The sequence below is a fragment of the Ancylobacter sp. TW_SC_1 genome (assembly GCF_056836805.1).
The window spans coordinates 2,094,702-2,314,594 of the sequence record NZ_CM166365.1; the positions used below are offsets into that span (position 1 = coordinate 2,094,702).

Annotated in this window: 215 protein-coding genes, 2 tRNA genes and 2 riboswitches (2 of these 219 cut by a window edge); of the genes, 96 read left to right on the forward strand and 121 right to left on the reverse strand. The window is 68.9% G+C overall.

Translation table 11 applies throughout. The features are described 5' to 3' along the window. Both AC1PZ7_RS09620 and cysQ read right to left on the reverse strand, forming a co-directional pair. Positions 1–264 carry the start of a DUF1134 domain-containing protein gene (locus AC1PZ7_RS09620; protein ID WP_482359243.1) on the reverse strand. The gene continues 306 nt to the left of window position 1, outside the view, so 264 of the gene's 570 nt are visible here — the first part of the coding sequence; the start codon lies at positions 262–264; its stop codon lies beyond the left edge, outside the window. Positions 265–426: 162 nt separating this feature from the next. Further along, the gene (gene cysQ, locus AC1PZ7_RS09625) at positions 427–1,251 is read right to left on the reverse strand and encodes a 3'(2'),5'-bisphosphate nucleotidase CysQ (protein ID WP_482359244.1); all 825 of its coding nucleotides are present in this window, start codon (positions 1,249–1,251) and stop codon (positions 427–429) included. Between the two features lie 123 nt (positions 1,252–1,374). Here cysQ and chpT point away from each other — a divergent pair, with 123 nt between their 5' ends. The 4 genes from chpT (at position 1,375) to copM (ending at position 4,403) form a co-directional block, all read left to right on the forward strand. Continuing rightward, the gene (gene chpT / locus AC1PZ7_RS09630) at positions 1,375–2,022 is read left to right on the forward strand and encodes a histidine phosphotransferase ChpT (RefSeq protein WP_482359245.1); all 648 of its coding nucleotides are present in this window, start codon (positions 1,375–1,377) and stop codon (positions 2,020–2,022) included. A 107-nt stretch (positions 2,023–2,129) separates the two neighbouring features. Then, positions 2,130–3,389 carry a chemotaxis protein CheW gene (locus tag AC1PZ7_RS09635; protein ID WP_482359246.1) on the forward strand — a complete coding sequence of 420 codons (1,260 nt, stop codon included), beginning with the start codon at positions 2,130–2,132 and terminating at the stop codon, positions 3,387–3,389. 119 nt (positions 3,390–3,508) lie between these two features. After that, entirely contained in the window at positions 3,509–3,940 is a 432-nt protein-coding gene (locus AC1PZ7_RS09640; RefSeq protein WP_482359247.1) for a hypothetical protein, read from the forward strand. Between the two features lie 58 nt (positions 3,941–3,998). Further along, positions 3,999–4,403, forward strand: coding sequence for a CopM family metallochaperone (gene copM / locus AC1PZ7_RS09645; protein ID WP_482359248.1), 405 nt, complete (start codon positions 3,999–4,001; stop codon positions 4,401–4,403). 264 nt (positions 4,404–4,667) lie between these two features. Here copM and ctrA read toward each other — a convergent pair whose 3' ends face one another. Then, positions 4,668–5,369: a response regulator transcription factor CtrA gene (gene ctrA, locus AC1PZ7_RS09650; RefSeq protein ID WP_482359249.1), complete on the reverse strand. Its 702-nt coding sequence runs from the start codon at positions 5,367–5,369 to the stop codon at positions 4,668–4,670. Between the two features lie 526 nt (positions 5,370–5,895). On the opposite strand from ctrA, the gene AC1PZ7_RS09655 reads away from it, so the two are divergent. After that, positions 5,896–6,294, forward strand: a complete 399-nt coding sequence (locus AC1PZ7_RS09655) for a flagellar export protein FliJ (RefSeq protein WP_482359250.1) — start codon at positions 5,896–5,898, stop codon at positions 6,292–6,294. A 9-nt stretch (positions 6,295–6,303) separates the two neighbouring features. Here AC1PZ7_RS09655 and AC1PZ7_RS09660 read toward each other — a convergent pair whose 3' ends face one another. Next, entirely contained in the window at positions 6,304–6,924 is a 621-nt protein-coding gene (locus tag AC1PZ7_RS09660; protein WP_482359251.1) for a GNAT family N-acetyltransferase, read from the reverse strand. Positions 6,925–7,115: 191 nt separating this feature from the next. Here AC1PZ7_RS09660 and AC1PZ7_RS09665 point away from each other — a divergent pair, with 191 nt between their 5' ends. Next, on the forward strand, positions 7,116–8,216 hold the full coding sequence (locus AC1PZ7_RS09665; RefSeq protein WP_482359252.1) for a sulfate/molybdate ABC transporter ATP-binding protein: 1,101 nt from the start codon (positions 7,116–7,118) through the stop codon (positions 8,214–8,216). A 7-nt stretch (positions 8,217–8,223) separates the two neighbouring features. Here the strand turns inward: AC1PZ7_RS09665 and tmpT are convergent, their stop codons facing one another. The 4 genes from tmpT to recQ form a co-directional block, all read right to left on the reverse strand. Then, a complete protein-coding gene (gene tmpT / locus AC1PZ7_RS09670) occupies positions 8,224–8,862 on the reverse strand; it encodes a thiopurine S-methyltransferase (protein WP_482359253.1) in 639 nt (212 codons plus the stop codon). A gap of 75 nt (positions 8,863–8,937) precedes the next feature. Next, entirely contained in the window at positions 8,938–9,933 is a 996-nt protein-coding gene (locus AC1PZ7_RS09675) for a YVTN family beta-propeller repeat protein (protein ID WP_482359254.1), read from the reverse strand. Between the two features lie 89 nt (positions 9,934–10,022). After that, positions 10,023–10,568 (reverse strand): SRPBCC family protein, encoded by a 546-nt coding sequence (locus AC1PZ7_RS09680; protein WP_482359255.1) that lies wholly within the window; start codon positions 10,566–10,568, stop codon positions 10,023–10,025. A 129-nt stretch (positions 10,569–10,697) separates the two neighbouring features. Then, the gene (gene recQ, locus AC1PZ7_RS09685) at positions 10,698–12,536 is read right to left on the reverse strand and encodes a DNA helicase RecQ (protein ID WP_482359256.1); all 1,839 of its coding nucleotides are present in this window, start codon (positions 12,534–12,536) and stop codon (positions 10,698–10,700) included. Positions 12,537–12,677: 141 nt separating this feature from the next. On the opposite strand from recQ, the gene cbiB reads away from it, so the two are divergent. Next, the gene (cbiB, locus tag AC1PZ7_RS09690; protein WP_482359257.1) at positions 12,678–13,655 is read left to right on the forward strand and encodes an adenosylcobinamide-phosphate synthase CbiB; all 978 of its coding nucleotides are present in this window, start codon (positions 12,678–12,680) and stop codon (positions 13,653–13,655) included. Positions 13,656–13,700: 45 nt separating this feature from the next. Here cbiB and AC1PZ7_RS09695 read toward each other — a convergent pair whose 3' ends face one another. The 6 genes from AC1PZ7_RS09695 to AC1PZ7_RS09720 all read right to left on the reverse strand — a co-directional run bounded on the left by AC1PZ7_RS09695 (position 13,701) and on the right by AC1PZ7_RS09720 (position 17,619). Beyond that, positions 13,701–15,164, reverse strand: coding sequence for a cobyric acid synthase (locus AC1PZ7_RS09695; RefSeq protein WP_482359258.1), 1,464 nt, complete (start codon positions 15,162–15,164; stop codon positions 13,701–13,703). Positions 15,165–15,219: 55 nt separating this feature from the next. Beyond that, positions 15,220–15,474 (reverse strand): NINE protein, encoded by a 255-nt coding sequence (locus tag AC1PZ7_RS09700; protein ID WP_482359259.1) that lies wholly within the window; start codon positions 15,472–15,474, stop codon positions 15,220–15,222. Between the two features lie 90 nt (positions 15,475–15,564). Then, positions 15,565–16,179, reverse strand: a complete 615-nt coding sequence (gene cobO, locus AC1PZ7_RS09705; protein WP_482359260.1) for a cob(I)yrinic acid a,c-diamide adenosyltransferase — start codon at positions 16,177–16,179, stop codon at positions 15,565–15,567. Further along, positions 16,176–16,691 (reverse strand): bifunctional adenosylcobinamide kinase/adenosylcobinamide-phosphate guanylyltransferase, encoded by a 516-nt coding sequence (gene cobU / locus AC1PZ7_RS09710; protein WP_482359261.1) that lies wholly within the window; start codon positions 16,689–16,691, stop codon positions 16,176–16,178. Before cobU ends, cobO begins: the two co-directional genes overlap by 4 nt. Positions 16,692–16,694: 3 nt before the next feature. Beyond that, positions 16,695–17,414 (reverse strand): CbtA family protein, encoded by a 720-nt coding sequence (locus AC1PZ7_RS09715; RefSeq protein ID WP_482359262.1) that lies wholly within the window; start codon positions 17,412–17,414, stop codon positions 16,695–16,697. Positions 17,415–17,433: 19 nt separating this feature from the next. Beyond that, positions 17,434–17,619, reverse strand: a complete 186-nt coding sequence (locus tag AC1PZ7_RS09720; protein ID WP_482359263.1) for a CbtB domain-containing protein — start codon at positions 17,617–17,619, stop codon at positions 17,434–17,436. A 33-nt stretch (positions 17,620–17,652) separates the two neighbouring features. Beyond that, a riboswitch (cobalamin riboswitch) is annotated at positions 17,653–17,871 on the reverse strand. A gap of 68 nt (positions 17,872–17,939) precedes the next feature. Next, a riboswitch (cobalamin riboswitch) is annotated at positions 17,940–18,146 on the forward strand. Positions 18,147–18,263: 117 nt separating this feature from the next. Here AC1PZ7_RS09720 and cobW point away from each other — a divergent pair. From cobW to AC1PZ7_RS09750, 6 genes are all read left to right on the forward strand, one after another. Next, a complete protein-coding gene (cobW, locus tag AC1PZ7_RS09725) occupies positions 18,264–19,325 on the forward strand; it encodes a cobalamin biosynthesis protein CobW (RefSeq protein ID WP_482359264.1) in 1,062 nt (353 codons plus the stop codon). Positions 19,326–19,461: 136 nt separating this feature from the next. Further along, positions 19,462–22,908: a cobaltochelatase subunit CobN gene (gene cobN, locus AC1PZ7_RS09730; RefSeq protein WP_482359265.1), complete on the forward strand. Its 3,447-nt coding sequence runs from the start codon at positions 19,462–19,464 to the stop codon at positions 22,906–22,908. Further along, positions 22,905–24,134 carry a precorrin-3B synthase gene (gene cobG, locus AC1PZ7_RS09735; RefSeq protein WP_482359266.1) on the forward strand — a complete coding sequence of 410 codons (1,230 nt, stop codon included), beginning with the start codon at positions 22,905–22,907 and terminating at the stop codon, positions 24,132–24,134. Before cobN ends, cobG begins: the two co-directional genes overlap by 4 nt. 14 nt (positions 24,135–24,148) lie before the next feature. Then, positions 24,149–24,784, forward strand: a complete 636-nt coding sequence (locus tag AC1PZ7_RS09740; RefSeq protein ID WP_482359267.1) for a precorrin-8X methylmutase — start codon at positions 24,149–24,151, stop codon at positions 24,782–24,784. Then, positions 24,781–25,518 (forward strand): precorrin-2 C(20)-methyltransferase, encoded by a 738-nt coding sequence (locus AC1PZ7_RS09745; RefSeq protein WP_482359268.1) that lies wholly within the window; start codon positions 24,781–24,783, stop codon positions 25,516–25,518. Before AC1PZ7_RS09740 ends, AC1PZ7_RS09745 begins: the two co-directional genes overlap by 4 nt. Then, a complete protein-coding gene (locus tag AC1PZ7_RS09750) occupies positions 25,515–26,309 on the forward strand; it encodes a precorrin-3B C(17)-methyltransferase (RefSeq protein WP_482359269.1) in 795 nt (264 codons plus the stop codon). Before AC1PZ7_RS09745 ends, AC1PZ7_RS09750 begins: the two co-directional genes overlap by 4 nt. Here the strand turns inward: AC1PZ7_RS09750 and AC1PZ7_RS09755 are convergent. Then, positions 26,279–27,082: a cobalt-precorrin-6A reductase gene (locus tag AC1PZ7_RS09755; RefSeq protein WP_482359270.1), complete on the reverse strand. Its 804-nt coding sequence runs from the start codon at positions 27,080–27,082 to the stop codon at positions 26,279–26,281. The genes AC1PZ7_RS09750 and AC1PZ7_RS09755 overlap by 31 nt on opposite strands. Between AC1PZ7_RS09755 and cbiE the strand changes: the two genes are divergently transcribed. The 10 genes from cbiE to glgX all read left to right on the forward strand — a co-directional run bounded on the left by cbiE (position 27,081) and on the right by glgX (position 43,294). Then, positions 27,081–28,364 carry a precorrin-6y C5,15-methyltransferase (decarboxylating) subunit CbiE gene (gene cbiE, locus AC1PZ7_RS09760; protein WP_482359271.1) on the forward strand — a complete coding sequence of 428 codons (1,284 nt, stop codon included), beginning with the start codon at positions 27,081–27,083 and terminating at the stop codon, positions 28,362–28,364. The two genes, AC1PZ7_RS09755 and cbiE, sit on opposite strands and share 2 nt — an antisense overlap. Then, on the forward strand, positions 28,361–28,759 hold the full coding sequence (locus AC1PZ7_RS09765) for a cobalamin biosynthesis protein (RefSeq protein WP_482359272.1): 399 nt from the start codon (positions 28,361–28,363) through the stop codon (positions 28,757–28,759). Before cbiE ends, AC1PZ7_RS09765 begins: the two co-directional genes overlap by 4 nt. Next, entirely contained in the window at positions 28,756–29,514 is a 759-nt protein-coding gene (gene cobM, locus AC1PZ7_RS09770) for a precorrin-4 C(11)-methyltransferase (protein WP_482359273.1), read from the forward strand. The genes AC1PZ7_RS09765 and cobM overlap by 4 nt, the downstream gene beginning before the upstream one ends. 157 nt (positions 29,515–29,671) lie before the next feature. Next, the gene (locus AC1PZ7_RS09775; protein WP_482359274.1) at positions 29,672–31,018 is read left to right on the forward strand and encodes a cobyrinic acid a,c-diamide synthase CobB; all 1,347 of its coding nucleotides are present in this window, start codon (positions 29,672–29,674) and stop codon (positions 31,016–31,018) included. Continuing rightward, a complete protein-coding gene (locus AC1PZ7_RS09780) occupies positions 31,015–31,392 on the forward strand; it encodes a DUF423 domain-containing protein (protein ID WP_482359275.1) in 378 nt (125 codons plus the stop codon). Before AC1PZ7_RS09775 ends, AC1PZ7_RS09780 begins: the two co-directional genes overlap by 4 nt. Before the next feature lie 86 nt (positions 31,393–31,478). Beyond that, positions 31,479–33,980 (forward strand): glycogen/starch/alpha-glucan phosphorylase, encoded by a 2,502-nt coding sequence (locus tag AC1PZ7_RS09785; RefSeq protein WP_482359276.1) that lies wholly within the window; start codon positions 31,479–31,481, stop codon positions 33,978–33,980. Positions 33,981–34,136: 156 nt separating this feature from the next. Then, a complete protein-coding gene (gene glgB, locus AC1PZ7_RS09790) occupies positions 34,137–36,374 on the forward strand; it encodes a 1,4-alpha-glucan branching protein GlgB (protein ID WP_482359277.1) in 2,238 nt (745 codons plus the stop codon). A 23-nt stretch (positions 36,375–36,397) separates the two neighbouring features. After that, a complete protein-coding gene (glgC, locus tag AC1PZ7_RS09795; RefSeq protein WP_482359278.1) occupies positions 36,398–37,666 on the forward strand; it encodes a glucose-1-phosphate adenylyltransferase in 1,269 nt (422 codons plus the stop codon). Between the two features lie 16 nt (positions 37,667–37,682). Further along, positions 37,683–39,140 (forward strand): glycogen synthase GlgA, encoded by a 1,458-nt coding sequence (gene glgA, locus AC1PZ7_RS09800; RefSeq protein WP_482359279.1) that lies wholly within the window; start codon positions 37,683–37,685, stop codon positions 39,138–39,140. Further along, a complete protein-coding gene (glgX, locus tag AC1PZ7_RS09805) occupies positions 39,137–43,294 on the forward strand; it encodes a glycogen debranching protein GlgX (RefSeq protein ID WP_482359280.1) in 4,158 nt (1,385 codons plus the stop codon). The genes glgA and glgX overlap by 4 nt, the downstream gene beginning before the upstream one ends. Positions 43,295–43,300: 6 nt before the next feature. Here glgX and AC1PZ7_RS09810 read toward each other — a convergent pair whose 3' ends face one another. Beyond that, positions 43,301–43,606 carry a hypothetical protein gene (locus tag AC1PZ7_RS09810; RefSeq protein ID WP_482359281.1) on the reverse strand — a complete coding sequence of 102 codons (306 nt, stop codon included), beginning with the start codon at positions 43,604–43,606 and terminating at the stop codon, positions 43,301–43,303. A 262-nt stretch (positions 43,607–43,868) separates the two neighbouring features. On the opposite strand from AC1PZ7_RS09810, the gene AC1PZ7_RS09815 reads away from it, so the two are divergent. The 4 genes from AC1PZ7_RS09815 to modC all read left to right on the forward strand — a co-directional run bounded on the left by AC1PZ7_RS09815 (position 43,869) and on the right by modC (position 47,093). After that, a complete protein-coding gene (locus AC1PZ7_RS09815; RefSeq protein WP_482359282.1) occupies positions 43,869–44,108 on the forward strand; it encodes a hypothetical protein in 240 nt (79 codons plus the stop codon). A 201-nt stretch (positions 44,109–44,309) separates the two neighbouring features. After that, on the forward strand, positions 44,310–45,104 hold the full coding sequence (modA, locus tag AC1PZ7_RS09820; RefSeq protein WP_482359283.1) for a molybdate ABC transporter substrate-binding protein: 795 nt from the start codon (positions 44,310–44,312) through the stop codon (positions 45,102–45,104). 152 nt (positions 45,105–45,256) lie between these two features. Beyond that, positions 45,257–45,946, forward strand: a complete 690-nt coding sequence (gene modB / locus AC1PZ7_RS09825) for a molybdate ABC transporter permease subunit (RefSeq protein ID WP_482359608.1) — start codon at positions 45,257–45,259, stop codon at positions 45,944–45,946. A 10-nt stretch (positions 45,947–45,956) separates the two neighbouring features. Further along, positions 45,957–47,093, forward strand: coding sequence for a molybdenum ABC transporter ATP-binding protein (modC, locus tag AC1PZ7_RS09830; RefSeq protein ID WP_482359284.1), 1,137 nt, complete (start codon positions 45,957–45,959; stop codon positions 47,091–47,093). Here the strand turns inward: modC and AC1PZ7_RS09835 are convergent. Then, positions 47,077–47,271, reverse strand: a complete 195-nt coding sequence (locus AC1PZ7_RS09835; protein ID WP_482359285.1) for a hypothetical protein — start codon at positions 47,269–47,271, stop codon at positions 47,077–47,079. The genes modC and AC1PZ7_RS09835 overlap by 17 nt on opposite strands. A 228-nt stretch (positions 47,272–47,499) precedes the next feature. On the opposite strand from AC1PZ7_RS09835, the gene AC1PZ7_RS09840 reads away from it, so the two are divergent. Then, a complete protein-coding gene (locus AC1PZ7_RS09840) occupies positions 47,500–48,495 on the forward strand; it encodes a glycosyltransferase (RefSeq protein ID WP_482359286.1) in 996 nt (331 codons plus the stop codon). A gap of 31 nt (positions 48,496–48,526) precedes the next feature. Here AC1PZ7_RS09840 and AC1PZ7_RS09845 read toward each other — a convergent pair whose 3' ends face one another. From AC1PZ7_RS09845 to xylF, 7 genes are all read right to left on the reverse strand, one after another. Further along, positions 48,527–48,946, reverse strand: a complete 420-nt coding sequence (locus AC1PZ7_RS09845) for a winged helix-turn-helix domain-containing protein (RefSeq protein ID WP_482359287.1) — start codon at positions 48,944–48,946, stop codon at positions 48,527–48,529. A 57-nt stretch (positions 48,947–49,003) separates the two neighbouring features. Beyond that, complete coding sequence (locus AC1PZ7_RS09850; protein ID WP_482359288.1) at positions 49,004–50,362, reverse strand: PepSY-associated TM helix domain-containing protein; 1,359 nt, start codon at positions 50,360–50,362, stop codon at positions 49,004–49,006. Positions 50,363–50,451: 89 nt separating this feature from the next. After that, the gene (locus tag AC1PZ7_RS09855; protein ID WP_482359289.1) at positions 50,452–51,003 is read right to left on the reverse strand and encodes a copper chaperone PCu(A)C; all 552 of its coding nucleotides are present in this window, start codon (positions 51,001–51,003) and stop codon (positions 50,452–50,454) included. Positions 51,004–51,090: 87 nt separating this feature from the next. Next, entirely contained in the window at positions 51,091–51,504 is a 414-nt protein-coding gene (locus AC1PZ7_RS09860) for a hypothetical protein (RefSeq protein WP_482359290.1), read from the reverse strand. An 85-nt stretch (positions 51,505–51,589) separates the two neighbouring features. After that, a complete protein-coding gene (locus AC1PZ7_RS09865; protein WP_482359291.1) occupies positions 51,590–52,405 on the reverse strand; it encodes an ATP-binding cassette domain-containing protein in 816 nt (271 codons plus the stop codon). 11 nt (positions 52,406–52,416) lie between these two features. Then, positions 52,417–53,739 carry a sugar ABC transporter permease gene (locus AC1PZ7_RS09870; RefSeq protein ID WP_482359292.1) on the reverse strand — a complete coding sequence of 441 codons (1,323 nt, stop codon included), beginning with the start codon at positions 53,737–53,739 and terminating at the stop codon, positions 52,417–52,419. An 86-nt stretch (positions 53,740–53,825) separates the two neighbouring features. Then, a complete protein-coding gene (gene xylF, locus AC1PZ7_RS09875; protein ID WP_482359609.1) occupies positions 53,826–54,821 on the reverse strand; it encodes a D-xylose ABC transporter substrate-binding protein in 996 nt (331 codons plus the stop codon). 335 nt (positions 54,822–55,156) lie between these two features. Here xylF and AC1PZ7_RS09880 point away from each other — a divergent pair, with 335 nt between their 5' ends. From AC1PZ7_RS09880 to AC1PZ7_RS09900, 5 genes are all read left to right on the forward strand, one after another. Continuing rightward, on the forward strand, positions 55,157–56,194 hold the full coding sequence (locus AC1PZ7_RS09880) for a LacI family DNA-binding transcriptional regulator (RefSeq protein ID WP_482359293.1): 1,038 nt from the start codon (positions 55,157–55,159) through the stop codon (positions 56,192–56,194). A gap of 35 nt (positions 56,195–56,229) precedes the next feature. Further along, positions 56,230–57,687: a xylulokinase gene (xylB, locus tag AC1PZ7_RS09885; RefSeq protein WP_482359294.1), complete on the forward strand. Its 1,458-nt coding sequence runs from the start codon at positions 56,230–56,232 to the stop codon at positions 57,685–57,687. Beyond that, positions 57,684–59,009 carry a xylose isomerase gene (xylA, locus tag AC1PZ7_RS09890; protein WP_482359295.1) on the forward strand — a complete coding sequence of 442 codons (1,326 nt, stop codon included), beginning with the start codon at positions 57,684–57,686 and terminating at the stop codon, positions 59,007–59,009. Before xylB ends, xylA begins: the two co-directional genes overlap by 4 nt. Positions 59,010–59,169: 160 nt before the next feature. Next, complete coding sequence (locus tag AC1PZ7_RS09895) at positions 59,170–59,787, forward strand: L,D-transpeptidase (RefSeq protein ID WP_482359296.1); 618 nt, start codon at positions 59,170–59,172, stop codon at positions 59,785–59,787. A gap of 46 nt (positions 59,788–59,833) precedes the next feature. Continuing rightward, positions 59,834–60,847: an amino acid ABC transporter substrate-binding protein gene (locus tag AC1PZ7_RS09900; protein ID WP_482359297.1), complete on the forward strand. Its 1,014-nt coding sequence runs from the start codon at positions 59,834–59,836 to the stop codon at positions 60,845–60,847. Between the two features lie 106 nt (positions 60,848–60,953). On the opposite strand, the gene AC1PZ7_RS09905 is transcribed toward AC1PZ7_RS09900, so the two are convergent. From AC1PZ7_RS09905 to AC1PZ7_RS09935, 7 genes are all read right to left on the reverse strand, one after another. After that, a complete protein-coding gene (locus AC1PZ7_RS09905) occupies positions 60,954–61,763 on the reverse strand; it encodes an enoyl-CoA hydratase/isomerase family protein (protein ID WP_482359298.1) in 810 nt (269 codons plus the stop codon). Beyond that, complete coding sequence (locus AC1PZ7_RS09910) at positions 61,760–63,031, reverse strand: CaiB/BaiF CoA transferase family protein (RefSeq protein WP_482359299.1); 1,272 nt, start codon at positions 63,029–63,031, stop codon at positions 61,760–61,762. The genes AC1PZ7_RS09905 and AC1PZ7_RS09910 overlap by 4 nt, the downstream gene beginning before the upstream one ends. A gap of 95 nt (positions 63,032–63,126) precedes the next feature. After that, positions 63,127–63,822 carry a GntR family transcriptional regulator gene (locus AC1PZ7_RS09915; protein WP_482359300.1) on the reverse strand — a complete coding sequence of 232 codons (696 nt, stop codon included), beginning with the start codon at positions 63,820–63,822 and terminating at the stop codon, positions 63,127–63,129. A gap of 128 nt (positions 63,823–63,950) precedes the next feature. Next, positions 63,951–65,486 carry a tripartite tricarboxylate transporter permease gene (locus AC1PZ7_RS09920; RefSeq protein WP_482359301.1) on the reverse strand — a complete coding sequence of 512 codons (1,536 nt, stop codon included), beginning with the start codon at positions 65,484–65,486 and terminating at the stop codon, positions 63,951–63,953. A gap of 33 nt (positions 65,487–65,519) precedes the next feature. After that, positions 65,520–66,008: a tripartite tricarboxylate transporter TctB family protein gene (locus AC1PZ7_RS09925; protein ID WP_482359302.1), complete on the reverse strand. Its 489-nt coding sequence runs from the start codon at positions 66,006–66,008 to the stop codon at positions 65,520–65,522. Between the two features lie 61 nt (positions 66,009–66,069). Next, complete coding sequence (locus AC1PZ7_RS09930; protein ID WP_482359303.1) at positions 66,070–67,074, reverse strand: Bug family tripartite tricarboxylate transporter substrate binding protein; 1,005 nt, start codon at positions 67,072–67,074, stop codon at positions 66,070–66,072. A 241-nt stretch (positions 67,075–67,315) separates the two neighbouring features. Next, on the reverse strand, positions 67,316–67,726 hold the full coding sequence (locus tag AC1PZ7_RS09935; RefSeq protein ID WP_482359304.1) for a winged helix-turn-helix transcriptional regulator: 411 nt from the start codon (positions 67,724–67,726) through the stop codon (positions 67,316–67,318). 105 nt (positions 67,727–67,831) lie between these two features. Here AC1PZ7_RS09935 and AC1PZ7_RS09940 point away from each other — a divergent pair, with 105 nt between their 5' ends. Continuing rightward, a complete protein-coding gene (locus AC1PZ7_RS09940) occupies positions 67,832–68,431 on the forward strand; it encodes an FMN-dependent NADH-azoreductase (protein WP_482359305.1) in 600 nt (199 codons plus the stop codon). 158 nt (positions 68,432–68,589) lie between these two features. On the opposite strand, the gene AC1PZ7_RS09945 is transcribed toward AC1PZ7_RS09940, so the two are convergent. After that, entirely contained in the window at positions 68,590–69,276 is a 687-nt protein-coding gene (locus AC1PZ7_RS09945) for a GntR family transcriptional regulator (RefSeq protein ID WP_482359306.1), read from the reverse strand. Positions 69,277–69,383: 107 nt separating this feature from the next. After that, complete coding sequence (locus AC1PZ7_RS09950; protein ID WP_482359307.1) at positions 69,384–70,589, reverse strand: pyridoxal-phosphate-dependent aminotransferase family protein; 1,206 nt, start codon at positions 70,587–70,589, stop codon at positions 69,384–69,386. 191 nt (positions 70,590–70,780) lie between these two features. On the opposite strand from AC1PZ7_RS09950, the gene AC1PZ7_RS09955 reads away from it, so the two are divergent. Then, entirely contained in the window at positions 70,781–73,756 is a 2,976-nt protein-coding gene (locus AC1PZ7_RS09955; protein ID WP_482359308.1) for an FAD-binding and (Fe-S)-binding domain-containing protein, read from the forward strand. A 198-nt stretch (positions 73,757–73,954) separates the two neighbouring features. Here AC1PZ7_RS09955 and AC1PZ7_RS09960 read toward each other — a convergent pair whose 3' ends face one another. The 3 genes from AC1PZ7_RS09960 to AC1PZ7_RS09970 form a co-directional block, all read right to left on the reverse strand. Then, positions 73,955–75,274: a TRAP transporter large permease gene (locus tag AC1PZ7_RS09960; protein ID WP_482359309.1), complete on the reverse strand. Its 1,320-nt coding sequence runs from the start codon at positions 75,272–75,274 to the stop codon at positions 73,955–73,957. After that, positions 75,271–75,789 (reverse strand): TRAP transporter small permease, encoded by a 519-nt coding sequence (locus AC1PZ7_RS09965; RefSeq protein WP_482359310.1) that lies wholly within the window; start codon positions 75,787–75,789, stop codon positions 75,271–75,273. The genes AC1PZ7_RS09960 and AC1PZ7_RS09965 overlap by 4 nt, the downstream gene beginning before the upstream one ends. A 142-nt stretch (positions 75,790–75,931) precedes the next feature. Continuing rightward, complete coding sequence (locus AC1PZ7_RS09970) at positions 75,932–76,915, reverse strand: TRAP transporter substrate-binding protein (RefSeq protein WP_482359311.1); 984 nt, start codon at positions 76,913–76,915, stop codon at positions 75,932–75,934. 231 nt (positions 76,916–77,146) lie between these two features. Here AC1PZ7_RS09970 and AC1PZ7_RS09975 point away from each other — a divergent pair, with 231 nt between their 5' ends. The 3 genes from AC1PZ7_RS09975 (at position 77,147) to AC1PZ7_RS09985 (ending at position 80,276) form a co-directional block, all read left to right on the forward strand. Continuing rightward, complete coding sequence (locus AC1PZ7_RS09975) at positions 77,147–77,584, forward strand: GlcG/HbpS family heme-binding protein (protein ID WP_482359312.1); 438 nt, start codon at positions 77,147–77,149, stop codon at positions 77,582–77,584. Positions 77,585–77,908: 324 nt separating this feature from the next. Beyond that, positions 77,909–78,232, forward strand: a complete 324-nt coding sequence (locus AC1PZ7_RS09980; RefSeq protein ID WP_482359313.1) for a BA14K family protein — start codon at positions 77,909–77,911, stop codon at positions 78,230–78,232. Between the two features lie 220 nt (positions 78,233–78,452). Then, positions 78,453–80,276, forward strand: coding sequence for an acyltransferase family protein (locus AC1PZ7_RS09985; protein ID WP_482359314.1), 1,824 nt, complete (start codon positions 78,453–78,455; stop codon positions 80,274–80,276). Positions 80,277–80,353: 77 nt separating this feature from the next. On the opposite strand, the gene AC1PZ7_RS09990 is transcribed toward AC1PZ7_RS09985, so the two are convergent. The 3 genes from AC1PZ7_RS09990 to AC1PZ7_RS10000 all read right to left on the reverse strand — a co-directional run bounded on the left by AC1PZ7_RS09990 (position 80,354) and on the right by AC1PZ7_RS10000 (position 83,135). Next, positions 80,354–82,234 carry an acyltransferase family protein gene (locus AC1PZ7_RS09990; protein ID WP_482359315.1) on the reverse strand — a complete coding sequence of 627 codons (1,881 nt, stop codon included), beginning with the start codon at positions 82,232–82,234 and terminating at the stop codon, positions 80,354–80,356. 236 nt (positions 82,235–82,470) lie between these two features. Further along, positions 82,471–82,547, reverse strand: a tRNA-Met gene (locus AC1PZ7_RS09995). A gap of 123 nt (positions 82,548–82,670) precedes the next feature. Continuing rightward, entirely contained in the window at positions 82,671–83,135 is a 465-nt protein-coding gene (locus AC1PZ7_RS10000; RefSeq protein ID WP_482359610.1) for an NUDIX domain-containing protein, read from the reverse strand. A 75-nt stretch (positions 83,136–83,210) separates the two neighbouring features. Here AC1PZ7_RS10000 and AC1PZ7_RS10005 point away from each other — a divergent pair, with 75 nt between their 5' ends. Continuing rightward, on the forward strand, positions 83,211–84,140 hold the full coding sequence (locus AC1PZ7_RS10005) for a metallophosphoesterase family protein (protein WP_482359316.1): 930 nt from the start codon (positions 83,211–83,213) through the stop codon (positions 84,138–84,140). On the opposite strand, the gene AC1PZ7_RS10010 is transcribed toward AC1PZ7_RS10005, so the two are convergent. Continuing rightward, positions 84,127–84,726 (reverse strand): hypothetical protein, encoded by a 600-nt coding sequence (locus tag AC1PZ7_RS10010; RefSeq protein WP_482359317.1) that lies wholly within the window; start codon positions 84,724–84,726, stop codon positions 84,127–84,129. The two genes, AC1PZ7_RS10005 and AC1PZ7_RS10010, sit on opposite strands and share 14 nt — an antisense overlap. Before the next feature lie 182 nt (positions 84,727–84,908). Here AC1PZ7_RS10010 and AC1PZ7_RS10015 point away from each other — a divergent pair, with 182 nt between their 5' ends. Then, the gene (locus tag AC1PZ7_RS10015) at positions 84,909–86,006 is read left to right on the forward strand and encodes an alpha-hydroxy acid oxidase (RefSeq protein ID WP_482359318.1); all 1,098 of its coding nucleotides are present in this window, start codon (positions 84,909–84,911) and stop codon (positions 86,004–86,006) included. 33 nt (positions 86,007–86,039) lie between these two features. On the opposite strand, the gene AC1PZ7_RS10020 is transcribed toward AC1PZ7_RS10015, so the two are convergent. Together AC1PZ7_RS10020 and phnF are read right to left on the reverse strand one after the other, a co-directional pair. Next, positions 86,040–86,648 (reverse strand): pyridoxamine 5'-phosphate oxidase family protein, encoded by a 609-nt coding sequence (locus tag AC1PZ7_RS10020; protein ID WP_482359319.1) that lies wholly within the window; start codon positions 86,646–86,648, stop codon positions 86,040–86,042. An 11-nt stretch (positions 86,649–86,659) separates the two neighbouring features. After that, positions 86,660–87,463, reverse strand: a complete 804-nt coding sequence (phnF, locus tag AC1PZ7_RS10025) for a phosphonate metabolism transcriptional regulator PhnF (protein ID WP_482359320.1) — start codon at positions 87,461–87,463, stop codon at positions 86,660–86,662. A gap of 105 nt (positions 87,464–87,568) precedes the next feature. Between phnF and phnG the strand changes: the two genes are divergently transcribed. From phnG to phnN, 9 genes are read left to right on the forward strand one after another with little or no spacing between them, the layout of a single operon-like run. Next, on the forward strand, positions 87,569–88,045 hold the full coding sequence (phnG, locus tag AC1PZ7_RS10030) for a phosphonate C-P lyase system protein PhnG (RefSeq protein WP_482359321.1): 477 nt from the start codon (positions 87,569–87,571) through the stop codon (positions 88,043–88,045). A gap of 1 nt (position 88,046) precedes the next feature. Further along, complete coding sequence (gene phnH / locus AC1PZ7_RS10035) at positions 88,047–88,652, forward strand: phosphonate C-P lyase system protein PhnH (RefSeq protein WP_482359322.1); 606 nt, start codon at positions 88,047–88,049, stop codon at positions 88,650–88,652. Positions 88,653–88,656: 4 nt separating this feature from the next. Further along, positions 88,657–89,769, forward strand: a complete 1,113-nt coding sequence (locus AC1PZ7_RS10040) for a carbon-phosphorus lyase complex subunit (protein WP_482359323.1) — start codon at positions 88,657–88,659, stop codon at positions 89,767–89,769. Further along, positions 89,766–90,650, forward strand: a complete 885-nt coding sequence (locus AC1PZ7_RS10045) for an alpha-D-ribose 1-methylphosphonate 5-phosphate C-P-lyase PhnJ (RefSeq protein WP_482359324.1) — start codon at positions 89,766–89,768, stop codon at positions 90,648–90,650. Before AC1PZ7_RS10040 ends, AC1PZ7_RS10045 begins: the two co-directional genes overlap by 4 nt. Next, positions 90,647–91,126, forward strand: coding sequence for a GNAT family N-acetyltransferase (locus AC1PZ7_RS10050; RefSeq protein ID WP_482359325.1), 480 nt, complete (start codon positions 90,647–90,649; stop codon positions 91,124–91,126). Before AC1PZ7_RS10045 ends, AC1PZ7_RS10050 begins: the two co-directional genes overlap by 4 nt. Continuing rightward, a complete protein-coding gene (phnK, locus tag AC1PZ7_RS10055; RefSeq protein WP_482359326.1) occupies positions 91,123–91,899 on the forward strand; it encodes a phosphonate C-P lyase system protein PhnK in 777 nt (258 codons plus the stop codon). The genes AC1PZ7_RS10050 and phnK overlap by 4 nt, the downstream gene beginning before the upstream one ends. An 8-nt stretch (positions 91,900–91,907) precedes the next feature. Next, positions 91,908–92,609, forward strand: a complete 702-nt coding sequence (phnL, locus tag AC1PZ7_RS10060; RefSeq protein ID WP_482359327.1) for a phosphonate C-P lyase system protein PhnL — start codon at positions 91,908–91,910, stop codon at positions 92,607–92,609. 21 nt (positions 92,610–92,630) lie between these two features. Further along, positions 92,631–93,770 (forward strand): alpha-D-ribose 1-methylphosphonate 5-triphosphate diphosphatase, encoded by a 1,140-nt coding sequence (locus tag AC1PZ7_RS10065; protein ID WP_482359328.1) that lies wholly within the window; start codon positions 92,631–92,633, stop codon positions 93,768–93,770. Further along, positions 93,767–94,354, forward strand: a complete 588-nt coding sequence (phnN, locus tag AC1PZ7_RS10070; protein ID WP_482359329.1) for a phosphonate metabolism protein/1,5-bisphosphokinase (PRPP-forming) PhnN — start codon at positions 93,767–93,769, stop codon at positions 94,352–94,354. Before AC1PZ7_RS10065 ends, phnN begins: the two co-directional genes overlap by 4 nt. A gap of 81 nt (positions 94,355–94,435) precedes the next feature. Here phnN and sciP read toward each other — a convergent pair whose 3' ends face one another. Then, a complete protein-coding gene (sciP, locus tag AC1PZ7_RS10075) occupies positions 94,436–94,711 on the reverse strand; it encodes a CtrA inhibitor SciP (protein ID WP_144342224.1) in 276 nt (91 codons plus the stop codon). Between the two features lie 278 nt (positions 94,712–94,989). Between sciP and mnmA the strand changes: the two genes are divergently transcribed. Both mnmA and AC1PZ7_RS10085 read left to right on the forward strand, forming a co-directional pair. Further along, positions 94,990–96,180, forward strand: a complete 1,191-nt coding sequence (gene mnmA / locus AC1PZ7_RS10080) for a tRNA 2-thiouridine(34) synthase MnmA (RefSeq protein ID WP_482359330.1) — start codon at positions 94,990–94,992, stop codon at positions 96,178–96,180. A gap of 58 nt (positions 96,181–96,238) precedes the next feature. Beyond that, positions 96,239–96,922, forward strand: coding sequence for a class I SAM-dependent methyltransferase (locus AC1PZ7_RS10085; RefSeq protein ID WP_482359331.1), 684 nt, complete (start codon positions 96,239–96,241; stop codon positions 96,920–96,922). A 9-nt stretch (positions 96,923–96,931) separates the two neighbouring features. Here the strand turns inward: AC1PZ7_RS10085 and AC1PZ7_RS10090 are convergent, their stop codons facing one another. The 4 genes from AC1PZ7_RS10090 to AC1PZ7_RS10105 all read right to left on the reverse strand — a co-directional run bounded on the left by AC1PZ7_RS10090 (position 96,932) and on the right by AC1PZ7_RS10105 (position 101,230). Continuing rightward, entirely contained in the window at positions 96,932–97,897 is a 966-nt protein-coding gene (locus AC1PZ7_RS10090) for a glutathione S-transferase family protein (RefSeq protein ID WP_482359332.1), read from the reverse strand. A 122-nt stretch (positions 97,898–98,019) separates the two neighbouring features. Next, on the reverse strand, positions 98,020–99,966 hold the full coding sequence (locus tag AC1PZ7_RS10095) for a sensor domain-containing diguanylate cyclase (RefSeq protein ID WP_482359333.1): 1,947 nt from the start codon (positions 99,964–99,966) through the stop codon (positions 98,020–98,022). 163 nt (positions 99,967–100,129) lie between these two features. Further along, positions 100,130–100,663: a GNAT family N-acetyltransferase gene (locus AC1PZ7_RS10100; RefSeq protein WP_482359334.1), complete on the reverse strand. Its 534-nt coding sequence runs from the start codon at positions 100,661–100,663 to the stop codon at positions 100,130–100,132. A 3-nt stretch (positions 100,664–100,666) separates the two neighbouring features. After that, positions 100,667–101,230, reverse strand: a complete 564-nt coding sequence (locus tag AC1PZ7_RS10105) for a helix-turn-helix domain-containing protein (RefSeq protein WP_482359335.1) — start codon at positions 101,228–101,230, stop codon at positions 100,667–100,669. Positions 101,231–101,488: 258 nt separating this feature from the next. Here AC1PZ7_RS10105 and AC1PZ7_RS10110 point away from each other — a divergent pair, with 258 nt between their 5' ends. Continuing rightward, a complete protein-coding gene (locus AC1PZ7_RS10110) occupies positions 101,489–102,025 on the forward strand; it encodes a GNAT family N-acetyltransferase (RefSeq protein WP_482359336.1) in 537 nt (178 codons plus the stop codon). A 9-nt stretch (positions 102,026–102,034) separates the two neighbouring features. Here the strand turns inward: AC1PZ7_RS10110 and AC1PZ7_RS10115 are convergent, their stop codons facing one another. From AC1PZ7_RS10115 to AC1PZ7_RS10135, 5 genes are all read right to left on the reverse strand, one after another. Further along, entirely contained in the window at positions 102,035–102,556 is a 522-nt protein-coding gene (locus AC1PZ7_RS10115) for a dihydrofolate reductase family protein (protein WP_482359337.1), read from the reverse strand. 69 nt (positions 102,557–102,625) lie between these two features. Then, positions 102,626–104,698, reverse strand: coding sequence for a hypothetical protein (locus AC1PZ7_RS10120; RefSeq protein WP_482359338.1), 2,073 nt, complete (start codon positions 104,696–104,698; stop codon positions 102,626–102,628). A gap of 160 nt (positions 104,699–104,858) precedes the next feature. Further along, positions 104,859–107,741 carry a DUF4159 domain-containing protein gene (locus tag AC1PZ7_RS10125; protein WP_482359611.1) on the reverse strand — a complete coding sequence of 961 codons (2,883 nt, stop codon included), beginning with the start codon at positions 107,739–107,741 and terminating at the stop codon, positions 104,859–104,861. 5 nt (positions 107,742–107,746) lie between these two features. Next, positions 107,747–108,691, reverse strand: a complete 945-nt coding sequence (locus tag AC1PZ7_RS10130) for a DUF58 domain-containing protein (protein WP_482359339.1) — start codon at positions 108,689–108,691, stop codon at positions 107,747–107,749. Positions 108,692–108,775: 84 nt separating this feature from the next. After that, positions 108,776–109,786 carry an AAA family ATPase gene (locus AC1PZ7_RS10135; RefSeq protein WP_482359340.1) on the reverse strand — a complete coding sequence of 337 codons (1,011 nt, stop codon included), beginning with the start codon at positions 109,784–109,786 and terminating at the stop codon, positions 108,776–108,778. Positions 109,787–110,043: 257 nt separating this feature from the next. Between AC1PZ7_RS10135 and AC1PZ7_RS10140 the strand changes: the two genes are divergently transcribed. From AC1PZ7_RS10140 to AC1PZ7_RS10160, 5 genes are all read left to right on the forward strand, one after another. Next, positions 110,044–110,631 carry a DUF1285 domain-containing protein gene (locus tag AC1PZ7_RS10140; RefSeq protein WP_482359341.1) on the forward strand — a complete coding sequence of 196 codons (588 nt, stop codon included), beginning with the start codon at positions 110,044–110,046 and terminating at the stop codon, positions 110,629–110,631. Continuing rightward, the gene (locus AC1PZ7_RS10145) at positions 110,628–111,323 is read left to right on the forward strand and encodes a CoA pyrophosphatase (RefSeq protein WP_482359342.1); all 696 of its coding nucleotides are present in this window, start codon (positions 110,628–110,630) and stop codon (positions 111,321–111,323) included. The genes AC1PZ7_RS10140 and AC1PZ7_RS10145 overlap by 4 nt, the downstream gene beginning before the upstream one ends. After that, positions 111,323–111,583: a DUF6111 family protein gene (locus tag AC1PZ7_RS10150; RefSeq protein WP_482359343.1), complete on the forward strand. Its 261-nt coding sequence runs from the start codon at positions 111,323–111,325 to the stop codon at positions 111,581–111,583. The genes AC1PZ7_RS10145 and AC1PZ7_RS10150 overlap by 1 nt, the downstream gene beginning before the upstream one ends. Further along, positions 111,580–112,812 (forward strand): CCA tRNA nucleotidyltransferase, encoded by a 1,233-nt coding sequence (locus AC1PZ7_RS10155; protein ID WP_482359344.1) that lies wholly within the window; start codon positions 111,580–111,582, stop codon positions 112,810–112,812. The genes AC1PZ7_RS10150 and AC1PZ7_RS10155 overlap by 4 nt, the downstream gene beginning before the upstream one ends. Positions 112,813–112,928: 116 nt before the next feature. Beyond that, a complete protein-coding gene (locus AC1PZ7_RS10160; RefSeq protein WP_482359612.1) occupies positions 112,929–113,216 on the forward strand; it encodes a GIY-YIG nuclease family protein in 288 nt (95 codons plus the stop codon). A 232-nt stretch (positions 113,217–113,448) separates the two neighbouring features. Here the strand turns inward: AC1PZ7_RS10160 and hemF are convergent, their stop codons facing one another. Together hemF and AC1PZ7_RS10170 are read right to left on the reverse strand one after the other, a co-directional pair. Next, entirely contained in the window at positions 113,449–114,342 is an 894-nt protein-coding gene (gene hemF / locus AC1PZ7_RS10165) for an oxygen-dependent coproporphyrinogen oxidase (RefSeq protein ID WP_482359345.1), read from the reverse strand. A 102-nt stretch (positions 114,343–114,444) separates the two neighbouring features. Next, positions 114,445–115,140, reverse strand: a complete 696-nt coding sequence (locus AC1PZ7_RS10170; protein WP_482359346.1) for a VIT1/CCC1 transporter family protein — start codon at positions 115,138–115,140, stop codon at positions 114,445–114,447. A 130-nt stretch (positions 115,141–115,270) separates the two neighbouring features. On the opposite strand from AC1PZ7_RS10170, the gene AC1PZ7_RS10175 reads away from it, so the two are divergent. Beyond that, positions 115,271–117,133 carry an ABC transporter ATP-binding protein gene (locus tag AC1PZ7_RS10175; protein WP_482359347.1) on the forward strand — a complete coding sequence of 621 codons (1,863 nt, stop codon included), beginning with the start codon at positions 115,271–115,273 and terminating at the stop codon, positions 117,131–117,133. A gap of 3 nt (positions 117,134–117,136) precedes the next feature. Here the strand turns inward: AC1PZ7_RS10175 and AC1PZ7_RS10180 are convergent, their stop codons facing one another. Continuing rightward, positions 117,137–117,601 (reverse strand): tRNA (cytidine(34)-2'-O)-methyltransferase, encoded by a 465-nt coding sequence (locus AC1PZ7_RS10180; RefSeq protein ID WP_482359348.1) that lies wholly within the window; start codon positions 117,599–117,601, stop codon positions 117,137–117,139. 295 nt (positions 117,602–117,896) lie between these two features. On the opposite strand from AC1PZ7_RS10180, the gene petA reads away from it, so the two are divergent. From petA to AC1PZ7_RS10200, 4 genes are all read left to right on the forward strand, one after another. Further along, the gene (gene petA, locus AC1PZ7_RS10185) at positions 117,897–118,463 is read left to right on the forward strand and encodes a ubiquinol-cytochrome c reductase iron-sulfur subunit (protein WP_482359349.1); all 567 of its coding nucleotides are present in this window, start codon (positions 117,897–117,899) and stop codon (positions 118,461–118,463) included. A 24-nt stretch (positions 118,464–118,487) separates the two neighbouring features. Then, positions 118,488–119,762, forward strand: a complete 1,275-nt coding sequence (locus tag AC1PZ7_RS10190; RefSeq protein ID WP_482359350.1) for a cytochrome b — start codon at positions 118,488–118,490, stop codon at positions 119,760–119,762. A gap of 22 nt (positions 119,763–119,784) precedes the next feature. After that, on the forward strand, positions 119,785–120,624 hold the full coding sequence (locus AC1PZ7_RS10195; protein ID WP_482359351.1) for a cytochrome c1: 840 nt from the start codon (positions 119,785–119,787) through the stop codon (positions 120,622–120,624). Positions 120,625–120,732: 108 nt separating this feature from the next. Then, positions 120,733–121,470: a transporter substrate-binding domain-containing protein gene (locus tag AC1PZ7_RS10200; RefSeq protein WP_482359352.1), complete on the forward strand. Its 738-nt coding sequence runs from the start codon at positions 120,733–120,735 to the stop codon at positions 121,468–121,470. Positions 121,471–121,472: 2 nt separating this feature from the next. On the opposite strand, the gene AC1PZ7_RS10205 is transcribed toward AC1PZ7_RS10200, so the two are convergent. The 12 genes from AC1PZ7_RS10205 to lgt form a co-directional block, all read right to left on the reverse strand. Continuing rightward, on the reverse strand, positions 121,473–121,949 hold the full coding sequence (locus tag AC1PZ7_RS10205; protein ID WP_482359353.1) for a MaoC/PaaZ C-terminal domain-containing protein: 477 nt from the start codon (positions 121,947–121,949) through the stop codon (positions 121,473–121,475). 9 nt (positions 121,950–121,958) lie between these two features. Continuing rightward, positions 121,959–122,417, reverse strand: coding sequence for a MaoC family dehydratase (locus AC1PZ7_RS10210; protein WP_482359354.1), 459 nt, complete (start codon positions 122,415–122,417; stop codon positions 121,959–121,961). A gap of 131 nt (positions 122,418–122,548) precedes the next feature. Continuing rightward, a complete protein-coding gene (gene ychF, locus AC1PZ7_RS10215; protein ID WP_482359355.1) occupies positions 122,549–123,646 on the reverse strand; it encodes a redox-regulated ATPase YchF in 1,098 nt (365 codons plus the stop codon). An 89-nt stretch (positions 123,647–123,735) separates the two neighbouring features. Continuing rightward, complete coding sequence (gene pth, locus AC1PZ7_RS10220) at positions 123,736–124,380, reverse strand: aminoacyl-tRNA hydrolase (protein ID WP_482359356.1); 645 nt, start codon at positions 124,378–124,380, stop codon at positions 123,736–123,738. Between the two features lie 149 nt (positions 124,381–124,529). After that, entirely contained in the window at positions 124,530–125,153 is a 624-nt protein-coding gene (locus tag AC1PZ7_RS10225; RefSeq protein WP_482359357.1) for a 50S ribosomal protein L25/general stress protein Ctc, read from the reverse strand. Positions 125,154–125,324: 171 nt separating this feature from the next. Further along, complete coding sequence (locus AC1PZ7_RS10230) at positions 125,325–126,266, reverse strand: hypothetical protein (protein ID WP_482359358.1); 942 nt, start codon at positions 126,264–126,266, stop codon at positions 125,325–125,327. Positions 126,267–126,403: 137 nt separating this feature from the next. Beyond that, entirely contained in the window at positions 126,404–127,357 is a 954-nt protein-coding gene (locus tag AC1PZ7_RS10235) for a ribose-phosphate pyrophosphokinase (RefSeq protein ID WP_482359359.1), read from the reverse strand. Between the two features lie 151 nt (positions 127,358–127,508). Then, positions 127,509–128,177, reverse strand: coding sequence for a hypothetical protein (locus AC1PZ7_RS10240; protein WP_482359360.1), 669 nt, complete (start codon positions 128,175–128,177; stop codon positions 127,509–127,511). Positions 128,178–128,259: 82 nt separating this feature from the next. Continuing rightward, positions 128,260–129,411 (reverse strand): M24 family metallopeptidase, encoded by a 1,152-nt coding sequence (locus tag AC1PZ7_RS10245; RefSeq protein ID WP_482359361.1) that lies wholly within the window; start codon positions 129,409–129,411, stop codon positions 128,260–128,262. Between the two features lie 9 nt (positions 129,412–129,420). Continuing rightward, complete coding sequence (gene pgeF / locus AC1PZ7_RS10250; protein ID WP_482359362.1) at positions 129,421–130,182, reverse strand: peptidoglycan editing factor PgeF; 762 nt, start codon at positions 130,180–130,182, stop codon at positions 129,421–129,423. Beyond that, complete coding sequence (locus AC1PZ7_RS10255) at positions 130,179–131,306, reverse strand: class I SAM-dependent methyltransferase (RefSeq protein WP_482359363.1); 1,128 nt, start codon at positions 131,304–131,306, stop codon at positions 130,179–130,181. The genes pgeF and AC1PZ7_RS10255 overlap by 4 nt, the downstream gene beginning before the upstream one ends. Then, entirely contained in the window at positions 131,303–132,151 is an 849-nt protein-coding gene (gene lgt, locus AC1PZ7_RS10260) for a prolipoprotein diacylglyceryl transferase (protein WP_482359364.1), read from the reverse strand. Before lgt ends, AC1PZ7_RS10255 begins: the two co-directional genes overlap by 4 nt. Before the next feature lie 218 nt (positions 132,152–132,369). Here lgt and AC1PZ7_RS10265 point away from each other — a divergent pair, with 218 nt between their 5' ends. The 5 genes from AC1PZ7_RS10265 (at position 132,370) to AC1PZ7_RS10285 (ending at position 135,676) form a co-directional block, all read left to right on the forward strand. Next, positions 132,370–132,657, forward strand: a complete 288-nt coding sequence (locus AC1PZ7_RS10265; protein ID WP_482359365.1) for an accessory factor UbiK family protein — start codon at positions 132,370–132,372, stop codon at positions 132,655–132,657. A 257-nt stretch (positions 132,658–132,914) separates the two neighbouring features. Continuing rightward, a complete protein-coding gene (locus AC1PZ7_RS10270) occupies positions 132,915–133,412 on the forward strand; it encodes a type III secretion system chaperone family protein (RefSeq protein WP_482359366.1) in 498 nt (165 codons plus the stop codon). 236 nt (positions 133,413–133,648) lie between these two features. Beyond that, positions 133,649–134,473 (forward strand): pyrroline-5-carboxylate reductase, encoded by an 825-nt coding sequence (gene proC / locus AC1PZ7_RS10275; RefSeq protein ID WP_482359367.1) that lies wholly within the window; start codon positions 133,649–133,651, stop codon positions 134,471–134,473. A 132-nt stretch (positions 134,474–134,605) separates the two neighbouring features. Then, positions 134,606–135,286, forward strand: coding sequence for a TetR/AcrR family transcriptional regulator (locus tag AC1PZ7_RS10280; protein ID WP_482359368.1), 681 nt, complete (start codon positions 134,606–134,608; stop codon positions 135,284–135,286). Positions 135,287–135,322: 36 nt separating this feature from the next. Further along, on the forward strand, positions 135,323–135,676 hold the full coding sequence (locus AC1PZ7_RS10285) for a tRNA-binding protein (RefSeq protein WP_482359369.1): 354 nt from the start codon (positions 135,323–135,325) through the stop codon (positions 135,674–135,676). 24 nt (positions 135,677–135,700) lie between these two features. Here AC1PZ7_RS10285 and AC1PZ7_RS10290 read toward each other — a convergent pair whose 3' ends face one another. From AC1PZ7_RS10290 to AC1PZ7_RS10300, 3 genes are read right to left on the reverse strand one after another with little or no spacing between them, the layout of a single operon-like run. Then, positions 135,701–137,104, reverse strand: a complete 1,404-nt coding sequence (locus AC1PZ7_RS10290; protein WP_482359370.1) for an ATP-binding protein — start codon at positions 137,102–137,104, stop codon at positions 135,701–135,703. After that, positions 137,101–137,841 (reverse strand): response regulator, encoded by a 741-nt coding sequence (locus AC1PZ7_RS10295; protein ID WP_482359371.1) that lies wholly within the window; start codon positions 137,839–137,841, stop codon positions 137,101–137,103. Before AC1PZ7_RS10295 ends, AC1PZ7_RS10290 begins: the two co-directional genes overlap by 4 nt. 11 nt (positions 137,842–137,852) lie before the next feature. Then, the gene (locus tag AC1PZ7_RS10300) at positions 137,853–138,437 is read right to left on the reverse strand and encodes a MarR family winged helix-turn-helix transcriptional regulator (protein ID WP_482359372.1); all 585 of its coding nucleotides are present in this window, start codon (positions 138,435–138,437) and stop codon (positions 137,853–137,855) included. A 250-nt stretch (positions 138,438–138,687) separates the two neighbouring features. Between AC1PZ7_RS10300 and AC1PZ7_RS10305 the strand changes: the two genes are divergently transcribed. After that, on the forward strand, positions 138,688–139,578 hold the full coding sequence (locus AC1PZ7_RS10305; protein ID WP_482359373.1) for a branched-chain amino acid aminotransferase: 891 nt from the start codon (positions 138,688–138,690) through the stop codon (positions 139,576–139,578). A 307-nt stretch (positions 139,579–139,885) separates the two neighbouring features. On the opposite strand, the gene AC1PZ7_RS10310 is transcribed toward AC1PZ7_RS10305, so the two are convergent. The 4 genes from AC1PZ7_RS10310 to uvrC all read right to left on the reverse strand — a co-directional run bounded on the left by AC1PZ7_RS10310 (position 139,886) and on the right by uvrC (position 143,497). Beyond that, complete coding sequence (locus tag AC1PZ7_RS10310) at positions 139,886–140,344, reverse strand: molybdenum cofactor biosynthesis protein MoaE (protein WP_482359374.1); 459 nt, start codon at positions 140,342–140,344, stop codon at positions 139,886–139,888. A 14-nt stretch (positions 140,345–140,358) separates the two neighbouring features. Further along, positions 140,359–140,610 (reverse strand): molybdopterin converting factor subunit 1, encoded by a 252-nt coding sequence (gene moaD, locus AC1PZ7_RS10315; RefSeq protein WP_482359375.1) that lies wholly within the window; start codon positions 140,608–140,610, stop codon positions 140,359–140,361. After that, positions 140,607–141,200 carry a CDP-diacylglycerol--glycerol-3-phosphate 3-phosphatidyltransferase gene (pgsA, locus tag AC1PZ7_RS10320; protein WP_482359613.1) on the reverse strand — a complete coding sequence of 198 codons (594 nt, stop codon included), beginning with the start codon at positions 141,198–141,200 and terminating at the stop codon, positions 140,607–140,609. Before pgsA ends, moaD begins: the two co-directional genes overlap by 4 nt. Before the next feature lie 191 nt (positions 141,201–141,391). Then, the gene (uvrC, locus tag AC1PZ7_RS10325; protein WP_482359376.1) at positions 141,392–143,497 is read right to left on the reverse strand and encodes an excinuclease ABC subunit UvrC; all 2,106 of its coding nucleotides are present in this window, start codon (positions 143,495–143,497) and stop codon (positions 141,392–141,394) included. Between the two features lie 113 nt (positions 143,498–143,610). On the opposite strand from uvrC, the gene AC1PZ7_RS10330 reads away from it, so the two are divergent. Together AC1PZ7_RS10330 and AC1PZ7_RS10335 are read left to right on the forward strand one after the other, a co-directional pair. Then, the gene (locus tag AC1PZ7_RS10330) at positions 143,611–144,438 is read left to right on the forward strand and encodes an FkbM family methyltransferase (protein ID WP_482359377.1); all 828 of its coding nucleotides are present in this window, start codon (positions 143,611–143,613) and stop codon (positions 144,436–144,438) included. Positions 144,439–144,536: 98 nt separating this feature from the next. Next, complete coding sequence (locus AC1PZ7_RS10335) at positions 144,537–145,472, forward strand: DMT family transporter (RefSeq protein ID WP_482359378.1); 936 nt, start codon at positions 144,537–144,539, stop codon at positions 145,470–145,472. 18 nt (positions 145,473–145,490) lie between these two features. Here the strand turns inward: AC1PZ7_RS10335 and AC1PZ7_RS10340 are convergent, their stop codons facing one another. After that, positions 145,491–146,279 carry an SDR family oxidoreductase gene (locus AC1PZ7_RS10340; RefSeq protein ID WP_482359379.1) on the reverse strand — a complete coding sequence of 263 codons (789 nt, stop codon included), beginning with the start codon at positions 146,277–146,279 and terminating at the stop codon, positions 145,491–145,493. Between the two features lie 380 nt (positions 146,280–146,659). Between AC1PZ7_RS10340 and AC1PZ7_RS10345 the strand changes: the two genes are divergently transcribed. Beyond that, complete coding sequence (locus tag AC1PZ7_RS10345; protein ID WP_482359380.1) at positions 146,660–147,265, forward strand: outer membrane protein; 606 nt, start codon at positions 146,660–146,662, stop codon at positions 147,263–147,265. 401 nt (positions 147,266–147,666) lie between these two features. Beyond that, positions 147,667–148,311 carry an outer membrane protein gene (locus AC1PZ7_RS10350; RefSeq protein WP_482359381.1) on the forward strand — a complete coding sequence of 215 codons (645 nt, stop codon included), beginning with the start codon at positions 147,667–147,669 and terminating at the stop codon, positions 148,309–148,311. Positions 148,312–148,410: 99 nt separating this feature from the next. Here AC1PZ7_RS10350 and AC1PZ7_RS10355 read toward each other — a convergent pair whose 3' ends face one another. The 8 genes from AC1PZ7_RS10355 to AC1PZ7_RS10390 all read right to left on the reverse strand — a co-directional run bounded on the left by AC1PZ7_RS10355 (position 148,411) and on the right by AC1PZ7_RS10390 (position 154,546). Continuing rightward, positions 148,411–149,019 carry a glutathione S-transferase family protein gene (locus AC1PZ7_RS10355; RefSeq protein WP_482359382.1) on the reverse strand — a complete coding sequence of 203 codons (609 nt, stop codon included), beginning with the start codon at positions 149,017–149,019 and terminating at the stop codon, positions 148,411–148,413. A 101-nt stretch (positions 149,020–149,120) separates the two neighbouring features. Next, entirely contained in the window at positions 149,121–149,336 is a 216-nt protein-coding gene (locus AC1PZ7_RS10360) for a cold-shock protein (protein WP_482359383.1), read from the reverse strand. 101 nt (positions 149,337–149,437) lie between these two features. Beyond that, positions 149,438–150,313, reverse strand: a complete 876-nt coding sequence (locus AC1PZ7_RS10365) for a 23S rRNA (adenine(2030)-N(6))-methyltransferase RlmJ (protein ID WP_482359384.1) — start codon at positions 150,311–150,313, stop codon at positions 149,438–149,440. Positions 150,314–150,320: 7 nt separating this feature from the next. After that, complete coding sequence (locus AC1PZ7_RS10370; protein WP_482359385.1) at positions 150,321–150,992, reverse strand: ribonuclease T2 family protein; 672 nt, start codon at positions 150,990–150,992, stop codon at positions 150,321–150,323. Next, complete coding sequence (locus tag AC1PZ7_RS10375) at positions 150,989–151,558, reverse strand: hypothetical protein (RefSeq protein ID WP_482359386.1); 570 nt, start codon at positions 151,556–151,558, stop codon at positions 150,989–150,991. Before AC1PZ7_RS10375 ends, AC1PZ7_RS10370 begins: the two co-directional genes overlap by 4 nt. 98 nt (positions 151,559–151,656) lie before the next feature. Beyond that, positions 151,657–152,010 carry a cupin domain-containing protein gene (locus tag AC1PZ7_RS10380; RefSeq protein WP_482359387.1) on the reverse strand — a complete coding sequence of 118 codons (354 nt, stop codon included), beginning with the start codon at positions 152,008–152,010 and terminating at the stop codon, positions 151,657–151,659. Positions 152,011–152,136: 126 nt separating this feature from the next. After that, positions 152,137–153,753, reverse strand: a complete 1,617-nt coding sequence (locus AC1PZ7_RS10385; protein WP_482359388.1) for a regulator — start codon at positions 153,751–153,753, stop codon at positions 152,137–152,139. 79 nt (positions 153,754–153,832) lie between these two features. Next, positions 153,833–154,546 carry a cysteine hydrolase family protein gene (locus AC1PZ7_RS10390; protein WP_482359389.1) on the reverse strand — a complete coding sequence of 238 codons (714 nt, stop codon included), beginning with the start codon at positions 154,544–154,546 and terminating at the stop codon, positions 153,833–153,835. Between the two features lie 299 nt (positions 154,547–154,845). On the opposite strand from AC1PZ7_RS10390, the gene uvrB reads away from it, so the two are divergent. After that, positions 154,846–157,449 carry an excinuclease ABC subunit UvrB gene (gene uvrB / locus AC1PZ7_RS10395; RefSeq protein ID WP_482359390.1) on the forward strand — a complete coding sequence of 868 codons (2,604 nt, stop codon included), beginning with the start codon at positions 154,846–154,848 and terminating at the stop codon, positions 157,447–157,449. A gap of 15 nt (positions 157,450–157,464) precedes the next feature. Here the strand turns inward: uvrB and AC1PZ7_RS10400 are convergent, their stop codons facing one another. Next, complete coding sequence (locus tag AC1PZ7_RS10400) at positions 157,465–157,878, reverse strand: GNAT family N-acetyltransferase (protein ID WP_482359391.1); 414 nt, start codon at positions 157,876–157,878, stop codon at positions 157,465–157,467. Between the two features lie 105 nt (positions 157,879–157,983). Here AC1PZ7_RS10400 and AC1PZ7_RS10405 point away from each other — a divergent pair, with 105 nt between their 5' ends. Continuing rightward, the gene (locus tag AC1PZ7_RS10405) at positions 157,984–158,385 is read left to right on the forward strand and encodes a DUF805 domain-containing protein (protein ID WP_482359392.1); all 402 of its coding nucleotides are present in this window, start codon (positions 157,984–157,986) and stop codon (positions 158,383–158,385) included. A 99-nt stretch (positions 158,386–158,484) separates the two neighbouring features. After that, positions 158,485–158,874, forward strand: coding sequence for a DUF805 domain-containing protein (locus AC1PZ7_RS10410; protein ID WP_482359393.1), 390 nt, complete (start codon positions 158,485–158,487; stop codon positions 158,872–158,874). Between the two features lie 62 nt (positions 158,875–158,936). Here the strand turns inward: AC1PZ7_RS10410 and AC1PZ7_RS10415 are convergent, their stop codons facing one another. Together AC1PZ7_RS10415 and AC1PZ7_RS10420 are read right to left on the reverse strand one after the other, a co-directional pair. Beyond that, a complete protein-coding gene (locus tag AC1PZ7_RS10415; RefSeq protein WP_482359394.1) occupies positions 158,937–159,929 on the reverse strand; it encodes a Tim44 domain-containing protein in 993 nt (330 codons plus the stop codon). Between the two features lie 231 nt (positions 159,930–160,160). Beyond that, positions 160,161–160,346: a hypothetical protein gene (locus tag AC1PZ7_RS10420; protein ID WP_482359395.1), complete on the reverse strand. Its 186-nt coding sequence runs from the start codon at positions 160,344–160,346 to the stop codon at positions 160,161–160,163. 371 nt (positions 160,347–160,717) lie between these two features. Here AC1PZ7_RS10420 and ppc point away from each other — a divergent pair, with 371 nt between their 5' ends. Together ppc and AC1PZ7_RS10430 are read left to right on the forward strand one after the other, a co-directional pair. Next, positions 160,718–163,510 carry a phosphoenolpyruvate carboxylase gene (gene ppc, locus AC1PZ7_RS10425; RefSeq protein ID WP_482359396.1) on the forward strand — a complete coding sequence of 931 codons (2,793 nt, stop codon included), beginning with the start codon at positions 160,718–160,720 and terminating at the stop codon, positions 163,508–163,510. A gap of 9 nt (positions 163,511–163,519) precedes the next feature. Next, a complete protein-coding gene (locus AC1PZ7_RS10430) occupies positions 163,520–163,813 on the forward strand; it encodes a cupin domain-containing protein (protein WP_482359397.1) in 294 nt (97 codons plus the stop codon). Between the two features lie 13 nt (positions 163,814–163,826). Here the strand turns inward: AC1PZ7_RS10430 and AC1PZ7_RS10435 are convergent, their stop codons facing one another. Beyond that, positions 163,827–164,588, reverse strand: coding sequence for a 3-keto-5-aminohexanoate cleavage protein (locus AC1PZ7_RS10435; RefSeq protein ID WP_482359398.1), 762 nt, complete (start codon positions 164,586–164,588; stop codon positions 163,827–163,829). 51 nt (positions 164,589–164,639) lie between these two features. Further along, a complete protein-coding gene (locus AC1PZ7_RS10440; RefSeq protein WP_482359399.1) occupies positions 164,640–165,107 on the reverse strand; it encodes a YaiI/YqxD family protein in 468 nt (155 codons plus the stop codon). A gap of 354 nt (positions 165,108–165,461) precedes the next feature. Here AC1PZ7_RS10440 and ggt point away from each other — a divergent pair, with 354 nt between their 5' ends. Continuing rightward, positions 165,462–167,216: a gamma-glutamyltransferase gene (gene ggt / locus AC1PZ7_RS10445; RefSeq protein ID WP_482359400.1), complete on the forward strand. Its 1,755-nt coding sequence runs from the start codon at positions 165,462–165,464 to the stop codon at positions 167,214–167,216. 13 nt (positions 167,217–167,229) lie between these two features. Here the strand turns inward: ggt and AC1PZ7_RS10450 are convergent, their stop codons facing one another. The 7 genes from AC1PZ7_RS10450 to urtA all read right to left on the reverse strand — a co-directional run bounded on the left by AC1PZ7_RS10450 (position 167,230) and on the right by urtA (position 174,011). Then, positions 167,230–167,595, reverse strand: a complete 366-nt coding sequence (locus AC1PZ7_RS10450; protein WP_482359401.1) for an FmdB family zinc ribbon protein — start codon at positions 167,593–167,595, stop codon at positions 167,230–167,232. Positions 167,596–167,682: 87 nt separating this feature from the next. Beyond that, positions 167,683–168,918 (reverse strand): formamidase, encoded by a 1,236-nt coding sequence (gene fmdA / locus AC1PZ7_RS10455; protein WP_482359402.1) that lies wholly within the window; start codon positions 168,916–168,918, stop codon positions 167,683–167,685. A gap of 113 nt (positions 168,919–169,031) precedes the next feature. Then, positions 169,032–169,721 (reverse strand): urea ABC transporter ATP-binding subunit UrtE, encoded by a 690-nt coding sequence (gene urtE / locus AC1PZ7_RS10460; protein WP_482359403.1) that lies wholly within the window; start codon positions 169,719–169,721, stop codon positions 169,032–169,034. Between the two features lie 10 nt (positions 169,722–169,731). After that, positions 169,732–170,499, reverse strand: coding sequence for an urea ABC transporter ATP-binding protein UrtD (gene urtD / locus AC1PZ7_RS10465; RefSeq protein ID WP_482359404.1), 768 nt, complete (start codon positions 170,497–170,499; stop codon positions 169,732–169,734). Positions 170,500–170,511: 12 nt separating this feature from the next. Then, a complete protein-coding gene (gene urtC, locus AC1PZ7_RS10470) occupies positions 170,512–171,690 on the reverse strand; it encodes an urea ABC transporter permease subunit UrtC (RefSeq protein WP_482359405.1) in 1,179 nt (392 codons plus the stop codon). A gap of 10 nt (positions 171,691–171,700) precedes the next feature. Then, positions 171,701–172,627: an urea ABC transporter permease subunit UrtB gene (urtB, locus tag AC1PZ7_RS10475; RefSeq protein ID WP_482359406.1), complete on the reverse strand. Its 927-nt coding sequence runs from the start codon at positions 172,625–172,627 to the stop codon at positions 171,701–171,703. A gap of 100 nt (positions 172,628–172,727) precedes the next feature. Then, the gene (gene urtA / locus AC1PZ7_RS10480) at positions 172,728–174,011 is read right to left on the reverse strand and encodes an urea ABC transporter substrate-binding protein (RefSeq protein ID WP_482359407.1); all 1,284 of its coding nucleotides are present in this window, start codon (positions 174,009–174,011) and stop codon (positions 172,728–172,730) included. 474 nt (positions 174,012–174,485) lie between these two features. On the opposite strand from urtA, the gene AC1PZ7_RS10485 reads away from it, so the two are divergent. The 3 genes from AC1PZ7_RS10485 to AC1PZ7_RS10495 all read left to right on the forward strand — a co-directional run bounded on the left by AC1PZ7_RS10485 (position 174,486) and on the right by AC1PZ7_RS10495 (position 179,352). Continuing rightward, positions 174,486–177,875: a hybrid sensor histidine kinase/response regulator gene (locus AC1PZ7_RS10485; RefSeq protein ID WP_482359408.1), complete on the forward strand. Its 3,390-nt coding sequence runs from the start codon at positions 174,486–174,488 to the stop codon at positions 177,873–177,875. Beyond that, positions 177,865–178,797 (forward strand): response regulator, encoded by a 933-nt coding sequence (locus tag AC1PZ7_RS10490; RefSeq protein ID WP_482359409.1) that lies wholly within the window; start codon positions 177,865–177,867, stop codon positions 178,795–178,797. The genes AC1PZ7_RS10485 and AC1PZ7_RS10490 overlap by 11 nt, the downstream gene beginning before the upstream one ends. A gap of 225 nt (positions 178,798–179,022) precedes the next feature. Beyond that, positions 179,023–179,352, forward strand: coding sequence for a hypothetical protein (locus AC1PZ7_RS10495; protein WP_482359410.1), 330 nt, complete (start codon positions 179,023–179,025; stop codon positions 179,350–179,352). A gap of 93 nt (positions 179,353–179,445) precedes the next feature. Here AC1PZ7_RS10495 and AC1PZ7_RS10500 read toward each other — a convergent pair whose 3' ends face one another. Continuing rightward, the gene (locus tag AC1PZ7_RS10500) at positions 179,446–179,865 is read right to left on the reverse strand and encodes a DUF779 domain-containing protein (RefSeq protein ID WP_482359411.1); all 420 of its coding nucleotides are present in this window, start codon (positions 179,863–179,865) and stop codon (positions 179,446–179,448) included. 63 nt (positions 179,866–179,928) lie between these two features. Beyond that, entirely contained in the window at positions 179,929–181,446 is a 1,518-nt protein-coding gene (gene adh / locus AC1PZ7_RS10505; RefSeq protein WP_482359412.1) for an aldehyde dehydrogenase, read from the reverse strand. Between the two features lie 238 nt (positions 181,447–181,684). On the opposite strand from adh, the gene AC1PZ7_RS10510 reads away from it, so the two are divergent. Beyond that, positions 181,685–183,535, forward strand: a complete 1,851-nt coding sequence (locus AC1PZ7_RS10510) for a sigma-54-dependent Fis family transcriptional regulator (protein ID WP_482359413.1) — start codon at positions 181,685–181,687, stop codon at positions 183,533–183,535. 66 nt (positions 183,536–183,601) lie between these two features. Here AC1PZ7_RS10510 and mnhG read toward each other — a convergent pair whose 3' ends face one another. The 6 genes from mnhG to AC1PZ7_RS10540 are packed head-to-tail and all read right to left on the reverse strand — an operon-like array spanning position 183,602 to position 189,641. Next, entirely contained in the window at positions 183,602–183,964 is a 363-nt protein-coding gene (gene mnhG / locus AC1PZ7_RS10515) for a monovalent cation/H(+) antiporter subunit G (protein ID WP_482359414.1), read from the reverse strand. Beyond that, the gene (locus AC1PZ7_RS10520) at positions 183,961–184,242 is read right to left on the reverse strand and encodes a K+/H+ antiporter subunit F (protein WP_482359415.1); all 282 of its coding nucleotides are present in this window, start codon (positions 184,240–184,242) and stop codon (positions 183,961–183,963) included. Before AC1PZ7_RS10520 ends, mnhG begins: the two co-directional genes overlap by 4 nt. Beyond that, positions 184,239–184,739, reverse strand: a complete 501-nt coding sequence (locus AC1PZ7_RS10525; protein WP_482359416.1) for a Na+/H+ antiporter subunit E — start codon at positions 184,737–184,739, stop codon at positions 184,239–184,241. The genes AC1PZ7_RS10520 and AC1PZ7_RS10525 overlap by 4 nt, the downstream gene beginning before the upstream one ends. Continuing rightward, a complete protein-coding gene (locus tag AC1PZ7_RS10530; protein ID WP_482359417.1) occupies positions 184,736–186,385 on the reverse strand; it encodes a monovalent cation/H+ antiporter subunit D in 1,650 nt (549 codons plus the stop codon). Before AC1PZ7_RS10530 ends, AC1PZ7_RS10525 begins: the two co-directional genes overlap by 4 nt. Continuing rightward, positions 186,382–186,732: a Na+/H+ antiporter subunit C gene (locus tag AC1PZ7_RS10535; protein ID WP_482359418.1), complete on the reverse strand. Its 351-nt coding sequence runs from the start codon at positions 186,730–186,732 to the stop codon at positions 186,382–186,384. The genes AC1PZ7_RS10530 and AC1PZ7_RS10535 overlap by 4 nt, the downstream gene beginning before the upstream one ends. After that, positions 186,732–189,641: a monovalent cation/H+ antiporter subunit A gene (locus AC1PZ7_RS10540; protein WP_482359419.1), complete on the reverse strand. Its 2,910-nt coding sequence runs from the start codon at positions 189,639–189,641 to the stop codon at positions 186,732–186,734. Before AC1PZ7_RS10540 ends, AC1PZ7_RS10535 begins: the two co-directional genes overlap by 1 nt. A gap of 97 nt (positions 189,642–189,738) precedes the next feature. On the opposite strand from AC1PZ7_RS10540, the gene AC1PZ7_RS10545 reads away from it, so the two are divergent. Continuing rightward, on the forward strand, positions 189,739–189,966 hold the full coding sequence (locus AC1PZ7_RS10545; RefSeq protein WP_482359420.1) for a helix-turn-helix domain-containing protein: 228 nt from the start codon (positions 189,739–189,741) through the stop codon (positions 189,964–189,966). 129 nt (positions 189,967–190,095) lie between these two features. Here the strand turns inward: AC1PZ7_RS10545 and AC1PZ7_RS10550 are convergent, their stop codons facing one another. The 8 genes from AC1PZ7_RS10550 to AC1PZ7_RS10585 all read right to left on the reverse strand — a co-directional run bounded on the left by AC1PZ7_RS10550 (position 190,096) and on the right by AC1PZ7_RS10585 (position 197,614). Continuing rightward, complete coding sequence (locus tag AC1PZ7_RS10550) at positions 190,096–192,168, reverse strand: ATP-dependent helicase (RefSeq protein ID WP_482359614.1); 2,073 nt, start codon at positions 192,166–192,168, stop codon at positions 190,096–190,098. Between the two features lie 203 nt (positions 192,169–192,371). Then, positions 192,372–192,674, reverse strand: coding sequence for a zinc ribbon domain-containing protein YjdM (locus AC1PZ7_RS10555; RefSeq protein WP_482359421.1), 303 nt, complete (start codon positions 192,672–192,674; stop codon positions 192,372–192,374). Between the two features lie 94 nt (positions 192,675–192,768). Further along, positions 192,769–194,601 carry a dihydroxy-acid dehydratase gene (ilvD, locus tag AC1PZ7_RS10560; RefSeq protein WP_482359422.1) on the reverse strand — a complete coding sequence of 611 codons (1,833 nt, stop codon included), beginning with the start codon at positions 194,599–194,601 and terminating at the stop codon, positions 192,769–192,771. Positions 194,602–194,677: 76 nt separating this feature from the next. Next, positions 194,678–195,310, reverse strand: a complete 633-nt coding sequence (locus AC1PZ7_RS10565; RefSeq protein ID WP_482359423.1) for a TPM domain-containing protein — start codon at positions 195,308–195,310, stop codon at positions 194,678–194,680. 14 nt (positions 195,311–195,324) lie between these two features. Beyond that, positions 195,325–196,119: a TPM domain-containing protein gene (locus AC1PZ7_RS10570; RefSeq protein ID WP_482359424.1), complete on the reverse strand. Its 795-nt coding sequence runs from the start codon at positions 196,117–196,119 to the stop codon at positions 195,325–195,327. 19 nt (positions 196,120–196,138) lie between these two features. Next, positions 196,139–196,759, reverse strand: coding sequence for a LemA family protein (locus tag AC1PZ7_RS10575; protein WP_482359425.1), 621 nt, complete (start codon positions 196,757–196,759; stop codon positions 196,139–196,141). A gap of 180 nt (positions 196,760–196,939) precedes the next feature. Beyond that, positions 196,940–197,230, reverse strand: coding sequence for a hypothetical protein (locus AC1PZ7_RS10580; protein ID WP_482359426.1), 291 nt, complete (start codon positions 197,228–197,230; stop codon positions 196,940–196,942). A 308-nt stretch (positions 197,231–197,538) separates the two neighbouring features. Beyond that, a tRNA-Ile gene (locus AC1PZ7_RS10585) sits at positions 197,539–197,614 on the reverse strand. A 201-nt stretch (positions 197,615–197,815) separates the two neighbouring features. Between AC1PZ7_RS10585 and AC1PZ7_RS10590 the strand changes: the two genes are divergently transcribed. Next, positions 197,816–198,541, forward strand: coding sequence for an SIMPL domain-containing protein (locus AC1PZ7_RS10590; protein WP_482359427.1), 726 nt, complete (start codon positions 197,816–197,818; stop codon positions 198,539–198,541). Positions 198,542–198,548: 7 nt separating this feature from the next. On the opposite strand, the gene AC1PZ7_RS10595 is transcribed toward AC1PZ7_RS10590, so the two are convergent. Continuing rightward, the gene (locus AC1PZ7_RS10595; protein ID WP_482359428.1) at positions 198,549–199,448 is read right to left on the reverse strand and encodes a diacylglycerol/lipid kinase family protein; all 900 of its coding nucleotides are present in this window, start codon (positions 199,446–199,448) and stop codon (positions 198,549–198,551) included. 169 nt (positions 199,449–199,617) lie between these two features. On the opposite strand from AC1PZ7_RS10595, the gene AC1PZ7_RS10600 reads away from it, so the two are divergent. Beyond that, positions 199,618–200,004: a hypothetical protein gene (locus AC1PZ7_RS10600; RefSeq protein WP_482359429.1), complete on the forward strand. Its 387-nt coding sequence runs from the start codon at positions 199,618–199,620 to the stop codon at positions 200,002–200,004. A 24-nt stretch (positions 200,005–200,028) separates the two neighbouring features. Here the strand turns inward: AC1PZ7_RS10600 and AC1PZ7_RS10605 are convergent, their stop codons facing one another. Further along, complete coding sequence (locus AC1PZ7_RS10605) at positions 200,029–201,087, reverse strand: tetratricopeptide repeat protein (protein WP_482359430.1); 1,059 nt, start codon at positions 201,085–201,087, stop codon at positions 200,029–200,031. 289 nt (positions 201,088–201,376) lie between these two features. Here AC1PZ7_RS10605 and AC1PZ7_RS10610 point away from each other — a divergent pair, with 289 nt between their 5' ends. The 3 genes from AC1PZ7_RS10610 to AC1PZ7_RS10620 all read left to right on the forward strand — a co-directional run bounded on the left by AC1PZ7_RS10610 (position 201,377) and on the right by AC1PZ7_RS10620 (position 204,814). Then, a complete protein-coding gene (locus tag AC1PZ7_RS10610) occupies positions 201,377–203,608 on the forward strand; it encodes a TonB-dependent receptor (RefSeq protein WP_482359431.1) in 2,232 nt (743 codons plus the stop codon). An 88-nt stretch (positions 203,609–203,696) separates the two neighbouring features. Then, positions 203,697–204,380 (forward strand): Fe2+-dependent dioxygenase, encoded by a 684-nt coding sequence (locus AC1PZ7_RS10615; RefSeq protein ID WP_482359432.1) that lies wholly within the window; start codon positions 203,697–203,699, stop codon positions 204,378–204,380. 71 nt (positions 204,381–204,451) lie between these two features. Beyond that, complete coding sequence (locus tag AC1PZ7_RS10620; RefSeq protein ID WP_482359433.1) at positions 204,452–204,814, forward strand: DMT family protein; 363 nt, start codon at positions 204,452–204,454, stop codon at positions 204,812–204,814. Positions 204,815–204,820: 6 nt separating this feature from the next. Here the strand turns inward: AC1PZ7_RS10620 and AC1PZ7_RS10625 are convergent, their stop codons facing one another. The 3 genes from AC1PZ7_RS10625 to AC1PZ7_RS10635 form a co-directional block, all read right to left on the reverse strand. Further along, the gene (locus AC1PZ7_RS10625) at positions 204,821–206,011 is read right to left on the reverse strand and encodes a PQQ-dependent sugar dehydrogenase (protein ID WP_482359434.1); all 1,191 of its coding nucleotides are present in this window, start codon (positions 206,009–206,011) and stop codon (positions 204,821–204,823) included. 96 nt (positions 206,012–206,107) lie between these two features. Then, positions 206,108–206,434, reverse strand: coding sequence for a hypothetical protein (locus tag AC1PZ7_RS10630; RefSeq protein ID WP_482359435.1), 327 nt, complete (start codon positions 206,432–206,434; stop codon positions 206,108–206,110). 132 nt (positions 206,435–206,566) lie between these two features. Beyond that, positions 206,567–207,208, reverse strand: coding sequence for a glutathione S-transferase family protein (locus AC1PZ7_RS10635; protein ID WP_482359436.1), 642 nt, complete (start codon positions 207,206–207,208; stop codon positions 206,567–206,569). Between the two features lie 145 nt (positions 207,209–207,353). Here AC1PZ7_RS10635 and AC1PZ7_RS10640 point away from each other — a divergent pair, with 145 nt between their 5' ends. The 4 genes from AC1PZ7_RS10640 to AC1PZ7_RS10655 all read left to right on the forward strand — a co-directional run bounded on the left by AC1PZ7_RS10640 (position 207,354) and on the right by AC1PZ7_RS10655 (position 211,194). Next, complete coding sequence (locus AC1PZ7_RS10640) at positions 207,354–208,556, forward strand: pyridoxal phosphate-dependent aminotransferase (protein WP_482359437.1); 1,203 nt, start codon at positions 207,354–207,356, stop codon at positions 208,554–208,556. A gap of 108 nt (positions 208,557–208,664) precedes the next feature. Continuing rightward, entirely contained in the window at positions 208,665–209,156 is a 492-nt protein-coding gene (locus AC1PZ7_RS10645) for a DUF992 domain-containing protein (protein ID WP_482359438.1), read from the forward strand. 185 nt (positions 209,157–209,341) lie between these two features. After that, positions 209,342–210,337 carry a protein-methionine-sulfoxide reductase catalytic subunit MsrP gene (gene msrP / locus AC1PZ7_RS10650; protein ID WP_482359439.1) on the forward strand — a complete coding sequence of 332 codons (996 nt, stop codon included), beginning with the start codon at positions 209,342–209,344 and terminating at the stop codon, positions 210,335–210,337. A 350-nt stretch (positions 210,338–210,687) separates the two neighbouring features. Then, positions 210,688–211,194 carry a DUF2380 domain-containing protein gene (locus tag AC1PZ7_RS10655; protein WP_482359440.1) on the forward strand — a complete coding sequence of 169 codons (507 nt, stop codon included), beginning with the start codon at positions 210,688–210,690 and terminating at the stop codon, positions 211,192–211,194. A 6-nt stretch (positions 211,195–211,200) separates the two neighbouring features. Here AC1PZ7_RS10655 and AC1PZ7_RS10660 read toward each other — a convergent pair whose 3' ends face one another. Together AC1PZ7_RS10660 and trxB are read right to left on the reverse strand one after the other, a co-directional pair. Further along, positions 211,201–212,094 (reverse strand): LysR family transcriptional regulator, encoded by an 894-nt coding sequence (locus tag AC1PZ7_RS10660; protein ID WP_482359615.1) that lies wholly within the window; start codon positions 212,092–212,094, stop codon positions 211,201–211,203. A 47-nt stretch (positions 212,095–212,141) separates the two neighbouring features. Further along, entirely contained in the window at positions 212,142–213,122 is a 981-nt protein-coding gene (gene trxB / locus AC1PZ7_RS10665) for a thioredoxin-disulfide reductase (protein ID WP_482359441.1), read from the reverse strand. A gap of 275 nt (positions 213,123–213,397) precedes the next feature. Between trxB and AC1PZ7_RS10670 the strand changes: the two genes are divergently transcribed. From AC1PZ7_RS10670 to AC1PZ7_RS10685, 4 genes are read left to right on the forward strand one after another with little or no spacing between them, the layout of a single operon-like run. Beyond that, the gene (locus AC1PZ7_RS10670) at positions 213,398–213,874 is read left to right on the forward strand and encodes an Lrp/AsnC family transcriptional regulator (protein ID WP_482359442.1); all 477 of its coding nucleotides are present in this window, start codon (positions 213,398–213,400) and stop codon (positions 213,872–213,874) included. Further along, positions 213,871–214,767: a glycosyltransferase family 8 protein gene (locus tag AC1PZ7_RS10675; protein ID WP_482359443.1), complete on the forward strand. Its 897-nt coding sequence runs from the start codon at positions 213,871–213,873 to the stop codon at positions 214,765–214,767. Before AC1PZ7_RS10670 ends, AC1PZ7_RS10675 begins: the two co-directional genes overlap by 4 nt. A gap of 3 nt (positions 214,768–214,770) precedes the next feature. Then, a complete protein-coding gene (locus AC1PZ7_RS10680) occupies positions 214,771–215,409 on the forward strand; it encodes a methyltransferase domain-containing protein (RefSeq protein WP_482359444.1) in 639 nt (212 codons plus the stop codon). Continuing rightward, on the forward strand, positions 215,406–216,455 hold the full coding sequence (locus AC1PZ7_RS10685; RefSeq protein WP_482359445.1) for an ELM1/GtrOC1 family putative glycosyltransferase: 1,050 nt from the start codon (positions 215,406–215,408) through the stop codon (positions 216,453–216,455). The genes AC1PZ7_RS10680 and AC1PZ7_RS10685 overlap by 4 nt, the downstream gene beginning before the upstream one ends. On the opposite strand, the gene AC1PZ7_RS10690 is transcribed toward AC1PZ7_RS10685, so the two are convergent. The 3 genes from AC1PZ7_RS10690 to carB all read right to left on the reverse strand — a co-directional run. Continuing rightward, entirely contained in the window at positions 216,452–217,528 is a 1,077-nt protein-coding gene (locus tag AC1PZ7_RS10690; RefSeq protein WP_482359446.1) for a glycosyltransferase family 4 protein, read from the reverse strand. The two genes, AC1PZ7_RS10685 and AC1PZ7_RS10690, sit on opposite strands and share 4 nt — an antisense overlap. Positions 217,529–217,554: 26 nt before the next feature. Continuing rightward, positions 217,555–218,028, reverse strand: coding sequence for a transcription elongation factor GreA (greA, locus tag AC1PZ7_RS10695; protein WP_482359447.1), 474 nt, complete (start codon positions 218,026–218,028; stop codon positions 217,555–217,557). A gap of 134 nt (positions 218,029–218,162) precedes the next feature. Beyond that, on the reverse strand, positions 218,163–219,893 hold the 3' portion of the coding sequence (gene carB / locus AC1PZ7_RS10700; protein WP_482359448.1) for a carbamoyl-phosphate synthase large subunit. Its footprint extends 1,605 nt past the window's final position; 1,731 of the gene's 3,336 nt are visible here — the last part of the coding sequence; its start codon lies beyond the right edge, outside the window; the stop codon is at positions 218,163–218,165.

The following is a 219,893-nucleotide window of genomic DNA, read 5'->3' on the forward strand; positions in this document are numbered from 1 at the left end:
ACCCTCGCCATAGCGCAGGCCGCCGACGAAGGCGCCGGAGCCTTCCTGGCCGAGGATGTAGCCGTTCGGCTGGCCCCACTGGCTGACCGCCTTTTCGATCGACAGCGCGAGGCCGCGCGAGACCTCCCCGAAGAACCCGTGACCTTGCTGGACGAGTTCGTCGCTCGAATAGGTCGCGTTCGACTGGGCGGCAGCCGGAGCGGCGAGGAAGGGAAGGGCGGTGAGCAGGGCGAGGCAGGCAAAAAGGGCGCGCAACGTCGGCATCGTCGGTCTCGCGTTTGATCTCATCAGGCGGGTTGGAGCCCGCTATGGGCCCGGAATCGTGCCCGGGCAGCCAACTCCACGAAAACCATCATTAGCATGGAGTGCGACCTTAGGAAGGCATGTTGCGTCGCATCGGTGCCGGATGATCCATCTGTGTGGTCCTTACGCCTCGGCCCCGCGGGCGATAAATCCGGTCACGCGGTAATTCGCGTCGGTACGTCCGTAGGGCAGGGGGCTGCCGTCCGGACGGCGCACGCTGCCGCCGGCGGCGCGCACCACGGCATGACCGGCGGCGACGTCCCATTCGCATACCGTGCCGAGCCGCGGATAGATGTCGGCGCGGCCCTCGGCGACGAGGCCGAACTTGAGCGCCGAGCCGCAGCTGATCGATTCGGCCACGTCGAGCCCGTCGAGCAGCGCCGCGGTTTCCGGGTCGAGATGCGAGCGGCTGGCGATCGCCACCAGGCCGCGAGCGGGCATCGGCCGGCAGCGGATCGGCCGCCAGAGCGCGGGATCGGCCTCAAGCCCGGCGACGAAGGCGGAGCCGCCCGCCGGCGTGGCGACGCCCGCATAGAGCCGGGCGACGGCCGGGGCGAGGACGATGCCATGGGTCGGCACGCCATCGGTGACGAGGCCGATATTCACCGTGAACTCGCCGCTGGCGCCGATGAACTCGCGCGTGCCGTCGAGCGGATCGACCAGCAGGAAGGTATCGGCCGGTGCCTCGCCCTTGCCCTGCGCCACCGCCTCCTCGGCGATCACCGGAACGCCCGGCAGGATGCGGGCCAGCTCGCCGCGCAAGAGTTCCTCGGCGGCGAGGTCGGCTGCCGTCACCGGGCTCTGGTCGGCCTTGGCGTTGACCGCCAGGCCCGCCCGCATGCCCTCGTCGCGGATGCGCAGGATGACTTCGCCGGCCTTCAGGGCGGCCTCCGCGAGGGCGGCCAGCAGGCTGAGATCGGACGGCAGGCGCGTGTTCGGCGAGGACATTGGGGAAGTTGTTCCGGGCGGTGGGGCAAAGGTTGGCGTCGTTGGGGACGCGGTGTATCACACCCCGGACGCTGGCCGCACGTCTCGCGGCCGATTCGCCGCACAATCTCCGCAAGGGACGCGATGAAGACCGCCATCGATCTCGACAAGCTCGATCTCGCCGCCCTCCTGTGCTCGCGCGTGTGTCACGACGTCATCAGTCCGGTCGGCGCCATCGTCAACGGGCTCGAGGTCTTGGAGGACGAAGACGATCCGGCGATGAAGGCGTTCGCGCTCGACCTCATCGCCAAGAGCGCCCGGCAGGCGTCCGCCCGGCTCCAGTTCGCGCGCCTCGCCTTCGGCGCCGCCGGCTCGGCCGGCGCGCAGATCGACACGGGCGACGCCGAGAAGGTGGCGCGCGGCTTCATCGAGGACGACCGCACCAGCCTTTCTTGGAGCGTGCCGCGCGTGCTGGCGCCGAAGAACAAGGTGAAGCTGCTGCTGAACCTGCTGGTCGTCGCCACCTCGACCATTCCGCGCGGCGGGCGCATTGCCGTCGAGGCGACAGGGGAGGGCGACGAGGGCGGCTTCGTCCTGCGCACGGAAGGCAGCCATTCGCGCATTCCCCCGCACCTCGTCGGGCTTCTGGCCGGCCATGCGCCGGAGGGCGGCTCGCTCGATGCTCATGCCATCCAGCCGCATTATACCGGCTTGCTGGCGCGCGCGGCGGGCTATGGGGTGAGCCTGTCGCATGAGGGCGACGCGGTGACGATCCGCGTCGTCCACGCCTGAAACGCGATCACCTAGCGTCACCTTCAGAAGACATTAACGGGATCGGTGGAAACTGCTGCGTGCAGGCCTTGAGGCATGCGCGTTGTGTTCAGTATTGCCGGTCGCCCATGTTCCCCGTCGACTCCATCTCCGCCGCCCCGCGCGGCACCGTTTCGAGCGAAGCCGCTCTCATCGCCGCGTCGTTGCGTGCGCCGGTGGTGCGTCCCGAGCCGGCCGGCCCCGAGTGCGCCCGACCCGAAAGCCTCCGGCGCGAGCCGCCGCGCCCGGCGACGGAACGGGTGGAGGTTCTGGTCTTCTCCATTCTCGGCATGCGCTTCGCGCTTCCCGCCGCCAATGTCATCGAGGTGATGACGATTTCCGGCGAGCGCTGGGAGCGGCTTCTGGCCATGTCCGCCGCCGGCACGCTCGGTTCCAGCGGCCTGCCGCTGATCCGCCTTTCCGTCCGCATGGGCCTTGCTCCGGCGCGTCCGGTGCAGGGCGGGCTGGTGCTGTTCGGCACCGCCAGCAAGGTGCGCGCCGCCGTCCTCATCGACGAAGTGCCGGTGCGCCTGCGCGCCGCCGTCGAGAACATGCCGGCGAGCTGGCGCGACCGGTTCAGTCCCTGCGAGGACATGATCGACGGCATCGCCCTGCTGCCCGACGGCACGCAGGCGGCGATGGTCGACCTGCCGATCGGCGTCGTCGCGCCCCGCGCGCGCCTCGCCGCCACCCCCGAGCATGACACCGCCCATCTTCTCGTGCGCGCCGGGCGGGCGCAGCTCGAAGCGGTGCGGGTCGCCACGCTGCGCGGCGTGACCGCGCTCGACGAGACCCCGGCGATCGCCGCCTCGTCCGTCTCGCTCTTCCCCTCCGGCCGCCGTCACCGGCGCATGCTGCTCGCCTTCGGCGGCGAGGGCGACGTGATCGCGGTCGACGAGGTGGTCGGGCTGGCGCCGCAGGGACGCATCGAGCGTGTCGGCAGCATGCGCTTCCTTGCCACGCCGACCGGCCGCTACCGGCTTCTGGAGCCGGGCGGCACCCAGCCGGTGCGCGGCGCGGCGATGCGGGTGCTGGTGACGGCGCCCGACAGCGCCGCACGCTCCGGCCTGCGCGATCTGGTCCGCTCGATGGGCCACGAGGTGTCGCTGGCCGACGATCCGCGCGCCGCGCGTCTGGCGGGCGGACGCTTCGAGGCCATCCTGTTCGATCTCGACGCCTATGCCGACGTGCGCGCCGAGGGCATCGAGGCGAGCGACGGGGCGCGGCGCATCGGCCTCGCCGGCGGCACGGTTGCGGCGACGCCGCGCGGCTTCGCCTCGGTGGTTCCGATGAACGACCCGGTGGCGCTGGTGCTGGCGCTGCTGCGGCGCGACGCCGTCGCGCACTGACCTGCGGGCGGGCTTCATCACAGCTTCGCCATCCGTGCTTTGCCCGGCTGTCCGCGGGGGCGGGGACTTGATAGTCTGACGCTCGATCCGCCACTTCGCGCGGCGTCCGGGTTTCGTTCATGGGCTTGTTGCGTTCCATCCGCCTGATGCTGGCGCTGCTCGCGCTGGGCTCCGCCATGGCGGGCTCGGCGTCGGCCTCCCTGGCGATGGCGGCCCGCGCCATGCCGTGCCACGAGGCCGGGCTGGCGGACGTGCCGGCGGCGATGTTTGCCACGCCGAGCGGCTCGCATGCCGGCATGGGCGCGGAGGCGGGTTCCATGGCGATGGTCGCGTCCGCTCCGGCCGCAGGTGGCCAGATGCTGCACCCGTCGGGGCCGAATCCGTCACTGCCGCATCTGTGCTGCGTGTTGAGCCAGCTGGTGGCGACACCGCTTGCCGCTTCGGCGCTGCGGCTTCCCGAGCCGCATGTCGCGGCACTCGCCCTGCCGCAGGGGGGGATGCTGAGCGGGCTTTCGCTGGCGACGCCGGTGCCGCCGCCCCGTTCCGTCTGATCGTTGTTCGAGCGCGGCCCGTCGCGGGCCGCATTTCCACGATCCGATGGAGACCATCATGAACAGCTTCACCCGCGCGGCCCTTCTGGCCGCCAGCCTTGCCGTGCTTCCTACCCTGGCCGTCGCCCAGGACATGCCCACACAGATGCCGATGCCGCACGCCAACATGCCGATGGGCCAGGGCGCCCATATGGGCGGTGGCGCCGCCAACCCCTCCACCGAGGCGTTCGAGGAGGTCAATGGCCGCATGCACGAGGGCATGGCCATCGCCTTCAGCGGCAACACCGACGTCGACTTCGCCCGCGGCATGGTCCCGCATCATCAGGGGGCGATCGACATGGCCCGGATCGAGCTGAAATACGGCAAGGATCCCGAGCTGAGGAAGCTCGCCGAGGAGATCATCAAGGCGCAGGAGAGCGAGATCGCCTTCCTGAACGCCTGGCTGGCGAAGAACGCCAAATAGCGCCGCCCTTGCCTCTCCCCGACGGGAGAGGCGGCGCGGCTTGCCAAACGCGTCATCCCGGACGGCCGCGAGGCCGATCCGGGAGTGCCGTCAGGATAAAGACAGGACGCGGTCCCGGCTCTCGCTTCGCCCGGCCGGGATGACGGCAAGGGGAGGGGCAGGGCCGTGCCTCGGCCGCCAAAACAAAAACCCCGCCTTTCGGCGGGGCTCCAGTTGGGGAGGCGCCTTGCGCCTCACCGCTCGGGATTGTGGACCGGCCCGCGCTCAGGCCGACATGCGGTCCGGCTCGTTGCCGCTGTCGCGCAGCACATAGCCGCGGCCCCAGACCGTCTCGATGAAATTGTGCCCCTGCGAGGCGTTGGCGAGCTTCTTGCGCAGCTTGCAGATGAAGACGTCGATGATCTTCAGCTCCGGCTCGTCCATGCCGCCATAGAGATGGTTGAGGAACATCTCCTTGGTCAGGGTGGTGCCCTTGCGCAGGCTGAGGAGCTCCAGCATCTGGTACTCCTTGCCCGTCAGGTGCACGCGGTTGCCGGCGACCTCGACCGTCTTGGTATCGAGGTTCACCACCAGTTCGCCGGTGGTGATGACCGACTGCGCATGACCCTTCGAACGCCGCACGATGGCGTGGATGCGGGCGATCAGCTCGTCCTTGTGAAACGGCTTGGTGAGGTAGTCGTCGGCGCCGAAGCCGAGGCCCTTCACCTTGTCCTCGATACCGGCGAGGCCGGACAGGATGAGGATCGGCGTCTTCACCTTGGCGACGCGCAGCCCCTTGAGGACGTCATAGCCCGACATGTCGGGCAGATTCAGATCCAGCAGGATGATGTCGTAATCATAGAGTTTGCCGAGATCGACACCCTCTTCGCCGAGGTCTGTCGTGTAGACGTTGAAGTTCTCGGACTTGAGCATCAGCTCGATGCTCTGCGCGGTCGCGCGGTCGTCCTCGATGAGCAAGACGCGCATGCCAATCCCCTTCCCTCGCCATGGCCCCGGGGGGTGCAGCGCTCGATCGGACGACTCCAGACCGAACGTGACCCCACCCCGCGCCCGGCCTGACACACACACCGATTCGTTACTTCATGAACTAGAGGTAACAAACTCCGATTCCCGAGCACAAGCGGGGACACGAAATTTCTTCGAGTCTTCCCGCAAGGGATTGTTCGTAAATCCGAATTTATCGACCCATCTTTTGAAGTCGAATCTTAGAAAGCATGCCTAAGTGAGTCAGCCGACTCCGCTTTCGCGGATCGACATTCCACACCGGACGATGGGCTGATCATTAACGAGGCCGGTAAACAAATCGTTTCCATCCGATGGCTGAATCGCCCCTTCCCGGTCGCGGGCTACCTTTTCCACCTAAAGGGTAAGGAAGCGGCAATATCTCTTGGCCAAGATGCGCGCTGCCGCCGCGTAAGGGCGGCCCGTTCCGCCCGCCCGCCGCCCCGTGGCAGCAGGTGCGGACGGCACGACAGAGCGGAGTAAGCCGGCCATGAAGTCGCTCGACACCCTCATCCGCCTCAAGCGGTTCCAGGCGGAGGAAAAGCGTCGCCACTTTGCCCAGATCGAGTCCATGATCGCGGACTTCGACCGCATGTCGCGCGATCTGGAGCGTGAGATCGAGGCCGAGGAGCAGCGCTCCGGCATCAGCGATGCGCAGCATTTCGCCTATTCGACCTATGCCCGCGCCGCCGCCACCCGCCGCGACAATCTGCGCCGCTCCGCGGAGGAGCTGAAGGGCCAGCTCGAGGAGGCGCGCCTCGCCTATGACGATGCGATCGACGACCTGAAGAAGGTCGAGGCGCTCGGCGAGCGCGAGCGGGTCGAGGCGCCGGTCGAGATGCCGCCGCGCAACATCGCCGGCCGCGCCCGGGCCGTGCTCGGCGCCTGAGGCATCAGCCTATTCGATGACCGGCACGTGCCGCCCGGCGGCGCGGTCGAGCGGCCCGGCCAGGCGCGGGTCGTCCGTCACCTCGATGGCGCGCGCATAGGGTTTGAATCCCGAGCGGATGTAGAAACCGAGAGCGCCGGGATGGTCGAGCGTGCAGGTGTGGACATGCACCCGCGCCGGCCCCCGCGCCCAGGCCATCGCCAGCGCGCGGTTCATCATGAAGCGCCCGGCGCCGCTGCCGACGAATTCCGGCACCACGCCGAGAAAGGCGAGCTCCACCTCGCCGCCGACACGGAAATCCAGCTCCGCCAGCCCGACATCCCGTCCCTCGTGCCGCAGCACGTGCACCGACACGTCCGGGTCGGCGAGAATGGCGCCGAGTGCGGCATCGTCGAGCGTCAGCCGCGAGAACCACAGCCAGTCCTCGCCGATGCGGCGGAAAAGTCCCCGGTACCAGTCGAGCGTCGGCGCCGCGACGGGTTCGAGCGTGAAGCCGCCGTCCGGCCGTTCGGGGAGCGGGGCCGGCGGTTCGGTCATCTCCAGCATCGTCACCACGGAGGCGATCGTGCCGGGCGGCAGGGCGGTGTAGCCGTTGAGATTGAGCGTGAGCGGAGCGGTCGGGTCGGTCATCAGGCATTGTCCGTGAAAGAGCGTGCCTGCTTCTATAGCGTTCGGCCGTCCGCGCCTATGGCGGCGGTGGCGCGGACGGCCGGTGCCACGGCCCGTTCGCGCCGTTTTTGGAACGCTCCGGGGTTCACAGTCGCGATTTTTCAGATATCTTGCGGACAATTCCAGTTAGTACATCTAATGAGAGTGAATTTATGACCGTCGCCGTCACGATCGACCAGGTCGGCAAGAGCTTCGGCAGCGGCGCGCCGGCGCTTTCGAACGTGTCGCTCGAGGTCAGGCCGAGCGAGCTGGTGGCGCTGCTCGGCCCGTCGGGCTCGGGCAAGACCACCCTGCTGCGCATCGTCGCCGGGCTGGAGCAGCCGAGCCATGGCCGCGTGCTGTTCGACGGCCATGACGCGCTCTCCGTGCCGGTGCGTCGGCGCGGCATCGGCTTCGTGTTCCAGAACTACGCGCTGTTCCGTCACATGACGGTGTACGAGAACGTCGCCTTCGGCCTGCGCTCGCGCCCGCGTGCCGAGCGTCCCTCCGAACCCGAAATCCGCAAGCGCGTCGCCGACCTCCTTGCACTTGTGCAGCTCGAAGCCTTTGGCGGGCGCTTTCCCGCGCAGCTTTCCGGCGGCCAGCGCCAGCGCGTGGCGCTTGCCCGCGCGCTGGCCATCGAGCCCAAGGTGCTGCTGCTCGACGAGCCCTTCGGCGCGCTCGACGCGTTGGTGCGCAAGGAACTGCGCCGCTGGCTGCGCGAACTGCACGACCGCACTGGCCACACCACGCTGTTCGTCACCCACGACCAGGAGGAGGCGCTGGAGCTCGCGGACCGCGTCGTCGTCATGGGCAAGGGCAGGATCGAGCAGGTCGGCACGCCGGACGACGTCTATGACCGGCCGGAGACCGCCGCCGTGTTCGGCTTCATGGGCGAGTCGAGCCGCATCGAGGTCGAGGTCCGGGACGGGGTCGCCCTTGCCGGCAGCACCGCCATCGCCGCCGCCACCCAGCCTGTGCCGGATGGTCCGGGGCTGCTCTATGTGCGCCCGCACGACGTGTCGCTCGGCCTGCCGGGCACGCCGGGGCTCAAGGGCGCGGTGCGCGCCTTCCGTCGCCACGGCGCCATCCGCCGGGTCGAGATCGCGGTCGGCAGCGCCATACTCGAGGCCGACATCGCGCCGACGGTGAAGGTGCCGGTGGGCGAGAAGGTCGCCGTGCGGCTCGACCGGGCGCGGCTGTTCGCTTCCGACGGTCCGGGCGTCGACACCAAGGCGCCGCCGGCCCAGCAACCGGGCGACTACGCGATCTGAGCCGCGCTCAGCGGCGCTCCAGCCGCCAAACGTCCTCGATCACCGGCCCGGTGCCGCGCAGGCCGCCCTTGAGCGGGTGCCTTTCCAGCAGCGACGGGCGGTAGGCCGTCCCGTAGTGCCGGCGTACTTCGTGCTCGGGCACGGAAAAGGGCGGGCCGACGAGCAGCGACTGGTCGTAGTCGAACGCGATCAGCAATTGCGGCGCGCCATGCGTCAGATGCACGAGATGGGCGGCATAGCGGTCGCGCATCGGCTCAGGCAGGGCGACCAGCGCGGCGCGGTCATAGACCGCGTCGACGGGACCCAGCGTCTCGCGCTTCAGATCGAAGATGTCGCCGACATAGACGACGAGGCGCTCGGCCTCGAAGCGTTCCAGCGGGCCGGCGTCGGAAATCTCCGGCGCGACGCCCAGCTCGGCGAAGAGCTGCTCCACCGCCAGCCGGCTCAGCTCCGCCGCCGCGACCTCGTAGCCCTGCGCCAGCAGCCAGCCAATATCCCGGCTCTTGCCGCACAGCGGCACAAAGATGCGCGCCCCCGGCGCAATGCCAAGCGCGGGGAAATGCTGGACGAGCAAGGGGTTGACCTCGCTCTCGTGGAAGCCGATCTCGTTGGCCTGCCATCTCCGGTGCCAGAATTCCGCGTCCATCGCCGCCTGTCTTTCTGTTCGAGGGCGGCGGCATGATAGCGCTCGTGGTGCGCATGCCCAGCCGAATCGGAAGGGCTACCGGCCGGTCCGGCGGATGAAGGCGCCGAAGGCGCGCGGCCCGTCGGCCACCGCGGTCGTGTCGACCACCTTGAGCGTCCCGGCGTCGATGATGTCGAACGTGTTGCTTTCCCAGCAGGCCACATAGACGAAGGCGCCGTCGCCGCTGGCCGCGATGCCTTCCGGGTAGTCGCCGACGGGGAGGGTGGCGAGCTTCTCGAGCGTCTGCGTGTCGAACACCGTCACCGTCGAATCGTACTGGTCGGTGACGAAGGCGCGTCCCCCGGCCAGCGCCACCGCATAGGGCCGCTGGCCGACCTTCACCGTGGCGATCACCTTGCGCGCGGCGAGGTCGATGATGCTCACATCGTTCGAGCCGACATTGGCGGTGTAGGCGCGCCTGGCCTCGGCATCGATGGTGACGCCGAAGGGGCGGGTGCCGACCTTGATCGAGGCGAGGCGGGTCAGCGTCGCGGTGTCGATGAGGCTCACCGCATCGGAATCGCGGTCGGCGGAGAGCAGCAGCGCGCCGTCCGGCGTCACCGCGAGGCCGGAGGGGGACTCGCCCACCTTCACCTCTCCGGCGATCGTGCCGCGCGCGGCGTCCACCGCGAGGATGCGGTGCTGGTACCAGTCGGCGACATAGGCCGGGCTGCCGGAAGGATGCACCGCGACGCCGAGCGGCCCGCCGCCGACCTCGACCCGGTGCGTCACGGTGCGGGTGGCGGCGTCGAGGATGGTCAGCGCCTTGCCGTCCGGCGAGGTGACGAAGGCACGCGCGCCGTCCGGGCTGACGGCGATGCCGGCAGGCTTGCCGGGAATCGGCACGGTGGCGACGACCGCGCGGGTGGCGAGATCGACGATGGAGAGCGTCTCCGCCGGCTGCGAGGTGATGAAGGCCTCGTCGGCGCGGGCAGGAAGCGGGGCGAGGAGGAGGGCGGCGAGGGCCGCCAGCACGGCGGGAAGCCCTCTCCCCGAGGGAGAGGGCTGGGTGAGGGGATCGGCGCCGTTCACGGCCGCGCGTCCGATCCGCCTCCGGCCTTTCCCCTCACCCCAACCCTCTCCCCATCGGGGAGAGGGGGCAGGGATCGACAGGCGCACCGTCAGCTGCCGCCTTCGATCTGCTTCTTCATTTCCCCGAGGCCGGCCTTGTAGAGCCCGGTCACGGCGTTGATGGCGGCCTCGTCGTTCAGCTCCGGCGGCGGGTCGTTGTTCGGGAAGCCGCGATAGAACGCGCCGCGCCATTCGACCTCGGACTTCTTGCCGCCGTCGACCGGCGTCACGGTCAGCCAGGACGAGTAGTTGGTGACCGGCAGGACCTTCACGTCGACCTTCTCGATCCGGTACATGAGGGTCATCTTTTCCGGCTCGAACTTGGTCAGCTCTTCCTCGACCGTCGCGTCGTTCTTCAGGGTGAGGGTGCGCTTGGCGCCGACGGCGTTGCCGCCGGTGCCCTCGGTCTTGGCGACGACGGGAATCCAGCCGCCGTTCTGGAAATTGGAGACCACGGCCCAGACCTTGTCCGGCGGCGCGTTGATCTCGATCTTCTCGGAGACCTTCTGGCGGGTCGGGCCATGCGCGCCGGCGGCGCCGAGGGTAGCAAGCATCGAGGTGGCGGCGAGCGCCGCGGTGAGCAGTTGAATCTTCATCGTTTCCATCCCGGAACAAGGGTCATTCCGGACTTTTATCGTCCGTTGCGCCGCAGTTTAGGGAGGGAATCGGCGTTCGTGAACTCTTTTGCGTGTGGAAAAATTCCCGACCTGAATTCTTTGCGTTTGCTAAGAAAATTCTTTGAGAATCTTAAGAAACGCGCTGCCGAAGGCCTCCAGCTTGGCGGCGCCGACACCCTTGATGCCGGCCAGCTCCGTGCGCGTGCGCGGGTGCTCCACCGCCATCTCCTCCAGCGTCTTGTCGGCGAAGACCACATAGGCTGGCACGTTGCGGTCGGCGGCGAGCTCGCGGCGCAATGCCTTGAGCTTGCCGAGCAGCGCCGCCTCGGCCGGCGCCAGCTCCGCCCCGCTACCTGAGCGCGCGAAACGCTCGCGCCGCCGCTTGGCGGGCGCGCGCAGGGTGAAGGCGCGGGTGCCGCCGAGCACGGCGAGGCCGGTCTCGCTGAGGGTGAGGGCGCCGAAGCGGGCGGGGTCGGCATGCAGCGCGCCGGTGGCGACGAGCTGGCGCAGCAGCGCGCGCCATTCGGTGGCCGGCTTGTCGGCCCCGGCGCCGAAATCGGCCAGCCGGTCGTGCCCGCGCGCGCAGAGTGGATCGGTGCGCTGGCCGGTGACGACGCTGGCGATATAGGCGGCGCCGTAGCGCTCCCCGGTGGCGCGCACGATGCGCAGCGCGAGCTGCGCCTCGCGGCTGGCGTCGACCACCTGCGGCGGGTCGCGGCAGACGTCGCAGGTGCCGCACGCCTTGGCGCGCTCGCCGAAATAGCCGAGCAGCACGGCGCGCCGGCAGGTGACCGCCTCGCAGAAGCCGACCATGGCGTCGAGCCGGCGAGCCTCCACCATCTTGCGCTCGGGCGGCGAGGGCTCCTCGTCGAGGAAGCGGCGGCGGGTGGCGATGTCGCCGGCGCTGTAGAGCAGCAGCGCCTCGGACGGAGCGCCGTCGCGGCCGGCGCGGCCGATCTCCTGGTAATAGGCCTCCAGCGTGCCGGGCGCGTCGGCGTGCAGCACATAGCGCACGTCCGACTTGTCGATGCCCATGCCGAAGGCGACGGTCGCCACCATCACGATGCCGTCCTCGGCGAGGAAGACCTCCTGATTGGCGGAACGCGCCTCCGCGCTCATGCCGGCGTGGTAGGGCAGGGCGCGGATGCCGGCGGCGGACAGCCGTTCGGCGGTCTCCTCCACCTTCTTGCGGGAGATGCGGTAGATGATGCCGGAGACGCCGGCCCGCGCTCGCACGAAGCTCTCGATCTGCCGCGCCGGGTCCTTCTTCTCCTCCACGCCGATGAAGATGTTGGGCCGGTCGAAGCCGGAGACGAAGACCCGCGCCTGCCCGCCGAACAGCCGCTCGACGATGTCGTCGCGCGTCGCCTTGTCGGCGGTGGCGGTCAGCGCCACCAGCGACACGCCCGGGAAGATCTCGCGCAGCCGGCCGAGCGCGAGATATTCGGCGCGGAAGGAATGGCCCCATTGCGAGATGCAGTGCGCCTCGTCCACCGCGACGAGGCCGAGCGGCAGGCGCGAGAGCGCCGCCAGCATGCGCTCGGTGAGCAGCCGCTCGGGCGCGAGATAGAGCAGGCGCACCTCGCCCGCCGCCACGCGCCGCCAGATCGCGACGTTCTCCTCGCGGGATTTTCCCGAGTGGATGGCCTCTGCTGCAACACCCTGCAGCTTCAGCGCGTTCACCTGGTCGTCCATCAGCGCGATGAGCGGCGAGACGACGATGGTCAGCCCGCCCAGCACCAGCGCCGGGAGCTGGTAGCACAGCGATTTGCCCGCGCCGGTGGGCATGACGGCGAGCGTGGGCACGCCCGCCAGCACCGAATCCACCACGTCCTGCTGGCCGGGGCGGAAGCGGTCGAAGCCGAACACCTCGGCGAGCCGGGCCTTCTTCGCCTCTTCGACGCGAGGCGGCAGCAGGCCGTGCGATGAGGTGACGGGGATGTTCATTCCGCGCGTGTTCGTTCCGGTTGGGCGGGCATGGTGGCGCCGCGGGTCTTGATGGCGGTCGCCGGGGCGGAAATGGTGGTTCGCCCGCGGCCGACGGATTCGCAACCTCCCGGAAGCGCTCCTGAGAAAGAATCACTTCCGATGAGCCTCGAACTTACTCTTGGTTTAACGCTGGCGGCGCTGCTGTTCGAGGCCGCGTTGGGCTATCCGCGCATTCTCCTCGAGCGGGCGGGCCATCCGGTGATGTGGATCGGCCGGCTGATCGCGGCGCTCGACCGCAATCTCAACCTCGACGGCGACCCGCCCGGCCAGCGGCGCAAGGCCGGCGTGGCGACGCTGGTGATCCTCGTGGCGGTGAGCGGCACGGCCGGGCTGGTGGCGCAGAAGCTGCTGCTGGCGCTGCCGCTGGGCTTTCTCTATGCCGCCCTCGTGGCCTCGTCGCTGTTCGCCCAGCGCAGCCTGCACCAGTTCGTGGCGAAGGTGGCCGATGGGCTCGACGAGAGCGTCGAGGCCGGCCGGCGGGCGGTCTCGCACATTGTCGGGCGCGACCCGGAGATGCTCGACGAGGCCGGCGTGGCGCGCGCCGCCATCGAGAGCCTGGCGGAGAACTATTCCGACGGCGTGGTGGCGCCGGCCTTGTGGATGGCGATCGGCGGGCTGGCCGGCGGGGCGATCTACAAGGCGGTGAACACCGCCGACAGCATGATCGGCCATCGCGACGCGCGGCACGCGGATTTCGGCTGGGCCTCCGCCCGCTTCGACGACCTCGTCAACCTTCCGGCCTCGCGGCTCGCCGGGCTGATGCTGGTGGCCGGCGCGGTGTTCGTTCCCGGCGCCTCGCCCCGGCGCGCCTTCGCGGCGATGCGGCGCGACGCGGCGCGCCACCGCTCGCCCAATGCCGGCTGGCCGGAGGCGGCGCTGGCCGGCGCGCTCGGCATCGGCCTGGCCGGCCCGCGCTATTATGGCGGCAGGCTCTCGGTCGACGGCGTCATGGGCGAGGGCGGGCGCCGCGACTGCACGGCCGCCGATATCCGCCGCGCGCTCCGGCTCTACCGCGCGGCGGACGGCGTGCTGGTGGCGCTGGTGGCCATCCTCGCCTTCGCCGCCTGGAGCTGGTGAGGCGCCCTTGCAGCGACGCGGAGAGCCGGGATGACGGTCGGGACGCTACGGCCGGGACGACGGTCGGGGGCGGCCCGCCAGTTCCAGCAACCGGTCGAGGTCGACATGCCGCTCCAGATGCGCGGCCAGCGCGTCGAGCGTCGCCTCCACCCCGGCCTCGTAGTCGAGCCCGCTCGGCGCGGCGCCGAGCCTGGCGAGCCAGTGCGCGCGCTGGCGGTCGTCGGCGAACAGCCCGTGCGCATAGGTGCCGGCGATGCGTCCGTCCGCAGAGATCGCTCCTTCCGGCCCCGCGCCGTCGATGCGGGCGAAGGGCCGCGCGCGGCCGGGTCCCTGCGTCACGCCCATATGCATCTCGTAGCCGGCGAACGGCACGCCGTCCGCCGTGCCGGTGACGGCAATGAGGCGCTTCTCGCCGGAGAGCACGGTTTCCACATCGAGCAGGCCGAGGCCGGGCACGCTGCCGGGCGGGCCCTCGATGCCGCCGGGGTCGGCGATGGAACGCCCCAGCATCTGGTAGCCACCGCACAGGCCGAGCACCCGCCCGCCGCGCCGCACATGGGCGAGGAGGTCGATGTCCCAGCCCTCGCGGCGGAAATCGGCGAGGTCGGCAATGGTCGATTTCGAGCCGGGCAGAATGACGAGATCGGCATCGCCGGGCAGGGCCGTGCCGGGGCGCACACGGACCACCTCGACCGACGGCTCGGCCTCAAGCGGGTCGAGGTCGTCGAAATTGGCGATGCGCGGCAGCAGCGGCACGGCGATGCGGATTCGGGCGCCCGGCTTGGGAACAGAGGCGGCGTCGAGCGCCAGCGCGTCCTCCGCCGGCAGGCGGCGCGCGTCGGCAAAGAAGGGGATGAGGCCGAGCGCCGGCCAGCCGGTGCGGGCGGCGATTTCCTCCATGCCGGAGGCGAACAGTGCCGGGTCGCCGCGGAAGCGGTTGACCAGGAAGCCGGCGATCATCGCCGCGTCGTCCACTGGGAGCACCGCGCGGGTGCCGACGAGGCTAGCGATGACGCCGCCGCGGTCGATGTCGCCGATCAGCACCACGGGGACGTTCGCCGCCCGGGCGAAGCCCATATTGGCGATGTCGTTCGCCCGCAGGTTGATCTCCGAGGCGGAGCCGGCACCCTCGACCAGCACGAGATCGGCTTCCGTGCGGAGTTTTTCATAGCTCTCCAGCACCGCCGCCATCAGCGCGGGCTTGAGCTTCTGGTAGTCGGCCGCCCTCGCGTTGCCCTGCGCGCGTCCCTGCACCACCACCTGCGCGCCGGTCTCGCTCTGCGGCTTCAGCAGGACGGGGTTCATGTGAACGGACGGCACCACGCGCGCCGCGCGCGCCTGCAGCGCCTGCGCGCGGCCGATCTCGCCGCCATCGGCCGTGACGGCGGCGTTGTTCGACATGTTCTGCGGCTTGAACGGGCGGACGTTGAGCCCGCGATGGGTGAAGGCGCGGGCGAGGCCGGCGACGATCAGCGACTTGCCGACATCCGAGCCGGTGCCCTGGAACATGAGGGCGCGACATGAGGGACGCGCGGTCATCGCGCGCCCTCATGCGCAGATGGCGTCAGCCGTGATGGTGGCCGTGGCCGCGCGAGCCGTAGTTCCGGCCTTCCAGAAAGTCGACGCGACGTTCGAGATTGGATTCGCGGATCATGCCGGGGATCAGGAACAGATCGACGATCTGCCCGATGCCGAGCAGGCCGAGCGTCAGCAGCCACAGCGCGCCGGTCCAGTAGCGGCCGGCGTAGAAGCGATGGATGCCGCAAATACCGATCAGGCAGAAGAACCAGAACAGATAGGCGACGGGGACCGAACGCATCGGTGCGTATCTCCGGGAACAGGCCACGCCGCGACACTCGGCGTCGGATTCTACATGGCGATGACGTTCCGGAATTTCGAGGGCCGGGCATCAGAATTCGATGCCCTTCTGCGCCTTCACCCCGGCTTTGAAATGGTGCTTCACCAGCCCCATCTCGGTGACGAGATCGGCGGCCTCGATGAGCGCCGGCTTGGCGTTGCGGCCGGTGACGACGACGTGCAGCCCCTCGCGGCGGGCCTTGAGCGTGTCCACCACCTCGTCGAGCGGCAGATAATCATAGCGCAGGGCGATGTTCAGCTCGTCGAGGATGAGCAGCCCGATGGCCGGGTCGTTCATCATCGCGCGGGCCTTGTCCCACGCTCTTCGGGCGGCGGCGATGTCGCGCTCGAGGTCCTGCGTCTCCCAGGTGAAGCCCTCGCCCATGGAGTGCCAGTCGACCCGCGCGCCGAAGCTCTCCAGCGCCGCGCGCTCGCCCGACTGCCACGCCCCCTTGATGAACTGCACGACGCCGACGTTTCCGCCATGCCCGAGCACGCGCAAGGCGAGCCCGAAGGCGGCGGTGGACTTGCCCTTGCCGGCGCCGGTGTGGACGATCAGCAGGCCCTTCTCGACGGTCTTTTCCGCCACTTCCGCGTCCTGCACGGCCTTGCGCTTTTCCATCTTGGCGCGATGGCGGGCGGCCTCCTCGGGCGAGATATCGGTCACGTCGCCGGTCCTTTCACGGTCATCGGCAGGCCGGCCACCATGAAGATCACGGTGTCGGCCCGCGCGGCGATCATCTGGTTGAGCCGGCCCTGCGCGTCGCGGAAGCGGCGGGCCAGCGCGTTGTCGGGCACGATGCCGAGCCCGACCTCGTTCGACACCGCGACGACCGGCCCGTCGCGGCCGGCGAGCGCCTCGACCAGCGCGGCCGATTCCGCCGCCACGTCGGCCTGCGCCAGCATGCGGTTGGTCAGCCACAGGGTGAGGCAGTCGACCAGCACCGGCCGCCCGGCCGGGAGGTTCTTGAGCGCGCCGGCGAGGTCGTGCGGGGCGTCGCGCGTTTCCCAGCCGGCACCGCGCCGCGCGCGGTGGAGCGCGATGCGCTCCACCATCTCCTCGTCATAGGCCTGCGCGGTCGCGAGATAGCTCCATGGCGGGGCATGGCGCTCGACCCGTTCCTCGGCGTGCCGGCTCTTGCCCGAGCGGGCGCCGCCGAGGACGAGGGTCAGGCTCACGCCTCAGCCCGCCGCCGCGCCGAGGCGCGGGCGCAGCCAGCCGGCGAGGCCGCCGAGCAGCACCCAGAACACGAAGCTGGCCGCCACGCTGGCGACGACAAAGCTGTGGTGCAGCGCCTCCGGGATCGGGCTGTCGTGGCTTTCCGGCTGCGGCGCGCCGACGAGATGCGGCGCCACGATCAGCGCGACGCCGAGGACGGCGAACAGCGGCGAGCGCCCGAACACGATCAGCGCGAGGCCGCCGGCGGTCGCCACCGCCGTGCCGATCCACCAGAGCTGGCGGGCGGCGAGATCGGCGGCCGGCATGGCCGGCAGTTCCGGCGGCAGGCCGAGGCCGGGCGCCAGCGTGAACACGGCGAAGCCCGCCAGACCCCAGGGGATGCCCTGATGCCATCCCTTGAGCCCGCCGGCGAGCTCGCTGGCGGCGACCAGCAGCAGGCCGAAGCCGAAGGCGGTGAGCACGGTGGCGAGGATCGTGTAGGCGTTGCGCTCGACGCCGTCCGCCGGACCCCATTCCTCGGCGTCGTGCGCGTGGGAATGGGCGGCGGTCGCATCCGCGTGGTCGTGCGCGACGGCCTCGGCCGGCGCGTCCTCGCCGCCCTCGAAGGTCTCGGCCTGGAGGATCAGCGGCACGGTGGTGAAGACATGGATCGCCGAGCCGACAAGCCCGGTGCCGATGCCGGCGAGCGCGGCGACGAACAGAATCGTCCTGAAAAGCAACATGGCGCGGTTCCCCTCGCGTTCAGTGGCAGGGGAAGGCGTTGGCGTGGCGCACGTCGTGCGTCGCGTTGTGCACGGCGCTGATATGGGAGAAGCCCACGCCGCCGAGCACGAAGACGCCGAGAAGGGCGGCGAAGGTGATCTGCACCGCGCGCGAGGCGGTGGAGTCGTGCGGGGCAGCCGCGTCGCGGCTGTTGAGGGTCGTCATAACGTTCTCCTTTGGCCCTCCACCCGAGGACCGTTGCGGTTCGTGTCGACGGCCGGTCTCCTGGCTCGCGGGTCACGGCCCTTTCTCCGCCTTCCCGGCGTCGCCGCCAGTGGCCGATGGAGAAGGGCTCGCCGCTCACAGTTGCGGGGGCAGCCGCGGGTTCGGCGTCGGCCTTCGAGAAGGCTTCGGCCCCACCGCGTTCCCGTCTTGCGTCCCGTGCGTGTCACGGGAACCGACGACATGGCGGACTATAGCCGGCAATCGCCGGGCCGCAACGGCGACCTCCAATCAGGCGTTTGACAATCCCCGGCAAGGCTCCTTTAGTGGCCGCGATCGACGGTTTCCTCCCCTGGGAGGGACGAAGAGGGAATGCGGTGCGGGGCGCTTCGGGCGCTCCAATTCCGCGGCTGCCCCCGCAACTGTAAGCGGCGAGCCTGCGCCGAAAGCCACTGGAGATACGCTCCGGGAAGGCGGCGACGAGGCGGCGACCCGCGAGCCAGGAGACCTGCCGACGGTCCGGTCGTGCGTGCCGGCGGGGTGCCCGGCAGTCAGGCAGAGCTGCGAATCCCGTTCGCGGCCTCGCGCGGAATCCCGTCCGCGACCGGTGCATCCCGCGATTCTAGTGGTTTTCGTGGAGACGCCGCATGTCCGTTGCCGAACCGACCCCTCTCGACCGGGTGCCGTGCACCATCGTCACCGGCTTTCTCGGCTCCGGCAAGACGACGCTGATCCGCCATGTGCTGGAGACCGCGCGGGGCAAGCGCCTCGCGGTGATCGTCAACGAGTTCGGCGATGTCGGCATCGACGGCGAGATCCTCAGGGGATGTGGCATCGATACCTGCCCGGAGGAGAACATCGTCGAGCTGGCCAATGGCTGCATCTGCTGCACCGTCGCCGATGATTTCGTGCCGGCGCTCGACGCCATTCTCTCGCGTGTGCCGAAGGTCGACCACATCCTGATCGAGACCTCCGGCCTCGCTCTGCCCAAGCCGCTGGTGCAGGCCTTCCACTGGCCGGCGATCAGGAGCCGGGTGACGGTGGACGGCGTCGTCGCGGTGGTCGACGGCGAGGCGCTGGCCTCGGGCCGCGTCGCCCATGACCATGACGCGCTGAGCGCGCAGCGCGCCGCCGACGCCTCGCTCGACCATGACGACCCGATCGAGGAAGTGTTCGACGACCAGATCGCCTGCGCCGACCTCGTCATCCTGACCAAGGGCGATCTCATCGACACGGAGGGCGCCGTGCGTGCCCGCGCCGCGCTCGATGCCGAGCTGCCCAAGGGCGTGCAGGTGGTGAGCGTTACCGGGGGGCGCATCGACCCGGTCCTGCTGATGGGTCTCGGCATCGGCACCGAGAACGACATCGAGAACCGCCGGACGCATCACGACGACGAGGCCGAGCACGACCACGACGATTTCGACAGCTTCGTCGTCGAGATCCCGGAGATCGCCGATCCCGCCGAGTTCGCCGCCCGTGTCGCCCGCGCGGCGGAAGAGGCGGAGGTGCTCCGCGTGAAGGGCTTCCTGCCCGTCGCCGGCAAGCCGATGCGTCTGCTCGTGCAGGCGGTCGGCCCGAACGTCGCGCATCATTTCGACCGCCCCTGGGGCGCCGGGCCGCGCATCGGCCGCCTCGTCGCCATCGGCCTCAAGGGGCTCGACCGGGCGAAGGTGGAGGCGATCCTGACGGGGGCGCTGGAGACGGCGTGAGGAGCTTTTCCACATGTTGTCATCCCGCAACGGCCAGAGGCCGCATCCGGGATCGCGTTCGTCCTTTCCGGCGCACGATCCCGGCTCAGCGGCTGCACCGCGGGCCGGGATGACGGCTTGAGGGAAGGCCCACCCGATGCACATCCTCACCACCACCTCCACCAGCCTCGACGACCTCGTCGAGCCGGTCGATCTCGGCCAGACGCCGGGCGAGGTGGTGGTGGTGTCCTTCGCCGACAGCGACCTCGGGGCGCTCGCGCGGGCGCAGGAAGCGATGATGGCACGGGGCGGGGCGGACCTTCCGAGCCTGCGCCTCGCCAATCTGCGCGACCTGCGGCACCCGATGTCGGTCGATCTGTGGATCGACAGCGTCGCCGTCCATGCCCGCATCGTGGTGGTGCGGCTGCTCGGCGGGCTCGACTGGTGGCGCTACGGCGTCGACCGGCTGAGCGCGCAAGCGCGGGCGCGGGGCTTCGCGCTCGCCGTCCTGCCGGGCGAGGACCGTGACGACCCGCGCCTCGCCGAGGCGTCGACGCTTCCGGCGCACGAGCTGGACGGCCTGCTCGGCTATTTCCGCGCCGGCGGGCCGGCCAACATGCGCGCGCTGCTGCGGCGGCTGGCCGGCCATGCCGGGCGGGATCTGGAGGCGGCAGAGCCTGCACCCGTGCCGCTGGCGGGATTTCATGAGGGACCGGGCGAGGCTCCCTGCGATGGGGCCGCCATCCCCGTCATCTTCTACCGCTCCATGGCGCTGGCGGCCGACACCGCGCCGGTGGACGCGCTGTGCGTCGCGCTGGCCGCGCGGGGGCTGCGGCCGTGCCCGATCTTCGTCGCGAGCCTCAAGGAGCCTTGCTCTATCGCCTTCCTCAAGGAGGCGCTGGAGCAGATGGCGCCGGCGGCGATCGTCACGCTCACCGCCTTCGCCGCCGCAGATCCCGGGGAGGCGACCGTGCTCGACGGGCCGGGCGTGCCGGTGCTGCAGGCCATCGTCGCCACGACGAAGCGCGAGGCGTGGGCGGAAGGCGTGCGCGGGCTGACCAGCGCCGACCTCGCCATGCATGTGGTGCTGCCGGAACTCGACGGGCGGGTGCTGGCCGGCGCGCTCTCCTTCAAGGCGCCGCAGGAGACCCCCGCCGTGCCCGGCTTCGCCGCGCTGGTGAACCGGCCCGAGCCGGACCGGGTGGCGCAGGTGGCGGAAAGGGTGGCATCGCTGGTGCGCCTGCGCGCCACCGCGCGCCGCGACCGCCGGATCACCGTACTGATGCCCGACTATGCCGGCGCCCCCGGCCGCACCGGCTGGGCGGTGGGGCTCGACGTGCCGGCGAGCGTGCTGGCGCTCATGGAGGACATGGCGGCGGCCGGCTACCGGGTGGAGGGCGCGCCGGGCGATGAGCGGGCATTGCTGGAGGCGGTACAGGGTCGGCTCCCTCTCCCGGCCGGGGTGAGAGGAGCGCATCAGGCGTCGTCGTCATCCCGGACGACCAGGGGCCGATCCGGGCTCGCGGCGCGCGTTGCTGCACCGGGCGGTTCCGGCCTGGTCGACGATCCCGGCTCTGCGGCTTTGCCTTCGGCCGGGATGACGGCCGTGAAGGCCGGGCAGGACGGCGATCAAGCGACCCTCTCCCTCGCGGACTACCGCGCATGGCTCGCCACCCTCCCGCCCGACGCCGTCGCGGCGGTCGCCGCCGCCTGGGGCGCGCCGGAGGACGACCCGGACGCCATCGACGGCGCGTTCCGCTTCCACGCCCGCGCCTTCGGCAATGTTACCGTCGCCCTCGCGCCGGATCGCGGCTCACGGGCCGAGCGGCGGGCGCAGTATCATGACCCGGCGTTGCCGCCGCGCCACGCGCTGCTCGCCTTCGGGCTGTGGCTGCAACGCGAGGCCAACGCTCTCGTCCATATGGGCGCGCATGGCACGCTGGAATGGCTGCCGGGCAAGCATGTGGCGCTCACACGCTGCTGCTTCCCCGAGCTGCTGCTCGGCAGTCTGCCGGTCGTCTATCCCTTCATCGTCTCCAATCCCGGCGAGGCGGCGCAGGCCAAGCGGCGCATCGCGGCGGTGACGCTCGGCCATCTGCCGCCGCCCACCGTGGAGGCCGGGCTCGCCGGCGAGGCGGCCGAGCTGGAGCGCCTCGTCGACGAATATGCGCAGGCCGACGGGCTCGACCGCCGCCGGCGCGAGCGCCTTGCCCGCCTCATCGTCGAGGAGGCGACGCGCACCGGCCTTGCCCGCGACGCCGGCCTCGAGGCCGGCGCGGAGCCCGACGAGGCGCTGAAGCAGATCGACGCCTTCCTGTGCGACATCAAGGAGATGCGGCTCAAGGACGGCTTCCACGTCTATGGTCGCGGCGCCTGCGGCGATGCCGAGCGCGACGGGCTTCTCGCCGCGCTCGACGGGCGGCGGGTCGCGGCGGGTCCCTCCGGCGCGCCGGGGCGCGGGCGCGGCGACGTGATGCCGACGGGCCGCAACCTGTTCGCCAGCGATCCGCGCGCGCTGCCGACGCCGACCGCCATGGACCTCGGCCGGATGGCGGCGGAGGAGGTGCTGCGCGCCTATGCCCAGGCGCATGGCGACTGGCCGCGTTCGCTGGTGCTGGACCTGTGGGGCAGCGCCACGCTGCGCACCGGCGGCGAGGAGATCGCGCAGGGGCTGGCGCTGATCGGCGCGCGCCCGACCTGGGACCCGGCCACCGGCCGCGTCACCGGCATCGAGGTGCTGCCGCCGGCCGCGCTGGGGCGCCCGCGCGTCGACGTCACCTTCCGCATATCGGGGCTGTTCCGCGACCTGTTCCCGGCGCAGATCGCGCTTATCGACGCCGCCCTGCGCGCGGTGGCGCGGCGCGAGGAGACGGATGACGAGAACCCGCTGCGCGCGGCGGGCGAGCATGCCGCGCGCATCTTCGGCACCGCGCCGGGGGCCTATGGCGCCGGGCTCGACGCGCGGTCCGGCAAGATCGAGCGTGCCGCGCTGGGCGCCGCCTATCTCGCCAGCGCCTCCCATGCCTATGGCGGCGCGGAGGGCATGGCGCAGGAGGCCGGTGCCGCGTTCGCCGCGCGCGTCGCATCGGCGGAACTGCTCGTGCACGGCACGGATGATCCCGGCCGCGACCTGCTGGAAGGCGACGCCGACCTTGCCTTCATCGGCGGCTTCGCGGCGGCGGCGGAAAATCTCGGGCGCGCGCCCGATCTCGTGGTGCTCGACACCTCCGATCCGGCGCGGCCGATCGCCCGCCCGCTCGACCAGGCGATCGCCCGTATCGTGCGCGGGCGCACCAGCCCGCGCTACATTGACGGCCTGCTGCGCCACGGCCCGCGCGGCGCGGCGGAAATCGCCGAGACGGTAGACCGGCTGATCGGCTTCGCTGAGGCGACGCGGGCGGTGCCCGGCCACCTGATCGACGCGCTGCACGCCGCCTATGTCGGCGACGCGCGAGTGCGCGCCTTCCTCATGCAGGCGTCGCCCGAGGCGGCGCGCTTCGTCGCCGCCCGTTTCGAGGGCGCGCGGGAGAAGGGGCTGTGGCACCCCCGTCGCAACGATGTCGGCGCCGATCTCGCGCTTCTCGCCGGGGAGGCGGCGGAATGAGCGCCCCCGCGCAGCCTTGGACGGGGCCGGTGCGGCGCGGCGCCTGCCCCTCGCTGCCGCAGCCGATGCGTACCGGCGACGGGTTGCTGGCCCGCCTCCAGCCGCTCGATCCTCTGACACTCGACCAGCTCGCCGGTCTGGCGCGGCTGGCGCGTGAATTCGGCAACGGCATTGTCGAGGTGACGGCGCGCGGCAAGCTGCAATTGCGCGGCCTCAGCGAGGCGAGCGCGCCGCGCCTGCCGGCGGCGGTGGCCGCACTCGGCATAGCGGTGCCGCAGGGCTTCCCGGTCGAGGTGAGCGCGCTGGCGGGGCTCGATCCGGCACAGCGTTTCGACCCGCGCCCGCTGGCGCGGACGATTTGCGACGCCGCCGCCGGCCTCGTGCCGCGCCTGGCGCCGAAAGTGTCGGTCGTCGTCGATGGCGGCGGCACGTTCCGGCTCGGCGGGCTGAAGGCGGATATCGGCGTGACGGCCGGCGACGACGGGCTGCTGCTGGTCGTGCTCGCCGGAATCCCCTGCGGCGAGGCCGCGCCGGAACGGATCGCGGCGGTCGTGGTGGCACTGCTGCAGGCGCTGGCGGCGCGGGGCGACACCGCGCGCATGCCGGACCTGCTGGCCGAGGAGGGGGGCGAGGGGCTGCGCGCCGCCTTCGGCCTCGACGCGCCCTCCGGCGGATGCGGCCCGGGCGTCGATCCGGTGGGGCTGCATCGCCTTGCCGACGGCTCCTTTGCGCTCGGGCTGGGCCTCGCCTTCGGGCAGGTCGCGGCGGCGATGCTGGAGAAGCTCGCCGACGCCGCCCGCGCCGCCGGCGCGCGCCATGTCGAGCCCGCCGCCGGGCGGGCGCTGCTCGCCGTCGGCCTGGCGCAGGCAGCGGCGGAAAGCCTGCGCGAACGGGCGGCCGCGCTCGGCTTCATCACCGATGCCGCCGATCCGCGCCGCCGCGTCTTCGCCTGCGCCGGGCAGCCGGCCTGCGCCTCGGCGCGGATCGGGACGCATGCGCTGGCCGCCGCTCTGGCGCCGCTGGTGACGCGCGGCACGCTGCACGTTTCGGGCTGCGTGAAGGGCTGCGCGCACCCCGCCCGCGCGGCGCTGACCATCGTGGGGCTGGACGAAGGGGCGGGTCTCGTGGTCGAAGGCACGCCGCGCGATGTTCCCGTGCGCGTCGTGCCGGTGGCGCGGCTTCCCGAGGCCGCGCGTGACCATCTACAGAAGGCGACTTCACGATGAAGGACTTGGCCTGAGTGTCCATCCCGTTCGATTACGTGCGCGACGGCAACGCGATCTATGAGCGCTCCTTCGCCATCATCCGCGAGGAGGCCGATCTCGGCCGCTTCACGCTGGAGGAGGCGGATGTGGCGGTGCGCATGATCCATGCCTGCGGGCTGGTGGAATCCGCCTTCGCCATCGACTTCTCCCCCGATCTGGTGCGCGCCGCCCGCAACGCCCTGAACGCCGGGGCGCCGATCCTGTGCGACGCGCAGATGGTGGCGCATGGCGTCACCCGCGCCCGGCTGCCGGCAAACAACGAGGTGATCTGCACGCTGCGCGATCCGGCCGTGCCGGAGCTCGCCGAACGGCTCGGCACCACGCGCTCGGCCGCCGCGCTGGAACTGTGGCGCGACCGGATGGAGGGGGCGGTGGTGGCCATCGGCAACGCGCCGACCGCGCTGTTCCGCCTGCTGGAAATGCTGGATGCCGGCGCGCCCCGGCCCGCCGCCATTCTCGGCATTCCGGTCGGCTTCGTCGGCGCGGCCGAATCCAAGGACGCGCTGGCGTCGGGCGACCACGGCGTGCCGTGGCTGGTGGTGCGCGGGCGGCTGGGCGGCAGCGCCATGGCGGCGGCGGCGGTGAACGCGCTGGCGAGGCCGGGCCTATGAGCGGAGATTCCTGCGGCCGCCTGATCGGCGTCGGCGTCGGGCCGGGCGATCCCGAACTGATGACGCTGAAGGCGGTGCGCGCGCTCGGCGAGGCCGACGTCGTCGCCTATTTCTCCAAGCTCGGCAATGCCAGCCATGCCCGCGCCATCGCCTGCGGGCATTTCCGCGCGGGAGCGCAGGAACTGCCGCTCGGCTATCCCGTGACCACCGAGCTGCCGAAGGACGAGGCGCCCTACAAGGACGCCATCACCGGCTTCTACGACGCCTCGGCGCAGGCGGTGGCGGCGCATCTCGATGCCGGGCGGACGGTGGCGGTACTGTCGGAAGGCGATCCGCTGTTCTACGGTTCCTACATGCACCTGCATGTCCGGCTCTCCCATCGCTACAGCACCGAGGTCGTCGCCGGCGTCACCGGCATGTCCGGCTGCTGGTCGCAGGCCGGCGCCCCCATCGCCCAGGGCGACGACGTGCTCAGCGTGCTGCCCGGCACGCTCAGCGAGGCCGAGCTGACGCGGCGGCTGGCCGAGGCGGATGCGGCGGTGATCATGAAGGTCGGCCGCAACCTGCCGAAGATCCGCCGCGCGCTGGCCACCGCCGGCAAGCTGGCGCGCGCGCTCTATGTCGAGCGCGGCACGATGAACGGCAGCCAGTGCGAAAGGCTGGAGGCGCGCGCCGACGGGCCGGCGCCCTATTTCGCCATCGTGCTGGTGCCCGGCTGGGGGCCACGCGAATGAACGCCAACACGGATCGTCCCGTCCCCGGCTCCTCCACGGGCAAGCTCTTCGTGGTCGGCCTCGGCCCGGGCGAGGCGCGCTTCCTCACCCCGGAGGCGAGCGCCGCGCTGGCGCAGGCCGAGGCGCTCTACGGCTATGTGCCCTATCTCGACCGCGTGCCGGAGCGTGCCGGACAGACCCGCCACGCCTCCGACAATCGCGAGGAGCTGGCGCGCGCCGGCGCCGCGCTCGCCCACGCCGCCTCGGGCGCGAAGGTGGCGATGGTGTCGGGCGGCGATCCCGGCGTGTTCGCCATGGCGGCGGCGGTGATCGAGGCGATCGAGGCCGGGCCGCCGGAATGGCGGGCGCTCGACCTCGCCATCGTGCCGGGCATCACCGCCATGCTGGCGGTGGCGGCCCGCTGCGGCGCGCCGCTCGGGCACGATTTCTGCGCCATCTCGCTGTCGGACAACCTCAAGCCCTGGGAGCTGATCGAGCGTCGCCTGCGGCTCGCCGCCCAGGCGGGCTTCGCCATGGCGTTCTACAACCCGGTCTCCAAGGCGCGTCCGCACCAGCTCGACCGGGCCTTCGAGGCGCTGCGCGAGGAACTGCCGGCGGGCGTGCCGGTGATCTTCGGCCGGGCGGTGGGGCGGCCGGACGAGCGGATGCGGGTGGTGCCGCTCGGCCATGCGCGCGGGCACATGGCCGACATGGCGACCTGCATCATCGTCGGCTCGGTCGAGACGCGCACCGTCGAGCGGCCCGGCCAGCCGGCGCTGGTCTACACGCCGCGCCGGGCGGGGGATGCGTGATGGGGCCGGCGCTCCAGCCAGCCGAGCACAGCATCGACGGTCTCCACCGTCTCGACCTCGGGGCGGGCCGGCCGGGCGACCATGATCACCTCGATGCCCAGCGCGCGGGCGGCGGCGATCTTGCCGTGGGTGGCGCCGCCGCCGCTGTTCTTGGACAGGACCGCGTCGATGCGATTTTCGATGAGCAGGGCGCGCTCGTCTGCCTCCGCGAATGGGCCCCGCGCCTCGATGTAGCGCACGTCCGGCAGCACCAGCGGCGGCTCGATCGGATCGATGCTGCGCACGAGATAGGCGTGCTGCGGCGCCGTCTCCAGCGCGCGCACCTCGTTGCGGCCGAACGTCACCAGCACGCGGCGCGGCGCGGCGCCGAGCTTTTCCACCGCCTCGGGAATGTCGGCGGCGTCGCTCCAGCGGTCGCCGGGCCGGCATTGCCATTCCGGCCGCACCAGTGCGAGCAGCGGCACGCGCGCGCGGCGCGCGGCCTCGGCGGCGTTGCGCGAGATGTGGGCGGCGAAGGGGTGGGTGGCATCGATGAGGATGTCGATGCGCTCGGCCTGCAGATGCGCCGCCAGCCCGTCCGCGCCGCCAAAGCCGCCGGAACGGGTGGGCGCGGCGAGCGCCAGCGGGTTGCGCGTGCGCCCGGCAAGCGACAGGCTGACATCGAAGCCGCCGCGCGCCTCCAGCGCCGCGGCGAGTTCGCGGGCCTCGGAGGTGCCGCCGAGGATGAGCAGGCGCGGGGCGCCGGCCTCCCGGCCAGGTTCGGACGCATTCATGCAGGGCAGTGAGACCATCGCGCCGGGCGCGTCAACCGTAGCCTCGACCGCCGCGCCGCAGGACGCCGGGCCGGACGGGCGCTGGCTGACGATCGTTGGCATCGGCGAGGACGGGCTCGCCGGCCTCGCCCCGGCGGCGCGTGCCGCCATCGAGGCGGCGGAGGTCGTGTTCGGCGGGGCGCGGCATCTGGCGCTGGCCGGCGCGGCGGTGAGGGGCGCGGCGCACCCCTGGCCGAGCCCGTTCGAGCGCGGGATCGCGCAGGTGCTGGCGCTGCGCGGACGAAAGGTCTGCGTGCTCGCCTCGGGCGATCCGCTGCTGCATGGCGTCGGCGCGGTGCTGGCGCGCCATGTCCCGGCGGCGCAGACGAGCGTCATCCCCGCGCCGTCCGCCTACAGCCTTGCCTGCGCGCGACTCGGCTGGCCGCTGGCGCAGGCGACGTGCCTCACCGTGCATGGCCGCTCGCTCGATCTCGTGCGGGCGCATCTGCATCCCGGCCGGCATCTGCTGGTGCTGACCTCCGACGGCGCCGGGCCGGGCGAGATCGCGCGGCTGCTGACGCGCGGCGGCTTCGGCGGCTCGACGCTGCATGTGCTGGAGGCGCTGGGCGGCCCGCGCGAGCGGGTGCGCGTGGCGCGCGCGGAAGGCTTCGCGCTCACCGACATCGACCCCCTCAACCTTCTGGGCATCGAGGTCGCGGCGGGCGAGGGCGCGCGGATCATTGCCCGCGCGCCGGGCCTGCCGGACGAACTGTTCGAGCATGACGGCCAGCTCACCAAGCGCGAGATCCGCGCGGTGACGCTCTCCGCGCTGGCGCCGCGGCGTGGGGAATTGCTGTGGGACATCGGCGCCGGGGCGGGGTCCATCGGCATCGAATGGATGCTGGCCGACCCCTCGCTGAAAGCCATCGGCATCGAGGAGCGGGCCGAGCGCGCGGCACGGGCGCGGCGCAATGCGGGCGCGCTGGGCGTGCCGGGGCTGGAGATCGTCGAGGGGCGGGCGCCCGAGGCGCTGGCGGGCCTGCCGGCGCCGGACGCGATCTTCATCGGCGGCGGCGCCAGCGCGCCGGGCGTGATGGACGCCGCCGTCGCGGCGCTCAGGCCAGGGGGGCGGCTGGTGGTCAATGCGGTGACGCTGGAGACCGAGGCGCTGCTAATCGCCCGCCATGCGGCGCAGGGCGGCGAGCTGCTGCGCCTTTCGGTGTCGCGCGCGGCGCCGGTCGGCGGGCTCACCGGCTGGCGGCCTTCCATGCCGGTGACGCAATGGAGCTGGGTGAAGCCATGATCGTGGCCGGCGTTGGCAGCCGCCGCGGCGTCACCTCCGAGGAAGTCTGCGCCGCCATGCGCGGGGCGATGGCGCGGCACGGCGTGAAGCTGTGCGACATATCGCTGATGGCGACCCCGGCGCTGAAGGGCGGCGAGGCCGGCATCATCAAGGCGGCGCTCGATCTCGGCCTCCTGCTGGTGATGGTGCCGCAGGCGCAGCTGGAAGCCGCCGGGGCGCGGGCGATCACCCATTCCGAGCGGGTGGTGGCGCTGATGGGCGTGCCCTCGGTGGCGGAAGCCTCGGCGCTGGCCGTCGCCGGCCGGCGCTCGGTACTGATCGGCCCGCGCTTCGTGCTGGGGCCGGTGACATGCGCGCTGGCGCGGGAGGCCGAAAAAGCGGTGGAAATTTCGTGACGGTGCATTTCATCGGCGCAGGACCGGGGGCGGCGGATCTGATGACGCTGCGCGGGCGCGACCTCATCGCCCGCTGTCCGGTCTGTCTCTATGCCGGCTCGATCGTGCCGCCGGAGGTGCTCGGCTGGTGCCCGCCGGGCGCGCGCATCGTCGACACGGCGCCGCTCTCGCTCGACGAGATCGAGGCGGAATACGTCGCCGCCGCCGCCGCCGGGCACGACGTGGCGCGGCTGCATTCGGGCGACCTCTCGATCTATTCGGCGGTGGCCGAGCAGGTGCGGCGGCTGGAGAAGCATGGCATCGCCTACACGCTCACCCCCGGCGTGCCGGCCTTCGCGGCGGCCAGCGCGGCGCTCGGGCGCGAGCTGACCGTGCCGGGGCTGGCGCAGAGCGTCGTCATCACCCGCGTCTCGGGGCGCGCCTCGGCCATGCCGCGAGGCGAGACGCTGGCGGCCTTCGGCGCGACCGGGGCGACGCTCGCCATCCACCTCGCCATCCATGCGCTGGAACAGGTGGTGGCGGAGCTGACGCCGCTCTATGGCGCCGATTGCCCCGTCGCGGTGGTGGTGGAGGCGACGCGGCCGGCCGAGCGGCTCATCCGCGGCACGCTGGGCGACATCGCGGCCAGGGTCGCGGCCGAGCCGGTGGAGCGCACGGCGCTGATCCTGGTCGGGCGGGCGCTGGCGGCGGCGGATTTCCGCGAGAGCGCGCTCTACGACGCCACCTATCAGCGGCGGTTCAGGGGGCGGGAATGACGATGCGGGGCTCGCCTTTCCCTCTCCCCATTGGGGAGAGGTGGCCCGCGCAGCGGGCCGGTGAGGGGGGAGAGGGCTGCCGCGCTCAAGTGCCCCTCACCCCGACCCTCTCCCCGATGGGGAGAGGGAGCGGCGGCGTCATCGCAGGAAGCGTTCCATGACCGCCAAGGGCTTCATCATCGCCGCGCCGCGCTCGGGATCGGGCAAGACCACCGTGACCCTCGGGGTGACGGCGGCGCTCGCCGCGCGCGGGCTGAAGGTGCGCGCGGTGAAGTCGGGGCCGGACTATATCGACCCCGCCTTCCACGCCGCCGCGACCGGCCGGCCGGGGCTGAACCTCGACAGCTTCGCCATGCCGCCGGAACTCGTCGACGCGCTGGCGGCGGACGCGGCGGAGGGGGCCGACCTCGTCATCATCGAGGCCTCGATGGGCCTGTTCGACGGGATCACCGGCGAGCCGGGGCGCAGCGGCGCGGCGGCGGATCTGGCGGCGCGGCTCGGCCTGCCGGTGGTGCTGGTGCTCGACATTTCCGGCCAGTCGCAGTCGGCGGCGGCCGTGGTGCGCGGATTCGCGACGCACGACCCGGCGGTGCGGATCGCCGGCGTCATCCTCAACAAGGTCGCGAGCGAGCGCCACCGGGCGCAGGCCAGCGAGGCGATCGCGGCGCTTGGTATCCAGATATTGGGCAGTCTGCCGCGCGATGGGGCGGTGAGCCTGCCGGAGCGCCATCTCGGCCTGGTGCAGGCCTCCGAGCATCCGGCGCTGGCGGCGCAGCTCGCGGCGCTGGCCGCGCGTGCCGAGGCGCATATCGACCTCGCCGCGCTGGCGGCGCTCGGCGCGCCGATCGGTTCCGCCACGCCGGCCAACGGCGAGGCCCGCGTGCCGCTGCCGCCGCCGGGGCAGCGCATCGCGCTCGCCAGCGACGTCGCCTTCTCCTTCGCCTATGAGCATCTGGTCGCCGGCTGGCGGCGCGCGGGGGCGGAGATCGTGCCCTTCTCGCCGCTCGCCGACGAGGCGCCGGGCGAGGCGTGCGACGTTTGCTGGCTGCCGGGCGGCTATCCCGAGCTGCATGGCGGCCGGCTCGCCGCCGCCGCCCGCTTCCTCGACGGGGTGCGGCACTTCGCGCGCACGCGTCCGGTCCATGGCGAGTGCGGCGGCTTCATGGTGCTGGGGCAGTCGATCGAGGATGCCGAGGGCGCGGTGCATCCGATGCTCGGCCTGCTCGGCCACGCGACGAGTTTCGCGCGGCGCAAGCTCAATCTGGGCTATCGCCGGGCGCTCACCCTGGCGGCCTCGCCGGTCGGTCCGGCGGGAACACGCCTGCGCGGGCACGAATTCCATTATGCCAGCGTCACATATCGCGGCGACGATGCGCCGCTGGTCGAACTCAGCGATGGACAGGGTAATGGAATGGGGCCCGCCGGCAGCCGCCGGGGGTGGGTCTCCGGAACCTTCTTCCACGTCATCGCCGTTGACGGCCTGCCGCATTGGAGTGAGTCATGAATGCCTTTCGCCGCCTCCTCGTTCTGCTGGCCGGCCTGATGGGCGCGGCGGGAGTGGCCGCGGCGGCGGCCGGGGTGCACGTCAGTGCCGATCCCAACCTCACCACGGCGGCGTATTTCCTGATGCTCGGCGCGGCGTCGGTCGTCGGCGCCTGCGGGCTGGCCGCCGCGCGCGGGCCGGGCTGGTCCTTCGCCACCGCCGGCGGGGGCATCATCGCCGCCGGCACGCTGCTGTTCAGCGGCGCGCTGGCGTCCCGCGCGCTCTGGGAACTTGTCATTTTTCCTATGGCCGCACCGATCGGCGGGACTATGCTCATTCTCGGATGGCTGGTCCTGGGCTTGGCTGCCTTCGAACGCGGAACCCGCGCCGACTGAAGTTGGCCAAAAGGTTGCATCACGAGAAAACGGCCTTCGCCCGTCCCGTCTGACGGGGGCGGCCGCAACGGGAGCAAAAGCTGCACATGTCAGTCGAGGTCGAAGACAAGATGCTGGACCAACCGGAGAACACCGCCCGCCCGGCGGCGGCGAATGGCGACGACGTCGCCAAGTTCCGCGCGGCGGTGATCTCCAAGCTCACCTACGCGGTGGGCAAGAATCCGGCGGCCGCGAGCGATCGTGACTGGTTCCTCGCCACCGCTTTCGCCACCCGCGACCGCATCGTCGACCGCTGGATCACCTCGACCCGGCAGACCTATTCGGAAGGGCGCAAGCGGGTCTATTACCTCTCGCTGGAATTCCTGATCGGCCGGCTGCTGTTCGACGCGCTGACCAATATCGAGATGCTGGAGACCGCGCGTTCGGCGCTGGGCGACCTCGGCGTCGATCTCGACCGGTTACGGCAGGTCGAGCCGGACGCGGCGCTGGGCAATGGCGGCCTCGGCCGTCTCGCCGCCTGCTTCATGGACAGCATGGCGACGCTGTCCATCGCCGCCTATGGCTACGGCATCCGCTACGAGAACGGCCTGTTCCGGCAGATGATCAAGGGCGGCTGGCAGCAGGAATATCCCGAGGACTGGCTGTCCTTCGGCAATCCGTGGGAATTCGAGCGTCCCGAGGTCTATTACGACGTCGGCTTCGGCGGCTCGGTCGAGGCGATCGCCGTGGGCGGCGAGCGCAAGAAGCAGGTCTGGCATCCCGGCGAGACGGTCGAGGCGGTGGCCTATGACACGCCGATCGTCGGCTGGCGCGGCCATCACGTGAACACGCTGCGCCTGTGGTCGGCCCGCGCCGCCGATCCGATCCGCCTCGACGCCTTCAACCAGGGCGACCATGTCGGCGCGCTGGTCGACCAGGTGAAGGCCGAGGCGATCTCCAAGGTGCTCTATCCGAGCGACGCCACCCCGGCCGGCCAGGAGCTGCGGCTGCGGCAGGAGTATTTCTTCACCGCCGCCTCGCTGCAGGATCTCATCCGCCGCCATGTCGACAGCTTCGGCGACGTGCGCTCGCTGCCCGACAAGGTGTCGATCCAGCTCAACGACACCCACCCCTCCATCGCCGTCGCCGAGCTGATGCGCGTCCTCGTGGACGAGAACGACATCGAGTGGGACGAGGCGTTCGACATCACCGTCCGCACCATCTCCTACACCAACCACACCCTGCTGCCGGAGGCGCTGGAGACCTGGCCGGTGCCGCTGATGGAGCGCGTGCTGCCGCGCCACATGCAGATCATCTATTCGCTGAACGCCAAGCATCTGGAAAAGGTGCGCGCCCAGTTCCCGGGCGACGACGCGCTGCTGAGCTCGGTGTCGCTGATCCAGGAGGATCACGGCCGGCGCGTGCGCATGGGCAATCTCGCCTTCCTCGGCTCGCACTCGATCAACGGCGTGGCGGCGCTGCACAGCGAGCTGATGAAGACGACGGTCTTCAAGGACTTCTACCGGCTGTTCCCCGACCGGATGAACAACAAGACCAACGGCATCACCTTCCGCCGCTGGCTCTACCAGGCCAATCCGGGACTGACCAATCTGCTCGTCGACATGTGCGGGCCGGGCGTGCTGGACGATGCCTCCCAGCTCAAGAAGCTGGAGCAGTTCGCCGGCGATTCCTCGCTGCACGACCGCCTCGCGGCGGTGCGCCGGCAGAACAAGGTCGCGCTGGCGCGGGTCATCCGCGACCGGCTGGACATCAAGGTCAATCCGGGCGCGCTGTTCGACGTCCAGATCAAGCGCATCCACGAGTACAAGCGCCAGCTGCTCAATGTGCTGGAGACCATCGCGCTCTATGACGCGATGCGCGCCAACCCGGCCAAGAACTGGGCGCCGCGCGTCAAGATCTTCTCCGGCAAGGCGGCGGCGAGCTACCAGATGGCCAAGCTGATCATCAAGCTGGCCAACGACGTGGCGCGCGTCGTCAACGACGACCCGACCGTGCGCGACCTGCTGAAGGTGGTGTTCCTGCCGAACTACAATGTGAGCCTCGCCGAGGTGATCATCCCGGCGGCGGACCTGTCCGAGCAAATCTCCACCGCCGGCATGGAGGCCTCCGGCACCGGCAACATGAAGATGGCGCTCAACGGCGCGCTCACCATCGGCACGCTCGACGGCGCCAATGTCGAGATCCGGGACCATGTCGGCGACGACAACATCTTCATCTTCGGCCTGACCGCCGAGGAGGTCGAGGACCGCCGCATGGCCGGCATCGACGAGGCCGGCGCGATCCGCAAATCCGACCATCTCGGCGAAGTGCTGGACGCGGTCGGCTCCGGCGTGTTCTCGCCGGACGAGCCGGACCGCTTCAAGCCCCTGGTCGATGCGCTGCGCCACCATGACTACTTCCTGGTGACATCGGACTTCGACGCCTATTGGGACGCCCAGCGCAAGGTCGACGCGCGCTGGCACGACCGCGCCGCCTGGTGGACGTCGAGCGCGATCAACACGGCCAATATGGGCTGGTTCTCCTCCGACCGGACCATAACGGAGTACGCCACGGATATCTGGAACGTTCCCGTGCGTCCCCTCCGCTGACGCCGGCGGGCCGTCCGGCGCGACACCGGCGGCCCGTCATTTACCTATCGCCGCGTTACGTGGCTCCTGATTGTGGACTTTGTCTTGGCGGTAGAGGAACCTTCACTGCGCCCGGGTCTTGAACCCGGTAGTTCGGCTCAGGAAGGAATGGCGGAAATGTACGCGTGGCAGGCGCCTGACCGGGAGGTCGACGCACTCGTCGGTGGCCGCCATCACGACCCGTTCGCCCTGCTGGGGCCGCACGAGACGCCGGCGGGCCTCGTCATCCGCGCCTTCGTGCCCCATGCGGGGACGCTGGAGGCGATCGAGGCGGACGGCACGCTCATCGCCGCGCTCGACCGGCGCCACGATGCCGGCTTCTTCGAGGGGCTGGTGCCCGGCCGCCCGGCCTGGGCGCGCTACCGCCTGCGGGCGCGCAATCTCGGCGGCGAATGGGAGCTCGACGATCCCTATGCCTTCCCGCCGGTGCTCGGCCCGCTCGACGACTATCTCCTCGTCGAGGGCACGCACCGCCTGCTCTATGAGCGGCTCGGCGCGCATCCCTGCACGCATGAGGGCGTCGACGGCGTGCGCTTCGCCGTCTGGGCGCCCAATGCCGCGCGGGTGTCGGTGGTCGGCGACTTCAACCAGTGGGACGGCCGCCGCCACCAGATGCGCAAGCGCGTCGACAGCGGTCTGTGGGAGATCTTCGCGCCGGGCGTGGGCGAGGGGACGATCTACAAATACGAGATCGTCGCCGCCGACGGCCGGCTGCTGCCGCTCAAGGCCGACCCGTTCGGCTTCCGCGGCGAGTTCCGCCCGGCCACCGGCTCGGTGGTCGCGCGCACCGACCTTTTCGAGTGGCACGACGAGGCGCATGTCGCCGCCCGCGCCGAGGGCGAGGCCCGGCGCAAGCCGATGTGCACCTACGAGGTGCATCTGGGCTCCTGGCGGCGCGGCGAGGGCGACCGCTTCCTGACCTATGACGAGCTGGCCGACCAGCTCGTCTCCTATGCCGCCTGGATGGGCTTCACCCATATCGAGCTGCTGCCGGTCTCCGAGCATCCGCTCGATGCCTCCTGGGGCTACCAGCCGATCGGGCTGTTCGCGCCGACCAGCCGCTTCGGCGACCCGGCCGGCTTCGCGCGCTTCGTCGACCGCGCCCATCAGGCCGGGATCTCGGTGATCCTCGACTGGGTGCCGGCGCATTTCCCGACCGACATCCACGGGCTGGCGCATTTCGACGGCACCACGCTGTACGAGCATCCCGACCCGCAGCGCGGCTTCCAGCCGGACTGGAATACGGCGATCTACGATTTCGGCCGGCGCGAAGTCGCCAATATGCTGATCGCCAATGCGCTGTACTGGCTCGACCGATTCCACATCGACGGCCTGCGCGTCGATGCGGTGGCCTCCATGCTCTATCTCGACTACTCGCGCCGGCATGGCGAATGGTCGCCCAACCCGGACGGTTCCAACGACAACAAGGACGCCGTCGCCTTCCTGCGCCGCGCCAACGAGACCATCTATGCCGAGCATCCCGGCACGGTGATCATCGCCGAGGAATCCACTTCCTGGGCCGGCGTCTCGCAGCCGGTCTTCGCCGGCGGGCTCGGCTTCGGCTTCAAGTGGAACATGGGCTGGATGCACGACACGCTCGACTACATGTCGATGGACGGCGTGTACCGCCCCTGGCACCACGACAAGATCACCTTCGGCATCACCTATGCCTTCTCGGAGAATTTCGTGCTGCCGCTCTCGCATGACGAGGTGGTGCACGGGAAGGGCACGATCTTCGGCCGCATGCCCGGCGACGACTGGCAGCGCTTCGCCACCATGCGCGCCTATTACGCGATGATGTGGGCCTATCCCGGCAAGAAGCTGCTGTTCATGGGCCAGGAATTCGCCCAGCGCCGCGAATGGAGCGAGGAGCGCTCGCTCGACTGGCATTTGGTCGGCATGGGCCCGCACCATCGCGGCATGCAGCTTCTGGTGCGCGACCTGAACCTTCTCTATCGCGACACGATCGCCCTGCATGCGCGGGACTGCGAGCCGGAGGGCTTCGGCTGGATCGTCGTCGACGACAAGGACCAGTCGGTCTTCGCCTGGGCCCGCTACGGCGGCCCGGACGATCCGCCGGTGGCGATGGTGTCGAACCTCACGCCGGTGCCGCGCACGCATTACCGCCTCGGCCTGCCGCGCGCGGGCGTCTGGCGCGAGATACTGAACACCGACGCCGACCTCTATGGCGGCTCGGGGCTCGGCAATCTCGGCGCGGTGACGGCCGGCGACGCGCCGGCGCACGGCCAGCCGGCGAGCGCGCATGTCGTGTTGCCGCCGCTCGCAACGCTCTATTTCAAATGGGAACCGGAACCGCCGCCACCGCCGCAGGGCGAGACGTCCAACCGGCAATAGCGACCTCAGGGAGAAGATGCCAGATGGCACGGCCGACGCTTCAGAATGCTCCACTTGCCCGCTCGGCAATGGCCTATGTTCTTGCCGGCGGCCGCGGCAGCCGCCTGATGGAGCTGACGGATCGACGTGCCAAGCCGGCGGTCTATTTCGGCGGCAAGTCGCGCATCATCGACTTCACGCTGTCCAACGCGATCAATTCCGGCATCCGCCGCATCGGCGTCGCCACCCAGTACCAGGCGCACAGCCTGATCCGCCATCTCCAGCGCGGCTGGAACTTCCTGCGCCAAGAACGCAATGAGAGCTTCGACGTGCTGCCGGCGAGCCAGCGCGTCTCGGAGACCATGTGGTATCTCGGGACGGCCGACGCGGTGTACCAGAACCTCGACATCATCGAGGCCTACGACACCCGCCACATCATCATCCTGGCCGGCGACCACGTCTACAAGCAGGACTACGAGATCATGCTGCAGCAGCATGTCGACCAGGGCGCCGACGTGACCGTCGGCTGCCTGGAGGTGCCGCGCAACGAGGCGAGCGCCTTCGGCGTGATGCATGTCGACACCAAGGACCGCATCATCTCCTTCCTGGAGAAGCCGAAGGACCCGCCGGCGATGCCCGGCAAGCCGGACAAGGCGCTGGCCTCGATGGGCATCTATGTCTTCGAGACCAAGTTCCTGATCGACCAGCTGCGCCGCGACGCCGCCGATCCGCTTTCGACGCATGATTTCGGCAAGGACATCATCCCCTACATCGTCAAGCACGGTAAGGCGTCGGCGCACCATTTCTCGCGCTCCTGCGTGCGCTCGGACCAGGAGACGGCGCCCTACTGGCGCGATGTCGGGACGGTCGACGCCTATTGGGAAGCCAATATCGACCTGACCGGCGTGGTGCCCGAGCTCGACCTCTATGACCGCGACTGGCCGATCTGGACCTATGCCGAGATCACCCCGCCGGCGAAGTTCGTGCATGACGACGAGGGCCGGCGCGGACAGGCGATCTCGTCGCTGGTGTCGGGCGGCTGCATCATCTCCGGCTCGTCGCTGCGCCGCGCGCTGCTGTTCACCGGCGTCAGGATCAATTCCTATGGCTCGATCGAGAACGGTGTCATCCTGCCTTATGTCGAGATCGGGCGCTCGGCGCGGCTGAAGAATGTCGTGATCGATTCCCATGTCCGCATTCCCGAGGGCCTCGTCATCGGCGAGGACCCGGTGCTGGACGCCAAGCGCTTCCGGCGCACGGAAAAGGGCATCTGTCTGATCACCCAGACGATGATCGACCGGTTGTCGAACTAGGGCTCAGGATCAAGGCGTGCCATCCGTGAAGGTACTTTCCGTCGTTTCAGAGATTTTCCCGCTGGTGAAGACTGGCGGGCTGGCGGATGTCGCCGGCGCGCTGCCGGGGGCGCTGGTCGCCCACGGCATCGAGACGCGCACGCTCGTTCCCGGCTATCCCGCCGTGATGGCCGCGCTGCAGGCGGGCGAACCGGTGCACCGCTTCGACCATCTGTTCGGCGGGCCGGCGCGGCTCGTCGCCGGCACGGCGGCCGGGCTCAAGCTGTTCGTCATCGACGCGCCCCATCTCTACGACCGGCCGGGCGGCCCCTATGTCGGGCCGAACGGGGTCGACTGGCCGGACAATGCGCAGCGCTTCGCGGCGCTCGGCGCGGTGGCCTCCGGCCTCGGGCTCGGGCTGGTGCCGGCCTTCGTGCCGGACGTGGTGCACGCGCATGACTGGCAGGCCGGTCTGGCGCCGGCCTATCTGCACTATGCCGGCACGCGGCGGCCGGGCACGGTGATGACCATTCACAACATGGCCTTCCAGGGACAGTTCCCTGCCCATACGGCCGGCATGCTCGGCCTGCCGCCGCACGCCTTCGCGCTCGACGGCATCGAATATTACGGCATGGTCGGCTATCTCAAGGCCGGGCTCCAGCTCGCCGACCGCATCACCACCGTCTCGCCCGGCTATGCCGGCGAGATCCTGCAGCCGGAAGGCGGCATGGGGCTGGAAGGGCTGCTCGCCGCGCGCAGCCATGCGCTCTCCGGCATCCTCAACGGCCTCGACGAGGCGACGTGGAATCCGGCCACCGACACGCTGATCGCCGCGCCCTTCGACGTGAAGACGCTGAAGGCGCGGGGCGCGAACAAGGTCGCGCTGAAGCAGGCTTTCGGCCTCGATGCCGACCCCGACGCGCTGCTGTTCGGCGTGGTGAGCCGGCTCTCCTGGCAGAAGGGTCTCGACCTGCTGGCCGACAGCCTGCACACACTGCTCGGCCTCGGCGCCCAGCTCGTGCTGCTCGGCTCGGGCGATGCGGACCTCGCCGGGCGCTTCGCCTGGGCGTCGCAGAGCCATCCCGGCCGGATCGCCGTGCGGCTCGGCTATGACGAGGCGGTGGCGCACCAGATCCAGGCCGGCTCGGACGTGCTCATCGTGCCCTCGCGCTTCGAGCCCTGCGGGCTGACCCAACTTTCCGCGCTGCGCTACGGCGCGCTGCCGCTGGTCGCCCGCGTCGGCGGCCTCGCCGACACGGTGATCGACGTGAACGAGATGGCCCGCACCGCCGGGGTGGGGACGGGGGTGCAGTTCTCCCCGGTCACCGCGCCGGCGCTGCAGCTCGCGCTGCACCGCGTCGCCGGGCTGTGGCACGACAAGGCGCTGTGGAAGAAGCTGCAGCGCAATGCCATGACCACGGACGTCTCCTGGGAGCGCGCCGCCCGCCAGTATGACGCGCTGTTCCGCCGCCTTGTGGCGGAGCGGGCTGCGTGAGCGAGCGGCGGGTCGCGACCGGAAGCCCCGAACCGCTAGGGGTCACGGCGGATGCGCGCGGCGTGAACGTCGCCGTGTTCTCCGCCCATGCCGAGCGCATCGAATTCTGCCTGTTCGACGCGTCGGGCGAGGCCGAGATCGCCCGCATCGCCCTGCCGGGCCGCACCGGCGACGTGTTCCACGGCCATGTGAGCGGCGTGCCCGCCGGGGCGCGCTACGGCCTGCGCGCGGCGGGGCCGTGGGCGCCGGCGGAGGGGCACCGCTTCAATCCCTACAAGCTGCTGGTCGATCCCTATGCCAGCCGGCTCGACCGGCCGTTCCGGCTCGACGCGACGATGTTCGACGCCCGCGCCTCCGGCGCCACGCGCGACGAGACGGACAGCGCGCCGACGGTTCCCAAGGCGATCGTGGCGCCTGCCATGACGGCGCCCGCCGACGCCCCGGCGCGGCCGGCGTTCCGCTGGGACGCCGAGGTGTTCTACGAGCTGCATGTGCGCGGCTTCACCATGCGGCACGAGGCGATCCCCCTCGCCATGCGCGGCACCTTCGCGGCGCTGGCCGCGCCCGCCGCGCTCGATCATCTCGTGCGGCTCGGCGTCACCACGGTCGAGCTGATGCCGGCCATGGCGTGGATCGACGAGCGCCATTTGCCGCCGCTCGGGCTCACCAATTACTGGGGCTACAACCCGGTGGTGTTCGGCGTCCCCGACCCGCGCCTCGCGCCGGGCGGCTTCGAGGAGGTGACGCGGGCGATCGCGGCGCTGCACGGCGCCGGCATCAAGGTCGTGCTCGACGTGGTGCTGAACCACACCGGCGAGAGCGATGCGTTCGGCCCCACGCTCAGCCTGCGCGGGCTCGACAACGCGACCTATTACCGTCACGCCAGGGACGATCCCTCGCGCCTCATCAACGATGCCGGCACCGGCAACACGCTGGCGCTGGAGCGCGCGCCAGTGCTGCGGCTCGGCATGGACATGCTGCGGCGCTGGGCGGCCTGCGGGCTGGACGGCTTCCGCTTCGACCTCGCCGCCACGCTGGGCCGGCGGGCCGACGGCTTCGACCCCGAGGCGCCGTTCATCGCCGCGCTGCAGCAGGACCCGCTGCTGCGCGACCTCGCTCTGGTCGCCGAGCCCTGGGACATCGGGCCGGGCGGCTATCAGGTCGGGCAGTTCCCGCCCGCCTGGGGCGAGTGGAACGACCGGTTCCGCGACACAATACGGCATTTCTGGCGCGGCGACGCCGGCGTCGCGGGCGAACTGGCGACGCGGCTCGCCGGCTCGGCCGACATCTTCGCCGCGCGGCGGCGGCCGCTGTCGCGCGGCATCAATTTCGTCACCGCGCATGACGGCTTCACGCTGGCCGACCTGGTTTCCTTCGCGGCCAAGCACAACGAGGCCAATGGCGAGCACAATCGCGACGGCACCGACAACAATGCGAGCTGGAATCACGGCGTCGAGGGCTGGACCGACGATGCCGCGATACAGGCGGCGCGCGACGCCGACATGCGGGCGCTGCTGGCGACGCTGCTGATCGCGCGCGGCACGCCCATGCTCACCATGGGCGACGAGTGCGGCCGCTCGCAGGCCGGCAACAACAACGCCTATGCGCAGGATAATGAGACGACCTGGCTCGACTGGTCGAAGGTCGACGAGGATCTCGCCGCCTTCACCGCCCGGCTGGTGAAGCTGCGGCTGGCGCACCGGGCGCTGCGGCTGGAGGCGCCGCTGACCGGGCGCCCGATCGATGAAAGCGGCATCCCGGACGTCGACTGGCGCAGCCCCGAGGGCGGGACGGTGCCGTGGAACGACGGCAATAATCGCGCGCTGGTGGCGGTGTTCTACGCTCCCGCCAGCGGAGACGAGGCGGCGGACCGGGTGGCGGTGGCGCTCAACGCCTCGGATGCGCAGCGCCGGCTCGATCTGCCGGCCCCGCGCGAGGGCTTCGCCTGGCGGGTGGCGGCCGATACCGCCCGGCCGGATGGCGCCGCGCTCGGCGACGCGTCCGAGGTGGCGGCGCGTTCCGTGCTGATTCTGGTCGAGGAGGCGGCGCCCGCCGCGCCGCGCCGGGCGGCCGATCCGGAGCTGTTGCACAGGCTTTCCGCCGCCGCCGGCATCGACGCGCAATGGTGGGACGTGACCGGCCGGTCGCAGATGGTGGGCGACGACACCAAGCGCGCGCTGCTCGCGGCGCTGCGCCTGCCGGCCGGCGGCGATGGCGAGATGCGCGACAGCCTCGCCACGCTGTCGCAGCAGCAATTCGGCCGCGACGTGCCCTTTGCCCGCGTGCTGCGGGGGGGCGCGTCGCGCCTGCTGACGCTGGCAGGCGAGGCGGCGCAGGCGCCGCGCCGGCTCGACATCGCGCTGCGTCTGGAAAACGGCGACGAGATCGAATGGCCGGTGCGGCCGGAGGAGGGCCGCCGCGCGGAAGTGGAGCGGCCGGACGGGCGGCTGGCGCGCATCCGCGAGGTCGAGTTGCCCGATCTGCCGCCCGGCCGCCACACGCTGCGCCTCGGCGAGGCCGAATGCCGGCTCACCGTCGCGCCGCCCGCCTGCTATCTGCCGCCCGGGCTCGCGGCCGGCGGGCGGGTGTTCGGCGTCGGCACGCATCTCTACACGCTGCGGCGCGAGGCGCTGGATCAGGGCATCGGCGATTTCACGCTGCTCGGCGAACTCGGCGCGCTGGCGGCGAAGGCCGGCGCGCGCGTGCTGGGGCTCAACCCGCTGCACGCGCTGTTTCCCGGCGAGCGCGAGCGGGCGAGTCCCTATTCGCCCTCCGACCGGCGCTTCCTCGACCCGATCTATATCGACGTCGCCGCGCTCGGCGCCGACATGGCGCGGTTCGCCCCGGTCGCGGGCGAGGCCTTTGTCGACTATGCGCGCGTCTGGGCGGCCAAGGAGGCGGCGCTGCGGCTCGCCTTCGCCGCCTTCGAGCGCGCGCCGGATCCCGATTTCGACCGCTTCGTCGCGGAGGGCGGCGCGACGCTTGGGCGCTTCGCCCTCCATCAGGCGATCGCCGCCGCGCATCCGGGCATGAGCTGGCGCGACTGGCCGGCGGGCCTGAGCGAGGCGGACGGCCCGGCGGTCGCGGCATTCGGCCGGGCGAACCTGCCGGCGGTGCGCTTCGCGCTGTGGCAGCAATGGATCGCCGACCGGCAGTTCGCCGCCGCCGCCGCGCGGGCGCGGGAGGCCGGGCTGTCGCTCGGCATCTACCGCGACCTTGCGGTGGGCACGACGCCGGACGGGGCCGAGGCGTGGTCGGAGGCATCCATGCTGATGTCCGGCGTGAGCATCGGCGCGCCACCCGATCCGCTCGGCCCGGAGGGACAGAACTGGAACCTGCCGCCCTTCGACCCGCTGGCGCTGCAGCGCGACGGCTATGCCCGCTATGCCGGCCTCGTGCGCGCCAATATGCGTCATGCCGGGGCGCTCAGGATCGACCATGTGATGGGGCTGCGCCGGCTGTTCCTCATCCCGCAGGGGGCGAGCGGGAGCGAGGGCACCTATCTCGCCATGCCGTTCGAGGAGCTTGCCGGGCAGGTGGCGCTGGAGAGCGAGCGGGCGCGGTGCCTGGTCGTCGGCGAGGATCTCGGCACCGTGCCGTTCGGCATGCGCGACCAGCTCAACGACGAGCGCATGCTGTCCTACCGCGTGCTGTGGTTCGAGCGGCGGGGGGCGGAGTTCGCGCCGCCGGGCGATTATCCGGCGCTGGCGGCGGCCTGCGTCTCGACCCACGATCTGCCGACGCTGGCCGGCTGGTGGGAGGCGGTGGACCTGAAGGAGCGCCGCGACCTCGGGCTGGAGGACGAGGCGAGCTTCGAGGCCGCGCTGGTCGAGCGTGCCCGCGAGCGCGAGCAACTGGGCGAGGCGCTGCTGAAGGAGGAACTCATCGCCGCGCTTCCGGCGCCCGGTGCGCCGCTCGACGACGGCTTCCTCGCCGCCGTGCATGCCTTCGTCGCCCGCACGCGCTCGGCGCTGGCGCTGGCCCAGCTCGACGATCTCGCCGGCGAGACGGTCGCGGTGAACCTGCCCGGCACCGATCGGGAGCGGCCGAACTGGCGGCGCCGGCTCTCGCATCCGCTCGAGGAGGTGATGGCGAGCCCGCGTGCCCACGCCGCGCTCGCAGCCATGTCGGGCGAGCGCGGCGGGGAACCCTGAGCGGGATCAGGGCGCCGGCGGCGTCGCCGGCGAACCACTCGGCGCGGGCGCCGACGGCGGGGTCTCGGGAGTTGCCGGAGCAGGCGCGGCCGGAGGCATGGTGGACGGCGCGTCGGGCGCGGGTGCCGGCGGCACGACCGGTTCGGCGGCGGGCGGCGTAGCGGCGGGCGGCACGACGGGCTGCGTCGCCGCGGGCGGCGGCATCGGGCTTTCGGTGGGTTGCGTGGTCATCCGTCCGGAATACTGGACGGCGGCATAGGCCGCGACGATCAGGACGATCGCGGCGATGATCAGCACAGTGTTCCGGCTCATGAGGCGAATCTCCGGCAGGGGTGCCCGGCGAAGGGCTGACGCGGGAGCCATGCGGCGCGCGAACAACCCCGCGGCGCGCAGATGGCGGCCACGGGGCGGCAAAGTGGCGCCTTCGTGCAGATTCCCATTGTGACAACGCGGCGATTAGACGAAAGTTCCGGACGGTCCGCCGCCGAAAGGCGCCCGGGCCGGAAAAACATCGAGCCGCCTCGACGCGGCCACGCCAACCGTCGCCAGGACGGAAAAAAGGGAGGGGACGAAAATGCCACAAGCCGATTTCGACGTTGTCACGCTTTCGCCTTCCACCGTGCGTGTCATGCACCGCGTTGCCCACCATATCTACGAGTTCGCGCTGGTGGATGACGGCTGCGGCCGGCGCGTCGTCAGCCGCGGTCCGCAGATCACCTTCGGCAAGGATTGCGACATTCCCGCCTGGGATCTCGTGAGCGCCGCCGAGCAGGTCGCCGCCGCCACGGCGCGTCACACCGGCATGATCGACTGACCCGTCCGCCGCCCCACCGGGCGGCGGCTTTCCCCCGATAGAGCACACCGGCGGCCTCGGGCGTCGCGGTGCCGTTCGCCTGCGCGGGCGATGCCGCGCGGAGGAGGCACGCGCATGCCTTGGTACTGGCGTCCCACCGGCAATCATGTATATGGGAGGATACATGTATATGTGTGGATATACGTAACAGGGAGCCACGCCATGTCGTCTCGCCGCCTTTTCCTCCGCCATGCCACGGCTGTCCTTGCCCTCGCGGCGCTCGCCGGCGCAAGCCTGCTGCCGGGCGCGACGCGGGCCGAGGACGCGCCGACCGTGTTCGCCGCCGCCAGCCTGACCAATGCGTTCCAGGACATCGGCAAGCTCTACAAGGAGAAGACCGGCAAGGACGTGGCCTTCTCCTTCGCCGCCTCCTCGGCGCTCGCCAAGCAGCTCGAGGCCGGCGCGCCGGCCGCGATCTTCGCCTCCGCCGACAACAAGTGGATGGACTATGCCGAGGCCAAGGACCTCACCCTGAAGGCCACCCGCGTCACCCCGATCGGCAACAGCCTGGTGCTGATCATGCCGGCGGACAAGGCGAAGGACGTGACGATCGACAAGGGCTTCGACTGGGCCGGCTTCCTCGGCGCCGACGGCAAGCTCGCCACCGGCCTCACCGACAGCGTGCCGGCCGGCATCTATGCCAAGACCGCTCTGACCAGCCTCGGCCAGTGGGAGACGGTGAAGCCGCACATCGTCGGCGCCGAGAGCGTGCGCGCCGCCCTGGCGCTGGTCGAGCGCGGCGAGGTCACCGCCGGCATCGTCTATTCGACCGACGCCGCCATCGCCAAGAATGTGAAGGTGGTCGCCACCTTCCCGGCCGGCAGCCATCCGCCGGTCGAGTATCCGTTCGAGATCGTCAAGGGCCAGGACACGCCGGCCACCCGCGCGTTCTTCGATTTCCTCACCGGCCCGGACGCCAGGACGGTCTACAAGAAATACGGCTTCGTGGTGAAGTGAGGCGCTGACATAGTGACGTCGTCATCCCGGCCGGTCGTCAGGCCGATCCGGGATCGCGTGACGATTCCGGAAAGCGATCCCGGCTCGCGCGTGCCGCGCGTCCGGGATGACGTCGCGGAGAGGTGGAACGGGACGACGATTTGTCGATGGATATGCTCACCCCCGAGGAATGGACGGCGGTCGCCCTCAGCCTGAGGGTGGCGTTCTGGGCGACCTTCTGGAGCCTGCCGGTCGCCATCCTCACCGCCTGGCTGCTCGCGCGGGCGAATTTCCCCGGCAAGGGGATGTTCGACGGCATCGTCTACCTGCCGCTGGTGCTGCCCAAGGTGGTGGTGGGCTATCTGCTGCTGCTCACCCTCGGCGCGCGCGGCTTCATCGGCCAGTATCTCGACGCCTGGTTCGGCATCAAGCTGATCTTCACCACGGCGGGGGCGACGGTGGCGGCGGCGGTGGTGAGCTTCCCGCTCACCGTCAATGCCATCCGCCTGGCGTTGGAGGCGGTCGACCGGGGGCTGGAGACCGCCGCGCGCACGCTCGGCGCCTCCCGCCTCGACGTGTTCTTCTCGGTGACGCTGCCGCTGATGCTGCCGGGCATCCTTTCCGGCGCGCTGCTCGCCATCGCCTCGGCGCTCGGCGAGTTCGGCGCCACCATCACCTTCGTCTCCAATGTCGAGGGCAAGACGCGGACCATCCCGCTGGCCATCTACAGCGCCACCCACATGCCCGACGGCGACGCCATGGCGCTGCGCCTGACCCTCGTCTCCGTCGTGCTGGCGCTCGGCGCGCTGCTGCTCGCCAGCCTCGTCGACCGGCGCATCCGCGTCATGATCGGCCGGGCGTGAGAGCGACGGCATGATCGAGATCGACATCCGCCTCGCGCGGCCGGGCGGCTTCGCGCTCCGTGCCTCGTTCCAGGTGCCCGGCGCCGGGGTGACGGCGCTGTTCGGCCGGTCGGGCGCCGGCAAGACCACCATCATCCAGGCGGTGGCCGGCGTGGTACGGCCCGATGCCGGGCGCATCGCGGTCGGCGGCGAGGTGTTCTTCGACGCCGCACGCGGCATCGACCTGCCGATCGAGGCGCGGCGCACCGGCTATGTGTTCCAGGACGCCCGGCTGTTTCCGCATCTCTCGGTGGAGCGGAACCTGCGCTATGGCGAGCGCCGCTGCCGGGCGCCCGAGCGGCCGATCCGCTTCGAGGCGGTGGTCGAACTGCTCGGCATCGGCCATCTTCTGGCGCGCCGCCCGCACACCCTCTCCGGCGGCGAGCGCCAGCGCGTCGCCATCGGCCGGGCGCTGCTCTCCCAGCCGCGCCTCCTGCTGATGGACGAGCCGCTGGCGGCGCTCGACGAGGCCCGCAAGGCCGAGATCCTGCCTTATCTGGAACGGCTGCGCGACGAGATGGGACTGCCCATCCTCTATGTCAGCCATTCCCTCGACGAGGTGCTGCGCCTGTCCGACATGGTGGTGGCGCTGCGCGACGGGCGGCAGGTGGCGTCGGGGCCGGTGGCGCAGGTGATGTCGCTGCCGGAGATCCTGCCGGTGGTCGGGCGCTTCGATGTCGGCACGCTGCTGGAATGCGTCGTCAGCCGGCACGATCCCGCCTACGCGCTGTCCAGCCTCGCCTTCGCGGGCGGCGAGTTGCGCGTGCCGCAGGTGGCGCTGGACGTCGGCGCGCGGGTGCGGGCACGGGTGCGCGCGCGCGACGTCGCCATCGCCCTGGCGCGGCCGGAGGACGTCTCCGTCTCCAATCTGCTGCCCGCGACCGTCGACGAGGTGCGGCTGCAGGAGGGCCCCTATGCCGACGTGATGCTGGCGGTCGGGCCGGCAGCGGCGACGCAGGTGCGGCTCGCCGCCATGGTGACGCGCGAGAGCGTGGAGCGGCTGAAGCTGCGGCCCGGCCTGCCGGTCTGGGCGATGATCAAGACCGTGGCGGTGGACAGCCGCAGCCCGGATGTCACGGCGGAAGGGTCGATCACGGCGCCTGAATGATCGACGGCACGCCCGGTCCGACCGCCTGCTCGTCGCGGATGAAGCCGATGACGGCAAGGACCAGCAGCGCGATCACCAGCGCCAGCAGGACCAGGCGCAGCCGGGCCGAGCGCCGGCCGATGACGCCGAGCGCCACCAGCAGCAGCAGGATGAGGATGACGATGATGATGGTCTGCATGGGGCCTTCGTCCTGCCGGGGCTCTGCCTGTTGAGAAGCCGCCCGCGGAAAACCCGGTGGGAGCTGAATGGTTCCGTGCTACCTGTCGACCCTCTCGGATTCCGCCCTCGTCGCCGGCACATGCGATCTCGCGGTTGAGCACGAAAGTGCGTTCGCGTTCGGATTCAATCCGCCAAGTTGATCGTGCATGGTGTTTCACGGATGGCCTGCCGCGCGCGGATCATAGGCATGAAGATGACCATTTCGATCGTAATGGCGACTTACAACGGCGAAAAATATCTTAAGGAGCAATTGGATAGCCTCTCGCGCCAGACGGTGGCGCCGCACGAGCTCATCATCAGCGATGACGATTCGTCCGACGGCACGGATGCCATCGTCCAGGAATTCGCACGCTCCGCGCCGTTTCCGGTCAGAATGTTCAAGAACGGTCGGCGCCTGGGATTTCAGGAGAACTTCCTCCAGGCGGCCTCGCTGGCCACCGGGGAATGGGTGGCCTTTTGCGATCAGGACGACATCTGGCACGTCGACAAGCTTCGCCTATGTTCCTCGTTCACGGTCGATCCCGCTGTCTCCCTGATCGTTCATCAGGCCCGCCTGATCGCTGCCAACGGGGAGTTCATCAGTCGATACGACCAGAATATTTCCCAGACCTGCGTCAGGGAGCCGTTGCATTACAATCCGTGGCGGATTTTCACCGGGTTCTCGATGGTCTTTCGCCGCAGCGTGCTGGACGTGATCCCTTCCGGGATGAGGTTCAGGGATCGCCAGAAGCTGGGCGTGGCCCATGATCGGTGGGTGTTCTTTCTCGCCCACACCCTGGGGCGTACCGTCGAGGTGGCGGAACCGCTGGTCTCCTATCGCCAGCATGCGTCAAATGTCTCCGGCGTGAAGCGGGGCTCGATAGAATTCGGGCCGGCGCGCGCGATCAGGGAAGTCCTTCACCATTTCGCGGTGGAAACGAACAGCATGCGCACGCTCGCGGCAATGATTCCCGGCTGGGCGGAAGAGACGTTTCCGTCATTTGACCGAAAGAAGGCGGAGGAATTCTACGCGTCCGAAGCGGCGCATTTCGAAGGACGAGAGGCGATCTATGCAGCGACGAGAGCGCAGGCGTTGTCTGCCTGTCTCGGAATGCTGTGGTCTGGCCGGTATCGGAATGTCCATAATGATCGCCTCAGATGGCGATCCGTCCTGAAGGACCTGTTCTATATCGTCGCGCGCTAGGCTGCGCGAACGGCCGGGCGGAGGCCGGACGCTACCCGTCGATCGCTTCCCGCGTGACCACTTCCGGCGGGGCGAGTGCGTCGCGCAACTCGTCGACGGCCGTCCGGCTGGCCTGTGCGCTGCTCCGCTCGATCTCGCGATAAAGGGTGATCAGCCTTTCCCCGAAAGCGGTGAGGTCGGTGCCGTGGCCGCGCCGGCCGGGATGGGTCTTCACCACCGGTTCGCGGAAATTGCGCCCGATCTCGTCCACCAGCAGCCAGGCGCGGCGGTAGCTCATATTCATCTTGCGGGCGGCGGAAAGGATCGACCGCTCGGTGCGGATGGTCTCCAGAAGCTCGATCATGCCGGGGCCGAGATGGCGCCCGTTGCCGAAATAAACCCGGATGAACAGGCCGTCGCGCGGCTTGCGCGCGTCCTCATCGTCCACGTCCTCGATAGGCTGATGTTCCATGCGCGCCTCTTCCCCGACGCGCGATGTTAGGGGAAGAGGCGCGCGGCTGGAACCCGGTCAGGCGGTGCGCAGTTTCGGCCGCCGCCAGCCGAAGGCGAGATCGAGCAGCACCATCACCACCAGTGAGGCGCCGACCAGCGGGAAGACCACGCCCACCACCGCCATGATGGCGATCAGCCCCCACATCACCGACGCGCTGGTCGGCGCGGGCGGGATGCCGAGCGAGCCTCTGGGCCGGCGCTTCCACCACATCACCCCGGCCGAGACAGCCATCAGGATGATGGCGAGGCACACCGCGAGCAGGAAGAGCTGGTTGGCCAGCCCGAATTCCTGCCCCATGTGGAAGTTGATGCCCCATTCCATCGCCTTGGCGACCGGGCCGTAATCGGCATAGCTGAAATCGATCAGCGGCTTGCCGGTGTACTGGTCGAGATGGACGACCCGTTGCCTGGAGAGGTCGTCGGGATAGACCGTCGCCGAATAGACGCCGGTCGGCCCGCCCGGCAGGCTGAGCGTGTAGCCGGGGGTGACGCCGAGCCTGTCGACGATCGCCGCCGCCGTGTCGACGCCGATGGGCTGCGCCGCCGACGGAGTGGATTCGGGCATCTTCGCCTGTTCCAGCGACCAGGTGGTGGGGCCGTTGGCGTGGGCGAGGTGCTCGTCCGACATCGGCACGTTCACATAGACGCCGGACGGATAGCCGTAATTGGTGCCGTTGGCCCATTCATTGACCTGCTTGCCCCACACCAGCGACCACGGCATGCCGGACAGCGACATGAAGGCGATGACGATGCCGGTGAAGGCGCCGGTGACGGCGTGCAGGTCACGCCAGAACACGCGCCGGCGCGGCGTGCCGCGCACGCTCACCACGCCGCCGGTCTGCCTGCGCGGCCACCACAGATAGAAGCCGGTGGCGACCAGCAGGATCGACCAGCCGCCGACGATCTCGATGATGCCGTTGGTGACGGTGCCGAACTCCGCCAGGCTGTGCAGCCGGCGCATCAGCCACATGATGGTGCCGCGGTCGGCCAGTTCGCCGAGCACGCGGGAATCATAGGGGTCGACATAGACCGAACGGCGGGCGCCCTCGGTGGTCTTGATCACCACTTCGGCCGAGGCGGTCGGGTCCGCCGGCACGATCACCTTGAGCGCCGTGCCGGGGCGGGACGCCAGCGCGGCGTCGATCCAGGCGCTCGGCGCCTCGGCCGGCGTCGCGCGGGCCTCCACGACCTTGAGCTGGTGGTGCCAGAGCCCGTCTATCTCGTCGCGGAAGAGAAAGAGGCCGCCCGTCACCGCGAGCAGGATCATGAAGGGCAGCACCAGCAGGCCGGCATAGAAATGCCAGCGCCAGACGGCGCGGTAGAGATTGGCCGAGCGGTCTTCCGCCTCGGCGGCAGGCAGAACTGTGACGTTCATCGGAGCGTTCCGGAATCGAGGGCGACAGCACGCGCCGAGGCCCGGCCGTCACGCGGGACGGCCGGTCTCAAGCCGCGCGGCGGGGTCGATCAGTTGGCGGGCGTGCCGTGGTTGTGGCTGTGCGCGTTAGGCCCGGCTGCGCCCTTCGGGCCGGCCATACCCTCGATCTTGAAGCTGACATTCACCGTGCCGGCCTTGGCGAAGGTGAGCGTGCCCTTGAAGCTCTCGCCTTCCTTCAGCGGCTGCTTGAGGTCCATGAACATGAGGTGGAAGCCGCCCGGCGCGAGCTTCGCCTCGCCATTGGCGGGGATTTCCAGCCCGTCGGGGAGCATGCGCATGGTCATGACGCCGTCCTTGACGGACATCTCGTGGATCTCGACGCGGCCGGCGATCTCGGCGGTGGCGGAGACGAGGCGGTCGGCTTCCTTGCCCTCGTTCGCGACGGTCAGGTAGCCGCCGCCGACCTTGGCGCCGGCCGGCGTCATGCGCGCCCAGGGATGCTCGATCTCGAGCGTGCCGATCTTGTAGTCGTGGGCGAAGGCCGGCTGGACGGCGAAGAGGGCGAGGGCGGCGGCGACGATGACGAAGCCGACGCGGTCCTCGGTGCGGCGCAGCGCGCGGCGCAGGATGAAGCGGATCATGATGTGCACTCCCTATGTGCCGGCGGGCGCGGCTCTGGCGCACGCGGCCGGCGTTTCGACTGACGTTGCGGATGTCCCGTGGGGGCGTCAGGCGAGGGGAGGGGCCCGCGTGTGCCGGGGCGAGCGCGCGGTGCCGAGCGCGAGGCGAGGCGCGTGGGGCAGCGCGGTGCGCAGCAACGGCTGGATCGACGGGGCGGCGAGCACCGCCGCGACTGGCGGGGGCAGCGCGCTGCCGACCGACACGCTGCAGCCGGCGGTGCAGCAGTCCGGCGTGTGATGGGAGGGGTCGGCCGGGGAGGGTGTCGAGGCGCTGGAGCCGAGGCAGAGCACCTGCCCGTAGGCGTCGAGCGTGACGCCGCCCGCGGCATGCGCGCCGCTGGCGAGGCCGCCGAGCAGGGCCTGGACCACGAGGACATAGGCGAGCGCAAGCGCCATCGCCATCCCGCGCAGGCGGGGCGTGGCGTGCTTCCTGGCAGCCGGTCGGTCGTCCTCGGGCTTCATCGTGATGAACGCTCCCTTGCCTGCCATCTACCACAGGCGAGGGGGGCGCGGAACAGCGGCACGCCGCCGCTGCCCCGCGAGGCCGTCAGTCCGCCGCGCCCGGGCCGCGTATGGCGCCGGGCGGGCTCTTGCCCAGGATGATCATGCCGAGCACCTCGTCCTTGGTGACGTCGCTCGTGCGGGCGGTGCCCACCAGCTTGCCGTTCTTCATCACGCTGACGCGGTCGGCGAGGTCGAACACGTCGTGGATGTCGTGGCTGATCAGGAAGATGCCGATGCCCTCGGCCTTGAGCTGCTTGATCAGCTCGGCCACCTGCGCCGTCTCCTGCGGACCGAGCGCGGCGGTCGGCTCGTCCATGATCAGGATCTTGGCGTTGAAGTGGATGGCGCGGGCGATGGCGACCGACTGGCGCTGGCCGCCGGAGAGGCCGCGCACCGGCTCCTTGAACTTGCGGAAATTCGGGTTGAGCCGGCCCATCACCTCGCGCGTCGCCGCCTCCATCGCCACGTCGTCGAGCGTGCCCCAGGGGGTCATCAGCTCGCGGCCGAGGAAGAGGTTGGCGGCGGCGTCGACATTGTCGGCGAGCGCGAGGGTTTGATAGATCGTCTCGATGCCGTAGCGCTTGGCGTCGCGCGGATTGGCGATGTCGGCCTTCGCGCCATTGATGCGGATCTCGCCGGCATCCGGCTTGTAGGCGCCGGCGAGGATCTTGATCAGCGTCGACTTGCCCGCGCCATTGTGGCCGAGCAGGCCGACCACCTCGCCGGGATAGAGGTCGACGGTCACGTCGTCGACGGCGCGGATGCCGCCGAAGGCGATGCAGATGTCGCGCATCTCGACCAGCGGAGCGCCGGTGCGGGCGGCGGGGGCGGCGACCGGGGTGGCGGTGGCGGAGTTCATGGGCGCGCTCCTCACTTGAACCGCTTGCGGTAGACGGTGTCGATCCACACGGCGAAGACGAGCACGATGCCGACCACGATGTTCTGGTAGGGCGTGTCGACCCGCATCAGCACCATGCCGGACTGCAGGCTCTGCATCACCAGCGCGCCGACCATGGCGCCGGCGATGGTGCCGGCGCCGCCGGCGAGCGAGGTGCCGCCGATCACCGCGGCGGCGATGACGTAGAGCTCGTCCAGCGTGCCCTGCGCGTTGGTCGCCGAGTTGAGGCGGGCGGTGGAGATGGCGGCGCCGATGGCGGCCAGCGCGCCCATCAGCGCGAACACCGCCAGGGTGACCCGCCTGGTGTTGATACCGGCGAGGTCAGCGGCTTCCGGATTGCCGCCGATGGCGAAGACATAGCGGCCGAAGCGGGTGCGGTTGGTGACGAAGGTCATGACGATGCCGACCGCCAGCGCCACCAGGACGGGAATGGCGTAGCCGAAGCTGATCGAAAGGCCTTCCGGCGGAACCGTGAGGCCGGCGGCCTCGGCATAGCGGCGGGCCAGCACGGGCGGCAGCGTGTAGGCGTTGACCATCAGCGTCGCGCCGATGACCGCGAGACAGCCGGCGCCGACGATGACGAACTCCGCCCAGATCGGCTTCAGCGGGAAGTGGAAGCGCTGGCGCTGGCGGCGTGCCTGAATGGCGGCCGCGGCGATGGCGAGGCAGGCGACCACCGCGATGACCCAGCTCCAGAACTCCCCGACGGAGCCGTTGGCGCCGCCGCCGAGCAGCTTGAAATTGTCGTCGACCAGAGGAATGGTCTTGCCCTCGGCGATCGCCCAGGCGGCGCCGCGCCATACCAGCAGGCCGCCCAGGGTGACGATGAAGGCGGGCACGCCGAGATAGGCGATGACGAAGCCGTGCAGGGCGCCGATGGCGGCACCGGCCGCGATGCCGGCGGCGAGGGTGAGGACGATCACCGCCGGATGGTTGAAGCCGAAGGCCGGCAGCAGCGTGTTCACCTGGAACACCGCCATGATCATGCCGGTGACGCCGAGGATCGAGCCGACCGACAGGTCGATGTGGCGCATCACGATCACCAGCACCATGCCGGTGGACATCACGGCGATGGAGGAGCTCTGGACCGACAGGTTCCAGAGATTGCGCGGCGTCAGGAAGGTGCCGTCGGCAAGGAAGTCGAACACGATCCAGATGACGGCGAGCGCGCCGATCATGCCGAGGAAGCGCACGTCGATTTCCAGCGCGCCGATGAAGGAGGTCGGCGCGGACGCGGGCGCGCCTTGCGGCCGGGAAGAGGGGACGGGCGTGCTGGCCGTCGTGGAGTCGGTCATGAGCGTCCTCCTGCGGCCCGCGTCTTCGTGCGCGGGCGCCTCGGTGGGCAGGCGGCGGGGTTGCCCCCGCCGCGGTTTCGCCTGGATCAGTCGCAGGCCTTGACGGTGCCCGGCTTCACGCCCTGGCAGACGGTCGCCTTCGGCACCCAGCCGGCCTCGATGATCACGTCGAGATTATCCTTGGTGATCGGCACCGGCTTCAGGAAAGTGGAGTTCATCGGCACCTTCTTCGGGCCGCCGGTGAAGGTGGTGGTGCCGGCGACGGCCTTGGGTTCGGTGCCCTTGGCGAGGTCGAGGGCGATTTCCGCCGCGCGCTTGCCGAGCTCGCGCGAATCCTTCCACACCGACACGGTCTGGGTGCCGAGCGCGATGCGGTTCAGCGCGGCGAAGTCGGCGTCCTGGCCGGACACCGGCACGGAGCCGGCGAGGCCCTGCGCGGCCAGAGCGGCGATGGCGCCGCCGGCGGTGCCGTCATTGGAGGCGACGACGGCGTCGACCTTGTTGTTGTTCGCGGTCAGGAACTGCTCGGTGTTGCGCTGGGCATTGGAGGGCAGCCAGGCGTCGGTATAGGCCTCGCCGACATTCTTGATGTCGCCCTTGTCGATGGCGGCCTTCAGCGTTTCCATCTGACCGGAGAACAGGAAGTCGGCGTTCGGATCGGAGGCCGAGCCCTTGATGAAGATGTAGTTGCCCTTCGGCTTGATCTTCGCCACTTCGGCGGCCTGGAGGCGGCCGACCTCCTTGTTGTCGAAGGTGATGTAGTAGGCGTAGGGGTTCTCGATCAGGCGGTCGTAGCCGACCACCGGAATGCCCTCGTTCTGGGCCTTGGTGATGGCCGGCGAGATGGCGTCGGAATCCTGCGCCAGGATGATCAGCGCGTTGGCGCCCTGGGCGATCAGCGCCTCCACGTCGGAGAGCTGCTTGGCGGCCGAGGACTGGGCATCGGCGGAGATGTACTTGGCGCCGGCGGCGGCCAGCGCCTTCTTGATCGCGGCTTCGTCGGTCTTCCAGCGCTCTTCCTGGAAGTTCGACCAGCTCACGCCCACCACGACTTCCTCGGCGCGGGCGATGCCCATCGCCATCAACGAGGCGAGGGCGGCGGCGGTGACAGTCAGTTTCAGCTTCATGCTTTCCTCCCAAAGGGGTGCGATATGCCGGTGCCGCCGGGCTGGGCGCGCCGTCCGGGGAGGAGGCGCGCATGCCGCGGTCGTTCTTGACGTTCGAACCTCAAATGAACCGAGATCCGTCAAATTCTTGATCGGCCTCGATGGACCGACAGGGCTGCAGACACCTCTTAGATCCAGGCGATGTCGTCAACGTAACAAAAGGCGAAGCCGGAGGCTCCCCGATATTTGGTCTAGTGGACGGGTCCGCTCTTTGAGTTGCGTACCTCAGATTTTGAGGGCAACATGGCGACATGTCCAGAGGTGTTTCGCGCATAACGCTGCAAGACGTGGCTCGCGAGGCCGGCGTGTCGCTGGCGACCGCCGACCGCGTGCTCAATGGTCGGGCCGGCGTGCGCGGCGCCACCGCCGAGCGCGTGAAGGACGCGGTGGCCCGGCTCGGCTACCGTCCGAACCTCGCGGCGGCGCGCCTCGCGCGCGGCGAGACCTACCGCTTCTGCTTCGTGCTGCCGGCCGGCGCCAACGTGTTCATGCGCCTGCTGGCGGAGCAGGTGGCCAATACCGCGAGCTGGCTCGCCGCCAACAACGCCTATATCGACACGCTGCGCGTCGACGTGTTCGCGCCCGAGACCCTGGCCTCGGCGCTGGAAGGGCTCGTCGGCCATTATGACGGCGTCGCCGTGGTGGCGCTCGACCATCCGCGCGTGCGCGCGGCGATCGACGACCTCACCGCCTCCGGCATCGCCGTGGTGACGCTGGTCTCCGACGTGCCGTCCTCGCACCGGCTGCACTATGTCGGCATCGACAATTTCGCCGCCGGCCGCACCGCCGCGACGCTGCTGGGGCGTTTCTCCGGCGGCCGGCGCGGCGCGGTGGGGCTCATCGTCGGCACGCCGGCGCTGCGCGACCACGCCGAGCGCCAGTTCGGCTTCACCCAGGTTCTGGCGGGCGAATATCCCGCGCTGAGGGTGCTGCCGGTCAAGGAAAGCCTCGACGAGGACGAACGCAACGAGGCCATCGTCACGCAGATGCTGCGCGAGGTGCCGGACCTCATCGCGCTCTACAATGTCGGCGCCGGAAATCGCGGCATCGCCGCGGCGGTCTCGGCCGCCAACCGCGCCGGCGATCTCATCTTCATCGGCCACGACCTCACCGACGACACGCGGCGCTTCCTGCTGCGCGGGGTGATGGACGCGGTGATCAACCAGGACGCCGGCCACCAGTCGCGCTCGGCCGCCCGCGTGCTGCTGGCCCATTGCGCCGGCGAACCCCTGCTGAACGAGCAGGAGCGCATCCGCATCGACATCTTCGTGCGGGACAACCTGCCGTGACCTTCCAACTCCGCGTTACCGAAAGGGTATGAGGCATGTTTCTCGGCCTCGACATAGGAACCTCCGCCATCAAGGCGGTGCTGGTCGACGACACCCAGGCCGTCATCGCCACGGCCGAGACGCCGCTGGCGATCTCGCGTCCGCAGCCCGGCTTCAGCGAACAGGATCCGGAAGACTGGTGGCAGGCGACGCTTTCCAGCATCGACCGGCTGAAGGCCGAGAACCCGCAGGCGCTGGCCGCCGTGCGCGGCGTCGGCCTGTCCGGCCAGATGCACGGCGCCGTGCTTTTGGATAAAAATGGCGCCGTGCTGCGGCCGGCGATCCTGTGGAATGACGGGCGTTCCTCGGCCGAATGCCGCGAACTGGAAGAGCGCTTCCCGGCGCTGCACGGGATCGCCGGCAATCTCGCCTTTCCCGGCTTCACCGCGCCCAAGCTGATCTGGGTGAAGAAGCACGAGCCGGAGATCTTCGCCCGCATGGCCAAGGTGCTGCTGCCCAAGGCCTATGTCGGCTACCGCCTCACCGGCGAGATGGTCGAGGAGATGTCCGACGCCTCCGGCACGCTCTGGCTCGACGTCGCCAGGCGCGACTGGTCGGACGAGGCGCTGGCCGCCACCGACATGTCGCGCGCGAACATGCCGCGCCTCGTCGAGGGCAGCGCGGCGGCCGGCCGCCTGAAGCCGGAACTCGCCGCCCGCTGGGGCATGGCGAGCCCGCCGGTGCTGGCGGGCGGGGCGGGCGACAATGCCGCCGGCGCCGTCGGCCTCGGCGCCATCCGCGCCGGCAACGCCTTCGTCTCGCTCGGCACGTCGGGCGTGCTGTGGGCGACCACCAACCGCTACGCGCCGAACCCGGAATCGAGCGTGCACGCCTTCTGCCACGCCATTCCCGGCACCTGGCACCAGATGGGCGTGATCCTCTCCGCCGCCTCGGCGCTCGGCTGGTGGGCGAATGCCTGCAAGGCGACGCCCAGCGACCTGCTGGCCCCGCTCGGCGCGGCGCCGAGCGCGCCCTCCAAGGCGATGTTCCTGCCCTATCTCTCCGGCGAGCGCACGCCGCACAACGACACGGCGATCCGCGCCGCCTTCGTCGGCCTCGACCATGACGCCACGCGCGAGACGATGACGCAGGCGGTGCTGGAAGGCGTCGCCTTCGCCTTCAAGGACTGCCTCGACGCGCTCGCCGCCGCCGGCACCCAGCTCGCCGAGGCCGACGTGATCGGCGGCGGCTCGCGCTCGCGCTTCTGGATCGCGGTGCTGGCCAGCGTGCTCGGCCTGCCGCTCCACCGGGTCGAGGACGGCGAGCGCGGCGGGGCGTTCGGCGCCGCCCGGCTCGCCCGCATGGCGGCGACCGGGGAGAGCCCGGACGCGATCTGCCTGCCGCCGCGCCGCGTCGAGACCATCGACCCCAACCCCGTCCTGCAACAGGCCTATGGGGAACGGCACGCGCTTTACCGGGCGCTGTACCCCGCGCTCAAGGGAGTGACGTCATGAATGCCCCCGCCCGCTTCTTCGCCTCGACCGAGCCGCTGAAATATGCCGGCCCGGAGAGCCGCGACCCGTTCACCTTCCGCTGGTACGACAAGGACCGCGTCGTGCTCGGCAAGCGCATGGAGGACCATCTGCGCTTCGCCGTCGCCTATTGGCACAGCTTCACCTGGCCGGGCGGCGACCCGTTCGGCGGCGAGACCTTCCTGCGGCCCTGGATGCACGGCGCCGACGAGATGGCGCTCGCCCGCGCCAAGGCGGATGTCGCGTTCGAGCTGTTCCGCATCCTCGACGCGCCGTTCTTCGCCTTCCACGACCGCGACATCGCGCCCGAGGGCAAGAGCCTCAAGGAATCCAACGCCAATGTGCGGGCCATCGCCGACATCTTCGCGAAGAAGATGGAAACGTCGAAGGCCAAGCTGCTCTGGGGCACCGCGAACCTGTTCTCCAACCGCCGCTTCATGGCCGGTGCGGCGACCAACCCCGATCCGGACGTGTTCGCCTACTCCGCCGCGCAGGTGAAGAACGTGCTTGAGGTCACCCATGAGCTCGGCGGCGCGAACTATGTGCTGTGGGGCGGGCGCGAAGGCTACGAGACGCTGCTCAACACCGATCTGAAGCGCGAGCTCGACCAGATGGGCCGCTTCCTCAACCTCGTGGTCGAGCACAAGCACAAGATCGGCTTCAAGGGCACGATCCTGATCGAGCCGAAGCCGCAGGAGCCGACCAAGCACCAGTACGATTTCGACGTCGGCACGGTGTACGGCCTGCTGTGCCGCGCCGGGCTGGAGAATGAAGTGAAGGTCAACATCGAGGCGAACCATGCCACGCTGGCCGGCCACAGCTTCGAGCACGAGATCGCCATGGCGGCGGCGCTCGGCATCTTCGGCTCCATCGACATGAACAAGGGCGACGCCCAGTCCGGCTGGGACACCGACCAGTTCCCGACCAATGTCGAGGATACCGCGCTGGCCATGTACGAGATCCTGCGGGCGGGCGGCTACACCACCGGCGGCACTAATTTCGATGCCAAGATCCGTCGCCAGTCGATCGAGCCGGAAGACCTCGTGCTCGCCCACGCCGCCGCCATGGACGTGTGCGCGCGGGCATTGCTGATCGCCGCCGACATGATCGAGGACGGCGCCCTGCAGAAGGCGGTGGATGCGCGCTACGCCGGTTGGGACGCGCCGCAGAACAAGGCGATGCTCTCCAGCGGTGCCTCGCTGGAGGCCATCGCCGCGCGCGCCGAGACGGAAAATCTCGACCCGCAGCCGCGCTCGGGCCGGCAGGAGCGTTTCGAGGCGCTGGCCGGCTCCTATCTGCGCTGATCGGCCGGGTAAATCGGCGCCGGGGGCCTCTCCGGCGCAGATTTCATCATCCTGTGATTGACTTGACGTCATTTCCCCCGTTCGATCCCCTTCGGGAGCGACCCATGACTCGGCCCCGCGCATCGGCGCGGCGCCGACGCCTTCAAAGGGGAAGTGACGAATGCGTCTTCGCATGATGGGAGCAGCGCTGGCCGCGGCGGCCGCCCTGTCCTTTTCGACCGCCGATGCCCAGGTGCGCCCTCCGGCAAGCATGGGCAACCAGATCGTCGACGTGCCCGAGAAGCCCGGCTATGTGCCGAGCGCGGACGAGGAAAACCTCGACCCGGCCTTCCGTCGTCAGCCGGTCTATTTCCGCACCAACGAGCCTCCGGGCACGATCATCGTCCACACCAATGAGCGTTTCCTGTACCTGGTGCTCGGCAACAACCGGGCGCTGCGCTACGGCATCGGCGTCGGGCGCGACGGGTTCCAGTGGGCGGGCCTGCAGAAGGTGAGCCGCAAGGCGGAGTGGCCCGACTGGACGCCGCCGCCGGAGATGATCGAGCGCCAGCCCTATCTGCCCCGCTTCATGGCGGGCGGGCCGGGCAACCCGATGGGCGCGGCCGCGCTCTATCTGGGCTCCACGGTCTACCGCATCCACGGCACCAACATGCCGAACACGATCGGCATGGCGATCTCGTCGGGATGCTTCCGCCTCGTCAATTCCGATGTGCAGGATCTCTACAACCGTGTCCCGCTGGGGACGAAGGTGATCATCCGGCAGGCGCCGGAGCTCTGAGCGCCGCACGTCTCGCCGCTCGCCTTTCGATCGATCTGGGGGAAATATGAACAGGATTGCAACCGCGCTGGCCGCCGCCGGCATTCTCGTCACGGCGGGCTTCGCCCAGGCGGGCACGCTGTCCGACGTGAAGGCGCGCGGCACGCTGAAATGCGGCGTCAGCCAGGGCCTCGCCGGCTTTTCGGCCAAGGACGACAAGGGCCAGTGGACCGGCTTCGACGTCGATCTGTGCAAGGCGATCGCCGCGGCAGTGTTCGACGATGCCTCGAAGGTGGACTATGTGCCGCTCTCGGCCGATGCGCGCTTCCCGGCGCTGCAGAAGGGCGAGATCGACCTGCTCTCGCGCAACTCCACCTGGACCATGCAGCGCGAGGCCGATCTCGGCCTGCTGTTCGCCGCCGTCTCCTATTATGACGGCCAGGGCTTCATGGTGCCGGCCGCGAAGAACGTGATGGGCGCGCTGGAGCTCGGCGGCTCCAAGGTCTGCACCCAGAGCGGCACCACCAGCGCGCTCAACGTCCAGGACTTCTTCAAGCAGAACAAGATGGAGCTGGAGCTGATCCAACTCCCCACCGTCGACGAGGTGGTGAAGGCCTATGCCGACGGCAAGTGCGACGTGCTGACGACCGACGTGTCGCAGCTCTACGCGCTGCGCCTGAAGCTGGCCAAGCCGGCCGACTATGTCGTGCTGCCCGACGTGATCTCCAAGGAGCCGCTCGGCCCGGTGGTGCGCCAGGGCGACGACAACTGGCTCAACATCGTGAAGTGGAGCTTCTATGCGATGCTGAACGCCGAGGAACTCGGCATCAGCCAGGCGACGCTCGACCAGGCGATGCAGTCGGAGAAGCCGGACGTCAAGCGCTTCGTCGGTTCGGATGGCGCCTATGGCGAGAAGCTCGGCCTGACCAAGGACTGGGCGGCGCGGATCGTGAAGAGCGTCGGCAATTACGGCGAGGTGTTCGAGCGCAATATCGGCGCCCAGTCCAAGCTCGGCATTCCGCGCGGCATCAACCAGCTGTGGAGCACCGGCGGCATCCAGTACGCCCCGCCGATCCGCTGAAGCTGATTTCCGAACGTCATCCCGGAACGGCCGCAAGGCCGTATCCGGGATCGCGGAATGATCGGGGAGCGATCCCGGCTCTTCGGCCGGGATGACGGCTGATGGCCTACTCCCCCCGCCAGTTCGCCGGGCGCTTGGCGAGGAAGGATTCCACGCCTTCGCGGAAATCGGCGCTGCCATAGATCTCGCGCACGAGGTCGGTGTCCGGCGCGTGCGGGTCGGTGGCGAGGCGCCGCAACATCTGCTTGGTGACGCGCAGCGTGAGCGGGGCATGGCCGGCGAGACGCGCGCACAGCTCGTCCAGCTTCGCGTCGACTTCCCCGGGAGAGACGACCGAGACGTAGCCGGCCGGCATCTCCTCGGCGGTCGGCGTCTCGGCGGCGAGCAGCATGCGCCGCACCATGCTCACCCCGAGCGTGGTGACGAGGCGCTGCACGTTCGAGGCGGAGAGGCAGTTTCCCAGTGTGCGGGCGATCGGCACGCCGAAGCGCGCGCCTGATGTGGCGAGGCGGAAATCGCAGGCATTGGCCAGCGCCATGCCGCCGCCGACCGCCCAGCCCTCCACCACCGCGACGGTGGGAACGGAAAGCTGCTCCAGCAGGCTCACATAGTGCTCGACCTTCTCCTCATAGGCGATGCCGTCGGCGCCCGACGTGAAGGCGCGGAACTGTTCGATGTCGGTGCCGGCCACAAACGCCTTGCCGCCGGCGCCGCGCAGAACGGCGACGCGTAGGGAAGGATCGGCGGCGATCCGCGCGCAGGCTTGCGCCATCTCTTCATACATGCGCCAGGTCATGGCGTTGCGGGCGGCGGGACGGTCGAAGACGAGGCGCGCGACGGCGCCGTCCTTCGTGAAGTGGACGCGGCCCTGGTCCTGTTCGGCGGCCGGGGCGTCGGGCTTGCTCGCGACGTTCATGGCGCAAAGGCTCCGCGGGCGGCGAGGGCCTCGACGGCGGCGGCGTCGAAGCCGATCTCCTCCAGGATCTCGCCCGTATGCTGGCCGAGCAGCGGCGGGTGCCGGCGCACCTGCTGCGGCGTGCCGGTGAGCTTCACCGCGAAGCCGATATTGGAGACCTTGCCCTCGTTGGGGTGGTCGATCTCCAGCCGCATCTGCCGATGGCGGCCATGCTCGCTCTCGAAGGCCTCCGGATAGGTATACATCGTGCCTGCCGGAATGCCGACGGCGAGCAGGCTCTCCACCCATTCGTCGGAGGTGCGGGTGACGAAGGTCTTCTCCAGTTCCTCGATCAGTTCCTCGCGATGCGCCAGCCGGTCGGGGATGGCGGTGAAGCGCGGGTCCTCGGCGAGGTCGGGACGGCCGAGCGTGTCGCACAGCTGCAGCCACAGCTTCTGGCTGGTGGCCCCCATGACGAAATAGCCGTCCTTCGACTTCACCGCCTGATAGGGAGCCGTCATGCGGTTGGCGGTGCCGAGCGGCACGGGCTGCGTGCCGCGGCCCCAATATTCCGAGATGTCCCACACCGAGAAGGCCAGCGCCGCCTCGAACAGCGAGGCGTCGATATACTGGCCCTCGCCGGTGTTCTTGGCGCCGATATAGGCGGCGAGCGCGGCATAGGTGGCGAACAGGCCGCAGCCGATGTCGGCGACCGGCACGCCGGCCTTCACCGGCGGTCCGCCGGGATGGCCGGTGACGCTCATCACGCCGGACATCGCCTGCGCCATCAGGTCGAAGCCGGGGCGGCCGGCCCAGGGGCCGGTCTGGCCGAAGCCGGAGATCGAGGCGTAGACGAGGCGCGGATTGTATTTGCGCACCGTCTCATAGTCGCATTTCAGCTTCTTCATCACGCCCGGCCGGTAGTTCTCGACCAGGATGTCGGCGCTCTTGACCAGTTCGTAGAACAGTTCGCGCCCGGCCTCGCTCTTCAGGTTCACGGCGACGGAACGCTTGTTCCGGTTCATGTTGAGGAAGCCCATGCTGTCGGGCCCCTTCATCTTGAACCCCATGGCGCCGCGCGTCTGGTCGCCGGTGCCCGGCGGCTCGATCTTGATGACGTCGGCGCCGAGATCGCCGAGCAGCATGCAGCTATAGGGGCCGGCCATGACCTGGCTGACGTCGAGAACCCGCACGCCGGCCAGCGGCAGGGGACGCGCGGGCGTGTCGGTCTCGGGCTCGCGCTGCGGCGTGGCGGGCGTCTCCCGGGCCTGGTCCAGAACATCGCTCATCGGTTCTACCTTTCTGCGGCGGGCGCGGCGCCCGAATGCACAATCAATAATTACGAATGGCAAGGCCGGCTCCGCCATGCGGCGGAGCGGTCGTCTCAGGCGGTCAGGGGTGTCGAGGTCTTGCGGGCCCGCGCGGGAGCGCGCTCGTCCGCCGTCGCGCGCGACGCTTCCGCGCTCGTGCGCAGGATGAAGGCGCGGGCGATGCCGGCGGTGGTGCCCATGACGTGGTGTTCGAGCAGCTCGGCAAGGCGGGGGGCGTCGCGCGCCTCCAGCGCCTCGATCATCGCCTTGTGCTCGATCACCGCCGCGGCCCAGTGCTCGCGGCTCTTGCGCACCACGAAGCGGCAGGCGTGGATGCGGGTGAGGATCTGCTGATAGAACGCCGAGAGCGTCGCATTGCCGGCGATCTCGAAGAAGGATTCGTGGATCAGCCGGTTCTGGCGCAGATACTCGACCTCCTCGCCCTTCTCGAAATACTCCATCATCCGGTCGTGCAGCACGCGCACGCGGCCGATGTCCTCGTCGCTGGCGCGGGCGCAGGCAAGCAGGCCGGCAAGGCGCTCCAGCGAGGCCATGATCGGGAACAGTTCCTCGATCTGGTCTTCGGTGATGCGGGCGACGATGGCCCCGCGATGCGGCAGAATCTGCAGCACGCCTTCGGCGGCCAGCACCTTCAGCGCCTCGCGGATCGGCGTGCGCGAGACGCCGAAGCGTTCGCAGAGCTGTTCTTCCGGCACTTTCTCGCCCGGCCGGAGTTCGCCCTGCAGGATCATCTCCCGCAGGGGGGCCACGAGGGATTCGTGGAGAGAATGTCGGACGATCGGGGCAGACGGCATTCGTTGTATCCTTGGCGGCTTCTGCGAGCCTGTGCGTTTCCTTGCGAAAGGATAACCGCGAATCGCCGGCTGCGGGAAGTCAATCACGCCGACCTCCCGTGAACCCCGGCATCGCCGGCGCCGGTGCGGGCGAACAGGCTGCCCTTGAACAGGGCGGTGATCAGCGGCAGGCAGAGCAGCAGGATGCCCAGGCCCATCATGCTGGCGACGAGGCCGTTGGAGAAGAAGATCGCCGGCGAACCGTCCGAGGTCAGCATGGCCTGGCGGAAGGCGTCCTCCGCCTTGTCGCCGAGCACCATGGCGAGCACGAAGGGCGCGAGCGGATAGTCGAGCTTCTTGAAGACATAGCCGACGATGCCGAAGCCGAGCGCCATCCAGATGTCGAAGACGTGGTTCGACACCGTATAGGCGCCGATCACGCAGACGATGGTGATCATCGGCCCGACGACGGTGAAGGGGGCGCGCAGGATGAAGGCGAACAGCGGGACGGTGGCCAGCACCAGCACCACGGCGATGAGGTTGCCCATATACATCGAGGCGATGAGGCCCCAGACGAAATCCGGCCGGGTGGAGAACAGCATCGGGCCGGGGGAGAGACCCCAGATCATCAGCCCGCCCATCATCACCGCCGCGGTGGCCGAGCCGGGAATGCCCAGCGCCAGCATCGGGAGGAGGGCGCAGGAGCCGGCCGAGTGGTCGGCGGTCTCCGGCGCCACGATGCCCTCGGGCTCGCCCTTGCCGAAGTGCTTGCCGCACCGGGAGAAGCGGCGGCCGAGCGCGTAGCTCATGAAGGAGGCGGCGGTCGGCCCGCCCGGCGTGATGCCCATCCAGCAGCCGATCAGCGCGCTGCGCAGCAGCGTCACCCAGTAGCGGGGCATCTCGGCGACGGTGCGGGCGATGGTGCGGATGTCGAGCTTGGCGCGCACGCCCTCGAATTTCAGCCCTTCCTCCATGGTGAGCAGCAATTCGCCGATGCCGAACAGGCCGATGACGGCGATGAGGAAGGAGATGCCGCCGATGAGCTCGTCGAACTCGAAGGTCAGGCGGCTCTCACCGGAGATGGTGTCGATGCCGACCGTGGCGGCGGCGAAGCCGAGCATCATCGAGACCAGCGTCTTGAAGGGCGAGCCGCCGGCCATGCCGATGAAGCTGGCGAAGGCCATGAAATACACGGCGAAATACTCGGCCGAGCCGAAGCGCATGGCGAAGGCGGCGACCCAGCCCGACAGCAGGGTGATGACGATGACGCCGGTGAGCGCGCCGATGCCGGCCGAGGTGAAGGCGAGGGTGAGCGCGCGCACCGCCTGGCCCTGCTTGGCCATCGGGTAGCCGTCGAAGGTGGTGGCGACGGAGGAGGGCTCGCCGGGAATGTTGAACAGGATCGAGGTGGTCGATCCCCCGAACAGCGCGCCCCAGTACATCGAGGTCAGGAGGATGATCGCCGAGATCGGGTCCATGGTGAAGGTCAGCGGCAGCAGCAGCGACACGCCGTTGGGCGCGCCGAGGCCCGGCAGCACGCCGACGATCAGGCCGAGAAGCACGCCCACCACCATGATCATCACATGATGGGCGGTGAGCGCGACGGCGAAGCCGTCCATCAACTGGCCGAAATTGCCCATGGCCGCTTCCTCTTTCCGTTTTCTTCTTTGTTCTCAGTAGATGCCGAAATATTCGAGGATCGGTCCCTTCAGCAGCGGGACCATGAAGATCTTCTCGAAGATGACGAAGTTGATCGCGACCACGGCGGCGGCGGCCAGCAGCGCGGTCGCGGTGCGGAAGCCCGCCGCCACCCGCAGGGCGTAGAAGATGTAGAGCGCCATGCCGACATAGAGGCCGAGCCAGGCGGAGATGACCGTCATGGCGACGATCGGCAGGAAGAAGGCGACGACGGTGCGCAGCCGCGCGCCGTCGATGAAGCTGTCGCCCGAGGCTGCAGCACGTCGAAGCAGCAGCGTCTGCAGTATCGTCGCGGCGCTGCCGAGCAGGATCAGGCAGCCGATATAGAAGGGGAAATAGCCCGCTTCCGGGCCGCCGGCGCCCCAGGCGATGCCGTTCTCGGTCGCGCCGTAGCACACGATGCCGCCGACGGCGGCGGTGCCGCAGGCGGTCGCTATCTCCATGGTATTGCGAGAGATATCCATGACGTAACTCCGGGGCGGGGCCGCCGGTGCGGCCCCGCATGTCGCGTTTCTCGGGAAGGAACTACTGCGCGGTCTTCAGCCAGCCATTGGTCTTGTAGATCTCGGCATAGGTGGCTTCGTGCTGCTTGATGAAGTCCTTGAACGCATCGCCCGTCAGCATGCGCGGAATCTGCGCCCCCCGTTCCTCGTAGGATTTGAACTCCGGCGTGGCGGCGGCCTTGGTGAACAGGTCGACGTAATAGGCCAGCGCCTCCGGCGGGATGTCCGCCGCCGCCCAGATGGTGCGCGGCTGGGCGAAGGTCTTCACGTCGATGCCGGCTTCCACGCAGGTCGGGACGTCGTTCCACGACAGGCCGTCGACGATGACGGTCTTGTCGGCGAGGCGCTCGCTCTCGAACACGCAGAGCGGCTTCTGCACGCCGGCCTTCCACTGCTCGACACTCTCGCTGGGATTGTTGACGTTCGCCGTGATGTGGCCGCCGGCGACCTGGATCGCCGCCTCGCTGCCGGACTTGTAGGGGATGTAGGTGAGGTCGGTGCCGGTGGCGCGCTCGATGAGGGTCATCAGCGTCTCGTCGGCTTCCTTGGCCTTGGCGCCGCCGACCTTGATCTGGCCCGGATTCTCCTTCGCCTTGGCGATGAAGCCCTTCACGTCCTCGATGCCGGAGGTCTTCGGATTCACCCAGAGGATGAAGGGATCGAACACCATCGCCGCGACCGGGGTGAGGTCGCCCATCGTGTAGGAGAGCTTGTTGGCGAGCGGGAGGACATAGGCGTCCTGCGTGCCGAAATAGAGCTTGTAGGGGTCGCCCTTGTTCGATTTGGCGTAGATGAAGGTCTCGGCACCCGAGCCGCCGGACTTGTTGGCGACGATGATCGGCGTGGTCAGCAACTCGTTCTTGCTCAGCGCCGACTGGATGACGCGCGCGAACGTGTCGGTGCCGCCGCCGGGGCCGGCCGCGGCGACGAATTCCACCGGGCGGTTCGGCTGCCATTCGGCGCGGGCGGCGACCGGAAGGGCCACCGACAGCGTGAGGGCAAGCGCAGTAAGGGCGTGTTTGGGCATGTAATTCCTCCCATTGAGAATTGTTGCGCGGGCTTTGCCTCGCGATTGTTGGCGGCACGCTATCGCATCAATCATTTCACATCAATAATTATAGATGCGATTTTTACGACGATGTCGCGCGTGCGCCCGCGGTCAAGCGGCTCGACCGCAGCGGGGGGCCATGATGTCGACGCCGAAACGTCCGTGTCGTCGAAAACGCTGTCCGATCAGCCCGTTGGGCAGGGGGGCGCCGTGTCCGGCGCTAGGCGCCGATCCGTCTTTCGAGCGTGTCCTTGCCCGCGGCGACGCAGCGCCGGTCGAAATCGGCCTGCGCGGCGGCGATGGTCGTCAGGTTGGCCTGCGCCCATTGCCCGAGCGCCATGACCGGCTCGCGCAACGAATGGCCCAGCTCCGTGAGTTCGTAATCCACGCGCGGGGGAATGGTGGGATAGACGGAGCGCGACACCAGCCCGTCGCGCTCCAGCCCACGCAGGGTGAGGGTGAGCATGCGCTGCGAGATGCCGTCGATCATGCGCTTCATTTCGTTGAAGCGGCGGGGCCCGTCGGCCAGCTGCATGACGATCAGCACGCTCCATTTGTCGCCGATGCGGGCAAGCAGGCGGCTGATCTGGCGGCAGCCCTCACTCTGGGAATGTCGATGTGCCTCAGTCACTTCGGTGTGCCTCGGTATGGAGAATGTGCGTTCTTGCGCACTATGGAGATAGGCACGTAATTAGTCCAGGTAACAAAACGTAACCTGACAAACACGGTGCCAACCATGTCGGACCACACGCTCGTGCATATCGATTCCTCCATCCTCGGCGGGCATTCCGTCAGCCGCCAGGTGAGCGCCGCCATCGTCGCGCGGCTCACCGCCGCCGATCCGTCGCTCGCGGTAGTCTATCGCGATCTCGCGGCTGATCCGCTGCCGCACGCGACGCCAGCCAGCATGCCGGCCGACCATCCGATCTCCGGCGGCAAGGGCGATGCGGCGAGCCAGCAGGCGCTGGACGAGTTCCTCGCGGCCGACATCGTGGTGATCGGCGCGCCGATGTACAATTTCTCGGTGCCGACGCAGCTGCGCGCCTGGATCGACCGCATCCTCGTGCCCGGCAAGACCTTCGCCTATGGCGCCGATGGCACGGTGACGGGCCTGGCCGCCGGCAAGCGCGTGATCGTCGCGCTGGCGCGCGGCGGCATCTACGCCGACCCGGCCTTCGCGGCGGCCGCCGAGCATGCGGAAACCTATCTGCGCTGGGTCTTCGGCTTCGTCGGCGTCGCGCCGGAATTCATCGTGGCGGACGGCATCGCCGCCGGCCAGCGCGAGGCGGCGCTGGAAGGCGCGCTGAAGAGCGCAGCCGAACTGAAGGCGGCGTGAGGGGCGGCGCGCGGCACGGCCTCGACCGAACACCCATTCACGCGTCATCCCGGCCGAAGGCGAAGCCGCAGAGCCGGGGTCGCACCTCATCCTGCATGCGATCCCGGATCGGCCTTCGGCCGTCCGGGATGACGCCACGATTCAGGGCGCCGCGCGGCCTATTCCGCCGCGCGGGTGCCGGGCGGATCGAGCGATTCGTGCACCATCGCCGCCTTGTGGCGCAGGTGTTCCTTGAGGATGGCGCCGAGACGGGCGCCATCGCGCGCCTTGAGCGCGGCCATCATCTCCTCATGGTCCTCCACCGCCTCGCGCCAGCGCTCGCTAGACTTCTGGGCGATGAAGCGCACCGCATGGATGCGCACCATGAGGGTCTGGTAGAGCTGGCTGAGCGCGTGATTGCCGGCGAGATCGAAGAACCGCTCGTGGATCGCCCGGTTCAGGCGCAGATAGGCGGCGGGGTCGTTGGCGCGGTAATGCGCCAGCATCTCGTCATGCATCGCCTGCACGCCGGCGATGTCGGCATCGGTGACGCGGGCGCAGGCGGCTTCGCCCGCCAGCCCTTCCAGCGCGCCCATGATCGGGAAGAGTTCGTCGACCTCGTCCGGCGAGACCTTGGCGACGCTGGCCCCGCGATTGGGCGAGAGAATCAGCAATCCCTCATTGGCCAGAACCTTCAGCGCCTCGCGCAGCGGAGTGCGCGAGACGCCGAAACGCTGGCAGAGCGCCGGTTCGGAGATCTTGTCGCCGGCCTTGAGATCGCCGCGCATGAGCATGTCGCGCAGCTGCGCGGCCAGCTCGTCATGCAGGCTCCGCCTCGGAATGATCGCCGTATCCGACATCGCCATGCGGCGAATCTCCCAGACGCCGCGCACCCGGCGCGGCATGAAGTGTCCCAAGGACCCTTAAATCGCTCCGGCCGCAAGATTTCGCAAGCCGGCCGGAGCTTTCCGGATCACGCCGCGGCGCTCATCGGGTTCGCCGCGCAGGCGGCAAGGTAGTCCATCGCCGCCTGCACGCCGCCCTTCTTGTGCGGCACGCCGGCGACCGACAGGCCCATCTCGACGCCGGAGAGCGCGCCGAGGATGGTCAGGTCGTTGGTGTCGCCGAGATGGCCGATGCGGAAGACGCGGCCGGAAAGCTTGGTGAGGCCGGTGCCGAGCGACATGTCGAAGTGGTTCAGCGTCTTCTCGCGGAAGGCGTCGGCGTCGTGGCCCTCGGGCATCAGCACGGCGGTCAGCGAGGACGAATAGTACTTCGGGTCGCGGCACAGCACCTCGAGGCCCCAGGCGCGGACGGCGCGGCGGGTGGCTTCGGCATGGCGGTCATGGCGGGCGAAGACATTGTCCAGCCCTTCCTCGTGCAGCATGTCGATGGCCTCGGCGAGGCCGTAGAGCAGGTTGGTGCCGGGCGTATAGGGGAAAAAGCCCTTTTCGTTGTGCGGCAGCATCTCCTCCCACGACCAGAACAGCTTGGGCGTGGTGGACTTCTTGGCGGCCGCCAGCGCCTTGTCGGAGATGGCGTTGAACGACAGGCCCGGCGGCAGCATCAGGCCCTTCTGCGAGCCGGAGACGGTGACGTCGACGCCCCATTCGTCGTGGCGGAAGTCGATCGAGGCCAGCGAGGAGATGGTGTCGACCATCAGCAGCGCCGGATGGCCGGCATTGTCGATGGCCTTGCGCACTTCCGCGATGCGCGAGATGCAGCCGGTCGAGGTCTCGTTATGGACGACGCAGACCGCCTTGAACTCGTGATTCTTGTCCTCGCGCAGCCGCGCCTCGATGGCGTCGGCGTCGGCGCCGATGCGCCAGTCCGAGCCGATGAACTCGGGGTGCAGGCCGAGCTTGATCGCCATGTTCTTCCACAGCGTGGCGAAATGGCCGGTCTCGAACATCAGCACCTTGTCGCCGGGCGAGAGCACGTTGGCGAGCGCGGCTTCCCACGCGCCGGTGCCGGAGGCGGGGTAGATGATGACCGGGCTGGCGGTCTTGAAGACGGTCTTCATGCCTTCCAGCACACGCTTGCCGAGCTTCTGGAACTCGGGGCCGCGATGGTCGATGGTGGGCATGTCCATCGCCCGCAGGATGCGGTCGGGCACCGGGGTCGGGCCGGGAATCTGCAGGAAATGACGACCCGCGACCCGGGCGGCATTGCTGGACATCGGTGTTCTCTCCCATAGGTCGGCGCGGCGATCGGGCGCGCCGGTTTGTGCACATGAGGCCGGGGAAGCCATTCCCCGTGCCCTTGATCTTGCATAAATGAATTATGAATGCAAAATGCGATCAAGTCCACGGGGCGTGCGCGGGATTTGTGAAACGGACGCACTGAGGGACGTGAGGGAGTGAGAGCATCATGGCGGCACGGCTGGCGCCCGGACTGGAGCGGCGCCTGAAGGCAGAAGTTACGGGGGATGTGTGGTTCGACCGCTTCAACCGCGGGCGCTACGCCACCGATGCCTCGTTTTACCAGATCATGCCGATGGGCGTCGTCGTGCCGCGCACGACGCAGGAAGCGGAACGCGTCATCGCGCTGGCGCGCGCCGAGGGCATACCCGTCACCGCGCGCGGCGGCGGCACCTCGCAATGCGGCCAGACGATCAACGAATCGCTTGTCATCGACGGCTCCAAGCACCTCAACCGCATCCTCGAACTCGATGTGGAGAACCGGCGCTGCGTCGTCGAGCCGGGCATCGTGCTCGACGACCTCAACCGGGCGCTGAAGAAGCACGGCCTGTGGTTCCCGGTCGATGTGTCGACCGCTAGCCGCGCCACCATCGGCGGCATGGCCGGCAACAACAGCTGCGGCGGGCGCTCGCTGCGCTACGGCACGATGCGCGACAATGTGCTCTCGATCGACGCCATGCTGGCCGACGGCGCCAAGGCGCATTTCGGGCCGGTGGACCACAACCTCTCCAGCCTGCCCGAGGGCTCGCCGCTGGCGCCGCTCGCCCGCGACCTTCTCGACCTCGGCGCGCGCGAGGCGGCCGAGGTGGCGGCGCGCTTCCCCAGCGTGCAGCGCCGCGTCGGCGGCTACAATCTCGACGCGCTGGTGCCCAATGCGCGCGGCACCAATCTCGCCCACATCCTCGTCGGTTCCGAGGGCACGCTCGCCTATTCCACCCGGATCGAGCTCAAGCTCTGGCCGCTGATCGGCAAGAAGGTGATCGGCGCCTGCCATTTCGGCAGCTTCTATGAGGCGATGAACGCCGCCCAGCATCTGGTGAAGCTCAAGCCCATCGCGGTTGAGCTGGTGGATTCCACCCTGCTGGCGCTGGCCGGCGACATCCCGATGTTCCAGGCGACGCTGAAGCAGTTCGTGCGCGGCACGCCGGACGCCATCCTGCTGGTCGAGTTCGCCGAGGACGAGGCGGAGAATGAGCGCCGGCTGAAGCTGCTGGAACAGACCATGGGCGATCTCGGCTTCGGCTGGGACCGCGCGGGCGCCCGCTGGGGCGGCGTGGTGAGCGTGCGCGAGGCGGGGCTGCAGGCCGCCATCGCCGATGTGCGCACCTCCGGCCTCAACATCATGATGTCGATGAAGCAGGCGGGAAAGCCCGTCTCCTTCGTCGAGGACTGCGCGGTGCCGCTGCCGCACCTCGCCGACTACACGGCCCGGCTGACGGAAGTGTTCGAGAAGAACGGCACGCGCGGCACCTGGTACGCGCACGCCTCCGAGGGCTGCCTGCATGTGCGCCCGGTGCTCAATCTGCGCCTCGAGAAGGACGTGAAGGCGATGCGCGCCATCGCCGAGGAAGCCTTCGCCATGGTGCGCGAATACAAGGGCTCGCATTCCGGCGAGCATGGCGACGGCATCGTGCGCTCGGAGTTCCACGAGACGATGTTCGGCTCGCGCCTCGTGCGCGCCTTCGAGGAGGTGAAGGACCGCTTCGACCCGACCGGGCTGTACAATCCCGGCAAGATCGTGCGGGCGCCGAAATTCGACGACCGCCGCCTGTTCCGCTACGCCCCCGACTACAAGGTGGAGCCGATCAAGGCCGCGCTCGACTGGTCGGGCTATTCCGGCGAGGGCGGCGGCCTGCAGGGCGCCATCGAGATGTGCAACAACAACGGCGCCTGCCGCAAGGCGGTCGCCGGGGTGATGTGCCCGAGCTACCGCGTCACCCGCGACGAGAAGGACGTGACGCGCGGGCGCGCCAACACGCTGCGCCTTGCCATTTCCGGCCGTCTCGGCCGCGACGCGCTGGCCTCCGACGAGATGATGGAGACGCTGAAGCTGTGCGTCTCCTGCAAGGGCTGCCGGCGCGAATGCCCGACCGGCGTCGACATGGCCAAGATGAAGATCGAGGCGCTGGCGGCGCGGGCGAAGGCGAAGGGTATCACCCTGCACCAGAAGCTGGTCGCCTACATGCCCCGCTATGCGCCGCTTGCCGCCAAGGTGCCGTGGCTGCTGAACCTGCGCGACACGCTGCCGGGCGCGGCGAAGCTGTCGGAGATCGTTGCCCAGTTCAGCGCCCGCCGCTCGCTGCCGCGCTGGCGCGCCGACGCCTTCCGCGAGGAGCAGACGGCGTTCGGCCCGGCGGATGGGCGCGAGGTGGTGCTGTTCGCCGACACCTTCAACCGCTGGTTCGAGAAGGAGAACATCGTCGCCGCGCTGGAGGTGCTGACCGCCGCCGGCTACCGCGTGCACATGCCGCGTCCGGTGGACGGGCAGAAGCGCGCCCTGTGCTGCGGGCGCACCTTCCTTTCCGCCGGGTTGGTGGACGAGGCGAAGGCCGAGGCGCGGCGCGTCATAGAGACCTACGCCCCCTTCGTGGCGCGCGGCGTGCCGGTGGTCGGGCTGGAGCCGAGCTGCCTGCTCGCCTTCCGCGACGAACTGCCCTCGATGCTGCCGGGAGAGGGGGCGCAGACGCTTTCCGCCCACGCCCTGCTGATCGAGGAGTTCATCGCCCGCGAGATCGACGCCGGGCGGTTCGATCTGCCGCTGGCGCCACTCGCGGAGAAGGCGCTGCTGCACGGCCACTGCCACCAGAAGTCGTTCGGCGCCATGGGTGCGGTGGAGAAGGCGCTGCGCCTCGTGCCGGGGCTGCATGTCGAGACGGTAGAATCGAGCTGCTGCGGCATGGCGGGGGCTTTCGGCTACCACGCGGAGACCATCGACACCTCGCTCGCCATGGCGGAGCTGTCGCTGCTACCGGCAGTGCGCAAGGCCGAGGCGGGCACGCTGGTGGTGGCGGACGGCACGTCGTGCCGCCACCAGATCCATGACGGCGCCGACCGTGACGCCGTGCATGTGGTGCAGGTGCTGGCGCAGAGCCTCGCGGCGGCCCGCGCGAACCACCCGGTACGGCGGCTGGAGGCGGCGGAGTAGACGCCTCTCCGCGATACGCGCTCTATCTCAAGGCCCCCGCGCTTGCCGGCGCGGGGGCCTTTTCGTTTGCTGCCGCTTCCCTTGCTGCGGCTTCGTTTTCTGGCGCCCGGGCGGGCGGTGCTCCCTGCCTGCGGCGGGCAAAGAAAAACCTCCCCGGCGGGGCCGGGGAGGTCAGGAAAAGTCAGGCTCTTTCGGCGGTCAGTTCACCGGCATGACGCCGATCGAGGGATCGCCGTAGAACCACTGCGTCGGCGCCAGGGCGAACCAGGGCACGTAGGTGCAGATCATCAGCACCGCGAGCAGCACGATCAGGAAGCCGACATTGGCCTTGGTCGTCTGCCAGATGTCCGACTTGGCGATCGAGCAGGCGGCGATGAGCACCGAGGCGACCGGCGGCGTCTGCTGGCCGATGGCGAGGTTCAGCGTCAGCACCAGGCCGAAATGCACCGGGTCGATGCCCACCTGCTGGATCAGCGGCAGGACGATCGGCACGGTCAGGATGATCGCCGCCGCCGAATGCAGGAACATGCCGAGGATCAGGAACAGCACGTTCAGCAGCAGCAGGACGAGGTAGGGATTGGTGGTCAGCTCGGCGATGGAGCTCGCCAGCGCCTGCGGCACCCGGCTCTCGGTGAGGAACACCCCGACCAGCGCCGAGGAGGCGACCAGCAGCATCACCACCGCCGTCTGCAGCGCGCCGTCGACCAGGGCGCGGTAGAGCGCCTTGAAGTCGAGCTCGCGATAGACGACGACCGAGATGAACAGCGCCGCGACCACGGCGACCGCCGCGCCCTCGGTGGCGGTGACGAAGCCGCCGAAGATGCCGCCGAGGATGACGACCGGCAGCATCAGCGCCCACAGCGCCTCACGGAACGCCGTCGCCAGCCGGCTCCAGGCGAAGCGCTGCTCCACGGGGAAGTCGTTCTTCACCGCGTAGTACCAGCTCGCCAGAGCGAGGCCGGCGCCGCCGAGAAGGCCGGGCAGCAGGCCGGAGATGAACATCTTCACCACCGAGACCTGCGCCATGACCGCGTAGAGGATCATCGGGATCGAGGGCGGCAGGATGATCGCCAGGCTCGCCGAGGAGGACGAGATCGCCGCCGCGAACTCCTTGCTGTAGCCGCGGCTCTTCATGGCCGGGATCAGCAGAGAGCCGAGCGCGGCGACGCCGGCGACCGCCGAGCCAGAAATCTCGGCGAAGAACATCGACGAGCCGATCGTCACCATGGCGAGGCCGCCGCGCACGAAGCCGAGCATGGCGGAGGCGAGGTTGATCAGCCGCCGCGAGATCGACGACGAGTTCATGATGCCGCCCGCCAGAATGAAGAGCGGGATGGCGAGCAGCGGGAAGTTGGTGGCGCCCTCGAACATGACCAGCGCCACGTTCGGCAGCATGTCGGCACCCTGCGTCGCCCAGATGGCGATCACCGCCACCATGCCGAGCGCCACGGCGATCGGCACGTTCAGCAGAACCATGCCGAACAGGCCGACGAACATAAGACCCATTGTGCTGGTCATCGGGCGGAGCCTCCGGCGGCCGGGGCCGATTCATGGACGGTTTCGAGCGCTTCCTTCAGCTCATGGTCCTCGAAGCCGGCGCCGCGGGCGGCGGCGAGCACTTCGGGAAAGCGCAGCAGCTCGGCGATGATGAACAGAACCGCCGTGATCGGGATCACCGACTGGGTGACGACCAGCGAAATCGAGGGGATCGACACCAGCGTGTCGCCCTGCAGGATGTTCAGCACCTCGAGGCCGGTGACGGTGAGGATCACGAAGAAGGTGAGGACGATGATCTCCGCCATGATGGTGGAGGCAACGCGCAGCGAGGGCGGGAAGGCGTTCACGATGCCCGGAAAGCCGATATGGGCGCCGCGCAGGGCGGCCAGGGCGCTGCCGTAATAGGTCAGCCAGCACAGGCCGATCGAGGCGATCTCATCATACCAGACCAGCGACAGGCCGAGGGCCCGGAACATGAAGCCGAGGACAATGATTCCGGTGAGGCCGGCCATCAGCAGCGCAGCGATGACTTCCAAGATCCGATCATAGGATCTTCTGATTGCGAGCATGTTCCTGTTCCAAGGGCGCGGGCGCTCGGCCGCGCGTTCTGAGAAGAGCGGGGGGCTGTTCGGGGCGGAACCGACCGGCGGGCCTACGAACCCGCCGGTCGGCGAGGGCTCAGGAGCCCTTGCCGAGGGCGAGGGAGTCGTCGATCAGCTTCTGACCGCCCGGAACTTCCTTCGCGAACTCCTCGTAGACGGGCTTGGACGCCTCGATGAAGGCGGTCTTGTCGACCTCGTTCACCTGCATGCCGGCCTCCTTGAGCTTGCCGAGCAGCTCGTCGTCGAGGCGCGCGGCGATCTCGAGGGCCACCGGCTGCATCTCGACGGCGGTCTCGGCGAGGGCCTTCTGCACGTCCGGCGGCAGCTTCGACCAGCTGCGGCCGGCGGTGAGGTAGGCCGGGGTGTAGACGTGGCCGGTCATCGACAGGTACTTCTGCACTTCCTGGAAGCGCGAGGGGTAGATCTGGGCGAGGGGGTTCTCCTGCCCGTCCATCACCCCGGTCTGCAGCGCGACGAAGACTTCCGACAGCGCCATCGGGCTCGGCGTCGCGCCGTAAGCCTGGAACATGCGCACGCGCCACACGCCCTTGGGAACGCGCAGCTTGATGCCCTTGAGATCCTCGGGCTTGTTGATCGCGCGGCTGTTGTTGGTGATCTGGCGGAAGCCGTTCTCCCAGACCGCGATGATCTCGTAGCCCTTGTCCTTGGCAATCGGCACCAGCACCGGCTCGATCACCGCATCGCGGATCTTGACCGCGTGGTCGCGGTCCTTGACCAGATAGGGCATCTCGAACAGGCCGAATTCCGGCGCCACGGTGGTCATGACCGTGGAAGGCAGTGCGAGGTCGACGGTGCCGAGCTTGAGCTTCTTCAGCAGTTCGCTGTCGCTGCCGAGCTGGCTGGAGCCATAGACGACGACATTGGCCTTGTCGCCGAGCTTGGCGTTGGCACGTTTGGCGAATTCCTGCGAGGTCTGGTCGAACAACGAACCGGGCTCGCCGACATGGCCGAGCTTGATCTCGATGGGCTCGGCCGCCGCCGTGGCGGCTAACAACATAGTGCCGGCAAGTGCCGACACGATTCGCGTGAAGCGGATCATGGCATGCTCCTTTGGGTTTCCTGTTGACCGGTTATCCGGCACTTTCTTGGTTTCGCGCGGCCTTGCCGAGAGCGACGTCAGACGCGTGAGACGCATGACGCCAATCCTAAGCCAACCGAACTATGAATTATGAATGCAAAAATTGCCGGAGAAGGCAAGGCGAGACTTGACGTTCTCGTGTCGAAAGGCTCATTCCGGCCTCGCGAGAGCCAGCCCAGCCAGGGAGCGACCATGTCCAGCCTCAGCCTGAATGCCGCCCAGACGATCCTGTCCACCGCCCTCGATCATTGCCGCAAGGGCAATTTCAAGCCGATGGCCGTCGTCGTGCTCGACGCGCGCGGCGCGGTGAAGGTGTCCGCCGCCGAGGACGGCACCAGCCTGAAGCGCTTCGAGGTCGCCCATGGCAAGGCTTATGGCGCGCTGTCGCTCGGCATGGGCTCGCGCTCGATCTTCAAGCGGGCCAAGGAGCAGGCCTTCTTCATCGCCTCGGTGACGGACGTGGTCGGCGGGGCGCTGGTGCCGGTGCCCGGCGGCGTGCTGATCCGCGACGCGGGCGGCGAGGTCGTCGGTGCGGTCGGCATTTCCGGCGACACGTCCGAGAATGACGAGGCGGCGGCCATGGCTGGTATCGGGGTGGCGGGTCTGGTCGGCGATCCCGGCGCCGACTGAACGCATCATTCATTTCCGAAATTTGCTGGGCGCGCCGGGGGAACACGGCGCGCCCTTTCCGCGTTAGGTCGGTGAATACCGCGCGACGCTTCCGCTTGCTGGGCGGGTACTCTGCAATCCGCCGTCTTCCTGACGGGTTTCATTCAGCAAGCATTCATCGACGGCTCGTTATGACGTTCATAACGAAACGTAGTACGGAGGAGTGCCGAGATGAAGAAGCTCATAATCGCCGTTGCGGCCGCCGCAACCTTGGTGACGTCAAGCGTAATTCCGGCCATGTCGGCGCCCTGGTCGCCGTCGGGACTGAGTGTTCCGGGATCCCAGGTGGAAACGGTGCGTTACCGTCATGGTTATTATTACAATGGCGGGAGGCATTACTATAACGGGCACCGTGGCTACAACTACTACCGTCCCGGCTATCGCAACTACAATGGCTGGTGGTATCCCGCCGGCGCCTTCGCCGCCGGCGCGCTCATCGGCGGCGCCATTGGCGGGGCGATGGCGCAGCCGGGGCCGAGCTATGTCGTGCCGGGCAGCACCAGCGCGCATATCCAGTGGTGCGCCAACCGCTACCGGTCCTACCGGGCCTCGGACAATACGTTCCAGCCCTACAACGCGCCGCGCCAGCAGTGCATCTCGCCCTACTGAGCGGCACGCACCGACGATCACGAGAAGCCCGGCTCCGGCCGGGCTTTTTGTTTGGCGGTCCGCCGTCCCGGGCCGCTTGTGGGCGGCAGGCGATATCGGGGAACGAAGGGCCGGGCGCGCGTTGAAGCGCCCTGCGGCGGCGGCTATAGCTTGCCGGGATCGAGCGCGGTGACGACCCGTCTCGTTGCGCGGGGAGCCGGGAAAAGGTCGGAAGCATCGGATGAAGGTGCCGTACCGCGCGGACATAGACGGCCTGCGCGCCATTGCGGTGCTGGCGGTGCTGTTCTTCCATTCCGGCGTATCGCTGGTGCCGGGCGGCTATGTCGGCGTCGACGTCTTCTTCGTCATCAGCGGCTTTCTGATCACCTCGATCCTGCGGCGCGAGGTCGAGGACGGCACCTATTCGATCGTCACATTCTACGAGCGCCGCATCCGCCGGATCATTCCCTCGCTGGTGGTCGTGAGCGTGGCGACGATCCTGCTCGCCGGCTTCATCCTGCTCCCCAGCATGAACCGGACCGTGCCGAAACAGGCGCTGTCCGCTCTCGGCTTCGTCGCCAACCTCTATTTCTGGCGAACGGCCGACTATTTCGCGCCGAACGCCGAGACGATGCCGTTCCTGCACACCTGGTCGCTCGGGGTGGAGGAGCAGTTCTACATCGTCATGCCGCTGGCCATGGTGGTCGTCTGCCGCTGGCGGCGCCGATGGCAGCTTGCCGCGCTGCTCGCGGCGGTCGCCGTCTCCTTCGCGCTCTCGGTCGGGCTGACGCCGAGCCGCCCAGTGCCCGCCTTCTATCTCCTGCCGACGCGCGCCTGGGAGCTTCTGGCCGGCGCGCTGCTGACCTATGTGCCGCGTGGCGGTGTTCACCGGCAGTGGCTCGACGAGGTGCTCGCCGCGGCCGGCCTCGCCATGCTCGCGGCGGCGGTTTTCCTGTTCGATGCCGCGACGCCGTTTCCCGGCTATGCCGCCGCCTTGCCGGTGCTCGGCGCGGTGCTGCTGATCCATGCCGCGCCAGGAACCCGTGTCGGGACGCTGCTGTCGGTCCGCCCGCTGGTCGGCGTCGGGCTCATTTCCTATTCGCTCTATCTCTGGCACTGGCCGATCGTCGTGTTCGCCAAGAGCGGGCGTTTCACGCTGGATCCCGCTTTCGAGCCGGTGCTGATCATCGGCCTTTCGGTCGTCCTTGCGCTGCTGTCGTGGCGCTATGTCGAACAGCCGTTCCGCAATCGGGCGGTGCTGCCGCCGCGCCGGATGCTGGGGCTCGTCGCCGCCGGCTGCGTCGCGGTCTTGGCGACGGGCGGGCTCCTGAAGGCGTCCGGCGGCCATTTCACCGCGATGGGCGCCCGCGAGATGGCGTTCGACCGTGCGCGGTTCGATATCAGCCCCTGGCGCCTCGATTGCCATCTCAGTGCCGGCGTCACGCGTCCGGGCGGCTACTGCCAACTGGGCGACGGCTCTAAGGGGGAACTGACCGTCTGGGCCGACAGCCACGGCGTGGAACTTTCCGCGGCGCTGGCGCAGCTCGGCTACAAGGTCACCACCATCACCTATTCGGCCTGCCTGCCATCGCCGGACTATGTCAGCGTGACGCGGCCGCACTGCCAGGCGCACAATGCCAGCGTCCTCGCACAGCTCACGAGTGGCGACGTACCCAAGCGCATCGTTCTCATCGCCAATCTGGCGGGTTATCCCGAGGAGGTGGTTCCCGGCATCGTCAAGGCCGCCAACGCCCTCGCGGCCGACGGCCACGACGTCATGCTCGTCGGCCCGATGCCGACGCCGAAGCTGGACGTGCCGACGCATCTCGCCTATGGGCACGCCCCCGATTTCCAGCCGGAGACGGAACGGGTCTATGCGCTGCTGTCCGGTCTCGATCCGCGCGTGCGGGTGATCAATCCGACCGAGATCTTCTGCAGGGGCGGCCAGTGCTCCATGCTGGTGGACGGGGCGCCGCTGCTGTTCGATACGAACCATCCGAGCCTGACCGCCGCGCGGCACATCGCCGCCGCCCTGCCGCCGCCGGCACTCGCAAGGCAGAACTGAGCGTCAGGCGCGCCGGCCAGGGCCGCGCGCGAGATTAGGGCAAGGCGCGCTGCGCCGCGGTCGCGGGCAGCCGGCCGTCACGAGCCGGAGTTCAGGCCGGTCGCCGACAGAAAACGTCCGGCGAGGTAGCGCGCGCCCGAGGGCGTCAGATGAGCGGTGTCGAAGAACACGGGGGCCGCCGTGTCGGTCAAGACCGCGCATTGATCGCTGTTGCGGCAAACGACATGCATCATGTCGACATAGTTGGCACCGGCCGCGCGATTCAGTTCGGCGTTGATCGCCAGCGTAGTCGGGTTTGGATTTCGGGCGGCCCAGTATTCGACGCCGTTCAGCCGGCCCAACGAAGATACGAGATCGACGCTGCTTTTGTTCAGGTCCTTTCGCCCGAGCACAAGGATCCGGGCCTTTGTGAGAGACTGCAGATGGGCAATCGTCCCGGCGACGTAGGGGATGGAGTGACGCGCCCAGAGATTGGAGATGACGATGATGTCCGCCTTGGCGAGGTCGGGTGATCGAAAGAAATTGTCGAGGTATTCCTTGCAGATATCGACGAATTTGGGCTCCCGGACGGTGCGCGTGTTCTGCTTCGTCCAATAGGTCGCGTCGTCCTGCGGAATGAAGACGGTGCCGCACCGCACGTCGGTCCGGTACGTCCGGATATTGGCGGATTTCGTCACTCCGCTCTCGATGAGCATGTTCAACACGTCAGCGGCCTGGGAGTCCCCGACGAGCACGATGTTGGGGCGGTCGTCGGTGAACGGCGTGTCGGCATATTTCGGGAAACTGCGCCAGAGATAGGCACGCATCGCCTGTACATCGATCTCGTTGGCCGCGCGGATTTCCTCTGGCACGCGCCACGTCCATCCGTTGCCGGCCCAGCTTGTGGCGGCCGGGGCGACGAGGAGGGCGGCGGCGAGGGGGAAGACGGCGGCGGGCCGCAGGCGCCCCTGCCAGGGCCGGCGCAGCGGCTGCTCGACGAGATAATAGAGCAGGATCGACAGGACCAAGGTGGCGGCCACCAGGCCGGCCTTGTCGAGGCCGGTCAGTTCGCGCACGAGCACATATTGGGTGAAAACCACCAGCGGCCAGTGCACGAGATAGAGTGAATAGCTGATCTCGCCGAGGAAGCGCGCCGGCCGCAGGCCCGCGGGGGCCGCCATCCGGGCATGCGGGCCGAGGAAGATCAGCACGGCGGTGCCGAGCACCGGGGCGAGGGCACTCGTGCCGGGGAAGGGCGTGGCGTCGCTGTACAGGAAGACCGGGGCGATGATCGCGGCGAGGCCCGCGAGATAGCCTGCCTCGGCGGCGATCTTGGGCGGGCGATGCCGCTCGAGGCAGAAGACCAACGCACCGGCGGCGAATTCCCACATGCGCAGCGGGGTCAGGAAGAAGGCGGCGCTGCTGTCGCTGTCGAGCATGAGGACGCTGGCGGCGAAGCTCGCCAGGGCGATTCCGGCCACGGCGCCGGTGAGGACGGGCAATCCCCACCGGCAGGCCAGGACGACGACGAACGGCCAGACCAGATAGAACTGCAGCTCGACGCCGAGCGACCAGGTGTGCAGCAGGGGCTTGAGGATGGCGTCGGCATCGAAATAGCCGGCCTCGAACCAGAAGAACCAGTTGGAGGCGCCGAGCGCGGCGAAGATGGCCGAACCGGACAGGCGCTGAAAGTCGAGCGGGTTGAACAGCACCGCGCCGGCGAGGAACACCGCCAGGATCGTCGCGAACAGCGCCGGCAGCAGGCGCCGCGCCCGGCTGGCGGTGAAGTCTCCGAGCGAATAGCGGCCCGAGGCGGTGTCACGCACCAGCTTGCGGGTGATGAGATAGCCGCTGATGACGAAGAACACGTCGACGCCGACGAAGCCGCCGGTGAAGGGACCGATCTGGAAGTGATAGAGCACCACCGCGACGACCGCTAAGGCGCGAAGCCCCTGGATGTCGTTACGAAGCTCGGTCATGCCTTGCCTGCGTCTCCGGCTCGATCCCCCTGAGCCTGTATCCCACGCCAGTCGCCCGTTCAACCGTGGCCAATCGCTCGATGCCGGAACGAACACGCTCGCATCCACCGCGATGTCGGTCCGCCGCGATGCGCGGCGCCGTCGACTACGCTACCGCGCGGTGAGGGCGACACATCCTATCGCCCCGTTTCAACCGGCGGCGTAACGCCGAGGCACTGAAAAATCGCAGGTTTGTTTGGTAGCGGGAGAGGGACTTGAACCCCCGACCCCAGGATTATGATTCCCGTGCTCTAACCAGCTGAGCTACCCCGCCACAACGAACCGGCCCGGAGCCGACCCGCGAAGTGGCGCGATATAAGGAACGCGGCCGGACGGTGTCAAGGCGGGAAAGTTCATCGTGCCGACATGCACAGCCCCGGGATGCCTTTCGAGGCCTTCACCAGTGGGCGGCGGCGCGGGTGCCGGCCAGTACTTCGGCGATGCGCCGGCGGGTGGCCGGGGAGGTGTCGCCGGGCAGCGCATCGGGGGCGAAGAAGCCGATCTCGGCGATCTCGCGATTCGGCAGCGACGCGGCGGCCTGCGCGTAGCGGTCGACGACATAGACGACCACGTGGTCGCGCGCGCCGAGGTGCCGGTTGAGCAGCAGGCCGTGCAGGCGTGGCGGCGCGGTCGGCGTCACGGCGACTTCCTCGTCCAGCTCGCGCAGCAGCGCCGCCTCGGCGGTCTCGCCGGCCTCGACGCCGCCGCCGGGCAGGTGCCAGCCCGGCACATAGGTGTGGCGCAGCAGCAGGATGGCGCCAGTTCCGTCGATCACCACGGCGCGCACACCGAGGGTGACGCCGCGCGTCAGCCGGCCCCAGCCGTGCAGCAGGCGCACCAGAAGCCGGCGCGACGGCGGCAGGGTGGAGGGCGGACTACCCGGGCCATCGCCGCCGGCGCTTCCCTTTTCCCGCTCCGGGCTGATAAGGAAGCCCTCGTGTTTGTCCTCGCCCATGTCACCGACGCTCATCTTGGGCCGCTGCCGCGTGCCCGCTTTGCCGAGCTGGCCGGCAAGCGGGCGCTTGGCGTGCTGAATTGGCGGCGCGGCCGGCAGCACCGATTCTCCATCGCCACGATCGACCTGCTGATGGCCGACATCAAGGCGATGGCGCCCGACCATATCGCGGTCACCGGCGATCTGGTGAATGTCGGCCTCGCCGCCGAGTTCACCACCGGGCTCAACTTCCTGAAATCGCTCGGCGACGGCCAGGACGTGACCGTCGTGCCGGGCAATCACGACGCCTATGTGCGCTCCACCGCCCATCATGCGCTGCTCAACTGGGGCGACTACATGCGCGGCGACGGGGTGAATGGCGACGTCACCGACGAGAGCGCCTTTCCCTTCGTGCGCCGGCGCGACGGCATCGCGCTGGTCGGCGTCTCCACCGCCATCCCTACGCATCCCTTCATGGCGACCGGCAAGGTCGGCCCGGCGCAGCGCGAGCGGCTCGGCCATGTGCTGGACAGCCTTGCCGCCGAGGGGCTGTTCCGCGTGGTGCTGATCCATCATCCGCCCTGCGGCCTGCGCGCCGGCCACAAGCGGCTGATCGACGAGGAGGCGGTGCGCGAGGTGTTCGCCCGCCACGGCGCCGAGCTGGTGATCTGCGGCCACGATCATGTGCCGATGGTGGAGATGATACCGGGGCCCAATTCCGGGCTGATCCCGGTGGTCGAGGCGCCGTCCTTCGCCGCCGGGCCGGAGGATCGCCACTGGCCGGGCGGCTACCATCTCTACCGCATCGAGCGGGTGTCCGACTCCGGCTTCCCCTGGCGCTGCACGCTGGAGGCGCGCGGCTTCCAGCGCGGCGACGCGACGGTCGCCTCGCGCGGCACGCGGGTGCTGAACGAGGCGATCAGCGGACGCTGAGTTCCGGGTGAAGCAGCGCCAGCGCCAGCATGGCGAGGACGCCGACAGCGAGGCCCAGCAGGAACGGCAGGACCGCGCGGGGCCGCCCGCCGCTCCCGGCCGTGACGACGACGGGGGGATGATGCGGCGTCGGGTGCGGCGTCAGCTCGGCTTCCGGCGGCACGCCGACGGCCACCATGGCCTGCTCGCGGGCGATCAGGCGCCGGGCGATGTAGCGCGTCACCGCGTCGACGATGTCGTTCGGGTTGGCGCTTTCGGCGAGAACGTGGCGGCCCGAGCGGGTGTCCTGCAGCAGGCGATAGGTGCGGCGGTCGCGGGCCAGCGTGACATGGGCGACCATGTCGATGAACAGGCGCGGCGTCTCACCCGGCATCAGGCCGCGATCGAACAGGTCGACATGTTCCAGCGGCACGTCGGCGAAGACGGGATCGAGCAGCTCGTTGAGCATGGAGAGACGGGCGAGGGTGGCATCGCGCAGTTCCACGATGACGCCCGAACGCTCGGCCGCCTCCACCCGCGCGACGCGGATGGCCTCGCGCAACGACAGGCCGGGCGTATCGCCGCGCAAGCGCTCGCTCTCGTCCATTCGTCCCGGATCCCCGTTTGCCGCCGCCGGGCGGCACGCACGCCTTCGTCCGTATCATAGACCGGCGCGGTTAATGCCCCGTTCGCGATCCTGCGATGCTGCACGCATCTGCGGAAGCGATTATGAAGCAGGGCAAGGCGCCGAAAGGGCAGGGATCCCGTACCGCTGGATGTGAGGGCCGTATGACGCGAAGCTTCGAGATTCCGCCGGACGTGGTGGCGCCGGACGACTATGAGCCGCTGGCGCGCGAGCGGCTCAGCCGGGAGGCCTACGCCTATTATTCCGGCGGGGTGGCGGACGAGACCACCATGCGCTGGAACCGCGAGGCGTTCGAGCGGCTGAAGCTGCGCCCGCGCGTGCTCGGCACCTTCGAGGGCGGCGGCACCGGGCTCACGCTGTTCGGCCAGTCCTTCGAGCACCCGATCCTGCTGGCGCCGACGGCCCATCACCGCCTCGCCGCGCCCGAGGGCGAGATCGCCACCGTGGTCGGGGCGGGCGGCGCCAGGGCCGGCATGGTGGCGAGCACCGAATCGGACGTCACGCTGGAGGAGATCGCCGGTGCCGCGCGCACGCCGCTGTGGTTCCAGCTCTATATCCAGCACGACCGCGATTTCACCGCCGGCCTGGTGCGCCGGGCGGAGGCGGCGGGCTTCGGCGCGCTGGTGGTGACGGTGGACGCGCCGGTGTACAGCCTGCGCAACCGCGAGCAGCGCGCCGGCTACCGGCCGCCCAAGCTCTCCGAGCACGCCAATCTGCGCGGCCTGCATACGGACTATGTCGCCGAGGCGGCGCTGGGCGAGAGCCTGATGTTTCGCGGCTATCTCGACGTCGCGGCGCGCTGGGCGGACATCGTCTGGCTGCGCTCGGTCACCCGGCTGCCGATCCTGCTGAAGGGTATATTGACGCCGGAGGACGCCGAACTCGCCATCGCCCACGGCGCGGACGGCATCGTCGTCTCCAACCATGGCGGGCGGGTGCTCGACACGCTGCCGGCCAGCATCGAGGCGCTGCCGGCGGTGGCGCGGCAGGTGGCGGGCCGGATACCGATCCTGATGGATGGCGGCATAAGGCGCGGTACCGACGTGCTGAAGGCGCTGGCGCTCGGCGCCTCGGCGGTGATGGTGGGGCGGCCCTATCTCTATGCGCTCGCCGTCGCCGGCCCGGCCGGCGTCGCCCATGTGCTGCACCTCTTGCGCTGCGAATTCGAGGTGGCGATGGTGCTGACCGGCTGCCGCACGCTGGCCGATATCGGTCCGCAGGTGATCTGGCGAGAGGACTGATCTGGCGAGAGGATTGATCTGGCGCGACGAGGCCTAATAGAGCGTGGCGCGGTAGCGCTCCAGCATCTCGGCCTGCGTCTCGGCGGTGGCCATGCCGAGCTGGTCGCGCATGATCTCGCCCATGCTGGGCAGGCGCTCGCGCGGCAGGAAGCTTGCCGCGTCCCAGGCGCGCGAGCGCATCAGCGCCTTGGCGCAGTGGATATAGACCTCCTCCACCGCGATGCGCAGCACGGTGGCGGGCCGACGCCCGGCCACCTCGAAGCGGGCGAGCAGCGCGTCGTCGTCGCGGATCTCCGCCCTGCCGTTGACGCGCAGCGTCTCGTCGACGCCGGGGATGAGGAACAGCAGGCCGATGGCCGGATTGCCGATCAGGTTGGTCAGCGTGTCGAGCCGGTTGTTGCCGGGCCGGTCGGGCAGCAGCAGCGTGCCGGGGTCTTCGACCACCACGAAGCCCGGCGCGTCGCCGCGCGGGGTGACGTCGGCACGCCCGTCCGCGCCCATCGACGACAGCATGACCAGCGGCGCGAAGCCGATGAAGGCCCGCGAATGAGGATCGATGGCCGGCAGCACCTTGCGCCGGCTGCGCTCGCGCACCTCGCTATAGAGCGCGCGAAGGTCCTCGAGGCGGGTGATGGCGGCCATGATCTGTCCTCTCAGGTCTTCACGACGAGTTGCACGCGGTCGGCGCAGAAGCGCGCCCGCGAATACTGGATCGGCCGGCGCTGCGGGTCGCCGTTGATGGCGTCGATTATCATCACCGTGCGGCCGGCGGGAAGGCTCAGGAGCCGGCGCTCCTCGTCATCGGCGAGGCGGGCGGTGATGCGGGTCTCCAGGCGCCGGTAGTCGCCGAGGCCGAGCGTCTCCAGCGCCCGCGTCACCGAGCCGGTGGCGGCGACCAGCAGGTCGAGGTCGCGGCAGCGATCGGCCTCGTACCAGTGCGAGGCGACGGTGATCGGCACCCCGTCCGCCTCGCGGATCATGTCGATGCGCAGCACCTCGGCGCCGGGCGCGAGGCCGAGCGCCTGCGCGATCTCCGCCGTTGCGGGCTCGACGCGCGAGCCGATCAGCCGGCCACTGGGCGCGCGGCCCTCGCGCGAGACGATCTCGGAGAAGCGCGTGCGCGCGCCGATCGGGTATTTGATCGGCGGTTCCTTGACGAAGGTGCCGCGCCCCGGCGTCGCCTCGATCAGCCCGCGCTCGGTGAGCATGGCGAGCGCGCGGCGCAGGGTGTGGCGGTTCACGCCGAACCGCTCGGACAGCTCCATCTCGGTCGGCAGGCGGGTGCCGGGGGCGAGACGGCCCTCGACGATGTCCGCCTCCATGCGCTCGGCGATCTGTTTCCACAGCGCGACGCCGGTGCCGCGCGCGACGTCGTCGCCGGGGAGGGCATCGGCGGGCGTGTGGCCGGTCGGATGGCCGCTCGGCGTCGTCACGGCGCTGTCGTCGGTGTCGTTCATATCTGTACCGCGCTGCAAAACTGCCCTTGCCTATTTGTATAGATGAATATACAAATCCGCCGAAATGTAAACGGCCTTTACGGCACGGCAGGCGCGGATCCCCAAATGCAGTCCTCCGATCAGAAACCCAATGACGGCAACGCCCTGCGTGCCGCCCGGCAAGGCGCCATGGCGCTGCTGGCGCGGGCGGAATCGGGCGAGCTCGACGCGGTGCTGGCGCGGCTCGCGCCGGTTCCCGCCGCGTCCGACCTCAAGCCGCCGGAAATCGGCCTCGTCATGCTGCGCGGCCGGACCGGCGGCGACGGGGCGCCGTTCAACCTTGGCGAGGCCACGGTGAGCCGCGCGGCGGTGCGGCTCGACGGCGGTGCCGCCGGCTTCGCCTACCGGCTCGGGCGCGATGTGAGGGCGGCCCGCACGGCCGCCATCGTTGATGCGCTCTGGCAGGACGCGGCGCGGCGGCCGGCGGTGGAGGCGGCGCTGGCGCCGGTGCGGGCGCGGCTTTCCACGGAAGCGGCCGGGGCGCGCGCCGAGACGGCGGCGACCAAGGTCGACTTCTTCACCCTCGTGCGCGGGGAGGACTGAGATGTCCGCCAGCACTCTCGCCCACACTCTTGCCAACGGCTTCGACGATCCCGTCTTCGATTCGCAGGCGACGTTCCGCGCCGCCATGTGGGCGCTGGCGCGGCCGGGCCGCATCGAGCCGATCGCCGCCGCGCTCAATCCGCCCGCGCCTCTTTCCCCGGAGGCGGCGGCGCTGGTGCTCGCCCTGTGCGACTACGAGACGCCGCTCTGGCTCGACGCGACGTTCGCCCGCGTGCCTGATGTGGCCGCGTTCCTGCGCTTCCACAGCGGCGCGCCGATCGTGACCGATCCCGCCGAGGCGCGGTTCGCGCTCATCGCCGATGCGTCGGAGATGCCGGACTTCGGTGACTTCGCGCAGGGCACGCCGGAATTCCCCGATACGTCCGTGACGCTGATCGTGCAGGTGGCCGCGTTCACCGGCGGACTGGCGCTGGAAGGCCCGGGCATCAAGGGGCGCGCCTCGTTCGGCGCGGCGCCGCTGCCGGCCGATTTCATCGACCGCATGGCGGGCAACCACGCGGCGTTCCCGCTCGGGGTCGATCTCCTGCTGGCGGGGGCGGGCGGCGTCGCCGGCCTGCCGCGTTCCGTGACCGTGAAGGAGGGCTGAACCGATGTATGTGGCAGCCAAGGGCGGCGAGAAGGCCATCCGCAACGCCCACGCGCTTCTCGCCCGGCGCCGGCGCGGCAACACCGATCTGCCCGCGATCACGCTCGACCAGATCGCCCAGCAACTGGCGCTGGCGGTGGACCGGGTGATGGCGGAGGGCACGCTCTACGACGTCGAGCTGGCGGCGCTGGCGGTGAAGCAGGCGCGCGGCGACCTGATCGAGGCGATCTTCCTCATCCGCGCCTTCCGCACCACCCTGCCGCGCTTCGGCTATGCCCGGGCGCTCGACACCGGCGAGATGCTGGTGCGCCGGCGGGTTTCCGCGACCTACAAGGACCTGCCGGGCGGCCAGCTTCTCGGGCCGACCTTCGACTACACGCATCGCCTGCTCGATACCTCGCTGGGGCAGGACGCGGGAGGTCGCGAGGACGGCGGCGCCGAGGCCGGCGGCGAGGGTACGGCCGGCGCCGTGGAGGCGGTGGCGATGCCGCGCGTCACCGACCTGCTGGGGCAGGAGGGGCTGATCGAGGACGCGCCCGCCGATGACGCCGGCGAGCCCTTCGACATCACCCGCGCCCCGGTGAGCTTCCCGGTCGACCGTTCGACGCGGCTGCAGAGCCTGGCGCGCGGCGACGAGGGCTACCTGCTGGCGCTCGGCTACTCGACCCAGCGCGGCTATGCGCGCTCGCATCCCTTCGTCGGCGAGATCCGCTTCGGCGACGTCGAGGTGGTCTTCGAGGCGCCGGAACTCGGCTTCGAGCTCTCGCTCGGCACGGTGCAGGTCACCGAATGCCAGATGGTCAATCAGTTCAAGGGCTCTGCGGAAGTGCCGCCGCAGTTCACGCGCGGCTACGGCCTCGTCTTCGGCCAGTGCGAACGCAAGGCGATGTCGATGGCGCTGGTCGAGCGGGCGCTGCGCTGGCGCGAACTTGGCGAGGAGTTCCGCGCCCCGGCGCAAGACGAGGAGTTCGTGCTCTCCCATTGCGACAACGTGCAGGCGACCGGCTTCGTCGAGCATCTGAAGCTGCCGCACTACGTCGATTTCCAGGCCGAACTCGATCTCGTGCGGCGCATGCGGGCCGAGCATGAGACGGAAATGAAGGAGGCGGCGGAATGAGCGCGATGCCGCAGATTACCTACAACTTCGCCTATCTCGACGAGCAGACCAAGCGGATGATCCGCCGCGCCATTCTCAAGGCGATCGCCGTCCCCGGCTATCAGGTGCCCTTCGCGGCGCGCGAAATGCCGATGCCCTATGGCTGGGGCACCGGGGGCGTGCAGGTGACGGCGGCCGTGCTGGGGCCGGACGACGTGCTCAAGGTCATCGACCAGGGCGCCGACGACACCACCAATGCCGTGGCCATCCGCGGCTTCTTCGAGAAGACGGCGCGGGTCGCCACCACCACCTCGGCCACGCAGGCCACGGTGATCCAGACCCGCCACCGCGTGCCGGAGACGCCGCTGAGGGAAGACCAGATCCTCGTCTATCAGGTGCCGATCCCCGAGCCGCTGCGCTTTCTGGAGCCGCGCGAGACCGAGACCCGCCAGCTCCACGCGCTGGCCGAATACGGCCTCATGCATGTGAAGCTCTACGAGGACATCGCCCGCCACGGCCACATCGCCACCACCTATGCCTACCCCGTGGAAGTGGCGGGGCGCTATGTGATGGACCCTTCGCCGATCCCGAAATTCGACAATCCCAAGCTCGACGACTGCCCGGCCCTGCAACTGTTCGGCGCGGGGCGCGAGAAGCGCATCTACGCCATCCCCCCGTATACGCGGGTGCGCTCGCTCGACTTCGAGGACCATCCGTTCAAGGTGCAGCGCTTCGCCAAGCCCTGCGCGCTGTGCGCGGCGACCGGGGTCTATCTCGACGAGGTGATCCTCGACGATCGCGGCGGGCGGATGTTCGTGTGCTCGGACACCGATTACTGCAACGGCCGGCAGGAAGCCGGCCATCGCGGCGAGATGGGCGTGCCGGCGGAGGACGCGGCATGAGCACGCTCGGCACCCTCACTATCCGCCCCGCCGTGCCGGACGACCTGCCCGCGGTGCTCGGGCTTTATCGGGAACTGGACGCGGACGACACCACCGACCTGGCCGAGGCGCGGGCGATCTTCGAGCGCATGGCCTGCTATCCCGACTATACGCTGCACGTGGCGGAGGCGGACGGGGCCGTGCTGGGCACCTTCACGCTGCTGGTGATGGAGAACATCGCCCATTCGGGTGCCCGCTCGGGCATCATCGAGGCGGTTGCCGTGGCGGGCGCCGAGCAGGGGCGGGGTATTGGCCGCGCCATGATGCGGGCGGCGCTCGATCTGGCGCGGGCGATGGGGTGCTACAAGGCAAGCCTGTCCACCCGGATGTCGCGCGAGCGGGCGCACGCCTTCTATGAAAGCCTCGGCTTCGAGAGGCACGGATTCAGCTACGTCACCCATCTTGAGGAGGCCCCGGCATCCGGGGAGGCGGCATGAGCGAAAATCCTCTCCTGATCGCGCAGGGCCTGTCGAAGAACTACGGCGCCCGCATCGGCTGCCGCGACGTCTCGCTGGAGGTCTATCCCGGCGAGGTGCTGGCGGTGGTCGGCGAGAGCGGTTCGGGCAAGTCGACGCTGCTCGGCCTGCTCTCGACCGAACTCGAGCCGAGCGCCGGTCGCATCTCCTATCGCCTGCGCGACGGGCGGCTCGCCGACCTCGCCACGCTCGGCGCCGCCGAGAGGCGGCTGCTGATGCGCACCGATTGGGGCTTCGTGCGGCAGAACCCGGCGGACGGGCTGCGCATGGCGGTCTCGGCCGGCGGCAATGTCGGCGAGCGGCTGATGGCGGTCGGCTGGCGCCATTACGGCAACATCCGCGACGAGGCGCTGGACTGGCTGGCCAAGGTCGAGATCGCCGGCGACCGCATCGACGACGATCCGCGCGCCTTCTCCGGCGGCATGCGCCAGCGCCTGCAGATCGCCCGCAACCTGGTGACGCGCCCGCGTCTCGTCTTCATGGACGAGCCGACCGGCGGGCTCGACGTCTCGGTGCAGGCGCGCCTGCTCGACCTGATCCGCGGGCTGGTGGCGGAGCTCGGGCTGGCGGTGGTCATCGTCACCCACGACCTCGCGGTGGCGCGGCTGCTGTCGCACCGCATGGTGGTGATGCGGCAGGGGCGGGTGATCGAGACCGGCATTACCGACCAGGTGCTGGACGATCCGCGCGAGCCCTATACGCAGTTGCTGGTTTCCTCGGTTCTGGCGGCGTGAGAACGGACATGAAAGACCCCATCCTCGACGTCTCCGGCGTCGACAAGACCTTCGTGCTGCATCTGCGCGAAGGCGCGCGGCTGCCGGTGGTGAACGGCGCCGGCTTCCAGCTTTTCGCCGGCGAATGCGTGGCGCTGGGTGGTCCCTCCGGCGCCGGCAAGAGCTCGCTGCTCAAGATGGTCTACGGCAATTACCGCGTGGACACGGGCTGCATCCTGGTGCGCGACGGCGACGAGCGGGTGGACGTCGCCGGCACCACGCCGCGCCGGCTGATCCGGCTGCGCGAGACCGCCATGGGCTATGTGAGCCAGTTCCTGCGGGTGATCCCGCGCGTGGGCGCGCTCGACGTGGTGGCCGAGCCGCTGGTCCATGACGGGGTGTCCCGCGAGGTGGCAACAGTGCGGGCGGGCGACCTGCTCTCCCGGCTGAACCTGCCGGAACGGCTGTGGAGCCTGCCGCCGGCGACCTTCTCCGGCGGCGAGCAGCAGCGCGTGAACATCGCGCGCGGGCTGATCGCGCATCGCCCGCTGCTGCTGATGGACGAGCCGACCGCCTCGCTCGACGCCGCCAACCGCGCCGTGGTGGTCGGCCTGATCGAGGAGAAGAAGCGCGCCGGCGTCGCCATTCTCGGCATCTTCCACGACGCGGAAGTGCGCGAGGCGGTGTGCGACCGGGTGATCGACGTGACCGATTTCGCCAAGGCCGCGTGAGCGGCGCGGCATGAGGACAAGATGAACGAGACGGTTTTCGCCAATGCGCGGCTGGTGCTGGAGCACGAGGTGCGGCATGGCCACCTCGTGGTACGCGACGGGTTGATCGCCGAGATCGGCGAGGGCGCGGCGCCGCGCACGGCGCAGGACCTTGCCGGCGACTATGTGCTGCCCGGCTTCGTCGAGCTGCACACCGACCATGTCGAGGGTCATCTCTACCCGCGCCCGCATGTGGTGTGGAACGCCTTCGCGGCGGTGACGGCCTATGACGCGCAGATCGCCGCCTCCGGCATCACCACGGTGTTCGATTCGCTGCGCGTGTGGCCGGACAAGCGGGCGGTCGGCATGGACGGCGACGCGCCGCTGCTCGCCGCCGCGCTGCGCGAGGCCGCCGCCGCCGGCGTGCTGCGCGCCGAGCACCACATTCATCTGCGCTGCGAGGTCGCGGCCGACGGCGTGGCGGAGGAAGCGGCCGCGCTGATGGAGAGCGGCGACGTGCGGCTGGTCTCGCTGATGGACCACACGCCGGGCCAGCGCCAGTTCCTCACCGTCGAGCAGTTCCGCAGCTACTACAAGAAGAAGAGCGGCCTGAGCGACGCGGAACTGGACATCGTCGTCGCCGACCGGCTGAACGCCCATGCCCTCCACGCCCGCGCCAACCGCGCGCGGCTGGTGGAACTCGCCCGCGCCCGCGCCATCGTTCTGGCGAGCCATGACGACGCCACCGAGGCCCATGTCGCCGAGGCGGTCGAGGATGGGGTGGCGATCGCCGAATTCCCCACCACCGACGGCGCGGCCGACGGCTCGCACGCGGCCGGCATCCGCGTGCTGATGGGGGCGCCCAACATCGTGCGCGGCGGCTCGCACACCGGCAATGTCGCGGCCGAGAGCCTGGCCCGGCGCGGCGTGCTCGACATCATGTCCTCCGACTATGTGCCGGGCAGCCTGCTGCTCGCCGCCTTCGCCCTGCCACGGCGGCTGGACGCCATCAGCCTGCCGGAGGCGGTGCGCATGGTGAGCGCCAACCCCGCCGACGCGGCGGGGCTGACGGATCGCGGACGCCTCGCGCCCGGGCTGAAGGCCGACTTCATGCGCGTGTCCGACGCCGGGCCGGCGCCGGTGGCGCGCGCGGTGTGGCGGGATGGGGAGAGGATCGCGTGAGCGAGGGACCGGCGACGCGGGGCGCGGCTGACGCGGCGGGACGGATGGGGCCGGGCCTGCTGGTGCTGGTGGTCGGCCCGTCCGGCGCCGGCAAGGACACGCTGATCGCCTATGCGCGGACGCGGCTGGCGGAACGCGACGACATCCATTTCGCCCGCCGCCGCATCACGCGGCCGGCGGACGCCACGGAGAACCACATCCGCCTCGACGAGGCGGAGTTCGCGCGCGGCGTGGCGCTGGGCAGCTTCCCGCTCTACTGGCGCGCCAACGGGCTGTGCTACGCGCTCGGCGCCGAAGTCGCCGAGGACATCGCGAGCGGGCGCATCGTCGTGGCCAATGGTTCGCGCGCGGCGGTGGCCGAGGCGCGGACGCGTTTCGCCCGGATGAAGGTGGTGCACGTCACCGCGCCGGCCGAGTTGCTGGCGGCGCGCATCGCCGCGCGCGGCCGCGAAGGCGCCGACGAGGTGCTGGCGCGGCTGGCCCGCGAGCCGGCGCTCGACGCGCCGCCGGACCTCACCATCCTCAATGTCGACGCGGTGAATGCCGCCGGCGAGCGGCTGGCGGCGTTCCTGGGCGGGCTGTAGGCGCCCGCGGCACCAGGCGATGAAACGAAAATGGCCGGGGTGCGACCCGGCCATCATCGTTCGGTGGGCAGGGCGCCCGGCCTATTGCCGGTATTGCTGGATGCGCGTGGTGCGCAGGCCGGCGAGGCCGTGGCGGTCGATGGACGCCTGCCAGGAGAGGAATTCTTCGGTGGTCAAAGTATAACGCTTGCACGCCTCCTCAAGGCTGAGGAGGCCGCCACGAACAGCGGCGACGACCTCCGCCTTGCGGCGGATAACCCACCGCCGGGTGTTTGGCGGGGGCAGATCGGCAATGGTCAGCGGACTTCCGTCCGGCCCGATTACATATTTCACCCTCGGGCGATAGGGTTCTGTCATGTTACGCTCACTCAATACACACGACCAATGCCAAGAGCGTAGCCGGACAGCTTTAAATATTTTACTAAGCGAATCACATATCGTTGGGTGTGAAGAGCTTGATGCTTCGTTAATATTTACGAAGGACTTTGTTTACGTTTCATGCTGCAACGGCATACCGTGCCGTGTCCGGGGCCTGCGCTGACGCCGCCGCGCTTTCCCGCCGCGAAACGGCAGGGTTCATAGAAGCGCCATCGTGGCCTATATAGAGGGACCCGTGTCCCTGCGTCTGTCCGCCCATGATCCGCCTCGACGACACCTCCCGTTCCCCCAGCCTGACGCGCGTCGTGGTCGCGATGTCGGGCGGCGTGGATTCGTCGGTGGTGGCCGCGCTCTACGCGCAGGCCGGCTACGACGTGGTCGGCGTGACGCTGCAGCTCTACGACCATGGCGAGGCGATGCACCACCGCCCGGGCGCCTGCTGCGCCGGGCAGGACATCTACGACGCGCGCATGGTCGCCGAGAGGCTCGGCATTCCCCATTACGTGCTCGACTATGAGAGCCGCTTCCGTCACGCGGTGATCGAGCGCTTTGCCGACGCCTATGCGGCGGGCGAGACGCCCATTCCCTGCGTCGACTGCAACCGCACGGTGAAGTTCCGCGACCTCCTGGAAACCGCGCGCGACCTCGGCGCCGACATCGTCGCCACCGGCCACTACGTCACCAGCCGCCCGCTGGCGGACGGGCGGCGCGCTTTGTTCCGCCCGCTCGACGAGAACCGGGACCAGAGCTACTTCCTCTATGCGACGACGCAGGCGCAGATCGACATGCTCCGCTTCCCGCTCGGCGAGACTACCAAGCCGGAGGTGCGGGCGCTGGCCGAGGGCTTCGGCCTGAAGGTGGCGGACAAGCCGGACAGTCAGGACATCTGCTTCGTGCCGACCGGGCGCTACACCGACATCGTCGAGCGGCTGCGCCCTGAGGCGGCCGAGCCGGGCGAGATCGTGCATCTCGACGGCCGGGTGCTGGGCCGGCATGCCGGCGTGATGCGCTACACGATCGGCCAGCGCAAGGGGCTCGGCATCGCCGCCTCGGAGCCGCTCTACGTGGTCGGCATCGACGCCGCGCAAAGGCGGGTGCTGGTCGGGCCGCGCGCCGCGCTCGGCGTGTCGGCGGTCCGCGTCGACGAGGTGAACTGGCTCGGCGAGGAGACGCTGCAGGACGCGGCGGCCCGCGAGCGCGAAATCTTCGTCAAGGTGCGCTCGGCGCGCGCGCCGGTGGCCGGTCATCTCGCCCGTGCCGCCGAGGGCGAGAGCGTGGAGGTGCGCCTTCATGTCGTCGAGGAGGGCGTGGCGCCGGGGCAGGCCTGCGTGTTCTACGAGGATGGCGGCGCCGGGGCGCAGCTGCTGGGCGGCGGGGTGATCCGCCGCGCGGCCGAGCCCTTCACGGCGCTGACACCTGAAACCGAGATGATGGCGCGTTCGGCGTGAGTCGGACGCGGATCGGGCCTTGCGGCCCATTGGGACGAGCAGCCAAGGGGACGACTTCATGACGACCGATCTCGACCGCGCCACCGTCGAGGAAGCCTATGCCCGCTGGGCGCCGATCTACGACGTCGTGTTCGGCGCCGTGTTCGAGCCGGGCCGCAAGGCGGCGCTGCGGGCGGCGGAGCGGATCGGCGGACGCATCCTCGAATTCGGCGTCGGCACCGGCTTCGCGCTGCCCGCCTACAAGCGCAGCAACCGCCTCGTCGGCGTCGACATTTCCGAGCCCATGCTGCGCAAGGCGCGCGAGCGGGTGGAGAAGGAAGGGCTCTCGCATGTCGAGGGCCTGTGCCTGATGGACGGCGCGCATATGGGCTTCGCCGACGATTCCTTCGACGTCGTCATGGCGCAGTTCGTCATCACCGTGGTGCCGCACCCGGAAGAGACGCTGAACGAGATGGCCCGCGTGCTGAAGCCGGGCGGCGAGCTCATCCTGGTCAACCATCTCGGCGCCGAGGACGGCCCGCGCGCGGTGTTCGAGCGCTGGTTCGCCCGCCGCGCCCGCAAGCTCGGCTGGCGCCCGGAATTCCAGTTCGCCCGCCTGCACAACTGGGCGGTGCTCAACGGCACCGTCGACCTGCCGATCAAGCGCGACGTGGCGCTCGGCATGTACACCATGGTGCGCTTCCGCAAGCGCACCGAGGCCGAGATCGCCGCCGCCAGCGAGAGCGTCGCGCTGGCGGGGTGAGCCTGCCTTTTACCACCACACCTGCGGCCCCACCGGGACGATGCCGGTCGGGTTGATGGTCTTGTGGCTCTCGTAATAGTGCCGCTTGATGTGGGTGAGGTTCACCGTCCCGGCGACGCCGGGCAGCGCGTAGAGCGCCTTCACGAAGCGCGACAGGTTCGGGTAGTCGGCGATCCGGCGGATGTTGCACTTGAAGTGGCCGACATAGACCGGATCGAAGCGGATCAGCGTGGTGAACAGGCGGATGTCGGCCTCGGTCAGCGTCTCGCCCATCAGCCAGGGGCGGCCCTCCAGCCGCGCCTCCAGTTCGTCCAGCATGGCGAACAGCGTGGCGACGGCCTCCTCATAGGCCTCCTGCGCGGTGGCGAAGCCGGCCTTGTAGACGCCGTTGTTCACCGCGTCGTAGACGCGCGCATTGAGCGCGTCGATCGCCTCGCGCAGGGCGGGCGGGTAGTAGTCGTGCCGCTCGTTGGTGAAGGCGTCGAAGGCGGAATTGAGCATGCGGATGATCTCCGCCGACTCGTTGCTGACAATGGTGGCGCGCTTCCTGTCCCACAGCACCGGCACGGTGACGCGGCCGGAATAGGCGGGATCGGCGGCGAGATAGACCTCATAGAGCCGCTTCATGCCGAGCACGGAATCGTTCGTCGCGCCCTCGCTGCGGCGGGCGGCGTGGTCGGCGAAGACCCAGCCTTCCTCGCCCATGAAGGGATCGACCACCGACACCGAGACGACGTCCTCCAGCTGCTTCAGCGCGCGGAAGATGAGCGTGCGGTGTGCCCAGGGGCAGGCCAGCGAGACGTAGAGATGGTAGCGCCCCGCTTCCGCCGGGAAGCCGCCCTCGCCGGAAGCGCCGGGCGCGCCGTCCGGCGTGATCCAGTTGCGGAAGCGGGTGACGGTGCGCACGAAGCGCCCACCGGTACTCCTTGTGTCGTACCATTTGTCGACCCATTGGCCGTCGACCAGCAGTCCCATGCGATCCTCCCCTTTGCCCGTGACAGTAGAGCGCGGCGGCGCGCGCGCCAGCACCTATCGCTTGCGCGCCCGGCAGGGCGGTCTTGCGCGGATGCCGGACGGCGCGGCCGGCAATGGAACGCTCAGGGAGCGTCGCGCATCCGGTCGCGGTCGAACATTTCGTGCCGCCCGCGCCCTTCGCCCTTGGCGCGGTAGAGCGCGATGTCGGCCTTGCGCATCAGCGCCGCCTCGTCGTCGCCGGGCTGGGCGATGGCGCTGCCGACCGAGGCGTGGACGACGAGGCGGCGCCCTTCAATGTCATAGGGCGCGCTGAGCACGTCGACGAGGCGGACGCCGAGCGCCTGCGCGTCGGACGGCCGGGCGATGCCGATCTGCAGCACGGCGAATTCGTCGCCGCCGAGCCGCGCGGCGAGGTCGCCCTCGCGCAGGCAGCCGAGCAGGCGATCCGACGCTGCGCACAGCAGCCGGTCGCCGGCCGGGTGGCCATAGCGGTCGTTGACCTGCTTGAAGCGGTCGAGGTCGATCAGCATCAGGGCCGAGGGCTCGCCGGCCTCGGCGCGCTGGACCGCCTCGCTCAGGCGCAGCGAGAACAGTGTGCGGTTGGCGAGGCCGGTCAGCGGGTCGTGATGGGCGAGGTGCTGGATGCGTGCCTGCACGTTGTGGCGTTCGGTGGCGTCCTCCACCGTCACCAGATGCCCGCCGTCCGGCGTCGTGTCGAGCTCGACGACGAAGATGCAGCCATCCGACATGTGCAGGGTGAAGGAGGAGGGCAGGGTGCCGGAAAGTCCGGCGATCGCCTGGCGCAGGCGCCGGACGTCGGCGGCCGTCACCCTGCCGGCGGCGACCACCCGCCGGGCAAATCGCGGCAGGTCGAGGCCGACCAGCGCCGCCTTTCCGGGCAGCTGCAGCAGCTCGCGCAGGCGTTGGTTGATCACGGCGACGCGGCCATTCGGGTCGAACATGCACACGCCCTGGTTCAGATGCTCCATCGCGGTGGCGAAGCGCATGTGCTGCGTGCGGCGCTCGCGTTCGACGGCGGCGAGCCGCCCCTGGCCGCGGATCTGCCGGACGCCGAGCAGGACGATGCCGGCAAGGGCGAGCTCGACAAGGCCGGCGCCGGCCAGGATCACCAGCGCCTCCTGCTGCCAGCCGCCGAGGACGGCGGCTGCGGAGCGCCTGACCTGCACCTGGATCGGGTAGGTCGGAACCACATGCGTCTCGGCGAAATCATGGGCGCCGACGCCGAGATGGTCCAGCACGACATGCCGGCTCAGCGGCTCGCTCGCCGCCAGCGGATTGCCGCCGCCATCGGCCGGGCGGCCGGTCAGTGCCGGGTAGCGGGCGAGGACGTCGCCATCGGTATGCAGCAGCGAGATGACGTCGCCGGAAGTTGCCGCCACCGTGCCGTAGAGCGTCTCGAAGTAGCGCAGGCGAATCGCCCCGATCACCACGCCGAGAAACTGTCCGTCCTCGCCGTTGACGCGCTGGGCGACATGCACGGTCCAGACGAGGCCGTTCGGGTCGACCAGCGGGGCCGAGACATAGCGCGCATCCGCCGGCCCATCGCGCAGGACCGAGAAGAACTCGCGCTTGGACAGGTCGTCATCCGGCACCGGCAGGGGATGCGACTGCCCGACGACATGGCCCTGGTCGTCGATCAGCGCGAGAAGCTCGACATGGGCGAGGTTGGCGATGCGCGCGCGCAGCGACGCGTGGATGTCGTCCCGATCCTTCTGGCTGCGGAATTCGTCCTGGGTGTCGATGTCGGTGCTGTCCATCTCCTGCAGGACGCCCTTCTGGGCGGTGTCCAGCGACTGGAAGGCGCGCTCGGCCTGGTCGGCGAGCACGAGCGCCATGCGCTTGAGCTCCTGCTCGACGCGATGGATCGTGGCGTGGCGGAATTCCAGCAGGACGAAGCCGACGCCGACGGCCAGCAGGACGCCGACCGCGACGCCGAACACGACAAGCTGGCGGCCGACCTTCCGCTGCCGCAGGGCTCGCTCGGCGGGAGCCGCCGGGGCGCCGCCGGATGTCGGGCGGGGCGGTTCGGATTGGCGATTCGTAATCATTGCGTACTCATGAAGGTCTCCAGCGCGTGCCTCTGCATCGCCGCTGCAAGCCTCATTTCCCACTAGCTGTTCAGAATGGCCGCCGGCGCGCGCCGCCTCGCCGCCACGCTTCGATTATCGCATGGATTGGTTAAGCAATGACCCCGGCGATGCCCCGGGGGCCTCAGCCGCCATCCACCCGGTCGATGCGTTTCCAGTACAGGAGCGTGCCGGTGAGGCCGCCATGCGGCTTGAGGGCGAAGTCCGGAATCGCGCCGGCACGGGTGAAACCGTGCTTCTCGTAGAGCCCGGCGGCGCCGTCCTCGGCGGCGGTGTCGAGCACCAGAAGCGTGCGCCCGCGCGCCCGGGCAAGGCGTTCGGCCTCGGTCAGCAGGGCGCTGGCGAGGCCCCGGCCGCGATGGGCGGGGCGCGTCATCATCTTGGCGATCTCGGCGCGGTGCGGCTGGTTCTCCGGCAAGGCGAGCTGCAGCGTCACCGTGCTCGCGAGCTCCCCGTCGCGGAAGGCGCCGAGGACGATGCGCTCGCCCCGCGCGGCGGCGTCGAGCGCGGAGCGCCAGAAGGCCACGGCGCTCGCAGGCGCCAGCGGGTGCATGAACCCGACCGAGCCGCCGCCCGCCACCGTCTCGACCAGCAGCGAGGCGAGGGCGTCAATCGTGTCGGGTGACGCGGCCAGGGGCCGGATGACGAGGTCGCTCATGGCTCAGACGCGGGTGAGGGCGACGACATAGGTGCAGGGAGAGGCGGTCTCGTTGGCGAAGACGACCTCGCCGGGCGGGCCGAAGCCGAGGCAGTCGCCGGCCTCCAGCACATGGCGCCGGTCGCCCTCGGTCAGCGTGAGCGTGCCGGCGCGAACCTGCAGGATCTGGCGGATATGGACATAGGAGGAGGCCGGCATGTCCACCCGCGCGCCGGGCGGTATCTCCACCTCGACCAGCTCGACCGGGTGGTCGGGCCGCACGAAGGCCTGCCGGCGCAGATAGCCGGTGGCGGGATCGCGCCAGACCGGCTGGTCGGCGGCGCGCGACAGGCGCTCGCGGCCTTCCGCCCGCACCAGCAGGCCGGCGAGGGTGAGGTCGAAGGCGCCGGCGAGGCGCACCAGTGTCACCGCCGTCGGGCTCGTCTCCCTGCGTTCGATCTTGCTGATGGTGGCCTTGGCGACGCCGGAGCGGCTCGCCAGATCCGCCAGCGACCAGCCGCGCGCCTCGCGTTCCAGACGCAGGCGCCGGGCGAGGTGATCGGAGGTGTCGTCCACAATAGGATGCATTCGTCAATTATGATGGACGTTCGCGGATGCGGCAAGGCCGGACCGGCGATGGACGCTCGACCTTGCCCGCCGGCTGTGCTATCGGGCGCCTCCGATCGAGGAAGGTCACGATGATCCGGATGCCGGCCCAGCGACGACGAGAAGAGCGAGCCCGCCGCGCGGATGCGCGCGCGTGCCTGTTCGTCTCTGCCCGCCGGCGGCCGTGAGCGCGGACGCTCGGCGCGGCGACGTGTCGATGTCTGAGCGCCGAGAGCCACGATGACCGAGCTTTCCATTTCCCTGCTGCCCGAAAATCCTTCCGACGACGCCGCGATCGAGCGGCTGGTCGCGCGCACCTTCGGTCCGGGCCGTTTCGCCCGCACGGCCTACCGGCTGCGCGAGAGCAACCCGCACCGGCGGGACCTCTCCTTCACCGCCTATATCGGCACCATGCTCGTCGGCTCGGTGCGGCTGACGCCGATCGAGATCGGCGATCGGCCGGCGCTACTGCTCGGCCCGCTCACCGTGGAGCCGCCCTTCCGCTCGCACGGCATCGGCCGGCGGCTGGTGGAACGCAGCCTCGACGCGGCGCGGGCGGTGACCGATCATCCCGGCGCGGCCCGGCTGGTGCTGCTGGTCGGCGACGAGCCCTATTACGGGCGGATGGGTTTCCAGCGCGTGCCGCGCGGGCAGGTGACCCTGCCCGGCCCGGTCGATCCGGCGCGCGTGCTGGTCTGCGCGCTCGCCGATACCCCGATGGACGAGGTGCGCGGCGCGGTGCGCAAGGATTTTTCCCGTCACGCGCCGGCGGCGTGAGGCCGGCCGTCAGCTCAGCGCGTAGCGCAGCCGCACCATGCCGTTGGCGTAGCTTTCCGTAGCCTCGAGCCCGAGCCGGCGCGGCGGCGTCGCGTCCGGCGGGAACAGCGGCACGCCGCCGCCGAGCAGCACCGGGATGACGAACAGGTCGAGCCGGTCGAGCGCGTCGGCGGCGATGAACGCGGCCTGCAGCCCGCCGCCGCCGATCACCCAGACGTCGCCCGCCTGCGGTCGCAGGTGAGCGATCAGCGCCGGCACGCCCTGGTGCCACGCCTCGACGCCGTTGGGGGCATCGGCCAGCGGCGACGAGGTGACGACGATGCCCCGCTTGCCGGCATAGGGCCACGCGCCGCCGAAGGAGGCGACCGTGTCGAAGGTGGCCCGGCCGAGCACCACCGTCTCGATGCCGTCGATGAAGCCGGCATAACCGGAATCCACGTCGTCGAACGGCGTGAGCCACTCAATGCCGCCCGCGCGGTCGGCGATGTAGCCGTCGAGGCTGGCGGCGATGAAGCCACGGATGGTGCCCATGCGTGTCGCTCCGATTCGAAGGGAGCGGAAGCATGACCCAGTCCGGCGAGCCTGCCGAGGGGCGGTGCTCTAGCGCCCCTCGCGCGCCCAGGCGGCGGCGACGCCGGCGAGCAGGAGCAGCAGGCCGGACAAGCCGGCGAAGAGCGGGAACAGGCCGAGGCCGCGCACCACCGAGACGTCGCGCATGGCGAAGCCCATCCAGTCCTCGCCGGCGAAACGCTCGCCCGAGCGCACCGCGATGACGCGCGGCACGCCGCCCGCCAGATCCGCCATGCGCCAGACGCCGCCGCCGGTCGCCTCGATGACCGGGCGCAGGGTCTGCGTGGTCGAGGTAACCTCGGCGAACTCGCGCGGGTTGAGCGGACCGATATTGATCAGTGCGGTGTGGGTGCCGTCGCTCGCCCGCCACAGCCCGAGCGTGTCGGCGGCGAAGGTGGCGCGGAACAGGCCCGGCGCGGCCGGGTCCAGCGTGATCTGCCGGGTGGCGCCGGTCGGCGTGGTGATCGTCACCGGCGGGACGGTATCGCCCATGGTCTGGCGCTCGACCACGATGTCGCCGCCATGGGCGATCATGCGCAGGCGTTCCTCCTCGAGGTCCGGCTCCTTCATCAGCCAGTGCGAGAGCCGGCGCAGCAGGTCGATATGCGGGCCGCCGCCCTCGTAGCCGCGCGCCCACAGCCAGAAATGATCGGACAGCAGCAGCGCCACGCGGCCCTCGCCGACGCGGTCGAGCAGCACGGCCGGCTTGCCGTTCGGCCCGTCCATCACGCTGGTGCCGCGCGCGCCGTCGGTGTCGACGAGGCGAAAGAAGCGCGACCAGGCCGGCGGCTCGCTCTGCGAGCCGGGCAGGGCGCGGGTGACGGGGTGGCGCTGGCCGGCCTGCGTGAGGTGAACGCGGAACGGCGTCTCGGTCATGGTGCCGGTCGGCGCGGCCGGCAGGATGGCGTCGAGCGGGGTGTAATAAACCGAACCATCGGAGATGTAGTCGGTGCCGGCGGCGACGAGCAGCGCGCCGCCTTCCTCCACATAGCGCACGATGTTGTCGAAATAGATCATCGGCAGCACGCCCTGCTGGGCGTAGCGGTCGAAGATGATCAGGTCGAAATCCTTGATCTTCTGCTGGAACAGCTCGCGCGTCGGGAAGGCGATGAGCGACAGCTCGTTGATCGGCGTGCCGTCCTGCTTCTCCGGCGGGCGCAGGATGGTGAAGTGGACGAGATCCACATTGGCGTCCGACTTCAGCAGGTTGCGCCAGGTGCGCTCGCCGACATGCGGCTCGCCGGAGACCAGCAGCACGCGCAGCTTGTCGCGCACGCCATCGATGGAGACCGCCGTGCGGTTGTTGACCGGGGTCAGCTCGCCGTCGAGCCCGGCGGCCTCGATCTCGACGATGTTGGCGCCGGCATGGGTGATCTCGACCTCGACACTCGCCGGCTGGCCGGCGGTGACGATGGGGCGCGCCACCACCTCGCCGTCGCGCCGCACGGTGACGGAGACGCGCGCGCCGGCCGGGGCGCCTTCGTCCTCGACGCGGTAGCCGATGGTCTGCTTCTGGCCGACGATGCCGAAGCGTGGCGTCGCGGTGAGCGCCACGCGCCGGTCGCGCTCGCCCTCATGGCCGGAGACGATGGCGTGCACCGGCGCGCGGAAGCCGAGCGCGGCGATCGTCGCGGGGATGTCGTGCACGCGTCCGTCGGTAATGAAGACGGCGCCGGCCACGCGCTCGGGCGGCACGTCGGCGAGGCCGGCGGAAAGCGCGGTGAACAGGCGGGTGCCGTCGACCTCGCCGGCGCCGCCGCCCGCGTCGATGAAGCGGATCTCGGCGCCCTGCTCCTTCAGCCGGGCGAGGCGGGTGTCCAGCTCCGCCCGGGCGGCCTGCGTCATCTGCGTGCGGTCGCCGAACTGCTGGCTGGCGCTCTGGTCGACGACGACGGCGACCACGGTGGAGAGCGGCTCGCGCTCCTCCCGCGTGAGCGAGGGATTGGCGAGCGCCAGCACGGCGAGCGCGATGGCCAGCGCCCGCAGCAGCGAGCCGCGGGTGCGCGAGACGATGACGAGCAGCGCCACCGCCGCCGCCAGCACGGCGGCAGCGATCAGCCAGGGCAGCGGGATGAGCGGATCGAAGGCGAGGCCGAGATTCATGCGGGCGGTCCGTTGTTCTCGGGCGACGTCATCCTGAGGTGCCCGGCAAAGCCGGGCCTCGAAGGATGGCCACTCTCAGCGGCGCGGGGCGTGAGCATCCTTCGAGGCTCGCTGCGCTCGCGCCTCAGGATGACGGCGCTATGGAAAACGCAAGCCCGCCTCACTGTCCGAGCCTCTCGAGCAGCGCCGGGACGTGGACCTGGTCGGCCTTGTAGTTGCCGGTGAGGACATACATCACGAGGTTCGCCCCGGCCCGGTAGGCCAGTTCGCGCTGGCGCTGGCCGCCGTCGGAGACGGGCAGCATGGGTTGGCCGTAATCGTCGACCGCCCAGGCGCCGGCCAGGTCGTTGGAGGTGATGATGACCGGCGAGACGCCGTCGCCGGCACGCGCGGGCCGCTCCTCGCCGTCTTCCGGGCCGGGCAGCGCCTCCACCCAGGTGGTGCCGCCGGTGAAGCGGCCGGGGAAATCGCGCAGCAGATAGAACGCCTTGGTGAGGACGTGGTCGCGCGGCACGGGCTCCAGCTCGGGCACGTCGAGGCCGGCGAGCAGGGCGCGCAGCGTGTCGTTGGCCGGCGAGCCGGCGCCGTTCGAGCCGGGCAGGGTGGTCTCGGCGTCGCGCGTGTCGAAGACGATGGTGCCGCCCTGCTTCATGAAGGCGTCGATGCGCGCCAGCGTTTCCGGGCTGGGCGGCGCCGCGCCCGGGACGATGGGCCAGTAGAGCAGCGGGAAGAAGGACAGCTCGTCGCGCGCAATGTCGACGCCCATCGGCTCGCCGGCCTCCAGCGCGGTGCGCTCGCCGAGGAAGTTCGTCAGGCTCTTCAGCCCGGCGCGGCTGATGGCGTCGGTCTCGGCATCGCCGGTGACGACATAGGCGAGGCGGGTGGCGCTGGTCGCCTGGAGGGCGAAGTCGGTCTCGGCCTGCGTCAGCGGCGTATCGGCGGCAGCGGGCGGCGCAGTGGCCGCCGGCGGCACTTGCGCCGGAGGGGCGCTCTGCGCGCCGGCGCGCCCGGCCGGCAGCGCGGCGGCGAGGCCGAGGGCGAGCAGCAGGGTCGCGGCGCCGGCCGCGCGGCGGGCGGTGAGGCGGGCGAAGCCGCCGGCGAGCAGGAACACGATCATGGCGTCGACGAGCAGGAGCGCGAGCAGCGCGACCAGCAGCGGCGCGCGCAGGTCGCGCGGGGCGGCGTCGCGATAGGGTTCGATCCGGCCGAGGCCGGACAGGTCGAGCGCGACGAGCCGGTCGCGCGGCAGCAGCGCGTTGACCGCCACCAGCCCTTCCGGCGGACCGTAGAAGCCCGGCGGATGATCGGCGCTGGCACGGCCGGCATAGCCGACGGGAATCGCCTTGGCGGTGGGCGTGGTCGGGCGGAAGGCGCCGAAGCCGTCGAGCAGGCGGCTCGGGGCGACGGTCTCGCCGGTCGTCGCCGGCGCGACCGAGCCGTCGGCGGCGACTTCCGCCGCGCTGGCGCCGCCGAGCGCCACCACGCGGCGCAGCATGTCGACGAAGGCGCCGGAGATCGGCAGGTTCGACCATGAGGTGTCGGCGGTGACGTGGAACAGCACCAGCGTGCCGGCGCCGCGCCGCTCGCCGGTGACGAGCGGCGTGCCGTCGGACAGCGTCGCCCAGGTGCGCGAGGCGAGCAGCCCGTCCGGCTCGGCCAGCACCTGCCGCTGGACGGTGACGTCGTCCGGCACCGCCACGTCGCGGAACGGGCCCTCGGCGGAGAAGCTGCCGAGCGACTGCGGCTGCTCCCAGGACAGCGAGCCGCCGAGCACGCGCCCGCCGCGCCGCAGGGTGACGGGCACGAGGTCGTCGGAGGCGTTGGCGAGGCGGGGGCCGGCGAAGCGGATCAGCACGCCGCCGCCCTCGATCCAGCGGGTGAGGCGGGCGCGCGTCTCCGGCTGCAGCGTGCCGACATCGGAGAGGATGATGACGGGCAGCTTGCCGTCGATGAAGCGGTCCACCGCCTCGGAGGTCGAGGCGCCGTCGGCGGTGCGGATGTCGGCGAAGGGCGCGAGCGCGCGGGTGAGGTAATAGGAGGGCGCGAGCAGCGGCTGACGCTGGTCGGCCGCGGCGCCGGAGACCACGCCGACGGTGCGCCGGCGCCAGCGCTTGTCGAGCAGCTGGACGGCGCCGGCGGACGCCTCGCCGGCGACTTCCAGGCGGGCGACCTCGTTGCGGATCTCCACCGGCAGGTCGAAACGCGCCTCGGTCTCCTTGGCGCCCGGTTCGAAGCCGAAGGGCGCGTCGCCGAGCGGCAGGCCGCGCATGTCGAGGGCGCGCACCGTGCCGGCGCGCGGCAGCGTGTCGCGATCGGCGCGCACCACCTTGACGGTAAGCGCGTCCACCGCATTGTCGGCGCCGGCGAGTGCCAGCGGCTCCTCCACGCCGTCCGCCAGCGTGGTGAGCGGATGGTCGCCGATGGCGGCGGCGATATCGGCCATGGCGCCCTGCGTCTCGTTGAGCGCGACGCCGTCGGAGAGATAGATCACCGTCGCGCCGGGCGCGGCGGCAAGCGCCTTGCGCAGGCTGGCGACGGCGAGGGCGCGGTCGGGCACATGCGGCACGGGGTCGAGCGTGCGCAGGCGCTCGCGCGCCTCGTTGGGCGCCATCACGCGCGGCTCGAGCGGCGGTTCGCCGGTCGGGATGAGGATGATGCCGCGCCCCTCGAGGTCGGCGTCCGCCACCACCCCCTCGGCGCTGGCGCGCCGGGCGCTCCAGTTCGCGGCGGCCGGCCAGCCGGAATCGATGAGCAGCACCACCGGGCCGGACGAGGCCGGGCCGGCGACCGGCGGATTCCAGATCGGTCCGGCGGCGGCCAGGATGATGATCGCGGCGAGCAGCAGGCGCAGCGCGGTGAGCCACCACGGCGTGCGCGCCGGGGTCTCCTCCTTCGGCGGGATGTCGAGCAGCAGGCGCGTCGGCGCGAAGGCGACACGGCGCGGGCGCGGCGGCACCAGCCGGAGCAGGAACCACAGCAGCGGCAGGCCGGCCAGGGCCGTCAGCAGCAGCGGCGTGGCGAAGGCGAGGGGCAGGCCGAACAGACCCGTCATAGGGTGCTCCCCGCTTCGTCATGGGCGCGGGCGCCGCCTTCCAGCGGCGGCACGGCGCCGTGCCCGCCGCTCATGCGCGCATGCAGCGCCAGCAGCAGCTCGCTGGCCGGGCGGTCGGTGCGGTGGATGAGGAAGCTCCAGATGTGGCGCTCAGCCTCGTGGCGGATGGCGGCGCGATGGGCGGCGACGCGGGCGACATATTCCGCGCGCACCGTCTCGGCACGGCCGATGGTGAGGGTGGCGCCGCTTTCGGGCTCGCGGAACTCGACCCGCCCGGAGAAGGGGAAGGTCTCCTCGGCGGGATCGCAGATCTGCACCACATGGCCATGCGCGCCGGAGGAGGAGAGCCCGGCCAGGCTCGCCACCACCTCGCGCGTCGGGCTCCACAGGTCGCCCAGCAGCACGACCTCGGCCTGAGGCGAGGGCGAGAAGGCGGGCGGCAGGCTCGACGGCAGGCGCGCCGCGTGGACCAGCGACTCGGCCATCTTCTCGACGATGCGGCGCGAGGCGGAAGGACGCATGACGCCGGGAATGCCGACGCGCTCGCCGCCGCGCACCAAGAGCTCGGCGAGGGCGAAGGCCAGGATCAGGGCGCGGTCGCGCTTGGTTTCCCACACCAGCGGCGAGGCGAACACCATGGAGGTGGACAGGTCCGGCCAGATCCACACCGTGTGGGCGGCTTCCCATTCGCGCTCGCGGACATAGAGATGGTCGTCGCGGGCCGAGCGGCGCCAGTCGACGCGGGCGGAGGGCTCGCCGTCATTGAAGCGGCGGTACTGCCAGAAATTCTCGCCGGTGCCGGCGCGGCGGCGCCCGTGCAGCCCGTGATGGACGCTGGACGCGATCCTGCGCGCCTCCAGCACCAGCCGGGGCATGGCCGCCACGAGGCCGGCCGCGTCCTGCGCTGCGCTTCGCACGGCCGTGTCAGCGTCGAACTCCACCCGCTCCGGTCTCCGTCACAAACGTCACGCGGCACGCGCCGCAGGCACTGCAATCCACCAGCCAAACGGCTGAAACAAAAGGCTTCAGCCGATGCGCTTGGCCAACTTGGCGATGATGCCGGGCACGCTCTCGCCATCGGCGCGCGCGGCGAAGGTGAGCGCCATGCGGTGCTTGAGGACCGGCTCGGCCAGCGCCACCACGTCGTCGATCGACGGCGCGTAGCGTCCGTCCAGCAAGGCGCGCGCACGCACCGCCAGCATCAGCGACTGCGAGGCGCGCGGGCCGGGACCCCAGGAGATGAATCTGGAGAGATCGCCCGCCTCCGAGCCCGGACGGGCCGAGCGCACCAAAGTGAGGATGGCCTCGACCACCGATTCGCCGACCGGCAGGCGGCGCACCAGCCGCTGGGCGGCGGTAAGCTCGTCGGCCGTCATCACCGCCTTGGGCTTGGTTTCCTCGGCGCTGGTGGTGTCGAACAGGATCTTCCGCTCGGCGTCGCGGTCGGGATAGTCGACGTCGATTTCCATCAGGAAGCGGTCGAGCTGCGCCTCCGGGAGGGGATAGGTGCCCTCCTGCTCCAGCGGGTTCTGCGTCGCCAGCACATGGAAGGGCTTGGGCAGGTCGTGGCGCACGCCGGCGACCGTGACATGGCCTTCCTGCATCGACTGCAGCAGCGCCGATTGGGTGCGGGGGCTGGCGCGGTTGATCTCGTCCGCCATCAGCAACTGGGCGAAGACCGGGCCGGGGATGAAGCGGAAGGAGCGCCGGCCGCCGGCGCTCTCTTCCAGCACCTCGGCGCCGAGAATGTCGGAGGGCATGAGGTCCGGGGTGAACTGCACGCGGCGGGCATCGAGGCCGAGCACCACGCCGAGCGTCTCCACCAGCTTGGTCTTGGCGAGGCCCGGCACGCCGACCAGCAGGCCGTGGCCGCCGGAGAGGATGGTGATCAGGGTGCGCTCGACGACGGCCTCCTGGCCGAAGATGACCGCGCCGATGCCGGCGCGGGCGGCGCGCACATTGGCCGCCGTCGTCTCGGCCGAGCGGATGATCATGTCGTCGAGGGATTCGAAGTTCTCGCCGGTGGCGGACGTCATGCCGTTCTCCTGCAATTCCCGAGTCCCGTATCTGGACGAAACGCGTCCGGACGACCCATGCCAAAACGACCCCTGCCGACCATGTTGCATCGCAACAAATTACATTGCAATGCACTCACTCCCGTACCATCCGAGTATGAACAGGCGCGCCGACATGGGCTTTCGAAAGGGCAAGCTTACGCTATCCTGCAACCACGTCGACTATCGGGCGGGGGATCACGACTGCGCGATTGCACCTGTGTGACACGGATTTTGTCATGAGTTCAGAGGCTTCCGGCCGATTTGACGAATTGGTGCGAGCGGTGGGAAGCGGGCCTGGACGGGCGTTACCCCCAGTTGAGCGCTGGAATCCTCCCGATTGTGGCGAAATCGACATCGCCATCGACCGCGAGGGCGTGTGGCACCATGAGGGACGGCCGATCCGCCGGCCGGCGCTGGTGCGCCTGTTCGCCTCGGTGCTGAAGCGCGAGGGCGAGCGCCATGTGCTGGTCACGCCGGTGGAGAAGCTTGGTATCCGGGTAGAGGACGCGCCGTTCCTCGCCGTCGACATGGCGGTGGAGGAAACCGCCGCCGGCCCCGGCCTGGTGTTCCGCACCAATCTCGACGACCTCGTGCGCTGCGACGCCGAACATCCGCTGCGCGTCGACATACGGGCGGATGGCGCGCCGCGTCCCTATCTCTATGTACGTCGCGGCCTCTGGGCCCGGCTGACTCGGCCGGTCTTCCTCGACCTCGCCGAGCGGGCCGAGGAACGGGTCGTGGCGGGGCGAGCCGTGTTCGGCGTCGCCTCGGGCGGGGCGTTCTTCACGCTGGCGCCCGCCGAGACAGTGAAAGAGAGCCCATGACCGCCGTGCCTGAAACCGCTGCCCCGTTCGAGACCGCCGCGCCGGAGCGGAAGGAGCCGAATCCAGCCCCGTCGCTGTCGCTCGACGATTTCCTTGCCCGCGCCCGTACCCGCCTGCTCGCCGAACCGGACCTGACGGGCGATCCGGTGCGCGGGGACCACGAGCTGACGCCGGAGTTCCGCGCCGTCATGGACAGTCTGCCGGCGCGCGGGGCGGCGGTGCTGGTGCCGGTGATCGCCCGCGCGCGGCCGACCGTGCTGCTGACGCTGCGCGCGTCGCATCTGTCGAGCCATGCCGCGCAGATCGCCTTTCCCGGCGGCAAGATCGACCCGAGCGATGCCGGCCCGCTCGACGCGGCGCTGCGCGAGGCGGAGGAGGAGGTGGGGCTGGCGCGCCGTCTCGTCGCGCCGGTCGGCTATCTCGACGCCTATCTCTCGCGCACCGGCTTCCGCATCGTGCCGGTGGTCGGCATCGTGCAGCCGGAATTCGGCCTGACGCTGAACCCGAACGAGGTGGACGAAGCCTTCGAGGTGCCGCTCGACTTCCTGATGAGCCCGGACAACCACCAGCGCGAGAGCCGCGAATGGCTGGGGCTGATGCGGACCTTCCACGCCATGACCTATGAGAAGCGGCGCATCTGGGGCATTACCGCCGGCATCCTGCGCAGCCTTTACGAGAGGGTGTACGCCTGATGGTCCGCATCTTTGCCGAGATCGCCCTGTTCCTGCTGCCCTTCGCCGCCTTCGCGCTCTATCTGCGCTACGGGCGCAAGGTCGATTCGCTGTTCGCCGGCTGGTCGCTGCGGGCGCTGGTCGGCTGCGCCGTGGTGGCGGTGCTGCTGGTGGCGCTGAGCCTCTATTTCATCGAGGCCGCCGGGCGCGGCCCGACCACCGGCCGCTACGTGCCGCCGAGCTGGCAGGACGGCGTGATGGTGCCGGGGCACATCGAATGAACCGGCTTTTCGAGGGCCGGCACGGGCTTGCCCGCGTGCTCGATGCGCTCGACCGCGACGGCGAGGAGGCGCGCATCGTCGGCGGGGCGGTGCGCGACTGGCTGATCGGGCGCGGCGTGCGCTCGGATATCGACATCGCCACCACGGCAACGCCCGACGAGGTGATGCGCCGCGCCCATGCCGCCGGGCTGAAGCCGGTGCCGACCGGCATCGAGCACGGCACGGTGACGGTAGTCGCGGAGGGCGAGCCCTATGAGGTGACGACGCTGCGCGAGGACGTGGAGACCGACGGGCGCCGCGCCCGCGTCGTCTTCGGCCGGAGCTGGGCGCATGACGCGCAGCGGCGCGATTTCACCATGAACGCGCTCTACCTCACCCGAACCGGCGAACTGGTCGACCTCGTGGGCGGAAGGGACGATGCACTGGCCGGGCGCGTGCGCTTCATCGGCGATCCCGACACCCGCATCCGCGAGGATTATCTGCGCATATTGCGGCTGTTCCGCTTCCACGCCGCCTATGGAAACGGCGCGCTCGACGCGCACGCGCTGGCGGCGGCGATGCGCAACCGCGACGGGCTCCGCCGCCTCTCGCGCGAGCGGGTGCGGGCCGAGCTGATGAAACTCCTCATCGCCCCGCGCGCGGCCGGGACGCTGGCGCAGATGGACGCCGCCGGCCTGCTGGCGCCGGTGCTCGGCCGGGCGGGGGATGTCGCGACGTTCGCCCGCCTCGCCGCGATCGAGGCCGCGCTCGGACTGGCGCCGGACGCGGTGCGCCGGCTCGGCGCGCTCGCCGTGCGCCAGTCCGAGCGCGCCGAGGCCGAGGCCGACGCCTTGCGCGAGGGGCTGCGCCTGTCCAATGCCGAGGCCTCCCGGCTCGCCGCGCTGGCCGGCCCGGCGCCGACGCCGGGCATGTGCGAGAAGGGGCAGAAGGCGTTTCTCTACCGCATGGGGCGCGAGGCCTTCCAGGACCGCGCGCTGATCGCCTTCGCCCGCTCCGGCGCGCCGCTGGACGACGAGGGCTGGCGCGCGCTCGCCGCCATTGCCGCCGACTGGCCGCTGCCGGTTTTTCCGCTCAAGGCGGGCGATTTCCTCGCCCGCGGCATGGCCCCCGGCCCGGCGCTCGGCGCCGCCCTCAAACGCGCCGAGGAGGCGTGGATCGAGGCGGGATTCCCGATGGCGGCGGATGCGCTGGAGGGGATTATCGCGGGGGCAGGCGGCAGCGCGGGTTGAGGGCCGGGTCCCCGGGTCGAGTCCCGGAATGAGGGCGTTCTGGACGGCAACTTGCGGTTCCCTCATGCCCGGGCTTGACCCGGGCACCCAGCGGGGGTGCCATGGCAGGGGGCGCCATGGGTTCGCATTGGGTCTACATCCTGGCCAGTCGGCGCAACGGGACGCTTTATGTCGGCGTCACCCGCGACTTGCCCAAGCGCATCCACGAGCACCGGATCGGGTTGTTTGGCGGGTTCACCGACCGGTATGCGGTGAAGATCCTCGTCTTCGCCGAAGTCCATGACACGGCGGTGGCCGCGATCCAGCGCGAGAAGAACATCAAGCACTGGCCGCGCCGCTGGAAGCTCGCCCTGATCGAGCGCGACAACCCCGATTGGCGCGACCTTTACGACGATCTGGTGTGAGGGTGGAACGGCTGGGTCCCCGGGACAAGCCCGGGGATGAGGGGCGCGCGGGCAGGCTAGGGGACGGGCGGATCCGGAGCGGCGCCACCCCATTTTCCTCATGCCCGGGCTTGACCCGGGCACCCAGATGCAGCGCGACAACCCCGACTGGCGCGACCTTTACGACGATCTGGTCTGAGGGTGTAACGGCTGGCTCCCCGGGACATGCCCGGGGATGAGGGCATTGGGCCCCTCACGGCCACTTCACCACCGGCGGCATGGAGGAGAGGATGGAGTCCACATTCCCCCCCGTCTTCAGCCCGAACAGCGTGCCGCGGTCGTAGAGCAGGTTGAACTCGACATAGCGGCCGCGGCGGATGAGCTGTTCCTCGCGCTCGGCCTCGGTCCACGGGGTTTCCATATTGGCCCGCACGAGGCGCGGATAGACGTCGAGGAAGGCGAGGCCGACCGCCTTGGTGAAGTGCAGGTCGGCGTTCCAGTCGCCCGAGTCCAGCCAGTCGTAGAACAGGCCGCCAATGCCGCGCATCTCCTTGCGGTGCGGCAGATAGAAATACTCGTCGCACCACTGCTTGTAGCGGGCATAGTCGATATGCGGGCGCCCCTCGCAGGCGCCGCGCATGGCGGCGTGGAAGGCGAGCGAATCCGGGTCTTCCTGCGTGCGCCGCGCCTCCAGCACCGGGGTGAGGTCCGCCCCGCCGCCGAACCATGCCTTGGTGGTGACGACGAAGCGCGTGTTCATGTGCACGGCCGGCACATGCGGGTTGGCCATGTGGGCGATGAGCGAGATGCCGGTGGCGTGGAAGCGCGGGTCTTCCTCGGCGCCGGGAATCTGCTTGCGGAATTCCGGCGCGAACGCGCCATGCACGGTCGAGCAGTGCACGCCGACCTTCTCGAACAGCCGGCCGCGCATGATCGACATGATGCCGCCGCCGCCGGGCGCGCCGGAATGGTCGGTACGCTCCCACGGCGTGCGCTCGAACCGGCCGGGCGCGCCGGGGTAGAGCGCGGCGGGGGCCTCGTCTTCCAGCTTCTCGAAGGCGGCGCAGATGCGGTCGCGCAGTTCCTCGAACCAGGCGCGGGCAATCGCCTTGCGGGTCTCGATGTCGGCGGTGGTGGCGACGGTCATGGCGGCTCCTGATGCGGGTTCCCTCGGCGCGCAGGCCGCTTCTAGCCGCTCCGCCGGGCGGCCGGAAGTCCGGGATTCACGGGACCCGCCGGCAGGAGCAGCTTACAGGACCTGCCCGGACAGCGCGCCGATCGCCGCCGTCGCCGCCATCGCCAGCGCGCCCCAGAAGGTGACGCGGGTGGCGGCCTTCAGCATGTCGGCACCGCCGGCCTTGGCGCCGGCGACCCCGAGCACGGCGAGAAAGGCCAGCGCCGCGACCGAGACGGTGATCGGCAGCCCCGCGACCGGAGCGACGAGCACGGTGACGAGCGGCAGCGCGGCACCGGCGGCGAAGCTCGCGGCGGAGGCCAGGGCGGCTTGCACGGGACGGGCCGCGGTGATGTCGTTCATGCCGAGTTCGTCGCGCGCATGGGCGCCGAGCGCGTCCTTCGCCATCAGCTGGCGGGCGACCTGGTCGGCGAGCGCCGGTTCGAGGCCGCGCGAGATGTAGATCTGCGTCAGCTCCGCATGCTCGCCGGCCGGGTCGGCCTTGAGCTCGGCGGTCTCGCGGGCGAGGTCGGCGCGCTCGGTGTCGGATTGCGAGGAGACCGAGACATACTCGCCGGCCGCCATCGACATGGCGCCGGCCACCATGCCGGCGATACCGGCCAGCAGCACCGCGTCGCGGTCGGCATTCGCCGCGGCGACGCCGACGATCAGGCTGGCGGTCGACAGGATGCCGTCATTGGCGCCGAGCACGGCGGCGCGCAGCCAGCCGGCACGGTCGACATAATGGTTCTCGGCATGGCGCGGACGCATGGCTTTCTCCTCTGCAAGGCGGCAAGCCTCGGACATTTCCATTGCAGCCATATGATACCGGTATCCGGGAGTTCGCGCTCCAGCGGGATTCGACACACTGGTGCCGCATCGGTGGCGCAGAAGGCGCCCCATGTTCGCGCGCATCTTTGCCCTGTTCGAAAAGTTCGTCGATCCCTTCCACCCGGCGTCCGTCGCGCGGCCGCCGGAGGACCTTCTCGCGTTCTACTGGCACTTCGTGCGGCAGACCGGCTGGGTCTATGTGGCGGCGCTCGGCGCGGCGTTCCTCGTCGCCGTCATCGAGGTCTCGCTGTTCCGCTATATCGGCCAGATCGTCGACCTGGTGCAGTCGTCGTCTCCCGAGACGATCTTCACCGACCATGGCGGGCTGCTGCTGTGGATGGGGTTCGTCGTGGTGGTCGCGCGGCCCTGCGCCAACCTGCTGCACGACCTGCTGGTGCGCCAGAGCATCACCGCCAAGGTCGGCCCGATGATTCGCTGGCAGTCCTATCGCTGGGTGATCCGCCAGAGCGTCGGCTTCTTCAACAATGATTTCGCCGGCCGCATCGCCACCCGTGTGCTGCAGGCGGGCCCCGCCGTGCGCGGCTCGGTGGTCGAGGTGATCGACGCGCTCTGGTACGCCGGCATCTATGCGGTGAGCGCGGTGCTGCTCTTCGCCGAGGCCGACTGGCGCCTCGCCATTCCCATGGTGGCGTGGATCGCCTTCTATGTGCTGGCGCTGACCGTGTTCGTGCCGAAGATCCGCCATCTGTCGAAGCGCACCGCCGAGAGCAATTCGGCGCTGACCGGGCGCGTGGTGGACAGCTACACCAACATCCTCACGGTGAAGCTGTTCGCCCATTCCGACCGCGAGGACCGCTATGTCCGCTCGGCGCTGGCCCGCAACATCGACGACAACAGCCGCCAGCAGCGCCACATCTCGCGCATGGCGTTCACGGTGAGCGTTTTGAACAGCCTGATGCTCGGCGGCGTCGGCGGGCTCGGAATCTGGCTGTGGTCGGTCGGCGCGATCAATCTAGGCGCCATCGCGCTCTCCACCGGCCTCGCCATCCGCATCACCAACATGTCCGGCTGGATCATGTGGGTGGTCACCGGTGTGTTCGAGAATGTCGGCACGGTGCAGGAGGCGATCACCACCCTGTCGAAGCGGCGCGACGTGACGGACCGCCCGGGCGCGCCGGCGCTGGCCGTGACGGCGGGAGAGATCCGCTTCGAGGACGTCAGCTTCCATTACGGGCGCGGCGAGGGCGTCATCGACCATCTGAACCTCGCCATCCGTCCCGGCGAGCGGGTCGGGCTGGTCGGCCCGTCGGGCGCCGGCAAGTCGACCCTGATGAGCCTGCTGCTGCGCTTCTACGACCCGGAAGCCGGGCGCGTGCTGATCGACGGCCAGGATGTGAGCGCGGTGACGCAGGATTCGCTGCACGCGCAGATCGGCGTGGTGACGCAGGACACCTCGCTGATGCACCGTTCGGTGCGCGACAACATCGCCTATGGCCGCCCCGACGCCACCGAGGAGGCCATCCGCACGGCCGCGCAGCGCGCCCATACCGAGGGCTTCATCGAGACGCTGGCCGACCCGCAGGGCCGCACCGGCCTCGACGCCCATGTCGGCGAGCGCGGCGTGAAGCTCTCCGGCGGCCAGCGCCAGCGCATCGCCATCGCCCGCGTGCTGCTGAAGGACGCGCCGATCCTCGTGCTCGACGAGGCGACCTCGGCGCTCGATTCGGAGGTCGAGGCGGCGATCCAGACCAATCTGGACGCGCTGATGGCGGGCAAGACGGTGATCGCCATCGCCCACCGGCTCTCGACCATCGCCCGCATGGACCGGCTGGTGGTGATGGAGCATGGCCGCATCGTGGAGAGCGGCACCCATGCCGAGCTGGTGGCCAGGGGCGGGCTCTATGCCAGGCTCTGGCACCGCCAGTCCGGCGGCTTCATCGACGCCGACGAGATGGACGCGGCGGCGGAGTGAGGCTCAGCCGGCGAACCCGCTTGTCTGGCGCAGCGCCTCGCCGAGCATCATCGCGCCGGCCAGCGCCACGTTGAGCGAGCGCGTGCCTTCGACGAGGGGGATGGCGATTCGCCCGTCCGCCGCCTGATGCACCGCTTCCGGCACGCCGGCGCTCTCGCGGCCGAGCAGCAGCACGTCGTCCGGCGCGAAGGCGAAGCGCGTATAGGCGACGGCCGCGCGCGTGGTGCCCAGCACCAGCCGCCGGCCCTCGGCCCGGCGCCACGCCTCGAAGGCGGCGAAGCTGGCGTGGCGGACGATGACGGCGCGGTCGAGATAATCCATCCCCGCCCGCCGGAATCCGGCGTCGCCGACCGGGAAGCCGGCCGGCTCGATGATGTGCAGCGCCACGCCGAGGCAGGCGCTTGCGCGCGCCAGCGTGCCGGCGTTCTGCGCGATGTCCGGCTCGTAGAGGGCGAGTGCCAGCGTCATGACGGGACTCTCTCGGGATCGTTCTGGAAAAGCTTGCGGCGCCTTCCCTAGCGCGATGCCGGCGGCGAGGCGACCGCCCGGCGCTCCGCGGAGGTGGACAGCCGGGGGGCAGGACGGGTTGCCGCACTGCGTTCATCTGGACAAGGGGCGGTTCCGATGCAATTAGAGGCACTCGAAGGTAGGGTCGACCGCGTGCCACGCGGCCGCCTGCCCGTTTCGCGCGAGCGCTCGACATCGAGCCGGAACGGGTTGGGCGGGGGCAGCGGTCACGGGTTCGAGGGGAAAGGAAACCATCGTGGCAGCAACCGAGACGGCGGGTACCACGCGCCGCGACTTTCTCTACATAGCGACCGGCGCCATGGGCGCGGTCGGCGCCGCAGCACTCGTGTGGCCCTTCATCTCCCAGCTTCAGCCCGACGCGTCGGTTCTCGCCCTGTCCTCGACCGAGGTGGATCTGTCACAGGTCGCCGAAGGGCAGATGGTCACCGTGAAGTGGCGCGGCAAGCCGGTCTTCGTGTGGAACCGTACCCCCGAGGACATCGCCAAGGCCAAGGAAACCCAGATCTCGGCGCTGCTCGATCCGCTGGCCCGCAACGCCAATCTGCCGGCCGACGCCGAGGCAACCGACGCGAACCGCGCCGGCGAAGGCGATGGTCGCGAGAAGTGGCTGGTGGTGGTCGGCATCTGCACCCATCTGGGCTGCGTGCCGATCGGCCATGCCGGCGAATATGACGGCTGGTTCTGCCCCTGCCATGGCTCCGAATACGATTCGGCCGGCCGCGTACGCCGCGGCCCGGCGCCGGAAAACCTGGCCATCCCGCCCTATAATTTCGTGTCCGACACGAAGATCTCCATCGGCTGAGCCGGCGTTCAGGGATACTGACAGATGAGCGGACACTCCACGTTCGAGCCGAAGCACCCGGCGCTCAAGTGGTTCGAGAGCCGGCTTCCGCTGGTCGGCCTGATCCATTCCTCCTTCGTCGCCTACCCGACGCCGCGCAACCTGAACTACTGGTGGACCTTCGGCGGCATCCTGTCGCTGATGCTGGTCTGCCAGATCGTGTCGGGCGTGGTGCTGGTGATGCACTACACGCCGCATGTGACGCTGGCCTTCGATTCCGTCGAGCACATCATGCGTGACGTCAGCTTCGGCTGGCTGCTCCGCTACATCCACTCGAACGGCGCCTCGATGTTCTTCATCGCGGTGTACATCCACATGTTCCGCGGCCTCTATTACGGGTCCTACAAGGCCCCGCGCGAAGTGCTGTGGATCCTCGGCTGCATCATCTACCTCCTGATGATGGCCACCGCCTTCATGGGCTACGTGCTGCCGTGGGGCCAGATGAGCTTCTGGGGCGCCACCGTCATCACCAACCTGTTCTCGGCCTTCCCCCTCGTCGGCCCGACCATCGTCGAATGGCTGTGGGGCGGCTTCTCGGTCGACAACGCGACGCTGAACCGCTTCTTCTCGCTGCACTACCTGCTGCCCTTCATGATCGCGGGCGTCGTCGTCCTGCACGTCTGGGCGCTGCACGTGGTCGGCCAGAACAACCCGACCGGCGTCGAGCCGAAGAGCCCGAAGGACACCGTGCCCTTCACCCCCTACGCGACCATCAAGGACGCGTTCGGCATGGTGTGCTTCCTGATCTTCTTCGCCTGGTTCCTGTTCTACATCCCGAACTATCTCGGCCACGCCGACAACTACATCCCGGCCAACCCGCTGGTGACGCCGGCCCACATCGTGCCGGAATGGTACTACCTGCCGTTCTACGCCATGCTGCGCGCGGTGCCGGACAAGCTCGGCGGCGTGCTCACCATGTTCGGCGCGATCATCGTGCTGTTCTTCGTGCCGTGGCTCGATACCTCGAAGGTGCGCTCGGGCGTCTACCGCCCGCTGTTCAAGCAGTTCTTCTGGATTTGGATCGCGGTCTGCATCGGCCTCGGCTGGCTCGGCTCCAAGCCGGCGGAGGGCGGTTACGTGATCGCCGGCCGCATCCTGACGATCTACTATTTCGCGCACTTCCTGATCATCCTTCCGCTGCTCGGCCTGTTCGAGAAGCCGAAGGCCATCCCGGCCTCCATCACCGAGGCAGTGCTCGGCAAGTCGAAGGGCGGGGCGCCCGCATCGGCTGGCGTCGCGGCGCCGCAGACCAAGGGTTGAGCGGAACATCATGAAAATCGCCATGTCCTTCCGTTCCTCCCTTCTCCGTCCGCTCGCCGTCGCCTCCCTGGTGCTCGGCCTTGCCGCCCCGGCGCTCGCCGCCGAGGGCGGGACCAAGCCGCACCGCGAGGACTGGAGCTTCGCCGGCCCGTTCGGCAGGTACGACCGGGCGCAGCTGCAGCGCGGCTTCCAGGTGTTCAAGGAAGTCTGCGCGTCCTGCCACTCGGCCCATCTCCTCGCCTTCCGCAACCTCGCCCAGCCGGGCGGGCCGGAATTCAGCGAGGCGCAGGCCAAGGCGGTGGCCGAGGGCTACCAGATCCAGGACGGGCCCAACGACGCCGGCGACATGTTCGATCGTCCCGGCCGCCTGTCCGACCACTGGCCCTCGCCGTTCCCGAACGAGCAGGCGGCGCGCGCCTCCAATGGCGGCGCCTTTCCGCCGGACTTCTCGACGCTGGCCAAGGCGCGCACCTATGAAGTGGGCTTCCCCGGCTTCCTGATCGACATCGTGACGCAGTATCAGGAACAGGGGCCGGACTACATCCACGCCCTGCTGAACGGCTATGGCGAGCCTCCGGAAGGCTTCGCCCTGCCGGAGGGCGCGCATTACAACGCCTACTTCCCCGGCCACGCCATCAAGATGCCGCAGCCGATCTCGGACGGGCAGGTGACCTACACGGACGGCACGCCGGAGACGCTCGACCAGTATTCGCGCGACGTCACCGCGTTCATGATGTGGGTGGCCGAGCCGCACCTCGAATCGCGCAAGCGCATCGGCTTCCAGGTGATGATCTTCCTGATCGTCTTCGCCGGCCTGCTCTACTTCACCAAGAAGAAGGTGTGGAAGAGCGTCCACCACTGAGTGCACGCACTCCCGCCGGATACCGATAAGCGAAGGGCCCCTGACGGGGCCCTTCTGCTTTTGGGGACGGCGTAGGCTGAACTGACACGTCCGACAGGAGAAAGGCGCATGGGCGCTATCGACATCTCCGGCCATCTGCTGCGGGTCGGGTTTCTGATCGAGCCGCCTTTCGGCTTCCGCGCGGCGGACGGCTCGGCCGCCGGCTGCGACATCGAGACGGCCGCCCGCGTCGCGCGCGATCTGGGGCTCGCCGGCATAGCGCCGGTCGAAGCCACCTTCGAGGAGCTTCTGCCGGGGCTGGCGGAGTCTCGCTGGGACATGACGGTCGCCCTGTTCGTCACGCCGGAGCGGATGCGGATCGCCGATTTCTGCCGGCCGATCTGGGCGCTGGGGGACGGGCTCCTGGTGGCGCAGGGCAACCCACGTCGCCTCGTCGGGTATGGCTCTCTGGCGGCGGACGCGGATGCGCGGCTCGCTGCCATCCACGGGCAGGTTCAGCATCACACCGCACTGAACAACGACGTGCCGGCCGAGCGCATCGTGCTATTCGACACCTATGAAGCCGCAGCCGCAGCCGTGGCGGAGGGGCGTGTCGACGCCTATGCGAGCGTGGCGATGGCACATCGCGGCCATCTCGCCCTTCATCCGTCACTGCCCTGCATGGTGGTGGACGTGCCCCCTGCGGAGAGGCCGCCATCGCGCGGCGCCTTCGCGGTGGCCAAGGGGCGGGAAGAGCTTCGCGCTGGGATCGATGCCGTACTGCTCGGCTTCCTCGGCACGCCTGAACACGCAGCCCTGATGGCGCGCTTCGGCTTCGCGCCGCCGGAAATCGGGCCGTTCGCCTGAGCTCACTCCTCCAGCCTCTCCACGAACACGCAGTTGGTGAATTCCAGCGCCAGCTCTCCGCCGGCATCGGCGGCGGTCTCGTGGGTGAAGACGAGGCCCCATTCCGGCCGCGTGGCGCTCGGCTTCTTGGCTGTCACCTCGCTGAGGAAGGTGAGCGTGTCGCCGGGGCGCACGGGGCGCAGCCAGCGCAGTTGCTTGAAGCCGGGCGAGGGGCCGAGGCGCGGCACCTTGCGGCCGGCCCGGCGAAGTTCCTCGTGCTGGCGCGCCCAGGCCTGCGCCCGCAGCCGGGCGGCGATCACCACGCCGTGCCAGCCGGACGCCACCAGCCCGCCGAAATGGGTGCGCGCCCCCGCCGCCGGGTCGAGATGAAACGCCTGCGGGTCCCAGGCGCGGGCGAAGGCGACGATCTCGCCTTCCGTGAAGCTGTGCGAGCCGAGCCGCGTGCGGGTGCCGATCTCGACGTCTTCGAAAAACAGCATGGCGTCCCCTCAGGCCGGCCGGAAGCCGGGATTGCGCCGGCCGAACAGGATGGTGCCGACAAGATCGGTCATGACCTCGCCGGCGGCGTCGAGGAGTTCGAAGCGGAACTTCACGAGGCCCATTTCCGGCCGGCTTTTCGACGAGCGCGTCTCCAGCACCTGCCGGCGCAGGCTCAGCACCGTGCCGGGGTGGACCGGCTTGAGGAAGCGCACCTCGTCGAGGCCGGGCGAGCCGAGGCAATCGCTGTGGTTGAGGAAGCCGTCGGCGGCGAGGCGCATGAAGATGCAGCACAGGTGCCAGCCGGAGGCCGAAAGCCCGCCGAGCCGCGTCGCCTCGGCGGCGGAATCGTCCAGATGGATCGGCAGGGGGTCATATTCGCGGGCGAAGGCGACGATCTCCTCGCGCCCGACCACATAGCGCCCGCAGGTCGCCACATGGCCCTCGTCGAAATCCTCCCAGAACAGCATCGGGCCACATCCCCCCACAGCGCGAGAACGCCATGACAGGCGAGTGCGCCGCGAAGGTCAAGCGCCGGACGCTGCACCCCGCAGCCGGCGCCTGCAGCTTGTCGTTGCAGCAGCGCCGGCAGCCGCTGCGATCAGGTGTTGAAGCGGAAATGCAGCACGTCGCCATCGGCGACGACATATTCCTTGCCTTCCAGCCGCAAGCGACCGGCGTCGCGCGCCCCCGCCTCGCCATTCCCCCGGACGTAGTCGTCGAAGGCGATGGTCTCGGCGCGGATGAAGCCCTTCTCGAAATCGGTGTGGATGACACCGGCAGCACCTGGCGCCTTGGTGCCGGCGGTGATGGTCCAGGCGCGCGCTTCCTTGGGGCCGACGGTGAAGTAGGTCACCAGCTTCAACAGCTCATAACCGGTGCGGATGATGCGGTTGAGCCCCGGCTCCTCGAGGTCGATGGCCTCGAGATAGTCCTTCTGCTCGTCCGCCGGCAGCACGGCGATCTCGCTTTCGATCTTGGCCGAGACCACGACCGCCTTGGCGCCTTCCTCCGCCGCGCGGGCGAACACCTCGGCGGAGAGCGAGTTGCCGTTCTTCGCCGAGGCTTCCTCGACATTGCAGACATAGAGCACCGGCTTGGAGGAGAGCAGGCCGAGCATGCGGAAGGCCTTTTCCTCCTCGGGCTTCACCTCGACCAGCCGTGCCGGCTTGCCTTCGCGCAGCAGCACGAGGGCGCGATTCATCAGGTCGAGCAGCTCCTTGGCTTCCTTGTCGCCGCCCTTGGCCTTCTTCTCCAGCGCGCCGGCGCGCTTTTCCAGGCTTTCGAGGTCGGCCAGCATCAGCTCGGTCTCGATGGTCTCGATGTCGGAGACCGGCGCCAGCTTGCCCTCGACATGGGTGACGTCGGAATCCTCGAAGCAGCGCACCACATGGGCGATGGCGTCGCATTCGCGGATATTGGCGAGGAACTGGTTGCCGAGCCCTTCGCCCTTGGAGGCGCCGCGCACCAGGCCGGCAATGTCGACGAAGGTGAGCCGGGTGGGGATGATCTGTTGCGAGCCGGCGACCTTCGCCAGCGTCTCCAGCCGCGGATCAGGTACCGCCACGTCGCCCACATTGGGCTCGATGGTGCAGAACGGATAGTTTGCCGCCTGCGCCGCCGCCGTCTGTGTCAGCGCGTTGAAAAGGGTCGACTTGCCGACGTTTGGCAGGCCGACAATGCCGCATTTGAAGCCCATGATGCGATGCCCGGTCGAGATGAATGGTTGCCGCCGTGGTTAGGCAAGACGGCGCGTGAGTGCAAGCGTGAGGCGGTTCGCCGGACGTATCAGCCGGGTTTGCCACCGTCCGGCCTGCCGGCGGCGGATTTGCCGACCGCGGGCTTGTCCGGGGCGCCGAAGCCTCGCGCCTCCATGAAGAGGTGCAGGCGGTTCTGGAACTCGTCGAGCCGGTGCGTGGCCAGGAGGCCGGCGAGATCGGCGCAGCCGTCGCACACCGCCTCCACCCAGTCGCGCTCGGCCTTGGCGAAGTCGCTGAGGACGTAGTTATGCACGAGCGCCTTGTCGCCGGGATGGCCGATGCCGAGGCGGATGCGGGCATAGTCGTTGCCGCAATGGGCGGTGATGGAGCGCAGGCCATTATGCCCGGCATTGCCGCCGCCGACCTTGTAGCGCACCTTGGCAGGCGGCAGGTCGAGCTCGTCGTGGAAGACGAAGACGTCGCGCAGCTCGATCTTGTAGAAGCGCTGCGCCTCGGCGACCGCGCGGCCGGATTCGTTCATATAGGTCTCGGGCAGCAAGGCGAGCACCTTCTGGCCCTCGATCTCGCCCTCGCAGGCCGCGCCCTGGAAGCGCCGGCGCCACGGCGAGAAGCGGTGCCGGCGGGCAAGCGCATCCACCGCCATGAAGCCGATATTGTGCCGGTTGCCGGCATATTTCGACCCGGGATTGCCGAGCCCGGTGAAGAGCAACACCGCGCGCCTCCTGCTTGCGCTGGATGAAGGGTACCGAAACGAGAAGAGCCGGAAGCGGGCTTCCGGCTCTCATCGCAGGATCGGTCGGGCCGAAGCCCGGAGCGCGATCAGCCTGTCGTTATCAGCCTGTCGTTATCAGCCTGTCGTTATCAGCTCTTGGCGGCTTCGGCCGCGGCGGCCGCGGCGTCGTCAGCCTCGGCTTCCTTCAGGCCCGACGGAGCGGTGATGGTGGCGAGGGTGTCGTCGCCATGGCCCGCCCAGGTCACGCCGGCCGGCAGGCCGATCGCCGAGAGGTGGATCGAGTCGCCGAAGCCGTACTTGGTGAGGTCGACCTCGATCGCTTCCGGGATCGCATCGGCCGGCACGTTCAGCTCGACGGTGTGGCTGACGATGTTCAGCGTGCCGCCCTGCTTGAGCGCAGCCGCCGTCTCGGCGTGGAGGAAGTGCACCGGCACGTCGACGGTCAGGCTGGCGCCGACGGCGACGCGCAGGAAGTCGATGTGCAGCGGGAAATCCTTCACCGGGTCGAGCTGGTAGTCGCGCGGGATCACGCGATGCTTGTCGCCGTCCACGTCGATGCTGAACAGCGTGGTGAGGAAGTGGCCCGCATAGATGATCTTGTTGATCTCGATGTGATTGAGCGTGATTCCGACGGGGGCTTTGCCGTCGCCGTAGATCACGGCAGGCACACGGCCGGCGCGGCGTTCGGCACGAGCGGCCCCCTTGCCGACCTTCGTGCGCGCCTGCGCCTTCAGTTCCTTGATGGCGGTCATGGCTTGTCCTTACATGGTTGCAAAAGGAGAAGGCCGCTCGCGCGGCCCGTTCCTTCAGGCTAGGTCTGTCGTGGCCACGGCGCGCCTCCAGGGGTGCGGAAAGGCCGGGGCCGGGCGCGCTCATAGCAGCAAAAGCCTTGCAGGGCAATGTTCGCTCGACGCGGGTGCGCCTCAGAACTTGCCGAGCACGCCCGCCTTGACGATGCCGCTGGGGTCGGAGTCCGGGCTCGCCGAGCGCTGCACCGAGATGAAGCGTTCATAGGAGCCCTCGGGGGCGCGCAGTTCGACCCCGGTGGTGACGGTCTGGCTGTTGTTCACCTCGACGCTGGCGCCGAGCTTTTCCTTGCCGAGGCCGATCGGCGCCAGCGGCACGCTGTAGCTGCTGCCGACCGCGAGGTTGTCGTAGAGCGAGGCGGTGCCCGCGCTCGCGCTCGCGGACGCACCGAGCGTGCCGGTGCTGTAGACCGTGAGGCTGTCCTGCTCGACGCCCACGCGGCCCTTGATCTCGCCGGAGCCGCTGCTGTCCGTCCTGCTGAGCGGGCCGGAGACCGGGGCGACGGTGCTGGCGCTGGAGGAGACCGACAGGCTCGCCGCGCCTTGCCGTACTTCGACGCGGGTCGGCAATGGCGCGCGCTTCGTCTCGACGACCGGCTTGCGTTCCAGCACGTGCCGGTTCGGCGCGGGCTCCTCCGGCTCCGCTTCGGGCGAGGCGCCTAGGCCGAGTTCAAGGGTGGTCCACAGCGAGGGGGCCTCGGCGGTCTCCTTCTCCGGGTCGAACGGCTCGATCTCCACCTGCGCGGCCTCTGCCGGAGGTGCTGCGTCGGACGGGGCGGTTTCCGCCTGGCCCGCTGCATCGGCCGCCTGCTGCGCGGCGTCATAGGGCGAGCCCTCGCCGGCCGGCGTCACCATGATGATGCCGTGCCACGGGTCGCCCGGGGAGGGCGAGGCGGTCGTGCCGATCTGCTGGGCGGCGGCCGGGGCGGCGGCCAGCGCCAGGCCGGCGGCGAACAGCGCGGCGCCGGCCACGGTGCGGCGCGCCGCGGAGGGGAGAGTCGTCTGGAGCGTTGGGCTCTGACGCGTGGCAATACGGCGCGTCGGAAGAAGGCGCGTCATGGCATCGTCCGGTTCGTTGAGCGAGCGGACAGGTTGCGGCCGAACTGTGGAACGAAAATGGCGCGCCGCACAATTAGCGCGCCTCAGGCGGCCTTCGCCGGCCGGTCGCCGCCCCCGAAGCCTGAGGAACCGCCGGTTCAGTCGAACAGGCTGGAGACGCTTTCCTCATGCGCGGTGCGTCCGATCGCCTCGGCGAGCAGGCTGGCGATGGAGACGACGCGGATGTTGCGCGCGACGCGGACCGCCTCGGTCGGCTGGATCGAGTCGGTGATCACCAGTTCCTTGAGATTCGAGGCGGTGACGCGCGAGACCGCGCCGCCCGACAGCACGCCATGGGTGATGTAGGCGTGCACCTCGGTGGCGCCGCGCGCCAGCAGGGCGTCGGCGGCGTTCACCAGCGTGCCGCCGGAATCGATGATGTCGTCGACGAGGATGCAGCGCCGGCCCTCGACGTCACCGATGACGTTCATCACCTCGCTCTCGCCGGGGCGCTCGCGGCGCTTGTCGACGATGGCGAGCTGGGCGTCGATGCGCTTGGCGAGCGCGCGGGCGCGCACCACGCCGCCGACGTCCGGCGAGACGACGGTGATGTTGGAGAGGTCGAAGCGGGACTTGATGTCCGCCACCATCACCGGGGCCGAGAACAGGTTGTCGGTCGGGATGTCAAAGAAGCCCTGGATCTGGCCGGCATGCAGGTCGACGGTGAGCACGCGGTCGGCGCCGGCATGGGTGATGAGGTTGGCCACCAGCTTGGCGGAGATGGGCGTGCGGCCGGAGGAGCGGCGGTCCTGGCGGGCATAGCCGAAGTAAGGGATCACCGCCGTGATGCGGCGGGCAGAGGAACGGCGCAGCGCATCGGTGATGATGAGCAGCTCCATCAGGTGGTCATTGGTCGGGAAGGAGGTCGACTGCAGGACGAACACGTCCTTGCCGCGCACATTCTCCTGGATCTCGACGAAAATCTCCATGTCGGCGAAACGGCGGACCACCGCCTTGGTCATGGAGGTCCGGAGATACGCCCCGATCGCCTCCGCCAGCGGCCGATTTGCGTTGCCAGCTACGAGTTTGATCGAACCGTTATTCTGAGACATTTCCGGCGCGCTCCCAGCCGTCAACCATCCGTCCGACCGTCGTACAGCCGTCGCGCTGACCTGATAGGCGGGCCGGCCCGGCCTGTAAAGCGGCGAGAAGTACTGCGCGACCGCTTGTCCCTATGCGTTGCTGCATAGGTGGCCGGCGTCATCACGGATGCGCGGCGAAGGTGAGCGCGTTGGCGGGCGTGACATCCGTCGGGCCTTCCGCAACGGCATCTCCGGGCTCGTCGCCGGACGCGGCATCAGCCACGGCGGGGCCGTCATCCGTGCGGACCGGCGGGGCGTCGGCGGGATCGAGATCGGGCGCGGCGGCGGCGCTCGCCTTCGGCGTGCCTCCGGACAGGCGCGTGGCGATTTCGTCGAGGCTCTGCGCCGCGATGCGCTGCACCGTCGCGTCGTCGAGCCGGTTCCAGACATCCTTGCCGGGGCCGACCTTTTCGGTGCCGGCGACGCGTAGCACGCGGTCGCGGTCGGCGTCGAACACGTCCCACACCCAGTCCACCTCGCCCTTGCCGTTCTCTATGCTGGCGGCGAGGTAGCCGCGCACGCGATAGGCGGCCTGCGACTGGCGCGACACGACGGGAAGCTGACGGGCCTTCGCCTCGGTGGTGAGGTCCGCCACCAGCCGGTCGAAGACCGGCTCCGGCGGGCCGTCGATGGATTCGAAGGCGATGGTCTTCGTGCCCGAGGAAATCGAGGTCGCCGCGACCGGCTTGCTGCCGCCATTGGTCTGGCAGGCACCGAGGGCGAGGGCGGCAAGCAGAACCGCGGTCGTCGGCAGGCGTCGGCCAAGATGGCGGCGAAGGCGATCGAGCATGAACCATTCCCTGAGAGCCGGCCGCGCCGCTATCTGCCGGGCAGAGTCGCAGCCGCCGCCGACGGACGGGAAATGGTTAAGACTAATTAACGATCAGGTCCAGAGGGGCCTCGGTTAAGCACTCGTTACCGTTAACGCCGACGAGGAAGGTGCGGCCCAGGCACATGGCCGTCTCGGTCTCGCTGTCCATCAGGATCATGTGTGCGAACAGCACCATGCCCGCTTCCAGCACCCACGGATTTCCGGCGTAGAACATCGGCGGGTCCATCCAGGAGGGGGTGAACTTGGCGCCGAGCGAATAGCCGCAGGCGGCGAGGCGATGGGCCGCGAGGCCGTGGCCATCCATCACATGGGCATGCGCGGCGAAGACGTCGCCGGCCGTCCTGCCCGGCACCATGGCGTGGGCGCAGACCTCCAGCGCCTGCCTGGCGGCGGCGAACAGCTCCAGATGCCGGTCGCGCGGCGGGCCGACGACGACGGTTTCCATCATCGCCGCATGGTAGTGGCGATAGGCGCCGGCCCATTCGAGGGTGATCTGGTCTTCCCCGTCGAGCCGGCGGCGTCCGCTCTTGTAGCGGCACAGCAGCGCATCGCGGCCCGACCCGATGATGAACTCGTTGGCGGGATAGTCGCCGCCGCCCCTGAAGGTCGCCCCCTGCATGGCGGCGAGCACCTCGCCCTCATCGACGTCCGGGCCGACGGTGGCGATGGCGGCCTCGCGCGCGGCGAGGGCGAGCCTGCCCGCCTGGCGGACATAGAGGATTTCGGCCGGCGACTTCACCGTGCGCAGCCGGTCGACGAGGCCGGACGCGTCCTGCAGGGTGGCGAAGCCGTCAAAGGCGGCGGCGAGCCGGCGGCCCGCGGCGGCGGTGAGGCCGTAGCTCTCATACTCCACGCCGATGCGCGCTCCCGCACCGCCAAGGTCCGCCACCATGGCGCGCAACTGCTGCTGCGGGGTGGCGTCGGCCCGGTCGGTCCAGACGCGGATGTCCTCGATCAGCGAGGTATGCTGCGCCTGCCGCAGGTCGGCCGAGCGGGTGAGCAGGGCCAGCCGCCCGTCGGCGCCGAGCCAGAGCGACTGGAAGAAGCAGAAGCCGAACGTGTCGTAGCCGGTGAGCCAGTACATCGATTCCTGCTGGAACATCAGCAGGCCGTCGAGGCCGCGCTCGGCCATGGTGGCGAGCAGGCGCTGCCGGCGGCGCTCGAATTCCGGCCCGGTGAAGTGCAGCGTCATGGGCGCCTCTCAGACCAGGGTGATGGCGGCGATCAGCCGGCCGTAGTCCGGCTCGCCGCGATGGGTCGCGCGGCGGTAGCTGAAGAAGCGCGCCTCGTCGGCATAGGTGTCGAGGCCGAGATCCTCGATGGTGCCGACGCCGAGACCGGCGAGCCGGGCGGCGATGTAGCCCGGCAGGTCGAACAGCGCGTGGTAGGGCCGCGCGGACGCGGCGAGGAAGCGGGCATTGGCCGGATCGAGCGCCGTCAGGTTCTCGACGAATTCCGGGCCGACCTCATAGCTTGCCTGCCGGATCAGCGGGCCGATGGCCGCGACGATGCGCGCGCGGTCGGCGCCGAGTTCTTCCATGCGGGCGATGGTGGAATCGAGCACGCCGCCGACCGCGCCCTTCCAGCCGGCATGGGCGGCGCCGACGACGCGGGCCTGCGGATCGGCGAACAGCACCGGGCCGCAATCGGCGATGGCGACGCCGGCAGCGATGCCGGGGGTCGCGGTGGCGACCGCGTCGGCCTTCGGCCGTTCGTCCCAGGCGCGGTCGACCACGACGCAGTCGGGCGAATGGATCTGCCAGGCGGTGAGCAGGTGGCCGGCGGGCACGCCGAGTGCCGCCGCCATGCGGGCGCGGTTCTCGGTGACCAGCGACGGGTCGTCGCGCGAGCCGGTGCCGCCGTTCAGCCCGGCATAGATGCCCTCCGACACGCCGCCCTCGCGGGTGAAGAAGGCGTGGCGGATGCCCGGAAGGGCCTTCAGGGCGGGGGATTCGACCTTCATGCGGAACCTTCCTCGAATACCTCGAAGGGCGCGAATCCGGCCACATCTTGCAACGCAGGATGCACCAGGGCGAGCGCCTTGAAGAGGGTGCCCATCTGCCCTTCGTCCGAACCGGCGAGGCGGAGGCGTGCGGCTTCGACCATCTCCCGGTCGGCCTCGCTCGCGGCGCGCTTCAGCCGGAAGGCACGGTCTTCTATGCCGAGGCGCTCCAGCAGCGCGCCCTGTCCGATGGGACCGAAGGCGCGGGCGCCGGCACCGCACGCGGCGCGGGCGAAGGCGGCGAAGTCGACATGGGCGGTGAGGTCGGCCTCGCCGGGATGGGCCAGCACATCGTCGAAGGCGTGGCGATGGAGCGCCTGCAGCGTGTCGCCGAAGCCGCCGCCAGCTTCGCGTTCGCCCGCATGCCCATAATCGACAAACAGCGCCGCGCCGCCCGTGACGGCAAGCCGGGCGCCGAGCTTTTCCGCGATGGAGAGGCCGATCGGGCAGATTTCCAGCACGGCGCCGGGCGGGGCGGCGGCGAGGCGGGCCCCGGCGCGGGCGTCGAGCCGGGCGTCGGGGCGCAGGCCGAAGGCGAGGCCGCCCTGTGGATCGAGACCGACCATGCGCTCGGCAAGCCCCTGTGGGGTACGGACGAACTGGCGGATGGGCAGCGCGTCGATGAACTCATTGGCGAGCAGGAACAGAGGGCCGGGGGGCAGCGCATCGACGGCGCCCACCCATTCGACCGGGTGCGTGCCAAGCGTCTGCGCCTGAAGCCGGCGCAGACGCGGCGAGGCTTCCACCAGCACCACTTGTGCCGCGGCGTGGAAGCCAGGCACGCGGGCGGTGGCGCGCAGAATGTCCGCCATCATCGTGCCACGCCCCGGCCCGAGCTCGGCGAGGACGAAGGGCGCGGGCGAACCGAGGCGCAGCCACGTCTCCGCCACCCACAGGCCGAGAAGCTCGCCGAACATCTGGCTGATCTCCGGCGCGGTGACGAAATCACCGGAGGCGCCGAAGGGCTCGCGCGTCGTGTAGTAGCCGAGCGTCGGATGGAACAGGCATTGTTCCATGTAGTCGGCGACGGTGATCGGTCCCGTCAGGGCGATCTGCCGCGCGAGGATCTGCGCCAGCGCCGTCATGCGGCGTCGACCCCCAGCGCCGGGCGGCGGCGGGCGCGCCAGACGAGCCAGCTGCCGAGCGCCAGCATCGGCAGGGAGAGCACCATGCCCATGGTGACGAAGCCGCCGGCGAGGTAGCCGAGCTGCGGGTCCGGCTCGCGGAAGAACTCGACGAAGATGCGGGCGCAGCCATAGAGGAAGACGAACATTCCCGCGACGGTGCCCGGCCGCGCCAGCGCCCCGGCGCGCACGGCGAGCTGCAGGATGATGAAGATGGCCAGCCCTTCGAGACCGGCCTCGTAGAGCTGGCTCGGGTGGCGCGGCTCCGGCCCGCCATGGGGAAACACGAAGGCCCAGGCGACATCGGTGGGGCGGCCCCACAGCTCGCCATTGATGAAATTGGCGAGGCGGCCGAGGAACAGGCCGACCGGAACCACCGTGGCGGCGATGTCGAGCATCGACACGAAGGGCAGCGAACGCCGCCGGCAGAAAAGGTACATGGCCAGGATGGAGCCGAGGAAGCCGCCATGGAAGGCCATGCCGCCGTGCCAGACGGTGAGCGCCTCCCAGGGGTTCGCGGCATAGAAGGGCAGGTTGTAGAACAGCACATAGCCGATGCGCCCGCCGAGGATGACGCCGACGGCGATCCACACCACGGCGTCGTCGAATTCCTCCGGCTGGATCGGCGAACGCCCGCCCCACAGCGCCGGGCTGGCGCATAGCCGCTTGGCCATCCACCAGCCGAACAGCAGGCCGCAAATATAGGCGAGGGCATACCAGCGGATCGCGAACGGCCCCAGCTCGATCAGCACTGGATCGATATTGGGGAAGGGCAGGGCGAACAGCGGCGGGGCGAGCATGGGCATCGGGATCTCGGCGGGAAAACGCGCGGCAAGGCGGGAGCGTGCCTCGAATCGGCATCCCCGCTTTGCCCCCCTTGCGTGACAGGATCAAGGCGCGAAGGGTAGCGGGCGCGTGATCCCCAGGGCGCTTCGGCCGCCGCTCCCCTTGCGATCGTGACGGCGGCGCCCCATTCTTCCCGCAAAGGCACGGCAGTGTACCGGCCTCTTGTCGGGAGATGACCATGACGCAGACCAGCAGCCGAATCTTCGACGATTTCGCCCGGCTGATGAACGACGCCGCCGGCGTCGCCACGGGCGTTCGGCGCGAGGCGGAGACGGTGATGCGTGCGCAGGCCGAGCGCATCCTGCGCGAGCTCGATGTCGTCACCCGCGAGGAGTTCGAGACGGTGAAGGAACTCGCCGCCGCGGCCCGCGAGGAGAATGAACGCCTCGCCGCCCGCATCGCCGCGCTGGAAGCCAAGGAAGCCAGGCTCGAGGCGACCATCGATCCACCGGATTCGCTCGGCTGAGTTCCAGACCGGGTTGTCCCGGCCGACACCCTGTGGACGCACCGCTTCCCCGCTTGCGGGGGCAGGGCGAATCCCCTGACAATTTTCGTTATGGGCTGCTTTCCTGCGGACCATGGCCCAACGGTCGTAGCGAGGTACGGATTCAGCGCGATATAGTCGGCGAGACGACGATTCGTTCGATTCTCGAATGTGTTGTCGACAAGCCGCCGCGTTGTGTGCGTTCGACCCCCTCCGCGTCCACCCTCGCGAGGTCGAGCATGACCTATACCGATTTTGAAACTGACACCCGCCTCAATCCGCTCGATCTGGTCGAGCGGATGGCCGCGCTCAACGAGTGGTCGTTCGAGCGCTCGGCCGAGGACGAGATCACCATCTCGCTCGAAGGCCGCTGGACGGACTGCCATGTCTCCTTCCAGTGGATGGACGAGGTCGAGGCGCTGCACATTGCCTGCGCCTTCGATCTTAAGGTGCCGGAGAAGCGCAAGACCGAGGTGCTGCGGCTGCTCTCGCTGATCAACGAGCAGATGTGGATCGGCCATTTCGACCTCTGGTCCAAGGAAGGCGTGATCATGTTCCGTCACGCCCTGCTGCTGGCGGGGGCGGAAGCCACGGACCGCCAGTGCGAGGTGCTGATGGAATGCGCCATCGAGGCGGTGGAGCGCTATTTCCCGGCCTTCCAGTTCGTCGTCTGGGCCGGCAAGACGGCGCGCGAGGCGATGGACGCCACGCTGTTCGAGACGATCGGCGAGGCCTGAGGGCGCCGGCCGGCATCGGCCCTCGTCCCGGGAGATGATCCGGAGATCCGGCGGCGCCGGGTCTGGCCGGGCCGTGAGGGAGTGGCTGACGCCGGCTGAGCCGGTTTCGAGGCGGGCGGTCATGCTTCCATTCCCATCGCCAAAAGCGTAGAGGCCCGGGCGCGACGGTGCCGGACGCGCTATGCTGGCGTCCGGAAGACCGCTTTCCTGTCCGCATCGAGATTCAGAGTTCTGAGATGGTCACTCTTTCCGACATTCCCGGCCGCGTGCTGCTCGTCGGCGCCGGCAAGATGGGCGGCGCCATGCTGGAGGGCTGGATCGGCCTCGGGCTCGATCCGGCGCGTGCGGCGGTGATCGACCCGGGCCCGCCGCCGGAAGTGGCGGCGATGATCGAGGCGCGCGGCGTGGCGCTGAATCCGCTGAATGGCGGACCGCCTGCCGTGATGCTGCTGGCGGTGAAGCCGCAGGTCGCCCCCGACGTGCTGGCCAGGGTTTCGCCGCTGGCCGGTCCTGGCACGCTGATCGTCTCGGTGATGGCCGGGCGCACGCTGTCCTTTCTCGAATCCTATTTCCCGCCGGACACGGCGGTGGTGCGCTCCATTCCCAACACGCCGGCGGCCATCGGGCGTGGCGTGACCGTCGCCGTACCGAACGGCGCGGTGACGCCCCAGCAGATGCGCATCGCCGACGCGCTGCTGCGCGCCACCGGCGGGGTCGAGTGGGTGGAGGAGGAGGGGCTGATCGACGTCGCCACCGCCGTCTCCGGCTCGGGGCCGGCCTATGTGTTCCTGCTCGCCGAGGCGCTGGCGGCCGCCGGTGCCGAAGCCGGCCTTCCCGCCGACATGGCGGACCGGCTGGCGCGGGCGACGGTGGCCGGCGCGGGCGAGCTGATGCTGCGCAGCGGCATCGACCCGGCGCAGCTGCGCAAGAACGTCACCTCGCCGAACGGCACCACGGCGGCGGCGCTGGCCGTGCTGATGGACGAGGAGAACGGCTTCGGCCCGCTGCTGGCCGCGGCGGTGGCGGCCGCGGCGCGGCGCTCACGCGAGCTGGCCGGCTGAGCCGTGTCGTCGTCCGCTTGCGCCGCCGCAGGGCGCGCAAACGCAAGGTGCGCAAACGGACGACAAGGCCTTCTCCTCGCCGGAGTCGCGCCTTAGATTGAGGTGGGGCAACGTTCAGGATAGGAGGTCTCCATGGCACGCTCTCCGGGAACGAAGGCCGCCACCGAGAAGGCGGCCGATACGCGTATCATCGCCCTCGACAGCTTCATGGCGCTGCTGGCGCACAAGCCCTTCGAGCGCATCGGCCTCGGCGACGTGGCCGGCGAGGCGGGAATCTCGCTTGCCGAGCTGCGGGCTTCCTTCGGCTCGACCTTCGATATGCTCGCCGCCTTCCTGCGCGAGACCGACCGACAGGTGCTGGCGACCCTGGGCGACGACATGGACGACCAGCCGGCGCGCGACCGGCTGTTCGACGTATTGATGCGCCGCCTCGACGTGCTCGGTCCGCACAAGGCGGCGATCCGCTCACTGGCGGAGTCGGCGCGGCGCAATCCCTTCTTCGCGCTGGCGCTGAACAAGCTCTCGGTGCGCTCGCAGCAATGGATGCTGGCGGCGGCGAAGATCGACACCGCCGGCCTCAAGGGCGCGGTGCGCGCGCAGGGCCTGGCGCTGGTCTTCGCCCGCGTGCTGCAGACCTATCTGCAGGACGACGACCCGGCGCTCGCCCGCACCATGGCGGTGCTCGACCGCGAACTCGTGCGCGGCGAGCGGGTGCTCGGCCTCATCGAGGGGACGGTGCATTTCGCCACCGCCGGACGGCGCGGACGCACGAAGAAGCCGGCCACGCCGCCGGAAGCGCCGGCGGCGGCCTGAGACAAGGTCAATCGAACCAACCGTGAGGAACGCTCCGTGAGCCTGGCGCCGCTGGAACAGATTACGATCGCCGACTTCCTCAAGGTGGATATCCGGGTCGGCACCATCATCCAGGCCGAACCGTTCCCGGAGGCGCGCAAGCCGGCGATCAAGCTGGTGATCGACTTCGGGCCGCATATCGGCTGCAGGAAGTCGAGCGCGCAGATCACCGTGCACTATGCCCCGGAGGACCTGATCGGCCGGCAGGTGGCGGCGGTGGTGAATTTCCCGCCACGCCAGATCGGGCCGGCGATCTCCGAGGTGCTCACGCTCGGCTTCCCGGACGAGGATGGAGCGGTGGTGCTGTTCAGGCCGGACCGCGAGGTGCCCAACGGCGCGCGGCTGTTCTGACGCTGCCTCGACCTGACGGCGGCTTCACACCGGAACCCGGATCGTCGCCCTCAGCCCGCCGAGCGGGCTGTCGCCCAGCATGACGTCGCCGCCATGCGCGCGGGCGGCGTCGCGGGCGATGGTCAGGCCGAGGCCCGAGCCGCCGGCGTCCTGATTGCGCGCGTCGTCGAGGCGGACGAACGGGCGGAACACGTCGTCGCGCTTGTCGGGCGGGATGCCAGGTCCGTCATCGTCGACGGTGATGGTGAGCCAGCGTTCGTCGCGCGTGCCGGCGACCTCGATGCGCGTGCCGTGGCGCCCGGCATTGCCGACCAGATTGGCCAGGCAGCGGCGGAAGGCGTCGAGCCGGATCATCACCATCGGATCGCCGGTATAGGTCGCGCCAATCTTGGCGCCGTGCCGCTCCGCGTTGATGCGCGCATCCTCGATCAGACGGGCGACGTCCGCCATCACCGGGGTCTCGCCGGCATCTTCGCGGGCGAAGGCGAGATAGGCCTCCAGCATGCTCTGCAGCTCGTCGACATCCTTGCGCAGCGCCTCGGTGTCGGGCGTGTCGCCGATCAGCGCGAGCTCCAGCTTGAAGCGCGTGAGGATGGTGCGCATGTCGTGGCTGACGCCGGCCAGCATGGTGGTGCGCTGCTCGATCTGCCGCTCGATGCGGCGCTTCATCTCCAGGAAGGCCAGCGCCGCGCCGCGCACCTCGCGGGCACCGCGCGGGCGGAATCCGACGACGTCGCGACCCTTGCCGAAGGCGATGGCGGCATCGGCCAGCGCCTCGATCGGCTTGATCTGGTTGCGCAGGAACAGGATGGCGACGGCCAGCAGCACCAGCGAGGTGCCGACCATCCACACCAGGAAGATGTGCGAGTTCGAGAGATAGGCCTGGCTGCGGCGGGCGAAGACGCGCAGCACCATGCCGCCCAGCTGCACGCGCACCTCGAGCAGGTTGGAATTGCCGACCGTGTCGGTCCAGAACGGCCGCCGCAGGCGCTTCGCCAGCTCGCCGGTGAAAGCCGAATCGAGAATGGAGAAGAACGGCTTGGGACCGGGCGGCGGCAGCCGCTCGTCGGGCAGGAAGTCGACCGTGAGGCCCATGGTGATCTGGGCGATGCGCTTGATCCGCTCCTGATCCTCCGGCGTCGGAAAGGCAATTGCGAGATCGGAAATGGCGGCGATGTCCTGCGACACGGCGGCCGACAGGCGGCGCGTCACCGTGTTGTAGTGGCGCTCCATGAAGACGAAGGCGAGGACGGACTGCAGGATCACCACCGGCGTGATGATGATGATGAGCGAGCGGGCGAACAGGCCCTTCGGCATCACCCGGTTGAACCAGGCGCCGAAACGGGCATTGTTCTCGCTCATGCGCCGTTGGGTGAGCCGCAGCCGCGCCCGTGCGGCGCCGACCATGCTGGTGTCGAACACGCTCAAGGCGCGACGACCAGACGGTAGCCGACACCCCGCACGGTCTGCACATAGGCGGGGTTGGCCGGATCGCGCTCGATCTTGCGCCGCAGGCGGTTGACCTGCACGTCCACCGCGCGGTCGCCGGCGGCGACGCCGGGCGCGACGAGATCCTGGCGCGGCACGGTCTCGCCCGGCTTCTCGCCGAGCACCCGCAGCATGTCGCGCTCGCGGTCGGTGAGGCGCACCGGCTCGCCCTCGCGGGTCAGCTCGCCGCGCGCGAGGTGGAACACGAACGGTCCGAAGCGGACGGACTCGATCGCCTGCGTCGGCGGCGGCGCGGCGCGCTTGATGATGTTGCCGATGCGCAGCAGAAGCTCGCGCGGCTCGAAGGGCTTGGCGAGATAGTCGTCGGCGCCGATCTCCAGTCCCTCGATGCGGTCGCCGGCGTCCGAGCGGGCGGTGAGCATGAGGATCGGCACGCTCGATGTCTCGCGCACCGAGCGGGCGAGGTCGAAGCCGCTCTCTCCCGGCATCATCACGTCGAAGATCAGAAGGTCGAAGGTGAGGCCAGCGAGGCGCGCACGCGCGTCCGCCGCCGACTCGGCGGTGGTCACGCGGTAGCCGTGCTCGCTGAGGAAGCGGGACAGCAGGTCGCGAATGCGCCGGTCGTCATCGACGATCAGGAGATGGAAGGCGTCGTCGGCGGGCATGGGCCGGGTGTTCCTCACATCCGCGGCCGGGGAAGTGCTGGCAGTGAGCATCAGGGGCCTCGTCAGCCGGCCGAACGGGCGCGGGCCGCGCTGCGCGCCTCCGCGGTCTGATCGGCGCGGGCGATCAGCTTCTCGGTCGGGCTGCGATCTTCCGGGTCGATCATGGCGACAAGAAAGCGGCGCACGAGGTCGCGTGAATCCTGGCCGCTCTCCTCCAGCGCCCGCCTCAGCCGGCCCGACTGGATGGCGACGAACTCCTGGGTCAGCGCCTCGCCCTTGGGCGTGAGATAGAGCAGCCGCTGGCGCCGGTCGGAGGCTCCGGCGCGGCTGTCGATGAAGCCCTGATCCACCAGCTCGCGCAGCACGCGGCCAAGGCTCTGCTTGGTGATGCGCAGGATGTCGAGCAGGTCGGTGACGCGCATACCAGGGTGGCGATTCACGAAATGCAGCACGCGGTGATGCGCGCGACCGAAGCCTATGCCCTGCAATATCTCGTCCGGATCGCTGACGAAGTTCCTGTAGGCAAAGAACAAAAGCTCGATCAGGTCGAGCATCGGCTCGTCCTCGGAAGCGCCGGGGAGACGTGGCGGGGCGGCCGGTCCACCCTTGCCGGGGCGCTGCGTCATCGAGACATTTACGTCAGCCATGTTGACTTTTTTCGTTCTGATCGTTACCCAGATGTCCCGTTCAACGAAAGGATCGTTCGGCCTGCCGCGCGATCCGCTTGAGAACGGGATGAATTCTCGCCCCTTTCGGGAGCGACGAAACGATAACGGGACTTCGGCTGCGAGGCAAAGCATTGCGCTTTCGCGGGGCATGCCGAAAACGTTATGTCGAAGGACATGAGGGAGCCGGTGCCAACCATGGCGCGCCGGCGACCCGGTTGGGAGAATTACCATGGCAAGCGAGCCTTTCGACAAACGCAGCGGATGGATCTGGTACGACGGTGCCTTCGTGCCGTGGCAGGATGCCCAGGTCCACGTGCTGACCCACGGGCTGCACTATGGCAGCTGCGTATTCGAAGGCGAACGCGCCTATGGCGGCGAGGTTTTCAAGCTCGAGGAGCACACGGCGCGCCTGAAGGAAAGCGCCCGGCTGCTCGACTTCGAGGTTCCCTACAGTGAGGAGGCGATCAACGCCGCCTGCCGCGAGCTGTTGGTGCGCCAGAAGTTCCAGGATGCCTATCTGCGCCCGGTCGCGTGGCGCGGCTCCGACATGATGGGCGTCTCGGCGCAGAACAACCAGATCCATCTCGCCATCGCCGCCTGGGAATGGCCGAGCTATTTCGATCCGGCGCAGCGGCTCAAGGGCATCCGCATCGGCATGGCGAAGTATCGCCGTCCCGATCCGCAGACCGCGCCCTCGACCTCGAAGGCGGCGGGTCTCTACATGATCTGCACCATCTCCAAGCACGCTGCCGAGCGCGAGGGCTATGCCGACGCGCTGATGCTCGACTGGCGCGGCCGCGTCGCCGAGTGCACCGGCGCCAATGTCTTCTTCGTGAAGGACGGCGTGATCCACACGCCGGACGCCGACGCGTTCCTCAATGGCATCACCCGTCAGACGGTGATCGCTCTGGCCAAGCGCCGCGGCATCGAGGTGAACGAGCGGGCGATCATGCCGGAGGAACTGGCGACGTTCGACGAGTGCTTCATCACCGGCACCGCCGCCGAGGTGACGCCGGTGTCGGAGATCGCCGGCCAGCACTTCCAGCCCGGCCCGGTCACGAAGACGCTGTTCGAGGACTACATGGCCGAAGTGCAGCCGAAGAAGGCTGTGGCGGCCTGAGCCAGGTTTGCCGATCGGCTTTTTCAGATGAGATGCCCGGCCTCGTGCCGGGCATCGATGTTTTGGGCGGCTGGAGGCGGCACACTAGGCGCCTGCCCGCCCCACTGCGTGTCCCGGACAAGCCGCGCCTCGCGCGGCGCCGATCCGGAACCCAGGGGAGACGTCGCGCAGCGTCGTTGTCGGTTTTGACGCCTGCGGCGGATTTGGGCGCTGGGTCCTGGCGCGGCACTCCGCCTTCGGCTCCGCTGGGCCGGGAAACGAGGTTCCCCCAGCATTCCGCCGCCGCCGCCGGCTCATCCCGACCCGGCTAGCTCCACCGCTCGGCCGCGTCGTCGTCGGCCTCCTTGGCCGCGACCCAGCCATTGCCGTCCGCGCGCTCTTCCATCTTCCAGAAGGGGGCGCGGGTCTTCAGCCAGTCCATCAGGAACTCGGCCGCCTCGAAGGCGGCGCCGCGATGGGCGGAAGCGGTGACGACCAGCACGATGTTGTCGCCCGGCACCATGCGTCCGTAGCGATGGATCACCGTCGCGCCGATGAGCGGCCAGCGCGCGCGGGCCTGTTCGATGAGGCGGCTGATCTCTTCTTCCGCCATGCCGGGGTAGTGTTCCAGCGTCAGCGCGATCAGCGGCGCGCCGCCGGGCGCGTCCTGCGCCCGGCACAGGCCGGCGAAGGTGACGAGCGCGCCGATGTCGGTGCGCCCGCGCGCCAGCATGGCCGCTTCGTCGGCGGCATTGAAGTCTTCGGACTGGATGCGGACGGTGAACATGCTCACCTCCCGGCTCAACCGCCCGTCATGGGCGGAAAGAAAGCGACCTCGCGGGTGCCGCCGAGCGGCGTCTCCGGCCTAGCGTGCCGGCGGTCGAGCGCGGCGCGCACCACGCGCGGATTTTCGAAGGCGTGGGCGTAGCCTTCGCCGCGCGCGCCGAGGAAGGTGGCAAGATCGGCAACAGTGCGCACGCCTTCGGGCAGCTCGATGTCCTCCGCCTCGATCCCGACGCGCTCGCGCACCCAGGCGAAATAGAGGATTCTCAACGGTCGTCCTCAATCAGATGCCGCGCGCCGGCGCGGAAATAATCCCAGCCAGTATACAGCGTCAGCAGCGCGGCGATCCACAGCAGCACGATGCCGATCAATGTGATGCCGGGTATCAGCAGTTCGGCCGCCGGGCCGGCGAGCAGTACCGCGACAGCGACGAGCTGCGCCGTCGTCTTCCATTTGGCGAGGCGGGTGACGGGCACGCTGACGCGCAGCTCGGCGAGAAATTCGCGCAGGCCCGAGACCAGGATCTCGCGGCACAGGATGACGACCGCCGCCCATAGAGACCAGCCGCGGATGGTGCCGTCGGAGGCGAGCATAAGCAGCGAGGTGGAGACCAGCAGCTTGTCGGCGATCGGGTCCAGCATGCGGCCGATGGCCGATTGCTGCGACCAGGCGCGCGCGAGATAGCCGTCGAAAAAATCGGTGATAGCGGCGACGACGTAGATGGCCAACGCCACCCAGCGCAGCCATACGCCGCCTTCAAGGATATCCGACCAGAACAGGCAGGCCGCCACCAGCGGCACCGCCACGCAGCGGCCGTAGGTCAGGAGGTTGGGCAGTGAGTAGGCATGACCGCGCGTCACCTTGGCCGGCTCCCGTCCCGTCTGCTGGCTGGTTGTGACATCGACCATGGTTCGCCGGCTCCCATCACAGGCAGGTAAACACGCAGGCGTGGAACGTCAATCGCATCGCGTCACCTCAATGCAGTCCGGCACCCGTCAAATGATGCGCCGTTGCTGTGGCCATCGCGTGACGCGGATGCCGTTTGGCGCGCTTACCCCGGCTTGGCGTGAAAGAAATCGTAGACCGCGCGGGCGGTGGCCGCGTTGACGCCGGGCACGCTTTCCAGATCGGCGAGCGAGGCGCGCTCAATGGCTTTCAACGTGCCGAAATGGTGCAGCAGCGCCCGCTTGCGCGTCGGGCCGATGCCGGGAATCTCCTGCAGGCCGGCCTGGGTGATGTCCTTCTTGCGCCGCGCGCGGTGCGAACCGATGGCGAAGCGGTGCGCCTCATCGCGCAGCCGCTGCACGAAATAGAGCACCGGGTCGCGCGGCTCCAGCCGGAACGGTTCGCGTCCCCTGACATAGAAGGTCTCGCGGCCGGCGTCGCGATCGGGCCCCTTGGCGACTCCAACCATCGGCACATCGGTGACGCCGAGCGCTGCGAGGGTCTCCTGGGCGGCCTTGAGCTGGCCCGGTCCGCCGTCGATCAGCAGCAGGTCCGGCCAGGCGGAGGAGGCGGCGTCCACTTCTTCTCCCTCTCCCCGTGGGGGAGAGGGTTGGGGTGAGGGGGACGGGGCAATGACGGAAGGCTGCCCCTCACCCGACGGCTGCGCCGTCGACCTCTCCCCGTCGGGGAGAGGTGAAGCGCCCGCCCGCGGGTTCTCCTTCAGCAGGCGGGAGAAGCGGCGGGTCAGCACTTCGCGCATCATGCCGTAATCGTCGCCGGGGGTGAGTTCGGTCGAGCGGATGTTGAACTTGCGGTACTGGCTCTTGGCGAAGCCTTCCGGCCCGGCGACGATCATGCCGCCGACGGCGTTCGACCCCATGATGTGGCTGTTGTCGTAGACCTCGATGCGGCGGGGCACGGCGGGAAGATCAAAGGCGCGGCGCAGCTCCTCCAGCAGGCGGGTCTGGCTGGCGCTCTCGGCGAGCTTGCGGCCGAGCGCCTCGCGGGCGTTCTGCAGGGCGTGTTCGACCAGCTCGCGCTTCTCGCCGCGCTTGGGTGCGGCGATCTCCACGCGGTGGCCGGCGCGGGTGGCCAGCGCCTCCTCCAGCAGCTCGCGCTCGGCGATGTCGTGGCTGAGCAGGATGAGGCGGGGGCAGGGCTTGTCCTCGTAGAACTGGGCGAGGAAGGATTCCAGCACCTCGGCCGGGTCGAGCGCGGCGTCGGCGCGCGGATAGAGCGCGTGATTGCCCCAGTTCTGCCCGGTGCGGAAGAAGAACACCTGCACGCAGGTCGCGCCGCCTTCCTGATGGATGGCGAAGACGTCGGCCTCTTCTACCGAGCGCGGATTGATGCCCTGCGTGCCCTGCACGGCGGAAAGCGCGGCGAGGCGATCGCGCAGCGCGGCGGCGCGCTCGAACTCCAGCTCCTCGGCGGCCTGCTCCATCTCCCGGGCGAGCTGTTCCTTCACCGCCTTGCTGCGGCCTGAGAGGAAGTCGCGCGCCTCGTGGACATATTCGGCGTAGTCGGTATGGCTCACCTCGCCGGTGCAGGGGCCGGCGCAGCGCTTGATCTGGAACAGCAGGCAGGGGCGGGTGCGGGCTTCGTAGAAGCTGTCCGAGCAGGAGCGCACCAGGAACGCCTTCTGCAGCGCGTTGATGGTGCGGTTCACCGCCCAGACTGAGGCGAAGGGGCCGTAATAGTCGCCCAGCCGGTTGCGCGCGCCGCGATGCTTGGTGATCTGCGGCGAGACATGGTCGCGGGTGATGAGGATATAGGGGAACGACTTGTCGTCGCGCAGCAGCACGTTGAAGCGCGGGCGCAACTGCTTGATGAGGTTGGCTTCGAGCAGCAGCGCCTCGGTCTCGGTACCGGTCGAGACGAATTCCATCTCCATGGTGGCCGCCACCATGCGCATGATGCGGGCGGTCAGGCCCGTCGGGCGGGTGTAGGCGACGATGCGCCGCTTGATGCTCTTGGCCTTGCCGACATAGAGCACCGTACCGTCGGTGCCCACCATGCGGTAGACTCCGGGGCCGTTGGGGGCGTGCTTGAGGGCGCGGGTGATGGCGGCGCGGCCCATGGCGACGGAACCCGGCGCGGGCTCCGCCTCTTCGGGCAGGTCGGGAAGGAGGGCCTCGTCCTGGTCGATCTCGGCGATGTCGGCATCGTCGGTGTCGAGGTCGGGCGCGTCAGGGGTGGGGCGGGCGATCATGAGTCCCTAGATACGTATTCGTGACCATGCCGAACAGGGGCTTCGGCTTACCACCTGTCGACGAGCGTGTTAGACGCGGCCCGCTGGGGCGGGGGCGCCACGGAGATTTACACGTGCTTGCAGCGTTGAAGACCGCCGGGGCGGCACACTTTCCGCGCCTGTTCGCGCTGGCGAGCGTTCCGGCCGACTGGCGGGCGGCAACCGATCCCGCCAGCGAACTCCAGTTCCTGCCGCTGATCGTCCGCCCCGGCGACATGGCGTGTGACGTCGGCGCCAATCGCGGACTGTTCACCTATTGGCTGCTGCGGCTCGGGGCGCGGGTGGCGGCCTTCGAGCCGAATCCCGAGATGATGCGCGTGCTGGGGTGCCGCTTCGGTTCTGCGCGGCGCGCCGGGCGGCTTACCCTCTCCGGCCATGCGCTCAGCAACATCGACGGCAGGGCCGTGCTGCATATCCCGCAGGACCATTCCGCGCTGGCGACGCTCGATGGGCGGCTCGACGCGCTGGAGGAGCCGGTCGAAGCCATCACGGTGCCGCGTCATCGGCTCGACGACTGCGTGAGCGGCGAGGTCGACTTTATCAAGATCGATGTGGAAGGACATGAGGCGCAGGTGCTGGAAGGCGCGCGCCGGGTTCTCGCCGCGTACCGTCCCACGCTGCTGCTGGAGGCGGAGGAGCGCCATCGCCCCGGCGCCCTCGATCGGGTACGCGCGATGCTGGAGCCGCTTGGCTATGAGGGGTTCTTCGCGCAGGCGGACGGCCTCCACGCGGTTGCCTATTTCGATGCGGCGCGGCTACAGGCCCCCGGAGCCCTCAACGACGAGGGTACCCATGCGCGGGTGCCGTTCGGCTATGTGAACAACTTTCTGTTCGTGGCGCGGCCGGATGTGCGCGCCCGCCTGATGACGTGGCGGCCGGCCCGCGCCCTGCTGAACGCCTGAGCGTCGGCTCCGCGAGCCACGCGGGCTCTGCGCCTCGGTGCGCGGCCATGCGTACGGGGCGGGTGTGTTTGGGCGCAAACGGGTCTATGGGAGCGGCCATGACCCGTTCGAGCGATGTCGCGTCCCACTCCCCGCTGCCCCTGACCGGTTACGCCCTTGGTGCCACCGGGGCGGTCCTCTTCGCCTCCAAGGGCATCATCATCAAGCTCGCCTATGCCGAGGGGATCGACCCGGAGACGTTGCTGGCGCTGCGCATGGCCTTCTCGCTGCCCTTCTACCTGGTCATCGGCGCGCTGGCGCTGCTGAGGCTCAGGGGCAGGGGAGAGCCATTGCCGGGCATGAAGGTGGTGGTGCAGTCCGTGTTCGTCGGCGTGCTGGGCTACTGGTTCTCCAGCTATGCCGACTTCCTCGGGCTGAAGTACATCTCCGCCTCGTTCGAGCGGCTGATCCTCTACACCTACCCGCTCTACGTCGTGCTGTTCGGCGCGCTGCTGTTCCGCCAGCCGATACGAATGAAGGCGCTGTGGACCTTCGCGGTCGCCTATGGCGGTCTCGCGCTGATTTTCGTCGAGCATTTCTCCGCCGACGGCAGCGGCACGGTGGAGGGCACCTTCTTCGTCAGCCTGGCGGCGATCAGCTTTGCGCTCTACCAGCTGATGGCGCGCCAGCTGTTGACCCGCATCGGCTCGGCGCTGTTCACCTGCATCGCCATGATCTCCGCCTCGGTGGCCTCGCTGACGCAGTTCGCGCTGATCCGTCCGATGGAGGCGCTGCACGTGTCGCCGCACGGGCTGACGCTGGCGCTGATGATCGCCATCGGCGCCACCGTGCTGCCGAGCTTCTTCATGAACGCGGCACTGAAGCGGATCTCCGCGCAGGCCAATTCGATGATCAGCACGGTGAGTCCGGTGGCGACGATGGTGCTCGCCTTCCTGATTCTCAACGAGCGGGCGGGCCCGACGGAGCTTTTCGGCGCCGTGCTGGTGCTGGTCAGCATCGGCTGGTTCACGCTGAGCGACGCGCGCCGGCGCTGAGGGAGCGTCGCGCAACGCCTAGTCCGTCTCCACGTCCAGCGTGCGCCAGGCGAGGTGCTGGCCGCCATCGACCGCGATCAACTGACCGGTGACGCTGGTGGCGCGCGCGAGATAGGCGACGGCCTCGGCGATTTCCTCCGGGCCGGGACCGCGCCCCAGCAGCACCGAGGAGGACTGATGGGCGAAGGCGCCGGCATTCTGCCGGCCATTCGCCAGCGTGGGCCCCGGCCCGACGCCGTTGACCCGCACGCGCGGGGCCAGCGCCTGGGCCAGCATCTTCGTCGCCGACCACAGCGCGTCCTTGGTCAGGCTGTAGGAGAAATAGGTCGGCGTCGGTTTCAGCACGCGCTGGTCGATGATGTTGACGACGGCGCCGCGCGCGTCTTCGGCGAGCTGCGCCGCGAAGGCCTCGGCGAGAAAGACCGGCGCGCGCAGATTGACGGCGAAGTGCCGGTCCCACAGGGCGCGGTCGAGCCTTCCCACCATGTCGGGATGAAATTCCGAGGCGTTGTTGACGAGCAGATCGACCGGCCCCAGCGCGGCGACGGCGGCCGGGATGACGGTTCGAACCGCCTCGGCATCGGAGAGTTCGGCCGCGATGACGGCGACGCGGGCGCCGGCGGCCTCCACGGCGGCCCGCGCATCCTCCGCCTTCGGGCAGGGGCGGCGAACATGGATGGCGACATCGTAGCCTTCCCTCGCCAGCCGGAGGCTGATGGCGCGCCCGATGCGGACGGCGCCGCCGGTCACGAGGGCGACGGGGCGGCGGGCTGGGGCGTCGGGCCGGGAGGCGGTGGTGCCGGTCATGTCGTGTTCATGCGCTGCGATAGGAAGGAAGGTGCACGGGTGTCGCCACGGCTACGCTCGTCGTGCGGGCGTGGATCAACCGTCTTCCTTTACGGCATACCATGCGATGGTGGAAACGCGCGATGTCATCCCCGTTCGCCCGATATGCACTGGATCAGCCGCGTATTCGTTCCGTATCCAAGCATAAATCGCTTTTCGTGATCATCGTGCCGCTCGCGTTAACGTATTCGGATCACGTATAGATTTCATTAAACATAATATATCCTTTCCAGATCGACTAGGATTCCGATCATACATTTATGAGAGCGTCAGCCTTATCTCAGGTGACGAGGGTGTCTGCGCGCGCCGGCAGTTGCCTGGATGAGATTTAGGAGACGACGATGAAAAACAACATTCTTGCGGGTCTCGGGCTGGCCGTACTGCTGACCGCGCCGGCCGCCGCGGCGGACCTGTCCTACCCGGCTCCCGCCGCCTATGCGCCCGCGCCGGTCTTCACCTGGACCGGCTTCTATATCGGTGCCAATGCCGGCTATGGCTGGGGCGAGGCCGACCGTTCGCCCGACGTCGACGGTTTCATCGGTGGCCTTCAGGCCGGCTACAACTGGCAGGGCGCGGGCCCGCTGGTGCTCGGTATCGAGGCCGACCTGCAATATGCCGACGTGTCGAGCTCGGTCTTCACTCTCGACTATTTCGGCACCGTGCGCGCCCGCCTCGGCTATGCCTTCGACCAGTTCCTCGTCTACGGCACCGGTGGCTTCGCCTATGGGCGCGGCACCTTCGAGACGTTCGGCCTGTCGAACAGCCAGAACCAGTTCGGCTGGACCGTGGGCGCCGGCGCGGAGTACGCCATCGACAACAATTGGAGCGTGAAGGGCGAGTATCTCTACGTCGATCTCGGCGAGGAGACCTATTCGACCCTGTTCGGTCCGCGCGATGTCGGCGCCACGGCCAACGTGCTCCGCGCGGGTGTGAACTACCGCTTCTGAGCGTCGCCCGGCGCCCCGGCGCACCGGGCCGCTGCGAACCGAAGACGTCCGACGGCCGCATCGTCTCCATCGGGGGAGGGGGCGGCCGTTCGCGTTTTCGCCGGACCGGTGGGGCCGCAAACGCGAATTTGTGACATCTGCGCCACAGGGTATCGCTCTTCGCTGGGCGATCATGGCAAAATTGTTGCGTCGAACACTCATTTGTGAGTGGCGAAATTACCGTCGGAAATCAAGCGGCCGCGCGGCTTTGATCGTGATCTGTCCGGCACTTAGCGCGCTTCGGCGAGGGCCGAATGGGGCGTTTCCGCCGCAATCCGGCCCTCGACATGCCCATGTGGGCCTCTACTTCAACCTCCGAACTGAGTTGCGTTCCTGTTTGCAGGTTCATTCGGAGAGTACCCATGAAGAAGATCATCAGCTCGGGCGTTGCCGCGGTCGCCCTTCTCGTCGCGGCCCCCGCTTTCGCGGCCGACATCGCGCAGCCCTATCCGACCAAGGCGCCGCCGATGATCGCCGAGCCGGTGTTCACCTGGACGGGCTTCTATCTCGGCGCCAATGCCGGCTATGCCTGGGGTTCGGGCGAGGCCGGCGCCAACCTTCTCGGCCTCGATCCGGATGGCTTCCTCGGCGGCGGCCAGATCGGCGTGAACTACCAGTTCGACAACAATGTCGTGCTGGGCGCCGAAGCCGACTTCCAGGGGTCGGACATCAAGGACAGCCGCTTCGGCTACTCGTCCAAGATGGACTATTTCGGCACCGTCCGCGCCCGTCTCGGCTATGCATTCGGCAATGTGCTGCCCTACGTGACCGGCGGTCTCGCCTGGGGTCATAACGAGGTCAAGGACACCGTCCTCGGTCTCAGCGCCGACAACACGGCGGTCGGCTGGACGGTCGGCGGCGGCGTGGAATACGCCCTCACCAACAACTGGACGGTCAAGGCCGAGTACCTCTACATGGACCTCGGCGAGGACTACTACACCAGCATCGGCGACAAGAGCGGCCTGACCGCCAACATCGTTCGCGCCGGCGTCAACTACAAGTTCTGATGCCCGCCTGAGCGTTTCCTGCGCTTTGCGAAGGCCCCGGTCCCTGCGACCGGGGCCTTTTTCTTTGCGCTCATTCCGTCAGGTCAGGCCGCCGGGCGGTCAAAGTCGCGGATCGGTTGCCTCGAAAGCAGGCACGCGGGCGGCGAAGTCGTCAAGCCAGGCGACCAGCGCGGGATGGTCGGCGCGCCAGGCACCGGCAAAGCGCAGGTCGAGATAGCCGAGTGCGCAGGCGAGCGCGATCTCGCCGACATGGGCGGCGCCGCTGACGGAGCCCCCCGCCGGTGAGGCCGATTCAAGGGCGGCGAGGCCGCGCGCGACCTTGCCGGCCTGATGGTCGAGCCAGCGCGTGCTGTGCGTGCCCTCCTCGCGGAAGCGGGTCTCGTAGACCTGCAGCAAGGCGGCGTCGGCAATGCCGTCGGCGAGGGCGAGCAGGGTCAGCGCGGCGACGCGCGGCTCGCCGCTCACGGGAATGATCACGCCGCCGCCGGCGGCCGCGTCGAGATAGTCGAGGATCACGCGGGAATCATAGATCGATCCGCCCTCGTCCCGCAGCAGGACGGGAATCTTGCCGAGAGGATTCTGGTCGCGCAGCGTGTCGGCGGGATCGGACGTGTCGGCGGCCAAGACATCGAGATGGATGTCGCATAAAACGGCGCCGATCTTGACTTTGCGGCCGAAAGGGGAGGCGGGGGAGGAACGCAGCTTCATCGGACACGACGCCAGTTGGGGCGATGCCGCCCGGGAACGACATGCCCGCGACGCCTCCACCCGGCCGCGGCGGAGCACCCCGGCTTCCGCCGGCAGGCTTATCAGTCGGCCAGTTGAAGGTCGATGGCCTTGGGCCCCTTGCCCCGCTTGTCCGGCTCCACCTCGAAGCTCACGCGCTGGCCCTCGGCGAGCGAGGTGAGCCCCGAGCGCGTGACCGCCGAGACATGCACGAACACATCCCGCCCGCCATCGTCCGGACGAATGAAGCCATAACCCTTCTCGGTATTGAAGAACTTGACGGTACCCGTCGTCGCCATGCGCCTGCTCCTTACCCTCGGACGGGCGCGCCCATCCGCCGGTTTTTTCCTCTGCGGAGGAGGAAGCAAGACCGATGCCGGATGGCGACGGGGAGCGGGCTTTACCTCTCCGGTGTGAGCCAGCCGACGCGCACGCGGCCGGAACCGTCCGTCGCGAGCACCGGCGCCAGCGCGCTCAGCACGGTGCGCAGTTCCTCGGCAAGGGTGAAGGGCGGGTTCACCACGATCATGCCGCAGCCCGACAGCGTGTCCACCTGCCGCACGACGCGCAGGTCGAACTGGATGCTCAGCGTCTTGGGGATGCCGGCGCGCTCGATCTCGCGGCGGAAGGCGTCGACCGCGCGCACGTCCTTGATCGGATACCACAGCGCGTAGATGCCCGTCGCCCAGCGCCGGTGCGCTTCGGCGAGGCCCTGCGCCAGGCGGTGGAACTCACCCGGCTCCTCGAAAGGGGGATCGACCAGCACCACGCCGCGCCGCTCCTTCGGCGGCAGGTAGGCTTGCAGCGCCTGCCAGCCATCGGTCGCCAGCACCTTGGCGCGGGCGTCGCGGCCGACCGATTCCTCCAGTGCCGCCCGCACGCCCGGCTGCGTCTCGCAGAACAGCAGCCGGTCCTGCGGACGGCTCAGCGCCTGCGCGATCAGCGGCGAGCCGGGATAGCGGCGCAGTTCCGCCGCGAGCGCCGCGTCGTCCGCCGCCGCTGGGTTGACCGCGCGCACGGCGTCGAGCCAGGGGGCGAGCAGCTCGCCGACCGCCGGGGTGAAGCGAGCACGCAGCACCGCGCCGATGCCGCCCTCCCACTCGCCGGTGCGGCGGGCCTCGTCGCCGGCGAGGTCATAGAGGCCGGCACCGGAATGGGTGTCGATGACACGAAACGGCGCATCCTTGCGCCCGAGATAGGCGAGGATGCGCACCAGCACGACATGCTTGACGACATCGGCGAAATTGCCGGCATGGAAGGCGTGGCGGTAGTTCATCGCGCACTCACGGACGGCCGGCGCTTTCGCGCAGAGGCGGCATCACGACACGCTGCGCGCGGCAGGCGCGGCGGTCGGTCTCCGGGCAGGCGGCGAAGCCGAGCGCGCGGTTCATGCAGATCCGTACCTCGGTGAGCCGGCGGCCGTCGCAAGCGACCGCGATCATGTCCGGAGCGAGGCCGGGATTGGCGGCGCGGAAGGCGGCCTCGACCTCGCCGGGCGACACCATGCGGTAGTCGTCGAGACGGTGGAAGGCGGCGGGGATCGCCACCTTGCCATAGGCGCGGCGCACCGTGTCGAAATAGGCGGTGGCGCTGGAGCCGGAGCAGGTGCCGTGCTTGCGCCACTGATGCAGCACCAGCCGGCGGCTCGGCATGATGTCGAGCATGGAGCGCACCACGGGCTCCGGCACGAAGGGGGCGGGCGAGACGCAGAATTCCGGCCAGCCGCGCGCAAATTGCGGCCACAAGCCGTGCACGACGAAGGCGAAGGGGCGGGCGCCTTCGCATTGCGCCGGCTCGGCGCGCTCACCCATCGCCTCGCAATAGGAGGGCGACCAGGAGAGCGTCAGGACATAATGATCGAAGCGGCCGGGCGCGCCCTTGTGCTGGGCGAAAGCGGCGGCCGGCCAGAGCGTCAGCGCGGCGAGCAGCAGCCGCGCCGCAACGGCAAGCCTCACGGCCGCGCCATGCGGCAGTTCGGTGCGTAGGTCCAGGAGCGGTCGAACCCTTCGACGCACCACTCGACGCCCCAGGACAGGCCGAGGAACCCGCCATCCTCGATCAGCGAGTACCACACGGTGTGGCGGCGCGGACCCGCCACCGCCTTGCCGGCGGGCTTGCCGTCATAGGCGCCGCTGCCATAGGCGCCCTCGGTGCTGAAGTTGGGCGCACCCTCGACGCCGGAGATGACGACGTCGGCCCTGCAGTAACGGCGGGGCATGTACTCCTCGCCCCACGGCCGGAAGGCGACTTCGCGGACGTGGTCGAAGCTGTCGATGGTCAGGCTGGAGTTCCAGAAGCGCGATTCGGTGGTGGCGAAGTTCCGCTGGATGCGCGACAGCGCCTCGGCCGTGTCGCAGGCCGGCACGTTGCCGCTGTAGTTCGGCCCGGACAACCAGAAATTCTTCTCGAAGAAATTCGCGGCGTGGGCGCTGCCGAGCGAGGCCGCCAGCATGCCGGCGACGGCGAGGCCGCACATTGCCCGCTTCATCACACCCGTCGCACCCAAACCTTCGACACGCATCGCACGTCTCCCAAACCCAGTGCGCGGAAGATGCGTCGGCCCCGCCGCGGGGTCAATGACGAGGAGGCCACACTCCGCCGGATTCCGGCACCGTCGCCTCAGATGAGGCGGATCACATAGAGCTTGCGGGTCGTCTCGACGACTTCCCACACGCCCTTGAAGCCGGGACGGATGGCGAAGCTGTCGCCGGCCTTGACCGTCACCGGCGCCTTGCCGTCCTCGTGCAGGATCGAGACGCCCTCGGTGATCGAGCAGAACTCCCATTCCTCGTAGTCGACGCGCCAGGCGCCGGGCGAGGATTGCCAGATGCCGGCGAACAGCGCGCCGTCCGGCAGGGTCTCGACGTTCCAGGTGAGGTGGCGTGGCGCGCCGGAGACGATGCGCTCGGGCAGCGGCTCGGTTTCCTCCGGCGCTCCGAGGGTGGCCGGATCGAAGGAAAGCAGGAACGACATGCGCGGCCTCGTGCGGGAGCGGTCTCGATGGGCGGGGCGCCGGAAACAAGAGCGGCGCGGTCATCCTGATGGATGCGCCGCGCCGTCTCAAGCCGCTTCGGGGCCCCCCAGCACCGAAGCGAGTTGCTATTCCGCCGGGGCCGGCTGCGCTGCGTCCGCGGGAATCGCGGACGGCGCCAGTTCCAGCGCGGCGTATTTCGCGCAGGCGAACAGGAAGCCGGCGACCAGAAGGTAAGCAAATGCCACTGTCGGTGTCACGGCAAATCCGACGGTTTCCCCATGCATGAAGCCGAAAAAGGTGAGGACGGCGCCGGCGAGGGCGAAGGCGGCGGCGTTGAGCAATTGCCGCTCGACCACGAAGACGCCGATCGCGCCGAGCACCAGGCCGACGAGAATCGCGCCGCCGCCCATGACCTCCAGCCCGTGATAGAGCACGCCGACGGCGCCGAGCTTCTCGATGCCGAGAGCGGCGGCCGAGGTTCCGGCGATGCCCAGCGTGTTGTCGATGAGCAGTTTCGCCCATGCCGCCAGATGCGGGGTGATGGCGAGCACGACGGCGGGGGCGTGCTTCGACGGCGTGGTCTGGAACGCCTGCGCGCCGATCAGCATGCCGATGTAGAGCAGGATCGGCGAGATGGCGACGACCGGGATCAGTGCCAGCAGCAGGGCGATGATGCCGAACCAGGACAGGACGATGACCATCAGGCCGGTGGCGGCGGAATAGCCGATGCGCCCGCCCATCGATTTCCAGCCGGGATGGCCGATATAGACGGCGTTGATGAAGGGGTTGCCCATCAGGCAGCCGATGAGGCTGACGACGCCGTCGGCGGTGAGCACGCGGGTGGTGGGGTAGTGATCGCCCGCCGCCTCGGCGCTCTCCACATTGTCCATCGCCTCGACGAGATCGTAGATGCCGAAGGGAATGGCGGTGACGAGGATGACGCCGAGATAGTTGAAGCCGTGGAAGACGTGGTCGAAGGCCGGCAGCGGCACCGAGAAGCCGAAATTGGCGAAGGCGGCGCCGACATTGTCGAGGCTCATGCCACCATAGTTGAGGCCGACGAGGTTCGAGCCCCAGGCAATGATCATGCCCACCGCGATGGCGACGAGGCCGGCGGGAATGCCCTTGGGGTATTTCACGCCGCCGAACCAGCTCACCATGATGATGGCGAAGCAGACGAGGCCGATCACCGGGGTGGCGAAGATCTCGAAGGCCGGGCGCATGGCGATGAAGGCGATGGAGACGCCCGCCAGCGTGCCGAGCAGCGCGGCGCGGGGGGTGATGCGCCTTATATAGGGCGCGACGAAGCCGCCGATCATCAGGATGAAGCTCTGGAAGAACACCCAGACCAGGCCGGCCTCCCAGCCCTGTATCGGATCGCCGGTGGCGGCGCCGATCGGCAGCATGATGACGAAGGTGACGACGAACATGTGCGGCACGCTGATGCCCGAGGGCAGGGCGCAGACATCGTCGCGGCCGGTCTTCTTCGCCAGCTGGTAGCCGAGGAAGGCGTAATAGGCGGTGGAGAGGAACATCATCAGGCCGACCGCCGGCAGGATGCGGCCGAAGACGATCTCGGGCGGCATCTTCAGCACGAATTGAAGCAGGCCGGTCAGCACCAGCATGTTGACGAGGATGTTGGTGCCGAAGCCGAACAGGGCGTTCCAGTCGCCGCGCGTCCACAGGGTCGGGCGCATGCCGACGCGGGCGGGTGAGATCGGGGTCATTTCAGTCGCGGACATGCTCGGTATCCCTCGAAGGACGAATGACGGGTGAACGCGGGTCACAGGCGGCGCGAGGCGCCGGACGCGGCAGGCGGTGTCAGGCGGCGCTGGAGTGCGCCGCGCCGGATGCGGAAGCGGACTTGTTGCCGAGTGCGGCGAGGAGCGCGGCGGAATCGGAGACCCAGCCGAAGATCCCGCCCTGCGCCTTGATCATGTCGAGGCCGACGCGGTGGAATTCCGGGAAGTAGGAGGCGCAGCAATCGGCCAGCGCCACGCAGCGATAGCCGCGATCATTGCCCTCGCGGATGGTGGTGTGGACGCAGACTTCGGTAGTGACGCCGGCGACCAGCAGCGTGTCGACGCCGCGGTTCTTCAGCATGAGTTCGAGGTCGGTCTGGTAGAATGCGCCCTTGCCGGGCTTGTCGAGCACCGGCTCGCCAGAGGCGGGAGCGAGCTCGGCGATGATGTCGTGGCCGGGCTCGCCGCGAATGAGGATGCGGCCCATCGGGCCGGCGCAGCCGATGCGGGCAGTGGGCGCGCCGCGCTCCACCTTGGCGGGCGGGGCGTCCATCATGTCCGGGCGGTGGCCCTCCCGGGTGTGGATGACCAGCATGCCGGCGGCGCGGGCTGCCCGCAGCGCCGCCTTGCAGGGGCCGACCGCCGCCTGCAGCAGCGAGACGTCGTTGCCCAGCGTCTCGCCGAAGCCGCCGGGCTCGAGGAAATCGCGCTGCATGTCGATAATGACCAGCGCGGTGCGGGCGGGATCGAAAGCGAGGGGCTGCGGTTCGGCGGCAAGAAGCGCGTCGGTCATTGGCCATCCATAGTCTAGACGGGACCCGTCGGGCGGGGCCCTTTGTTCATGCATGCAAGAATGTATGCATCACGTGTGCCAATGGCGAAAAAACAAGCAATTTTAAGATAATACTATGATTTAAAAGGATATATGCGGAGATGGTCATCCACAAAGGCTAGTGCGTTTCTGCCCATCATCGTGGCAAATGGTGCCATTCGAGGCGCTTCCCGGAGATGCGCCACGGATTGGTTCGCCTGTGACCGGCAAGGCGCGCGGGTGGCCTTTGCTTGGACCGATTCTCCCCCCATATTCCCGCCATGGCCAAAGCTGCACGTCCCGGCGGGTTCTCCGAGCGCTCCCAGCGCGCTTTCGAACCCGCGCAAGTCTCCACGCTCGATCCCGCCCTCGCCGAGAAGCTCGGCGTGGCGCCGACCTCGGGTGCTTCCGCCACGGTCGCCGCCCTGTCGGCGCTGATCGAGGGCGGCCGCCCGGAAGTCGACGGCCAGCTCTGGATGCCGCACCGCCCGGCGCGGCCGGAGAAGTCCGAGGGCGGTGTCCGGTTCGTGCTGAAATCGGACTACACGCCGAATGGCGACCAACCGGAAGCGATCAAGGAACTGGTGGCGGCGGCGAATGAGGGCGAGCGCGACCAGGTGCTGCTCGGCGTCACCGGCTCGGGCAAGACCTTTACCATGGCCAATGTCATCGAGCGGGTGCAGCGCCCGGCACTGGTGCTGGCGCCGAACAAGACGTTGGCGGCGCAGCTCTATGGCGAGTTCAAGAGCTTCTTCCCCGACAACGCGGTCGAGTATTTCGTCTCCTACTACGACTACTACCAGCCGGAAGCCTACGTTCCGCGCACCGACACCTTCATCGAGAAGGAATCCTCGATCAACGAGCAGATCGACCGCATGCGCCATTCGGCGACGCGCTCGCTGCTGGAGCGCGACGACGTCATCATCGTCGCCTCGGTCTCCTGCATCTACGGCATCGGCTCGGTCGAGACCTATGCCTCGATGACCTTCAAGATCGAGGTCGGCGAGCGGGTCGACCAGAGGCAGCTCCTCGCCGACCTCGTGGCGCTTCAGTACAAGCGCACCCAGGGCGATTTCGGCCGCGGCACGTTCCGGGTGCGTGGCGACGTGATCGAGATCTTCCCGGCGCATTACGAGGATCGCGCCTGGCGCGTCTCCCTCTTCGGCGACGAGGTGGAGAGCATCCAGGAATTCGATCCGCTCACCGGGCAGAAGTCGCAGGAGCTGAAATTCGTCAAGCTCTACGCCAATTCGCATTATGTGACGCCGCGTCCGACGCTGATCCAGGCGATCCACGGCATCAAGGCGGAGCTGAAGCACAGGCTCGACGAGCTCAATGCCATGGGCCGCCTGCTGGAGGCGCAGCGGCTGGAGCAGCGCTGCACCTTCGACCTCGAAATGATGGAGGCGACGGGTAGCTGCGCCGGTATCGAGAACTATTCGCGCTGGCTCACCGGCCGCCGCCCCGGCGAGCCGCCGCCGACGCTGTTCGAATATGTGCCGGACAACGCGCTGATCTTCTGCGACGAGAGCCATGTGACGATTCCGCAGATCGGCGCGATGTATCGCGGCGACTTCCGCCGCAAGGCGACGCTGGCCGAATACGGCTTCCGGCTGCCCAGCTGCATGGACAACCGGCCGCTGCGCTTCGAGGAGTGGGAAGCGATGCGGCCGCAGACGGTGCATGTCTCGGCCACGCCCGGCAAATGGGAGATGGAGCGCACCGGCGGCGTCTTCGTCGAGCAGGTGATCCGCCCGACCGGCCTCGTCGACCCGGAGGTCGAGGTGCGCCCGGCCCGCACGCAGGTCGACGACCTGCTGGGCGAGGTGCGCGCCACGGCGGCGAAGGGCTACCGCACGCTGGTGACGGTGCTCACCAAGCGGATGGCCGAGGACCTCACGGAGTACCTGCACGAGAACGGCATCCGCGTGCGCTACATGCATTCGGATATCGACACGATCGAGCGCATCGAGATCCTGCGCGACCTGCGCCTGGGGGCCTTCGACGTGCTGATCGGCATCAACCTGCTGCGCGAGGGGCTCGACATTCCCGAATGCGGGCTGGTCGCCATCCTCGACGCCGACAAGGAGGGCTTCCTGCGCTCCGAGACGTCGCTGATCCAGACCATCGGCCGCGCGGCCCGCAATGTCGACGGGCGGGTGCTGCTCTATGCCGACACCATCACCGGCTCGATGGAGCGGGCGATGGCCGAGACCGAGCGCCGCCGCACCAAGCAGGTCGCGTGGAATGTCGAGCACGGCATCACGCCGGAGAGCGTGAAGAAGGCGATCGGCGACATCCTCAACAGCGTCTATGAGCGCGACCATGTGACGGTGGATTCCGGCCTCGCCGAGGGCGCGGCGACCTATGGCAACAACCTCGCCACCGTCATCGCCGATCTCGAAAAGCGCATGCGGGCGGCGGCGGCCGATCTCGACTTCGAGCAGGCGGCCCGCCTGCGCGATGAGGTCAAGCGGCTGCAGGCGACCGAGCTGGCGATCTCCGACGACCCGCTGGCGCGGCAGGACAGCGTCGACGACCGCACCGGCGGCTATCGCGGCGAGCGCAAATATGGCCGCTCGGCAAACCTCCCCGCCAAGGAGGGCGGGCGTGCGAAAGGGCGGACGCCCCGCTCTTCGCCGGGGCATGTCTCGGCTGGCGCGGGAGCGCGCGCGGACGAGGCGCAGGCAGTGTATGAGCCGGGCGCGCCGCCGACGCTCGCGCCGCGCGCGGCCTCACGCATCGTCAAGCCCTCGCTCGACGACATGGGCCCCGGCACCGACCGCGTGGAGCCGCTGCGGGTGGAGGACTGGGTGCGCCCGGAGCGGCCCGATCCGATGACCAAGGGCCATCGCAAGGGCGGGCGGCGGGCTCCGAAGCGGTAGCGGGCGTCGGGGCCGTCAGAACCGCTTCTTCAGCCAGATGCAGGCATGGCCGGGCGGGAAATCGTCGATCCGGCCGAAGCGCTCGTAGCCGTGCCTTTCGTAGAAGTCGGGCGCCTGAAAGCTGTAGGTGTCGAGGAAGGCGCCGGTGCAGCCGCGTTCGCGCGCTTCCGCCTCGGCGGCGGCCAGAAGGGCACTGCCGATGCCGGTGCCGCGCGCATCCGGCGAGACCCATAGCCAGTCGATGAACATCCAGCCATAGAAGGTCCGCGCCTTCACTCCCGCCTTGGCCGCGCCGCCATCGTCGCGGGCGATGACCCACAGGTCCCGATAGTCCGCGGCGCCGGCCTTGGCCTCGTTGAAAATGTCAAGGCCGCGGTCGATCAGTGCGCGCACTTCGGAACCCGGATCGGCTTCCACGGCAATCTGCATAGGCGTCCCCTTTCAACCAGCTGCCCTTCCCGATGGCAGGGTATGGCGTTGCGTGTCTTTCGTGCCAAGAATAGCGCGCACCACCAATGGGGCACGGGGGACGACATGACCTTCACGCAGGCGATTTCCAGCGTTCTCGGCAATTACGCCACCTTTACCGGCCGCGCGCCGCGTTCGGAATATTGGTGGTTCATCCTGTTCTGCGCGGTCGTGCCTTATGCCCTCAGCTTTCTCGGCGCCTTTCTTTTCGCCGATCTGTTCTTGATCGAAGTTGGCGAGGCGGAAGGAGAGCCGGTTATCGTCGATGTGCTCGTCGCGCTGTTCACGCTGTTCACGTTCATCCCTTCCATCGCCGTCGCGGTTCGCCGCTTCCATGACATGGACCGCACCGGCTGGTGGCTGCTGATCAGCATCACCGGCATCGGCGTCATCGTCCTGATATTCTGGTTCATGTTCAAGGGAACGCCCGGCCCGAACCGCTTCGGCCCCGATCCGCTGCAAGCCTGACGCGCACAGTGGGCGACCGACGCGACGCTCCAGCGCTGGAGGCGGCGGAGGCTTTCGTGCCAAGAATACGCGGCAAAGCGAATGTCGCAGGGGGAAGTCATGGGATTCACGCAGGCGATTTCGAGCGTTCTCGGCAACTACGCCACCTTCACCGGCCGCGCGCCGCGTTCGGAGTATTGGTGGTTCGTCCTGTTCTCGATATTGGCGAGCATTGCTGCCGGGGTCATCGACACGGCCCTCTTCGGCGCGTTCTCGCTGCTCACTTTCGGCGAAATCGACGCCTTCACGCCCATCAGCACGCTGGTCGGCCTGGGACTGCTCATCCCCTCGATCGCCGTCGGGGTGCGTCGCTTCCACGACATGGATCGCACCGGCTGGTGGATGCTGCTGATCCTCAGCGGCATCGGCGCCTTCGTCGTTTTCTTCTGGTTCATGGTCAGGGGCACACGCGGGCCGAACCGCTTCGGGCCGGACCCGCTGGAATTCTGACGCGTACGAAAAAGGGCGGCCCGAGGCCGCCCTTTCGACTGTTGAAGAACATGTGGCGCCGCTCAGCCTTGCTGGATGGCGCTGAGCTTCCACGCGCCGCCCTGCGGGCGGGCGAAGGTCCAGAACTCGACGGCCTGCTCGACACGGTCGGGATCACCCTGCACGACCCGGCCGGTAGCCTTGTCGAGGGTGACGTCCTTCAATTCGTAGCGCATGGCGACGGTGGCGTATTCGCTGGCGCCCTCCGACCAGGCTTCCGATAGGTCGCCCTGCAGCAGCTTGACGTCGGTGACGCGGTTCTCCAGGCCCTCGCGGTCCATCTCGTCGAGCTCTTCGGCCATATAGCCGGACATCTCGGGGGTGAGGAGAGCGGCAAGCGCGGTCCTGTCGGCGCGGCCATAAGCGGCCTGCACCTCGCCGAGCATGCGCTCGAACGTGTCGAAGTCAGAACCCTCCAGCTTGATCGGGCGGCCACGAGGGGCGGTGCCGAAGCCGGAACGGGGCGCTGCCGCGCCGCCGCCCTGCACGGCCGCGCCGCCACCGTTCATGGCGTCACGCGCCATCGGGTCGGGCCGGGCGCCGCCGGCATAGGAGGGCTGATTGCGCGAGCGCATCCAGCCCATCACCAGACGCACCACGATGAAGATCAGCGCGACCTGCAGCAGCAGCCCGAGAATGCCGGAGAGGCTGCCGAGGCCGGAGAAGAATCCAGAGCCCATCAGCAGGCCGAAAATGCCGGCGCCGAGCAGGCCGCCCATCAGCCCGCCCATGAAGCCGCCACGGTTGAAGAAGCCGCCGGGCTGAATGCCGGGCGCGCGGGTCGCCGGCCCGCCGATCTGGTTCTGCGGCGTGGCCGAACGCTGCATCGGCTGGGCCGACGGCGCGGTCGGCGTGGGTGCCGGGGTCGACCAGGTGCGTGCACCACGGCTGCCGAAGCTCATGCTGCGGCCGGCGCGGGCCTCGGCGAAGTCGCTGGCGACGAAAACGCCGGCGGCGACGAAGAGCGCGCCGAGCACGAGGCGCAGGGCGGCGGGACGCAGACGCAGGAATCGCAAGGGGATAGCCTCTCCAGTATCAGTGCATACGGCATATGCCGCAGCGTCATCCATATGGGAAGAGACGGTAGGGATGCCACCCCTGAAATCATCCCGGAGGGGAGAGCGGGCGCCGCCAACGAGTGTGGGGCGGCGCGGCAGGGTGATTTGCACGGCGCACACGATCGCGTGAGGTGTGCAGCAGGCGTGGCGCATCGGACGTCGCGCGGCATCACCGAAAGGGGTGACGGTTCAGCAGCCGACCAGCGACTCGATGGCGGCGATGGAGCCTACCGGGGCGTTGGCATTCTGGCCCTTCTGCTCGCCGGCATCGGCGGGACGCAGGGCGGAGAGGGTCGGGGCGCCGGCAAAAGAAGCCTTGGGCTGGCGGTGGGCGAGAGGAGCCTGAACCTCATTGCGGTTCATGACGGGGGGCATTTCGAAGTCCTTCCTGTAACGCATACGCTTGTTCGACGTGACGGCCTTTCGGCCACTTTTCAGGGGAATCGTCCGCGACGATGCCCTTCATGCTCACTGTTATGAACGCCCAACCCTGAAGCTTCCCTGAGCACGCCGTTCATCCTGGCGGCGGATTCGTTCACAATCGCGGCGGCTATGGGGCAATTGATGAGAAATTCGCCGGCTGTGGCGTGGCGGCCTCATTCGCCGTGCGAAGCGAGGTATCTCCTTGCCGGGGCACCCGGCACGCATCTTCCGATGCCGCCACGGGCCGGGGATAAGGGGGACGGCATGGGTGTCATGCACGGCATGCTAATTGCTAAGTTGCCTACGCCTTAAGGAGTATCGCCATGTCAGTTGCCCTCACCATCGCCCTTCCCGATGCCGAGCTCGAAGCCGATGGCGAACTCGATCTGTCGCTGCGCGACGACATCCGCATGCTCGGCCGTGTGCTGGGCGACACGCTGCGCGATCAGGAAGGCGAGCCGACCTTCGAACTGGTGGAGCACATCCGCCGCGTCTCCACCCGCTTCCACCGCGAGGAAGACGAGGGCGCCCGGCACGAGCTGGAAGCGATCCTGAGTGACCTGGGGCCGGACCAGACGATCTCCATCGTCCGCGCCTTCTCCTATTTCTCGCACCTCGCCAACATCGCCGAGGATCAGAACGTCATCCGACGCATGCGCGCGGCGGCCGTCAGCGGGCGTTCGGGCGGGCCGGCGACGGTGGCGCGGGCCCTCGAGAGCGCCCGCGAGGCCGGCATGTCGACCGTGGAGCTGCGCAAATTCTTCTCCACGGCGCTGGCCAGCCCGGTGCTGACCGCGCATCCGACCGAGGTGCGCCGCCGCTCCACGCTGACGCACGAGATGTGCATCGCCAGGCTGCTGGCCGACCGTGCCCGGCTCGACCCGACGCCGGAGGAGCAGGCGATCGCTGCCGACGAACTGCGCCGGCGCGTGCTGATGCTCTGGCAGACCAACCTGCTGCGGCGGACCAAGCTGACCGTGCTGGACGAGGTTGCCAACGGCCTCGCCTATTACGACTACACCTTCCTGCGGCAGCTCCCGGCGCTCTATGCGACGCTCGAGGATCGGCTTGCCGCGATGGAAGGGGTCGGGGTCGAGGCGCCGGAAGTCGCCTCGTTCCTGCGGATCGGCAGCTGGATCGGCGGCGACCGCGACGGCAACCCCTTCGTCACCGCCGACGTCACGCGCGAGACCATGCGCATGCAGTGCGCGCAGGCGGTGCGCTTCTATCTCGACGAACTGCACGATCTCGGCGCCGAATTGTCGATCAGCACCATCCGCGTGAAGGTCTCCGACGAGCTCATCGCGCTGGTGGACGCCTCGCCCGACCTGTCGCCGCACCGGCGCAACGAGCCCTATCGCCTCGCCACCAGCGCCATCGCCGCCCGGCTGCGGGCCACCGCCTTCCGCCTCGACGTCGCCGATCTTGTCGGCATCACCGAGAAGCCGGCGGCGAACTTCTATGCCTCGGCGGCCGAACTGCGCGCCGATCTCGACATCATCGACGCCTCGCTCAAGGCACACAAGTCCGTCGCCATCGCCGGTGGCAAGCTCAGGGCGCTGCGCCGCGCGGTGGATTGCTTCGGCTTCCATCTCGCCGTGCTCGATTCGCGGCAGAACTCGGACGTGCATGAGCGTTGCGTCGCCGAGCTGTTCGAGATCGCCGCGCCCGGCACCAACTACAAGTCGCTGCCCGAGGGTACGCGCGTGGCGCTGCTGCTGCGCGAGCTGACCACCGCCCGGCCGCTCACCTCGCCCTTCGTGACCTATTCCGACGAGACGGTGGGCGAGCTGGCGATGCTGCGCACCTGTGCGCGCATCCACGGCATCTACGGCCCTGAGGCGATCCAGACCTGCATCATCTCCAAGGCCGAAGGCGTCTCGGACATGCTGGAACTGGCGCTGCTGCTCAAGGAGGTCGGCCTCGTCGATCCCGCCGGCTCGGCGGCGGTGAACATCGTGCCGCTGTTCGAGACCATCGAGGACCTGCGCAACGCCGCCAAGGTGATGGAGCAGATGTTCCGCCTGCCGGAATACCGCAAGCTGGTGGACAGCCGCGGCAGTGTGCAGGAAGTGATGCTGGGCTATTCCGACAGCAACAAGGATGGCGGCTTCGTCACCTCCGGCTGGGAACTCTACAAGGCCGAGATCGAGCTGGTCGAGGTGTTCAAGCGCCATGGCGTGCGGTTGCGGCTGTTCCATGGCCGCGGCGGCTCGGTCGGCCGTGGCGGCGGGCCGAGCTACGACGCCATCCTCGCCCAGCCGGGCGGGGCGGTGCAGGGACAGATCCGCATCACCGAGCAGGGCGAGATCATCTCGTCCAAATACTCCAACCCGGCGGTCGGCCGCGGCAATCTCGAGATACTCGCGGCCGCGACCATGGAGGCGACGCTGCTGTCCGGCGACGCCATGGCGCCGCGCGCGGAGTACCTCACCGTCATGGAGACGCTCTCCGAGGCGGCGTTCAGCGCCTATCGCGCGCTGGTCTACGAGACCCCGCGCTTCGAGGACTATTTCTGGGAATCGACCGTCATCAACGAGATCGCGACGCTGAACATCGGCTCGCGTCCGGCCTCGCGCAAGAAGACCCGCCGGATCGAGGACCTGCGCGCCATTCCCTGGGTGTTCTCCTGGGCGCAGTGCCGGCTGATGCTGCCGGGCTGGTACGGCTTCGGGACGGCGGTGCGCCAGTGGCTCGACGCCAACCCGGACGGGCTGCCGCTGCTGCGGGAGATGTACCGGGAGTGGCCGTTCTTCCGCACCCAGCTCTCCAACATGGACATGGTGCTCTCCAAGAGCTCCATCGCCATCGCCTCGCGCTACGCCAAGCTGGTCGAGGATGTGGAACTGCGCGAGAGCATCTTCGGGCGCATCCGTTCCGAGCATCAGGCGGCGATCGACGCGCTGCTGTCGATCTCCGAGCAGCCCGCTTTGCTGGGGTCAAACCCGCTGCTCGACCGCTCGATCCGCGCGCGCTTCCCCTATATCGACCCGCTGAACCATGTGCAGGTCGAGCTGCTGCGCAAGTACCGCTCCAACGATACCGACGAGAAGGTGCTGCAGGGCATCCAGCTCACCATCAACGGCATCTCGGCCGGGTTGCGGAACTCGGGGTGAGGGGGCGTCATGGCCTTTGCGTGCACCATACCTGCCGTGCCCACCGTGCTGGCCGATGATGCGCGCGTGCGCATCACCCGCTGGGATTTCGCGCCCGGCGCCACGACGGGCTGGCACGAGCATGCGATGGACTATGCCATCGTCTTCGTTACCGACGGGCTGATGGAGATCGACGTGGACGACGAGGTGACGCAGGTCGCGATGGCGGCCGGCGCGGGCTATTCACGCCCGGCCGGCATCCGCCACGATGTGCGCAATGCCGGCGCCGCGCCGATGAGCTTTGTCGAGGTCGAGATGAAGTAGGCCGGTCGGCGCGCTATTTGCCGGCCAGCGGCGGCACGGCTTCCGGCGGCAGGTTCGGGGCCGCGCGGGCGAGGCGGAAGGCGGCCTTGATGAGCGCGGCATTGTCCGCCGCCTCGCTGCCGTCCGGCAGGTGCTTGCCGTCCTCCAGGCCGATGCGTCCGTCGAGGCCGCGCATCAGCGCATCCTGGTAGAGCGGCCAGACGGTGGCGTCGAAACCGTGCTGAAGCACGGGGACATCGAGGCTGGCGCGCGCCAGTACCTTGCGGATGGCGGCGGCCACCGCCAGCCCCTCCGCCTCGTCCTGTTCGTTGATCTCGATGAGGATGCGCAGGCAGCGCCGCGCGTCGGTGCGCGCCACGAAACGCTCGGCATCAGCCTGCGACCACAGGCCGGCCTCGACACCGATGCCGCGGGAGAGGGCGAGCGCGATCATCTCCGGCGCGTCGTCCTCGATCAGGTTCACCGAGACGTAGTCCGGCAGCACGCGCCAGCGCTTCACGGCGTCGAGCCGGCCGGGGCCGCCGGGCGCGATGCCGGCATGGGTGGAAAGGCCGATCGGCGTGCCGGGCACGCGGGCGCGGATCGCTTCCAGCGCCGCGGCGACGTGCTCCGGGTCCAGCGTCTCGGCGCCTGCGGGGTCGCAAGGGTGAAGATGCAGCTCGGTGGCACCGGCGGCGAGGACGGCCGCTGCGTCCGCCGCGAGCTGGGCGGGTGTCAGGGGCACATGCGGATGAAAATCGCGCGCCCGGGAACCGTTGAGGCAGGCCTGCAGCATCACCGTCTCCTTGTTCGTCGGAGGATCAACCCGCCAGGGCACCGTTTCGTTTCAGCCGAAGCCCTTTCGCTTCAGCCGCTGCACCGCGCGCTCCAGCGCCTGCAGGAATTCCGAGCGGTCGCGCGGCGAGAAGGGGCGGGGGCCGCGCGTGATCTCGCCGGCCTCGCGCAGATCCTGCATCAGGTTGCGGGTGGCAAGCTGCATGCCGATGGAGGAGGCGGTGAAGGGCTTGCCGGTCGGCCCGATCGCCTCGGCGCCCCTGGCGACCACCCGCGCGGCGAGCGGCACGTCGGCGGTGATGACGAGGTCGCCTTCCTCCACCCGCTCGGCGATCCAGTCGTCGGCCACATCCAGTCCGGCCGGCACGATGACGCGCTCGACCTCGGCGTCGCGGGGAATGGCGATATAGCTGTTGGCGACGAGAAGCACCTTGAGCCGGTGGCGGGCGGCGACGCGGTACGTCTCGTCCTTCACCGGGCAGGCGTCGGCGTCGATATAGATGAGGATGGGTTTCGGCACAGTATTACCGATGATGTGCGAGCTGCATCAAGCAAGAGGGGCTGCCCTTGCGGACAGCCCCTCCCATGTCAGACCGCGGTCCGGCCCGGTAGTCGCCTAGAAGGGCGACGCGATGTGTCGCATCACGCGGCACAGACCTCGCAAGAGGCAAGTGCCCAGGTCACGGATACCGACGACCGCGGATCAAGACGATCAGACACTGGATCACCTCCTTTCGATTGTTGACGACAACTACAGACTAGCGTGATTCGGCGAAACGTCACGCATTTGTTGCGCTGCGGCGGGCAATTGCGCTGTTCACTTCGCGTTACGACGCGCAATCTTGGGTGCGCACTCACAACGGAAGGAGAGGCCATGCGGCGAGGTTGGTCCTGGTTGGTCGCGGCACTCCTGGTCGCCACCCCGCTCTACGCCCAGCAGAGTTCGGACGGGCAGGCGCCCGAGGCCGCCGCCCCGGTTCTTGCCAGTCAGAAGTCCGCGACCGGCAGGAACTGGATGGTGACGGCGGCCAACCCGCTCGCCGCCGAGGCCGGCGCCGCGACCTTGCGGGCGGGGGGCAGCGCCATCGACGCGATGATCGCGACCCAGCTCGTGCTCGGTCTGGTGGAGCCGCAGTCGTCCGGCCTGGGCGGCGGAGCCTTCCTCGTCTATTGGGACGCGGCGGCCGGGGCGCTCACCACCTTCGACGGGCGCGAGACCGCGCCGCGCGCGGCGACGCCGACCCTGTTCCAGGATGCGAAGGGCGAGCCGCTGGCCTTCATGGAGGCGGTAGTCGGCGGGCGCTCGGTCGGCACGCCCGGCACGCCGCGGCTGCTGGAAACCCTTCACCGCCGCTATGGCCGGATCGCCTGGGGCCAGCTCTTCCGTCCGGCGCTCCATCTGGCGGAGAACGGTTTCGAGGTCTCGCCGCGCCTTGCCGGGCTGATCGCCGGGGATGTGGAGACGCTCAAGCGCGACGCGGCGGCGCGGGCCTACTTCCTCGACGCCGATGGCGCCCCGCTCGGGGCGGGCACGCTGCTGAAGAATCCGGCCTATGCGTCGACCCTGCGCCGTCTCGCGCGTTACGGCGCGGACGCCTTCTATGGCGGCGCGCTGGCGCAGGAGATCGTGCGTACCGTGCGCGAGGCCGCCACTCCCGGGCTTCTCTCGCTCGGTGACCTGCGCGAGTACCGGGTGAAGGAGCGCGCGCCCGTCTGCGGTGCCTATCGCGGGCTCGACGTGTGCGGCATGGGGCCGCCCAGTTCCGGCGCGCTCACTCTGGGGCAGATCCTCGGCATGCTCGATTCCTACGATCTCGGGGCGCTGGGTCCGACTTTGCCGGAAGCGTGGCGGCTGATCGCCGACGCATCGCGCCTCGCCTTCGCCGACCGCGAACGCTACATGGCGGACGAGGACTACGTGCCGATGCCGACCCGGGGGCTGCTGGCGCGCGATTATCTCGGCCAGCGGGCGAAACTGCTGGCCGGCGACGACGCCCTGCCGGAAGTGGCGGCCGGCAGCCCGACCTGGGACCACGCCATGGCCGCTCCGGCACGGGCCGATGGCGAGGCGCCGGAACTGCCCTCGACCACGCAGATCACCATCGTCGATGCCGCGGGCAATGTGGTCTCGATGACCTCGACCATCGAGGCGGGCTTCGGGTCGCGGCTGATGGTCGGCGGCTTCCTGCTGAACAACGAGCTGACCGATTTCTCCTTCCGCTCGCAGCGCGACGGCGTGCCGGTCGCCAACCGGGTCGAGCCGGGCAAGCGGCCGCGCTCCTCCATGACGCCGACGGTGGTGCTGAAGGACGGTCGGCCGGTGCTGGCGCTGGGTTCGCCCGGCGGCAGCCAGATCATCGGCTATGTCGCGAAGACGCTGATCGCCCATCTCGACTGGGGCATGCCGCTCGCCGCGGCGCTCGCCGCGCCAAACGTGCTGGCGCGTTTCGATGCGGTGGAGGTCGAGGCGGGGAGCGCGGCGGAGGCGCTGGAGCCGGGACTGCGCTCCCTCGGCTTTCAGGTGAAGGCGGCGCCGATGACGTCCGGCGTGCAGGCGGTGTCGATCGGGCCGGAGGGGCTCACCGGCGCGGCCGATCCGCGCCGCGAGGGCGTGGCGATCGGGGAGTAGTCCCCGGCTCCCGTCAGTGGCTGATCATCCACGGGCGGGCGGAGGGGAAGCTCTTCGCGCCCGAGGCGGCGGTGGCGGTGCGGTTCTTCTTGCTGCGGCTCTTCATGCCGGAACAGCAGGAGCAGCCGGAGCCGTGGCGCGCGCGCTCCTGTTTTTCCTTGTAGCCATCCACACTCATCGGTGCGTGGCTGGCGCTCTCATTGGTCGCGTGCGCCACCCTGCGCTCGCGCGACATGGAGGTGAAATGCGGCGCCGTCAGCATCACGCGCGGCGCGAGGCCGCCGCAGTCCGGGCAGGGCTGCGGGTCCTGATATTCGCTCATTGGCCGCAGGGCGGTGAAATCGCCGCAGCTGTCGCACTGATATTCGTACACGGGCATGAGCGTTGTCCTTGGGCGTTTCCTCGATGTGATGGAAGGGGCGGGACGGCGCCAGGCGCCGTCCCGCCCGCCGGACTTAAGCGGGGGTCAAAGGTCCGGCGAGATCGGCATGTCGATCGAACCGTCGATGAACTTGGTCGGACCGGCAGCCGAAGGCTTGATGTCGAAGTCGAAGATCTCGGTCGGCAGCCACAGCGTGGCGCAGGAATTGGGGATGTCGACGACTCCCGAGAAATGTCCCTGCACCGGCGCGACTCCGAGGATGGAGTGCGCCTGCGCGCCCGAGTAGCCGAACTTCTTCAGATATTCGATGGCGTTGAGGCAGGCCTGCCGATAGGCGACATTGGCATCGAGATAGTGCTGCGTGCCGCTCTCGTCGACCGAGATGCCCTCGAAGATCAGGTAGTCCTTGTAGTTTGGCGTGATCGGCGACGGCTTGAAGATCGGGTTCTTGATCCCGTACATCGCCATGCCGTTCTTGATCAGGTTCACCTTGATGTGCAGCCACGCGCCGAACATCTCGATGGCGCCGCAGAAGGTGATCTCGCCGTCGCCCTGGGAGAAGTGCATGTCGCCCATGGAGAGGCCGGCGCCGTCGACATAGACGGGGAAGTAGATCGTCGAGCCGCGCGACAGGTCCTTGATGTCGCAATTGCCGCCGTGCTCGCGCGGCGGAACCGTGCGCGCGCCTTCCGAGGCGACCTTGTCGAAGGCGTCGCCCTTGGCGAGCTTGCCCAGATGCGCGGTCTTGGGGAAGGGCGGGTTGGCGAGCGGGGGCACGCGGGTCGGATTGGTGTCGATCAGCGCCTGCTCGCGCGCATTCCAGGTGTCGAGCAGCTTCTGCGAGGGCAGGGTGCCGATCAGGCCGGGATGGATGAGGCCGGCAAAGCCCACGCCCGGCACATGGCGCGAGCGGGTGAACATGCCCTCATAGTGCCAGATCGACTTCTGGGCGAGCGGGAAATGGTCGGTCAGGAAGCCGCCGCCGTTCTTCTTCGAGAAGAAGCCGTTGAAGCCCCATTCGTGGCCCTTCAGCGTGCCGGCATCGAGAATGTCGACCACCAGGAGGTCGCCGGGCTCGGCGCCCTTCACCCCGATGGGACCGGAGAGATAGTGAACCGTCGACAGGTCGACGTCGCGGATGTCGTCGGCGGAATCGTTGTTGGCGATCGCGCCGCCGGTCCAGTCCACGGTCTCGACGATGAAGTCGGCGCCGGGCTCGACCCAGGTGGCGATCGGAATGTCCGGGTGCCAGCGGTTGTGCAGAAATTCGTTCTCGGTGGCCGGCTTGGAAAGATCGACCGAAATCAGTGTCTCAGGCATGGCGAACTCCGTTCCCCTTGGGCTGCATGCGAACTTCAGGACGGGTCGGCCAGCGGCCGGCCCATTCATATTTCCGAGATCGAGACCGCCCCTTCGGGGCTGGCCCCGGAGCCTCAGACCGACAGGAACTTGGCGACCTTCGCCTCGTCGACGTCGGCGCGCAGGTTCTCGTGGACGATCTCGCCATTCTCGATGACGAGCACGCGGTCGGCGATGTCGAGGGCGAAGGAGAGCACCTGCTCGGAGACCACGATGGACAGGCCGCGCTCGTCGCGGATGCGCTTCAGCGTGCGGGCCATCTCGCGGATGATCGAGGGCTGGATGCCTTCCGTCGGCTCGTCGAGCAGCAGCACCTTCGGCGCCGTGGCCAACGCCCGGGCGATGGCGAGCTGCTGCTGCTGGCCGCCGGAGAGGTTGCCGCCGCGCCGCCCCTTCATCTCGAGCAGCACCGGGAACAGCTCGTAGATGTCGGGCGGCACCTTGCTCTCGCCGCGCGGGATCAGGCCGGTCTCGATGTTCTCCTGCACCGTCATGGTGGAGAAGATCATGCGGCCCTGCGGCACATAGGCGACGCCGTTGTGCACCCGCTCATAGCTTTTCAGGTTGGTGATGTCGGTGTTGCCGACGCTCACCTTGCCGCTCTTGGTCGGGACGATGCCCATGAGCGACTTCATGAGCGTGGTCTTGCCCATGCCGTTGCGGCCCATGATGGCGATGATCTCGGCGGGGGCGACGTTGAAGTCGAGGCCGTGCAACACCTCGCTCTCGCCGTAGGAGACGTGCAGGTGGGAAACGTTCAGCATGTTCCGTCCCTCAGTGGCCGAGATAGACTTCGATGACCTTCGGGTCCGCCTGGACCTTGGCCATGGAGCCCTCCGAGAGAATCTTGCCCTGGTGCAGCACCGTGACCTTGTGGGCGATGTCCTCGACGAACTTCATGTCGTGCTCGATCACGATCACCGAACGGTTCTTGATGATGGTGTTGAGCAGTTCGGCGGTCTTCTTGCGCTCGGACACGCTCATGCCGGCGACGGGCTCATCGAGCATGAGCAGCTCCGGGTCCTGGATGAGCAGCATGCCGATCTCCAGCCACTGCTTCTGGCCGTGCGAGAGATATTCGGCACGCTGGTCGAGCTGGTCGGCGAGGAAGATGGTCTCGGCTACCTCCTGCACCCGTTCCTTCACCGCGGCGTCGCGCCGGAAGGCGAGGGCGCCGACGACCGAACGGCCCTTCGGGTAGGAGATTTCCAGGTTTTCGAAGACGGTGAGGTCCTCGTAGATCGACGGGTTCTGGAACTTGCGGCCGACGCCGGCGCGGACGATCTCGTGCTCCTTCATCCGGGTCAGCTCGCGGTCCTTGAAGCGGATCGAGCCGGTGGTGGCCTTGGTGCGGCCGCAGATGAGGTCGAGCACGGTGGTCTTGCCGGCGCCGTTGGGGCCGATGATCACGCGGATCTCGTTCTCGTCGACATAGAAGGACAGGTCGTTGACCGCCTTGAAACCGTCGAAGGAGACGGTGAGGCGTTCCACCGCAAGGACGAAGTCCTTGTTCATGGTGTCGGTGATGACAGCGGTGTTCATGGCTCGCGTTCCTCACTCGGCGGCAGCGGGGGCGGCCGTCCCGGAGGACGGCGGCGGGGCGGGGGGCGTCGCGGCGGGGGGGCTGGACCGGCGCTTGGCGGCGCCGCCGAACAGCGGGCCGAGGCGCGGGGCGACATAGGTCTGGTAGAGGCCGGCGATGCCGTTGGGGAAGGCGAGCACCACGGCGATGAACAGGCCGCCAAGGCCGAACAGCCACAGTTCCGGGAAGCTCTCGGAGAAGGAGGTCTTGGCCCAGTTCACCAGCAGCGTGCCGTAGATGGCGCCGAGGATGGACAGGCGCCCGCCGACCGCCGCGTAGATGACCATTTCGATCGAGGGCACGATGCCCACGAAGGACGGCGACATGAAGCCGACCTGCAGGGTGAACATCGCGCCGCCGATGGCCGAGAGCGACGCGGCGAGGCAGAAGACGAACACCTTGAAGTTGGCGACGTCATAGCCGGAGAAGCGCACCCGGTCCTCCTTGTCGCGCATGGCGACGAGGATGCGGCCGAGCTTCGAGGACTTCACGAAATAGGCGATCAGGATGCAGGCGATGAGCAGGCCGACGCAGACGAAATAGAGGATCGTCTTGGCGCCGTCGGTGCGGATGTCCCAGCCATAGAGCGTGCGCAGGTCGGTGATGCCGTTGATGCCGCCGGTATAGCCCTGCTGACCGATGATCAGGATGGTCATGATCGCGGCGAGCGCCTGGGTGATGATGGCGAAGTACACGCCGCCCACGCGCCGCTTGAACATCGCGAAGCCGACGATGAAGGCGAAGAGCGCCGGAACCAGGATCACCGCGATGATGGTGAGGGTCAGGCTGTTGAAGGGCTGCCACATCAGCGGCAGTTCGGTGATCTGGTTCCAGTCCATGAAGTCCGGGATGCCCGGCGTGGTCTGGATCTTGGTATTCTCCACGCTGGAGGCTTCCAGCTTGAGGAACATCGCCATGCAGTAGCCGCCGAGGCCGAAGAACACGCCCTGGCCGAGCGAGAGAATGCCGGCATAGCCCCAGCACAGCACCAGGCCGAGCGCCACGAAGGCGTAGGTGAGGTACTTGCCGACGAACTGTAGGCGGAAATTGTCCAGCGTCAGGGGCAGGACCACGATGAGAAGGACGGCGAGGATCGCGATCCCGATCATGTCCTGCGGGCGCAGGAAGAAGGTGCGGTCGGACTTGATCATGTGCGCCTCCTCAGCGACGGACCTTGATGACGAACAGGCCCTGCGGCCGCAGCATCAGGATGATGACCACGCCGAGCAGCGTGAGGACCTTGGCCATCGAACCGGAGAGGAAGAACTCCATGGTCGACTGGGCCTGCGAAATGGTGAAGGCGGAGGCGATGGTGCCGAGCAGGCTCTGCGCGCCGCCGAAGACGACGACCAGGAAGGTGTCGACGATGTAGAGCTGGCCGGAGGTGGGGCCGGTCGAGCCGATCATGGTGAAGGCGGAGCCGGCGACGCCGGCGATGCCGCAGCCGAGGCCGAAGGTGTAGCGGTCGACCTTCTCGGTATTGATGCCGACGGCGCCGGCCATGATGCGGTTCTGCACCACGGCGCGCACCTGTTTGCCCCAGGCCGACTTGTACATCAGAAGGGCAACGGCGACGGTGATGACGATGGTGAGGGCCATGACGAACAGGCCGTTGATCTGCACCTCAATCGTGTCGGTGACGGAAATCGAGCCCATCATCCAGTTGGGCAGCTCGACGCCGACCTCGCGGGGGCCGAAGACGGAGCGGTAGACCTGCTGGAGGATGAGGCTGAGGCCCCAGGTGGCGAGCAGTGTGTCGAGCGGCCGTTTGTAGAGGCGGCGGATCATGAGCCATTCGACCGCCATGCCGAGCGCGCCGGCGGCAATGAATGCCAGTATCATGGCGAGGAAGAAGTAGGCGCTGAACAGGCCGGGAATGTAATTCAGGAAGAACTGCGACGTGAAATAGGTCACATAGGCGCCGAGGATCATGAACTCGCCGTGCGCCATGTTGATGACGCCCATCTGGCCGAAGATGATGGCGAGACCGAGCGCCATGAGAACGAAAACCGAGAACAGGATGAGGCCGGCGAAGCCCTGCATCACGAAAATCGAGCCAAGCTCGGCCAGCGAATAGTCAGAGAACATTCAGGAATCCCCCGGCGTGCGCGCAATCGCGCGGTCTTGCGTCAACGGCATAGAGCCCCGGAGAGGGCGCAAGCCCTCTCCGGGTGGGAGCTTCAGACGATCACTGGTAGCCCTTGGGGAACGGATCGGGCTCGATCAGGTCCGGGGTCTCGAACACCACCTTGAACTGGCCATCGGGCTGGGCCAGGCCGATGCGGGCCTTCGACCACAGATGATGGTTGTCGTGGATCTTGACGTAACCTTCCGGCGCCTTGTTGAACTCGATGCCGGGCGAGGCCGCGGAGACCTTGTCGACATCGAAGCTGCCGGCCTTCTCGACGGTCATTTTCCACAGCCACGGCCCGAGATAGGCAGCCTGGGTGACGTCGCCGATCACGGTCTTCTCGCCCCACATCTTCTTGAAGGCGGCGACGAATTCCTTGTTGTTCGGGTTGTCGAGCGACTGGAAGTACTTCATCGAGCTGTAGGCGCCGGCGATGTTCTCGCCGCCGATGCCGTCGATCTCGTCCTCGGTGACCGAGATGGTCAGCAGGGTCTGCTTGTTGAGGTCGATGCCGGCCGCCTTGAGCTGCTTGTAGAAGGCGACGTTCGAGCCGCCGACGACCGCGGCGTAGATTACGTCCGGCTTCTTCAACTTGATCTTGTTGATCACCGAGTTGAACTGGGTGTGGCCGAGCGGGAAGTACTCCTCGCCGACGACCGAGGAGTCCTTCAGGTGACCCTCGATGTGCTTGCGGGCGATCTTCATCGAGGTGCGCGGCCAGATGTAGTCCGAGCCGATGAGATAGAAGGTCTTGCCGTTCTTGGTCTTGGCGACCCAGTCGAGGCCGGCGAGGATCTGCTGGGTGGCTTCCTGGCCGGTGTAGATGACGTTCTTGGACTGCTCGAGGCCTTCATAGAAGGTCGGGTAGTAGAGCATGCCGTTATACTGCTCGACGACCGGCAGCACCGCCTTGCGCGAGGCCGAGGTCCAGCAGCCCATGATGGCGGCGACCTTGTCGTTGACCAGCAGCTTCTTGGCCTTCTCGGCGAAGGTCGGCCAGTCGGAGGCACCGTCTTCCTGGATGAACTTGATCTTGCGACCGAGCACGCCGCCCATGGCGTTGATCTGGTCGATCGCCAGCTTCTCGGCCTGCACGGAGCCGGTCTCGGAGATGGCCATGGTGCCGGTCACCGAGTGCAGGATGCCAACGGTGACTTCGGTGTCGGTGACGGCCAGGCCGGTCGTGTTCACGGCAGATGTCGCCGGGGCCTGGGCGAAGGCCTGCGTGGAAAAGAGGCCGGTGGACGAAAGAAGAGGCACAGCCGGAAGCGCGGCCATGCCCATCAGGAGCTTGCGGCGCGTGCTGGAAAATTTCGATGAACTGTCGTTATTCGATGACATACAGATCCCCTCCACGGGTTTGACGTGGCCTCAACAAGCTTCGGATGTGCTTGCATTGTGTGGATCGTGGAGGCCGATGCCGCGACGCAGCAATACGTCGATTGACGTATAGGGGTTTGGCCACCCGTCCCACACAGTAGCGCCGTTACCGTGGGGACGTGTGTGCGTTCTCGCGATTTATATTCGTGCGCGCGCGTGAGTGTTTTTCTTTGAAGTTCTCAAATATCGACTGGCATCGTGGCGCTGTGATCGGCGCCGAAGCGGACGTTTTCGTCGCATGGGCGGGAGATGCGGCGATTTTCGATGCGAAACACTTCGGCAGGGGTCTGTCGACTTGAATGGAACGATTTGTGCTTGTGACCGGGCGCGGTCGGTGTGATCGCGGCGGTGAGTGCGTTGCGGCAACGACAAAATGCCCCGAGGGAGGGTGAGCACAGCAGGATGTCTGGCGTCGGCACGACGAGGCGAACCCCTATGGCGGCGGAACAAAAGATCGTTCGTGTTCGACGCCGCTACAATCAATGGGTCGTCAACGAGACGCTGGAGGACTATGCGCTCCGCTTCACCGCCAAGAGCGCGCGCCGCTGGTCGGCGCTGCGGGTCGCCAACACCGCGCTCGGCGCCGTCTCCTTCCTGGCGCTGGAGGCCATCGGCGGGGCGATCACGCTGGCCTACGGCTTCCAGAACGCGGTGGCGGCCATCCTCGTGGTCTGCGCGGTCATCTTCGCCGCCGGCCTGCCCATCAGCTACTATGCCGCCAAGTTCGGGGTCGACATCGACCTGCTGACCCGCGGCGCGGGGTTCGGCTATATCGGCTCGACCGTCACCTCGCTGATCTACGCCTCCTTCACCTATCTGTTCTTCGCCATCGAGGCGGCGATCATGGCGCTGGCGCTGGAGATGTGCTTCGGCGTGCCGCTGATGGTGGGCTATTTCATCAGCGCGCTGGTGGTGATCCCGCTGGTCACGCATGGCATCACCTTCATCAGCCGGTTCCAGCTCTGGACGCAGCCGGTCTGGCTGGTGCTGAACCTCATTCCCTTCGTCTTCATCTTCGCGCTCGACGACGAGCCGCTGGCCGGCTGGACGGCCTATACCGGGCGGTTTGGCGCGCCGGACGGCTCCTTCGACCTCGTGCATTTCGGCGCGGCGACGACGGTGATCTTCGCCCTGGTGGCGCAGATCGGCGAGCAGGTGGATTTCCTGCGCTTCCTGCCGCGCCGCGCCCCGGGCCGCAGCGAGGCGGCGCGCAACACGCTGTGGTGGGTGGCGCTGCTGAGCGCCGGTCCGGGCTGGATCGTGCCTGGCGGCATCAAGATGCTGGCGGGATCCTTCCTGGCCTATTTCGCGCTCACGCAGGGAATACCCTTCATCCACGCGGCCGAGCCCACCCAGATGTATCTGGTGGCGTTCAAGACGGTGTTCTCGCCGGAGGTGGCGCTCGCCTTCACCGGGGTGTTCGTCATCCTGGCGCAGCTCAAGATCAATGTGACGAACTCCTATGCGGGCTCGATCGCCTGGTCGAACTTCTTCTCGCGGCTGACGCACAGCCATCCGGGCCGGGTGGTCTGGCTGGTGTTCAACGTTGCCATCGCGCTGACGCTGATGGCGCTCGGCATCTACAAGGCGCTGGAGCAGATCCTCGGCCTCTACGCCATCGTGGCGGTGGCCTGGGTGGCGGCGCTGGTGGCGGATCTGGTGGTCAACAAGCCGATGGGCTGGAGCCCGCCGGGCATCGAGTTCAAGCGGGCGCATCTCTACGACATCAATCCCGTAGGCGTCGGCGCGCTGCTGGCCGGCACGCTGGTCGGCGTCGTCGCCTTCGCCGGCTTTTTCGGACCCACGCTGAAGGTCTTCGCGCCGTTCCTGGCACTGGTCGTGTCCTTCGTCGCGGCCGCCGGCATCGCCTTCGCCACCCGGGGCCGCTACTACATCGCCCGCCGCACGGCCAAGAACTGGGATGCGCGCCTCACGATCAAGTGCTGCATTTGTGAGCACAAGTTCGAGCCGGAGGACATGGCGCATTGCCCGATCTATGCCGGGCCGATCTGTTCGCTGTGCTGTTCGCTCGACGCCCGCTGCAACGACCGCTGCAAGGAGGAGGCGCGCTTCCCCGACCAGATTCTCGCGGTGCTGCGCGCCACGCTGCCGGTCTGGATGGTGGCGCAGATCAATTCGCGCCTCGGTCACTACATCGGCGTGCTGTCGCTGCTCGCAATGGTGATCGGCGGCATACTCGGCGTCATCTATTTCCAGTCGACACTGGCGCCGGTGGCCGAGCGCGAGGCGGTCGGCAGCGTGCTGTTCACGCTCTACTTCATCCTGCTGATCATCGCCGGCGTGGCGGCCTGGCTGTTCGTGCTGGCGCAGGAGAGCCGGCGCGTGGCGCAGGAGGAAAGCAACCGCCAGACGGCGCTGCTGATGCGCGAGATCGAGGCGCACAAGCGCACCGACGCCAAGCTGCAGAAGGCCAAGGAGGCCGCCGAGGCCGCCAACCTCGCCAAGAGCCGCTACGTCGTCGGCATCAGCCACGAGTTGCGCACGCCGCTCAACGCCATTCTCGGCTACGCCCAGCTGCTTGAACGCGACACCTCGATCCCGCCTCACCGGCGCGATGCCATCCGCGTGGTGCGCCGCTCGGCCGAGCATCTGTCCGGTCTCATCGATGGCCTGCTCGACATTTCCAAGATCGAGGCGGGGCGGCTGCATCTGAACCGCGACGAGGTGCGCATCGGCGATTTCCTCGACCAGGTGGTCGACATGTTCCGCCTGCAGGCGACGGCGAAGGGCATCGACTTCGTCTATGTGCGTCCCGAGCGCCTGCCGGCGGTGGTCTATACCGACGAGAAGCGGCTGCGGCAGATCCTCATCAACCTGCTCTCCAACGCGATCAAGTTCACCGAGCTTGGGCGGGTGGCGCTGCGCGTCTCCTATCGCAACCAGGTGGCGGAGTTCGAGGTCGAGGACAGCGGCATCGGCATTCCGGCGGCCGATCACCGGCGCATCTTCGAGCCGTTCGAGCGGGGCGAACGCGCCGGAACCTATTCGACCGCCGGCATCGGTCTGGGGCTCACCATCACCAAGCTGCTCACCGAGATCATGGGAGGGGAGATTTCGCTGACCTCGACGCCCGGCCAGGGAAGCAGCTTCCGAGTGAAGATGATGCTGTCGGAGGTGACGAATCCCACCCGGCTGGAGCCGATTCAGCATCGCCGCATCGCCGGCTATACCGGGCCGCGCCTCACCGTGTTGGTCGCGGACGACGACGCCGCCCATCGCGACCTGATGCACGAGCTGCTGGTGCCGCTCGGCTTCACCGTGCTCGCCGCGATCGATGGCGTGCAGGCGCTCGACATGGTGCGCGAATGGGATCCCGACCTGCTGCTGCTCGACATCTCCATGCCCGGCCTCAACGGCTGGGAGGTCGTGCGGCTGCTGCGCGATGAAGGCCGTGGACGGCTGCGCATCCTCATGATCTCGGCCAATGCCGGCGAGATTCACGGCGACGGGCTGGCCCAGCACGATGATCATCTGGTCAAGCCGGTGCATCTGCGCACGCTGCTGGAGAAGATGGCCGCGCTGCTCGGCCTCGAATGGGTCGGCGAGGCCGAGCTCGCGGCCAAGGCGGCGGAGGAGGCGATCCCGGTCGGCAAGCTGCGGGCGCCGGCGGGCGTGCACATCGACGACCTCGTGAAGCTGGGCGAGATCGGCTATGTGCGTGGCATCCAGGCCAAGCTGCGGGAAATCGAGGGCGTCTCCCCCGACAACAAGGCCTTCGTCGCGCATATGCGCGATCTGATGGAAACCTTCGACCTCAAGCAATACATGGCTGTCCTGGAGGCGTTGCGCGGCAATGATGCATAGCGTGGAGCGCCGAGACATTGTCCTGGTGGTGGATGATTCGCCGGAGACGCTCAGTCTCCTGACCGATGCGCTGGAAGCGGCCGGCGCCACCGTGCTGGTCGCCGTCGAGGGCGCCAACGCGCTGGCGCTGGTCGAGCGTATCACCCCCGACGTGATCCTGATGGACGCCGTCATGCCCGGCATGGATGGCTTCGAGACCTGCCGCCTGCTCAAGCGCAACAAATCGGTCGCCCATGTGCCGGTGATCTTCATGACCGGCCTGTCGGAGACCGAGCAGATCGTGAAGGGGCTGGAGGCCGGCGGCGTCGACTATGTGACCAAGCCGATCTCGCCGGACGAACTCATCGCCCGCATCCGCGTGCATCTCGCCAATGCGCGCCAGACCCACAGCGCGCGCGCCGCGCTGGACGCTTCCGGCCGCTATCTGCTGTCGGCGACGCGCGAGGGCAGGGTGCTGTGGAGCACGCCGCAGGCGAGCGCCCTGCTGACCTCGATCACCGTGCCGGCGCCCGGTGACAGTCTCATGCTGCCCGAGCCGGTTCGCCGCTGGCTCGACGGGCGCAAGGGCGATCCGGCAGCGATCGAGCCGGACGCGATCGACCTGCCGGTCGAGGGGTCGCCGCGCCGGTTGCGCCTGTCCTATGTCGGCCAGATCGGTCCGGAGGAGCTTCTGCTGCGCATCGTCGACGACGAGGGACTGGCGCCCGAGCAGGTGCTGCGGACCCGGCTGAACCTGACGGTGCGCGAGGCGGAAGTCCTGATGTGGCTGGCGCGCGGCAAGGCCAACCGCGACATTGGCGAGATTCTCGGCCTGTCGCCGCGCACGGTGAACAAGCATCTCGAGCAGATCTACGCGAAGATCGGCGTGGAGAATCGGGCTGCCGCCACGGCCCTCGCGGTGACCGCGCTCACGCCCAGATAGCCGGTCCAGAATCATCCAGACGCACGCTGCCGGCGCCTCCGGCGGCGCGCCTGCGCGCGTCCGGGCCCTGCCGCGTCTGGCATTATGGGTTCTATATCAATGGCTTGTAGGACAACAAGTTCCAAATCGGAACCAAAGAAGCGCAAATAAAGTTCAATTTTGTTGCTTTATTGGTAATGAAGTGTAAATTCCGTCGCCAAATCCGCGTCAGACGGGGGTAACGAGGTGACGTACCGGAGACAGATCGGCATCGGCTTGGCAGGGCTTGCGCTGTGCGTGGCGGGCTTGGGCGGTTATGCCTGGGCGCAGCCGCGGTGGGCGGGAAGTGACCTGCAGGGCGCGGTGGACCGCACCTGCATCGTCGAGATCAGTTCGTCGAACGGCAGGCTGCAGCTGCAGAACCTCTGCTACAATCCGCGCGCCGTCCGCATCAGCTGGGGCGACGGACGGCTCATCGACTACTGCCTCAACAGCAGCGGCGACGTGCGCTTTGTCGTGAAGCTGTCGGACCGCTACCAGCTGGTGCGCGAGCAGGACATCCTGCTCTGCCAGTGACGAGACGGCCGAAGCCATCGCCGGCCTCGCCCGACCAACAGAGCCGCCGCCCGCATCTGCGGAGGGCGGCTTTTTATATCGAGGTTCCGTCGTTCAGTCCGCCGGGCCGTGGCCGAGCGGGGCGAGGCGCTCCAGCTCGTCATCGGTGAACAGCCGCGAGCGGGTGAGGAAGCGCACGTCGCGCCCGTTCTCCAGGCTGAACATGCCGCCCCGGCCCGGCACCACGTCGATGATGAGCTGGGTGTGCTTCCAGTAATCGAACTGCGACGGGCTCATGTAGAACGGCGCGCCGCCGATCTCGCCCATGCGGATGTCGCGGTCGCCGACGATGTAGTCGCCTATCGCGTAGCACATGGGTGACGAGCCGTCGCAGCAGCCTCCGGACTGGTGGAACAGCAACGGTCCATTTTCGGCGGTGAGGGTGGCGATCAACTCGCGTGCTGCGGGCGTGGCGAGCACGCGCGCGATGACGTCTCCCCGGTCGCCGGCTGCGGAAACGGTGTCCGTCTGCATATGGCCTCCGGCGAAAGAAGGCGCCGCCCCGGGGAAGAGGCGGGGCGGCGCCGAGGGCTTGTATCAGAAGAAGCCGAGCTTCTTCGGGCTGTAGCTCACCAGCATGTTCTTGGTCTGCTGGTAGTGGTCGAGCATCATCTTGTGGTTTTCGCGGCCGATGCCGGACTGCTTGTAGCCGCCGAAGGCCGCGTGGGCGGGATAGGCATGGTAGCAGTTGGTCCACACGCGACCGGCCTGGATGGCGCGGCCGAAGCGATAGGCGCGATTGCCGTCGCGGGTCCACACGCCGGCGCCGAGGCCGTACAGCGTGTCGTTGGCGACGGAGAGCGCCTCGGCCTCATCCTTGAAGGTGGTCACGGACACGACCGGCCCGAAGATCTCCTCCTGGAAGATACGCATCTTGTTGTGGCCCTTGAACACGGTCGGCTTCACATAGAAGCCGCCGGCCAGATCGCCGCCGAGCATGTTGCGCTCGCCGCCGGTGAGCACTTCGGCGCCTTCCTGCTTGCCAATGTCGATATAGGACAGGATCTTGTCGAGCTGCTCGGAGGAAGCCTGCGCGCCGAGCATGGTCGCCGGGTCGAGCGGCGAGCCCTGGACGATGGCTTCCACCCGCTTCAGCGCCCTTTCCATGAAGCGATCATAGATGCTTTCCTGGATCAGCGCGCGGCTCGGGCAGGTGCAGACCTCGCCCTGGTTGAGCGCGAACATGACGAAGCCTTCGATCGCCTTGTCGAAGAAGTCGTCGTCCTCGGCCACCACATCGGCGAAGAAGATGTTCGGCGACTTGCCGCCCAGCTCCAGCGTGACGGGGATGAGGTTCTGGCTGGCATACTGCATGATCAGCCGGCCCGTCGTCGTCTCGCCGGTGAAGGCGATCTTGGCGATGCGCGGCGAGGAGGCGAGCGGCTTGCCTGCCTCCAGGCCGAAGCCGTTGACGATGTTCAGCACGCCCGGCGGCAGCAGGTCGGCGATGAGCTCGGCCAGCACGAGAATGCTCGCCGGGGTCTGCTCGGCCGGCTTCAGCACCACGCAGTTGCCGGCGGCGAGCGCCGGGGCCAGCTTCCACACCGCCATGAGGATGGGGAAGTTCCACGGGATGATCTGTCCGACGACGCCGAGCGGCTCGTGGAAATGGTAGGCGATGGTGTCGTGGTCAATCTCGCTGATACCGCCTTCCTGAGCGCGCACGGCGCCGGCGAAATAGCGGAAATGGTCGACGGCGAGCGGCATGTCGGCCGCGGTGGTCTCGCGGATCGGCTTGCCGTTGTCCCACGTCTCGGCGAGGGCGAGGAGGTCGAGATTCTCCTCCATGCGGTCGGCGATCTTGTTGAGGATCACGGCGCGCTCGGCAGCCGAGGTCTTGCCCCAGGCGTCCTTGGCGGCATGGGCGGCGTCGAGCGCCTTCTCGATGTCATCCTTGTCGGAGCGGGCGATCTCGCAGATCTTGCCGCCGGTGACGGGCGAGGTGTTGTCGAAATAGCGGCCGGCGACCGGCTCGACGAACTTGCCGCCGATGAAGTTGCCGTAGCGGGCCTTGAATGGAGACTGCTTGGTGATGGCGATTTCAGGCTTGTTCATTGGATCCTCCCAGACTGGGACACAGAAGATTGCAGCGCTCGTGCCAGACCAATACCGCAGTGCACAAAATCGTCGCTGCGGTACGGCAAAATACTGAAACTGCTGAGTTTGGCGATGTACTCGCGATGGCTTGAAGATAAAGCCGATGGACGCAGGCGGAAAACTTGCTAGAAACTGTCGGAAAGAACAACAAGACCTGCGACATGTGTTGCATTTTGCAACACTCCGGGAGGATCGCATGCGCCACGAGGTCTCGACGCGCACCGTGCTCGCGGCGCGAAAGCAGTTCTTTCAGCTGGGCCGGCCCGACCGGGCGCTGGCGGCGCTGGTGCCGGAGCCGATCCTGCGCTCCTGGCAGCGCTGTGCCGAGCGCGGGCTCGACTGCGCGGCCCTGCCGCGCCTCGAACCGCTGACCGCGCACGAACTGAGCGTCATCACCGAGCATCACGAAAGGCTGCGCCGGCTGTGCCGGCCGGAGATCGAGAGCCTCTACGCCGATGCCATGCAGACCGGCTGCGTGGTCATCCTCACCGATGCCGACGGACTGATCCTCGACGCGCTCGGCAATGCCGACTTCGCCGCCCGCGCGGCGCAGGTGGCGCTGCGCCCCGGCGTGCTGTGGGGCGAAAGTTCGACCGGCACCAATGCGGTGGGCACCGCGCTGGTCGAGGGCCGGCCGATCGCGGTGCATGGCGGCGAACACTATTACGACCCGCATGGAATCCTGAGCTGCTCGGCGGCGCCGATCCTCGACCCCTATGGCCAGACAGTGGGCGCGCTCGACATGTCGGGCCCGGCGGCGGTCGACCATCGCCACGCGCTCGGCCTCGTGCGGCTCGCGGTGGAGCAGATCGAGCACCGCTTCTTCGACGAGGATTTCGCCGGCCGCCGCATCCTGCGCCTGCAGTCCGACCGCGCCCTGCTCGGCACGGCGCGCGAGGGCGTGCTGGTGTTCGAGGACGACCGGCTGGTGGCGGCGAACCGTACCGGCCTCGGCCTGGTCGGCGCGGACTGGTCGGCGTTGGGCGAGAGGCGTGCCGGCGAACTGCTGGAGCGCCTGCCGGGCGCCGATGGCGAGACCCGGGCGCTGCGCGGCCCGGATGGCAAGGCGCTTTACGGCCACTTCGAAGGCCGGCCGTCGCCCGGTCCCGTCGCCCCGCTTGCCCGCCCGGCCCGGCGCGAGGAAGGTCCGCTTCTCGGTGCGAGCGAGCGCGCCGCACTGGCGCGGGCCGTGCGCATGGTCGAGGCCGACGTCCCGGTGCTGATCCGCGGCGAGACCGGCACCGGCAAGGAACTCGCGGCACGCGAAATCCACAGGCTGAGTGCGCGGGCGGCCGGGACCTTCGTCGCGGTGAACTGCGCGGCGATTCCCGAGACACTCATCGAATCCGAGCTGTTCGGCTATGAGGAGGGCGCCTTCACCGGGGCACGCCGGCATGGCCGCCGCGGCCTGCTGCGCGAGGCCGATGGCGGGGTGCTGTTCCTCGACGAGATCGGCGACATGCCGCTGGCGCTGCAATCGCGGCTGCTGCGGGTGCTGCAGGAACGCGAGGTCGCCCCGCTCGGCGGCGGCCGGCCGGTGAAGGTGGATTTCGTGCTGCTCTGCGCCACCCATCGCGACCTGCGCGCGCTGGTCGAGGCGGGCAGCTTCCGGCAGGACCTCTATTTCCGCATCGCCCATTACACGGTGGAACTGCCGCCGCTGCGCATCTTGGCCGACCGGGCCGAGATCGTGCGCTCCCTGTGGCACCGGCTCGTCGGCGACGAGCGGCTGACGTTGTCGGAGGGCTGCGAGGCGCGGCTCGCCGGCTATGGCTGGCCCGGCAATTTCCGCCAGCTCGCCGGCACGCTGCGGGCGCTCGCGGCGCTCGCCGAGCCCTATCGGCCGGTGGCCGAGGAGATGCTGCCGGCCGATATCCTTACCGCTCCGGCAGCAGCAGCAGCGGCGCCGGCCGGCGGCACGCTCGACGCGCTGACGGTCGAGGCGATGCGGCGGGCGCTCGATGCCTGCGGCGGAAACGTCTCGCAGGCGGCCCGGCGGCTCGGCGTCAACCGTTCGACCCTGTACCGGCGGCTGTTTCACGCCTGATCGCGGGATCGCCGGGCGCGCGTTTCGCGGGAACCACCCAGCGCCGCGGCCCGGCCGCCGGGACCTTCAGAGCTCGGTCGGCTCGGGGTCGTGCCGGGGGGCGCTGTCGTCGCCCTCGGCCCGGTCGCGATAGAGCGAGGCGCTGGCCAGCAGCATCAGCGTCACCGGCGTGGTGATGGTGATGAAGAGGGCGATGAGTACCTCGTGCACCAGCGGCCGGCTCTGCAGCACCGAGAAGCAGATCATCGAGCCGACCAGGATCGAGCCGGTGCCGAGCGTGGCGCCGAGCGAGGGGGCGTGCAGGCGGGCGTAGAAATCCGGCAGCCGCCACAGGCCGATCGAGCCGATCAGCGTGACCAGCGCCCCGGCGACGAGGAAAAACGAGACCAGCAGCGCCGCCCAGAGCGGCAGATCGGGCGCCTGGCTCATTCGATCACCTCGCCGCGCATGAGGAATTTGGCGAGTGCCACCGTCCCCACGAAGCCGAGCAGACCGATGATCAGCGCCGCCTCGAAATAGAGCGTCGCGCCGCTGCGTATGCCGAGGGTAAGTAGGATCAGCATGGCGTTCACGTAGAAGGTGTCGAGGCCGATGATGCGGTCCTGCGCCCGCGGGCCACGGATGAAGCGCAGCGCCGCGCAGCCCATGGCGAAGGTGAGAAGCACCTGTGCCGCCGTGATCGACCAGCCGAGGATGGCGACGCTCATTCGAAGATCTCCATCAGCAGCCCCTCATACCGCCCCTTGATGGTGCGCACCCATTCCCGGTCGTCGACGAGGTCGAGCACATGCAGCAGCAGCACGCGGCGCGAGGGATCGTAGCGCACCCACTGCGTGCCGGGCGTGCAGGTGAGGATGATGGCGAGCACCGCGAGGCCGTAGGAGCTGGTCAGGTCGAGCCTCAGGCTCATGAAGCCGGAATGGGTGCGCCGGTCCTCATGGCCGAGGATGATGCTGCCCACGGCGAGGTTCGAGCGGAACACGTCGACGAAGACGCGCCCGGCGAGGCGGATCGCGGCGACCGGCCGGCGCAGCCGCACCGGCGGCGGGTCCAGCGCCACCATCGTCCAGCAGCCGCCGAAGGCGACGACCGCGCCGAGCAGGAACTGGCCGGGCGACAGGCTCTGGGTCATCAGCAGCCACATCGCCAGCAGGGCAAGGAACAGCAGGGGATGGGGCAGGATGCGCTTGATGAGGGCTGTCATGGCGCGCCCTCCGTGACCTTCGGATGCCCGCCCACGGCATGGCCGCCCGTGCCCGGGCCGAGCACGTCGCGGGCATATTCGCTGGGCCAGTAGAGGATCTGCGCCGTCGCCTCCATGTAGCGCATGGTCGGCCCGCCCAGCACCGTCATCGCCGCGCACAGGAAGAGCAGCACGCCGACCGGGATGGCCTCGATGGCGCGCACGCGCGGAATCTCGTTCTCCGCCGGCACCCACAGTGTGCGGATGCCGTTGCGCGTCATGGCGATCAGCGTGCACAGGCCCGAGGCCATGAGCAGCACGACGAATGCCCAGGCGGAGGCGGGGATGTCGCCGGCCTCGTTCATCAGCGCCGAGAGCATGGCGAATTTGGCGATGAAGCCGGACAGCGGCGGCAGGCCGGCGAGCAGCGCCGTGCAGGCGACGAAGGCGCCGCCGAGTACGGCGATGGTGGCGGGGATGGCGACGCCGACCTCCTCGTCCTCGTCCTCGATGTCCTCCTCCGGATCGCCGAAGATCTCGAGCGTGACGGCCAGCACGTCGGCGCCGGCGGCCTGGCCGCGCTCGATCAGTTCGACGAGCAGGAAATAGGCGCTGATCGCGAAGGTGGAGGCGACGAGATAGTAGAGGGCGCCGGAGATCACCGCGCTATTGCCGGTGCCGATGGCGGCGAGCAGCGTGCCCGACGACACCAGAACGGCATAGCCGCCCAGCCGCTGCATCGACTGCGAGGCGAGCACGCCGATGCCGCCGAAGGCGATGGTGGCCATGCCACCATAATACAGCCAGAGGGCGCCGAACTCCTCCGAGGCGCCGGCCTCGTCGCCGAAGCACAGCAGGAACAGGCGCAGGATGACGTAGACGCCGACCTTGGTCATGATGGCGAACATGGCGGCGATGGGCGCGCAGGCGGCGGCATAGGTGGTCGGCAGCCAGAAGCTGAGCGGCCACATGCCGGCCTTCACAAGGAAGGCGATGCCGAGCACGGCCGCGCCCGCCTCCATGAGTGTCCGCGACTCTGGCGGCAGCGTCGGCACGATCCGGCTGAGATCGGCCATGTTGAGCGTGCCGGTGACGCCATAGATGACCGCGACGCCGACCAGGAACAGCGAAGAGGCGACGAGGTTGATCGGGATGTAATGCAGTCCCGCCCGCACCCGCGCCGTGCCCGAGCCGTGCAGCACCAGCCCGTAGGAGGCCGCCAGCAGGATCTCGAAAAAGACGAACAGGTTGAACAGGTCTCCGGTGAGGAAGGCGCCGTTCAGCCCGGTCAGCAGCAGTAGGAACAGCGTGTAGAAACGCGGCCCCGCCCTGTGCCAGCGCGCCATGGCGAAGAGCAGCGTCGCGCAGCCGAGCAGCGCGGTGAGCAGCAGCATCAGCGCGGCGAGACGGTCCACCACCAGCACGATGCCGAAGGGTGGCGGCCAGTTGCCGAGCGGATAGACGAAGATCGTCGACCAGCGATCGTCGCTCGGCAGAATCCCCATCACGACGAGGGTAATGGCGATGGCGAGCAGCGCGAAGACGGTGAACAGGCTCAGCACCATCTTCAGAAGGCGCCGGCGCTCGTCGAACAGCAGTATGAAGGCGCCGACCGCGAGCGGCAGCAGGATCGGTAGGATGGCGAGGTGGTCGAGGACGGGGGTCATCGTTCCGGCTCCCGTCCGTCGACATGGTCGGTGCCGGTGCGTCCGCGCGCGGCGAGCAGGACAACGAGGAACAGCGCGGTCATGGCGAAGCCGATGACGATGGCGGTGAGCACCAGCGCCTGCGGGATCGGGTCGGCCACGGCGGACGGATCGCCCACCCCACCATTCTTGAGGATGGGCGGTGCGTCGATGCGCAGCCCGCCTCCGGCCATGGCGAAGATGAACAGGTTCACCGCATAGGAGATCAGCGACAGGCCGACGATCACCTGGTAGGTGCGCGGGCGCAGGATCAGCCACACGCCGGAGGCAGCGAAGACGCCGATGCCGATGGAAAGGATCATCTCCATCACTCGCCTCCTTCCGCCGCCTGCGCGGCGCGCGTGCTGCGCAGCGACTGGTGGGCGAGGGCGATGAGGATCAGCACCGTGGCGCCGACTACGAGGGCGAACACGCCGAGATCGAACAGCAGCGCCGAGGCCGCCGGCATCTTCCCGATGAAGGGCAGCTCGACATACTGGAAATGCGAGGTCAGGAAAGGATAGCCGAACCACCACGAGCCGACGCCGGTGGCGCAGGAGGTGAGCAGGCCGATGCCCATCCAGCGCAGCGGCAGCACGCGTAGATGGTCCTCCACCCAGCGCGCGCCGCTTGCCATGTACTGCACCACGAAGGCGATGGAGAGGGTGATGCCGGCCGCGAAGCCGCCGCCCGGCAGATCGTGGCCGCGCATGAACAGATAGACCGCCATCACCGCGATCACCGGGAACAGCCAGTGCATGATGAGGCGCGGGATCAGCATGTAGTCGGTCACGGTGTCGCCGGGCGAGCGGTCGGGCGCGGCTTCGTCGAAGGCGTCCTGAAGCCGCTGCTGCTCGGGTGAGGCGATGCTCTCCGGCGCCGGGCGGAAACGGCGCAGCAGCGCGAAGACGGTGAGCGCGGCAAGGCACAGCACCACGATCTCGCCCATCGTGTCGAAGCCGCGGAAATCGACCAGGATGACGTTGACGATGTTGGTGCCGCCGCCTTCCGTATAGGCGCGCTCGACGAAGAAGCGCGACACGCTCTCCGGCAGCGGTCGCGTCATCAGGCAATAGGACAGGAAGGCCAACACCCCGCCGAGCGAGCACGCGATGGCGAGGTCGGCATAGCGGCGCAGCAGCACTTTCAGCGGCGGGCGGGTCGGATACACCTCCTCGATGCGCTTGGGCAGCCAGCGCAGGCCAAGCAGCAGCAGCACGGTGGTGACGATCTCGACGAGGAGCTGGGTGACGGCGAGGTCGGGGGCCGAGAGCCAGACGAAGGTGACGCAGGTGACGAGGCCGGCGCCGCCGACCAGCACCAGCGCGGCGAAGCGGTGATACTTGGCCTGGTAGGCCGCGCTGAGCGCGCAGGCGAGCCCGATCGCCCAGAGCAGCGCGAAGGCCGGTGCGACGGGCGTGCCCGGCAGGCTGCCGGTGCCGACGGCTCCATTGGCGACGAAGGGCGCCAGCGCCGCGACCACCGCCATCACCACCACGATGCGCATCTGCGGCTGCAGCCGCCGCGTGCCGAGCGCGGTTTCCGCCGCACGCGCCCATTGCCAGGAAAGGGTGACGAGCACCTTCTCGAAGATACGCTGGCCCTTGAACTCGCGCAGGATCGGCGGCCCCTCTACGCCGCTTTCGAGATAGCGGCGGAGCGCCAGATAGAGCACCACGCCGCCGACCAGCGCGATGAAGCTCATCAGCAGCGGCAGGGTGAAGCCATGCCAGAGCGCAAGGCTGTAATAGGGCGCGGTGCCGTTCAGCAGCCCCTTGACGGTGGTGGCGAGGAACGGGCCGACGGTGAGGCCGGGCACGATGCCGATCATCAGGCAGATCAGCACCAGGAACTCGATCGGGAAGCGCATCCAGTGCGCCGGCTCGTGCGGCCGACGCGGCAGGTCGATCGGCGGAGGCCCGAAGAACACGCCGAGGATGAAGCGCAGCGAATAGGTGACGCTGAACACGCCGGCCAGCGTCGCCCAATAGGGCAGGCTGTCGTCGAGCAGCGAGCCGGTATGGTCGGCGACCGCCTCGGCGAAGAACATCTCCTTGGAGATGAAGCCGTTGAGCAGCGGCACGCCGGCCATGGCGGCGGCGGCGACCATGGCGAGCGTGGCGGTGAAGGGCATGTAGCGGTAGAGCCCGCTCAGCTTGCGCAGGTCGCGCGTGCCGGTCTCATGATCGATGATGCCGGCCGCCATGAACAGCGATGCCTTGAAGATGGCGTGGTTCAGCGTGTGGAAGACCGCCGCCACCGCCGCCAGCGGGCTGCCGAGGCCGAGCAGCAGCGTGATCAGTCCGAGATGGCTGATGGTCGAGTAGGCGAGCAGCCCCTTCAGGTCCTGCTGGAAGATGGCGATGAAGGCGCCGAGCAGCAGCGTCACCAGCCCAGCCGGCACCACCAGATAGAACCAGGCATCGGTGCCCGCCATCACCGGCCAGAGCCGCATCATCAGGAAGATGCCGGCCTTCACCATGGTGGCGGAATGCAGATAGGCCGAGACCGGGGTGGGCGCCGCCATGGCATGCGGCAGCCAGAAATGGAAGGGGAACTGCGCGCTCTTGGTGAAGGCGCCGAGCAGGATGAGCACCAGCGCGGGAACGTAGAGAGCGCTGTCGACGATGAGGTCGCGCGATTCCAGCACCCGGTCGATGTCGTAGCTGCCGACGATGCGCCCGACCAGCAGCACCCCGACCAGCAGGCACAGGCCGCCGGCGGCGGTCACGGTGAGGGCCATGCGCGCGCCGTCGCGCGCGGTCGTGCTGTGATGCCAGTAGCCGATGAGCAGGAAGGAGAACAGGCTGGTCAGTTCCCAGAAGAAGACGATCTGTACTAGGTTTCCCGATACCACTACGCCGATCATCGAGCCCATGAAGGCGAGCAGGAAGGAGAAGAAGCGCGGCACCGGGTCTTCGCGCGACATGTAGTAGCGCGCGTAGAGCACGACCAGCGCGCCGATGCCGAAGATCAGCATGGCGAACAGCCAGGAAAGCCCGTCGAGCCGGAGCGTGAAGTCCAGCCCAAGCATGGGCAGCCAGGTGAGCGAGAGCCGCACCGGCCCTTCATCGGCGATCGGTGCGTAGAGCCACACCGAGATGGCGATGCCCGCCATGGCCACGCTTCCGGCCAGGACCGCCGCGGCGTTTCGCGCGTGGGTCGGCAGGAACCCCGCGAGCAGGCTGCCCATGAAGGGCAGGGCCAGCGCGACGAGGAGGAGCGTGCCATTTGACATAGGTAGCGGGAGCCTCCCTGCGGGCAGATTTCCTCGGGGCCTTGCGTGATTTCGCCCATTATGGTTGATTTGGTCGTCTCTACGCAAGGCAGAAGCGATGGATTTGGCGCCCGAACAATGCCGCGCCGCACGCGGACTGCTCAATTGGACGCAAGAGCGTCTGGCCGTCCGTGCAGGCGTTTCCCGCAGTACTGTCCGCGACTTCGAGCGGCATCGTCACGTGCTGCATCGGGGCACGGAGACGTTGCTGATCAGCACCCTGCAGGATGCCGGCGTGATGCTGCTGCCGCCCGGCGAATATGGGCCGGGCGTGCGTATCCGCTGAGAGGCCATCCTCCTTCCCTCATGGCCGGGCCTCTCAGGATGAGGGGGCTTTATGGGGCGGCCTCTCAGGATGAGGGGGCTTTATGGGGCGGCCTCTCAGGATGAGGTCGGTTGTGATCAGGCTGGGGCTCTATTTCCACATCGCGCGCATGCGGGCGCCGATGTCGATGCGCGCGGCGGCTTCCGGGCGGGCGCCGGGGGCGTCCGGCTGGGCCGGTGGCCAGGAGGCGGTGGCGAAGCGCCCGAGGATGGTGGGGGGAATGAAGCGGGTGCGGGCGGCATAGACGTGGCGGTCGCCGCGCGCCGCCTGACCATGGGTGAAGAAGCGCTGCGGCAGCATGAGATTGAGGCTGTCCCTGGCGCGCGTCATGGCGACGTAGAGCAGGCGGCGCTCTTCCTCGATCTCGTCGCGCGTGCCGGCGCCGAGGTCGATGGGAATGCAGCCATCCACCACGTTGAGCACGAAGACCGACTTCCACTCCTGCCCCTTGGCCGAATGGATGGTAGAGAGAATGAGATAGTCCTCGTCGAGATGCGGCGGCCCCGCCTCGGCGCTGGTGGCGTCCGGCGGATCGAGCGTCAGCTCGGTGAGGAAGCGGGCGCGGGAGGGATAGCTCGCGGCGATCTGGGCGAGCTGCACGAGATCGGCCTGCCGGCTGGCGGCGTCCTCGTGCAGGCGTTCGAGCAGCGGCTCGTACCATTGCCGCGCGAGGTCGAGCTCGCCCGGCCAGCCGGCGGCGCCGGCCTTCAGCGCGCGCGCCATGGCGAGGAAGGCGGGCCATTCCTCCTCCGCGCGGGGAGGGGGCGTGACGGCTTCCAGCGCCGGCAGCAGCGCGCCGGCGCCGTCGACCGCGTCGAGGATGCGCCCGGCGGTGGCCGGGCCGAGGCCGCTCAGCAGGCGCAGCACGCGGAAGCCCGCCACGCGGTCGCGCGGGTTCTCGACGAAGCGCAGGACGCCGAGCACGTCCTTCACATGGACGGAATCGAGGAATTTCAGCCCGCCGAACTTCACGAACGGGATGTTGCGGCGGGTCAGCTCCACTTCCAGCGGCCCGCTGTGATGGGCGGCGCGGAACAGTACGGCCTGCGACTTGAGCGCGATGCCGTCCTCGCGGTTCTCCAGCACGCGGGTGGCGACGAAGTTCGCCTGCTCGATCTCGTCGCGCACGCCGACCAGTACCGGCCGCTCGCCGGAGGCGCGGTCCGACCACAGGTTCTTGGCGTAGCGTTCGCTGGCGAAGTCGATCACCGCATTGGCGGCGGCGAGGATGGGCTGGGTGGAGCGGTAGTTCTGCTCCAGCATGATGGTGTCCGCGCGGGGGGTGAAGTGCCCCGGAAAGTCGAGAATGTTGCGCACCGTGGCGGCGCGGAAGGAATAGATCGACTGCGCGTCGTCGCCGACCACGGTGAGGCCGCGCCCGTCCGGCTTCAGGCCCAGCAGGATCGAGGCCTGCAGCCTGTTGGTGTCCTGATATTCGTCGACCAGCACATGGTCGAAGCGGCCGGAAACCTCGGCGGCCAGCGCCGGCTCGCCCATCATCTGCGCCCAGTAGAGCAGCAGGTCGTCGTAATCGAGCACGTTCTGGCGCTGCTTGGCCTCGACATAGGTGGAGAAGATCGCCTTCATCTCGGCATTCCAGCCCGCGCACCACGGGAAGGCGCGGCCGATGACTTCCTCCAGCGGCTGCTCGGCGTTCACCGCGCGGGAATAGATGGCGAGGAGCGTGCCCTTTGCCGGGAACCGCTTTTCGGTCTTCGAGAAGCCGAGTTCGTGGCGGACCAGGTTGACGAGGTCGGCGCTGTCCTCGCGGTCATGGATGGTGAAATTCGGGTCGAGGCCGATCTGCAGCGCGTGGTCGCGCAGCAGCCGGGCGCCGATGCCGTGGAAGGTGCCGGCCCAGGTGAGCCCCTCGGTGAGCGCGCGCGCATCGGGGCCGAGCACGCGCGCGGCGATGCGCTCGACACGGCGCGTCATCTCCGCCGCCGCGCGGCGCGAGAAGGTGAGCAGCAGGATGCGGCGCGGATCGGCGCCGTTGACCATGAGGTGGGCGACGCGGTGGGCGAGCGTGTCGGTCTTGCCCGATCCCGCCCCGGCGATGACCAGCAGCGGTCCGCCGGCGGGCTCGCCGGGACCGGCGACGCCGTGCTCGACCGCCCGCCGCTGGGCCGGGTTCAGCTTGTCGAGATAGGCGGCGGGCTGCATCGGCAAACGAATCTCTGGCGACCGGACGAGATCGCAGTGAGCACGTTTCCCGTTTTGTTCGCAACCGTGGCGGGAGCAACGTGCCGAGCGTCCCGTATCGTCATCCCGGCCGAAGGCGAAGCCGCAGAGCCGGGATCGCTCTCCAATCTGCACACGATCCCGGATCGGCCTTCGGCCGTCCGGGATGACGCTAGTTTGAGGGCTCAGCGCTTGCGCACGAACTCGGTGCGCAGCACGAGACCCTTGATGCCCTCGAAGCGGCAGTCGATTTCTTCCGGATTGTCGGTCAGGCGGATGGTCTTGATCACCGTGCCCTGCTTCAGGGTCTGGCCGGCGCCCTTGACCTTGAGGTCCTTGATGAGGACGACGGAATCGCCGTCGGCCAGCACATTGCCGGAGGCGTCGCGTACCTCGAGCGCGGCGGCGGCCGCCGCCTTCATTTCCGAGGCCGGCCGCCATTCGCCGGTCGCTTCGTCATAGACATAGGAATCGTCTTCGTCGGCCATGTTGGCCTCCATTGGTGGTCATCTGCAGGATGGCGAAGCGAAAAAGGCGGAGCTGCGGGCCCCGCCTTCCGTTCCGCCACTTGGCTCGGTTGCGTCAGGGCACCTGCCGGACGGCGCCCTTGGCGGCGCTGGTGGCGAGCGCGGCATAGGCCTTGAGCGCGGTGGTCACGTTGCGCTTGCGCGGCGCGGCCGGCTTCCAGCCATGCGCCTCCTGCGCCTCGCGGCGGGCGGCCAGCTCGGCGTCGTCGACGGCGAGGTGGATGCGCCGGTTCGGGATGTCGATCTCGATCGTGTCGCCCTCGCGCACCAGCCCGATCGTGCCGCCCTCGGCCGCTTCCGGCGAGACATGGCCGATGGACAGGCCCGAGGAGCCGCCCGAGAAGCGCCCGTCGGTGATCAGCGCGCAGGCCTTTCCGAGGCCCTTCGACTTCAAATAGCTGGTCGGATAGAGCATTTCCTGCATGCCCGGCCCGCCGCGCGGGCCCTCATAGCGGATGAGCACGATCTGGCCCGGCTTCACCCGGTTGCCGAGAATGCCGGAGACGGCGTCGTCCTGGCTCTCGAACACGGTGGCGGTGCCGGTGAATTTCAGGATGCTCTCGTCGACGCCCGCCGTCTTCACGATGCAGCCATCCTCGGCGAGGTTGCCGTAGAGCACGGCGAGGCCGCCATCCTTGGAAAAGGCGTGCTCGTAATCGCGGATCACGCCCTTGGCGCGGTCGAGGTCGACGTCGTCGTAGCGGGCCGACTGGCTGAACGCGACCTGCGTCGGCACGCCGCCCGGCGCGGCGCGGAAGAATTCGTGCACCGCCTCGCTGGCACTGCGCTTCACGTCCCAATGATCGAGCGCGGCGGCCATGGTCGGGGCATGGATGGTGCTGACGGAGGTGTCGATCAGCCCGGCGCGGTCGAGTTCGCCGAGAATGCCCATGATGCCGCCGGCATGATGGACGTCCTCGACATGCACGTCGGCGACGGCCGGGGCGACCTTGCACAGCACCGGCACGCGGCGCGACAGCCGGTCGATGTCGGCCATAGTGAAGGGCACCTCGCCCTCATGCGCGGCGGCGAGCAGGTGCAGCACCGTGTTGGTCGAGCCGCCCATGGCGATGTCGAGCGTCATCGCGTTCTCGAAGGCGGCGAAGGTGGCTATGGAGCGCGGCAGCACGCCGGCATCGTCCTGCTCGTAATAGCGGCGGGCGAGGTCGACGACGGTGTGGCCAGCTTCGACGAAGAGCCGCTTGCGGTCGGCATGGGTGGCCAGCGTCGAGCCGTTGCCCGGCAGCGACAGGCCAAGCGCCTCGGTGAGGCAGTTCATCGAATTGGCGGTGAACATGCCCGAGCAGGAGCCGCAGGTCGGGCAGGCCGAGCGCTCGATGACCGCGACGTCTGCCTCGCTGATCCGGTCGTCGGCGGCGGCGACCATGGCGTCGACCAGGTCGAGCGCCTTCTGCTTGCCGCCGAGCACCACCTTGCCGGCTTCCATCGGGCCGCCGGAGACGAACACGGTCGGGATGTTGAGGCGCAGCGAGGCCATCAGCATGCCGGGGGTGATCTTGTCGCAATTGGAGATGCAGACCATGGCGTCGGCGCAGTGGGCGTTGACCATGTACTCGACGCTGTCGGCGATCAGTTCGCGCGAGGGCAGCGAATAGAGCATGCCGTCATGGCCCATGGCGATGCCGTCATCGACCGCGATGGTGTTGAATTCCTTGGCGACGCCGCCGGCCGCCTCGATCTCGCGCGCCACCATCTGGCCGAGATCCTTCAGGTGGACATGGCCGGGGACGAACTGGGTGAAGGAGTTGACCACGGCGATGATCGGCTTGCCGAAGTCGCCATCCTTCATGCCGGTGGCGCGCCAGAGGCCGCGCGCGCCGGCCATGTTGCGGCCGTGGGTGGTCGTGCGTGAGCGATAAGGCGGCATGGAATTCCTCCAATCTTCTTGGCGGGCTTATGCTCCCGAGGCGGCGCGTGCGCAACCTCTTACCCCTGCGGGTGGATCACAGCAGCACGATGCGGTTCGGCAATTCGTCAATGTCGGCGCCGTCGCCCGGCGCGTGCCGGGCCAGCAGGCGCCCGGCCTCGGCGATGGCGTCCTCCAGCCCTTCGGCCAGTCGCCCGTCGCGCGCGCCGGCGAGAACGCGGGCGCAGACATCCGTCCATGCCGAAGGACCGACGAGGGCGTGGATGGTCTCGTCCGCCACGACCTCGACGCGGTGCTCGGGCAGGGCGACGAAGATCAGCACGCCGGTGCGTCCACGCGTCTGGTGGATGCCGAAGCCGAGGAAATGATCGATCGCCGCGCTGCGCGCCGCCGCCTGCTGCACCGCGCGCGGGATGCAGCGCCGGCCGAGCGGGGTGAACGCCAGCAGCGCGCCGAGGAGCACGAAGCAGCCGGCCTGCAGCGCCAGCAACTCCGGTATGTCGACGTGCAGCAGCAGCGCGACCGGCCAGGGCAGGGCGAGCGCGACGAGGGCCGCCCACATCAGCGCGTAGAAGGGATGGCCGATCAGTGGCCGACGGGAGATGACGACGCGGATCTCGCCGGCCGTGCCGGCTTCCGCCCGTTCGATGGCTTTGGCGAGTGCGGTTCGCTGCGCCTGCGTGAGGACGTCCGGTTCCGGCGCGTCCATCCGTATTTCGCCCATTACCAGCTCCCCGAGGCGCCGCCGCCGCCCGATGAGCCGCCGCCGCCGGAGAACCCGCCGCCGCCGCTCGACCAGCCGCCGCCGGAGGAGCGGTTGTTCCATTCCCAGCCCGATGCGCCGCCGGCCGCCGCTGCTCCGCTGCCGCGCCGGGCGGTGCGCGAGCGGCCGTAGCGGATCTGCCGATAGATCACATAGCCCCAGAACAGGAACATCGCCGCGAAGAACAGGAGGAAGATCCAGTCATCCGCCGTCAGAGCGGGTTCCTGCGCCTGCCGCGCGCGGGCCTCGGCCTCGGCGGGGTCGAGATTGAGGATCTCGATGATCGCGTCGGCGCCCTTGTCGATGCCGGCGGCGAAGTCCCCGGAGCGGAAGGCGGGGATGATCGCGGTCTGGACGATGGTGCTGGCCACCGCATCGGGCAGCACGCCCTCCAGCCCGTAGCCGACCTCGATGCGCACCTTGCGTTCGTTGGGCGCCACGAGCAGCAGCACGCCGTTGTTCTTCTCCGCCTGTCCGAGCTGCCAATGGCGGAACAGGCGGTTGCCGTAATCCTCGACCGAGGTGCCGTCGAGCGAGGGCACGGTGGCGACGACGAACTGGTCGGTCGTCTTCGCCTCCTGCGCCGCGAGCTTGGCCTCCAGCGCGGCGCGCTGGCCGGCGTCGAGGATGCCGGCCGCGTCGACCACCCGGCCGCTCAGCTCCGGAAAGCTGAACTCCGCGCGCGCCAGCCCGGCCAGCGCGCCGGCGAGCAGCACCAGCGCGAGGACGAACGGGCGGGCGGTACGGGCGAGCATGGCGCGGCTCCGCCGGTCGTCAGTTGAACTTCACCTGCGGCACCTTCATCTGCTCCTCGGAGATGGTGAAGGTCTCCATCGGCTTGTTGCCGCGATAGAGCGTCGAGGCCCAGACCACGCCGGGGAAGGTGCGCAGCTCGGTATTGTAGACACGCACCGCCTCGATGTAGTCGCGCCGCGCCACGGCGATGCGGTTCTCGGTGCCCTCGATCTGCGCCTGCAGGGCGAGGAAGTTCTGGTTCGATTTCAGGTCGGGATAGGCTTCGGAGATGGCGATCAGACGGCCGAGCGCGCCGGAGAGCTGCGCCTGCGCATCCTGGAACTGCTTGAACTTTTCCGGGTCGGTGATGGTCGAGGCGTCGACCTTGATCGAGGTGGCGTTGGCGCGGGCCTGCGTCACCTGGGTCAGAACGTCCTTCTCCTGCTGCGCGTAGCCCCTCACCGTCTCGACGAGGTTGGGAATCAGCTCGGCGCGGCGCTGGTACTGGTTCAGCACCTCGCTCCAGGCGGCCTTCGCCTTCTCTTCCGCGGTCGGGATGTTGTTCACGCCGCAGCCGGCGAGGCCGAACGCGGCGACGGCGAGAAACAGCATGGCGACAAGGCGGCGCCTGGCGCCGGCGAGGACAAGACGGTTCGACATATGGGTGCCCCAAGCTCGACGCGGCTCTTGCGCGCCACGTTCCTTATAGGCCGCGCGCGGGACGCAAGCCATGGGCAGCAGCGTATCCCGGTCCGTCCGGCACGCGGACACCGGGCCCGGCGGCGGCGCCCGGCTGCGTCGATGGGTGCCGTGCCCGCCTCGGCCGGAGCGCTGGGGCCTCTAGCGCCGGATCTGGATGCGCCGGTCGCGGCAGCGCTGGCCGACGAGGCACTGCCTGTCGTCCCTTGTGGGGATCCAGGCCGGCTCCGTGCGCCGCGACTGGCAATAGCCGGCATCGGTGACGAAGCGGTCATAGAGGTCCGGCCCGATGCCGATGACAACCGCGCCCCGCTCGCGGACCAGCGCGCTGGCGGCGGCGCAGCTCAGGGTCATGGAATCCGGCCGCGCCTGCGCGAGGCCGGGCATGGCCGTGACCATCAGAAGCGCAATCGAGAAAAGCGTGGCGCGCATGGTTCCTCCTCGCCCGGAACCCGGCTTGGGTCGTCGCTTCGCCGCCTTCGGCCAGGCCGGCAGCGCCCGCCGGAGGCGCCAGGCTCGAAGTCGTGCCGTCCCCGGAAACGCCAATCCAGCTCGGCTTTCTCACGCGGCCCGGTGCCGGGAGACCGACTTGTCGGCGTAGCGTCCGACCTCTTGATATTAGCGTCGACGGCGGATCCGCTTATCGACGTGGCCATGCCGACACCCGGGGTTTCGTTGGCGGTTTCATTGGCGCATCCGGGGATGCTGAGCCAGTAACCACTATAACGCCTTGAGAGGATTGGTGGGCCCGGCAGGACTCGAACCTGCAACCAGACCGTTATGAGCGGTCGGCTCTAACCATTGAGCTACAGGCCCTTCCGATGGCGCGCGGGGCGTCGGCGGGCGGGCGGAACGTAGCAAATGGCAGGGGCCGCGCCAACCGGCGGTCCGCCGCCGTCCACGCTCGCATGGAGGGCAAGCGGCAGTTCACGGTGTCCTCGCCGCATTGCCGCCGCCTTCGCGAAGTGCTCTGGAGTGTGCCCTATCGTCATCGGGCCGGTTCAAGGAAGAGAAGACATGAAGCTTACCCGCGCCTCCCTGTGCGCCGTCGTGCTGTTCGCGAGCCTGTCGCCGCTGGCCGCGCAGGACATCGCTCCCGCCGCCCGGCGCGCGACCCTCACCGTGAGCGGCGAGGGCACGGCAAACGCGGTACCCGACATGGCGACGTTGTCCTCGGGCGTCGTGAGCGAGGGCAAGACCGCGCGCGAGGCGCTCGATGCCAATTCCTCCGCCGTCGCGGCGATGATCGCGGCGATCAAGGCGGGGGGCGTCGAGGCGCGCGACATCTCCACCTCCGGCTTTTCCGTACAGCCACGCTACGCGCCGCCGAAGAAGGACAGCCCCGACGCGCCGCACATCTCCGGCTATCAGGTGAACAACACCGTCAGCGTGCGTCTGCGCGACCTCGCCAAGCTCGGCGACCTGCTCGACCAGGTCGTGAGCTCGGGCGCTAACCAGATCGGCGGCATCGCCTTCGACATCGCCGATCCGGCGAAGCTGGAGGACGCCGCCCGCGTGGCGGCGGTGAAGGATGCGCGCCACCAGGCGGAGATCATCGCCGAGGCGGCCGGGGTGCGGCTGGTGCGGGTGGTCTCGATCGCCGGGGAAGCCGGTCCGCGCCCGATGCCACGGATGATGATGGCGGCGCCGGCGCTGATGAAGTCGGACGCGGTGCCGGTCGAGGCCGGCGAGACGCAGGTTCGCGCCGGCGTCACCCTGACTTACGAGATCGAACCGCGCTGAAGGCGGCTCATGCGCCGGTCCGGCGCGGGATCAGCAGCTTGAGCCCGCGCGGCACGATCCGGTAGTCGAGCGGCATGGTCTCGCGGCTGAGCTCGCCATCGGTCGAGACCCAGCTGCGGTTGCGGTTCGGCCGGCGCAGGGTGATGTGCCGGCCGGTCAGGCTGACGATGCCGGGGTTCTCACGCCAATTGTCCGTCACCATGTCGGCGCCCGCCTTGAGCAAGGCGAGCGCCCCGCGGTCCTCGGCGACATGCAGCTCGAGAATACCCTCGTCGAGCCGGCCGCGCCGCCAGCCGCGGGCGGTGAAGCGGTTGACCGACAGCAGCGCGGCGAAGGCGCGGAAGCTGTGGGGCGTGCCGTCCACCGTCACCTCGAGGTCGAAGCGCCCGGAGCGGCGCAGCGCATAGACGGCGGCGATCGCGACCGCGAGGAAGCGCCAGAGCCGCCAGCGTCGCGCGGTCTCGCGCGCACGCGCCATCTGGCTGAAGAAGCCTATGCCGGAGATGGTGTGGAAGCGCCGTCCGTTGAGCGTGGCGACATCGATCTGCGCGACTTTCGCCGTCTTGAGGGCGGCGATCGCGGCGTCGAGTTCGGCCGGCATGCCGATGTCGCGGGCGAGCAGGTTGAGCGTGCCGAACGGCAGGATGCCGAGCATCTTGTCGGTGTCTTCGAGACTCTGAACCGCAAGGCTCACACTGCCGTCGCCACCGCCGACGATCACCGTGTCCTGCGGACCGCGACCGGATTCGCGGATGGCACGAACGAGGTTCCTGCCGCTCAGCAGATGCACCTCGACGGTGCGCTCGCCGCCGTCCAGTCCTTCCTCGACCAGCCGGCGGACCTCCTCGGCGTCGCGATCGAGCAGGGTGCCGGCACGGGCGTTCATCAGAACGAGGATATGGCGCATGGGGATCCGGAATCGGCGAGGAGTAGGCAGGATATTCCCCTGCAATCGCGGCGCTGCGAAGACGTTCCTTCGTCGCGCCCGATGTCGAAGGATGCATTGCGCGGGGAGCGCGGATGCGGCACTTGAGTCGGCGTGGACGATTGCGGCGCGATGCGCTGGGGAGAGGTGGATGGCGAGCAAGGAATCGATCCTGCGGCTGCGGGCCGGGTTTCTGGTCCTGCTGGCGCTCGCGTTCATCTCGTTCAGCGCCGGGCGCTGGGCGGCGGCACTGTTCTCGCTCGGCTGGGGATGGGCCGCATTGATCGGCGTCGTGGTGGCCGGGCTGATCGCGCTCATCGTCGTGCGGCTCGACCGCGTCGCCTATTTCGGCATCGCCGCCGTGGTCACGCTGTTCGCCGCCTATACCGGCTATGATTTCGCGCGCGGTCCGGTGGACTGGTCGGAGGGCTGGGCGCTGCTGGCCGGGCTGGTGCCCGGCGTGCTGCTGGCGCTGGCGTTCTGGGATTTTCGCCATCTGGTGCGCGAGTTCCGGGCCTGGGCCAACAGCCGCGCCTGAGGGCCACCGACACCGTTTTCTTCCTTAGGAAGTGCGCCGTGCCGGCCGGCGCGTGCGGGTGAGGCGACGTATCAGCCTCGCCATGATACCGCGCGGCAGGCGCGCCCGCGGGCGTTTGGCGAGGGATTGCTCGGCCTGCCGGGCGAGGGCCGCCCGTTCCGCTTCGGCCGCCCGGGCGCGCCGGAACTGGTGCGCGGCGCCGATCGGATCGGGAGGGGCGCCGAGCCCTTCCGCCAGCGCCGAGGCGAGGGCGCGCAGGTCGCCGGGCTCGCCGCTGCCGGCGGCGCGTTCGAGTGCTTTCACGGCGAGTCGGCGAAGCTCCGGCTGCGGGGCCGTGCGCAGGGCCATGCCGACATTGCGGCAGAAGGCCGGCACGCCGTTCTCGATGCAGCGCTCGAACCAGCCGCAGGCGAGGTCGAGCCTGCCGGTCCGCTCCAGCAGGAGCCGCGCATAGTCGAACTGGCCGCGATAATCCTCGCCCTCGGCCCCGCGCCGGTACCAGCGCAGCGCCGCGCGCGGCCGGGCAGGGCGGTCCCAGCCGAGTTCGAGGAAGCGGCCGATCATCGTCATCGCCTTGGTGTTGCCGCCCCGCGCGGCGCGCACATACCAGACGAGCGCCTCGCGCCGGTCGGCCGCCACGCCGCGCCCGTCCAGCAGCAGCGTGGCGAGGTTGAACTGCGCCCAGGCGTGGCCCATCCCGGCAGCCACACGGTAATGTCCGGCGGCTCCGGCGGCATCGGCAGCCACGCCCCAGCCGAGTTCGTGGCAACGGCCCACCATGTTGATGCCTTCCGCGCTGCCGGCATCGGCGGCGACGCGGAACCAGCGCAATCCCGCTTCCGGGTCGCGCGACACGCCATGACCGTCGACGAGCATCTGGCCCCAGGCGATCTGTGCGTTGACGAGCCCGTTCAGCGCCGCGGCCGCGACCCAGCGTGCCGCTTCCTCCGGGTTCCGACTGATGCGCGCGCGCAACACCTCCGGCCCCATTCGCTGGAGATCGGTGAAGGAAATCCACTGGTCGCGCATGCGATTGACGTCGTTTTCCGCTGTTTGCCCGGCGCCGCAGGGCGCGTCGGGCATGCCGTATATCGTTATGTCACATAAGGTCTCGACGAGTTGATCGGCAAGTGTGTTGTTCGATCTTTGGTTTTTAATAATTAAAAACTGTAAATTCGAATTGAAGCGGAAAATCAAACTTGGAACAAGTAAAAAACATAGTGTTTGAAGCAGGTTAGAATCAACGCTAGTAGCCCGTTAACGAAACCAATATGGGGTTGGGGCTTCGATGAAGACGCTAAAGACACTTCGGGATACTGCGCCAAATGCCGCCTTGACGGCGGGGCTTGCTGTAACAATGTCGGCGTTCCCGATGTTCGCGGCCAGCGCGCAGCAGGCAACGACGCCGGCGACCGGCGAGGAACTGCCGACCGTCACCGTCGAGGGGGAGGGCGCGCCGGCCAATACGCTCGAGGCCACGACGGGTGTCTCGCGGCTGCCCGGGACGATCCAGGACACGCCCCAGACCATCCAGGTCATTTCGCAGCAGCTCATGCAGGAGCAGGGCGTCACGACGCTCGAGCAGGCCCTGCGCAACGTTCCGGGCGTCACCGTCGGCATCGGCGAGGGTGGCGGCGGCATGAACGGCGACCAGTTCCGCATCCGTGGCTTCCAGGCCAAGGGCGACCTCTACATCAACGGCCTGCGCGATTTCGGCGTCTATGTCCGCGACAGCTTCGCCTATGAGAGCGTCGAAGTCTTCAAGGGCCCCTCGTCGGAGAGCTTCGGCGGCGGCACGACGGGCGGCGTGATCAACACCACGCTCAAGCAGGCCCATATCGGCGACAAGTACGACTTCGAGGGCCAGTTCGGCAGCGGTCCGCTCTATCGCGGCGTGTTCGACATCAACAAGCAGCTCGACGAAACCACGGCGTTCCGCATCGTCGGCATGGTCAACGAGCAGGACGTGGCCGATCGCGACCATGTCGAATCGAACCGCTATGGCCTGATGGCGGATCTCGGCTTCGGTCTCGGCACCGACCAGACCCTGCACCTGAACTATCTGTACCAGCACGGCGAGCGCACGCCGGACTACGGCGTGCCGATCGTGACGCCGAAGTACAGCGACGTCGCGCGCTTCGGCTCGCTCGGCCAGCCGGTGACGGAATGGGGCGTGCCGCGCTCCACCTTCTACGGCAAGGTGACGGATCAGGACATCACCGACACCAACATGTTCACCGCCAACTACAAGCGGGAGGTGAACGACTGGCTGACCATCACCAACGACTCACGGGTCGGCTACTACACCCGCAACTTCGCCACGACGGTGCCGGGTTGCTCGAATGGCGGCACCACGGCGACGGAGGCGCAGTATGAGGCGAGCTGCACCGGCCAGTTCTTCGACGGCGGCAACCCGGCCATCAGCTTCGGCGGCGGCAACCCCGGCTTCGAGCAGGAGAGCTGGTCCGGCCAGAACATCACCACGGCGATCGCGAAGTTCAACACCGGCTTCCTGCGCCACGAAGTGGTGGGCGGCCTAGACATGTACTTCGTGAATGACGAGCGCACGCTGGTCTCGGTCGACGGCTCGAAGGGTACCTCCACCATCTGGAACCCGATCTACGCCAACACGACGGGCTATTTCCTCTACTCGAACCCGGAAGGCAATAACGGCCAGCGCAACTCCAGCGCGACCGACATCGGCCTGTTCGTCAGCGATCGCGTCTGGCTGACCGACCAGCTCTCGGTCCTCGGCGGCATCCGCTACGACAACTATACCGCGGACTACAGCGTCTGGTGCGTCGGCGGGACCTGCGCCAATGGCAGCAACAGCTGGACCGAGGCCGGCAACAACACCAACTTCTGGAGCCCGAAGGCGAGCATCATCTGGGAGCCGACGGGCACCCAGACCTACTACGCCTCATGGGCACGTTCCTTCACGCCGCAGGGCCTGTACCCGACCAACGACATCACCGTCGTCAATCCGGTCCAGAACGACCTCGATCCCGAGAAGAACGAGACTTATGAAGTCGGCTTCAAGGTGTCGCTGCTCGACGGCCGCCTCGGCGTGACCGGTTCGCTGTTCCGCGTCGACAAGAGCAACGCCTTCTATGTCGATCCGGTCACCTTCGACACGGTCGAGACCGGCGAGAACCAGCGCGTCCAGGGCGTCGAGCTCGGCCTCACCGGCAACATCACCGAGGCGTGGACGATCCAGGCCGCCTATGCCTATTACGACAGCGAGATCCAGACCTCGACCACGGACAGCTATGTCGGCAACGAGGTGCCCTTCGTCTCGCCCAACAACTTCACCCTGTGGACCACCTATGAGCTGACGAAGCTCTGGACGACCGTTCCGGGCAAGCTGCTGGTGGGCGCCGGCGTCACCTATGCCGACGAGTACTATACCAACAGCGCCAATACCGCGATCATCCCCGATACCTTCTCGCTCGATGCGCTCGTCTCCTACGAATACGAGAACTACCGCATCGCGCTGAACGGCTACAACCTGACCGACGAGCTGAACTACGCGGCCGGCTGGGGCAGCCGCGCGGTGCCGGCGGCGGGCCGAACCTTCACCCTGACCATCGGCGCCACCTTCTGAACACGACCTCTTCGACCTGACCGTCACATCCTGGGGGAAGGCCGGCACACCCGGCTTTCCCCCTCTTTTCTGTTTCGGGAACCGACCGATGCTGATCCAGATCCCCGACATCCTCTCCCGGGAAGAAGTCGCCCATTGCCGGCGCGTGCTGGAAGCCTCGCCCTGGGTGGACGGGCGCGTGACCGCCGGCCAGCAGGCGACGTTGAGCAAGCTCAACCTGCAAATCCCGGTGGAATCGAAGGAAGCCGCCGAACTCGGCGACATTGTGCTGCGGGCACTCGGACGGAACCCGATCTTCAATTCGGCCGTGATGCCGCTTCGCGTGCTGCCGCCAATGTTCAACCGCTACGATGTCGGCATGAAGTTCGGCGCCCATGTCGACGGCTCGATCCGCGCCATTCCCGGCACTGGCATGCGCATGCGCGCCGACGTGTCGACCACCATCTTCCTGACCGAACCGGACGAGTATGACGGTGGCGAGCTGGTCATCGAGGACACCTATGGCGCCCACGAGGTCAAGCTGCCGGCGGGCCACGCGGTGGTCTATCCCGCCTCCAGCCTGCACAGCGTCAACGAGATCACCCGCGGCAGCCGCTGGGGCTCGTTCTTCTGGTCGCAGTCGATGATCAAGGACCAGGAACGCCGCGCCATGCTCTACGATCTCGACCGCGCGATCATGGGCACGCGTACGCGCTTGCCGGACGACGAGCCGTCGGTGCTGTCGCTGGCCAATGTCTATCACAACCTGCTGCGCCACTGGGCTGAACTGTGAGACGCGCAGCGCGCCATTGACGGCGCCCGGCCGGCGGTGATGCTCGGGGGCATCGCAACCGGATTCCCCCCATGCCCGCCCTGTCGTCGCTGCTGCCGCCCACGCTGCTGCCAATCCTGCTGCTCTTCGCCTCGAACGTCTTCATGACGTTCGCCTGGTACGGCCATCTCAAGCACAAGTCGGCCCCGCTGCTGATCGCCATCCTGGCGAGCTGGGGCATCGCCTTCTTCGAGTACTGTCTCGCCGTGCCGGCTAACCGCTTCGGCTCGGCGACCTATTCGACGGTGGAACTGAAGACCATCCAGGAGGTCATCACCCTGGTGGTGTTCGCCGGCTTCTCGGTGCTGTGGCTGAAGGAGCCGTTCCACTGGAACCACATGATCGGCTTCGCCTTCATCGCGCTGGGCGCCTATTTCATCTTCCAGAAGTGGTGAGGCGGTTCAGTCCGCCGGCGCGAGGCGCAGCAGGCGGCCGTCGGAGGGGTCGTCGGTGAGCAGCCACAGGGCGCCGTCCGGTCCCTGCCGCACGTCGCGGATGCGCGTGTTGAGGTCGCGCAGCAGGACCTCCTCCTCGACCACCGTCTCGCGCGCCGCGTCCAGCTTGAGACGCACCAGCCGCGTGCCGGAAAGCCCGCCGGTGAACAGGTCGCCCTTCCACTGCGGCATCAGCGTGCCGGTGTAGAAGGCGAGGCCCGAGGGCGCGAAGGACGGGTCCCAATATTTCACTGGCGGCTCCATGCCGGGTTTCTCGGTGCCTTCGCCGATCGTGGCGCCGGAATAGTCGCGGCCATAGGTAATGACCGGCCAGCCATAATTCTTGCCGGCTTCCGGACGGTTCAGCTCATCGCCGCCGCGCGCGCCGTGCTCGATGGCCCAGAGCCGGCCGTTGGCGGGGTCGAGGGCGGCGCCCTGCACGTTGCGGTGGCCATAGCTCCAGATTTCCGGGCGCGCGTCGTTGCGCGCGCGGAAGGGGTTGTCCTCGGGCACCGCTCCGTCCGGCATGATGCGGACGATCTTGCCGATATGGCTGGACAGCTTCTGCGCCTGCTCGCGCAGCGAATAGCGGTCGCCGAGCGTGACGAAGAGCGTGCCGTCGCGGGCGAAGACGAGGCGTGATCCGTAGTGGCTGCTGCCGCTGGCCGCCGGCTGCTGGCGAAAGACCACGGTGACGTTCTCCAGTCGCGCGTCACCGCCATCCTCGACCAGCCGGGCGCGGGCGACCGTCGTGCCCGAGGCGCCCTCGCGCGGTTCGGCATAGGAGAAGTAGACCTGCCCGCTGCTGGCGAAATCGGGGGCAAGGACGATGTCGAGCAGTCCGCCCTGTCCGCTGGCATAGACCGGGGGCACGCCCGCCACCGGCGCGGAGATCGTGCCGCTGCGGCTGACGATGCGCAGCCGGCCGGGGCGTTCCGTCACCAGCATGCGGCCGTCCGGTAGGAAGGCCAGGCTCCAGGGATGCTCCAGCCCCGCCGCGATGGTCTCCACGCCGAGCGGGCCGGCGGAAGAGGGCACCCGCGCCGTTTCCTGGGCCATGGCGGGCGAGGCGGCGCACGCTCCGGTCAGCAGAAGCGTGGAAAGCAGGAGGGCGAAGGGGCTCAAGCGGGCGCTCCGTGGTTCGACTCCGAAGCGCATGGTTAGAGCACCCGATCCGCCGCGCCAACTGCGACGGACCGCAAGCCGCGCGGTGATCGCGGCGAGGGCGGGGCCGGCATGGAGGAACCCGGCCGGTCAGCCCAGACGGCGGCGCGGCGTCTCGGTCCCGCGGGCGGGCTGCAATGTGTTGCGCAGCATGAAGGTCGTCAGGCCGCACAGGCCGACGAAGCCCGCGAGCAATATCGCGCCGGCGGCGATGCGGCCGTCCGACGGCGTCGCATGCATCAGTTCGAGGGCCGAGGCGCGCTGCAGGCCGAACATGCAGAGCACGGCGACGATGGCGAAGGTCAGCGACAGGACGACGCCCGCCTCCATGGCGGCCCGGCGCAGGCGCCGGGCGGCGGTGTGGCGGGGCGCGATGTTCCTGGCCGTACGCGGCAGCGTCTGCGACTGGTTCGACATGGCGGGCTCCCTTCGGTCCGTCCGGGGCGCTAGGCCCATCCGACGACGGTAAAATCCACGGGGAAGACGGCTCAGCTTCGACGCCACTTTGCGTAAGCCGGTGCCATTTCGCGGCCATTTCGCGGCAAGTGATTAAGCCATGTTAACCAATTGGCCGGAGGGCGCGGGGCGCCAGTCCATGGTCGCATGCCCGGGCTCCGCCGCCACTCGTTCAAGCCAGGCGCGAATGGCCGGGAAGGTGGCGAGATCGAACTCGCCCTCATGGGCGACATGAGTGTGCGCGTAGAGCGCGATGTCGGCGATGGTCATCGCGCCGTCGACGAAGAAGGGCCGGCGCGCGAGGTGACGCTCCATCACGCCGAGCGCGGCGTAGCCTTCCTCCATCCAACGGTCGATGTCATGCGTGCGCAGCTCGCGTCCTCCGCGCACCAGCTTGAGCCAGAAACGCGCGGCGCCGATCGACGAATCGTGGCTGTGCTGCTCGAAGAACATCCAGCGCAGCACCTCGGCGCGCGCCAGCGGCTCGCTGGGCAGCAGCGGGGTGCTGTCGGCGAGGTGGAACAGGATGGCGTTGGATTCGGGCAGATGGCGCCCGCCCGGCAGTTCGAGCAGCGGCACGCGGCCTTCCGGGTTCTTCATCAGGAAGTCGGGCGTGCGGTTCTCGCCGCGCAGCAGATCGATATCGACCAGTTCGAAGGGCAGGCCGAGCTTGGCCAGCAGCAGCCGCACCTTGTAGCAGTTGCCGGAGCTCTGCATCGCATAGATCTTGAGCATGCAAAGAACTCCGGCAGGAAGGAGCAAAAATGCACCGCGTCAGGAAAACGCAGTTCCGGGCCCGTTCGCAGGTAGGGAATCGCTTGCCGGGGCGCAAGGGCTCGACTAGTTGTCGCGCGCAAAACATCCTCAAGGGAGTTCGGCCATGAGCCTGATATCCGCCGCCCTGAAGCGCATCAATCCCTCCCAGACCATTGCCATTTCGAACAAGGCGCGGGAGCTGAAAGCGGCCGGGCGAGACGTGATCGCGCTCGCGGCCGGCGAGCCCGATTTCGAGACGCCGGACAACATCAAGGAAGCCGCGATCAAGGCGATCCGCGACGGCCAGACCCGCTACACGGCGGTGGACGGCATTCCCGAGCTGAAGGCGGCCATCGTCGCCAAGTTCAAGCGCGAGAACGGCCTCACCTACAAGCCGAGCCAGATCACGGTCGGCACCGGCGGCAAGCAGGTGCTGTTCAACGCGCTGGTGGCGACGGTCGATGCCGGCGACGAGGTGATCATCCCGGCGCCGTACTGGGTCAGCTACCCCGATATCGTGCAGTTCTGCGGCGGCACGCCGGTGCCGGTGGAGACGAAGCTCGAGGACAATTTCAAGCTCAAGCCCGAGGCGCTGGAAGCGGCGATCACGCCCAAGACCAAGTGGCTGATCTTCAACTCGCCGTCCAACCCGACGGGCTCGGCCTATTCGCGCACCGAGATGAAGGCGCTCACCGACGTTCTGGTGAAGTATCCGCATGTCTGGATTCTTACCGACGACATGTATGAGCACCTCGTCTATGACGACTTCGAGTTCGTCACCCCGGCGCAGGTCGAGCCCGCGCTCTATGATCGCACCCTGACCATGAACGGTGTCTCCAAGGCCTATTGCATGACCGGCTGGCGCATCGGCTACGCGGCCGGGCCGGAGGCGCTGATCAAGGCCATCGGCACGCTGCAGTCGCAGTCGACCTCGAACCCGAACTCCATCGCCCAGTGGGCGGCGGTCGAGGCGCTGAACGGTCCGCAGGACTTCATCGCCGCCAACAACAAGGTGTTCAAGGAGCGCCGCGACCTCGTGGTCTCCATGCTGAACCAGGCGGCGGGGCTGACCTGCCCGAAGCCGGAAGGGGCGTTCTACGTCTACCCCTCCTGCGCCGCTCTGATCGGCAAGAAGACGGCGGCCGGCAAGGTGATCGACACTGACGAGACCTTCGCTTCCGAGCTTCTGGAGGCCGAAGGGGTCGCGGTGGTGCACGGGTCGGCCTTCGGCCTCGGGCCGGCGTTCCGCATTTCCTACGCGACCTCCACCAAGGATCTGGAGGAGGCGTGCCTGCGAATCCAGCGCTTCTGCGGTTCACTGCGCTGAGGTAGAAGAGTATTGACCGGCCGGGCGGCGCGCCTCGGCCGGCAAGCGCCACATGGCGGGGGCGCCGGTTCCCAAGAGCCGGCTGCGCGTCATCGTCAGGAGATTTGCATGTTCCGTACTGTTGTGTCGCGCGGGCTGCTTGCGGCTGCGCTCGTTGCTGGCGCCGGCACCCTTGTCGCCGCGCCCGCCTCTGCCCAGACGAAGCGGGTGGAAGTCGGTTCGCTGGCCTGCGCAGGCTCCAAGTCGGTGAGCTTCATCATCGGCTCCAAGCGTACGCTCGACTGCACCTTCACCACCGCCCGCGGCAAGAAGTACGCCTATGAAGGCAGCATCCGTCGCTGGGGTCTCGACCTTGGCGTGACCGGCCGCAACATCCTGCTGTGGACCGTGCTGGCGCCGTCGAAGGGCGTGCGCTCGAGCGATCTCGACGGCACCTATGTCGGCGTGTCCGGCAGCGTGGCGCTGGGCGTCGGCGTGGCCGGCAACGTGCTGGTCGGCGGCTCGAACAAGACCATCGCGCTGCAGCCGGTCAGCGTCGAGGGCCAGACCGGTGTCAACGTCGCGCTCGGCGTCGGCGACCTGCGCCTGACCTCCAAGTGAGTTCGGGCCTGTATTGAGGCGCATGGCGGCGATGCCCTTGGCGTCGCCGCGATCAAGGCCTGACACGAACCCGGCGGCGACCCCGCCGGGTTTTTTTTGTCGGGTTGCACGACAAGTTGAAGCGGCGCCTGAAATAAACCGGGCATGGCCAGCGTAGTCTCCGCAGCATCACGTAGGAGACCACCATGCTGATACGCCGTCGTCGTTCGTGGGAGTTGCCCGAGAGCGCGGCAACGCCCGAATCCGTCTATCTGACCCGTCGGCATCTGCTGGGCGCGGGTGTCGGTCTTCTGGCCGCCACGGGGCTTTCCGCGGGGCTCGCCACCTTCGCCGAAGCCACCCCGGCTCCCGGCGATCCGGCGAACGATCCGACGCTGGATCTCTACCCGGCCAAAAGGAACCCGGCCTATACGCTCGAACGTCCGATCACGCCGGAAGACATTTCGGGCAACTACAACAATTTCTACGAGTTCGGGTCCGACCGCTCCTCCTACCAGATCGCCGACGTCGCCGCGCGCATGCCGCGCCGGCCGTGGACCGTGAAGTTCGACGGGCTGGTCGAGCAGCCGCGCGAGGTCGGCATCGACGACATCATCCGCGCGATGAAGCTCGAGGAGCGGCTCTACCGCCACCGCTGCGTCGAGGCGTGGTCGATGGCGGTGCCGTGGACCGGCTTCCCGCTGAAGGACCTCGTCGCCTATGCCAAGCCGCTTTCCGGCGCCAAATATGTGCGCTTCGAAACCTTCATGAACCCGGCGGTAGCGCTGGGCCAGCGGCGCTTCATCTACCCCTGGCCCTATATTGACGGGCTCACCATGGCGGAGGCGACCAACGAACTCGCCTTCATGGTCACCGGTATCTACGGCAAGCCGGCGCCGAACCAGTTCGGCGCGCCGCTGCGGCTTGCCGTGCCGTGGAAGTACGGCTTCAAATCGGTGAAGTCGATCGTGCGCATCTCCTTCGTCGAGGAGCGGCCCGTCGGGCTGTGGGAGCAGGTGCAGGGGCGCGAATACGGCTTCTGGGCCAATGTGAACCCGGCCGTGCCGCATCCGCGCTGGAGCCAGGCCACCGAGCGCGACATCGGCACCGGCGAGCGGCGGCCGACGGTGATCTACAACGGCTATGGCGAGCAGGTTGCCGGCCTCTACAAGGGCCTCACCGGCGAGAAGCTCTTCATGTGAGCGGCGCGGTATCCGGTGCCGACATTGCAAAAAAGAAAAAGGCCGGGTCCCGAAAGGGGCCCGGCCAAGTCTTCGCCACCGAAGTGGCGAACCTTCCAGAGGGGAACAGCCGAAACGGGAAACGCATCGGCGTCACGCTTGATATGGTCAAAGATCGAGCAGCTTGCAATAAATTATGCCTGCATGGCAGGCATGCGTAATTGCATTGGGGCTTTCACACGATTGTCGCTGCCCGTGAATTGTGCGGCCGGTTACCTCCCGCTTCATGCAGCCCGGCTTGGAAACCAGCCATTTGCGCGTATCCTGGGACATAAGGCTGCCGGTGAGCGGCCCGATGCCGAGGGAACGCCATGCCCGCCCTTCGTCCTGTTTCAGTCCTGGGAGCCGTTGCGCTCTGCCTGTCGATGGCCGGTCTGGCGCCGGCGAGGGCCGCGACGGCACTGGTCGCCATCGCCGATATCGGCTTCACCGATTCGTCCGGCGAGGCGCGCGATCAGCGCGGCGAGCACGAGGCGCGGCGCCTCGCTCTCACGCAGGGGCTGCGTGCCGACATCGCGCGCGGCGATCGGCTGGAGAGCCTGGCGCTGGCCTGTGACGGTGCCTGCCGGCTCGATGCGGAGGGTGTCGACGCGTTGCGGCAGCGGGCGCACGAGGCGGGCGCCGCCTTCGTGCTGGTGGGCAGCGTGCACAAGATGAGCACGCTGGTGCTCTCGATGCGGGTGGCGGTGCTCGACGTCGCTTCGGGCAAGCTGGTGCTGGAGCGGCTGTTGAGCTTTCGCGGCGACAATGACGCGGGCTGGCGCCACGCCGGCGACTATGTCGCCCGCGAGGTCGCCGAGCAGCTGCCGGCGCGCTGAGGGCGCTCAGAAGCTCCAGCGCTGGGCCTTGGCGACGAGGAAGTCGCGGAACACCTGGATGCGGGCGACCGAGCGCATTTCCTGCGGGTAGACGAAATAGGCTTCCAGCGTCGGCGTGGTGCGCTCGGGGAAGAGCTGGACCAGCGTGGCCGAATCCTCCAGCAAATAGTCCGGCACGATGCCGATGCCGACGCCGCGCTCCACCGCGCGCTTCAGGCCGAGCACATTGTTGACCGACAGCGCCGGCACGCGGCTCTCCTGGTCGTCCTCGAGCCCCGCGCGCTCCAGCCAGTTCAACCCCTGGAAATAGGACGGGATCGGACCGCCGAGCAGGATGATGCGGTGCTTGTCGAGCTCGTCCAGCGTCCGCGGCTGGCCGTTGCGCTTGAGGTATTCGGCCGAGGCGAAGGCGTGGAAATGCACGGTGAACAGCTTGCGCTGGATCAGGTCCGGCTGCACCGGCTGGCGCAGGCGGATGGCGACGTCGGCCTCGCGCATGGCGAGGTCGAGCTCGTCATCGGTCAGGATCAGCGTGATGCGGATGTCGGGATAGAGTTCGAGGAACTCGCCGATCCGGGCCGTCAGCCAGTGGGTGCCGAGGCCCATGGTGGTGGTGACGCGCAGTTCGCCGTTCGGCTTCTCGCGGCTGTCGGTCAGCTTGGCCCGCGCCGCCTCCAGCTTCATGAAGACTTCGTGCGCGGTGCGGTAGAGCAGGTCGCCCTGCTCGGTCAGGATCAGCCCGCGCGCATGACGGTGGAACAGCGGGATGTTGAGTTCCTGCTCCAGCGCCGAGACCTGGCGGCTCACCGCCGACTGCGACAGGCCGAGGGCCTCTCCCGCATGGGTGAAGGAACCCGCTTCGGCGGCGACATGGAAGACCTTGAGCTTGTCCCAGTCCATGTCGCGGGCGCGATTGGCCTTGTTGTCCATGCGTGCGGCTCTCTCGCTCATTCGGCAGCGTGCGCGAGCGGCTCGCGTATCGCGAGGAAACGCTCGGCTTCCAGTGCTGCCATGCAACCCATGCCGGCGGCCGTCACGGCCTGACGGAACGTGTCGTCGGCGACGTCGCCGGCGGCGAACACGCCCTCTACCGAGGTCTGGGTGGAGTGGGAAGCCGTCCAGACATAGCCGCTCGGCTTCAGCTGGAGCTGGCCCTGCACCAGTTCGGTGGCCGGCGCGTGACCGATGGCCACGAACACGCCGTCGGCCGGGCGCTCCTCGAGGGCGCCGGTGACGACGTCCTTCAGCACCACGCCGGTCACCCGGGGCGGGTCCTCCGCGCCCTTCACCTCGTGCAGCGCAGCGTTCCACACCACTTCCACCTTGGGGTGGGCGAAAAGGCGCTCCTGCAGGATCTTCTCGGCGCGGAAGCCGTCGCGCCGGTGCACCACCGTGACCTTGGAGGCGAAATTGGTGAGGAACAGCGCCTCCTCGACGGCGGTGTTGCCGCCGCCGACCACGATCACTTCCTTGCCACGGTAGAAGAAGCCGTCGCAGGTGGCGCAGGCGGAAACGCCGTAGCCACGGAAGGCCTGCTCGGAGGGCAATTCAAGCCAGCGCGCCTGCGCGCCGGTGGCGAGGATGACGGTCTCGGCGACCCATACGGTGCCGGAATCGGTCTCGGCGCGGAACGGGCGGCTGGATAGGTCGAGCCGGGTGACGATGTCGGTGACGATGCGCGTGCCCATCTTCTCGGCCTGGGCCTGCATCTGCTCCATCAGCCACGGTCCCTGGATGGGATCGGCGAAGCCGGGATAGTTCTCGACATCGGTGGTGATGGTGAGCTGCCCGCCGGGCTGGATGCCCTGGATCAGCACGGGTTCCAGCATGGCCCGCGCGGCATAGACCGCGGCGGTGTAGCCCGCGGGGCCAGACCCGACGATCAGGACCTTGACGTGGTTGGCCGGGCTGGTTGAGGGGGCCGACATGGGAGGCTCACTGTGTTGCGGCGACGGCTCAGCGCCGGGTCGGGAAATCAGGGCAGTTGGCAAATGTATGAGCGCCTTGCAAGGGCGCCCGCGTCAGCCATGCGAAAATGTAGGGACTGACCCGACGTATCGCAAGGAGCGGCTCTCCTATCCATTAGTTTTCCAGAAGGAAGATTGCGCGGGAGAACCGCGCAAGATAATTGCTCTGGCCGGCCGCTCCACTATCTTCGCGGCCGAGGGCGTGCCGTTTCGGCCGCCGCAAACGGAGACGTCGCTTGGTCCGCCGTATCGACGCGATCGACTGGAACATCCTGCGCGAGCTACAGGGCGGCGGCCGCATCACCAATGTGGAACTGTCCCAGCGCGTCGGCATTTCCGCCCCTCCCTGCCTGCGCCGCGTGCGATCGCTGGAGGAGGAGGGGATCATCAAGGGCTACCGCGCCCTGCTGGACGAGAAGAAGCTCGGCTTCGACCTGATGGCCTTCGCCATGGTTCACCTCGTCAGCCAGGCGGAGGCGGATCTTTCGGCCTTCGCGGCGCAGGTCGAGCGCTGGCCGCTGGTGCGTTCCTGCTGGATGCTCTCCGGCGAGACCGATTTCATCCTGCTCTGCGTCGCCCCGGACCTGCGCACCTTTCAGAACTTCGTGCTGGAGCTGACCGGTGCGCCCAACGTGCGCAACGTGAAGACCGCGCTCACGCTCAAGCAGACCAAGGATGCCGCCGTGGTGCCGATGGAAGGGGATGTGGCGTGATCGTCGCCACCGCGACCGACACCGCCTATGTCGAGCTGACCGGCGTGATGCTCGCCTCGCTGGCGAACAGGGCGGCGGGCGATTTCGAGGCGGTCTACGTTTTTTGCGACGGCGTCTCGGATGCCGACAAGGAGAGGCTGCGCGCCAGCTACGGCCGCGCCGACATCGTCTTCGTCGACATGACCGACGACATGGTCCGCCATTTCGCCGCGCGGCCGGTGAACCACCATCTCTCGCGTACCGCCTATGCGCGCATACTGATGCCGCTGAGCCTGCCCGAGGCGACCGGCCGGCTGTTCTACGTCGACTGCGATACGGTGGTGAACGCCTCGCTCGCCCCGCTCGCCAGCATGCCGATGGACGGCTTCGCGCTGGCGGCGGTGGACGACATCGCCCGGCAGGTGCCGGAGCGCCATATCAAGCGCAACCGCGACATCGGCCTGCCGGACGAGATGCGCTACTTCAACAGCGGCGTGCTGCTGATCGATCTGGAGAACTGGCGGCGCCAGCGCGTCTCCGAGCGCACCATCGCGTTCATCAATGACCATCCCACCCTGCCGATGATGGACCAGGACGCGCTCAACGGCGCGCTGCGCGGTGAATGGCTGCCGCTCGACGAGAGCTGGAACCTGCACCGCCGGCTGGAGAAGGGCGTCTACACCGACGACGCCGCGCTCTGGCGGGAGGCGCGCATCGTCCACTTCATCGGTCAGGTGAAACCCAACTACACCGACTGCAACCACCCCGCGCGCGATCTCTATTTCGAGCATCGTGCGCGCACGCCTTTCGCTTCCGTGCCGCTCAAGACGAAGTTCGGGCGCAAGGTGGAGAAGCGGGTGCGCAAGCTGCGTCGGTTCTTCGGCAAGCTCAAGCGGCGCGTCCTCGGAGCCTAGGAAATGCAATACAGCCTGGTCGGCGAATACGCGAAGCTGCATTCGCGCCACCGCTATGGGGCCACGGCGCGCCATGCGCTGGCCGACATGCTGCCGCACATCATGGCGCTCAAGCCGGCTTCGCTGATCGATTTCGGCTGCGGCCAGAGCAATCTCGCCTTCCTCATCGCCGCCAAGGCGGGCATCCCGGAGATCCATCGCTACGATCCGGCGATCCCGGAGATATCGACCCTGCCGGGCAAACGCGTCGAGCTCGCGGTCAATGTCGACGTGATGGAGCACATACCGGACGAGGAGATCGACACGGTGCTGGCCTCGATCGCCGCCAGCGCCGGGCACGCGCTGTTCGTCATCGACACCGGCCCGGCCAAGCTGCTGCTCTCGGACGGGCGCAACGCCCATGTCTCGCAGCACGGCGCGGACTGGTGGCTGGCGCGGCTGAAGCCGCATTTCCCGACCATCCGCGAGATGCCGATCCATCGCCGCGCCCGCGTCGCCTTCAAGACCTGGGACGGCGAGGTGAGGGGGCTCACGGGCCTCGCGGTGCGGGCGCGCGAGCGCATCATCTACCGCACCCAGAAGCTGACCCGCTCGGCGCACCGCAAGCTGTTCGGAGCCAAGCCGCGCGGAGCCGCCCGGTGAAGCTGCTGGTCCTGCGCGACAAGAAGCCGGGCCATTTCAACCAGGCGGAAGGCGTCGCGCTGGCGGTCGGGCGGCTGGCCCCGACGGAGGTGTCGCGGCTCGACATCCGCCCGAGCTGGTTCGCCCATGACGACGTGCGCAAGTTGATCATGCGCCGCTACGGCCGCGATGCGCGCTACTGGCTCAAATCCATGTACGGCATCGTGGCGGAGAGCCTCGACAAGCCCGATCTCATCATCGGCTCGGGCCGGCCGACCATCGCGGCGGGCATCCTCATCAGCCGGGTCTTCGGCGGCGTGCCGTTCGTCTATTCCGGCGGCATCGGCGGCTATGACACGCGCGAGGTCAGCCTGATGATCGTCGCCTCGCCGCGCGCCGCGGGTAATCCGCGCTCGGCCTGGGCGCTCATTCCCTCCACCGTCGATGCCGACGACTACACGCCGCCGCGCCGCCTTGCGACGCCCGCCGACCTCAGGGGCGCGGAGATCGCGCTGCTGGTCGGCGGCACCGCCTATCGCAAGGAATGGCCGCAGAATGAATGGGATGCACTGATCCGTCTGGTGCGCGAACTGGCGAGGGATCATGGCGTGCGCTGGCGCGCCACGACCTCGCGCCGCACGCCGGACGAGGTCGGCGAACGCTTCGCCGCGCTCGGCAGGGAGGGCGTGCTCGCCGAGTTCATCGACTACCGCAATGCCGGTCCCGGCTCGGTGCGGGCGCTGTTCGGCGCCGATGCAGTGGCGGTGACGGAGGATTCCATGAGCATGCTGGCCGAGGGGCTGACGGCGAAGCGGCCGGTGATCGGCCTGCGCTCGGCCAAGGTGCATGACGGCTACGCCAGCGAGGCGATTTCCGCCTGGGCGGCAAAGAGTTGGGCGGCGCCGTCCTTCGCACCGAGCCTGGCCGTCCTGCCGCTCGGCACGGTGAGCCCCGAACAGTTCGCCAACACCTTGATAAATCTGGAGCCGCCGACGCTGGACGTGCGCGGGGAGCTTGCCCGGATCATCGCGCCGGTGCTGGGGCTGAAGGCGCCGGGCGACGCCTAGTTCGAGGCCCAGACCTTGTCATAGACGGCGTTGATCTTCTGCGCCTCGATCTCGATCGAATGGGTCGCGACGACGTGCCGGCGCGAGGCTGCGGCGGCTGCGGCCGCTGCTGCTTCATCAAGCTGCATGAACGCCTCGACAGCTGCTGCCATCTCCCCGACATCGCCGGGCGGAACCATGGTGCCGGTCCGGCCCTCGACCACCAGTTCCTCGAAGGCGCCGACCGTCGTCGCCACCACCGGCACGCCCGAGGCCATCGCCTCCAGCGGGGTGACGCCGAAACCCTCCCAGCGCTGCGGGGCGACATAGAGGTCGAGCGCGCGGTACCAGAGGGCGATGTCGGAGGTCGCGACCTCGCCGGGGAAGAGGATGCGCTCAGTGAGGCCCGCCTTCGCCACCTTGTCGCGCTGCTCGGCGAAGAAGGCGGTGTGTGCGCCGGTGGCGCGGCCGAGTACGACCCCACCCCAGCCGGGATGGTCCGGCAGGATGCGGATCAGCGCGTCGATGAACACGTCGGTGCCCTTCTGCGCGCGGATGCGGCCGAAGCAGCCGACCATCTTCAGCCCTTCCGGCAGGCCGACGTCGCGGCGCGCCTGCGCCTTGTCGGTGGCGGGTTGGAAGGCGCCGACGTCGATGCCGTGATGGATGACGGTGGAGGGGCGCTGGAGATAGCTGGCGGTCTTCTCCGAGGTCGCGATGACGGCGTCCATGCGCGCGATCAGGAAGCGGCTCCAGCGCGTGTGCCAGCGCTGCGAGGCGGAGGTGAAGACGAGCCGCAGCCGCATGCGCAGCACATCGCGCAGCACCACGCCGGCCAGCATCTCGACATTGCGCCGCGCATGCCAGATGCGGGCGCGCCGGCGGGCCGGGCGGCTCCAGAAATGGCGCAGGTCGAGGAAGCGGATGCGCGGCACGCCGGGGGCGAGGCGCGGCCCGAGCGCGGCGATGCCGACGTCCCGGGCCTGGTAGGGCACGACGCGTTCCAGCGTCGAGGTCACGCCGGAGAGGCGGCGCTTGAAATTCGGCGCGACGACTTCGAGCCGAGCCGGATCGATCGCCGCCTTCTCCGTCATGGTGTCGCTCGTTCGTCCGGATCCCGTCAGGCGAAGCGGACGTCGGCGATCTCGTAGGAGCGGGCGCCCTTGGGCGTCACCACCTCCACCGAGGTGCCTTGCTTCTTGCCGATCAGCGCGCGGGCCATCGGCGAAGAGATCGAGATGCGTCCGGCCTTGGCGTCGGCTTCCATGTCGCCGACGATCTGCCACACGCGCTCTTCTTCCGTGTCCTCGTCGATCAGCTTCACGGTCGCGCCGAACTTGACGATGTCGCCGGTGAGTTTGGCGACGTCGATGATCTCGGCGCGGGAGAGCTTGTCCTCGAGTTCGGCAATGCGCCCCTCGTTCAGCGCCTGCTGCTCCTTCGCGGCATGATATTCCGCGTTCTCGGACAGGTCGCCATGCGCACGCGCCTCGGAAATGGCCTCAATGATGCGCGGACGCTCCACCTGCTGGCGGCGCTTGAGTTCGTCTTCCAGCGCGGCATGGCCGCCGGCGGTCATCGGAATCTTTTCCATTGGTCTTTTCTTGACCTCCCAAAAGCAAACGAAGCCCCCGCGGGTAGCGGATCGGGCCGTTGGGCCTCGATCGAACCACCCGCGCGGGCTTAATTCTGTCGTGTCCGGAAGCCGGTCTGCGCCGCGAGGCGCCGTCAGGCTCGGCCGGAGTGGAAATAATCCTGCAGGGCGCGCACTTCCAGATCGCCGCCGATATAGGCCTTGATTCCGCGCGCCGCTGCGATGGCTCCAGACAGCGTGGTGTAATACGGCACTTTATGCAAGAGGGCGGCGCGGCGCAGCGAACGCGAGTCCGCGAGCGCCTGCGCACCCTCGGTCGTGTTGAAGACGAGCTGCACCTCGCCGTTCTTGATCGCGTCGACGATGTGCGGACGGCCTTCCAGCACCTTGTTGATCTTGGCGCTGGGCACGCCGTTCTCGACGAGGTAGCGCTGGGTGCCGGAGGTGGCGATCACCTTGAAGCCGAGCGAGACAAGAAGTCGCGCGGTGTCGAGGATGCGGGCCTTGTCCTGGTCGCGCACCGAGACGAACACGGTGCCCGAGGTCGGCACCTTGGTGCCGCCGCCGAGCTGGCTCTTGGCGAAGGCGACGGCGAAGGACTTGTCCAGCCCCATCACCTCGCCGGTCGAGCGCATTTCCGGGCCGAGCACCGTGTCGACGCCGGGGAAGCGCGCGAAGGGGAACACCGCCTCCTTCACCGCGACGTGATCGCCGGCGAAGGGCGTGAGCCCGAAGGAGGCGAGCGCCTCGCCGGCCATGATGCGGGCGGCGATCTTGGCGATCGGCTGGCCCACCACCTTGGCGACGAAGGGCACCGTGCGCGAGGCACGCGGATTTACCTCCAGCACGTAGATGGTGCCGTCCTTGATGGCGTATTGCACGTTCATCAGGCCGCCGACCCCGAGCGCCAGCGCCATCTTGCGGGTCTGCGCCTCCAGCTCGGCGATCATGTCGGGCTGCAGCGAGTAGGGCGGCAGCGAGCAGGCCGAATCACCCGAATGGATGCCGGCTTCCTCGATGTGCTCCATGATGCCGCAGACGAAGGTGTCCTTCCCGTCGGCGAGGCAGTCGACGTCGACCTCGATGGCGTCCGAGAGATAGCGGTCGAACAGCAGCGGGTTCTTGCCCAGCAGCGTGTTGATCTGGCCGGTCTTGTCGTTGGGGTAGCGCGCCTTGATGTCGTTCGGCACCAGCCCAGGCAGCGTCTCCAGGAGGTAGTCGCCGAGCTGGCTTTCCTCATGGATGATCTGCATGGCGCGGCCGCCCAGCACATAGGACGGGCGCACCACCAGCGGATAGCCGAGATCGGCGGTGACGAGCCGGGCCTGCTCGACCGAATAGGCGATGCCGTTGGCCGGCTGGCGCAGCTTCAGCTTGTCGAGCAGCGTCTTGAAGCGGTCGCGGTCCTCGGCGAGGTCGATCGCTTCCGGCGAGGTGCCGAGGATCGGGATCTCCGCTTCTTCCAGCGCGCGGGCGAGCTTGAGCGGGGTCTGGCCGCCGAACTGCACGATGACGCCGTGCAGCGTGCCGCTGGAGCGCTCGCGGTCGAGGATCTCGATCACGTCCTCGGCGGTCAGCGGCTCGAAATAGAGCCGGTCCGAGGTGTCGTAGTCGGTCGACACGGTCTCCGGGTTGCAGTTGACCATGATGGTCTCGTACCCGGCGTCCTTCAGCGCGAAGGCGGCGTGGCAGCAGCAATAGTCGAACTCGATGCCCTGGCCGATGCGGTTGGGGCCGCCGCCGAGGATGGCGACCTTCTTCCGGTTCGAGGGGCGCGATTCGTCGGCGGGGACGCCGGCAAACGGCATCTCGTAGGACGAGTACATGTAGGCGGTCGGCGCGGCGAACTCGGCGGCGCAGGTGTC

What these genes read in the sequence shown, in the direction of transcription:
- AC1PZ7_RS10245 (WP_482359361.1), bottom strand. Translation starts at nt 129,411, where the DNA reads ATGACGCTGCACTTCACCGGGCCGGAATTCGAGCGCCGCCGGCAGCGC.
- urtB (WP_482359406.1), bottom strand. Translation starts at nt 172,627, where the DNA reads ATGTTCTCTGACTATTCGCTGGCCGAGCTTGGCTCGATTTTCGTGATG.
- AC1PZ7_RS10430 (WP_482359397.1), top strand. Translation starts at nt 163,520, where the DNA reads ATGGCCTTTGCGTGCACCATACCTGCCGTGCCCACCGTGCTGGCCGAT.
- mnhG (WP_482359414.1), bottom strand. Translation starts at nt 183,964, where the DNA reads ATGAGCCAGGCGCCCGATCTGCCGCTCTGGGCGGCGCTGCTGGTCTCG.
- AC1PZ7_RS09865 (WP_482359291.1), bottom strand. Translation starts at nt 52,405, where the DNA reads ATGAACTCCGCCACCGCCACCCCGGTCGCCGCCCCCGCCGCCCGCACC.
- AC1PZ7_RS09810 (WP_482359281.1), bottom strand. Translation starts at nt 43,606, where the DNA reads ATGAGCCGGAACACTGTGCTGATCATCGCCGCGATCGTCCTGATCGTC.
- cbiB (WP_482359257.1), top strand. Translation starts at nt 12,678, where the DNA reads ATGAGCCTCGAACTTACTCTTGGTTTAACGCTGGCGGCGCTGCTGTTC.
- AC1PZ7_RS10520 (WP_482359415.1), bottom strand. Translation starts at nt 184,242, where the DNA reads ATGAGCGTCGCCATCCTCGGCTGGTCGATCACGGCGGCACAGGTGCTT.
- AC1PZ7_RS10375 (WP_482359386.1), bottom strand. Translation starts at nt 151,558, where the DNA reads ATGCGTGTCGAAGGTTTGGGTGCGACGGGTGTGATGAAGCGGGCAATG.
- AC1PZ7_RS09940 (WP_482359305.1), top strand. Translation starts at nt 67,832, where the DNA reads ATGTCGGACCACACGCTCGTGCATATCGATTCCTCCATCCTCGGCGGG.
- AC1PZ7_RS09665 (WP_482359252.1), top strand. Translation starts at nt 7,116, where the DNA reads ATGACCGTCGCCGTCACGATCGACCAGGTCGGCAAGAGCTTCGGCAGC.
- AC1PZ7_RS10150 (WP_482359343.1), top strand. Translation starts at nt 111,323, where the DNA reads ATGGTCCGCATCTTTGCCGAGATCGCCCTGTTCCTGCTGCCCTTCGCC.
- sciP (WP_144342224.1), bottom strand. Translation starts at nt 94,711, where the DNA reads ATGACAGAACCCTATCGCCCGAGGGTGAAATATGTAATCGGGCCGGAC.
- AC1PZ7_RS09960 (WP_482359309.1), bottom strand. Translation starts at nt 75,274, where the DNA reads ATGACCAGCACAATGGGTCTTATGTTCGTCGGCCTGTTCGGCATGGTT.
- AC1PZ7_RS09910 (WP_482359299.1), bottom strand. Translation starts at nt 63,031, where the DNA reads ATGAGCGATGTTCTGGACCAGGCCCGGGAGACGCCCGCCACGCCGCAG.
- AC1PZ7_RS10110 (WP_482359336.1), top strand. Translation starts at nt 101,489, where the DNA reads ATGACCGAGCTTTCCATTTCCCTGCTGCCCGAAAATCCTTCCGACGAC.
- AC1PZ7_RS10435 (WP_482359398.1), bottom strand. Translation starts at nt 164,588, where the DNA reads ATGCTGCAGGCCTGCCTCAACGGTTCCCGGGCGCGCGATTTTCATCCG.
- AC1PZ7_RS09985 (WP_482359314.1), top strand. Translation starts at nt 78,453, where the DNA reads ATGAAGGTGCCGTACCGCGCGGACATAGACGGCCTGCGCGCCATTGCG.
- AC1PZ7_RS09755 (WP_482359270.1), bottom strand. Translation starts at nt 27,082, where the DNA reads ATGAATGCGTCCGAACCTGGCCGGGAGGCCGGCGCCCCGCGCCTGCTC.
- chpT (WP_482359245.1), top strand. Translation starts at nt 1,375, where the DNA reads ATGAAGACCGCCATCGATCTCGACAAGCTCGATCTCGCCGCCCTCCTG.
- modA (WP_482359283.1), top strand. Translation starts at nt 44,310, where the DNA reads ATGTCGTCTCGCCGCCTTTTCCTCCGCCATGCCACGGCTGTCCTTGCC.
- AC1PZ7_RS10615 (WP_482359432.1), top strand. Translation starts at nt 203,697, where the DNA reads ATGCTGATCCAGATCCCCGACATCCTCTCCCGGGAAGAAGTCGCCCAT.
- AC1PZ7_RS10525 (WP_482359416.1), bottom strand. Translation starts at nt 184,739, where the DNA reads ATGACAGCCCTCATCAAGCGCATCCTGCCCCATCCCCTGCTGTTCCTT.
- AC1PZ7_RS10450 (WP_482359401.1), bottom strand. Translation starts at nt 167,595, where the DNA reads ATGCCCGTGTACGAATATCAGTGCGACAGCTGCGGCGATTTCACCGCC.
- AC1PZ7_RS09930 (WP_482359303.1), bottom strand. Translation starts at nt 67,074, where the DNA reads ATGCCCAAACACGCCCTTACTGCGCTTGCCCTCACGCTGTCGGTGGCC.
- tmpT (WP_482359253.1), bottom strand. Translation starts at nt 8,862, where the DNA reads ATGGACGCGGAATTCTGGCACCGGAGATGGCAGGCCAACGAGATCGGC.
- AC1PZ7_RS10600 (WP_482359429.1), top strand. Translation starts at nt 199,618, where the DNA reads ATGGCGAGCAAGGAATCGATCCTGCGGCTGCGGGCCGGGTTTCTGGTC.
- recQ (WP_482359256.1), bottom strand. Translation starts at nt 12,536, where the DNA reads ATGAACATCCCCGTCACCTCATCGCACGGCCTGCTGCCGCCTCGCGTC.
- xylB (WP_482359294.1), top strand. Translation starts at nt 56,230, where the DNA reads ATGTTTCTCGGCCTCGACATAGGAACCTCCGCCATCAAGGCGGTGCTG.
- AC1PZ7_RS10385 (WP_482359388.1), bottom strand. Translation starts at nt 153,753, where the DNA reads ATGTCCGCGACTGAAATGACCCCGATCTCACCCGCCCGCGTCGGCATG.
- modC (WP_482359284.1), top strand. Translation starts at nt 45,957, where the DNA reads ATGATCGAGATCGACATCCGCCTCGCGCGGCCGGGCGGCTTCGCGCTC.
- AC1PZ7_RS10140 (WP_482359341.1), top strand. Translation starts at nt 110,044, where the DNA reads ATGAGTTCAGAGGCTTCCGGCCGATTTGACGAATTGGTGCGAGCGGTG.
- AC1PZ7_RS10400 (WP_482359391.1), bottom strand. Translation starts at nt 157,878, where the DNA reads ATGCAGATTGCCGTGGAAGCCGATCCGGGTTCCGAAGTGCGCGCACTG.
- glgB (WP_482359277.1), top strand. Translation starts at nt 34,137, where the DNA reads ATGTACGCGTGGCAGGCGCCTGACCGGGAGGTCGACGCACTCGTCGGT.
- AC1PZ7_RS10160 (WP_482359612.1), top strand. Translation starts at nt 112,929, where the DNA reads ATGGGTTCGCATTGGGTCTACATCCTGGCCAGTCGGCGCAACGGGACG.
- AC1PZ7_RS10240 (WP_482359360.1), bottom strand. Translation starts at nt 128,177, where the DNA reads ATGCTCGATCGCCTTCGCCGCCATCTTGGCCGACGCCTGCCGACGACC.
- AC1PZ7_RS10360 (WP_482359383.1), bottom strand. Translation starts at nt 149,336, where the DNA reads ATGGCGACGACGGGTACCGTCAAGTTCTTCAATACCGAGAAGGGTTAT.
- xylA (WP_482359295.1), top strand. Translation starts at nt 57,684, where the DNA reads ATGAATGCCCCCGCCCGCTTCTTCGCCTCGACCGAGCCGCTGAAATAT.
- AC1PZ7_RS10610 (WP_482359431.1), top strand. Translation starts at nt 201,377, where the DNA reads ATGTTCGCGGCCAGCGCGCAGCAGGCAACGACGCCGGCGACCGGCGAG.
- urtA (WP_482359407.1), bottom strand. Translation starts at nt 174,011, where the DNA reads ATGTCATCGAATAACGACAGTTCATCGAAATTTTCCAGCACGCGCCGC.
- AC1PZ7_RS10175 (WP_482359347.1), top strand. Translation starts at nt 115,271, where the DNA reads ATGTTCGCGCGCATCTTTGCCCTGTTCGAAAAGTTCGTCGATCCCTTC.
- AC1PZ7_RS10420 (WP_482359395.1), bottom strand. Translation starts at nt 160,346, where the DNA reads ATGCCCCCCGTCATGAACCGCAATGAGGTTCAGGCTCCTCTCGCCCAC.
- uvrC (WP_482359376.1), bottom strand. Translation starts at nt 143,497, where the DNA reads ATGATCGCCCGCCCCACCCCTGACGCGCCCGACCTCGACACCGACGAT.
- modB (WP_482359608.1), top strand. Translation starts at nt 45,257, where the DNA reads ATGCTCACCCCCGAGGAATGGACGGCGGTCGCCCTCAGCCTGAGGGTG.
- AC1PZ7_RS10100 (WP_482359334.1), bottom strand. Translation starts at nt 100,663, where the DNA reads ATGAGCGACCTCGTCATCCGGCCCCTGGCCGCGTCACCCGACACGATT.
- AC1PZ7_RS10630 (WP_482359435.1), bottom strand. Translation starts at nt 206,434, where the DNA reads ATGTCGAACCAGTCGCAGACGCTGCCGCGTACGGCCAGGAACATCGCG.
- AC1PZ7_RS10310 (WP_482359374.1), bottom strand. Translation starts at nt 140,344, where the DNA reads ATGTTCACCGTCCGCATCCAGTCCGAAGACTTCAATGCCGCCGACGAA.
- AC1PZ7_RS09850 (WP_482359288.1), bottom strand. Translation starts at nt 50,362, where the DNA reads ATGAACGTCACAGTTCTGCCTGCCGCCGAGGCGGAAGACCGCTCGGCC.
- AC1PZ7_RS09895 (WP_482359296.1), top strand. Translation starts at nt 59,170, where the DNA reads ATGCGTCTTCGCATGATGGGAGCAGCGCTGGCCGCGGCGGCCGCCCTG.
- cobN (WP_482359265.1), top strand. Translation starts at nt 19,462, where the DNA reads ATGCACATCCTCACCACCACCTCCACCAGCCTCGACGACCTCGTCGAG.
- phnK (WP_482359326.1), top strand. Translation starts at nt 91,123, where the DNA reads ATGAGCGAAAATCCTCTCCTGATCGCGCAGGGCCTGTCGAAGAACTAC.
- AC1PZ7_RS10135 (WP_482359340.1), bottom strand. Translation starts at nt 109,786, where the DNA reads ATGACGTCCGCCACCGGCGAGAACTTCGAATCCCTCGACGACATGATC.
- AC1PZ7_RS09775 (WP_482359274.1), top strand. Translation starts at nt 29,672, where the DNA reads ATGACCGCCAAGGGCTTCATCATCGCCGCGCCGCGCTCGGGATCGGGC.
- AC1PZ7_RS09765 (WP_482359272.1), top strand. Translation starts at nt 28,361, where the DNA reads ATGATCGTGGCCGGCGTTGGCAGCCGCCGCGGCGTCACCTCCGAGGAA.
- AC1PZ7_RS10620 (WP_482359433.1), top strand. Translation starts at nt 204,452, where the DNA reads ATGCCCGCCCTGTCGTCGCTGCTGCCGCCCACGCTGCTGCCAATCCTG.
- AC1PZ7_RS10195 (WP_482359351.1), top strand. Translation starts at nt 119,785, where the DNA reads ATGTCCTTCCGTTCCTCCCTTCTCCGTCCGCTCGCCGTCGCCTCCCTG.
- AC1PZ7_RS10660 (WP_482359615.1), bottom strand. Translation starts at nt 212,094, where the DNA reads ATGGACTGGGACAAGCTCAAGGTCTTCCATGTCGCCGCCGAAGCGGGT.
- phnL (WP_482359327.1), top strand. Translation starts at nt 91,908, where the DNA reads ATGAAAGACCCCATCCTCGACGTCTCCGGCGTCGACAAGACCTTCGTG.
- AC1PZ7_RS10690 (WP_482359446.1), bottom strand. Translation starts at nt 217,528, where the DNA reads ATGACGGAGAAGGCGGCGATCGATCCGGCTCGGCTCGAAGTCGTCGCG.
- phnG (WP_482359321.1), top strand. Translation starts at nt 87,569, where the DNA reads ATGCAGTCCTCCGATCAGAAACCCAATGACGGCAACGCCCTGCGTGCC.
- AC1PZ7_RS10550 (WP_482359614.1), bottom strand. Translation starts at nt 192,168, where the DNA reads ATGCAGCCCGCCGCCTATCTCGACAAGCTGAACCCGGCCCAGCGGCGG.
- AC1PZ7_RS10510 (WP_482359413.1), top strand. Translation starts at nt 181,685, where the DNA reads ATGCGCCACGAGGTCTCGACGCGCACCGTGCTCGCGGCGCGAAAGCAG.
- AC1PZ7_RS10020 (WP_482359319.1), bottom strand. Translation starts at nt 86,648, where the DNA reads ATGGCCGCCATCACCCGCCTCGAGGACCTTCGCGCGCTCTATAGCGAG.
- AC1PZ7_RS10225 (WP_482359357.1), bottom strand. Translation starts at nt 125,153, where the DNA reads ATGACCGCCATCAAGGAACTGAAGGCGCAGGCGCGCACGAAGGTCGGC.
- AC1PZ7_RS09950 (WP_482359307.1), bottom strand. Translation starts at nt 70,589, where the DNA reads ATGTCCAGCAATGCCGCCCGGGTCGCGGGTCGTCATTTCCTGCAGATT.
- glgC (WP_482359278.1), top strand. Translation starts at nt 36,398, where the DNA reads ATGGCACGGCCGACGCTTCAGAATGCTCCACTTGCCCGCTCGGCAATG.
- AC1PZ7_RS09880 (WP_482359293.1), top strand. Translation starts at nt 55,157, where the DNA reads ATGTCCAGAGGTGTTTCGCGCATAACGCTGCAAGACGTGGCTCGCGAG.
- AC1PZ7_RS10355 (WP_482359382.1), bottom strand. Translation starts at nt 149,019, where the DNA reads ATGAAGCTGCGTTCCTCCCCCGCCTCCCCTTTCGGCCGCAAAGTCAAG.
- lgt (WP_482359364.1), bottom strand. Translation starts at nt 132,151, where the DNA reads ATGCCCATGCTCGCCCCGCCGCTGTTCGCCCTGCCCTTCCCCAATATC.
- cobW (WP_482359264.1), top strand. Translation starts at nt 18,264, where the DNA reads ATGTCCGTTGCCGAACCGACCCCTCTCGACCGGGTGCCGTGCACCATC.
- AC1PZ7_RS10085 (WP_482359331.1), top strand. Translation starts at nt 96,239, where the DNA reads ATGACGACCGATCTCGACCGCGCCACCGTCGAGGAAGCCTATGCCCGC.
- pgeF (WP_482359362.1), bottom strand. Translation starts at nt 130,182, where the DNA reads ATGAAGGTCGAATCCCCCGCCCTGAAGGCCCTTCCGGGCATCCGCCAC.
- phnH (WP_482359322.1), top strand. Translation starts at nt 88,047, where the DNA reads ATGTCCGCCAGCACTCTCGCCCACACTCTTGCCAACGGCTTCGACGAT.
- msrP (WP_482359439.1), top strand. Translation starts at nt 209,342, where the DNA reads ATGCTGATACGCCGTCGTCGTTCGTGGGAGTTGCCCGAGAGCGCGGCA.
- AC1PZ7_RS10365 (WP_482359384.1), bottom strand. Translation starts at nt 150,313, where the DNA reads ATGAACTACCGCCACGCCTTCCATGCCGGCAATTTCGCCGATGTCGTC.
- cbiE (WP_482359271.1), top strand. Translation starts at nt 27,081, where the DNA reads ATGCAGGGCAGTGAGACCATCGCGCCGGGCGCGTCAACCGTAGCCTCG.
- AC1PZ7_RS09720 (WP_482359263.1), bottom strand. Translation starts at nt 17,619, where the DNA reads ATGACGACCCTCAACAGCCGCGACGCGGCTGCCCCGCACGACTCCACC.
- AC1PZ7_RS09655 (WP_482359250.1), top strand. Translation starts at nt 5,896, where the DNA reads ATGAAGTCGCTCGACACCCTCATCCGCCTCAAGCGGTTCCAGGCGGAG.
- AC1PZ7_RS10180 (WP_482359348.1), bottom strand. Translation starts at nt 117,601, where the DNA reads ATGACGCTGGCACTCGCCCTCTACGAGCCGGACATCGCGCAGAACGCC.
- AC1PZ7_RS09955 (WP_482359308.1), top strand. Translation starts at nt 70,781, where the DNA reads ATGGCGGCACGGCTGGCGCCCGGACTGGAGCGGCGCCTGAAGGCAGAA.
- AC1PZ7_RS10485 (WP_482359408.1), top strand. Translation starts at nt 174,486, where the DNA reads ATGGCGGCGGAACAAAAGATCGTTCGTGTTCGACGCCGCTACAATCAA.
- AC1PZ7_RS10305 (WP_482359373.1), top strand. Translation starts at nt 138,688, where the DNA reads ATGGCAAGCGAGCCTTTCGACAAACGCAGCGGATGGATCTGGTACGAC.
- AC1PZ7_RS10575 (WP_482359425.1), bottom strand. Translation starts at nt 196,759, where the DNA reads ATGTCGAACCGTCTTGTCCTCGCCGGCGCCAGGCGCCGCCTTGTCGCC.
- AC1PZ7_RS10235 (WP_482359359.1), bottom strand. Translation starts at nt 127,357, where the DNA reads ATGTCTCAGAATAACGGTTCGATCAAACTCGTAGCTGGCAACGCAAAT.
- proC (WP_482359367.1), top strand. Translation starts at nt 133,649, where the DNA reads ATGGTCACTCTTTCCGACATTCCCGGCCGCGTGCTGCTCGTCGGCGCC.
- cobG (WP_482359266.1), top strand. Translation starts at nt 22,905, where the DNA reads ATGAGCGCCCCCGCGCAGCCTTGGACGGGGCCGGTGCGGCGCGGCGCC.
- AC1PZ7_RS09945 (WP_482359306.1), bottom strand. Translation starts at nt 69,276, where the DNA reads ATGGCGATGTCGGATACGGCGATCATTCCGAGGCGGAGCCTGCATGAC.
- AC1PZ7_RS09660 (WP_482359251.1), bottom strand. Translation starts at nt 6,924, where the DNA reads ATGACCGACCCGACCGCTCCGCTCACGCTCAATCTCAACGGCTACACC.
- fmdA (WP_482359402.1), bottom strand. Translation starts at nt 168,918, where the DNA reads ATGCCTGAGACACTGATTTCGGTCGATCTTTCCAAGCCGGCCACCGAG.
- ctrA (WP_482359249.1), bottom strand. Translation starts at nt 5,369, where the DNA reads ATGCGCGTCTTGCTCATCGAGGACGACCGCGCGACCGCGCAGAGCATC.
- AC1PZ7_RS10265 (WP_482359365.1), top strand. Translation starts at nt 132,370, where the DNA reads ATGACGCAGACCAGCAGCCGAATCTTCGACGATTTCGCCCGGCTGATG.
- AC1PZ7_RS10570 (WP_482359424.1), bottom strand. Translation starts at nt 196,119, where the DNA reads ATGCTCGCCCGTACCGCCCGCCCGTTCGTCCTCGCGCTGGTGCTGCTC.
- AC1PZ7_RS10230 (WP_482359358.1), bottom strand. Translation starts at nt 126,266, where the DNA reads ATGACGCGCCTTCTTCCGACGCGCCGTATTGCCACGCGTCAGAGCCCA.
- AC1PZ7_RS10405 (WP_482359392.1), top strand. Translation starts at nt 157,984, where the DNA reads ATGACCTTCACGCAGGCGATTTCCAGCGTTCTCGGCAATTACGCCACC.
- AC1PZ7_RS10680 (WP_482359444.1), top strand. Translation starts at nt 214,771, where the DNA reads ATGCAATACAGCCTGGTCGGCGAATACGCGAAGCTGCATTCGCGCCAC.
- AC1PZ7_RS10555 (WP_482359421.1), bottom strand. Translation starts at nt 192,674, where the DNA reads ATGGCCGACGAAGACGATTCCTATGTCTATGACGAAGCGACCGGCGAA.
- AC1PZ7_RS10010 (WP_482359317.1), bottom strand. Translation starts at nt 84,726, where the DNA reads ATGGACGAGAGCGAGCGCTTGCGCGGCGATACGCCCGGCCTGTCGTTG.
- AC1PZ7_RS10595 (WP_482359428.1), bottom strand. Translation starts at nt 199,448, where the DNA reads ATGCGCCATATCCTCGTTCTGATGAACGCCCGTGCCGGCACCCTGCTC.
- AC1PZ7_RS10120 (WP_482359338.1), bottom strand. Translation starts at nt 104,698, where the DNA reads ATGAATCTCGGCCTCGCCTTCGATCCGCTCATCCCGCTGCCCTGGCTG.
- AC1PZ7_RS10335 (WP_482359378.1), top strand. Translation starts at nt 144,537, where the DNA reads ATGACCCGTTCGAGCGATGTCGCGTCCCACTCCCCGCTGCCCCTGACC.
- AC1PZ7_RS10145 (WP_482359342.1), top strand. Translation starts at nt 110,628, where the DNA reads ATGACCGCCGTGCCTGAAACCGCTGCCCCGTTCGAGACCGCCGCGCCG.
- AC1PZ7_RS10540 (WP_482359419.1), bottom strand. Translation starts at nt 189,641, where the DNA reads ATGTCAAATGGCACGCTCCTCCTCGTCGCGCTGGCCCTGCCCTTCATG.
- mnmA (WP_482359330.1), top strand. Translation starts at nt 94,990, where the DNA reads ATGATCCGCCTCGACGACACCTCCCGTTCCCCCAGCCTGACGCGCGTC.
- AC1PZ7_RS10410 (WP_482359393.1), top strand. Translation starts at nt 158,485, where the DNA reads ATGGGATTCACGCAGGCGATTTCGAGCGTTCTCGGCAACTACGCCACC.
- AC1PZ7_RS10170 (WP_482359346.1), bottom strand. Translation starts at nt 115,140, where the DNA reads ATGCGTCCGCGCCATGCCGAGAACCATTATGTCGACCGTGCCGGCTGG.
- urtD (WP_482359404.1), bottom strand. Translation starts at nt 170,499, where the DNA reads ATGAACACCGCTGTCATCACCGACACCATGAACAAGGACTTCGTCCTT.
- AC1PZ7_RS10065 (WP_482359328.1), top strand. Translation starts at nt 92,631, where the DNA reads ATGAACGAGACGGTTTTCGCCAATGCGCGGCTGGTGCTGGAGCACGAG.
- AC1PZ7_RS10535 (WP_482359418.1), bottom strand. Translation starts at nt 186,732, where the DNA reads ATGGAGATGATCCTTTCCATCGGCATCGGCGTCTTCGCTGCCTCCGGC.
- AC1PZ7_RS10340 (WP_482359379.1), bottom strand. Translation starts at nt 146,279, where the DNA reads ATGACCGGCACCACCGCCTCCCGGCCCGACGCCCCAGCCCGCCGCCCC.
- AC1PZ7_RS10045 (WP_482359324.1), top strand. Translation starts at nt 89,766, where the DNA reads ATGAGCGCGATGCCGCAGATTACCTACAACTTCGCCTATCTCGACGAG.
- AC1PZ7_RS10655 (WP_482359440.1), top strand. Translation starts at nt 210,688, where the DNA reads ATGCCCGCCCTTCGTCCTGTTTCAGTCCTGGGAGCCGTTGCGCTCTGC.
- AC1PZ7_RS10255 (WP_482359363.1), bottom strand. Translation starts at nt 131,306, where the DNA reads ATGACGGCGCTGGCGCAGATCCTCGCGCGGCAGATCGCCCTGACGGGA.
- AC1PZ7_RS09715 (WP_482359262.1), bottom strand. Translation starts at nt 17,414, where the DNA reads ATGTTGCTTTTCAGGACGATTCTGTTCGTCGCCGCGCTCGCCGGCATC.
- AC1PZ7_RS10350 (WP_482359381.1), top strand. Translation starts at nt 147,667, where the DNA reads ATGAAGAAGATCATCAGCTCGGGCGTTGCCGCGGTCGCCCTTCTCGTC.
- AC1PZ7_RS10625 (WP_482359434.1), bottom strand. Translation starts at nt 206,011, where the DNA reads ATGCGCTTCGGAGTCGAACCACGGAGCGCCCGCTTGAGCCCCTTCGCC.
- AC1PZ7_RS10115 (WP_482359337.1), bottom strand. Translation starts at nt 102,556, where the DNA reads ATGGGCACCATCCGTGGCTTCATCGCCGCCAGCCTCGACGGCTACATC.
- AC1PZ7_RS09855 (WP_482359289.1), bottom strand. Translation starts at nt 51,003, where the DNA reads ATGATCCGCTTCATCCTGCGCCGCGCGCTGCGCCGCACCGAGGACCGC.
- AC1PZ7_RS10015 (WP_482359318.1), top strand. Translation starts at nt 84,909, where the DNA reads ATGACGCGAAGCTTCGAGATTCCGCCGGACGTGGTGGCGCCGGACGAC.
- urtC (WP_482359405.1), bottom strand. Translation starts at nt 171,690, where the DNA reads ATGATCAAGTCCGACCGCACCTTCTTCCTGCGCCCGCAGGACATGATC.
- AC1PZ7_RS09635 (WP_482359246.1), top strand. Translation starts at nt 2,130, where the DNA reads ATGTTCCCCGTCGACTCCATCTCCGCCGCCCCGCGCGGCACCGTTTCG.
- AC1PZ7_RS10490 (WP_482359409.1), top strand. Translation starts at nt 177,865, where the DNA reads ATGATGCATAGCGTGGAGCGCCGAGACATTGTCCTGGTGGTGGATGAT.
- AC1PZ7_RS10500 (WP_482359411.1), bottom strand. Translation starts at nt 179,865, where the DNA reads ATGCAGACGGACACCGTTTCCGCAGCCGGCGACCGGGGAGACGTCATC.
- AC1PZ7_RS10380 (WP_482359387.1), bottom strand. Translation starts at nt 152,010, where the DNA reads ATGTCGTTCCTGCTTTCCTTCGATCCGGCCACCCTCGGAGCGCCGGAG.
- AC1PZ7_RS10210 (WP_482359354.1), bottom strand. Translation starts at nt 122,417, where the DNA reads ATGCTGTTCTGGGAGGATTTCGACGAGGGCCATGTGGCGACCTGCGGG.
- AC1PZ7_RS10300 (WP_482359372.1), bottom strand. Translation starts at nt 138,437, where the DNA reads ATGGCTGACGTAAATGTCTCGATGACGCAGCGCCCCGGCAAGGGTGGA.
- urtE (WP_482359403.1), bottom strand. Translation starts at nt 169,721, where the DNA reads ATGCTGAACGTTTCCCACCTGCACGTCTCCTACGGCGAGAGCGAGGTG.
- AC1PZ7_RS09745 (WP_482359268.1), top strand. Translation starts at nt 24,781, where the DNA reads ATGAGCGGAGATTCCTGCGGCCGCCTGATCGGCGTCGGCGTCGGGCCG.
- AC1PZ7_RS09840 (WP_482359286.1), top strand. Translation starts at nt 47,500, where the DNA reads ATGAAGATGACCATTTCGATCGTAATGGCGACTTACAACGGCGAAAAA.
- hemF (WP_482359345.1), bottom strand. Translation starts at nt 114,342, where the DNA reads ATGACCGTCGCCACCACCGCCGACATCGAGACCCGCAAGGCGATTGCC.
- AC1PZ7_RS09925 (WP_482359302.1), bottom strand. Translation starts at nt 66,008, where the DNA reads ATGGATATCTCTCGCAATACCATGGAGATAGCGACCGCCTGCGGCACC.
- AC1PZ7_RS10640 (WP_482359437.1), top strand. Translation starts at nt 207,354, where the DNA reads ATGAGCCTGATATCCGCCGCCCTGAAGCGCATCAATCCCTCCCAGACC.
- AC1PZ7_RS10295 (WP_482359371.1), bottom strand. Translation starts at nt 137,841, where the DNA reads ATGCTCACTGCCAGCACTTCCCCGGCCGCGGATGTGAGGAACACCCGG.
- AC1PZ7_RS10545 (WP_482359420.1), top strand. Translation starts at nt 189,739, where the DNA reads ATGGATTTGGCGCCCGAACAATGCCGCGCCGCACGCGGACTGCTCAAT.
- AC1PZ7_RS10390 (WP_482359389.1), bottom strand. Translation starts at nt 154,546, where the DNA reads ATGACCGACGCGCTTCTTGCCGCCGAACCGCAGCCCCTCGCTTTCGAT.
- AC1PZ7_RS09870 (WP_482359292.1), bottom strand. Translation starts at nt 53,739, where the DNA reads ATGACCGACTCCACGACGGCCAGCACGCCCGTCCCCTCTTCCCGGCCG.
- AC1PZ7_RS10040 (WP_482359323.1), top strand. Translation starts at nt 88,657, where the DNA reads ATGTATGTGGCAGCCAAGGGCGGCGAGAAGGCCATCCGCAACGCCCAC.
- adh (WP_482359412.1), bottom strand. Translation starts at nt 181,446, where the DNA reads ATGAACAAGCCTGAAATCGCCATCACCAAGCAGTCTCCATTCAAGGCC.
- AC1PZ7_RS10580 (WP_482359426.1), bottom strand. Translation starts at nt 197,230, where the DNA reads ATGCGCGCCACGCTTTTCTCGATTGCGCTTCTGATGGTCACGGCCATG.
- AC1PZ7_RS10155 (WP_482359344.1), top strand. Translation starts at nt 111,580, where the DNA reads ATGAACCGGCTTTTCGAGGGCCGGCACGGGCTTGCCCGCGTGCTCGAT.
- phnF (WP_482359320.1), bottom strand. Translation starts at nt 87,463, where the DNA reads ATGAACGACACCGACGACAGCGCCGTGACGACGCCGAGCGGCCATCCG.
- AC1PZ7_RS10645 (WP_482359438.1), top strand. Translation starts at nt 208,665, where the DNA reads ATGTTCCGTACTGTTGTGTCGCGCGGGCTGCTTGCGGCTGCGCTCGTT.
- AC1PZ7_RS10095 (WP_482359333.1), bottom strand. Translation starts at nt 99,966, where the DNA reads ATGATTACGAATCGCCAATCCGAACCGCCCCGCCCGACATCCGGCGGC.
- AC1PZ7_RS09780 (WP_482359275.1), top strand. Translation starts at nt 31,015, where the DNA reads ATGAATGCCTTTCGCCGCCTCCTCGTTCTGCTGGCCGGCCTGATGGGC.
- AC1PZ7_RS09970 (WP_482359311.1), bottom strand. Translation starts at nt 76,915, where the DNA reads ATGATCCGCTTCACGCGAATCGTGTCGGCACTTGCCGGCACTATGTTG.
- AC1PZ7_RS10280 (WP_482359368.1), top strand. Translation starts at nt 134,606, where the DNA reads ATGGCACGCTCTCCGGGAACGAAGGCCGCCACCGAGAAGGCGGCCGAT.
- ggt (WP_482359400.1), top strand. Translation starts at nt 165,462, where the DNA reads ATGCGGCGAGGTTGGTCCTGGTTGGTCGCGGCACTCCTGGTCGCCACC.
- xylF (WP_482359609.1), bottom strand. Translation starts at nt 54,821, where the DNA reads ATGGCGATGGGCATCGCCCGCGCCGAGGAAGTCGTGGTGGGCGTGAGC.
- trxB (WP_482359441.1), bottom strand. Translation starts at nt 213,122, where the DNA reads ATGTCGGCCCCCTCAACCAGCCCGGCCAACCACGTCAAGGTCCTGATC.
- AC1PZ7_RS09785 (WP_482359276.1), top strand. Translation starts at nt 31,479, where the DNA reads ATGTCAGTCGAGGTCGAAGACAAGATGCTGGACCAACCGGAGAACACC.
- AC1PZ7_RS09750 (WP_482359269.1), top strand. Translation starts at nt 25,515, where the DNA reads ATGAACGCCAACACGGATCGTCCCGTCCCCGGCTCCTCCACGGGCAAG.
- AC1PZ7_RS09680 (WP_482359255.1), bottom strand. Translation starts at nt 10,568, where the DNA reads ATGAAGATTCAACTGCTCACCGCGGCGCTCGCCGCCACCTCGATGCTT.
- ilvD (WP_482359422.1), bottom strand. Translation starts at nt 194,601, where the DNA reads ATGCCGCCTTATCGCTCACGCACGACCACCCACGGCCGCAACATGGCC.
- AC1PZ7_RS09905 (WP_482359298.1), bottom strand. Translation starts at nt 61,763, where the DNA reads ATGAACGTCGCGAGCAAGCCCGACGCCCCGGCCGCCGAACAGGACCAG.
- AC1PZ7_RS09975 (WP_482359312.1), top strand. Translation starts at nt 77,147, where the DNA reads ATGTCCAGCCTCAGCCTGAATGCCGCCCAGACGATCCTGTCCACCGCC.
- AC1PZ7_RS09845 (WP_482359287.1), bottom strand. Translation starts at nt 48,946, where the DNA reads ATGGAACATCAGCCTATCGAGGACGTGGACGATGAGGACGCGCGCAAG.
- AC1PZ7_RS09700 (WP_482359259.1), bottom strand. Translation starts at nt 15,474, where the DNA reads ATGCGTTCGGTCCCCGTCGCCTATCTGTTCTGGTTCTTCTGCCTGATC.
- AC1PZ7_RS10200 (WP_482359352.1), top strand. Translation starts at nt 120,733, where the DNA reads ATGGGCGCTATCGACATCTCCGGCCATCTGCTGCGGGTCGGGTTTCTG.
- ychF (WP_482359355.1), bottom strand. Translation starts at nt 123,646, where the DNA reads ATGGGCTTCAAATGCGGCATTGTCGGCCTGCCAAACGTCGGCAAGTCG.
- AC1PZ7_RS09920 (WP_482359301.1), bottom strand. Translation starts at nt 65,486, where the DNA reads ATGGGCAATTTCGGCCAGTTGATGGACGGCTTCGCCGTCGCGCTCACC.
- AC1PZ7_RS10345 (WP_482359380.1), top strand. Translation starts at nt 146,660, where the DNA reads ATGAAAAACAACATTCTTGCGGGTCTCGGGCTGGCCGTACTGCTGACC.
- AC1PZ7_RS10635 (WP_482359436.1), bottom strand. Translation starts at nt 207,208, where the DNA reads ATGCTCAAGATCTATGCGATGCAGAGCTCCGGCAACTGCTACAAGGTG.
- greA (WP_482359447.1), bottom strand. Translation starts at nt 218,028, where the DNA reads ATGGAAAAGATTCCGATGACCGCCGGCGGCCATGCCGCGCTGGAAGAC.
- AC1PZ7_RS09900 (WP_482359297.1), top strand. Translation starts at nt 59,834, where the DNA reads ATGAACAGGATTGCAACCGCGCTGGCCGCCGCCGGCATTCTCGTCACG.
- AC1PZ7_RS10605 (WP_482359430.1), bottom strand. Translation starts at nt 201,087, where the DNA reads ATGCCCGACGCGCCCTGCGGCGCCGGGCAAACAGCGGAAAACGACGTC.
- AC1PZ7_RS09640 (WP_482359247.1), top strand. Translation starts at nt 3,509, where the DNA reads ATGGGCTTGTTGCGTTCCATCCGCCTGATGCTGGCGCTGCTCGCGCTG.
- AC1PZ7_RS09815 (WP_482359282.1), top strand. Translation starts at nt 43,869, where the DNA reads ATGCCACAAGCCGATTTCGACGTTGTCACGCTTTCGCCTTCCACCGTG.
- AC1PZ7_RS10565 (WP_482359423.1), bottom strand. Translation starts at nt 195,310, where the DNA reads ATGGACGCGCCGGAACCGGACGTCCTCACGCAGGCGCAGCGAACCGCA.
- uvrB (WP_482359390.1), top strand. Translation starts at nt 154,846, where the DNA reads ATGGCCAAAGCTGCACGTCCCGGCGGGTTCTCCGAGCGCTCCCAGCGC.
- AC1PZ7_RS10190 (WP_482359350.1), top strand. Translation starts at nt 118,488, where the DNA reads ATGAGCGGACACTCCACGTTCGAGCCGAAGCACCCGGCGCTCAAGTGG.
- AC1PZ7_RS10090 (WP_482359332.1), bottom strand. Translation starts at nt 97,897, where the DNA reads ATGGGACTGCTGGTCGACGGCCAATGGGTCGACAAATGGTACGACACA.
- ppc (WP_482359396.1), top strand. Translation starts at nt 160,718, where the DNA reads ATGTCAGTTGCCCTCACCATCGCCCTTCCCGATGCCGAGCTCGAAGCC.
- AC1PZ7_RS10530 (WP_482359417.1), bottom strand. Translation starts at nt 186,385, where the DNA reads ATGACCCCCGTCCTCGACCACCTCGCCATCCTACCGATCCTGCTGCCG.
- copM (WP_482359248.1), top strand. Translation starts at nt 3,999, where the DNA reads ATGAACAGCTTCACCCGCGCGGCCCTTCTGGCCGCCAGCCTTGCCGTG.
- AC1PZ7_RS09990 (WP_482359315.1), bottom strand. Translation starts at nt 82,234, where the DNA reads ATGACCGAGCTTCGTAACGACATCCAGGGGCTTCGCGCCTTAGCGGTC.
- cysQ (WP_482359244.1), bottom strand. Translation starts at nt 1,251, where the DNA reads ATGTCCTCGCCGAACACGCGCCTGCCGTCCGATCTCAGCCTGCTGGCC.
- AC1PZ7_RS10105 (WP_482359335.1), bottom strand. Translation starts at nt 101,230, where the DNA reads ATGCATCCTATTGTGGACGACACCTCCGATCACCTCGCCCGGCGCCTG.
- AC1PZ7_RS10270 (WP_482359366.1), top strand. Translation starts at nt 132,915, where the DNA reads ATGACCTATACCGATTTTGAAACTGACACCCGCCTCAATCCGCTCGAT.
- AC1PZ7_RS10205 (WP_482359353.1), bottom strand. Translation starts at nt 121,949, where the DNA reads ATGCTGTTTTTCGAAGACGTCGAGATCGGCACCCGCACGCGGCTCGGC.
- AC1PZ7_RS10590 (WP_482359427.1), top strand. Translation starts at nt 197,816, where the DNA reads ATGAAGCTTACCCGCGCCTCCCTGTGCGCCGTCGTGCTGTTCGCGAGC.
- AC1PZ7_RS09835 (WP_482359285.1), bottom strand. Translation starts at nt 47,271, where the DNA reads ATGCAGACCATCATCATCGTCATCCTCATCCTGCTGCTGCTGGTGGCG.
- AC1PZ7_RS09695 (WP_482359258.1), bottom strand. Translation starts at nt 15,164, where the DNA reads ATGTTCCAGGGCACCGGCTCGGATGTCGGCAAGTCGCTGATCGTCGCC.
- AC1PZ7_RS09860 (WP_482359290.1), bottom strand. Translation starts at nt 51,504, where the DNA reads ATGAAGCCCGAGGACGACCGACCGGCTGCCAGGAAGCACGCCACGCCC.
- AC1PZ7_RS10050 (WP_482359325.1), top strand. Translation starts at nt 90,647, where the DNA reads ATGAGCACGCTCGGCACCCTCACTATCCGCCCCGCCGTGCCGGACGAC.